The following is a 230,686-nucleotide window of genomic DNA, read 5'->3' as shown; positions in this document are numbered from 1 at the left end:
CACGTTAGTCAGCGTTGGCAGAGACTGCGCGAGTGTAAAGCTCTGGCTTTCACTCACTTCAATACCCGCTGAGTTCGTCCCCGTTACCATCACGGTGTAAGTGCCATTGGTTTGATGACTCATATCCATTGCGTCACTGGTCCAAGTGCCACCGGCTTGTACTGTCGCACTGCCGCTTTTTAGTACCGTCGCGCTGCCTTGGGCTTTCACTTCAAGACGCAGGGACTGACTGTCAAAACGTGTCGACGCACCTTCGAATTGTAGCGTGGCGGCATGCGTTTCATCCACATTGCCCACTGGCGTAATAGCTAAGGTCGGCGTGATCGGCATGGAGTAAGCCGTGTTCTGGCTACCGGTATTCCCTGATAAGTCTTGGTAGTCACGAACCAGTAACGCCACATTGAGCTCTGACGTGCTTGGTACCACCACATCACCAGTCCAAACGCCTGGGTCCGCTGTTGCCACTAATGAGGTGATCGTTGTGCCACCTAACTCTGCAACGGCAGCTTGCAATGCTTTATCGAATTCCAGCGTCACCGTCACGCTTTGGCCGATGGCTTGATGCTCAGGAGTAAACATCACGTTAGTCAGCGTTGGCAGAGATTGCGCGAGTGTAAAGCTCTGGCTTTCACTCACTTCAATACCCGCTGAGTTCGTCCCTGTCACAATCACGGTATAAGTGCCATTGGTTTGGTGACTCATATCCATTGCGTCACTGGTCCAAGTGCCACCGGCTTGTACTGTCGCACTGCCGCTTTTTAGTACCGTCGCGCTGCCTTGGGCTTTCACTTCAAGGCGCAGGGACTGGCCGTCAAAACGTGTCGACGTACCTTCGAATTGTAGCGTGGCGGCATGCGTTTCATCCACATTGCCCACTGGCGTGATGACTAAGGTCGGTGTGATCGGTAATTCGTGAGCGGTGTTATCCTCACCTATGTTGCCAGTCAAATCTTTAAACTGACTAACAACCAAGTCGACACTTAACAGCGCGGTGCTCGGAACTTGTACATCACCAACCCAGACCTTTTTATCTGCCGTTGCTGACAGAGAACTAATGCGATTGCCGCCAAGCGTAGCAGTCGCCTCTTGGAGCTCTTTATCAAACTCAAGCGAGACACTCACGCTTTGCCCCACACTCTGATGCTTGGGGTTAAATGTCACATTAGTCAGTTTTGGTAAGGTTCCTTCAACCGCGATACTTAAACTGCTTCCCTTTCCTGGAATGGTGTTGGTACTTTGGTAGCTATCATCCTCTACCTGTATTGTTATGTCTTTATCTTGCTTTTCTGGACTGATGTAATTAACCGTCCACGTAACATTGTCTGAAGTCGACCAAGTATCTTGTTTTAACGTTCCTGTTGCACTGCTATCACTAGCGACAAGATGGACATCTGAGATATCAAAGTTAGTAACTTCTTCTGTAAAGTTAAACGTAAGTGTAATCTCTTCGCCCCCAAAAAGAGGGGCGCTTGAAGCAGTAGATATACTTAGCCCGGGAACGGTTGCCGCTTCCACATGTGCGTCAATAGAACTCTCGTTCTTGTTATCCACCTTGTCTGTTGCTGCCACCGCGATCGTATGATCACCTTTAGGTAACAAATAGCTTATGACATAAGGCCCCGTTTCGGTTGTCGGCTCAGTAATCGCTTGAGGAGCCACAGTGCTGCCACCACTCACCGCTTTTGACGTGACGATGTTTAAATTTTTATCTGTAATGTATGCACTAATTTCTAGCTGATACTTATCGTTTGTCGGTATCTTAGAGATTTGATTAGCACTTAAGCCAGAGATACTTGGAACGTCATAATCAACAATAGACTCGATCACTTGTCCATCATAACTTTTGCCTAGTAATTCAAAGCTTGTATTCTCTCTTCCAACTGAGTCCGTCACCGTCACCTTAAGGGTATATGACCCTTGGTTATCGACGGCAAAGTTCATCATTCCATTACCACTAGATGAGATAACATCACCTGAGTAACGCAAGGAATCACCTAGGCTTGGAATAAGCTCCACAGAATATTGTGAAGCTTTCACTCTTTCTCCTTCCACCGTAGATACCGTAAACGGCTGGCTCGCCTTGGTTAAAAACAGTTTCCCACCCTGCAAACTCGTAATTCCATCGAAATCAATCGTGACTTTAGGAACACTAATATCAATGACTTTTCTGATGTCTGAATATAGCCCAACACTATCTGTTGCTTTGATATCAACCGTGATTGAACCACGCCCCTCTAACTGAGATTTTGATAGTTCAAAGTACGTAGATGAACCGTTCCCATCCTCTACTCTTTCTTCTTGATAGCTTGGGTTTAAAACCGAGTAGTTTACTTTTGCCAGGCTGCTACCAGTGTCCGTTATGTCGAAACGAAAACGAACATTATCTGGATTTGTTGGCGATTCAGTTACGATAATCTCATCGCCAACACTTGGAGATGTATTGTCAACTTTAATATCAACGGTCGCTTCACCGACTCTCGACCACACATCCGTTGCGGTAATCGTTGTCCTGATCGTTTTCCCATCCGCATCGCTAGGAAGTTCACTTGTAAATGTTGAACACTTGTAGGTTGGATCATCTGCACACACCTCTAATTGTGCAAACTTCTCCGGATTATCTTTATAGTTGTAGGATTCCGTTCCAAATCTGGCCATCACATTGTCTAGTCTAGAGTTTTCATACAGCTTAATTCTGAACTTGGCGACAAGCTGCTGACCATTAATGGTTGTGTTTCCAACCGGATCAGTAATTTCAACGACTACCGAACCTTTAGGTAATTCAAGCAATAGATCGTGCTCTGGCGTCAAGTTTCCTGCTAAATCAGATACGTTCTTGATTTTGTATTCTTGAGTTGTACTCAGACCATCAATAATATCGGCGTAGGATTCAGAGTACGTACACTTGATATTTCCAACACCTTTGGCACAGGTCGTTGGTGTATAAGCTTTGTTGCCAAGATTACGAACCAGCTTTGGATATTTATCTGAACTTTCAGTATTCACGCCTGACAAAGCATCATTGAAAGAGAGCTCAAATGTGAGCATCTTCTTCTTCAAAGCTTCATCAAACCAAACATCACTTCCTTTAAAACTGTATGAGTTACCATCAACGACTGTTGGTGCATCAATATCCACCATCGAAAAATTGAACTTGTTGATCGTTTCACGCCCATTTGTACCCAAGGTTTTAGTGATCAAAGTGACAGGTGCTTTCGTCATGTTTTGCCCAACATTGACACTACAACTGTAAGGTTCTTGCGATACGTTGATAACACCAGAAGTTGGTTGCTCATTAGTTGGTGGTGCATCTAGAGAGTTGTACTCTTCACGAACCCAACACTCTAACGTTTTGGCTTTGACCGCACTCAATGTAGTAAAGGTGACATCAAGAACACCATCAGATAAGTAGTTCTGGAAGTCCAGCGGACTTGCAACCGAGAGAACCACGCCTTCACGCTGTACGCTAAAGGTTTGGTTTACTTTTCCAACCTTTCTGTCTTTTTCGTCAAGGTAACGAACTTTGTTGTAAACCTTTATATCAAGTTCATAGTTACCATCTTTGGCAATTTGTGTAGAAAGCAGCGTTGCCGTCCAAGTGCCATCTGCGGTTTCTGAAAACGTAAAGTTAGTCCCGTTTTGCTCTCCAGAAAATCTATACGTTGAGTCAATTCGATCAACGCCACTGTCATCAACAATATCAAGCTTAAGTACGATATTCCCATCTTGATAGATGGTGTTGTTTGTAATTGGCGTTCCATCCGTGTAACTCATCGCTAGCGTTACCTGCGGGATGGAATTGTACACTTTAACGGTAAAATCTTGCTCACCACTGGTTAAGGTTGTGTTGCCACGAACATCAGACCCTTTTAAACGAACCTTGTGTGTACCCGTACCTAAATCACCAAGGCTCACTTTGAGATCTTCATTGATTTTTTTACCTGGAGAGCCAGGTAATGGCTCCAGATCGCTAAACGTCCAATACTCTAAGCTTTCTCGGTTTACACCATTAATTGAAATATCACCGTTGGCATTCAGGTCTAACGCCGTTAGGTCAAAGACATAGTTTCCTAAGTAGTAGTCATTCGCATTGAAACCACTTAACCCTAATGTTGGCCCATCACGATCAAGAATAACCTTGCGCGTGTTAGAACTAGATTCAAAACCGTAAATATCGGTTGCTTTTACATACAGTGACGTGGTTTTTTCATCTTCAGAAATGTCTATTTTATCTGTGTCACTCTTAATGAGAGACATTACAAACTCTTTAGATGAATCCGTTGGCACAATTGTCTTAATTGGCGAATCTTTACCATTCTGATATAGAGAGACTTGCTCAATGTCTGAATCGTCTATTACAGATTTAAATCGCACGTTGAACTCACGCCCGACAACATAGTTCTCTTTGGACAATGTGTCTTCAACCCAAGGCGTATTTAGGATGATTTCTGGGCCTTTGTTATCGACTTGGAATGTGAATTTCCCTGTTGTACTAACATTGGCAGGGTAAGCATTGTCCGTCGCAGTGACATAAAATTCATTCCATTCATCGTAATCAAATGCTTTTGAAACCAGTTGGACTTTGACGTCAGGTTGTTCACCGACTAGGTATGGTACGTCACACGTCTCTGTTAGAGGGTCACAGCTTTCTAATGTCAGTGCCTGACCAGATCCTCGGCGAAGATCTATTTTTACATTATTGCCGGGGCTTAACGTCCCCCAATCAATAACAGGTGTCCATTGGTTGTTACCGCCTAAACGACTTTGAACCTGCTCACTTTTTACAATAGGAGCTTCAGAGTCGATACGAATATTGAATCTCGGAGCCGTGCTAGTTAACTCTGAAACGGAGTTACCTAAATTATCCTCTGCCGCTGCAACGACTAACCAATCACCATCACCCGGGTAAATCGTCGCGCCTTGATTTGAACAAAGCCCCCCCGTACATAATTTGACTTTAAAGGCGTCTTTCGAGTTATTCGCAAAGTCCTCTGGTGTGTATGTGACTTTTTCACCCGTTTGCTGGTAGAAAACAAGACCTCTTGAAGAAAGCTTGTCACCCACAACGTCTTCAACCTTGAAGGTCAATTCATGGGTATTTTTGGCATTTAAATAAATACCGCCTTCTACAGGTTTACCATCGACATCATTAGGTGGGAGGTAACTCGTTTTAGGGAAATCATTATCAATAAATACCGTTTCTATGAACGGAGCTTTGCCATCGTAACCATACGCATTACCATGTGGGTCCATGGCACTGGTTTCCACAGCAAACTCTACAATATCTTTTAGTTCACTAGACTGAGAGTTAAGGGTAAAGAGGTACTCTTTTCGATAAGCATTGCTGTTGCCAGGGTTCTCTACAATGTTGATGTCCAGCGGTATTTCAATGTTTGGCTCACTGGCTTGATACCACATCGTGCTAAACTTCGGACCATAAGCGTCGGTTTCTACAATACCAGAAGGATCGTCTAGGATAATTTTAGAAACAACTTCACCAGCAATATAAAGCCTATTGCCAACCATCGTCTCTCGACCGCTTTCAATCGTTAATTTTGGCTGTGGAGGCAAGATATCGATACTGCTACCCTCTGTATCAAAAATGTTCTTACCATTTAAGTTAGGATTAGCCATCGAAATATCATCAGCATAGAGCTGCGCGATATTGGTCTCAATACCGTATTTGCTCGCCATGATTTCGTAATACGATTGCGCTAAATCCTTTCGATAAGTATCGGAACCGAATTGATAAGAATCGAGCATAACCTGACGTCCACCAACACCAATACCATTCGCTTTTCCATCAAAGCTCAAATCATCGTAAATAGCGGAGGCAAAATCTAATGAGTTATTTCTCGGCATTCCTTGAGCAATACTATCGATGGCTTCGACAAGAAATCGGTGTAGATAATCGTTTGATGGCTTTTCTGGAATCGCTTTAGTCGTAAGCATTTCATTGGTTGCATAAGGCACAACCGTTGGGTCAAACCCAAAGAATGAGTTGTTATTCGTACCTGATAACGCATAGCGCACCTCATCAAGAATTTGAATCGCACGTTCTGAAGTTTTCTCTCCCGCTGTCACTTGATCCCACTGGAAATCAAACAAACCAGTCTGATATGTCGATAGTTCAGTAATATAGTAAGTTTGAGAACCTTTGAGCTTAAAATACACACCAATATTGGCCTTGTTTAAGTCAACCGTTACTTTCTTGGTCCCTGGATCTCTTTTCCATTGGTAATAGTATGGCTCACTGCCTTCGATACCAATTAAACGAACACGCATGAAATCATAATTCACTACGTCAGTTGTGGTTTCACAGCTCGCTACGTCAAGAGCCATGGACTGGTCACTTTCCAGTTGCTGGATAGTGGTACAACTTGCAAGTGAAGTGAATTCACCACTTGGGCTCAACCCTTCAAGTTGAGCTCGCGCACCAATAAATGGTGTCACCACTTTTATGGTTGGTAGGTCAAAGCTACTTCTAAAATATACTTCTCTTGGAGTGCTTTCGTTATCAGACTCATCGACGGTTTGAATGACTAACTTTTGACTACTGTTTTCTGATACCGATTTAAAGCTGTCACCCAAAATATCTCTTACAAACGGAATGTAATAGATGACATCCTCTACTCGCCCATTGCTGTCTAACAGCGTTTCGTGCGGAATTTTTGCGATGTAATCGTCATCTGATGCAGTTGTATCAATAACTTGCTGAAGTGAGTAGTTGTTATCGTTGTTTTGGCTTACGTAGTACTTGACGACGAGCTTAAGCTTATTAGCGTTGGAGCCTAAAACCGTATCGGTATTTACGTCTGATACTTTCACACGAACATAAGGGATTTTATTCTCTTTCAATAAATTAGCGTTGAAGTTACTAAAATCTACCCCTTTTAATGAATTCTGAATCCCTATACTTGCGTACGCATAGTCAATCTTCAAGAAATCGCGGCTCGCTTGAACATTGTCTGGGGTATACGTATCTTGAGAGTAGATACCATCATAAGTGGTTCGTTCACCATCTAAACCGACATTTACGTACGTCATTGACGCACCTTCAGGATAAGTAATCGTTTGTGCTGGCGCTTGATCGTCACGACTTACTGCATGCTGAGCGGTGCCCGTATTGCCTTTGCTATCCTTCGCTCGAACCTCAAAGACCGTCGTAGATAGGAATTCATCAGTTGGGTAAGCCTTACTAAACTCACAAGCATTTCCAGATTCTACAGTTACAGGAGAACATGTGACGTCCTCATGTAAGCCATCTTTAAATGAAATACTGACCGAACTGATCTCTTGCGAGCTTTCTTTTACAACCCCTTTCAGAACGTATTCTTTAAGTTGGTTATTAATTGCACTCGCCGATGTAATATCGATAACAGGCGCATCGTTATCCCATTCAAAGTTGATATGAAGACCCGAATGGCTGCCTGGAATTAACTCATTACCCAGTACATCCGCTGTATATAAGACTAACCGTGCTGCTGTTACGTTTGAGAGCCCTGTGGCAGGGTTCATATCCACACTATCGATCTCTTTGGTATTAATGTTAACTTTAACGTTGGTCTCTCGAAGGCCAACTTCAAAATCATCAAATTCAACCGAACAGAATGTGCTTCCAAAATCTTGTATGTCGTTACATTGAAATTCACCAGACCAAGAGCCATTAACCTGATACTGAATAAAGGCGGATACGTCTTCTACGCCGATATCATCTACAATCTTTAGATCAACTTTATCGGTGCCAGCGAGCACATCACTGTCCGTACGAGTAACTATTGGCGCATCTGTATCGATATCCGTACCATCTCGCGGTGGAATGACGCCATCAGTACTGCCATATGTACCTAAGTCATTAAGCTTCTTACTAAAGTCGACATAGTCTGCGGCATCAGTACCAGAGATATTGACACTTGGATCGTTTACCACGATCAGAACATGCTGAGATAAATCACGTGTATAAATGTCGCTATTTATCTTTTTCTGTCCAAAGCTGAGGGGAGTCACTGCTCCTGAAGTCTGGCTCACTTCAAGACCATCAAGAACACCATCGGCAATAACATCCCGATATTGGATGTCAGCGAAATGCATTGAAGTGTAGACGTTATCGCTGTTGCCGTATTTTTTTATAAGATCGTAAGAGTAAGACGAGTATGCAGTTAATAAAGCGCCGTATTGATGCCCAGCACTAGCAAAACTGCTTTGCCCACCTTTGGTTATATCAATAGGTTTGGTCTCATTTACGTCAAACCCATACATGCTATTGATACTATCCAAAGCGGTTGAAAAGGCACTCTCATCTGTGGATCCTTGAGAAATTTTGTACTTTGCCAAGCCTGCTGCCAAGTTCGACAGCGGAGTAAGCATTAACTTTTGCTCACTCCCCTCTTTAAAGTTCACAACACCTTCAAATTTAAGTGTCTTCGCATTGCTCACTGATACCGTTTCATTCGTAAACGGGTCGGTATAACTCCCCTCTTTTGCAACAACAAAAAGAGGCATTGAAGACGATTCAAACTCTAGCAGATAGTTTCCGAACGCATCAGACGTCGTGTTAGCCAACTTCCGGCCTAAGTTTCCATTTTTGAACTCGAAAACCTCAATCTTTGCGCCATTTACAGGGGCGTCAAAAACCATACCGGAAATGCTTCCTTTGCTTCTAGCTGGAGGTGTGTTGTCTCCTCCATCACCACCACCACATGCACTCAATAAAAGAGATGTAAGCGTAAGACCTAATGTTAATTTCAGCGTATTTTTAGCGAACATAGTAATTTGGCAAAATATATTTTGCCGAGATTATATTATTGTAAAATATTTTCTCAACGTGACAATAACACCATTTAAAAAGCCAAAAACACCAGACCAACCGTCACTTTTACTAAATTATTAAATTAAAATCATCACCTATAATTATTCACTTAGTTAAAACGGAGGAATTAGCCATACTTTAATGCTAGGTTTTATTTAAAATATTATACTCTACGCACAACTGTCAGCCTTGATAAACCACCAAAACTAATGACTATTTTAATAATAAAAAGGAGTGTGCGAACTCCTACCGCAACCCTTCTCACCATTGCCTTACTCATTTTTATTAGCGTGTCGCTTTCTCACCACATCCTCACTCCCATGGATAGACTGCCTACCGTTAAGCCTTTGGAGTTCAAGAATGAGGGAGTTCAAACGCCTTTTGAGGTGGGTACTCTTAGACAAAAAATCACCATAGGTGTGGTTGAGTACTCGTTTGTCGCTTCATTGTTAAAATCAGGGATAAGTCAAAAAGAGATTAATTTGCTATTGTCCCTTATTAAAAGTAACTTTAATATTATTGATTCAGTTAAGAGAGATGACCATTTTATCTTAAGAACTAAGTTAAATAGTAGAAATGAAACCTATATTAGTTCTTTTTACTATTTAGGTAGTAAAACCGATTTATTTATTATCAATGATGGGCAAGGTAACATATTTGATGAACATGGCGTGTCAATAAAAAATAAACTCCGATTTTCAGATCCATTTGATAAAAGCTACAGAGTAAGCTCTGGCTATGACTTAAAACGAACACACCCAGTAACTAATATAACGACTCCGCACTTTGGCACTGACTATGCAACACCAGTAGGTACACCGGTTCGTAGTATTGCTGATGGTATCGTTTTAAAGTCTCGTTACAACCGTTTTGCGGGCAACTACATTAATATCCGCCACACAAATGGCTCTGTATCACGCTACCTACACTTATCTCAACGCAACGTCCACGTTGGCGAGAAGATCAGCCGAGGACAAGTGATAGGAAAAACGGGTAACACAGGAAGAACAACAGGGCCGCATTTACACCTTGAACTGCACATCAATGGTATTCCGGTTGATTACGAGCGATACATTCAAAAGCACCCAAACACTGACGTTAATATAGAAATGCTGATTGCAGCGAGAAAAGAAAAAGCAGAATTAACAGCGGAATGGCAACGGTATAGACAGTCAAACCGGCAATAAAATACTTCGGTTCGATCTTTCTTCATTTATCTGAAGCGAGTCCTCGTAACCCTCTGAGCGCTTCAAGACCTGTCGCCACTTTCCAAGTTCAGGACAAAAAAGAGCCGCTATATGCGGCTCTTAATGATGCGAATCTTTGTTTGCAGCCCATGAGTTAATATTTTTGTGGGCACAACTGAATGTAGCAAACTTGCTGGCACGTAACACGCTTAGACTTCAGAAAAAGCTATCGTCCTCCAGCAAGAGCTTTAATGGTTCAGCATCCAACTGCTGTTGATCGCCTCTCCCTGCTCATCCAGTTTATGAATAATATAGTCGATAAATACTTTTACTTTCGCGGGCACAAACTTACGACTTGGATAGTATATATAGACACCTTGACCATCGGTTCTTTGAGGTTCAGAAACCAACATCAGTTTACCTTGCTGTACTAAGTCTCGAGCAAGATATTGGGGCATCAGTGCAATCCCTGCTCCTAAACTCGCTAAAGAGGCCATCGCATAACCATTGTCTACTGTCACTTGATGTGTAGGACTAAATTCTACTAATTGACCATCTAAAGGCATCGTCAAGGTAAGCAAGCGCCCCGATTGTTTATAGCGGTACATTATCCATTTGTGCTGGTTAAGCGCTTCAACACTCTGAGGCCGACCAAACTTCTTTATGTACTCCGGACTGGCAAACATACCCATATCAATAGGACATAATCGCCTCGCAATTAAGTTGCTGTCATTTAGTCTCCCGCTTCGAATAGCAACGTCCATCCCACTCTCCAATATACTGGTGTATTCATCGGAAAAGCTAAGATCCAACTTCACTTCAGGGTAACGTTCGCAAAACTCTGGAATCAGCGGAGTTATATAGTTTTGCCCGAACGATAAAGGAAGGCTGACACGAAGTGTACCAAACGGAGATGCAATACTTTGATGAAGCTGCTCTTCACTACTTTTGAGCAAGTTGATCACTTCTCTTGCCGTCTCAAGGTAGTTAAACCCCGCTTCAGTGAGCTGGAGTTGACGTGTTGTACGGTGCACTAAACGAACACCCAAATCCTGTTCTAGGCGAGCAATCGCTTTACTAACAGTAGAAGGCGACTGCCCTAATTGATTCGCGACTGCCCTAATTGATTCGCGACTGCTGTAAAGTTCCCTAAGTCCACAACAGATACAAACAACTTTATTAATGACAGCTTATCCATAACGCTCACAATTAATGAAAAATAATCACATCTAATATGACAGAAAAAGTATTTTTGTGTCATGCAAACTTTTCTAGTATTTCGGAAAAGCATACCTAGCTATGGATATTTCTACTGACCTCAGAGACGACAAATAAAGCCAACACCATTAACTCTACACTCAAAATGCTCAGGCTTACGGCATTTTCTTCAACCTTTAATTCCATTGCATCTCATTAAGTGCAATGAAACATACTGAACTTGCTCTAACACGGTAAGAGGTTTTAATGACAATAATTCAACTTAAACGCGAAGTGATCTGTTTTGCTGGCGATTCTGGAGATGGTATCCAATTACTTGGAGAACGCTTTTCAGACAACTCGTCGAAACAAGGAAACGATGTCATGACGTTACCTGATTATCCAGCTGAGATACGGGCTCCGGCAGGAACCACATCTGGAGTATCGGCTTTTCAGATGCAATTTGCCTCAACAGAGATTTATACTCCTGGCGACGATTTTTCAGTCTTAATCGCTCTGAATGCCGCTGCATTAAAAACCAAAATCTCACAACTCGTTGAAGGCGGTTTGGTGCTTATTGATCTCGATGGTTTTAATAAAAAAAACCTTGAGCTTGCTGGCTATGAATCGAACCCATTGAGCGATGGTAGCCTCGCAGATTATCGAGTGATTAGTGAAAGTTTTACGCGTTTAACCGTTCAATCTCTTTCTGAGTTAAACATAGCGCCTAAAGTAGTGAAACGAAGCAAAAACTTTTTTATGCTTGGTATTGTTTTATGGATTTACAGTCGTCCGCTAGAACCGACCATTGAATGGCTAAATAATAAATTCGCTGACAATCCGCAAGCGAGAGAGGCAAATACTTTAGCCATAAAGTCGGGATTTAATTATGCTGAAACAACCGAAATATTCAGCGACTGTTTTCAGGTTGCTCCCGTAGCAGATAAAGCTGGCTTGTATCGTACTGTTTCAGGGAACGAAGCATTATCGCTTGGGTTAATATGCGCAGCAGAAAAACTCCAACGCCAGCTATTTTTGGGCTCTTACCCCATAACACCCGCCTCAGATATTCTACACACACTATCAACCTATCAACACTTTGGGGTCACGACATTCCAAGCAGAAGATGAGATTGCAGCTGCTTGTTCAGCTTTAGGTGCATCTTATGCTGGCGGTTTAGGAGTCACATCAACGTCCGGCCCTGGATTATGTTTGAAAGCAGAGACCATTAACCTTGCCGTGATGGCGGAGTTGCCAATGGTTGTTATCAACGTACAACGTGGAGGCCCCTCCACTGGCCTACCGACTAAAACAGAGCAATCAGACTTGCTTTTGTCTTTGTATGGTAGAAATGGGGATTCACCACTCCCAGTGTTGGCTCCTGCCTCTCCTGCAGACTGCTTTGATATGGCAATCGAGGCATGTCGAATTGCCACTATATTTATGACGCCAGTGATCTTATTGAGTGACGGTTACTTAGCAAACGGCTCCGAATCTTGGCTCGTGCCCAACCCTGATGAGATTAAGCTCACTGCCGAGGCTGCAAAAGCAAACATAAGCCCGTTTTATCCCTATGCCCGTGATGACGTGTATTACAGCAGAGAGTGGGTCACGCCTGGTACAAAAGAGAAAATGCACCGCATTGGAGGGTTAGAAAAGCAAGCGATTACTGGCAACCCTTCTCATGATCCTGAAAACCACCAGCGCATGACTGATGAAAGAGCAAAAAAAATAAATAACATCTGCCATTTCATCCCTAAACAAACGCTAACAGGCAGTACTCAAGACTCACTGCTAGTGCTAAGTTGGGGAGGCACGCAAGGTTCTGTGTCGACCGCAATTGAGCATCTGAGAAATCAAGGCGCATCGGTTGCCCACGCCCATATTAAATATCTAAACCCGTTTCCAATCAATTTGGAAGAGATCATTAGCCAATTCAAACATGTGCTTGTTTTTGAGTTGAATAACCAACAACTCGTCAAAGTGATTCGCTCACAATATGCCATTTCTGCACGCTCCGTAACCCAAGTTAAGGGGTTACCATTCAAAGTTCACGAGGTCATTGAGTCTATTAACCACCACCTGAAGGATATTAAAAATGACGACTAAGGTACTCAACCGCAAAGATTTCGCATCTGATGTTGAAGTCAAATGGTGTCGAGGCTGTGGTGATTTTAACGTATTAAAAACGATGCAGTCCGTTCTAGCACGATTAGGTCGAACTAAAGAGAACACCGTATTCATCTCAGGGATCGGCTGCTCATCTCGTTTTCCTTATTATCTCGATACTTATGGATTTCATACGATTCACGGCCGTGCCCCTGCCATCGCTACTGGTGTAAAAGCTAGCAATCCAGAGTTAGATGTTTGGGTCGTAACCGGCGATGGTGACGCACTGAGTATTGGCGGAAATCACTTTATTCACGCGATTCGACGCAACCAAGACATTAAAATTTTGCTTTTTAATAATGCTGTCTACGGACTTACCAAAGGCCAATTTTCTCCGACAAGCGAACAGGGCTTCATTTCTAAGTCGAGCCCTGAAGGCTCTCCCGATCAAGCGCTTAAACCTTTGGCATTGGCAGCATCCGCAGGTGCTACGTTCATAGCACGAACATCAGACAATGATCCTACACACATGACGATGGTGTTAGAGGCTGCCGCCGCGCATTCGGGCACTGCTGTGGTTGAAATCCTACAAAACTGCGTCATTTTTAACGATAAAGTGCACGAACCTTACAACGGCCCTGCTAATAGAAGCGAACATCTACTTTATCTCTCAGATAATGAACCGTTATTGTTTGGTAAAACACACTCAAAAGCGTTGATCAATAGAGGGTTTGGTTTCGAGATTGTCGAATCAGAGGCCCCGAACCTTTTGCTCCACTCCAGTCAATGCGAGGAGTCATACTATGCTTATGCGCTTGCTAACTTGAGCTATCCAGACTTTCCCGTACCCGTGGGCGTTTTTCGTTCAGTGACTCGACCTACTTTTGATCAGGTCATTCGACATCAAAAACACCAAGCAACTCTAAAATATGGTCAAGGCGACTTAACCGAATTGCTCAAACAAAACAGTTATGAGCGTCTCTGCTAACAATTGAAAGAGCCAACTATTGAGGTAACCTTTCCTGCAAAGATGAAACTAAAAGGTTTCCGATTCTAGTTGGCGACTTGCTGAATGATGAGTTGATAAGGAAGTGTGGTGGTTGCAGATATCCATCACACTAAAAAGAGGCTCTATAATGAGCCTCTTCTGTTTTTTTAAATAGTGACATCCTCACTCTACTGAATGGTTTCTATCGTATTCAGCGCTTGCCTTTTTCAGCCCTTCTAAATCGTCTGAACATAACAACCTCTTCAGACTGTCGATTTTCTTATCAGGCCAATCATATATCCTAAGGGCGAGCAGTTCGTCTATCGTCTCTCGAGAAAAGCGATATTTGACATGCTTAGCTGGTGAGCCTGCAACCATGCTGTAAGGCTCAACATCTTTCGTCACCACGCTGTTTGCCGCAACGATTGCTCCTTCTCCGATAGTCACACCCGGCATTATCATGGATCGCATACCGAGCCAGGCGCCATCGCCAATGTGAGTATCTCCTTTCCCGACGTACGCTTCTTCAATAAAGTCCATAAATGGGTACAAGGAGAACCAATCAGCTCTATGTGTACTATTTCCCCCCATAACAATCACAACTTCCGCTGCAATACAGACAAAGTCACCTATATGTAACTTATCAATCTTCCATTTTGGTTCCCAATCTCGGCTGAACTCATCGCCTTGTAGATATCTTACAACGGACTCCTCAAAACCGGCGTCCCAAAAATCACTGTAATAACTATGTTTACCTTTAATCGTTATATTTGGATTCGTAACAACTTCATGTAGCAAAGTCACCTTAGACCAATGCTTAGTTTTCATGAATACTCCTATAAATACTATCGAATAAAACAATGCAGATAGTATGTATCTAAATAAGCTCTAATAATTACGTAGTGCCTATTACCACTAAAATTTATTTCACCACCGAGCTAATAATATTGTAAGCAGCCTCTACTCTTTCTGCATTAGGGTAGTTTTTATTCGCTAGAATCACTATGCCTATTTTTTCAGAGGGTACATATGCGACATATGCCCCAAAGCCACCTGTTGAACCCGTTTTGTTATACCAAACGTCACGACCGAGAGTACCGGATACACTTGCTTGAACCGGTTTAGCGTTGAGAATTACATCGCTGGAGTTACCCTTCAATAATTGCGAAAGTGAAACGGGGTAATCATAACCTTCCCATCCTACGGCTTGTGTAAACGTGTCGGTATCAAAATACTTAGTATGAGTTCGCTCTAGCGCATTTTCTATATCAGAATTAAGTTGCGCTTGACCCATATTTGCTTCGATATATTGAAGCATATCTAAGCTTGTTGATTTAATACCATAGGCTTGTGCATCAAGAATACCTGGATTAACTCTAACGGGTTGTCCCTCAGAACTATAACCAAAAGCATAGTTGTTAAGCTGATCCTTTGGTACATCGACAAACGTATTGGTCATACCGAGCTCAGGTAGGATGACGGTTTCCATCATTTCCGTATAGTCTGACTTCATACTCAAAGCACCGATGTAGCCAAATAGACCAATACTAGGGTTTGAGTACTTCCTCTTAGTACCGGCTTCGTACTCCGGCTTCCACGTTTTGTAGTACTGCATCATTTCAGCGTCGTTCGTTACTTCGCTAGGGAATTGTAATGGTAGACCACCTGCAGTGTAGGTTGCGACATGAACTAGCTTGGTATTACCCAGAACACTATTTTCTAATTCTGGAATATAATCTTTGACCTTGTCATCCATATTCAACTTACCTTTTTCTTGGGCGTACCCAGTCAAAGTAGCGGCAAAAGTTTTACTGATAGAGCCGAGTTCAAAAATAGTGTCGTTAGTGACTAAACTCCCCTTACTTTCGTCAGCGAAACCGTAATTGTAAAAATAACGCATACCATCAATCGTTACTGCAACAGCCAACCCCGGAATGTCGTATTCGTTCATTAATCCTTTAGCACATTCATCAACTACGCTCTTTAATTGACTGCTAACCGTTGACTCCGTTTTCGCAAACGTGACGAAAGAAGTGAGCGATAAAATAGCCACCAAAGCATTGTTTAATTTCATTGAACCCTCAATTTTTAATTTTCACTTATAATTAATTTCTAGTTTATTCCAAGGCTTTTAGCTTTTTATATAAAAGTAATCCTGACTTGAAGAACTCCAATCGTTAACCCCCGATCAATAACACTGTGTCTTCAAATTTTTAGTGCGATATAAACAGGTTTAAACCTGATCACCGTTGATAGGTAGGCCGATTAGATACGAATGTAAGTAACATCCGTTTGCAAAATGGGGAAATAATGTACTTAATTACGCTTTCTCCATATCACGATAACGGTATACTAGGTAGATATACCTAATGTATACAGATCCACATCCTCACAACGCTTTAGAACCACTTTTCAACGTCTACAGAGAAAACGATGCCATTTTCACTACACTTCGAAACTGGAAAAGTCACCAGCCAAAAGCTTTATTCCGAGATATACCAAGGGATATTAGAAGGCAGATTACGATCAAATGAGAGATTACCGTCGACTCGCATGTTGTCAAAAAAGTTAGGCATAGCAAGAAACACTGTCATTTCGGTGTATGAGCGACTTCAGTTCGAGGGGTGGATAGTAAAAAGGCAGGGTCTGGCACGTACGTAAGTAATGTTCTAGAACAAACGGTGAATCAAGATAAGAGACCAATAAAACACTACCAACTAGGGGTGTTTGGCACTAACGCAGCGAAGAAGCCAGAGATCATCGCACCAAAGAATCTAGACTATGACTTCACTTTAGGCGTTCCTGATCATCAGAGAATAGCAAAGCATATTTGGCGACACTCAAGACTGAGTAGGCTCAATGCATTAACTCCAGAGTTTGCACATGGTGGTGATTTGCAAGGGTTAGCTTGTTTACGAGAGTCTATCTGCGAGTATGTAAGACATTCGAGAGGCGTAATCTGTGATCCTGAAGACATCATCATTACGCAAGGATGCCAGCAGGCAATAATGACGACTCTCCTTACATTACTCTCTCCGGGCGACCTCGTGTCGACGGAAGATCCAGGATATCCTGTTTTTCGAAATCAAGCTCGATTGCTTGGCGCGCAAATAGGCACCGTGCCGATGGACGACCAAGGCGTTATCGTTGAATCAATCCCTTCTAATACCAAAATTATTTATACAACGCCTAGTCATCAATTCCCTTTAGGCTTTAGCTACTCCGTTGAAAGGAAGTTAGAACTGCTGAGATGGGCAGAAGTTAATAACGCAATCATTATCGAAGATGATTATGATGCGGAATATCACTATCTCAATACCAGTAAGCAAGCTCTCAAGTCACAAGACAAAAATGACTGCGTCATTATGGTAGGCAGTTTCTCTAAAATACTATTTCCCGGCATACGCATTGGCTATATGATTCCACCAAAGTCTTTAATGGAGCCAATTTCAAATATGTTGTGGCACTTGGGAAGAAGTACATCTGTAGTGTCTCAAATCCTACTTGACGAATTCATGCGTGACGGTCATTTCTCTCACCATTTACTCAATATGAATAAAATCTATAGCGAAAGGCATCATAAACTCACTCAATTAATTGACAACATAGATTGCTTACAACGTATTCCAAGCCAAGGTGGATTGCATATAGCAGCTGAAGTATCGGGATGCGCGACACAAATGATGAATAAGCTTGCTTCATCCAATGTAGCGGTTTACCCATCATCGCATTTTTCTATCAACAATCATTCTAATGCCCTCTTATTTGGGTTTGGCATTATCCCTACCCCAAAAAATAGAAAAAGCATTTGATATTATTCAATCAGTATTAGATTAAACCGAGATAGTAGCAAGTATCTCATCCTAAAGCAGATATAAAATTGCCCCTTCAAAAATGTCATAAACTTAAAGAGTCATAGACTTATGAAGAGGCAATATCAAACTATCGTTTTGCTCGGTATCAATTTATCGTCGTGTTATCACCAGCAGAGTCAGGGCAACTGCGAGCTTGGAACGCTTTACAACCCAATAAGGGTTCACTACGAATTGTGTCGCTCTAACCCGCTTGTTTTGCTTCAGCCCCAACACTATATTTCTTCGACTGTAAACGTACTAGGTTCAAAGTAAAGCGACGTATCACGCATTAATCTCCAGTAATTTACCATACCGCTTCATGATCACTTGGGATACAAATTATCGAAAAATACCAAACCATAAATTAATACACTGATAACGGCTCAAAAAAATAACGAAGTTGTAGCGCAATTATATCAACATCATTTTCATGTAAAAAATAACGAGCGCCTTGGACACCGATCTCCCAATTATCTGAGAGGTTGTAGCCAACTTCTGCACCAATATATCCATCAAAACCATCCACTTCCGTCGTTATCTTGCTGCCTTGATACGTACTTTCAATATCGGTATCCCAGAACAAGCCCCCTAAACTCAGTTTTGCGGACCATGAATTGTATTGCCAGAACTTATAACCGATGTCGAAGCCTATGCCCTTAACAAGGAGTGGTGCTATAGATGCGACACTAACGTGATAGTCTTCTGGTGAAGTAGTAGCACTACGCAATGTTGCACTACCTTCACCCATATCAATATAACGGATAGTTCCTGACCATTGCTCAGAAAAAGCATATCCAAACCCAATAGAACGGTAGAGCCCGGTGTTGTCAGTAGAGATTACGTTATCACCTTTAACAGCATCACGCTCATCTGCATGGCTTGACCCCATTTGAACATCAACATACCAACCCGCTTGACTGCTAAAACTAAACACAGCAATTAGTGCTAAAGCACTGTTTCTTCCATAACGTTGTATGACTCCTAACAAAATCAAAAGCATCAACACTATGCCACCCAATGCTCCTGCTGAAGTATTTTCAACCTTTACATCTCTTACCAACTTAACGGTCACTATAACTTTCCCCGCGTCTTGCAGACCTTGGCTATCTTGAATGATATATGTCAACACATCATTGCCTTCAAACCCTGAGGTAGGGGTATAGGTCACGCCCTGATCTGCATTCATGACCGCCTGCCCATACTGTGCTTGGACTGAAACCAACTTCAATGTGTCGTTATCCGGATCGGTATCGTTAGCAAGGACATAAACCGTGACAGGAGTACGATCATCGGTGGTAATATTATCGTCCACCGCATTCGGATTCTGACTGTTTACAACATTCACCGTCACCTTCGCCGATCCGGTTCCACCATTACCATCCGTTACGCTATAAGTGATCGAAGCCTCACCGTAGTACTGTGGTTGAGTGACATAACTTAGTTTGTTATCAACCACACTAACACTACCAATATCTACGGAAGCACGACTTACCTTCAGACCATCACCATCAGTATCGGTATCATTGCTCAATACATCGATCGTCACCGTACCATTGATACTAACAAACGCATTGTCGTCAATCGCTTGAGGAAGTGCATTATTGTTTACACGAGCGGCAACGACGCCAGGATCAACGACACTGCCATTAGCCAATCCGTCATCATCGTTCGGGCCACCGTCTTCAATGGTAAGTTGTACACACCAGTCACCTTCAGTCAGACCCTGTGACCATGAACTGTGCCCTGGTGGCGGACAATAACCAGCCTCGCCAGCACTAGAAGAAACTGTGTTTTGAGCATCCTCAATAAAGTCTATCCACCCCTGTTCAGCGTTATACTTTCGGTACACTGCATTTGCTGGAACAGGTAAACGCTGAGGTATAACTAATTGATAGCTTTGACCGGGAAGCGGCAAATTAGTTACTACAAAATCAAAGATTCCCCCTATGCTCTTCATATTGATATCTTTAGGAAGCTCCTCATCCAGCAATAAAGCTCCTCCTGTCGTGTTAGTCAGAATGGTTATTCCTTTGCGTAAACAGACACCAGGCTGCCCCTCAATGAGGAAGCGATCTTTTTCTGACACAACCTGTTGAATTACGTTACAGTCAGAAATTGCATCAAGATAGTCAGGGATACCATCACCATCACTATCATTATGACCTTCTTGATCATCCGGGATTAAGTCGCCATCACTGTCTTCACTCCCGAGCTCCGCCAATGTTTGTACCACTTCTAAATAGACATTCCGTGTCACTGATAATGGTGGAGTGCCATTGTCAGTAACTGTCAATTGCAAATTGTAAATCGCTGAACTCAGTAATTGCGGAGAGAAAGTCAATGTTTCGCTGTACATCTGCCCCGCAATCGCTTGGTTAAGTACATCGCTATCACTACTCCATCTGAAACTGTGTATATCGGACATATTTGCATCACTAACACTGCTTGTGATTGTGACCGGTTCAACACCATTTTCAATTTGGCTCCGCTGCTCCCCCGCCTGAGATACACTTACCGTGACCTTCGGAGCCACATTCTCTTCAAAGATTGTCAAGGTGTAACGACGCTTACTACCTAGATTAAGGGTGCTGTCCAGATCAATCACTAAGGTTTCAACGCCTTCATTTTGTCCATCATTAAGTAGTTCGAACGAAAGTTTGCCTTCGGTACCACTAGGTATCACCACTTCACCAGAGGTGAGCGTGTGGTCATCACTGTCCGCGCTTCCTGAAACCGTATAAGGTATGATTACTGGGTAGCTCGGCGAAGGACCGTTAAGGTGTATCGATACGCTATGGTTGGTGCCTTCCGTGGTTTGCGCATCTTTGGAGATACTTATCAGTGGATACACTGTTACCGTTTGACTAGCCTCAGCGACGTTTCCATCAGAGTCTTGAGTGCGCCAATAGACCGTATTAGTTCCAGGTCGGAAAAAGGTCGTGCTGTCGACCAATGAAACAGGTAATAGCTTGCCTGTACTATCTCGTGCCACAGCAGAGCCTAATGCAACTTTAGTAAAGAGCGAAGTTGCGTTCACTTCGATATCTGAAGGTGCGGCTATTGTTGGTGCATCCAATTTCGCACTTTTAATTGTCACGATTGCTTTCGCGGTGGCCTTTCCACCATTACCATCTTTCACACTGTATTGCACTGCCACTGTACCAATTGAGGTCGTTACCAATTGGATTTGACTGCCCACAATCGTTGCCGTTCCAGATGTAGGTTTAACCCATTCCAGTTGTAATGTATCTAGGTCAATATCGCTGTCGTTGCTGAGTACATCCAATAAGTAGCTACCATCGTTACTCTCGGTAAAGACATAGGTATCATTAACCGCCACTGGCTCATCATTGACGTTGATTACCGTGATGCTAAACGCTGCTAGAGATGTGCTTAGCTCACCGTCTGAGACACTAATAACAATATTATTGGTGCTGCCAACATGCTCATTTGCCGGCGTACCACTTAGCAACCCAGTTGCTCTATCAAAGGTTGCCCATGATGGTTTATTGCGGATTGAAAAGCTCAAGCTACTACTATCAACATCCGATGCCTGCAGCGCAAAGCGATACGTACTGCCTTCGTTGACGGTAAGAGCAGGAGTGCCACTGATCACTGGCGCGTCATTGACATTGTTAACCACAATACTGAATCTATTGAGCATTGTGGTCGTGAGACCATCAGAAACCGAGATAACAATGCCCTGATATTTGCCAACATCACCATTATCTGGTGTACCACTGAGCGTGCCTGTTGATGCATCAAAGCTAGCCCAAGATGGCTTGTTCACGATACTGAAGGTGAAGGCTTGGCTGTCAACATCTGACACTTGTGGCGTGAACAGATAGGTGCTGTCTTCATTAACTTGTGTTGCTGGTGAGCCAGAGATAACGGGTGCATCGTTAACGTTATTCACAGTAATCGAAAACGCTGACAATGAGGAAGAAATAGTGCCATCGGATACGCTAATCACGATATCTGGATAAGTCCCCACATCACTGTTACTTGGCGTGCCAGAAAGTGCTCCTGTTGTCTTGTCAAATGTAGCCCAAGGTGGCTTGTTAGCTATCAAGTAGGTCAGAGTATCCGTTGGGTCATCGTCCAATGCCGCGGGCACAAACTGATACACACTATCTTCATCCACTTGCGTCGATGGGGTACCCGTAATCACTGGCGAGTCATTAACGTTATTCACCGTGATGGTCACTAACGCCACTCCAGAGGTAAGTTCTCCGTCACTTACGCTGTAAGTGAAACTGTCCTGACCAAAGAAGTTACTGTTACCCGTATAAACCGCGTGATTGCCTGTGACGGTAACATTACCGTTGACTGGCGATTTTACAATTTGATAGCTCAAAGATGAGCCTTCTGCATCGTTACCATTTAAAGTAATGGTCAGCGGTATCTCTTCCTCTCCCGTAGCACTGATATCGGTCGCGGTTGGTGTATCGTTGACTGGATTAACCGTCAAATCGACACGAACCTCTGTCGAGTCGAGATCACCGTCGTTGACCTTGAACAAGAAGAAGTCGGAGCCATTGAAGTTCGCTTCTGGTGTATAGCGCCAACCATTATTGGTCAACTGCTCTAGAACGCCATGACTGACTTGCTCAGTGATAAGATACTGCAGAGTGTCATCATCGTTATCAATATCTGAACCAACCAACGTGATCACCAAACTATTGTCTTCATCAAGCGTTTGTGACTGTGCTTGCGCCATTGGTGCGTCGTTGACTGGTGTTACCGTCATGGTCACTGTTGCGACGTTAGATACAGCACCTGCTAAGTCTGCCACCGTATAGGTGAAGCTGTCTTCACCGAAGTAGTTCTCATTGGGGTTGTAAACAATCGCTCCTGACGCCGTCACGTTCACACTGCCATATGCTGGCGTATCGACGACTGTGACACTAGTGAGTTCAAAGCTGTCTCCAGCATCGGCATCACTATCATTGCCTAATACGTTGACCTCGAAGGAGCCTCCCTCTAGTAGTTGTGCACTGTTATCAACAGCAACGGGGGCATCATTCACTGGCGTAATATTGAGCGTGACGGTTGCTGGCACGGAGACAGCTTGACCACTATCGGTTAACGTGTAGGTAAAGCTATGTTGACCATTAACGTTCGCTGTTGGCACAATCTTTAAGGTCCCATCGGCATTGACACTGACCGTGGCAAAACTGTATCCCCCCTCTCCTTGACCAAGATCTTGCAGGGTAATACTACTCGGGGTGAATGACCCATCTTCAATATCACTGTCGTTACTTAAAACATCGAGTGTCGATGTGACATCTTCATCAAAGGTAAAACTGTCTGCCTCCGCCACTGGTGAGTCATTGACGGAACCGATATTGACGTTGACCGTGGCCGCAAGAGAAACGCCGCCTTCACTGTCTGCGATCGTGTAAGTAAAACTGTCGCTACCATTTTCATTCGCATTCGGCGTATATACAAAAGTGCCTACAGCTTGATCAATGGCGACTTGTCCTTTTTGAGGCAAACTAACTAACGCTAAATCACCCGTTGGGATGCCATCTTCAACATCCTTCGCTTGACTGCGCGCGGTGACTGCTGCGCTTGCGGTATCTTCGTCAGTGTTAATGGTCAGCGCTTTCGCGACTGGCGCATCATTTATAGCCTTGATAGTTACGGTTACTGTCGCGTCTTGTGACTCCTGTAACAGGGCATCTTTCACGGTATAGGTAAAGCTATCCGTGCCTGTCTCATTACTATTTGGCGTATAGGTAACAACGCCGTTGCTGATCGACACCTGACCTTTAATTGGTTGCGTTTTAATCGTTGCAGAAGAAGCGACCATGTCATCATTAACATCGGAATCGTTGGCTAACAGATCAAATTGTTTCGCCGTATCTTCCTCAGTCGAGAAGCTATCATCAACTGCCGTTGGCGCGACATCGTAGCGTTTAGTCACCGTATCCGTCACTGCATCAGATGCGTTGCCTGCGGCATCGGTTACCACCACGCTTACTGTCAACGTCCCCTCTTGCAAACCAGTGACGTCAATGCCCGTTACTTGCATGGTCTCCGAGGAGATTGTTTGACTAGCGCCGTCAATGGTCGTGGTACCGTCGGTAACGCGATAAGTGAACATCGCGTTCACTTCAGCTGCGGCGAAGGTAAAGCTCATCGCCTGTTCGTTGGTTTTGTTAATGCTCTCCTGATCAATGCTGATGCTATGTCCAGTCGGGATCCCCGTATCCACTGAAATCAACAACTGAGTCGCTGCAGTATTGAGGTTGCCTGCAGCGTCGCTAAATTGCTCTGCTGCAACATCAATAGTTGCATCCTCAGTGCTTTCTTCTGCAGGTGTAAAGGTAGCCGTGTAACTGGCGCCACTGCCCGCAAAGTTAGAAAGAGTTCCGCCAGTAACGGCCACATCGGCTTCGGCAAAATCAGTTGCGGCTTCACTCAAGGTAAACGTGAGTGTTGCCGTTTCACCCGCTTTCAGCGCAGAACTGGAGCTAGTGATACTGACGGTTGGAAGCACAGTATCGACGCTGATGGAAAGTGGTGTTGCTGCGCTATTGCTGTTACCAGAGGCATCGGTAAATGTGCCTGTGGCAACATCAATGGTGCCGCTCGCCACACTCTCTTCCGTTGGTGTAAAGGTCGCCGTGTAGCTGCTATCACTGCCCGCAAAGTTGGACAAACTGCCGCCAGTGACGGTGACATCTGACTCAGCAAAGTCACTTGATGACTCACTTAAGGTGAACGTGATACTCGCCGTTTCGCCAGAGATCAAATCGAGGTCTGAGCTGCTCAAAGAAACAGTTGGCTGCACGTTATCTAACGTAAATGTTTTGCTAGCTGCACTGGAGGTGTTGCCTGCAGCATCGCTCTGGCTAGCCGCGACCGTCAGGGTGCCGTTGTTAAACGCACTTACATCAGGCTCACTGCCGCTCAACGTCCAGTTGCCTGAGTTGTCGGCCGTCACCGTACGACTGGCATAATTGCTGTAGTCCGTGATGGTCACGGTCACGCTATTGCCTGCTTCCGCGCCGGAGCCAACAATCAGCACGTCGTTGTCTTCTGCCGCATTGACGATGCCATCAGTTTCAATCGGCGTAGTGATGGTCACAGCTGATGGTGCGGCGTTATCCAGGGTAATGCTCTGGGTGGCGGCGGTGGAAGTATTACCTGCTATATCTGCTTGGGTTGCAGATACCGTCAGGGTGCCATTGTTAAACGCACTTACATCAAGCTCGCTGCCGCTCAACGTCCAGTTGCCTGAGTTGTCGGCCGTCACCGTACGACTGACAAAGCTGTTATTGTCCGTGATGGTCACGGTCACGCTGTTGCCTGCTTCCGCGCCGGAGCCAGCGATCAACACATCGTTATCTTCTGTCGCATTGACGATACCGTCGGTTTCAATCGGCGTGGTGATGGTCACTGCTGATGGGGCAGCATTGTCCAGGGTAATGCTCTGTGTGGCTGCGGTGGAGATATTACCTGCTATATCAGCTTGGGTTGCAGACACAGTCAGGGTACCATTGTTCAGGCCACTGATATCCAGCTCGCTGCCGCTCAGCGTCCAGTTGCCTGAGTTGTCGGCCGTCACCGTACGACTGACAGAGCTGTTATTGTCTGTGATAGTCACGGTCACGCTGTTGCCTGCTTCCGCGCCGGAGCCAGCGATAAGCACATCGTTGTCTTCTGCAGCGTTGACGATACTATCAGCCTCAATCGGCGTGGTAATGCTCACTGCGGATGGTGCTACTGTATCAATGGTGACACTTAACGCGTTGGATGCCGAGCTAACATTATCATCGCTATCAGACGCTTTAGCACTTATTGCATGTGTAATACCAGACGCCAACTCATTGGTTGTTATCTTCCAGTTTCCTCCAGTAGCAGTGCCTGTGCCAATAACCGTTGCACCTCCACCGACTTGATCACTGTATAAAGTAACGATCGATCCACTCTCGGAAATCCCACTAAACGTTGGAGTAGTGTCACTGGTAATATTATCAGTATTTAATGATCCGGTATCCGAACTAGCATCTAAATCGGGTGTAGATGGCGCATTTGGCGTGGTATCGACCGTAGTAAAGTTAAATGTGGCATCATCGCTGATCCCAGCAAAGCTATTATTTGCGGTGTCAGCCACGGCACTGGATTCAATATGAATGGCGTAAGTCCGGTTTCCTATCAGATCACTGGTTGGGTTTAAATAAACTTTATCGTTGGTAACACTGATGCGGCCAGCGCCTGGTGAAGTTGTTGTGCCATCGCTTTCGGTGGCAACATTAAATACTTCAAAATCGCGACTGTCTGTAACATTACGAATGGTAATATTGCCGCTCTTCAGCTCAATATTCTCATCAAAGGCAATCTCGATGTTGTTGCTAACAGAAACATTGGTTGCATCATCAGTGGGGGTTGAGCTCGCACTGACAAAAGTAGGCGCGGTTGAGTCTGAAACCGCAGCGTCATCAATCTTGATACTTCTGATAAGATAACGAGAGTCAGCACCTGGACTTCGGGTAAACGCCATAGTCACTGTATCAACGTCCTGCCATGCCGGATCAGTAAAGTCTGTACCACGGGTCAGGGTAAACAAATCCTGTAACCCTGAGTTTGCTTCACCACCTTTTGGCAAGGTGACAGTTTCGGTCACTGTTTGAGTATTATTAGAGAAGCCAGTTAACACAAGTTGATACGTTTTATCTGAGTCTCGGGCCGACCCCTGCATAAAGGTAATTTCGTCGAAACTGAAGTTAGTACTTGATCTCTCAAAAAAGCGGAAGCCACGATTGTTGAACTCATTAATCATGGTATTTGAGAAAAAAACACCAGCTACAAACCCGAGGTCATTTAGGCCAGTAAACGGAGTGCTATCAGTGCTATTGCCAGCATCTAATACCATAGACACAGCACCTGTATTGGTAAGAGTGACCGAGGGCATACCCCCAGTGACGCCTGTCTCCACCTCACTAAAATTGGAACCTGAACCATTAGAGTAGTTAATCGTTTGCTGTGCGGCCCAGGCTTCACCGGAAAAAAACGCTGAGGACACCCATGCTGTTGTAATTGCGATCGCTACCTGACGACGTAATCTCATTTTCCTCTCCTGAAGATGACGGCCTTATCAACATAGCCGGGTTATCATAATCAACTTAAATATTTAATTTTTTTATAGGAAAGGATTAGCGAAAGTTTCAGCCAATTCTTTCTTGGTTGATTAGCTACGCGGTGGGTATACTCCCGCAGTGGCAATTAACCAATTAATCGGCAATACCGGGCTCAAAATATTAAGTGGCTCTGAACCGCCTGTTTCAGTCACAGTTACAGTACCTCCTTCCGAGCCACCACCAGACACACTTAAGCCTTCGATCTCAGTCAAATCTGGTTGCTGAAACGTCGGTTTATAGAACCCAGGGGTAGAGTTTTGCGCTATATACGAATTACTATCGGGTACCTGTGTATTTGCAGCATTGGTAGCAACCTGCATCCTGCCTGTTACAGGTGCAGCAGTGCCAAGAGGGGTAAAAATTGCCGTATGTAAGTGTGTTGGCATTTGGGTTATATCAATAGTTACCAGTTCAGTACCCAATCTTTCTCCCTGATGATAATCCATCCCCCCAGGTCGTGTGCCTACACCAACTGGACTGCGACCACGCAAATCAGGTAAACCAAAGGTAGTTCGGGCGTCACCTCCGTATAGAGTGCTAACTAGAGAGAAGAGTGCTGGATTATCTTCAATTGCCTGCATTTGCCCCGAGCACATTGCCCAATTTCTAATTGCAAAATTGCCGCCAAATGCAGTTAGTGTCCCAAGATACGGTTCTGTAGCCATACTGTTCTTCCTTTTAACGTATACACTTAAGTTAAAACCAACCCATAATGTAATTGGTGTGGTTGGTTAAAACTTTCCAATCTCGCATTACTAAATACCGTTACGGGCTTCATTAATGCCGCAAAGAGCCGTATTGAGATATTTCTTTACTCGCAGGCTGAAGCGTGCTGAAGCAATGACATCCCAGCGTCCAGCCCGGCCATTTGCGCGTAGCGATAACCCGAAAACACACCTTGCGGTGTAGCAATAACATCTATTGATATTGCGCTATCTAACGTTTTCACTTGCAACCCATGTTGTGGGCTGATCTCGAGAATGCTCCCCGCCTCAACACCGACTAAAGAAGTCTCAATTGCGCTTGCTTGCAAAACATTGGCGACACCATTTGGCAAGCTCAACATCGCACCTCCTAAGTCATGATTGCCTGCTCGCACTAAGTTGACGATTTCGCGACTCGTTTGCACGTTCCAACGAATGTGCAGATCATGTTGGTTTACTGCTCGTGCCACTTCGTTGGGGTTTGATACTTGCTCACGCCAAACCAGCCCTTGCTTTTGTTGCGCGATGAGGAAGTCATACATCAGCTTAGCCGTCATTTGTGACGCTTTTTGCTGAGCACTGGTTAAGGTCTCAAACGGGTGAAATGGTACCTCTAACTCCATTCCTATAGCGCCAGAATCAGCCGATGCCTCAAGACGATGCAGGGTGAGGCTAAAGGTGTCTAAACCGTCTCTTAATTGCCAATAGAGAGGCATCGGGCCTCGATACTCGGGCAGCTTTCCCGGATGAATGTTGTACAAGTTTCCGTTGAAAAACTGACACAGCGAGGAATGAACTATGTGCCTGAACAAATAGATGACGCCATCCGTGACTCGCCAAGCATCGAGTTGCGCTATCAAAGCACTGCTGTCATTGGCGGTATACTGAGCAATATGAATCGATTGAGCGCTCAGATAGCTCTGTAGCTGCTGTAAGTCAGGATTTAGTTCTCCTTCCGGTACTACCACGCCCGCCAATTTATGCTGTTGTGCCAACAACTGAATGATGGGCAAGGCGTAACAACTTCCTGTAAAAACGACGTATTTTTGCTGCATATAGAAATCATCCATGGGTGGCGACAAAACCTGGCAATCCGGTTAACTGATAATAGAAACTGACCTTATCCCCTCCCCTCGCTTCGAAGTAATGGTGTTCAACAGCTTTGGGCTTGGCATCCACATAAAAAGTCATGTCGGGTTTAGGATGGGTAATACCAGAGTCGTATTGTCCGACCATCGCATCTCCGTAAGTATCGATATGGCTGTAAATGGCCAGGATACGTTTTGCCATATCTGGCACATCTTTCGGCAGCTCAATGGTGTTGCCTTGCAGCATTTTTATTCCACCATCTAGCTCAAAAATCTCGCTTTTGAGCAACATGGCTTTATTGACGTTAAGAATTTCTCCCAGATCAATTCGATCATCTATCGCTTCCGGTTGGCAATGGTTGGAATGTGCATACTCTGCTTTTTCCCATTGTTGATTAAATTCCGTCTCCCCGATGACCATCATGGCGCGCACAGATACCTGATTGGGGATCATTTCGCCTTGAATATGTAAATATTGAACCAAATGTTTCGCGATGCTGAGGAACCCTTCCCGACTAAAGCCATGCTGCATCGCTTCAAGTATCAGGAGATCAAACGTTTGAGTTGGCGAAAATTGGGTAGCATCTTCTTCCACTAAGGCTTCAATGTAGTCTGCGATATCAAGATCCGCGATCAATTGATTGAGTGCTTTAATCGCTCCGGGGTGAATATCTACTAATGTCACCTGAAGCTGCTCTGCGCTAATCCGATCACTTTGTTTGTAGTGAGCAAGTAAAGGCAGCAGCAACGGTGCAAAGGGGCCGCAAGCTGGATAAAGCACTTTAACCTGTGGCTTGTTGGCAAGCATTTGTTGGATAGCTTTGTTTGTACCACACGCAAAGCCTTTAATTCGGTACACATCTTTGATGGTGTGTTTACAGTTAAGTGGAGACATCACCAGCCCAGATGTGGAAATGTACTGTCGGGTCAGTTCCTCTTGAGTGAGTTTAGCCAGAGAAAGAGATTGGCAAGCGTTGCCATACATGCTCTGAAAGGCTTGCACCAGTGTTCGGTGCTCAACTTTCGTCTCCTTCAATACGAGCTCAACTGCCGCAGCGAAACTCTCTTTCAGTTGCCGTTGGCGTTCAGCCGTGCTGAGTTGGTTTTGGAGCATAGCCTCAAGTTGAGTCCGTAATGAGTACTTAAGCAGCTCATCCATTTCGGGTTCAGCAAAACCAAACTGTTGAGTTTGTTGCTGCACTTCTTCAACACCGACCGTCTCACGAGATTGAGGACGTTGCTGGTAGAATTCTATAGGTGAGCCCTTTTGCATAATTCATGAACCTCAATTGCCGCTGTAGCAGTAGTTAATGATGTAAACAAGCCTGTACTTGAGAAAAACATACGCCATAAGCTCGGCGTTATAATATCTGAGCTCACGGATCTAATTTCATAAACCGTACTGACAAAATTGGGCAGAAAAATTGAGATAAAAACAGTTCCAATTCTGGAAATTCAGAGAGTAGTAAATAGTTAGGGTAATAGGCCTTTCGATAGGATTCTTCTAAAGCAAGCGCTTGCCAATCCCCTCGATAACAAGATCGTTTGACATGTGGCAGCCACGCAGTCTCCTTGATAGAGGTAAGCGCGGCATTCAAGTGTGGTGTGATATGAAATCCTTTTAACAGGCAGAAAAAGCCAATATCCATTGTATAAAGCCAACTATTTATAATATTGAAATTAAAATTATTTTTATCGGCAGTTATTTAGAAAGTGCCGATGTTTAATTTATAGACTAGAAAAACTTAACTCGCCAGAATAGAAATAAAAAAAACACTAAAAATAAAATTGTCAATTTATATCTTTAAAATTAAAGAATTTAATTGTTAAGGTTTAATATAATCCAATATAAGTTGAAGGTGTGCAATCTTTCAAAATATATACATTTAAAGATATTTCAAAAAACTTATTAAGAAAAACATGAATTCACAACAATAATTATCAAAATTATTAATAACAAAAACACGACTAATACAACAATGAATTAAGGTAGTTTGAAGATTAAAATGCCCATTTCATTTTCGTATATAACATTTTAACTACTAGTATTATATGTGGTGAAATAAGATAAATTTGTTCACTCAACATATCCAATCGATTCAGGTTTACTGGGAAAAGCTATACGTTACAACGGAGTGAAATATGGCAAATAGGGATGGAAGAATTCCACTCAACGTATTACGACTCAAAGAACTGAGAAAGAAATTAGGACTGAGCCAAGAAAGACTGGCGGAAGAATGCTTTCAACAGGGTTTTGTCGTATCTATTGCTTCCATAAAGCGAGCAGAGTCTGGGGCGAATGTGCTGTATCGTACCGCATCCAACCTCGCGGAATACTTTTCTGTCCCCGTAGAGGACCTCTTAATAGATCGCGCCTCAGAACCATTACTTACAAATGTGTCTTCATCACCACCATATTTTTTTATTTTTGCAATCGAAGCAAAGTGTGATTTGACCGCAAAGACTCTGCAAACATTACTTTTCAGCCAAAACACTACACCCATAATAAAAAACCGGACGTTTGTTCTTACTTGGTCTATACAGGAATCGGACGAATATGTTTTTGAACGAATTCGACAACTAGCCCTTCAATTACAGGTTGCTCTTTCGGCTTCGATTCGGTCTTTTATCAATGTGAAATACAAGCATCGAGTCACTGAGCTATCGGAACATCCGAATGCGATAACCCCAATCAATGAAACCCTAGTTAAAATCCCTTGGGGAGAAATAGCTGCTTGTCCTTGCTTTATCTCGTCCAATTGTGCCAGACCAATAAAACCGTTTCTAACAGGAGAGCCAGACTTCAAAAACTGGCATCTTGTATCCTTACACCAAAGCCATACTGACTGTTTTGTAGGGCGTAAACTTGAACTAGAAACATTGAATAGCGGAATCAAGCGATGGCAAAAACAAGAAGCAGGCCAAACATATTGTATTACTGGTACCGCAGGGATAGGAAAGACCAACCTACTCAACCAGGTCATTGCGTCTTTGAATCGATCTTCGTGTTTAACCACAGAGATTCAAATCCTGAATCATGGCAGTGCTGATCTCTTGTCCCCTCAAAATATATTTACTCGGGCAATTTGTTCATTTACTCGTGAAGATACCGATGATTCTATTCGTCAGCAAACTGTCGAGTCATCAATTCCGTCTTCTTTCCACCTCTGCCTTTATTGGTTAATGGGGGTAGCACTCAACGAATCAGAAAAGCAGTTGCTGAACTTAATGGAGTTCCAAACGCTGAAACAAACGATAGAGCAATCTATCCCTTTCTTAATTCAACAACGGCAGACCAGCAAACCGCACTTGATTATTGTTGAAGATGTCCATTGGGCCGACGAGGTAATGTTGGCATTTCTTGAGACACTGCTACCTCATATTACAAACACCAATATTTTGCTCTTTCTGACGTTTAGGCAGCAAAAACGACTTAGTTCCAAACAATCTTGGTTTACCAACGTGAATCTAATCGAACTTAGGGAGTTATCATCTGAAGAGTCTTACGAGTTAGCTTGCTCAATCACATGCCAACAGAATAAACATATCAATGACTGTATAAAGCTTGCGAAAGGCCATCCTCTATACTTGCGCCAAACACTGCTTTGCTCTCAGTTTGATAAAGACGTTCCGGAGTCATTGGAACATTTAGTTTCGATACAATTAGCTCAACTTCCAGCCCAAGATCGCCAAGCACTCTGTACTGCCTCTGTGTTGGGGCAGTGCTTTCAACTGGAGCAACTGCGTGAAATCACTCGAATTCCCGGCTACGTACCAGATAAGTTAGTCGACGCTGGCTTAGTAAAACTCAATGGCGATCAATACCTTTTCCATCATGATTTGATTTGTAATGCTGTTTTCCGTCAAATAGACAAGTCACAGTGTTCCAAAATACACATGGCCTGCGCAAAATGGTATGAGAACCGAGATCGATTCTTATATGCCGTCCATATCAATCATGCCAAGGGCGAAGATGTATTTACTGTTCTTGAACAGACCGCCAAACATTACCTGAGTAATTATCAGTTTGAAAAAGCACTGACACTTATTGAGTACGCTATTAAAGAGTCACCTAAAGAACAGATGGCGTATGCACTAAATATGAAAGGAAACTGCCTGTATTCGATGGGACGCATCAAAGAGAGTATTGAGGTTCTTGAGCAAGCGGTTCATCACACAGAAAATGATCCTGAACGTGTTCAATACTATTTAGACCTCATTAACCCCTACCGCATAACCGACAACTTTGTACAAGCGATGTCGATTTTAGACCAAGCCCAAGCTCTGTGCGAAAAGCTGACGTTAAATAAATCTTTGTGTGAAATCCACTCGATGAGAGGTAATATGCTGTTCCCTACTGGGCAGCTAGACGAATGTGAGAAAGAACATTTACTTGCATTAGATTACAGTCAGCGAGCAAACTGTTTTCGCGCGAAAGCAAAATCGCTTGGCGGCCTCGGTGATTGTGCCTACGCACAAGGAAAAATGGCTCGCTCATACGAGCACTTAACCGAGTGTTTGCAATTGTGTGAAGAGCATCAGTTGCTTTCGATTGAAACTGCCAATCGCTACATGCTGGCAACAGTGATGATCTATCAACTGCAATCTGACGAAGCACTAAAACAGGCTCAGCATGCCTCGAATCTTGCCTATCTCACGGCAAACCGCCGAGCAGAAATTGTTTCCAGGCTTACGGCAGCATGGATCTTTCTCGACCGTAATGTATTGGTGCAAGCTGAAAACGAAATCTCGACCGCTCTGCAACTTTCAAAACAGCTTAATGCTCATCGATTTGTCGCTTTTCTTTTGGAGTCCAGTGCAAGATTGCACTGGTATCAGGGAAAAGAGGAGAAAGCCCTTTCGGACATCGACACGGCTCTAGAGCTTGTTCATATCAATAAGCTACACAATTTTATTGGTCCTTGGCTCGTATCTACCAAGGCACTTATTTGTGGCGATGAATCAACGGCCCTCTCCGCTTTGCGCACTGGTGAGGCTTGGCTAGAATCTACCTGTGTTGGTCATAACTATTTACGCTTTTACCAACAAGGAATCCAAGTAGCGTGGCAATATAAGCAGCCTACGCTACTTCGAAAATATCGCGATAAGCTTGCTAACTTCACCCGAGAAGATCCGCATCCATGGGGTGATTTTTATATTGAACAAGCGAATCTGATGCTTGCCTTACTCGACCAGTCCAGCTCCGTCTCTGAGTTGTTAAACTTCAATCAGGCCGCGCGTAAGCATCAACTGAACCAGGCTCAAATAAGTGTTGATGAGCTCGACCATTGGCTCTTCACATCTACTCAACCATGAAATATTCAATAAACGAAGAAAGTCGACTAATTGCACCGTCAAATCCTCTTGTTTGCTCGATTTACCTCGTCAAACACAGATATTCGAAACCATCGAATATCTGTGTTTTGGCACAGTGTCATCGCTGATTAGATTTATGCTGGCGCAAGATCACTTTGCTCCACCTTAAAGTTTTCGATGCTAGGAACATGCTCAGGTAAAAGTAGAGTAACGCGTTGATTTGCTACTTCAATCCATTTACCTGAACTATTTTTATATCGATAAAATGCCACGCCTGACTTCCAATCATCATTAAGTAGGATATTGAGCGTTACGTTGTGAAGATCTGCTCCTAGAGGAGCAATACCTAGGTAAGGCTGGTAGCCCTGCAACGTCACCATGATATGACAATCACGCATCGTGCATTGATAGTTGAAACTGCCATTGAGATCAGACACCACATTTAACGGTGGGTTAATGGCCTGAAAGATATGTCCTTTACCCACTATTGATTTGTCTTCGCTGGCCACGAGTAGATTAACATCGAAGTTCACTCCTCCAGGTAAGCCGTTGCCAATTTGATAATGAGCAGTAAAAATTGCTTGTGATTCTTTTGATTCCATTTTCATTGTGTTCTCCAACTGAATTTATTGTCGTTAGTGACCCATTCAATGTAGATAACACGTCATTCAAGTTCAGTATCACTTTAGGCTCAGATCTACTTGACTACATAAATTATCTACGGTCACGCAGATGCCGCTCGTTCTTTTCATCAACCAGATATTATTGCTCTCTCGCTGATGCTTTTGGCGATTTGTACAGAACAACTGATACCAAACTGATATGGCGAACATATGCATGCGGGTTAATATTTAAACAACTATTCAATACATAAGCCAAATGGAAAAAATAATGGAACAAGAATGGATGCAGGGAACTAAAGAAAACCAAGTGGTAGAACAGCACCCTAACCCTCAAATACAACGCCTCGCTGTACTTAACGCGTACTCAATCTCAATCAATAATGCCAAACTGTTTATTCAGAAAATGGATAAATGCGGTTTTCCTAAAGAGCGACTACTGACACCTCTTGAAAACACGGTTTCACCGGTTCCCGGTTTGAACCAATATCAAGTCGAGTCACTCATCTTCAATACTCGCTATCAACACCAACCCTTTGTCATTGTCATGTGCGAAAGTACGCAAGAAGTTCAACAAGCCTATCTAACAGCAACTCGATTCAGTCTCCCGATTCGTGTTCGCTCAGGAGGGCATGATCACGCAGGTGAATGCAGTGGTGACAACGTCATTTTGATTGACGTGAGCAGAATTAAGACCTTCCAACTGTGTGACAATATTGCCACCATTGGTGCAGGCTATCGCTTCTATCAACTGACACCAAAACTTGCAGAGCATGATCGAATGATTGCACATGGAACCTGTGCCACAGTTGGGTTGACTGGCTATATTCAAGGCGGAGGATGGGGCCCTTGGACGCGAAAATACGGCATGTGTTGTGAGCACCTAGTGAGTGCAACCGTGGTATTGGGCGATGGTACGATCACAGAAGTCTCAGCAGAGTCCAACCCTCACCTATTTTGGGCACTAAGAGGCGGCGGAGGCATGAGTTATGGCATTGTTACCGAGCTACGCGTAAAAACATTCCCTTTACCCAAAGAGATCCACCGCTTCGAACTTCAGTGGAACCTTTACAAAAAAATCAACGGTATGCTTCAGCCAATACCATCGCACCCTACCATAGATGTGCTAAAAAATTGGGAACAGGCTATAAAAAGTCTCGATACGGCTAAACTTCTCGGCACCAACTTGCAAATTGATGCTCTGCCTGATTTACCTAACCATTGCGATATCGACACAATAAGCCATCACTGCACTATGTACGGTTACTGGGAAGGAACAGTGCAAGATCTTCACCAATTTATAGCCGTTCAATTTGGCGCTTGCTTCCCTGATTTAGTTCAAGTCTATGAAGCACATGGCACTGACTTTAACGGGAAGAAATACGATCACTCCCTGATGAGCACATGGGGGCGCGATTCTTTGTGTCAAAGCGGTTCTCCTTTCCCTCCCGATTATGACGCCCCAGCACCTCACAAAATCACTTCGCGATTGGTGTCAGAGCGAGGTCTTAAAGCAGAAGGCTATACTGCACTTTTGCAAAGCTTAACTTCACCTTTGATAAAGTCAGAAAACCGCGATCAAGGGCTATTTAGTTACGTAACCTTAGGGGCGATCACTGGCGGTTTTTATCATCACTTAGACGATCTTGAAGACATATCTTTCCCCTACCGCCAGTGTCAATATACAGTCCAATACCAAACCTGGTGGAATGAAGAGATCAAGCAAAAACTAGAGCTACAAAATAACCCAGTACTTGTTGATGTAAACAGAGCCATGGACTGGATTGATAAAGCCAGAGAAGCTGATATACCGGGAACCTATGGTGCCTTCATCAGCTTTAAAGATCCGGCAATTCCGACAAGCGTTTATTTTGATCGAAGCTACCGCGACTTAATCGGTATAAAAGAGAAATACGCTAAGGATAAGTTTAATCATCTTAGAACTAATAAGACCATCATTTAACATCAATATGCATCTTAAGAAGCATATATTAACAGACCGTCATTTGGCCGTTCTATCACGTATAGAAATTAAAAAGAGGAAAAATTATGACAACTAAGGGTTCATTTTACGTTAAAAATAATTCCAGCGATAAAATCACCGGATATGTGAGATTTAAAGACTCTCCGGAAATGGAAGTCCGTTTCGACTTGAATACTGGCGAACAATCTGAATCTGCTAGTTTTGAATCCGGTGCCGCGACCCATGACTCCTGGTACTACAGTTTCAAAAAGGCAGGTGAAACCTATACTGGGGACAAGTCCTGTGCATACTATGCAAAAGACGAAAATAAAGGCCCCGTCGCTGTGGAAATCTTTAATGATAATTTAAAAATATCTCCACCACTTAGCGGTTCTTGTGAGAAAACTTTATAGCCGCTTACCCGATTCATCACTTCGCCCGAGACAGTTGCACGACTTCTCGGGCAGTTTCATTTCTCGGTATTTGGATTGAAAACCCTCCCCATTTTCAATCACAATCTGAAATTGTTAACTTTATGTTCTCACTTTATATCACCACTGCAAGATAATCGAATCAATACAAATCACTTTTAAAATCAACTTTAAATCTAGAGTAACCAAGATTGAAAAAATAAATATATTATTGAGTTCTAAGATCAAAGAGTTTTACTTAATACATCACTTTTTATTTTAACTCTATCAACTGATACTAAACTGCTACTGACGTTTTTTGATTGAATGCTTAACTTAATAGCATGCGCTTATCTCCATGGCTAAAACCATTATTAAAGCGCAATTCTTCTATATCCACGTAATCTCTAAGCATTTGATTCAGAGAGTTTCTTGGATATGCATCATTCAAAATAAACAACGGAAAGCATGGCTATGTGTACAGATGTGAATATCAATTATGGTTGCAACAACCAAACCTTATCCGCTAGAACCATGGAGTTTGCAGTTAACCTTCAGACCGAGATTTGGTTTAGAGCCCAACAAACTTACCAAATTACGACCTTTACTTCCGACGGAAAAGCCGACCGTGTTTTCAATGGTCAGCCGCCAAAACGTCACAGTAAAGAATGTGAGTTTCGAGCAAATTGGCAGGGAGAGTTGAGCTTCATACACTGCAACGCCATTACCCGGTATAATAACCCTCTTTTAACAGCTGATGGCATTAATGAATCTGGCCTTTCTGTTGGCTCACTGTACTTGCCCATTCTCAATCAAAATGTATCGACCTCTCACATCCCTGATGATGCCTTTGCATTAGGCAGCGGCCTGTTTGGTACTTTTATCTTGTCTACGTTTAATACTGTGGACGAGATGGTGACCTACTTCACCACCCACCCCGTTTACGTGTTTAACTCGACTATTTCAACTGGTGAAACAGAGAGTGACAACATGGCTTTGGACCAACATTTCGTGATTCACGATGCAAATAATGACAGTGCAGTCATTGAGTTTCTTAACGGTAATATGCATATCTATCGAGCATTCAAAGAAAGCGATATGTTCAGCAAAGAGGAAAATCAGCAAGCACGCTATCAATGTACCGAATACGACTTTGATGATTATAAAGTGGTTGTGGACCACTCCTACGTTGGAGTAATGACTAACTGCCCAAATTACCATTGGCATGTCAATCACCTCTCTTATTTTTCCAATTTGCGCAACTACAACCCAGAACCGAACAATGAAGCAACCATGCAACGTCATGTCCAAGTGCCTGGCCCACTTCAATCAATCAATGGCGCTGGCTTGATGGGCCTACCCGCCGACCCAACACCGCCGTCTCGATTTGTACAAACCTATGCAATTAAGCAGTTAAGCGAACAACCAACTAACTTCGACGAAGCCTTCTCACTCGGACAAAAGCTACTTAATCGCGTTGATATACCTTTGGGCATCATGGCGAATGAGTTTGAGACATCCGATAACCCTGAAGTCTTTTTTAGTGATATCACCCAATGGAGCGTTATTAGACATAACAGTCATCAGTCACCCGCGTTCTATCTGCGTACTTACGGAGACATGACTTGGCGAGTAGCCAATGTCAAAGACTATATTGGATTAAATAGAGACTGTCAGATTTCAAGCGTTTTACAGCTCATGCCAGTTACAACATCATTACCGTTTGAACAAGTCGAATCTCGACCAACTATTAAAATCGCTTAGAGTTAATTTTGAAGCGCAAACAAATGAGAAGCAAAAAGCCCCGCTTTCTAAGCGGGGCTTTTAAAAGACAAAACTGCTAAATTCACTATTCTTAATTTATCTGGGACTAAACAAGATAATCGCTATAAATCTAATAAAAAAGCCAGAGTAAGAAATCAATCTCACTCTGGCTCATAGCTGCATATAGTATAGTTTTATCTGCTATAGATATAACGTATGGTTGCTTTTACACTTGTTACATTCAGTCGATTTACTCTTTACCGAACACGTTGTTCTCTTGTTCTTGAACGCGGATGAATGTAGTACGCTTGGTTAGCTCTTTAAGCTTTGCTGCACCCACGTATGTACAAGTTGAGCGAACGCCGCCAAGGATGTCTTGGATAGTGCCGTGAACACTTCCACGGTAAGGTAATAGTACGGTTTTTCCTTCGGCCGCACGGTAGCCAGCAACACCACCTGAGTGCTTCTCCATCGCGCTCTTAGAAGACATGCCGTAGAATTTCATGAACTTCTCGCCGTCTTTCTCGATCACTTCGCCGCCTGACTCTTCGTGGCCCGCTAACATGCCGCCTAGCATAACAAAGTCCGCACCGCCGCCGAATGCTTTGGATACATCACCTGCGCATGAGCAACCGCCGTCACCGATGATCATGCCACCAAGGCCGTGCGCTGCATCGCCACACTCGATGATTGCAGAAAGCTGCGGGTAACCAACACCCGTTTTTACACGAGTTGTACAAACTGAGCCAGGGCCAATGCCTACTTTCACGATGTCTGCACCAGCGAGGATCAACTCTTCACACATATCACCAGTAACCACGTTACCCGCAGAAATCACCTTGTCTGGGAACTCTGCTCGCACGCGTTCAACATACTCGACTAAATGCTCTGAGTAACCATTTGCAATATCGATACAGATGAAAATAAACTCATCTGAAAGCGCCATAATATCTTTGGTTTTTTGGAAGTCTACGTCAGATGTTCCCGTAGACACCATTACGTTATTCAGGGTTGCTTTATCGGCTGATTTAGCAAACTCAGCCCAATCTTCTACCGTGTAATGTTTGTGAACAGCAGTCATTACACCATGCTCAGCTAGCGCTTTAGCCATTGCAAAGCTACCAACCGAATCCATGTTTGCTGCGATTACAGGCACACCAGACCATTGACGACCACTATGCTTGAATGTAAAATCGCGGGTTAAATTTACTTGAGAACGGCTCTTAAGGGTAGAACGTTTCGGGCGAAACAGTACATCTTTAAAACCTAACTTAAGTTCTTGTTCGATACGCATTGTGTAATTCCTTGATTCATATGTATATGTGTCATCTCAGAGTGCGTAGTGATTTCGTTGGCAGACGAGTTCACTGTTCTTCGGACACAAAAAAACCGGAGCGTTGGCAGACGCTCCGGTTTTCAGCATTATAGGCTGTGATTTATTTCCTACAAGTCTGATATTTGAATTTTTTTTGTGATACCATCTTGATAATCGCATATCAAAAACACTCCTCAAGTCGTTATTTTTCTCATTATTTATAATTATCAACAACTTAAGAAAACGTTTAAGTTAACCTATTGCGCAAACCTTTGCGTCATACCTTTAAAATGAAAACGCATCACCTCTCAAATCTGCCTAAAACTCAATCACCTAATACTAAGATGCGCTGCTAATTCGGAAAAAGTACTCCAAAAAATCGATCATTTTTTCATAGTGATGGGCGAGATCTAGCTACGTCCTATCGATTTGTTGAGTAATAGCGGTACGAAGTGTGCCTATAACATCACTTGCCAAAAGACCAATTTGACCATGCTGACTCACGTTTATATCCGCAGCATGACTGTGGAGTACCACACCTAAACGTGCCGCAATGGAAATGGGTAACCCTTTAGCTAGCAACGCACCAATAACACCAGATAGCACATCTCCCATTCCGCCCGTCGCCATTCCGGCGTTACCCGCGAGGCAGACGTACATTCTCGTTCCATCGTAAATAAGTGTTCCCGCGCCTTTTAAAACCACCACACCGCCATAACGCTCTTGCAGTTGTCTTGCAGCAGAATATCGGTCACTTTCTATTTGTTGAGTGGTCACATTTAATAGTCGAGCTGCCTCTCCAGGATGCGGCGTGATCACTCGCTGGTTGTCACACACCAAAGTGCCATCACATCGTTGGCTTAGCATCGCTAGAATATTGAGCCCATCAGCATCAACAACTTTAGGTTTCTGTTCTTGAGCCAGATATTGATAGGCTTGATAAGCCCACTCATCATCACCAAAACCTGGACCAAACACCAATACTTCAGCCCAGCGAATGCGTTTGGTTAAGTCATTCTCAGTATCCCTGAGTAAGTCGGCGGTGATGCTTTGGCTCATTACTTCTGGGCAGCCAATCTGTAGCGGAATAAGGCTACTCGGGTGAGTAATTGCGGCAGTTAAACCCGCTCCGGATCTAACCGCAGCGGAGGAACATAAGCGAATCGCTCCTGACATACCTTGGTTACCACCGACACAAAGTAGTTTGCCATTGTCACCTTTGTGTGCTGTCGGGTTTGGCTTGGGCATTAACCTTGAAACAACCTGATGATCAATACCTAGTGCACTTTCTACTTCGATAGAATCAAACTCAACATTTACACCCAACCCACAAAAGTGGAGTTCACCAACTCGATCTCTCGCTTGTCCGGTGCACAAGCCTTGCTTAACACCAATGAAGGTTACAGTATGCTCAGCATGAATGGCATCGCCTAAAATAGCACCTGTATTTGCACACAACCCGGAAGGAATATCGACTGCAATCACTGGGGTGTGAATTTGATTGATTTGCTCAATGTAGCGACGGTACTCCGAACGAACCTCACCACTTAAACCAGTGCCTAACATGGCATCAATGATCACATCGGCTTCTAGCAATGCGGTATTCCACTCATCCCAATCATTGTTAACACCATCGATGGACTGCCAATCTTGATATGCGCGTAAAGCATCACCTTTGAGCACAGTCACATCACCAAGTTGGAAAACCTGTACATTGAGTTGCGCTTGTTTAGCAAGCGAGGCAAATACGTATCCGTCACCACCATTATTCCCTTTGCCACAAATGACTAAGATATTTTTTGATTTGGGATATAAGTGTAAAAAACGCTCATACACAGCCATACCTGCGCGTTGCATTAGGCTATACATAGAAACACCAGCCATTTGCGCTGCCAGCGTTTCACCGTTTTTTACTTGTTCTGCGGTGTAGAGTTTTAGGGCGAGATTAAAGTCCATCTTCACGTTCTGCGCATTAGGAAACACAATTATAAGTATACAAAAAAGCCAAGGCGAACCTTGGCTTTTGAGAAAGTTTTTTATCGCTACTGACTCTGAGACATCAATGCTTCAGCCGTCGCGTCTTGTATAGATAAAAACAATGAATTGATTTTCCCAGTCGGGGTACGCATGGGGTTCAGCGTAACGTTCTGGTACATAAACTCCGCTTGCTGAGTAACAGGGCGTACGTTACGGCAACGGAACAAGTAAGGACGCTGGCGCCACGTAATAAAGCTGCGGCAACCTAAATCATACACGGGCTTTGTTTTTAACTTAAACCATTCCTGCGGGATTTCAGGGAAGATATCAAAGATAGAACGACCAATTGCATCATGAGATTGCAAACCACTGTGATGAGTCATAAACCCATTCCACACTTGCACATTATAATCTCGGTCAATGACGACGAGCCCCATGTCGACGTTTTGCACCATGTCGACCATCCAATGGAATTGTTCAAACTCTGCTGGCATATTCAACATTAGAACTCCTCCATTAGATATGACAGTTTGTTATCGAGCAGCGGCAAAGATTCATCGACGAACATAAACAATAAATCACAACGGATTGACGTTCCCTCAATGTTGTAGCTCACCTCGAATGTCATGGTGCGGCTGAATGCGCCCGTCGTAGACTCAATGATCGAATCAATTGATATATGCTGACCAAGAAGCACTGGAGGGCTTTGGAAGAATCGCACTTCAGATTGTTCGCCTAAGCCATTTAAGAATGACCCCACCAAGATATTGGAAATATCCATGAGCAGCTCAAGCTCTTCCAGTTCGTCGCTGTCAGCTGGCACTTTCATCAACTTCTTGAGATCCGATACGCTCGAATCGCTCAAAATCACCAGCGCTTCACCCGCAATACCTTCGCCACAAAAGCCCTGACAAACGCCCGATACGTTATCATGCGACGCTAAGTCACGGAGTGCCATGTGTAGTTCGCTCACTTCGAAGATATTAACGTTCGGGAGCGGTAATTGCACAAACACATCAAAATGACGCGCCAATGCATCTGCGGCTCGACCAATAGAGACGTTCGCCACTTCCATATAAATATCGCGACGACGTAAAATCGGTAACTCAATAGAAACAGGCGTGATAATTTGAGGACGAGGCTCTGGCTCAACCAACTCTTTAAGCGCATTCTTGAGTTCATCTTTGGCGATCGGTTTTTGAATAAACGCTTTTGCACCCAGTGCGAACACGCGCTCTTTCGCTTTAGGTTGGATATCCCCCGACACCACAACCACCGGAGTTGTATTCCCTAACCGCTGCATGTTTTCTAGTGTTTCAAAGCCATCCATTTCTGGCATGGTCAAATCAAGAAACATCAATTTAAACTCGTTCTTTTCGAGTTCTTCTAGCGCATTTTTTCCGTGGATAGCAAACGTAATATCGGCATTCAATGTGGCTGGTAGTGATCTCGCCATCTGTTTGCGTGCTAACGCTGAATCATCACAGATGAGTACGGGAAAAGACATTCAATCACCTTTTTATATTCCACAATCTGCGCCGGAGTCTAACAGATTGTTACAGCATGTAATACGAGAAAACTGACGAGTTTTTATTTCTTTTTTATTCAATAAGCATACGCAATATGAATGGATGAGTGAACAAAATGGCGAAAAAGCAAACATCCCATTCGCTGTTTAGTGACATGAAACAAACATGGATAAAACGCCTCCATTAAAAATAAGCACAAAGTTGCATTTTAAATTAAAAATTCGTTTTTACTCCCACTCTATCCGCTCAGTATGAGTACTGGGGAAATCGGTATCACGTAGCAATAAAAAAGCACCCTTTTATAGGGTGCCTTGAATAATGTATTCATCAATAAAGTGTCACTTCTATGGCACACCGTGACCTTTAGAAGCCACCCATACGCGATACCATTGCTCACGAGTCAATTCGATATTCAGCGCATTTACTGCCGTTTGCACACGCTCAATCTTACCAGAGCCAATGATTGGAATTGGGTTAGATGGCAAACGGCGTACCCAAGCGTAAATCACTTGGTCAATGCTAGTCGCGCCCACTTCTTCGCGAATCGCTTCTAATTCGTTGCGAACACGAACGGCTTGCTCACTGTCACCACTGAAGATTGAGCCACCACCGAGGCAAGACCAAGCCATTGGGCGCGTACGCAGCATTTGCATTTGATCAAGCGTTCCATCATGTGCAACTTCAAAATTAAGCGGGTTGATTTCCACTTGGTTAGTCACAAGAGGCTTACCTAAACGAGATTGCAGCAGCTCAAACTGACGTGGAGTAAAGTTAGATACACCAAAGTGCTTCACTTTACCCACTTTGTGTAACTCTGAGAATGCTTCAGCCACTTCATCGGCATCCATTAACACGTCAGGGCGATGGATTAAAAGCACATCGATTTCGTCCACATTCAAACGCTCAAGCGAGTTATTCACCGATTGGTAGATGTGAGCGGAACTTGTATCGTAGTGATTGATCTTACGCTCTGGTGTTTTATCTCCGCACAGGTTGATATCACACTTTGTGACGATCTGAATCTGCTCTCGCACGCTCTTATCGAGAACAAGTGCTTCACCAAACAACTTCTCACACTCGTAATTACCGTATATGTCTGCGTGATCGACCGTGGTAATGCCTAACTCAATATGTTGCTTGAGGAATGACAAACGCTCTTGAGCAGTCATGCCCCAATCAACTGCACGCCAATATCCTTGGACCAGCTCTGAGAACTCAGGGCCTTTTGGTGCAGTCACAACTTTTGCAACCATGGTTTTTCTCCTTCAATTGATCTGCATTCATCGTAGTCTTGTTTTCACATCGGCTCAACGGGTAAACTTTGGCAATTCGAACTGGAGTACGAAATATGTCTTTTGCCCAACGCCTAGCCACCTTGATCGGAGAAGAAAGCATCAGCGGATTTGCACGACGCGTTGATGTGTCTGAAGCTTTAATACGCAAATATTTAAAAGGCAGTGAACCGAGCCTAACGAAAGCAAATCAAATTGCGATGCGAGCCAACTGCTCTCTTGAATGGTTAGCGACCGGATGTGGTTATTTATATCGCCGCGCTGAAGTCGTAGATATGGATGCGTACAAACTTGCATTTCAACACGTTATGAATCAGCCGTTGACAGATGAGGCAGAAGAACAGCACCGTAAGCTCATCGCTGGCTATCAATACCTGCGTGCGCACAAAAAATCGGATGGATTTTTAGACGAGTCTGCGATGGCGACCTTCCTATCTCTCCATAAAGAATCTAAAAACGAGTCACTTTAACATCGATAATTTCGCCATCGCTGTGCAATTCCACATTTAAAGACGGTGATGGCGACGAAAACTCGTCCGGTTTTACCCAAAATAAGCTTCGAATCGTTTCTTGCGGATAGCGGTTTATCAACAAGATAACTTCTTTATCGACAAGCTCAGAAGATTTCTTTTCCAGCGCTTCAACGACGTCATAGTGTTCTTGTCCGATAGTTATGTTGCGTAAAACTAATCCGTCTTTTCTTAAATTGAGGATTAAGTCATTGAGACTTTGCCATTGATATTCGGTCAAAAAAGAGAACTGAGCACTGTCCTTTCCCAAAACAACTTCACCATACAGATGCTGCTGATAGTACGAAAAATCGTCCAAACAAAATGTGCTGATATACGTTGAAACATCTTGCTGCTGCACGTCACAGCGATACCAGCTTCCCCTTGTCTCTATACGCTCTTTTAAATTGGAGTACGGCATTGAAGACAACGTGTCCTGCCACCAACTCGGCGTCGAAAATGCTGGAAACGTTACCGAAAAACAACATAAAGAAAACAGGACTCGAGGATAAAAGCGCATGAATTACTCTGGTTGATTAACATCGAACCCAGACATTACCGACTAGTAGAAATTGTTCAAGATAAAAATAGTGGCAGGTAGTGCGGAAAGTTGTAGAGCAGAAATTAAGAAGGCGCACATTTGCGTGCGCCTCTACCTCGTTACTCAATCGTGAGTGTGCGAATCGAAGATGTCTATTGATGCATCCCGAACATAAAACGAGGACTTACCGTAGGGTTTGAATCCATCCAAATTGTGTGTAAAACCTCACATCCCTCCTTCTGAAGCAGTCATGTTGCTTTACACCTAAAGCATGGTTCATTTTGCTCAAAAAACAAGTTTTTTATCCCAAATTATGAGAGCAATAGCACAGTTTTGGTGAATGAATGATATCGCGACACTTCGAACACTCAATAGTGAAAAGCTAAATTGCATCTTTATTGATTAGGTCTAGACTCTGCGAAGCGTATACTTTCTCGCGTCCCTTCCACCAGCAACAGGAGAACTTGTTAATGACCAAACGAGAGAGAATTGTGAAATCTGTGTTAGCGCACGTACCGAAAGATGCGATTAACCAGTTTGTCTCTCGAGGGTCCACACCATTTTCTGTCCTGATTATGGCCGCAATCGTTGGCACACTAGCTGGTTTTGTCGGCACTTACTTCGAACTTGCGGTTCATTTTGTTTCTGAAACCCGTACCGAATGGCTGAGAAGCGAAATCGGTAGCGTACTTCCTCTTTGGCTTGCTGCTGTACTGATCAGTGCTCTACTTGCTTTTGTTGGTTACTTTCTTGTTCACCGCTTTGCTCCAGAGGCTGCGGGATCAGGCATCCCTGAAATTGAAGGCGCGATGGACAACATTCGCCCTGTGCGTTGGTGGCGAGTCCTGCCAGTAAAATTCTTCGGCGGCATGGGCGCACTTGGCTCCGGAATGGTGCTCGGTCGTGAAGGCCCAACGGTGCAAATGGGCGGTGCTGTCGGTCGAATGGTGACCGATATTTTCCGTGTGAAAGATGACGATACTCGTCATTCCCTACTCGCTTCAGGTGCCGCTGGTGGTTTGGCTGCCGCCTTTAATGCCCCACTCGCTGGCATTATGTTCGTTGTCGAGGAAATGCGACCTCAGTTTCGCTATTCTCTGATCTCAATTCGCGCGGTGATCATCTCTGCTATTATGGCCAACATTGTGTTTCGTGCCATCAACGGGCAAGACGCTGTCATCACAATGCCGCAATATCACTCTCCAGAGCTTCAGTCCCTTTGGTTATTTTTATTGCTTGGCGCATTGTTTGGCGTATTCGGAGTGATCTTCAATAAATTGATTACCGTGGCACAAGACAGTTTTGTCGCAATTCACAAAAACGATCGTAAACGCTATTTAATCGTGGGTTCACTACTTGGTGGCATTTTTGGTCTGCTTCTCTTATACGTGCCGCAGCTAACTGGCGGTGGCATCGGCCTTATTCCTGATATTACCAATGGCAACTACTCGGTATCCGTTTTAGTTCTGCTTTTCTTTGGTCGCGTCATCACGACGTTGCTATGCTTTGGCTCTGGTGCGCCGGGCGGTATCTTTGCACCGATGCTTGCTCTGGGGACCTTGTTTGGCTATGCATTCGGAGCGAGTGCTGATGTGTTGCTTCCTACGCTTGATATCGAACCTGGCGTATTTGCTATTGCGGGCATGGGGGCCCTGTTTGCTGCAACGGTACGCGCACCGATCACGGGCATTTTGTTGGTGATTGAAATGACCAATAACTACTACTTAATTCTACCACTTATCATTACTTGTTTAGGTGCCGTGATTATTGCTCAGTTGTTTGGCGGACAACCGATTTACAGCCAGTTGCTACATCGTACAATCAAAAACGATAAGTTACGTCAGCAGGATCTTCCTGAAAACCAATCGACATAATTCTCGCTTTGTTATTATTTCGCTCCAAACTATCGAAGGGTTTGGAGCGATAAACTCTACATTTTTACATCCTTTCCCAAATATTCGATACCAAACTCACAAAAATACCATTCTCTGATATTTCCTCATCACCTTTCATGAGTAAGCGCTCTCTAAACTTGCTAGTATTCGCTACTCAAATAGAGCATTTCATCCAAATCATCACGTTTCGTTTCATTCAGGAAAAAATCAAATGGAGTAGATTTGAACTGGAGAAGACTTGTGCAGTTTTATAGCGTTCCGCCGTCTCAAGCCGCGTTAGCGCTAGGTATGATAGGTTTAGGACAAGCTTGGGCACTCTATGTCCCTGAAATTGGTGAACCAATACGCCCATTTTTAGCGTCACTCGGCGCGCTTTTACTCGCCCCTGTGCTGATAAAATATGCCACGAATCCACGATTATTTATGGTCGACATTCGTCACCCATTGAGCGGTAGCTTAATGGCACCCATGAGTATGGCGTTACTAATCCTTGCAGATTATCTTGCTTCTGTAGCGCCAATCATTGCTTATCCACTCTGGTTTATGGCACTTTTGCTGCATTTTACTATGATGGTACTGTTTTTTAGCTTTCAGCTAATGAACTTCAAAATGTCGAATATCGTACCTAGCTGGTTTCTCTATCCAGTGGGACTGATCAGCAGCTCATTAGCAGGCTCCCAATTGGGTCACAACCTATTCTCTGAAACCTTAGCGATGATGTGCATTGGCATTTATTTTTTTATGTTACCGCTGGTGCTCTATCGTTTGGTGTTTTTCGGATCTCTACCGAGACGAGCCAGGCCGACCCTCGCAATTATGGCCGCACCGGTAAACTTGTCATTGGCGGCATACTTGGTGAACTTTCCCCTGCCCGATCCGATACTGACTGGCGCATTAGCAGGGATTGCTATCACAATGACGTTATTGATCTACCTGTGTTACTTCCGCTTACTTCGATTGAAGTTTCAACCTTCTATCGCGGCGGTAACCTTTCCTTCCGTGATCAGTGCCATTGCGATGCACCGCTTAACCTCCTTTTTTGCCGAATCGCACCCACATTGGCACTGGCTACACGATTTTGGCTTTTTAGAGCTCAGCATTGCGACTGTGTTGGTGGTTTGGGTATCGGCAGGTTACATCAAAATGTATTGGCCAGAAATCGTTAAGTCGCCCTCTAAACAAGCATAAAAAAACGGCCTCATCTGAGGCCGCTGTTTATCTCTATCAATAAGACATCAACCCGCAAACTTCGCCATGAAGTTCCCAATGTTAGTCAAACTCGATGCTGCCATTACGATAACAATCGCTGCTCCAGTTAGCGTTAAGTACATTGGGTGTTGGTAGTCACCGACAATATCTTTGCGTTTTGTCGCAACCAATACAGTGCCCAAAACGATAGGAAGAATAATGCTGTTCACTAGGCCCGCTAGCATCAAAAGAAGAATTGGCATGTCCATGGTCACCGTGCCTAGCGAGGTTAGGATAATGAAACCAACACACCACGCTTTCTCGTTTCGCGCCACAACTGGGAAAAGCGTCTTAATTAATGATATAGCCATGTAAGAGTTGCCCACCACAGACGTGATGGAAGCTACAAACAGTACTAAGCCAAAGATGAAGTAACCAAGCTGGCCAGCGCCTTGACGGAAAGCATCCGCCGCAGGGTTAGCCGTATCTAGCGTTGCGCCTGTCGCGATAACGCCAAACACCGCTAAAAACAGTAGGACGCGAATAACCACCGCAATAGAGATACCCGCCCACGCTGTTGAGGTGATGGAAGGCACGTTCTCTTTGCCTTTCAAGCCGATGTCTACTAAGCGTTGTGCACCCGTGTAGTAACCGCCAACTGCGCCGCCAACGATAGTCAACGTAGGCAGAAGCAAACTACCAACATCCATAGGCATCACCGCTGCACTTAGTGTCTCTCCCATCGGAGGTAAGCTCGTCATAGCCACGTATGCGATCAGAACAATCATGAACAAGCCAAGGTAGCGGGCCATTTGGTCCATTCGTTTGGAGGCGTTATGAACCACAAACAACAAACAGCCAACGACACCGGTAAACAGTGCGCCCCATGTTGTGTCCACGCCCGTTAGCACATTGATGCCTAACGCTGCGCCACTCACGTTGCCAAAGTTAAACGCCACTGCACCAAGCGCAAGGAGAATACCAACACCATAACCCATGCCGGGTGCCACTTTGTTCGCAATGTCTTGGATTCGCATGCCAGAAACGCCGACAATACGCCACAAGTTCATCACAATACCAAACGTGATAAAAATGGAAGCCAAAACTGGAAATGCCATGTCGACTTTGTAGATATTTGTGAAAACTGCGGTTTGAGTTAAAAAGCCGGGACCCACAGAGGTTGTCGCCATCAAAAAAGCGACACTGAGCATGGCTTTCTTTTGCCAACTGCTTTCTGTAACTGGAGCTGAAATAGAGGAGGTGCTGATAGTGCTTTGTGTAGTCATGCCGAGTCCCAAATTTGTTGTCTTTCTATTATTAGAAAAAAGAAAGACAACTGACCGAGATCAGCTGAACTTAGAGAAATATCTCTTTTTAAAACAAACGATTACAAGTTGCAGCCGTTCATTGGGCGCATATATTAAGAGCAACGAATGTGACTGTCAATACACAATTGCATAATTACTATTTATTGCGACTCACTTGACGATGATTTGGATATAAAAGATATAAAAGATATAAAAAAGGATGGCAACTCGCCATCCTCTCTCAATTTTATTTGTCGATTTGATTAACGCAGGCCATGCAGAAATTCAGCACGGGTCGCTGGGTTGCTCTTAAAAATACCACCTAACGCTGTAGTCGTGGTTTCACTGGTGGCATCCATCACACCGCGTGATTTCACACAGTAATGCGTCGCGTCGATAGTCACCGCTACATCGTCAGACTCAAGCAATGTTTGCAAAGCAACAAGGATTTGCTGGGTCATACGCTCTTGAACTTGAGGGCGTTGCGCAAAGAAACGAACAATACGGTTGATCTTAGACAAGCCAATGATCTTACCGCGAGGAATATAAGCAACAGCGGCTTTTCCGTCGATTGTCACAAGATGGTGTTCGCACGTACTGGTCACAGTAATGTCTTTCACGCGAACCATTTCGCTCACGTTCATCTTGTTTTCGATAACGGTGATCTTGGGAAAGTTGGAGTAATCCAAACCAGAGAAAATCTCGTCCACGTACATTTTTGCAATGCGGTGTGGCGTTTCCTCTAAGCTATCATCCGTAAGGTCGAGCTGAAGCAGACCAAGAATCTCACGCATGTGGTATTCAATCTTTTCCTTCTTCTCTTCACGGCTAACGGCATTAGGGCGCATTGGTGTTTCTAACCCGCGTTGCTCTAGCGCTTCTTTCACTAACTTTGCTGACTCGCTAAGACCTGACATTCCACTTCCTCTTTTGTAACTACCACTCTCGGTGTGAAATACAATTGCCGTGTTTTCATCCCGTAGCGTTAAAGTCGCTCAGTCCGATGTTTATAACGCCAAGGCACATAACAAGAATACACTGAGCTATTTTCTCATGCTCCGTAGGAACTTTACCCCTTTCGGATGGGTGACAAGGATACTCGGATTTTTGAATAATTACACCCATATTTTATAGGTGGACATTCTTACTCGGTCCCCTTTTATGGTAGAGTTGCCACAAAACAAAAGAACATAGGATTATCTCAATGGGCTGCTGCGACGCACCTGGCTTGATGCCAATTGAAGAAGCGATGGATAAGATGCTATCGCGAATCAAACCTATCCAAACGACACTTTCTCTTCCTCTTGCTGACGCTCTGGGTTTTGTGCTGGCTGAAGACATTTTATCGCCAATTCACGTGCCCCCTTTCGACAATTCAGCGATGGACGGTTATGCCATTCGTATTCAAGACCTAGAAGTGTCTACAGTGTTGCCTCTGGCAGGTAAATCCTTCGCAGGTCAGCCTTTTGAGGGTGAATGGCCGGCAGGCACTTGTGTTCGAATCATGACTGGCGCGAAAATTCCGGAAGGCTGTGATGCCGTTATCATGCAAGAAAATACGGAAGTGACCGACGCTGGTATTCAGTTCAACCAAACGGATGTGAAGCCGCAAAATAACATCCGCCCTACGGGTGACGACATCAAGCAAGGCGATATTGTATTGGCAAAAGGCGCGCGCCTGACACCGCGCGATATTCCAATGATTGCCTCTCTTGGTGTCAGCCATGTCACCGTCGTGCGTAAGCCAAAGGTGGCATTTTTCTCCACAGGTGATGAACTTAAACCATTGGGTGAGCCACTCAAGGCGGGTCAAATCTACGACAGTAATCGTTACGGTATTAAGCCGCTAATCGAAAACTTTGGCTGTGAAGCGATTGATCTTGGCATTATCCCTGACTGCCCAGAAACACTAAAAGCAACATTCGAAAAAGCACAAACGCTCGCGGATGTGGTTGTAACGTCTGGCGGCGTCAGCGTTGGTGAAGCAGATTACACCAAAGACATTCTTGAAGAACTTGGCGAAATCGGTTTCTGGAAACTGGCAATCAAGCCGGGTAAACCTTTCGCATTTGGCAAGTTAAGTACTGCTTGGTTCTGTGGGCTACCAGGTAACCCTGTATCTGCGGTGCTAACCATGTACGTACTTGTTCAACCAATGTTGGCTAAATTGGCTGGCCACACGGAATGGAAGGCACCTGAGTCTATCCCTGCGACGACTAAAACCGCATTTAAGAAAGCGCCGGGACGTACAGACTACCAACGCGGTATCTATACTCTAGAAAACGGTAAATTTGTCGTTGAAACCACTGGCAACCAAAGTTCAGGAGCCTTCCGCTCAATGAGTTTGGCAAACTGCTTTGTTGTGTTGGAACGTGAGCGTGGCCGTGTGGAAGTTGGCGAAACGGTTCAAATCCAACTGTTTAACTCAACGTTATACTAGGAACGTACCGTGGATATTCTTTCCGATCAGGAGATGCTGCGCTATAACCGCCAGATCATTCTTCGTCAGTTCGATTTCGAAGGGCAAGAAGCACTCAAACAAAGCTCGGTGCTTATTTTGGGTGCTGGCGGTTTGGGTTGCGCTTCTAGCCAATACCTTGCCACGGCTGGTGTTGGCAATATTACGTTTATCGATGACGATATTGTTGAACTCTCCAATTTACAACGCCAAGTATTGCACCACGACGCCGATATTGGCCGTAAAAAGGTTGACTCCGCGGCGGATGCGTTGCGGGAACTTAACCCCCACATCGAGGTAAACACCGTTGCCAAACGTCTCGATGATGCTCAACTTCAAGCTTTGATTGAACAACACACTGTGGTAGTTGATGCGTCTGATAACGTCGACACTCGCAATCAACTCAACCGACTCTGCTTTGCAACAAAAACACCGCTTATTTCTGGTGCAGCCATTCGTATGGAAGGCCAAGTGAGTGTGTTTACGTATGACGACCCAACTCAACCGTGCTATCAGTGTTTGAGCGCGCTATTCGGCAGCAGTGCATTAAGTTGCGTTGAAGCTGGCGTCATGGCGCCTGTTGTGGGTATTGTAGGCGCTGTACAAGCGATGGAAACCATCAAGGTGATTGCAAATTACGGCCAACCCAAAAAAGGGAAGATCCTCATTCTCGATGCGTTTAGCATGTCCTGGCGGGAAATGAATTTGATGAAAATGCCGACCTGCCCTGTTTGTGGCTAAGTAATGCTGTCAGCTTATCAATGAAGATTCTCAAAAAGCTCAACGTAACGTTGAGCTTTTTCTTATTCTGAGATTCATATTTCGAACCAAATAACTTACCGATATAAAATTCATTATAAACAGTAAGTTAAAAACTGGCACATTCCTTTCATTGCATATCATACAAACCAATGAGAGGGCGAATCATGAAAAGGACATCACTATTACTTGGATCTCTGTTTGCAAGCGCATACGTAAGCGCAGCGCCATTCGACACTTGTCCGAGCAAAGCATATTTATTCCAATCGACCCCAGTGCAAGTTTACGGCGTTAATCTGGTTACCGGATCAACCAAGTTACTGACCGACGATGTGGGCTTAGCATCTGGTATTAACGGCGTCGGTTTCAACTTCACTGATCGATACATCTATGGTTACGATACAACCAACTTGAAAATCGTACGTTTAGGCCAGGACTTTCAAGCAGAAACTCTCAACGTACAAGGGCTTCCTAGCCATACGTTTTTTGTCGGTGACGTGTACAACCACGTATACTACTTGTATCGCAAAGGTAAAGGGCTGTTTTCCATTGATCTGTCGCCGTTAGATACGGACCCAAATGCTACCTTAACCCTGAATAAAATCACATCAAATGCAAGTGTGAGTTTAACCGATTTTGCGTTCCACCCTGGCGACGGTGCGCTCTATGGTATCGATAATGGGTCTGGCGTATTGTATAAATTCGATACAAAAACAGGCCAAGCAACCGCGATCGGCAATACAGGGGAAACGGGTACCTTTGGTGCAGGCTACTTTGATGTAAACGGAAACTACTACGTATCGCGTAACCAGGACGGCAAAATTTATCGCGTCGACTTATCAGAAAATAATGCCGCCAATATCGCTGCGGGCATTGTTCCTGCTGTAGAGTTTGTGTCTAACGGTCCAAGTTCCAGCCAAAATGACGGTGCCCGATGCGCGAACGCTCCCGTTATTGACGAAGACGAGCCAATTGACTTTGGTGACGCACCTGACACTTACGCTACCTTGCTCTCTTCTAACGGACCACGCCACGCTGTTGATGGTGTAACTTGGCTTGGCACAATTGCGCCAGATGGTGATGCCGATGGACAAGTGGCTCCGTCTGGAGATAACAAAGTTGGTACAGCAGATGAAGATGGCGTCGGCTTTGTTACCGCACTCGACCCAGGGTTAAGTTCACTAGTGAGCGTAACTGCATCGACATCCGGCTACTTGTCAGCTTGGTTTGACTGGAACCGAGATGGTGACTTTGCTGACGAAGGTGAGCAAGTATTCACCGATGAGTTACTCTCTGCAGGCAGCAATATGCTTCCATTTGTCGTCTCTGAACTGGCAACCGCAGGCCCTAGCTGGAGCCGATTCCGCTTTAGCCAACAAACTGGTCTGAACTTCGATGGCGGATCAACATCAGGTGAAGTAGAAGATTACCCAATCACAATCACTGAAAACGGCGTATCCGTTCAGCACTTCCCAAGTGCCGATTCCTACGCAACGGTCGCGTATGAAGACAACTGGCCTTACACCGCTGACTACGACATGAATGACGTTGTAATTAAGTTCCGTATGACTGAAACACGTATGGACGGCACGGTGGAAAATATCCAAATTAGCGGAGATCTGGCCGCCTATGGGGCTGGCTATAAAAATGGCTTTGCTATTCGTCTACCTGGCGTTTCGAAAGCGAGTATTGAAAACGGCTTAACAAAGCTAACGTTTAATGGCAAAGAACAACCGACCAACGGTCTAGAAGCGATATCAGAAGAAGCCATCTTCATTATCAGTGACGACCTCAGTCAGTATGCGCAAAGTCAATGTGCGTATTTTAGAACCCAAACGGGTTGTAATGATAACGTCGCGTTGTCTTTCACACTGACCATCTACTTTAAGGAAGGAGCCGACCGCTCAGCGCTACAGGCCATGCCTTATGACCCATTTATCTTTGCCACACCCAATACATATCACGGCGATGGTATCACCTTTCAACCAGGTAGAAAATGGGAAGTACATTTGCCAGACCAAGCACCAACTGAGCAGTTTGATGACGCAAACCTATATGGCGTGGGCGTAGACGCAAGTGACCCGACTCGAGGCGTGTACTTCAAAACAGCGAACAATCTTCCTTGGGCATTGCTTATCGTCGAAGAGTGGAATTGGCCGCTAGAGAAAGTTGACTTAGTTGACGCTTACCCAGAGTTTGCCACCTACGCCGAGTCTGGTGGGCGAGAAGGAGCAAACTGGCATACCCTACCTAAAGCAAACAAACGTTACATTCCATAGGAGAAGCATCATGAAAAACTTAATCACAATCATCATGGGATTAGCGTTAACAGCCTGTGGCGGTGGCGGCGGTGGAGACAAAAGCAACGATAGCGCTACTCCACCTCCAGCTCAAACTACCGTTATTGTTGAAGAGCCAAGCATGCAAAATTTAGACGTACCAGATGGGTTCGATTATGACCCAAGGTTAGAAAGCTCACTTGCGGTAGATATTAGTGGTTACTCTTTACAGCGCGCACATCTGAGCATTTATAAGGAGTACCGTGAAGATGCGTCTGGAACCTATCAAGCGAAATATTCGAGCAATATTGCTTCTGCTGCGCTGACGAGTGGGAAAGCTAAATTAGACTTCTCCACCTCGGACAGCCAAGATAACCTGTTAGTCGAAATTTGGTTCTACGATGGCTCAGAACCTCTTCAAAAAGTCGTCTCAACCGGAAATACGACATGGCGCATGTAAGATGCTCTATTGGTGAGCATTGATACTCGGGACTGGCGCAAGCCACAGGTTTTAAGACAAAATCGCATCGTTCTTTGAACATGCGATTTTTTTGTTGTAAAACAAAATGATTACTTGAAACAATAGCAATGGAGCGCAAATTGGATAATCCCAAAACCTATATGTTGGTCTTCAGCGGTTTCATTGCCCTACTTGTGCTCTTGTTGCTCATTAAGCAAACGGATGAAAACACGGTTTCAGCCACCGTCATTAGCAATACTTTAACTCAGTCCCTTGATGGTCAACGTCGGTACCTCACTATCAATTCACCTGAGATAGAGCAACAACGAGTGACGGTTCCAGTGTCCGCATCTTGTCCAGTGGGCTCTATTGCGTTGTTCCACCAAGCATCCCGCTCAAGTTTTGACTCATCCCTTTCATTCATTCGCTGTGAGTAAAAATACTGTGCGGACTTCCCAAATCAGAAGGATTTAACCATGCAAGCATTGATCGATGCCAAAGAACTTCATGCTTTATTAGACCAACCAAATGTAAAACTTCTAGACGCGAGTATTCGTTTTCAAATTCCTTCCGAAGGGAAAAAGGTCACCAATAAGTGGATTCCAGGCTCATTGCGTTTCGACTACGACAATGACTTTTGTCTGCCAGATACCAATCTCCCTCATATGATGCCAACAGAAGAAGGGTTTAATCACAGCGCTCAGAAACTTGGCCTGAACAACGAAGACCTTATTGTTGTTTATGACAACTCAGGAACACTCGCCTCTCCGCGCGCATGGTGGATGTTTAAGGCAATGGGACACGATAATGTCAAAGTGCTTAATGGTGGCCTCCCGGCTTGGATTGAGGCTGGATTGCCTGTCACGGATGTCTTGTCAGAAGCTAAGCAGCTTGGAAACTTTACCGGGAAATTAAATAAACATGCTTTTTTGGACGCAAATGCAATATTAGAGTACTCAAACAATTGCAGTGCAAACATTGTTGACGCTCGCTCACGTGCACGTTTTTTAGGCGAGGTACCAGAGCCAAGAGAAGGACTGCGTTCTGGTCATATTCCTAATTCTGTTTGCCTCCCTTTCCAAACATTATTGAGTAATGGCTTTATAAAGGCAGACTCGGAATTGAAACAAGCATTTAGTGCACTAACGTTATATAATGATAAATCAATCATTTTCAGTTGTGGCTCAGGTGTAACGGCCTGTATTTTGCTGCTAGCAGCATACCAGTTAGGTTGGCGTGATTTATCGGTCTATGACGGGTCATGGACAGAGTGGGGCGCAGACCACTCATTACCCATTACTCGCTAATCTAGGAGCTATCGAAGCGGCATGGTCAGGTTAAAGAAGAACATTTGGACACTATACATGGCGCTACTTACAATAAGCGCCGTGCTGTTCGTGTTGTTTGGCCGCTACCATTATGAGTCAACCCTGAATAAGTACAAAGATAAGCAGCTCCTACAATTGGAGCTGTTTGCCTCTTCTGTCGAATCACTTCTGAAAGGACAAGAATCGTTACTTGAAGTCATTGGTCATCAGTTGGTCGAGAGAAATGACTTTACTCGTACAGCAGCAGTTCAAACTCGCCCGATGCTGGACAAACTGCTCAGTATCCATCCGGCGATTATTGGATTCGGCCTAACCAACCCCGATGGAGACTACATCGCCGTAAGCTCCAACTTAATCTTGGCAAAACTACATAATCTAAAACAAGATCCACTGACTCGTGATACCTTTTTGGCAGCGCTCAACTCCGACCGAATGATTATAGGTCGAACGTATTTTATGCCAGCTCAAGATTCACTTGTGATTCCGATCCGAAAAGCAATTCCAAATAAAGATGGTGTTGTACAAGCAGTGATGACGGCTGGCTTTAATATGAATTCATCTTCGGTTTTTCGTAACGATATCCATGCCAATGAGCACAACCGGGTCACATTGATCCGCAGTGATGGCTACCTTACTTTTAGCTCGTCAGAAGATACAACCCTAGAAGATTACCTAAAACCTGCCAATGATTTAGATATAAAAGCCGTTATGGCTCAAATCACAAAAGATTCAGGCTGGGATATGGCGCAACTAAAAGAGCTCACACGAGCGCTAAATATTGTTGTCGACAATTCTCGCCTGAGTGAGTTAATCACATTGAGATACCTTCCTGATTATCATCTTTGGGCCTCTTCCTCGACAGATTTGAATTTTATTAAGCGCGGATTCTACGAACAGTTTGCACTGTACTCGATTGTTTTTCTTATCGTCCAAGGTGCTTTTTACGCTTTATTCCGCTCCATTGCGAACAATGAGCATAAAACAAAACTGCGTTTGCTCTATCAAGCGAACCACGATCATCTCACTGGATTACCAAACCGAGAATACCTACGCGCAAACATTCGACACTGGCTCTCTGGGAAAGGGAATCCTTTTTCTTTGATGTTTATCGATATTGATAATTTCAAATCAGTCAACGACACACACGGTCATGACTTTGGCGACGAAGTTCTAAAACAAATATCTATCCGCTTAAACACCTTTGTTAACGATGGCCGATTAATCATCCGTGAAGCCAGTGACGAGTTTATTTTTCTAACAAATCGAATTGATGAAGTAAGCGTTAAAAGACTAGCGAGCGACTTAATAACGGCGCTATCAGAACCCTACGAAGTCAATGACAGTCAGTTCCTGCTCAGTTGCAGTATTGGTATTGCCTGCTATCCACACCATGGTGAAACATTAGATGAACTGCTCCTGTCAGCCGATATTGCGATGTATCAAGCGAAAAAACAACGCAACGTATACAGCCTGTTCAATCAACAGATGCAAGCTACACACCTGCGTAAAATGAAAATTGAGCAACGCCTGAGGCTCGCGATAGATAAGCAAGCGCTTCATATGGTTTATCAACCTCAGTTAAACCTAGAAGGCGATATTTATGGTGTCGAAGCGCTTATTCGTTGGAGTGATGATGAGCTCGGCTTAGTCCCACCAAGTGAATTTATTCCCGTCGCAGAAAGCACTGGGTTGATGGTTCGTATTGGTGAACAAATCATTGAAAATAGCCTGACAGATATGGCTAAACTGACTGGTAATATTGATACATCTATCCAGATGTCTATTAACATCTCGGTCAAACAGTTTGTTCACGCCAAATTCATTACTAATCTTATGAATGCTATTGAGAAACGCGGCATCGAATGTTCAAAGATTACCCTAGAGATCACCGAAAACCTGTTTATTGAAGATCTTGAAAAGTTCGCACCAATTTGCGAGCGCTTGCATGCTCTTGGCTTTAAAATCTCGCTCGATGATTTCGGGACTGGCTACTCTTCATTAAGCATGTTGCGTACGCTACCTATTGACGAGGTGAAGATTGACAAGAGCTTTGTCGATCACATTGAGCATGACAAAAAAGCGCTGAATATGGTTAAGAATATCATTTCTATCGGCAAAAACTTTGAAATGAAAGTACTAGCTGAAGGAGTAGAGACGCTGCAACAACTGAATGAGTTAAAAGCTTGCGGTTGTGATTTGATTCAGGGCTACTTCTACTCTAAACCTTTATCGCTTGAAAACTTGATCGCTTTTACGAAGCAGAACCAAAGCAAAGAAACCGTAGTTGAATAATTACGATCGCTTTGCTTAGAAGGTTTTATTTATTCATTTCTTGATACATCACCTCCACCAAGTCGCCTTTCGGGTCGCCTGACAATTCCCAAGTAAAAATACCGCCTAAGTTCGCCTGTTTAGCCCAATTTGCTTTGGCTTTGATCGAGCGTTGATCTTCGTAAGAGATAAAGACTTTCTTTACAGGATGCCACAAGTAAGGCGCTTGAGATTGCTCATCATACTTGTACTCGTAGCCCTGCTCCGCTCCATAGTTTTTCACCAAATCCCAGAACATGAAATAGCCGTTCTCACCCGTACCAAACTGCGCTCCTTGCTCGGATACTAGATCTTGCGTTGGTAAGCCACCCGAGAAGTCTTTGGTGCCTTGCCAGCCACGCCCGTAAAATGCAGCGCCAATCACCAGTTTTTCACTTGGAATACCCAGCTCGATCATCTGGTTGATGAACACGTCTGCGCCCATGCCCCACCAGCTTCGCTCAGTCGCATGCAAGTTGGTAGTATGCCCGGTTTGCTGCCCCCAACCACCAAGGAAGTCATACGTCATCGCAAACATGTTAGTTAGGTACGGCTCCGCGGCTTTCCAATCGATACCTGCTGCTTTTGGACCAACGCCAACAGCTGTAGAGAGCTCGTATTCACGTTTGGTTTGATTTTTGAGTTCATCTAACTCTGCACGCATGGTTTTCACTAAATAGGTAAAGGCCTCACGCTCAGATGCTTTTTGTTCATCAGAAAGCTTGGTAGGCGACGTTGTTAAACCGCTACCACCTGGGTATTCCCAATCCAGATCAATACCATCAAAGAAATCATATTGAGCAATCAACTTAACGGCAGTTTTTGAGAATTGATCCATCGCTTGTTTGCTTTTCGCCATAGCATGGAACGGTTCGGACATTGTCCAACCACCAAAAGAAGGGAGAATTTTGAGATTAGGATGTTGTTTCTTCATCTCAGCAAGTTGAGCGAAGTGGCCTTTGTATGGCACGTTAACGGAGACATCGCCAAAGTCCTTTTCTAATGCTGCTTCGGTATCGACAATGATCGCCGTATACGGATCTTTTCCTTCACATTGTTCGGCAACCAGTTTTTGTACCGTTTCAGAAGCACCGGCATGAGGGCCGCACATACTAAGAAACGCGTAAATCACATGCGTCAGCTTATCAGCGGGAATATCGTTCACCGTGTATGGGTTTTCTGCATTAGCGTACTGCCAATCCGCAAAGTAACCCGCTACGACTTTTTGGTCGGCGTGCGCCGCACCAGTTAGCCCCATAATCAGTGCAGCAAGAAGTGTCTTTTTCATTGTGTTCTCCAGAGTAGATGTACAAATTTAAAGCTACTCCTAGAGAATATTTTTAACTTGAAAACGAAATCAGGCTGCGAGTCATTTATAACTCCTCGCAGCCTGATTACATAAATTGCATATTATTTGTGCTAACTCTCAGATGCCGCGTTGCCGTGCATTTGCTCATCTAAGTTGAGCACCGTTAATGCGTTGCTGACGCTCGTGGCGATCACGTCTATCGCTCCGGTTCTTAATGCTCCAAGTAAGGCGAGCGGCTTACTGTTCTCCGCTGCAATCGCGATGACTTCCGATATTGGGCGAAACTCTTCAATACCAAGACCAATCACTCGGTCACTCATTACGGTGTTGGCAACATTACCGTGAATATCAAAGAAATCATAACCTGCAAAGTCCCCGACCACGCCTTGTTGAAGTCTCGACTGAACCACTTCATCAGGCGTAAACCAACCTAAGTCCACCATGTAACTGTTTTCGCTCATGTCACCAATACCGACCAAAGCGACATCGGCTTTACGTGCCAAATCGAGCGTTTGTTTCACGGTTGCATTTTGCATGAAGGCCAACTTCTGTTCTCTGTTCTCTGCGTAAGCCGGCGCGTAAAGCGTTTCGGACGTTCCGCCGTACTTTTTAGCTAACTGACGACAAATGTGGTCGGCGTTATACATACCACCACGTGGGTGAATACCGCCGATACCACACACAAATTTACAGTCGCGCGGGGTGATCACCCCAATGTGATGAGCAACAGAAGATACGTTACGCCCTTGTCCAACGGTCACCACCATGCCGTTTTTAAGCGTGCTGGTGAGATAATTGGACACCAATCCCGACACCTGTAGTCGTTGTGCTTCTTCATTCGGCTGATCAAGAGCAACAAGCGCGCGCTTGACGCCGAATCGCTCGATCAAACGTTGCTCAATCTTGGCGCTAAACACCGGGTGGTATTTAACGGTGATTTCAACGATGCCTTCATCACGCGCCTGCTTGAGCATTCGCCCGACCTTTGCGCGTGATATGGCAAATTTTCTCGATATCTCTTCCTGAGTCGCACCGTCTTGATAATACGCGACGGAAATCTCTGTCAACAAATCCGTGTTTTCAATGGAAATATCTTGATTAGAACTGCTCATGGTTTCTCTCGCCCTTTAAGAGGATCGATATTGTATGCAATAAGTGAGCATATGCTCATTGACTTAGCATATGTTCTTTATCAATTTAAACGCTACATTTGCTCATCGCAATAACATTTTCTCACTACAATTTTTTACCCTCACGTACAACGCTCAACCTTTGAACAATACGGGCAAACGTTTATTTGGGTTAACCACTAAACACACAGTAAAAAAACGTTGATGAAGTTCACTATAAGTCGATTTCAGCGATTGACTTTCAGCATAGATAGGATAAATATGGACACATCATTTACTCAGCTATCGATCAAATGTTCATTGCATTTGTTCGGTAACGAAATTTTCCGTAGTTGGCTGAGCAGATGTCTCATTAAACGCGATGAGACGATTAGCTAACTCGCTTGCAAATGCACAAGCTGTGGCAACAAAAAACCACGCTTAAGCCCATTTAAATAGGATGATCGATTATGAGCAACAAGTTAGAGCAACTTCGTAAACTAACGACTGTAGTAGCAGACACTGGCGAAATTGATGCAATCAAAAAGTATCAACCAGAAGACGCAACAACTAACCCTTCTCTTATCCTGAAAGCAGCTCAAATCGCAGAGTACGCACCTCTAATCGATGCTTCAATCGAATATGCTAAAGCACAGAGCAACGACAAAGCTCAACAAGTTCAAGACACTTGTGACATGCTTGCAGTAAACATCGGTAAAGAAATCCTAAAAACTATCCCAGGTCGTATCTCTACAGAAGTTGATGCTCGCCTATCTTACGATATGGAAGGCAGCGTAGCGAAAGCACGCCAACTAGTGAAAATGTACAACGATGCAGGCATCACTAACGACCGCATCCTTATCAAACTAGCGTCTACTTGGGAAGGTATCCGCGCAGCAGAAATCCTAGAGAAAGAAGGCATCAACTGTAACCTAACGCTTCTATTCTCATTCGCTCAAGCGCGTGCTTGTGCAGAAGCTGGCGTATTCCTAATCTCTCCATTCGTTGGCCGTATTATGGACTGGTACAAAGCGAAAGAAGGCCGTGACTTCGAAGCTTCAGAAGATCCAGGCGTACTGTCTGTAACTAAGATCTACAACTACTACAAAGAGTACGGCTACAAAACTGTCGTAATGGGCGCAAGCTTCCGTAACATCGGTGAGATCCTAGAACTGGCTGGCTGTGACCGTCTAACTATCGCTCCTGCTCTACTTGCTGAGCTAGAAGCTGCAGAAGGTGAAGTGGTTGAGAAGCTAGTTGATTCTAAAGGCGCAGCTGAGCGTCCTGCACCAATGACTCACTCTGAGTTCCTATGGGAACACAATCAAGACCCAATGGCGGTTGAGAAACTGGCTGAAGGCATCCGCAACTTCGCCGTTGACCAAGGTAAACTAGAAGCGATGATCGAAGCTAAGCTTTAATTGCTTACCAAAAGCAGTAGCCCGTCTACTCGCTTTTGCCATCAGCGCTTATTCAAGATTTTCTATTTGAACTTGTTTCGACGAGTTCCCTCTATTTAAACCCTTATCGAGAAGTAATCACTATGGATCGTAAATATCTAGCAAATGCAATTCGTGCGCTAAGCATGGATGGTGTTCAACAAGCTAACTCTGGTCACCCAGGTGCACCTATGGGCATGGCTGATATCGCTGAAGTTCTTTGGCGCTCTCACCTAAACCACAACCCATCAAACCCTGAGTGGGCAGACCGCGACCGTTTCGTACTGTCTAACGGCCACGGCTCAATGCTAATTTACTCTCTACTGCACTTGAGCGGTTACGAGCTATCTATCGATGATCTGAAAAACTTCCGTCAGCTTCACTCTAAGACTCCTGGTCACCCAGAGTACGGCTACGCACCAGGTATCGAGACAACAACGGGTCCTCTAGGTCAAGGCATCACTAATGCGGTTGGTATGGCTCTAGCTGAGAAAGCGCTAGCAGCACAGTTCAACAAAGAAGGCCACGACATCGTTGACCACTTCACTTACGTGTTCATGGGCGACGGCTGTCTAATGGAAGGTATCTCGCACGAGGCATGTTCTCTAGCAGGTACGCTAGGCCTAGGCAAACTGATCGCATTCTGGGATGACAACGGCATCTCTATCGATGGTCACGTTGAAGGTTGGTTCTCTGACGACACGCCTAAGCGTTTTGAAGCTTACGGCTGGCACGTAATCCCAGCAGTAGACGGTCACGATTCTGAAGCGATCAACGCAGCAATCGAAGCGGCTAAAGCGGATCCTCGCCCTACACTTATCTGTACTAAGACAATCATCGGTTTTGGTTCACCAAACAAATCTGGTTCACACGATTGTCACGGTGCTCCACTAGGTGCAGAAGAAATCGCAGCAACACGCAAAGAACTAGGTTGGGAGCACGGTCCTTTTGAAATTCCGCAAGAAGTCTACGCAGAATGGTCAGCGAAAGAAACAGGCGCAGCTAAGGAAGCAGCGTGGAACGAGAAATTTGCAGCTTATGAAGCAGCGTACCCTGAGCTGGCAGCTGAATTTAAACGCCGCGTAAACGGTGAGCTTCCTGCACAGTGGGAAGAGAAAGCAAGCCAAATCATTGCCGATCTTCAAGCAAACCCAGCAAACATTGCATCACGTAAAGCATCTCAAAACGCTCTAGAGGCATTTGGTGCTCTACTACCTGAGTTCATGGGCGGCTCTGCTGACCTAGCGCCTTCTAACCTAACCATGTGGTCTGGTTCTAAGTCTCTAGAAGCAAGTGACTTCTCTGGTAACTACATCCACTACGGTGTACGTGAATTCGGTATGACGGCGATCATGAACGGTATTGCGCTACACGGTGGTTTCGTTCCTTACGGCGCGACATTCCTAATGTTCATGGAATACGCTCGTAACGCTATGCGTATGGCGGCTCTGATGAAGATTCAGAACATCCAAGTATACACGCACGATTCTATCGGTCTTGGCGAAGATGGCCCAACTCACCAACCGGTTGAGCAAATGGCATCGCTACGTCTAACGCCAAACATGAGCACATGGCGTCCATGTGACCAAGTTGAATCAGCAGTGGCTTGGAAACTAGCGATTGAACGTAAAGATGCACCAACTGCGCTTATCTTCTCTCGTCAGAACCTAGCGCAACAAGAGCGTGATGCTGAGCAAGTTGCGGACATCGCGAAAGGTGGTTACATCCTGAAAGATTGCGAAGGCAAGCCAGAGCTAATCCTTATCGCAACAGGTTCAGAAGTTGAGCTAGCAGTAGAAGCAGCAGCACAGCTAACTGCTGAAGGTAAGAAAGTACGCGTTGTTTCAATGCCATCAACAGATGCATTCGACAAACAAGACGCCGCTTACCGTGAAGCCGTTCTACCATCAGACGTAACAGCTCGTATCGCTATCGAAGCAGGTATTGCTGACTTCTGGTACAAGTACGTAGGCTTCGACGGTCGCATCATCGGTATGACTTCATTCGGTGAATCTGCACCTGCTGGTGAACTGTTCAAAATGTTCGGTTTCACTACGGAAAACGTAGTAAATACAGCAAAAGAACTACTAGCGTAATTGCAGTAAAAAGATAATCAGTTTTCTCTATTGCGAATGTGAAAACTGAAAAGCCCCGCCAGCAATGGCGGGGCTTTCTTTTATCTGGCCCCTATTTGTATAAACACAGCCAGAAAGTGAACACAACGACTTTCGTTACGGCTATTTGTCTTCAAATCGAAGCGCGAGCTGATAGAAATCTTGTACTTGCTCTTTCAACTGACGGCTGTTTTGCTCTACGGAGTGCGTTGCTGCCAAGTTTTGCTCTGCCGTAGAAGCAATAGAGTGAATATGCTGATTTACATCGCTGGATAGCTTCAGCTGGTTATTCGCCGCTTCCGCCACATCGACCATCAACCCACTCATGCTTTGCATCATCTGTTCAACCTCAGACAAACGAAGCGCGCTTTGTTCGGCAACCTGAGAACATGTATCCGTTTGCTCTTTGTTTGCCAAAATGTCTTTTTGCCAGCTTTGTATCGTCGCCAACATAGCAGAGATAGACGCTTGGATTTGTTCAGTTGCATTGGATGTGCGACCAGAGAGCGCGCGCACCTCATCGGCAACAACAGCAAAACCACGACCTTGCTCACCCGCCCTCGCCGCTTCAATTGCCGCGTTAAGTGCCAGTAAATTGGTTTGTTCTGCGATCCCACCAATCTCTTCCATCAAATGATTCACTTTCTGCGCCTGATCACTCAGTTGATACGTCGTTTCCGTCGCTTTTTCAGCTTGAAGGCTCAACTGCGTTAGATTGGTGTGCGTTTGATCGATGGTTTCCTTCGCCATCAAGCATGACTTCAATGTGTCATCAATTAGCATATGGGCATCATTGGTGCTAGAAGAGACTGAATTCGCCGAAGACTCCACCTCTTGAGTCGCATCACGTACGCGATGAATATCGGTGTTTTGCTGATTTAATGCAGCCGAAACTTCTGCTGTGGTTTGACTGAGTTCTTCGGCGCAATGCTGCAACGGCAGTGCGGAGTCTGTCATTCTTCCCAACACGGTTCGAATTCTTGCGGACAGCATTTTGATATGGAAATCGGCAATCGAAAATGCCGTATTACCGGAATAGATCAAGCGACTCACGCTGTCGTATTGCTTTTGTAACTTTTTCAGTTGTTGAGGCGTATCAATTAATTCTTGGCGGAATAACAACGCTAGAACACTCGCAGGTAGTGCACTTGCAAGCCAAGCCAATGGACCTTCAATAGACAATGCATATGCGGCTGCAGGTGCGGTCAATGCGCCAAGTAGAATCGCATAGCGAATGGTTTCATTGAGTTTCAACGACCAAGTACGACCTGACTTCTCGGCGGCGCGCATACTCTTGTAGGCTTTCGTGGCTATATCAACCCACTCTCGCTTTGGCTTCACGCGCACAGATTGATAACCAACAACGTGGTTATTTTCATAAATAGGGGTGACATAGGCATCAACCCAATAGTAACCGCCCGACTTAGTGGCATTCTTAACCATGCCGCGCCAGGCTTTGCCTTGCTTAAGACGAGCCCACATATCGCCGAAAGCGGCTTTAGGCATGTCATTGTGGCGAACGATATTGTGGTTCTGACCGACGAGTTCTTCGTGAGTGTACTCAGCAACACGGCAAAAGGCTTCGTTACAATACGTAATAACACCTTGTAGGTTCGTTGTTGAGACGAGTTCCTCAGACTCCCTCACGAGAGTTTCTTGAGCTTTATGAGAAATATTGGCTGACATAGACGAAACTTCTGTAGTTTTTATTGATTTTCGGCAAGATATATACAGGATTTTTATTTTTATTACAAAAAGTTAGATAAAAAGTCTTATCAAATCGACATTTTTAGTGTGGGAATTCACATTATCAATAAAAATATAAAGAAGAAGTTGTGGAGTTGAGCTAATAAACAAAACCCGACACGTTATGCCGGGCTATGTATAGAAGATCTAATCAAGCAGTTTGGGATTCCGTTTCTTTGTTCGTTTTCAAAGCAAACATCACGATGACGAGCAACACAAAAGGAAGAACGTACAAATTAAGGTTTTGCCAACCTACGGTGGATTCAAGCCAGCCAGATAGTAATGCAGTGATAGTGACACAACTGAACACGAAGAATTCATTAAATGCTTGAGCCTTGCTCCTGTTTTTCGCTTCATAGCTTTGACTAAATAACCCAGTTGCCGCGATAAACATAAAGTTCCAACCAACGCCTAACAGAACTAAAGCAAGACTAAAGTGCCAAATGGACACTCCGTGTATGTTAATTCCGATGCAAGCAACAAATAGAAATCCACCGGCTAAAATCATATTCTTCGCGCCAAACCGCTCTATCAAGCGTCCCGTGACAAACGCCGGTGCAAACATGCCCAGCACATGCCATTCGATCACCCCTGCCGCTTTGTCAAAATCAAAGCCACAACCAATCATCGCCAGAGGCGTTGCTGTCATTAAAATGTTCATTACCGCATACGCAACCATTGCGGCGATAACCGCTAGCATGAAATTAGGTCGACGGATAATGTCCCCCACTTTATCCGCTTTAGTATGTAGAACTTGCGTGTGTGCTGGTGGAAAACGAATCGTTTGCAGCACGATCAACGCAGTTATATAAAGTCCAATAAGCACGGCAAAAGCACTAATGTACAAACCATCATCTGACCATTGCTGCGAATACACCGCCAAATTAGGGCCAAGTATCGCCGCTAGTACCCCTCCCGCCATAGATATCGAAATCGCCCTGTGTCTTGCCGACTCTTCACACACTTCAATAGCAGCAAATCTGTATAGCGTTCCGAAGCCAATACCAACACCGAGCAAAAAGGTAGAAACACAGAACAGATAGAAGTTCTGTTGACTTAACGCATACGTCGCTAGGCTGGCACCCAAAATGCCAATAACATTACCGAGACTAAACCCAAGTCGACGTCCCAACTTGCCCATAATTAGTGATGCTGGGATCGTCGCAGCCATCAGTCCTAAAAATTGCAGCGCAACGGGCAACGTAATAAAACTTGATGACGGCGCAAGTGTTTTGCCAATAAGGGCAATAACAGATATGAGTAAAATATTCCCTGTCATTAATAGGGCTTGGCAAAGGGATAATAGCCATACATTACGATTCAATTCCAAATTCCTTTTGGTTACAGCGCATACAGATAACATATAGGAAAGCAGAAACAATAGAAAGAGATGCGAGTAATTCTCAATAAAAAAGAGCCAGAAGCACAATGCCTCTGGCTCTTTAAAAAGTTCTTTCTGTTGAGCTTATTTGTTACGGCGCGCTTTTACTGCATCTGAAAGCTGACGAAGTACGGTTTCCGTATCTTCCCAACCGATACATGCATCGGTAATCGACTGACCATAAGTGGCCGCTTTGCCATCTACTAGGTCTTGGCGACCTTCAACTAAATGAGACTCAATCATCACACCAAAAATTGCTTCTTCGCCACCAGCGATTTGCTCTGATACGTCATCAGATACCAACATTTGACGTTTGAACTGCTTCGAGCTGTTAGCGTGGCTAAAATCAATCATCACTTTTTTCGGTAGCCCAGCGCCATCTAACTCATCTTTAATTTGAGCAACATGCGCTGCACTGTAGTTTGGCTCTTTACCACCACGGAGAATGATATGGCAATCAGGATTGCCAGCGGTTTCTACGATCGCAGAATGACCGTATTTTGTTACTGATAAGAAGTGGTGAGAAGCACTTGCAGAACGAATCGCGTCGCTCGCGATCTTAATGTTCCCGTCTGTACCATTTTTAAACCCAACAGGGCAAGAAAGGCCAGAAGCAAGCTCACGGTGAACCTGAGATTCTGTCGTACGAGCACCGATAGCCCCCCAACTGATCAGATCCGCCACGTACTGAGGCGTGATCATATCTAGGAACTCACTCGCGGTCGGCAAGCCCATATCGGTAAGATCAAGAAGAAGCTTACGTCCAATACGCAGACCATCATTCAGCTTGTAGGTATCATTTAGGTAAGGATCGTTGATCAGACCTTTCCACCCTACCGTTGTACGCGGTTTCTCAAAATAAACTCGCATCACAACTTCTAGTTGTTCACCAAGTTCATCACGTAATACTTTTAGCTTTTTACCATATTCAACCGCAGCTGCAGGATCGTGAATGGAACACGGGCCAACAATTACAAGTAATCGGTCATCTTTTCCTTCAAGAATATTGTGAATGGCATTACGGCAATCAAAAGTGGTCGAAGAAGCGGTTTCAGTCGCTGGGAACTTCTCTAATACTGCTACAGGTGGCAATAACTCTTTTACTCTATTTATTCTTACATCATCAGTTTGAAACATTACTTCTACTTCCTGGTTTTTATTTCCGACCCAATTTTTTGCCAACTGAACTCATTGCAACATTGTTCACAAAGCGAGCAGCATCAAGGGCTCTGGTCATTTTCTGTCTAGCGTTTAAGTAACTTATCGGCTTAGGCGTAGACTTGCAATCAGTTTTTGCAAATAAATGCAAATAAAAACCACCTGTTAACCACCGCGCACAATGTAAAATAAAGTTTACGAAAAAAAGTTCAAAATAATCATCAATTTTCTTATGACCCTAAAAATCTTTACTACAATGTAAGAAATATCAGAAGTTTGTGAGGTGTTATTGGTTAGTAAATGTTGATCAAGTTCAAAGATATTGTTGCTTGATATGAAATGATTAGAATATTAAACTAATTTCTTATAAACGCTGGTTTTTTCTAATTTTTTGATAAAACGAAGTAGAAGTTAATATGCAATCAATACAAGGAAACATTATGAACAAAGTAGCAATTGCAGTAGCAGCAGTGGTAGCTGGTAGTAGCGCGCTTTTAAACTCTGCTCAAGCTGAAATGTATATCGGGGGCAAAGTAGGCATGACTACACTTGACGATGCTTGCTATCTAAATAGCCCTTGTGATGATGAAGCTTTTGGTGCTGGACTACATATCGGTTATGACTTCACCGATATCATCGGGCTAGAGTATGGTGTCGACTTCTTAGGCGATTACAAAGCTAACTTTAAGTCAGGGGCTAATACAGTTAATACGATCGACGGCAATTTAACGGCTTTAACTCTCGCACCTAAATTTAACTGGCACTTGAACGAATCTTGGAACTTATTCGCTAAGATCGGTGGTGCTTACATGATGTCTGATGACGAAAAAGATTTCGTTCCAACTGGCTCGCTAGGTGCTGAATACACTATCGACAGAAACTGGAGCGTACGCGCAGAATATCAACGCTATCAAGATCTGTCTGATGACGTATGGGACGACATGGACGCTAACTTCTTCGGTATCGGCTTTAACTACAAATTTGCGGCTGCGCCAGTGGTTGCGGCAGTTGTAACAGAAGAAGTGGTTGAGCCAGATCCAGAACCAGTGATGATGAGCAAAGTGCACAAAGAAGAGTACGGTACAGGTACGTTTGAATTCGACAGTGCTAAGCTAACAGACTCTGTTTCGGAGCGTCTAGACAACTTCGTATCATTCTTGAACGAATACCCTCAAGCTCAAGTAGAGATCACTGGCTACACGGATAGCTCTGGTCCTGCGACTTACAACCAAAAACTGTCTGAGCGTCGTGCTCAATCTGTTGCGGATTACCTAACTGCTGCAGGCATTGACTCAGATCGTTTAACTGTGAAAGGCATGGGTGAAGAAAACCCAGTTGCTGACAACAGCACTCGTGAAGGTCGTGAGAAAAACCGTCGCGTAGAGGTTGTGGTTCCTTCGTTTGAATACCAAGAGCTAGTTCAACCTGAATAAACATCTATGATACTTTATCTATGATGTTGTAAAAGTTAATGGGGTGCGTTTGCACCCCATTTTGATCTCGCTTTATCGCTCTTTTTACTATGGTTTTGGAAAAAAGATTAACTCGTTATCTTGCACCATAACACAATCCATACCCGCTGCATGCGCCGCTCGTTTACCTAGCTCGGTATCCTCGAATACAAGACATTGTGAGGCTTCCAACCCAAGATGCTCGGCCGCCACCAAAAAGGTATCCGGAAAAGGCTTATGGTTCTCTACATCACTTGCTGTTACCACAACATCCAACTTGTCCAATAAACCGGAGTGGCTCAATAAGCGCATGGCACTTTCTCGTTGACTGCCAGTCCCGACCGCTATTTTCTTGTGGCCTAAATATTCTTCTAACACGATATTAGTGCAAGGAATAACGTCCCCGTGCAGCTCCATAGCAGCGAACGTTTCCATTTTAAATGTAGCGACGGTTTTAGGATCTAATGAAAGCTCATGCACACGGTTTAGCTCCTCAACAATTTTAAAGCTCGGCATGCCCCCTAAACTGTGAAACCACTCCTGACAAAACGGAAAATCAAAGCGATCTGCGGTTGCTTGCCAAGCAGCCAAATGGGCTGGCATGGTATCTATTAAAGTACCATCCATATCAAATATGAATCCCTCATAGGGCCTAAAATCAATCGTGCTCATGTCTTTTCTTCTATTTGTACACCTGTGATGCTAATTTATCAGCTCTTTCAATCGTCCTTACCGGCATTTACTTATCATGCTCAAAATTTCGAACTCCGTCACAATTCAAGAGTGGGAAATTCAATTATCCCCAATTAGAGCTCAAGGAAATGGTGGCCAGAACGTTAACAAGGTAGCGTCCGCTATACATTTACGCTTTGATATCCGACATTCCAGCTTACCTGACTTCTACAAAGAACGATTACTTGCTCTTTCTGACAGTCGTATAACTAAAGATGGCGTGATCATCATCAAAGCGCAACAATTTCGCACGCAAGAACAAAATAAGGAAGACGCCCTGAATCGGCTTCAAGCTTTAATTAAAGCTGCCGCCTTACAGGAGAAGAAGCGTATTAAAACGAAACCAACCCGCGCTTCTCAACGCCGAAGACTTGATACCAAGAACAAGCATGGAGCGAAAAAGCAGCAACGTAAGAAAGTGCTGTATTAATGCATGTCGTTTTCTCGACATGTTAGTTGAACAACGTTTGCTAGCCCTTGGGAAATCTCATTGGATTTCTCTTTTTAGTTACTTATTCAGGAAACAACAATATGACTATTAGGCAAAAACTCTACTTCCTCGGAGTTATCGCCATTTTAGGCATCGTGGCCCTTTTGGGTACGTCATCCCATTTCGCCAATAAGAGCAATGAACTTAACCACGCCATCAAACTCGTTGGCGATCTAGAAATACGTTTACTCAACTTACGCAGAAACGAGAAAGATTTCTTACTGCGTAGTAATGACAAATACTTAAACAAATTTGATGCGAATGTTGATAAGTTTCTAAATACCGAAAAAGAGCTTGCGAGCATACTCACGAGCAATGAATTACCTTCCAGTCAACGATTCAAACAAGACCTTCTTGCATACCAAAAGGGCTTTCAGAATCTGGTCAGTGCTTACCAACGCTACGGACTTGATGCAAAGAGTGGCCTTCTTTCTGGTTACGAGCAAGCACTGTTAGAAGCCAAGCAACGCTCCGACCACCAGCAATTGCTGGCGTTGGTTCGTTTTGACTCTGCGGTCAAATCAGGTCAATTCAATAGTGATTTGCTTGTTGGGCTATATGCTCCGGAGCTCATCAAAACAGGTAAGCTAGTAGCGGCACAAAAACAAGTTGTAGGGGTCGCTTACGACCAAGGCCTACTTGGTGAAACTCGCGCATTATCTCATGCTGTAGAAGAGCAATTTGAAACCTTTTCGACAGCCCTTAGCTCTGCTGCTGCAAAGCGTGATGAACGAATGTCGACTATCAAGCAAGTCATTACCGCTCTGATCTTAGTTGTTATTTTCGCATTGATTTGGCAGATCTCTCGCTCAATCAATACACGAGTAAACAGCTTGCTTGGCACCATTCGAAGCATTAGCGAAACAAACAACATGGGACTGCGCTCTGACTTGAAAGGCAAAGATGAGCTATTTGATATCAGCCACCACCTCAATGATCTGTTGGATAAGCTTGAGCAGTTAATTAGTGGCACCCAAGAAAAATCGGCGCAGTTAACAACCAGTACCGATAATATGCATCGTGAGCTAGAAGGGGTTATGGAGCAGTTCCATACTCAAACGGACCACACTGCATCGATGGCTACTGCGGTTCAGCAAATGGTGGCAACGATAGGCGAAATATCGGAAAGCACGTCGGTTGCGGTAGAGGGTGTACATCAAGCCGCGAATAATGCCGAACAAGGCCGAAGTGTTGTTGAAACCACCGTAACCAACATTGGTCAATTGACCAGTATTTTATCGAACAGTCAGCAGTCGATTGGCTCGTTGAACCAGCATGTAGATAAAATTGGTGGTGCCGTGAACATCATCCAAGAAATTGCGGAACAAACTAACTTACTGGCTCTCAATGCAGCAATTGAAGCCGCGCGAGCAGGCGAGCAAGGTCGTGGCTTCGCCGTTGTTGCCGATGAAGTACGTGCCCTAGCTAGCCGAACTCATCAATCTACCGAGGAAATCACGCGAGTTGTTGTTGATATTCAAGCTCAAATGTCGACGGTCGTGGCGGATATTGATCAATGTAACGATCAAGGACAACAAACGCTCAATGCCTCTGAAAAACTGGATTCTAGCCTGCAGCAGATCATCACTGACATGCATGCAATTCAAGGCAATTCGGAGCGCATTGCTTCTGCGATTGAAGAGCAAGGTATCGTGATGAACCAAGTTAGTGGCTCAATCACCGAGCTTAACGCGATATCTGAAAACAACATGCAATCCGCTCAGGAATGCTTGCACGAGGTGAACTCTGTTTCTGCTCAAGCTCATGATATGGACGAAGCCGTTGCACAATTTAAAACCGCGCTAAAATAACCTTCCCTACAAATAAAAAGCCCGAGGCAATCATTGCTTCGGGCTTTTTTTCGACTTTAACTTCGTGCTCTACTGTGCGCAGCGGGTGTGATTACTCATCATCAAGAGGAACCAGCTTGGTGTTGCCGCCATGAACTTTCTCACGCTGTCTTTGCACCAGAGCGTAGAAGCCTGGGATCAAGAATGTACCTGCTAGAAGCACACACAATAGACCACCAATCAGCGACACGCCGAGCGAGTTTTGGCTCACGTGCCCTGCACCTGCGGCGAAGATCAGCGGGAAGATACCCAGGATAAACGACCAAGATGTCATATTCACAGCGCGGAAACGTAACGTGCCTCCTTTAACCGCTGCACTATCGATATCAGCATCTTTTTCTTCACGTTCTTGCTTGGCGAACTCCACAATCAAAATTGCGTTTTTCGCCGCCAAGGCTATGAGCAAGACAAGGCCAATTTGCGCATACAAGTTAAGCGGTGTCCCAGTCAGATTCAACGCCAAGAAGGAGCCTAACGTTGCTACTGGCACCACCAAAATGATGGCTAATGGAATACTCCAGCTCTCATATTGTGCCACCATGAACAAGTAAATGAAGATCAAAGCAAGAGCAAACGCATAAATGGCTTGGTTACCCGCAAGCACTTCCTGGTAAGCCATACCTGTCCATTCGTACGTGTATCCCTGCGGGAGAACTTCAGCAGCAACGCGTTCCATTGCGGCAATCGCATCACCACTAGAGTAGCCCGGAGCTGGTTGGCCTTGAATGATAGCACTGCGGTACATGTTGTAACGCCATGCCACATCAGGCTCAAACACTTGCTCGTAGCTCACTAGCGTACTTAACGGAACCATATCACCGTTCGAAGAACGAACATGGAAACGCTCTAGATCTTCCATGCTGCTACGGTGCTGGCTATCAGCTTGCATGGTTACGCGGAAGTTCTTACCAAACATGGTGAAGTCATTCACATAAAGCGAACCTAAGTTGCCTTGCAAGGTTTGGAAAATAGACGATAGCGAAATACCCAACTGCTGCGCTTTCTCACGGTCGATATCAACGTAGTAGTGCGGAACATTCGCGCGGAACGTGCTAAACGTGTAGGCAATTTCAGGGGCTTGGTTAGCCGCTTGGATCATTTCTCCCATGACCATCGACAAATCGGTACGGCTTCGCCCTAGCGTATCTTCAAGCACAAACTCAAAACCAGACGCAGCGCCCATACCAGGAACCGCCGGAGGTCCCATCGCAAACACAACCGCTTGAGGCAACTCTGTTGCAGCACGACCGTTAATACGCGCCGCGATGGCATTGGCAGAGTGTTCCCCTTGCAACGAGTTACGAGTATCCCAGTCATGCAGTTTGATAAACACAGATGCACCGTTTGATGCTGCTGCGCCTGTCATAAACGAGTAACCGTTTGCAACCGTCACGCCATCCACACCAGGTTCTTCACCAATCATGTTCATTAAATCATTGGTGACTTCTTCAGTACGAGATAAAGAAGCTGAATCTGGTAGCTGAACGTTAACCAGCAAAATGCCTTTATCTTCTTGAGGAACAAACGCTGTTGAGGTGGTTTTCGCAAAGAAAGTGACCGCCGCGATAGCGACTATAAAGAACGTCACGAGCAGCAAAGATTTCTTCACCAAGAAACCAGCGACCTGACCATAACGCGTTGTGATACGCTCTAAGCCGCGGTTGAAAGCCTGGAACCAGTTAGCAGTGTTGCCCCCACCCTGCTTCAATACCAAAGAACAAAGTGCTGGAGACAGCGTCAATGCGTTGATGGATGAGATCACAACCGAAATACAGATGGTCAAAGCGAACTGGCGATACATGATACCGGTGATACCCGGCAGCATCGCGACTGGTATGAATACCGCAAGTAAAACCAAGGTCGACGTGATGATTGGGCCCGTTACTTCTTTCATCGCTAGCAATGTCGCTTTACGCGGTGAAATGGTTGGGTCTTTCGCCATGGTGGTATCGACGTTTTCGATAACCAGAATCGCATCGTCCACCACGATACCAATCGCGAGGATCAAGCCAAACAAAGTGACCGTATTGATGGTGAAGCCCGTCGCCTGCATGATGGCAAACGTACCAATCAGAGAAACGGGGATCGCAACAACAGGAATCAAAGTTGCGCGCGCACTCCCCAAAAACAAGTAAGTTACAGCAATCACCAATAGAATCGCTTCAATCAGTGTTTTGACTACCCCTTTGATCGATTCAGATACGAACACGGTTGTATCGTAGCTGGTCTCATACGCCATGCCCTCAGGGAAGTTTTTACTCAAGTCCTCAAGCAGCTCCATGACGGCCTGACCACTTTCTAACGCGTTCGCATCCGATTGAAGAGACAATGCAACAATTGACGCGTCCTGACCACGGAATTTACCGTTACCATCGTAGAACTTTTTACCTAGTTCGACACGAGCGACATCTTTCAGATAAACCGTGGAACCATTTGGATTAGCTCGAAGGACAACGTTCTCAAACTCGCTCACGCTTTCCAAGCGACCTTTGGTCACAAGGTTAAACTGAACTTCTTGCGGATTGTTGTATGGTGCTGCACCAACACGTCCTGCCGCAACTTGAACGTTTTGTTCAGCCAAAGCGGCGTATACGTCTGACGTGGTTAGCTTAAGATTGGCCATTTTTTCCGGATCTAACCAAACACGCATTGCGTATTCGCCACCACCAATCACGTTAACTTCACTGATACCTTTCGCACGAGCCAGCTGATCTTTTACATTCAAGTTAATGTAGTTAATCAAGAACTGATCATCGTATTTGCCATCAGGTGAATAGAAGTTAAGTACCATCAGCAAGTCAGGTGAACGCTTTTTCACCGTCACACCAACCATGCGCACTTCTTGAGGCAGTTTTGACTCGATCTGTGATACACGGTTTTGCACGTTTACTTGTGCCATGTCTGGATCGGTTCCGACATCGAACGTGACATTTAGGCTGTATGAGCCATCGTTCGCGCTCTTTGAAGACATGTAGATCATGTCCTCAACGCCATTGACCGAGGTCTCTATGGGGTCCGCAATGGCCTGCTCGACAACTTCCGCACTCGCACCGGTGTAGTATGCCGAAACGCTGACTGATGGCGGACTTATCTGTGGGTACTCCGCCACTGGCAAAATCGCCAGTGAGATCGCGCCTGCTAGCGTTAATATGATCGAAATAACCAGCGCGAATTTAGGTCTCTGAATAAAGAAACGACTTAACATAGTGCCCCCTACTGCTTATCTTCAGCAGGTGTTTGAATGCGCACTTCTACACCATTACGCACACGCTGTAGGCCCTGTGTAATAACCGTATCTTCCTGATCGAGGCCTTCTCGAATGATAATGCCTTGTTCAACCTGAGGTCCAAGCTCGACGTTACGACGCTCTGCCACACTTCTCTCAGCCATCACCATCACAAAGTCACCTTCTAAGTCAGTCTGTACGGCACGTCGTGGGATAACAATAACGTCTTTCGTGTTCTTATCTCTCAAGTTCACTTTGATGTGCTGACCCGGAAGTAACTTCTGCTCTGGGTTTGGCACTAGCGCACGCATTGCAATCGTACCAGTTTTGGTATCGATACGATTACCTAAGAAATCGAGCTTACCGAGATGCTCAAAAAACTGACCATTTTCCAGCTCAAGCTGAACTTCAACTCTGTTTGATTCTGCTGAGCCGTCGCCTTTGACTTGATCCATCCCCATGGCTAAGCGCTCGCGCTCACTCACACTAAATGAAGTATGCACTGGGTCTAAGCTCACCAATGTCGTCAGCACGCCAGATGAAGGGGAAACAAGATCACCGGTACTCACTTTGGTATCGCTAATACGACCGCTAAACGGAGCCCGGATTTGAGTATAGGAAAGGTTAACTTCAGCAAGCTTTAGCTGAGCGTTTGCTGCTTCTAGCTCGGCTTTCGCACCAAGAAGTGCCGCAGTTAAGGCGTCAAACTCAGATTGGGAGATACTACCGCGAGGCAACAAGTTTTTACCTCGGGTGTGGTCTAGTTCCGCTTTTTTTAGCGCGGCTTTTGCTTGTGCAAGTGCCGCTTTAGCGCTCGCGACTTGTGCTTCAAAAGAAGATGGCTCGATAGAATAAAGAAGCTGCCCTTTTTCTACCATTTGCCCCTCTTCAAAGTGACGAGCTTTTAAATAGCCAGAAATCTGCGCGGTAATATTGGTATCTTCTACTGCTTCAATGCGACCGATATAAGACTTGCTCGGTTGGTAGTCGATAACCGTGACATCCTGAGTCACTACGAGAGGCGCTTGGCCTTCCCTTTGGGCATTATTAGCTTCCCCGCATCCAGCGAGGATTGCTGTAGCCGCCATTAGTGCGACAAGTGGTTTCTTTTGCATGTATTTACCGTCTTTATAGAACAGGATATTGTTGAATTCCCATCAACCTTACTCCTTGCTGCAACTGAAAACTTCACTCAAAAGCCCCCAAAATGTTTCTAAATGTAAACATGAGAAACAAAAAGAAAATAAAGTAATTTAGTTAACAGTGATATTTAACGAACAATATACAAACAGCTCAATCATAACTATTTGATATACACTCTCAGGCATCGTGCATTTAGAGGCACCAGGAAACACTAAGTGAGATATCGTATAAAGACGGAAAGTGAGATTCGGTGCTCAAGATAAGAACGTTTTATGGTTAAAAAGACAAAAAATGACGCCTTCATACTCAAGACCCCGATTTTGACTATTTTTTTAATATAAATGGGTTATCATTCAATTAATTCAACGCCTTCGACAGAGAGGATGACTATGATTTCTAAATGGGCAAAACGCTTTTACCAGATGGCAGAACTAGTGGCGTCATGGAGTAAGGACCCATCAACACAAGTCGGTGCAGTTATCACTAAACAGAATCGCATTGTATCTGTTGGATTTAATGGCTACCCGCACGGTGTTTCTGACAGTGTCGATACCGATGAACGCGAGTTGAAATACCTTAAAACACTACACGCGGAAGAGAACGCAATTTTGTTCTCAAAACGTGATTTAGACGGATGTGATATTTGGGTGACGCATTTTCCATGTCCTAATTGCGCGGCAAAGATCATTCAAACAGGGATCTCACACGTGCACTGCCCTGAGCAATCTGAAGACTTTCTATCTCGCTGGGGAGATAAAATCCAAGTCAGCCAAGACATGTTCGATCAAGCGGGTGTGAAAGTCGACTGGCTACCACTAGAAGACATTGAAATTGAAGACAAAGACGTACGTTAATGTTTCGTTTTTGAATTTAAAAATAGCCCAGATGACTCTGGGCTATTTTTCCCCATTCAATAGACAAGAACCGCTCGACTTGGTCTGTTAACCGTGTTTTTTCGCGGTGATTTCAGCAATTTTGACGATAACAAGCACTGACTTCTCCATCATTTCAACCGAAATAAACTCATGAATCCCATGGAAGTTAAAACCACCAGTGAAGATATTAGGGCACGGCAACCCCATAAAAGATAAACGAGCGCCATCTGTACCACCACGAATAGGTTTTATAATCGGCTCCACATCACACGCTTCCATCGCTTGCTTCGCTAGCTCAATGATATGCGGGTAAGGCTCAACCATTTCTCTCATATTGTAATAGCTGTCTGTTATTTTCAGTTCTACAGAACCATGGCGTAAGCCCGCGTTCATGTCATCAACGAGTTTCTGCATAAAGGCTTTTCGCTCTTCAAGCCCATGACGATCAAAGTCTCGGATAATGTAACCAAGTTCGCTTCGCGCCACGCCCATTTCTGCCGATTTTAAATGGAAGAACCCTTCGTAGCCTTCTGTTGTTTCGGGAGTTTGATCTTGAGGCATTTGAACCTGAAATTTCGCAGCCAAGTTCATCGCATTAACCATTTTACCTTTTGCAGTACCAGGGTGAACGCTGACACCATGAAAAATCACATCGGCGTTTGCCGCATTAAAATTTTCGTATTCCAGCTCACCTTGCGGGCCACCATCAATAGTGTATGCCCATTTCGCGCCAAACTTTTCAACATCAAATAAATCTGCGCCCCGGCCAATCTCTTCATCTGGTGTAAAGCCGATACAAATGTCGCCGTGTGGAATGTCTGGATTTTCTAGTAACAGCGCGACTGCAGAGAGAATCTCAGCAATACCAGCTTTGTTATCCGCGCCAAGTAATGTAGTGCCATCGGTAGTGATAAGATTGTGGCCATGTAGATGATGTAAATCTGGGTATTGCACCGGAGATAACACTTTATCCCCCAACCCTAGCGCAATATCGCCGCCTTGGTAATCTTCAATAAATTGCGGTTTTACGTTTTTTCCTGAGGCGTCAGGCGCGGTATCCATATGGGCAATAAAGCCGATAGGCGGCACCTCATAATCAACGTTAGCTGGCAGTCTAGCCATCAAGTAGCCATTTTTATCTAATGTCACATCACTTAAGCCAAGTTCGATCATCTCTTTCTTAAGCAGCTCAGCAAACACAAGCTGACCTGGCGAGCTTGGGCAAAGCGTAACATGTGGATTTGATTGGGTATCGAACGTGACGTAGCGAAGAAATCTTTCAACTAAATGTTTCATATTTATTCTCATTGTTTTTATACGATGAGGCTTTATCAACCATCAATAAGCTGACCTTACCTCATCAAACCTCAAGCTATGTTACGCTCTTAACTCAATAAGAATTTGCTTTGAATCATTTTTTCATAAGAAAGGCTACGGCACATCCCCTCGTCAATTGAAGCATGAATCTAATCTAATAATTCCTCAGCTAGTACTCGCCACTCTTTTACCTTACCGCGAAAATGACGCCATTGTTTATCGGTCATAGATTGAGAAATATCTAATGTCAGTTGATCGACCAGCACAAAGTTAGAATCAATATTTTTAGAAAGCTGCTCACTGTAATAGCTCTCTGGCTCGAACAACAGGCGCATAAATATATCCTGATAAGTGACAGCATTGGACTTGTTGTCGAACAGATATTCAAGCTCTTGATATATCGTTGCTCGATAACCTCTCCATAAAGGACTGTTAAGAGTGACTTGCTGAGAAAACGTTTGAGCTAATTGGCGCTGACTTTCTGATAGGCTTCCCAACCACTCTTCCATCCATTCTTCTGTGTTATCTAGAATAATTTCACGTATTTCATCTTCCGTTTTATCCGCATATTTTGCGTTTCGCTCTTGATAATGCTCTTGTACATTACTCAGAAATTCCCGTTCTTGATCTTTCGTTAACTGTAAACTCAAAGCAAAAAGGTCTGGTGCCGCTTTGCTTACCACTCTATCGTAATGCGCTTGCATTCTATCTCGATTTTCCTGCAAATAATTTAGGGTGATATCGCTCGCTTTTAATCCCTCAAGCTCTTTTAAATGATCGATATATAACGGTAATTCTTCTTTCTTATGCCATTCTGCTAACAATAATAAGCGTTCTTCCACTAGGACTTCTTGTTCACCTTGCAGAGAAACATAATCCTCTATGTAATCGATAACGAACCAATCGATATTGCTGTATAGAAACTTCTTCGTACATCCGGCAAGAAGAAATACGAAACAAAATAGAAGGCCATAACCAAGCACCTTATTAGATACACCCTGTAATTTAGTCACTTATTCGTATTCCCTTTTCTATTGATTAAGTTCTATACTCAACTTGTATCACTTAATATTGCGGCAAACTTACACCAGTGTGACAAATATTGATTGCCACCTTAATAATATATAGAGTTTGAAATTAACTTTTTGATCACAACTATCCGCAAAAAAGTGAGTTAGAGCGCAATTATCGGCTAAAAAACACACCGAACGACGCTCCCTATAACGGCATATAATTTGCATGGATGTTTTTTGGATGGTTTATGGAGGCGAAGTATGGCAGCCGCTGAGCAACTTGATACCAGTGTAGAATATGAGATTCGATATTTTGAACAGGGGAAAATGCACTGCATGAGAGTCATTGCTGAAAGCAAAAAAGTGGCTTATCAGTACTATTTAGAGTGCGGTAAGCACAACAGTGACTTGTACTCTATTCGCCCAGACAAATAAAAAAACCGCCTTAAAGGCGGTTTTTTTATTATTAAAATTACGCTAAACGATTGATTCCATTGGTGGTTTGGGATTGTTCTTCAACTGTATTATTTGATGTCGCCAAAGCGCTCAAGATAAAGAACGGTTGCCGCAGTACGAGAAGGAACTTGAAGCTTTTTAAGTAAACTCTTCATATGCACTTTAACCGTGGATTCAGAAATAAAAAGACGATCGGCAATCTGCTTGTTGCGGAAACCTCTTGCCACCTCTCTTAAGATCTGCGTTTCGCGATCCGTCAGCGTATCAAAAACGTCCTCTTGTCCTGAACGCTCACTCAAGTACTTAGAAACTTCTTGGCTGTATGCTTTGTCGCCTTGATGCGCTTGTTTTAGCAACTCAACCAACTCATCAGGCTCGGTATCTTTCAACAAATAGCCATCTGCGCCACTTCTAACTATTGCTTCTATGTCAGCTGGGCTATCTGATACAGTTAAGATAACAATTCGAGCTTCACAACCATCAGCACGTAGCGCTTGTAAGGTATCGAGGCCTGACATGCCTTTCATATTGAGATCAAGAAGTACAAGATCCAGTTCCAGCTCATGCGCTTTCGCTACCGCATCTGCGCCATTACTTGCTTCTGCAACGACTTCAAACTCAGGCTCAAAGCTTAAAAGTTGGTGAATACCTCGTCGCATGAGTGGATGATCATCCACCAGCATTACTTTACACACTGTCACTGTTTACTTCCTTACTATGTTGGAATTCTAGTTTTACGGTACAGCCTTTGTTGATCGATGCTTCAATGTGAAGATCGGCATGCAGCCTAGCGGCTCGCTCTTGCATGATACTCATACCGTAATGATTTAATTTTTCGTCTTGATGTTCAAAGCCTATTCCATCATCGGTAACGGTTACTGTGACTTTTCCATCATTATCAAGACATTGAATGTGAATATTATCTGCTTGCGCATGCTTGATGGCATTAATTGCCGCTTCTCTTATCAACTGTAGTAAATGAACCTGCTGGTGTGCATCCAGTTCAGTTGAAGAAAGTCTATTTTTTAACGTAATGTCAGCGACGGTTTGTTCGTTGAGCGTTTCGACCATATCTTGCAATGCTTGGCCAAAACTGCCCTCTTTAATCGTAAGACGAAACGTCGTCAGTAATTCGCGTAGTTGGGTATAAGCAGCAGATAAGCCCGTATCCAACTCGGCAATGACTTGATTCGCCTGAGCTATCGCTTTTTCATCAGGCAAATTCTTTACGCTTCTCTTTAATAAAGCGACCTGAATTTTTAAATAAGAGAGTGCTTGAGCTAATGAATCATGCAGTTCCCGAGCAATGGTGGCTCGCTCTTCCATCAGTAGGATTTGTTCTGCTTGGCGTTGGGCTCGATTGTAATACACGGCACGCGATAAAATCTGCACAAAGTTGTCAATCAGCGCCTCATTCGGACAAGGTAGCCCTGCCTTCCAATACAAATAGCCTAAGTGTTCACCGTCCAACGTTAGAGCCTTACTGTGGCAATCTTCATCACAGTCATGGCAGCACTCTTCCCCCTCCATCAATATCCAACTCGGTTCTCCCAATTGCTCTATTTCAAGTTTGACCGCTTTAATGCCTTCAAGACTTGCAATATGTTGCAATATGGCTTGGAAGTTATCCTGATTAATACGCGAAGCCGTTAACTCTTTCGACGAGTCATACAATACTTCTAAAGACTGATTCGCATGCTGTAATTTACGCGTTTTTTCATCAACCGCTTGTTCTAGCCCTCGGTATAACTTACCAAGGTCCGTCGCCATCCGATTAAAGGTTCGAGTCAGGATCCCCATTTCATTATCGCTGGATACATCAAGCGATATATTAAATGAGCGATTCTTAATTTGCTCGCTAGCAAAAACTAAAGCACGCAAAGGCCGTACAACTTCGAGGCGCACAAAATGGACAACAAACATACTGACACAAAGGATACCGCCTAACCCTAACCCGCCAATCCAAGCTAAGTTAATCAGCTTTTGCTCCGAAAAGCTTTGCAGCTTAAATACAAACTCATCGATCTGCTTTACAAAACCAGCCACTAGGAGTTGGTACTCCGCCGGGTTGTCTCCTCTCAACACCGACTTGAGCTCATGCCATCTCATAATAAGACGGTAGTAATCATGAGTAATGTCTTCTGGCACTGACCAATGCTGGAGCGCTTTCATAGAAGGTGAGTATATCGAATGTTCAAATGCGTCAATATGTGAAGAGTAATCAACAGATTTAATCTGAATATCATGTGCCAAACGATAACTTTGCATTCGCATTGAGCCAGCAACATTGACGGCTTCTGCATCATTCAAGCTTGACGCTAATGTAAAAATTGCAAAACCAGTCGTAGCAACTGAAAGCAGCAAAATAAGAAGCATCGCGGAAGCAATCGTGCGCGTCACTGACTTTTTCACATTTTTAAACAATCTGAGTTCCTCGCCCATTAACAGCCCTATTTATACGTGCAATGAACCCATTACCTTTCAACTTTATCAATATGTGATCACCTGCGACGGAATTTATTGATCCAAAACAATATTGCATCCCATTTACCTCCTAAGAGGTATTTATACAAATATGTCAAAAACTACAATTTCGTTAGTTTAAATGACAGTTTATTAATGAAAATTGTGGACTATGCTTAGTTTGGGTTCCAAGTTTCGAGGTGACTAAGTGGTAGACCTTTCCAGAAGAAGACTCTTTGCAAGAAAAGCGCACCCCGACAACGCCGTACGTTTGCCTTGGTTAACCAAGCCAGAACAGTTTACGGACGATTGCACTCGCTGCGGTAAATGCATTGAGGCCTGCGAAACAAAGATTATAACTAAAAGTGATGGCGGATTCCCTGCGGTCGATTTTTCTATTGATGAGTGCACATTTTGTTATCAGTGTGCAGACGCCTGTCCTGAGCCCCTTTTCTTGCCAAAAACAGAGCAACCTTGGCAAGCGAAAGCAAGCATCAATGATAGCTGCTTAGCAAAACAAAATGTCGAATGCCGAAGCTGTGGGGATATGTGCGACCCGATGGCAATTCAGTTCAAATTAGAGCTGGGGAAAGTAGCACAACCCAATTTAGACCTTGATGAGTGTAACGGCTGCGGCGCCTGTGTTTCAGTGTGCCCGACTTCATCCATCAATGTGAGCAATATAACAGCCTAAGCCGTATGTCGTCGGCCAAAGGCAATAAATGAGAGAGCTATATGTCACTAAATGAAGTGCATATTTCAAGTTTGGTAGTACACGTACTGCCAGAACATCTGGACGAAATCAAACAACAGATCGAAGCACATGAAAATGCGGAAATCTATGGTGACAGTCCAGAAGGCAAGATTATCGTCGTGCTTGAAACCGAAAACCAAGGTTTTATCACAGACACTATCGATGCCATCAACAATTTACCGAATGTCTTGAGCACGGTATTGGTTTATCACCAAATCGAAACTGGGCTTGAAGAAACGGATGAAGAAGACACTGGAACACAACATTCCCAAATCGAGGGTGAAGTATGAAAATGACAAGACGTGCGTTTGTGAAAGCAAACGCGGCTGCATCAGCTGCTGCTGTCGCAGGTGTTACACTACCAGCATCTGCAGCCAACCTGATTGCAAGCTCTGATCAAACCAAAATCACATGGGACAAAGCACCTTGTCGTTTCTGTGGTACAGGCTGTTCTGTTCTTGTTGGTACTCAAAATGGTAAAGTGGTAGCAACACAGGGTGACCCAGAAGCACCAGTAAACAAAGGCCTAAACTGTATTAAAGGCTACTTCCTTTCTAAGATCATGTACGGTCAAGACCGTCTGACCCAGCCGATGCTGAGAATGAAAGATGGCAAATTCCACAAAGACGGTGAATTTACACCTATCTCTTGGGATGACGCTTTCGACATCATGGCTGAGAAATGGAAAGCTTCCCTCGAGAAAAAAGGTCCAACAAGCGTAGGTATGTTTGGCTCAGGCCAATGGACAGTAATGGAAGGCTACGCTGCGTCAAAGCTAATGAAAGCGGGCTTCCGTTCAAACAACATTGATCCAAACGCTCGTCACTGTATGGCTTCTGCTGTAGTTGGCTTTATGCGCGCATTCGGTATCGATGAGCCGATGGGTTGTTACGATGACTTTGAGAACGCAGACGCATTCGTTCTATGGGGCTCGAACATGGCAGAGATGCACCCTGTTCTATGGACTCGTATTACTGACCGTCGCCTAAGTCACCCTCACGTTAAAGTGAACGTGCTTTCTACTTACTACCACCGTTCATTTGAGTTGGCAGATCACGGCTACATTTTTAATCCACAGTCTGACCTAGCGATTGCTAACTTCATCGCGAACTACATCATCGAAAACGATGCGGTAAACTGGGACTTCGTGAACAAGCACACTAACTTCACTCAAGCAGATACCGACATCGGTTACGGCCTACGTGACGATGATCCGCTACAAAAAGCAGCGAAGAATCCTAACTCAGGCAAACTAACGTCTATCTCTTTTGAAGAGTACAAAAAGTCTGTTGCACCTTACACCGCAGAGAAAGCCTCTGAAATATCTGGTGTTGAAAAAGAGAAGCTTATCGAGCTTGCGAAGCAATACGCCAATCCAAATACGAAAGTAATGTCACTTTGGACAATGGGTATGAACCAACATACTCGTGGCGTGTGGATGAATAACTTGGTTTACAACATCCACCTACTAACCGGTAAGATCTCGACTCCAGGTAACAGCCCATTCTCACTAACGGGTCAACCATCAGCATGTGGTACCGCTCGTGAGGTGGGTACATTTGCTCACCGTTTACCTGCAGACATGGTAGTAGCTAACCCGAAACACCGTAAGATTGCGGAAGACATCTGGAAACTGCCAGAAGGGACGATTCCACCAAAACCTGGCTTCCACGCCGTATTGCAAGACCGTATGCTGAATGACGGCGTTCTGAACTGTTACTGGGTTCAATGTAACAACAACATGCAAGCAGGTCCAAACATCAACACAGAACGTCTTCCAGGTTACCGCAACCCAGAAAACTTCATCGTTGTGTCTGACCCATACCCGACGGCAACAGCGCAAGCAGCAGACCTTATTCTTCCAACAGCAATGTGGATTGAGAAAGAAGGTGCTTACGGTAACGCAGAGCGTCGTACTCAAGCTTGGTACCAACAAGTGGGCACGGTCGGTCAGGCAAAATCTGACCTATGGCAGCTAATGGAGTTCTCGAAACGCTTCAAAATGGAAGAAGTGTGGCCTGAAGAGCTTCTAGCGAAAGCGCCTCAGTATCGTGGTAAAACCATGTACGACGTACTATACCGCAATGGTAATGTCGACAAGTTCCCTATCGAAGAAGCTCGCGAATTGAATGACGATGCTCACCACTTCGGTTTCTATGTTCAAAAAGGTCTGTTTGAGGAATACGCAACGTTTGGCCGCGGTCACGGGCATGATTTAGCACCATACGACCGTTACCATAAAGTGCGTGGTCTACGTTGGCCAGTTGTTGATGGTAAGGAAACACAATGGCGCTTTAAAGAAGGTTCTGATCCATACGCAAAAGAAGGTTCTGGTTGGGATTTCTACGGCAATGCTGACGGCAAAGCGAAGATTATCTCTGCACCATATGAAGCGCCACCAGAAGTGCCAAACGATGAGTTTGATATGTGGCTATGTACTGGCCGTGTTCTTGAACATTGGCACACAGGCACCATGACTCGTCGTGTACCTGAGCTATACAAAGCAGTACCAGACGCAGTGTGTTACATGCACCCTGAGGACGCAAAAGCGCGTAACGTGCGTCGTGGTGAAGAAGTACTCATGGCAAACAAACGCGGCGAAGTACGCGTTCGTGTTGAAACTCGCGGTCGTAACCGTCCGCCAAAAGGTTTGGTATTCGTACCGTTCTTTGATGCACGTATTTTGATTAACAAGCTCATCCTAGATGCGACTGACCCACTATCTAAACAGACAGACTTTAAGAAGTGTCCAGTCAAAATCACTAAGATTGCTTAACCTTCAGATACCGAATGCTACGGCCGTCACTATGGCGGCCTAATAAAGAATTTAAGCCATAAAGGCGGAGATGAAATGATGAAAAAATTACTTGTCGCACTTTTATCTGTAGGTGCTTTAGTGACAGGCATTGCGCAAGCTGAGTTAGATAATCCAGGTGGCATTGGCGGTCTAGAGTCTCTACGTGGAATGTCTCAATTGGAAGACACACGCCCAGCAGATGAGTTCAAAGACTTCCCTAAAGATCAGATTGTTGAAGATAGCTTTGTTTATCAACCACCGTTGATCCCACACAGCATCCGTCACTACGAAGTATCGTTAAATGCTAACAAGTGTCTTGCTTGCCACAGCTGGAAAAATGCAAAAGAGTCAGGCGCGACTAAAATTAGCGTAACGCACTATGTAAACCGAGAAGATGCTGTATTGGCGGATATGTCTCCTCGTCGTTACTTCTGTTTGCAATGCCACGTGCCACAAACTAATGCTAAGCCGCTAGTTGAAAACAAGTTCGAGGCAGTTGATTCGCTTCAGTAATTGAAACGCGAGTACTAAGAGGTTATTTATGAAAATACTTAAAGCGTTTTGGAAAAGACTGAAGAACCCAAGTAAAGCTGCCGCTGGTGTGGTTTTGTTCTTAGGTTTTGCTGGCGGTCTTTTATTTTGGGGCGCATTCAACACAGGTATGGAGGCAACCAACACAGAAGAGTTCTGTTCTGGCTGTCACGCACCAATCGTTGCTGAAATTCAAGAAACAATTCACTACTCTAACCGTTCTGGTGTTCGTGCCATCTGCTCAGACTGTCACGTTCCTCATGAATGGACAGATAAGATCGTTCGTAAAGTACAAGCATCCAAAGAGCTATTCGCTCACTATGTTCTGCGTACTATCGATACACCAGAGAAGTTCCAAGAGCGTCGAGGACACCTTGCTGAGCGAGAGTGGGCGCGAATGAAAAAGAATGACTCTCTTGAGTGTCGTAACTGTCACGAGTTTGATTACATGGATTACTCTCAACAAGGCTCACGAGCAGCGGAGCAGCACTCTACTGCGCTAGCTTCTGGAGAGAAAACCTGCGTAGATTGTCACAAAGGCATCGCGCACAAACTACCGGACATGAGCGGCGTTGAAGGCTGGCACTAAGGAGACTTCCCATGAGTACTTTAGAATCTGTAATTTGGCATATCCTTGGCTATAGCGCCATGCCTGTGATTATTCTTTCCGGCTTTGTGGCAGTAGCAGCAATCTCTCTCTGGCTGCTGTCATTTGGTAAGGATAAAGAGGTGTAACGTAACGCACTTCTACCCGTCAACTTGCCTATTTTTTGACACTAAGCGCTGAGTATCTACTCGGCGCTTTTTTATTCACCGTCACTTTCGGCCCAAAATATCCTCAACCGATACATATATTCAATCGGTATAACAAGGTAGTCAGTAACGACCAAAAAAAGCGACCATAAAGGTCGCTAAAATTTACTGCTATAGGGAGTTGTTTAAGACTCTTTTACTGGCAGAACCTGCTTGACGTATTGCCCTGGCGCTTCATCGATTGCTGGGTGATCTTCAGAGCCAATAGGGAATGGTTCGACTTGCTCTTTTGGATTGAATTGAAGTAGCCATTCATTCCAATGTGTCCACCACGAGCCCTCTTTGTGCTCGGCATTATTCAACCACTCGTCAGCCGAATCATCCAAAGTATCGTTCAACCAATAACCATACTTATTTTTCGCTGGAGGGTTCACAATACCCGCAATATGACCCGACTCACCAAGAACAAACGTTTTGTTGCCACCAGTGTTCAGGGCACCACGATAAGTTCCCTGCCATAAAGCAATATGGTCTTCTTTCGTTGACACAAAATAGCTAGGAATTTTGATCTTATTTAGGTCAATCCATACCCCACCAATTTTGACGCCTTTGTCTTGCACTAGCTTATTCTCTAAATAGAGCTCACGAAGCAAGAAGTTATGGGAGGCGGCACTCACGTTGGTACTGTCACTGTTCCAGTACAACAAGTCAAAATCGACTGGGCTATTACCCTTTAAGTAGTTGTCGACATAGTAGTTCCAGTACAAGCTGTTTTCGCGCAGTAAGCTGAATGTGACGCTTAATGAACGACCGTCCATATACCCTTTTGCGTTGTTTTGCGCCTCAATTGCACTCACAATGGTGTCATTGATGTACGCGCCAACTTCGCCTGGCTGAGAAAAGTCGAGCAATGTGGTGAAGAAAGTCGCTGACTTAATACGCTTCTTCATACGTTTTGCCGCATAGTACGCAACCGTGCTCGCCAGAACCGTACCACCGATACAGTAACCAGCCGCGTTGATTTGCTCTTGGCCCGTTATATCTTCAATTGCGGCGACGGCTTTCACTACGCCTTCTGTCACATAGTCACCAAACTCTACATGCGCTTGTGCCTTGCCTGGGTTGCGCCAAGACATCATAAATACGCTATGTCCCTGCTCTAGCAACCATCGAACCATTGAGTTCTTCGCTGTTAAGTCAAGGATGTAGTATTTATTAATGAAAGGAGGAACGATGAGCAGTGGCGTCGCATTCACTTTCTCTGTTAGAGGTCGATATTGAATCAACTCAAACAATTCGTTTTGAAAAACCACATCGCCCGGAGTGGTCGCCACGTCATCACCCACGCGGAACGCATTGTTGTTCGTCATACGAATTTTCAAAATGTCCGCACTGGACTCAACGTCTTCTTTTAACTGCTCTAAGCCAGCCAGAAGGTTTTGACCGTTTTGCTCAAGTGTCAGTTTCAAGAGTTCTGGATTCGTCGCGATGAAATTCGAAGGGGAAAGTGCATTGATGGCTTGACGAGAAAAGAAAAGTATTCGCTCTTTAGATTTTTCATCCAAACCTTCTAGTGACTCAATTGTATCTAAATAAGTCTTGCTGAATAACAGGTAGGATTGCTTAATGAAGCTATACATCACCTCATTTTGCCACGCTTCATTAGAAAAACGCTTGTCCCCTTTTTCTGCTTCAATGACCTGTTTTTGGTTACCCGCCAACGCGACATTCTGCCAAATTTGTAGCTGCTGCTCCCACCATTCTGCTTGCAGTTTTAAGATCGCAGCAGGTTGATTTACAGCTTGTTCGAAGAGTTTGGCAGTGTCTTCCAAGTTCACTTCTTGCATGGCCTTATTTAAAGGAGAGTTCACGACTGCCTTGTTCACTTCGAAATCATGCCACCACTGTTGATTGGTTTGTTGAAGCTGTACAAGATAGTCCGAAAAGAAGTGCTGAAACATAGTCTTACTCCTATATTCGGAAAAAACAACGCCGCCCAAATTAGGGCCTAGAGACCCTAAGGCGGCGAGAATCGGACAAATTACGCTGGAGTAACAGTCTTTAGATTTTCCGAAGTCATTTTCTCAACGTCTTCTTTGAACTCTTTTGCAATAGCTTGAAGCTTGTTGCTGTCGTCCATCATTTGTTGAGAAAGCTTAGTAAGAACGCTTAGTTGCTGGCTGTTGAAAGCAGTCAATGACGTTACGTCTTTGATTTCTGATGCCGCTTTCATTTGGTTCAGACCCACTTCGCTGTAAGTACGAATTGCGTTAAGTTGAAGCTCAGTCAACACTTCTACGTTTTTTGTCACTAGCTTGTTGAACTTCAAGTAAGGTTCTAGATTTTTTTCAGTTTGATCGCTAAAGGTTTTGAAGAAATCTGTGTACATGGTTTATCTCCTAGAGAAAGAATTAAAAATGTCCGTTTAAATAATTACTTAACTGCTTTTATAACCACAGCCGTCCCCATGCCGCCGCCCACACAAAGTGATGCGACACCATATTGACCATTTTGCTTATGAAGCTCGTGAACAAGCGTCACTAAGATTCGGTTGCCCGATGCACCAAGTGGGTGACCTAGCGCGATAGCACCACCATTAAAGTTCGCTTTATCTTGAATCGCGTTAACGGGAACTTGGTTGGTTTCCGCCAACTGATGAATCACGCCAAGTGCTTGCGCAGCAAATGCTTCGTTTAGCTCGTAAGCGTCAATGTCGTTTACCGTTAATTCCGCTTTTGCTAATGCTTTATTGACTGACTCCACTGGACCTAGACCCATGATTTTCGGATCAAGCCCCGATTGCGCATAGCTTACGATCTCAGCAATAGGCGTGAGTCCATGCGCTTTAACTGCGCTCTCAGACGCGACGATAATTGCACTCGCACCATCGTTAATACCTGATGCATTCCCCGCAGTCACAGTGCCTTCACGGTCAAAAGCAGGGCGCAGCTTGCTTAACGCTTCCATAGTCGCATTAGCCTTTGGGTATTCGTCGGTATCGAATAGCACCGTTTCACGGCGTTGCTTTACTTCTACGGGCACAATTTCGTCTTTGAATTTGCCCACTTCGATTGCCGCCACCGCTTTCTGTTGGCTAGACAGCGCATACTCGTCTTGCTGTTGACGGGTTAGGCCGATTTCTTTTGCGACGTTTTCTGCCGTCACACCCATGTGATATTGGTTATAAACGTCGGTTAAACCGTCCGCTACGAGCAGGTCTTTCAGCTCTAGGTTGCCCATTTTGTTGCCATCACGAATACTGCTTGGTGCGGCAAACGGTATCTGAGACATGACCTCAACACCTGCTGCAACAACAATCTCTGCATCGCCACTACGGATATGTGAAACCGCATCCATGACGGTTTTCATGCCACTGCCGCAAACCATGTTTACACCATACGCAGGAACCGCGTCCGGAATCCCAGCGAACAATGCCGCCTGACGACCGACTCCCATGCCTTGACCTGCGCCGACAACGTTGCCAACAATGACTTCGTCAATCTTGTCGGCATTCAACTTCGCCGCTTCCAATGCGCCCTTAATCGCTACTGCTGCCAAATTGCCAGCAGAGGTATTTTTCAGACTGCCACCAAAGGCGCCAATTGGAGTGCGCTTCGCTGCTACGATAAACACTTTTTCCATCATCTTATCTCCTTAGTGCATGTATAGGCCGCCGTTCACCGACAAAGTCTCACCGGTGATATAGGCTCCTGCATCGCTGACCAAGAAGCTCACTGATGCTGCAATTTCTTCTGGTGTAGCAAGGCGTTTCATTGGGATTTGATTCGTGATGGATTCCAATACTTCTGGCTTCATTTGCTCAACCATTGGTGTACCAGTGTAACCTGGCGCAATAACATTTACTGTCACACCCGAACGAGCACCTTCATACGCCAAGGCTTTAGAGAAACCTATCATCCCAGCTTTCGCCGCCGAGTAGTTTGCTTGACCAAACTGCCCTTTTAGGCCATTGACTGAAGAGATGTTAATGACACGACCACCGCCTTTTTCGCACATCGCAGCGAACAGAGGTTGCGTAACGTTGAATAGACTATTGAGGTTGGTATTAATGACGTCATTCCAAGCTTGCGCAGTCATCTTTTTAAACACGCCATCACGTGTGATACCTGCGTTGTTGATAACGACATCAATGGTCCCTTCTTCCTCAAGCAATTGCGCTAACTTTTCTGCACACTCTGCAGTGTTTGTTACGTCCAACTCAAAAAGGCGAACCTGATCTTTGGTAAACCCTTTACTGTTGAACCACTCCAACGCACATTCATAGTTTCCTGTGAAATACGTAGCGATTACACGGTAACCATCATTCACTAATTGAGAGGAAATAGCAGAACCAATTCCGCCTTTTGATCCGGTGATCAAAGCGACTTTCTTCATCGAAGACTCCATTCTTAACGGCATTTAAAAAAGCAAACTAAATACACTGATGAAATAAATCACCAACTGACGTGTTTATTTATTCTTTTGGCTATCAATCCTGTGATGCCTTTTATTTTAAGTTAAACCAGAAATATTACATTTCAAATAAAAAACTAATCCATTTGCATAAGATTGATTTAGATCTCATTAAACATGAAATGTTATAAAATGGTTAACTATTTATAAGTCATTGTTTTAAATAAAATAAAGTTAAACACAAGCTTATCAGAACATAAATTTAATCATTATTTATCAATAAGTTACATACAGAACAGTGGACGTTACATCATCTCATGATTTCAGATACTACTCTCATGCTCAGAGTTGTTATCTATAAATACGATTAGAATAATAATTCAAATATCAATATAAGCAATTGTCAGTAATATCATTTAATTACTAACTTAAATGATATTACTGACAGTATAAACTTAATTTTATATTTATAGTTTTACTTATGAAAACTGGTATATTTAGAATGTAAAAAATAGAAGAAAACGTCTCATTTTGGTGCAGTTCGCACTATTATGACGCAGCAATTAAAAAATAATTTCAGTTTTATTTTAAATATCCAAATAACATCAATTAACTAGCATTTAACGTATCGAATCACTTTTTATCTATTGAAGTACCGGTACGGTGCAATATTCGATAGTGCCATCTCCTAAAGCAATCATCTAGATTCTTTAACCCAGTAATTGATGTTATACCCAAATGACGTCAAGATGCAGAAATCGTGTCAGTGACATGCTCCGCAGGGCGAGTTTCCTTATCCCACAGCCTTTGTTAACGATTTTTGATTTAGAACCACTAGATCTTCAAATCGTTGCCGTGCCTGTGAGCCAAGTCATTCTCGCTGAACCTAGCACCTTGAGGTTATTTGGGGATATTTGGGGATAGTATCCTTTATCAATTTGCACTATCTTTGTGGCTTCTATCAAATCACTTAGTTATCAACAAACATGAATCTTGCATTGCTCAGTATGTTCATCCCTACCTTCTTTTTTGTCTCAATTACACCAGGAATGTGCATGACGCTCGCCTTAACGCTAGGAATGAGTATCGGTTATCGCCGCACATTATGGATGATGATTGGTGAACTCGTCGGTGTCGCGCTGGTTTCAGTCTCGGCAGTACTAGGGATCGCAGCGATCATGCTCAACTATCCTTGGATGTTTATCGCACTAAAGTTTATTGGTGGCGGCTACTTACTCTATCTTGGTGTAGAAATGTGGCGATCTCGAGGTAAGTTAGCAATAAATGTCGATAATTTGGAGACACCCAGAAGTGGTAATGTCGCGCTCATCATGCAAGGCTTCGTTACCGCTATCGCAAACCCAAAAGGCTGGGCATTTATGATTTCTCTGCTGCCGCCTTTTATCGATCAAAATGCGGCTCTTGCTCCACAGCTGATCGTGCTTGTCTCCATCATCCTTCTTTTTGAGTTCATTTGTATGTCTCTGTATGCCACGGGTGGTAAAGGACTGAAACGCGTGTTGGGTCAATCAAAGAATGTGCGCCTGATGAACCGTATCGCGGGCACTTTAATGATGGGGGTTGGTGTTTGGCTATTACTGAGCTAAAGCAACGCTGGAAATGATGAAAAATATCCTAAGAAAAATTACGCGAAACATAAGTGAAGTATTAGATTTTCAGGCCCGGGTTTGGGTCGTAAACGTTTATGCTGGAGAACACAGAGGCGAATCTTACGTTGTAAACGAAGACAGCTTTTCCGAGCCATTGCAATGGATGAAAAAGAAAGGTTATCACACATCCATGTTGCGCCTGGTTGAATCGATGAAGCGCTCTCAAATCATTGAGTTCGATTTAGGTCACGTCAAACATCGCCTGATGCGTGTGAAATAGCACAAAGTAAAACGCCACTCAAACTGAGTGGCGCGAGCACTTTTTACCTTCAGCACCTCGTATTACGGCGCGGTATCAATCTCAACAGGCAAGTAATGCTTCGGTTCGAGCTTGAACAGTTCAGGTAATACGGTACCAATGGAAATGGAAGACCATGTACCTGATAGCACACCAATAAACATCGCTGTTGAGAAACCCGCTAGCGGTGCTCCCCCCATAATCCATAGTGCACCAACAGTAATCAGTGTTGTGCCTGAAGTCACCATCGTTCTAGAGAACGTCGCGATGACAGCCTGGTCATTGATGTCTTCCATTTTCCAACTTTGTTTCGCGATCAGTAGCTCACGAATTCGATCTGAAATGATGATCGAATCATTCAATGAGTAGCCTAAAATTGCCAATACGGCAGCAAAAACCGTTAAGTTGAATTCCATTTGGGTAACGGCGAAGAAGCCGAGGACGACAATTACGTCATGAGCCAGAGCAAATACAGAGCCACTCGCTAAGCGCCATTCAAAACGGAAACACAAGTAACCAAGGATGCTCAGCACACAAATCAATAGTGCTAAACCGCCTTGGTCAAACAAATCCTGGCCAACTTGAGCACCAACAATACTGTTGCTGACGACATCAACTTGATGTGAAACTGGCTTTAATACCTCTTCCACACTTGGCAGAGTTTGCCCTTCTTCAGGGGCGGAGTAGCGAATGAGCCAACGACCATCTTCACCTGTGCGGGTGACAGAGGTTGATTCACCAAGTTTTGGTTGTAGTGCATCAAGCAGATCGTGGTTGGTTAACGACTTATCGACTTTCACTTCTGTCACCATACCACCAGTGAAATCCAAGCCGAGATTCAACCCTTTAAAGCCCAGAGCACCAAGTGCGATCACCGTCAAAACGATAGAAACTAGCGTAGTGAAGTGGCGAATTTTACGAATATTTTGTTTTAGCATTTCGACCATGATTAAACCCTCACATCACGACGGGCATCTCGGCCCCAAATTAAATTGATCATTGCTCGAGAGGCAAATACGCCTGTAAACATACTGGTTAACAAACCTAATCCGAGTGTTAAAGCAAAGCCTTGGATTGGACCGTTACCGATGGCGTATAAAATCACGGCGGTGATCATGGTAGTAATGTTGGCATCAAGGATGGTCGAGAACGCGCTATCAAAGCCCAGATCAATCGCTTGAGCGAAACTGCGGCCTTCACGCATTTTGTCCTTAATACGTTCGAAGATAATAACGTTGGTGTCCACTGCCATACCAACGGTTAACACCAACCCTGCAATACCTGGAAGCGTTAGCACCGCACCTGGTAACAAGGCAATTAAGCCAAGCAAACAAAGCATGTTGGCACAAAGCGCCACGTTCGCCACCCAACCTAAGCGGCGGTACCAAAGGGCCATAAAGGTCAGTGTTAAACCCATACCCAAAGCAAGTGCCGCAAAACCATTTTCAATGTTTTCAGCCCCCAAAGAAGCACCAATAGTACGCTCCTCTACGATAGTAACCGGGGCTGTTAGCGAACCCGCACGAAGTAATAGCGCTAACTGCTGCGCTTCGTCCATGCTGCCAGCGCCGGTAATACGGAACTGGCTACCAAGTTGAGATTGAATAGTCGCAACGCTGATAACGCGCTCGCTGCGCTCTGTTACGCCACGATCGTTTGTCTTGTATTCGCGATAAACCGTCGCCATTGGCTTGCCAATATGCGTTGCAGAGAAATCACTCATCTTTTTACCGCCCGCGTGGTCAAGCGAGATGTTAACTTCTGACATACCCATATTGTCGACGCCTGCACGAGCGTTAACAATGTGCTCACCCGTTAGGACTGGTCGTTTCTCCAGAACAACAGTTCGGCCATCGTTATCTTTCAGCACAAGATCTTGGCCGCTTCGCGCTTGGCCTGCATCTTTCACTTCATAGAATGCCAAACTCGCAGTGGCACCAATAACGTTTTTCGCTTGTGCTGGGTCTTGTACACCTGGTAGCTCAATACGAATGCTGTCTTTACCCTGACGCTGAACTAATGCTTCCGTAATGCCTAGCTCTTCTATACGACCACGCATAATCTTCAAGTTTTGTTGCAATGTCGTTGATTGGAACTCTTGAATATTCTGCTCACTTGGCTCAAGAACAAAACCGCGAGACGAGCTTTTCACCACCCAACCTGGATAGTTTTGACGCAAGAATTTGTTTACTTCAGCTAGGGCGGTATCACTCTCACTGTTTACCGCAATGCGGTTACCACTTTCTGCGCGAATTTGTACACCACGCACGCGCTGATCTAGCAGGCTTGCTTTGATCTCATCGATCAAAGCATTACGTTGCTCCTCAAATGCTTTATTTACGTCGACATTCAAGAGGAACTGTACCCCACCGCGAAGGTCAAGACCGAGTTTGATTGGGCTAAAACCCATCTCATTCAGCCACTCTGGAGCAACAGACACATATGAGAAGGTAATGCTGTCTTCTTTATTTAGCTCATTGTTTAGTAACGCACGAGCTTTGCTTTGCGCATTTTCATCATCGAATACAATGGTCGTTTTGCCATCTTTTTCGATGATTTTGTCTGCTGAGATATGATTGGTTTTCAGTAGTTGATTCAACTGAACAACCGACATTTCACTGCTGTTTTGGTTTGAAAACGTTAGCTGGATCGATGGTTGCTCACCGAACCAAGTCGGAATCGCGCTTAACGTTAAGATAATGACCGTCGTGATTAATACGACATATTTCCAAGCTGAATAGTGATTCATCAGCTTTCTGTTCTTTTGCTGCTTTGGTGTTTTTTTCATGTAAACATCATCCCTTCACTACGAAGTGAAGCTTTTAATAACAAGGCTTAACACACGACAGATGCCCCCAGAATAAATTCAGGGTATGAAATGCTCAGGACGGTTACGCCCTGTTGAATACAATCGTCGTGTTAAGAGTGCACAATGGTGCAAATAGATGGTGTTTAGGCAGAAAACTGACTATTGAGTGCGACGTACATTGCGTTGGTCTCTTTCCAACCAGAAATGCGATGATCGCTTGTGAAATGATAAAAAGTGTACTGGTTTTGACGCCAATTGATATCCATCAGGCTGTAGGCATAACCTGCGTCAACATAGAAAGGCGTGTTTAGGTCACCAACAACGTCAACATGCTCATCATCGAGGCCTTCACGTAAGTGAGAAACCCAACGTTGAGTGTTAAATAGAGCTAGCGTATCGAGTCTTGCATGACTTTCAGAAATCGGAGACTGCGTCGTTTCTTCTGAGACTTCAGAAAAATCGATTGAGGTATTTGCAAAAGCAATACTCGCAACAAATGGTTGCAGCTTAGAAAAGTAAGGTAAATGAGCTTTCTGATCGATTTGCGCAGCAAAAACATGCGCTGGTAGCAATACCATCGCAAGCAGCATAAAAAGCAATTTTTTCAAGCAAATCTGAGACATAAGAACTCACTAAAAACAAAACGAGTCGAGTTTTTTCACTCGACTCGATGATAGTATTCCTATTAATTATGGTTCACAACTAAAAAGTTATAAATCTCTAGAGGCTTTAAACTAAAGGCGCTCTGTTAACGGTAAAAGATATCGCCTTTATCGACATCTAAATAGATTTTGTTCTCTTGCTCCAAACCACCACAATAAATGAAGTACACATTGCGCTTGTCATAAGTAACCGAACGAACCCAGCCACCGAGCTCTTCAAAATCACTCGGATCACAGGTTTCATCGTCTAACAATTGCTGGGTTTTCTTGCGGAAGATGTCCAAGTGGACTTTTAAATCATCCGACTTCTGCAAATATCCATCCAGTATTTCCAAACGCTCTTGTTCTTTAATAACTGGCTCTGCATCAGATAATCCTTCGGCATTCAACCACTCAGCTTTTTCTTCACCGCCCTCTTCATAAACAAGGTAACCAGAGATTCGATACCAACCATCCACTTTTTCTAACACCGATACTTTTTCTCCCTTATAGAGCGTATCGACAACCAAAGCATTAACATTTGGCTTATTGTAAACATTGATTCGACGCTCAATGACATAGTATTCGGTCACTTCAGGGGGGGCGGTTTCTAAATCCAGAATCGGTTTGGATATTTCTTCTTCCACTGGCACTTGCTCCACTTGCGCAGCTTTTGGCGCTTCAGGTTCATCTTTTTGCATAAAGAAGAAATAGTATCCAGCACCCGCCCCACCGAGCAACAGTATGACAATCAATGCGATGAGAATTTTCTTCATGTACTTTTCCTTTTCATTCTTTGTTCTTATCTCACCGGCAACACGCATGTCGCGGAAATTTGGGTATATACTCAAAAGGGTCGGTCAACTAACGCGAGCAATAATGATCAACAAACTCAATTGGATACTGTTGCTTCTTCTGTTCCCCATTATGGGGCACGCCAATATTCAATGTAAACCATCGTCGTGGAATGACAATCTTACCCAATTCAATCGTTTAGAGTCCAATTACAATAAGCATGTTGAGGTATTCAATGCACTTTTAGCCGAACATAAGCAGCGTCAGTTATTGTCCCAAACCTTTTCCCTACATGAACTCGTATTACTTTGGCGCGCCCGCTCGAACCAAAATGCGTTCAAAACTCAATTAAAAGCCTCCATTCAATATAAAAAAGAACTCACGACTAAAGCTAATGAGTTGATTAAATTGAGCACACAATCTCAATGGTCAGCAAATGGATGGAAGAAACTTGCCCAAAAGTGCCGTGAGTCAAACGAAACTGCCAATCAAATCACTGCGGAGTGGTATAACACCAACGCTTTGCAACTTACCGAGGATTACAAACGCCTTTCTTCACAGTACCAAGCACTAGCGCAACTCTATGATAAAGAAGCGAGATCGCTTCAATACGCTCAAGATGTTTCGAGGTAAAAATCGAGCCCGTTTTGAAAAGACGATGTCGGGTTTTCACTCCAATATTGGACGTTATTCGTGCTTTAATTCCCTCTTTTAGTGATCCCAACATTATATGTAAAAAATGGGACTGTTCCCTTTTACAAACTTGACTAAACCATGACCAAGAGAGGCAACTTATAGAGACATACGTCACAATAATGCTTTACTTATGGCCAATTTTTGGTTAATTTACCCATTAATAAAATTTAATAAAAAGTCACATTTGGCTGGAGATGATGCTACAACCATGGTTATCAATCGATTAAGTAACAGGGACTGTCCTAATGCTACCAAAGCCAAGTTTTTGTCAGTAGTTAGGCACGTAAAAGAGTTTGGTTCAATCAGCGATTTGGACCTTTGTAAAATCTTCGGAGAAACAATTTGGAGTGATGGGAGGGAATACCATTCAGCTGCGTTCTCATTCAAGGTTGATAGATACACAGGTAACTGTGAAATCTCACAATACAAGCACCAATAAGGCTTAAGAATTTATAAGGCGGAGTCAGGAAACTGATTCCGCTTTTTTGATCATCGCGATCGTAAAGTCGTGATCGGAATAACCCTCGATCAATTGTGCGTCCGGACATAGCCATCGGCAATAGCGTAACACCCCAACTTTATTATGCGATGCGAGCATTCTCATGCTCGGCAGCTTTTCTTCATCCAATAAGTTAAACACGCACCCTTTCTCTGCGGCCCGGTACATTTTCTCGATCATCTCAATGGTATGATTTGGATTCGCGGATTGATAATTCAATGATCCAGAAGCAAAGACATAATCACTACGGGGCAATACCAACGTTGAAAAGTCACCGCATACGAACTCACTTTGAGTACGAAAGTCCCGCTTTCTGGCCTCAGAGATAAACTGTTTTTGCTGATCAATGCCAATATAACTTTGGGGGCGCAGATTGTTGAACTCAATAAACGCTAATAAGTCTCCGTAGCCGCACCCAATATCTAAAAGACTTGAACCGTCTAACGTTAACCCACGGCACAAGGCTTCAAATCGACTGATTTGGCTGTACTTATCTCTCCATCCCAGCGTTCGCGCTCTGTCTGTACCGAACTGTCGGTATCGCTTTCGGTGATAGTGAGCAATCTTAAGTCTATCGAGAAATTTCATCTTTCTTATGCATAAATCGGCAAGCTTCCATTTCCTTTCACTTGTCTAATAGCCAAGTGCGTATGGATATCTTTTACGTTTTCTAATCGTTGTAGCTTTCTAGTGAATGTTTCATAGCCAGCGAGATCTTTGCTGACCACTTCTAACAAATAATCATAAGCCCCTGATACAACATGGCACGAGATCACCTCGTCCATTTCAACAACAGCATGTTCAAATTCATCAATCGAAGAAGCTTGGTGGTTGTTCAAACTGACTTCAACAAATACAGTCATCGCAATACCCACCGTGTCTCTGGACACAATGGCTCGATAACCGCTAATTACGCCCTCCTGCTCTAAACGCTTAATGCGTCTTGCACAAGGTGATGCCGATAATCCTACTTTGTCAGCGAGCTCTGCCGTAGTCAGGGTTGCATCCTTCTGCATCAAGTTGATCAGTTGCCTGTCAATTTTGTCCATTTATCCTTCCGTGCCAATAATCACTAACAATTAACATTTATACGCGCTTTATCACCAACATCAAGCTTAATTACGTCAAACTTTGCCTCCCTTTGGCACGAGTTTTATTCAACAATTAACACATCATTTACAAATGGACATGCCGACAATGATCTTGGGATACGCAGCTATATTAACGACCTTACTGCTTTGGTCTGGTTTCTTTATTTCTTTAAAAGGGGGCGCAATTTCTAACTTGCAGCCAGCCGATATCGCGTTAGTTCGCTTTCTAATCCCAAGTTTAATTTTATTACCATTTGTGATTAAGCATAAGCAGGCGCTTCGCGTAGTGCCTAAACGCTACCTAACTGGTGTTGTGGTAGGGAGTGGCCTGCCCTACCTGCTGGTCGTCGGCACAGCTATGCACTTCGCTCCCGTGGCGCACGGCAGTGCATTAGTACCTGGCACTTTGCCATTGTTTGTTTCTGCTATCGCGGTGTTGTGCTATCAACAGTCGCTGAGTGCTCACCGCTTAATCGGGCTTTCTACGGTGTTGTTAGGGATTTTCGTATTCCTTCTTTCTAATAGCGGTGCAGAGTACAACTGGTCTCAATTACAAGGCCACATCTTGTTTCTAACCGGTAGCATTATGTGGGCCGTTTTCACCATCAGTGCTCGTGTTGCTAACCTTAATGCGCATGTCTGTGCTGGGTTCGTTGCAATCGCGTCTTTGGCACTGCTCATCATTGCGGTTGGCTTCGGATGGGTAGATAGTTACCTAGCGATAACGCCGATCAGTCAGTGGCCGTGGGAAGAGTTATTTGGCCACGCGATGTTGCAAGGTGTCGGCGCAGGCTTAATCGCCTCTTTTACCTTTATCTATGCAATCCGAATTATTGGCGCCGAAGCCAGTGCTGCTTTTGGGTCATTAACTCCAGTCGTCGCGACACTTCTTGCCGTTCCAATTTTTGGTGAACAACCAGATTCACTTACTTGGTTAGCGCTGATGCTGGTAACCTGCGGCAGTATTGTGGCAAGCCAAATCTTTATGAAAGATGGAATGAGCCAAACTTATCGCCCACCACTTCACAGATAGCGATAATTTTACAAAAACTTTTGTCCTACTATCTTGAATAACAAAATGGCGTTTTGATAGCCTCGATTTAACCAATAATTAAAACGCCAATGTAATGCCTGCCACTCATACTAAAGATGAACTGCATAGATTCCTCAAACCGGGAATGAAACTTTCGACTAATTTCGAGTTTGGGCCTAAGGACCAGTATACGTATTCCACCACCTATCTTGGGATGAAAGAGAACGCGTATTTGATTCTTGATATACCGATGCGTTTGCTTGAAGAGCAAGTGATGAGAAAACTCCCAAACGCCGATGTCATCGTGCGTGGTGTATCAGATACGGAGTTAGGCCATGTCATTGCATTTAAATCCAGTGTTCTAACAACTGCGGTTCGTCCTTCGCCCCTTTTATTTATTCGAATTCCAGGAACATTTGCAACCAAACCAGTCCGGGAACACGAACGATATAAGCTGCAAATGGATTGTAAGATTGTTCACGCGGGGAATGTTTACGACGGTAGCCTTATCGACTTCTCACTGGCAGGTATTGGTATCTCAACCTTTATAGAGCCTGAATTCAACGTTGGTGAAAGTGTCACTATTGACTCTTCTCTAAGTCACTATATCGGAGAAGAAAATCGGTGTGTCATTGCCAACATTAAGAAGTTGGTGAAAGGCTGGGTAATAGGAATTAAGTTTGAAAGCCCAATAACGATGAGTCACGAGCTAAAAACAGAGTTACTGGAGCAGTCCTTTCCAACCAGTAACGTCTGAACTTACTGTTGGCTAAAGCGCGTCGCCTCAAAGCTGTTGAGCACTCTGTGCACCGCATAGGTCACGAGCAGAGTGACAACAATAGCAAACAAAATACTACTCACGCGATACAGCGCGCTGAACATTAAATCGCCATCCGGAGTAAGGTATTGGCCAAATAAAATACCTAATGTGGTTAATCCGCCAAATCCGGCTCCTGACCCACTAGACTCTTTTACGTGCATATAGCTGAACATCATCGCGCCAATCCACAGTAATGGGACGATAAACAGCAAGGTATCCGACCAATCGTATAGTACGAGCTGTCCAGCAATACCAAAGGTTACCCCCATCAAGGTCCCCATTGCTCTTTTGCGCGCATACCCTAAAGCACCGTTCCAATGCATGGGAAACAATAAAAGCAAGGTTGTCGCCTGAGCGGACATAGAATCACTGAGGTCAAATAGCTGGAATACAAGGAAAGACATTGTAGCGATACTCGCCCCCATAAGGGCTTCATGCCGCATGCGGTGACTCTGTTTAGGCTGAGATGGTTTTGCCGGTGGCTGACGAGGCTCTGCATCAGGGATCAAAAATGTCACGACGTAGGCCACGATCACTGAAATAACATTCGCTTGTAGGTTGCTGAATATCAGATCATTTAAGTCGGTTGTTGGATAACTCGCAAAATGCAGCATGATGCTCAAGCTCAGCACGCTATTTGCCCCAAACAGGAATAAGCTCCCTTTTGACATACAGGCGAACTTATACAAAAACAACCCGAAGGCGATGATCGTCATCATGCCAGGATGTCCACCAAATAGCCCACCAAGAATACCGACCTCTAATCCGCATACGACCGCTGAAAAAATCAGCTGTCGTGCGGCATGCAGGCTCATGACTGGTACCATTCCAAGTAACAACATCGGTGTTACGGTAAAAAATACGCCATAATTCCAGCCAAAGACCTTACATAAGGTGAAGCCAATGGTCGCGCCAGTTGCAATGCGCAAACACTGACGGAAGTCGTTTTCCGACATGGGATGATCCCATAACTTCATATCGCCTCCCCGTTAATAAATGTAATGAAGAAGACTCAAAAATCGGATCTGACATCTCGCTAACCAGCCAGATAACGAGTTTTCTGGCAATAGTTGCACAGTCGCACGTGCCCCGGCCGGAAATGCGCGCTGTTGAGGCTCATCGATAGCTAAATGTAAACGTAAACGCTGCGCGTCTCTCACCCAACGGTTTGAGTCTGTCGGTGTTGCTAAACGGCCATCCGCATCAAACTGGCCCGAGCTTACTCCCGCATCCACACTCGTAATACGAGCTTCAAATACGTCACCAGGCAAGCTATCAAAGGCCACTAACGCCCGACTGTTCTGATTGAAGTGTCGCAGACTCTTTTCACGAAAGTCGGCAATAATATCCACGTCATCCGAGACTAAAGCCACAAGAGGCGTACCAGCGGCCGCATAGGCACCTGTTTCCAGCTGCAAGTTAGCGACAACGCCATCATGCTCAGCAATTACTTGAGTGTAAGACAGATTAAGTTCCGCTTGTTTTAGCTGGTTTTGTGCCACGCGGATATTTACATTCGTTGCACCTAAATCGCCTCGGTTTACTTCCAACTCTTTTAAACGAGCGCGCGCGGCCAGTAAGTTTGCTCTGGCTGCCGTTGCACTACTTTGTGCGTCATCACGCTGTTGTTGCGAGGTGCCATTGCGATGAAACAATGTATCAAGACGTTTGGCTTCGCGAACTTTTTGCTCGGCGACAATTTTGCTTGCTTCAACGTCCGCCTTTGCCGCTGCAATAGAGGCATCAAGCTGTTCATTATTTTGAATCACACGTTCAAGGTTAAGTTGAGCCTTTTCTACGGCGAGCTGATAAGGCTGTGGATCTATCTGGAATAGTAGATCGCCTTGGCTTATTTCTTGATTGTTGGCAACATAAAGATTCGTAATCTGTCCACTCACACGGGGAGCTACTTTAGTTACCACTCGCGTTGCCATTGCCTGAGGCGTCAGTGGCATGACGAGATCTGCGACTAGAAAATAGGCAAAGACAAGGACAAACGCGACGCAAGAATACTTGATCCAACGTGCGAATTTTTGATCTGGAGTCATAGGCGTTTACTTCTCTTTTAATTCGGGTTTCTGACTTATTCGCTAAGTGAATCAAGTGCATTGTGAGCAATCTGATCTAGGATCAATGAAAGCTTTTGAAGCTCTTGGTCATTGATTTCTGTCAGTAGCTTGCTCCGTACTTGAAGAATTCGGGTCTCCATTTGCTTCAGTAGAGTTTTACCTTCTTCTGTAAGACTAACAATGCGTGCTCGCTTGTCATGCTCACTGCAATGGCGAGTGATCAGAGATTGCTCTTCTAATAGCTTTAATGTGCGCATCAGCGATGCCAACTCAATCTCAAGCGCTTCAGCCAAATGCTTCTGACTAACGTTGTCGCCCATTCGATAAAGTTTCCATAACGCAGTCCAACGCGGGTACGTCAGGTTTAAAGGCTCCAACTCGCGATCTGCAACCATTTTCCACAAACGGGCAACACGAGATAACTTTTCAGCCAGAGAAAGGTCGCGCAAACTGTTGATGTCTTGAATCATAAGATCTACTCAATTACTTAGCTTGCTAAGTAATATAAAATAGTTAGCACGCTAAGTAAATAATTTTTTGTGATTTAAATCACATAGAATATGCCATTGGGGAACAAGTTTGCGTAACGCAACGTAGTACTTGGGTTGTAATAGTAGTGATATACGACACTAAAGGTGATATCAGCACTCCAGGCTTATCAACAAGTGAAGCATTGAGATACAAAAAAAGCACAACCCTAAGTTATGGCGTTGTGCTTTTCGGTTTAGTGAGCGATTGAATTATCAATTAAGGCTCATAGCGAATGAGTTCATCACGTTCGTTCAATTAAGAATCGCTGCTTGAAGTCAACAAAGGCTTCATGGAGCGCATTTTCTTTAATCGGTTTGAGCAATACGTAATTCGCGCCCGCCTCCATAAACGCATCACTGGTTTCTTTCGCCGTATCGGCAGTACAAGCATAAATTGGCGTGCCTAACTTCAGCTTCTGTCGGATCTCTTTGGTTGTTTCAATTCCTCCAAGATGCGGCAGTTGGTTGTCCATCAAAATCAAATCGTAAGTATGATCTTTTAAGAACTCCATCGCTTCCAATCCATCTTTTGCCCAATCAACCTGCATTTTGTACTTGTTACAAAATGCTTTGAGAATGAAAGCATTAGTATGGTTATCTTCTACCAACAGTACTTTTAGACTCTCTGCGAATAACTCACCAGGTTTAACTCTCAAGCTTGAATCAAGAGGGGTGAGCACTCGCTCACGATCTTTCACTGGCATTGTAATAACAAAGGTCGTGCCTAAACCTTTTTGACTACGTACTTGAACGTCACCTTCCAGCATATCGACGAGGTTTTTCACAATGGTCAGTCCCAAGCCACTGCCACCGTATTCTCGAGTGGTCGTTGCTTCCTCTTGAACGAAAGGTTCGAACATTTGGTCGAGCTTATCGGGCTCTATGCCGATGCCCGTATCCGTAATTTCCACTACCAACACACTATTTTCGGCGCCGTAGAACTGCTCCAGTTCCGCATGCAAGCGTACGCTGCCCGAGGGGGTAAACTTAACTGAGTTACTGACTAAGTTGAATAAAATTTGGTTCAGACGAACTTGGTCAGTAAAGATTTCAACATTGGGATCAATCTTGTTTTCAATGACGAGGTTAACGCCTTTATTTTCGCAAATTGGACGATAAATGTTTTCTAACGTTCGAATCGTGTCAGTGAAAGAAAACGGGTGCTTTTGAATATTAAACTTACCCTGCTCAATCTTCGAAAAATCCAAAATGTCATTCAAAACAGCAAGTAAGTGCTCACCACTATGTCGAAGTACGTCAATTTGGTTATTCTGTTCTTCCGTTTCGACCGAGTCTTTTAATAATTGAGCAACTCCTAGAATGCCATTGATTGGCGTTCGGATTTCATGGCTCATTTTAGCCAGAAAATCGGCACGTGCTTGGGCGGATTTTTCTGCCTCTTTACGTGCCAAGTTACTTTGTTTTTCCGCTTCAATAAGCGTCGTAATATCCTGACCTTGAACAATGATACCGCTGATATCACCGTCAACTCGAATCGGCGATAAGTTCCAGCGATATACCTTGTCTCCAATTGGTACATTGACGCCAGTTAACGTGGCTCCTTGAGCTGCCATTCGCAGGTGCGGCATCAACTTTTCTTTGAAGCCTTTAAACACTGGGTGCATGGTTTCAATGTCGTTTTCCATGACCAATTCTTTGCGGGCTGCCGGATTAATTTGGATGAGTACGCCAGACTCTGACCACACCATAATCGGCGATAACGCAAAGTTAAACAGATCGCGGAATGAACGCTTTTGCGCTTCCAGCTCTTCAAAGGTGTTTTCTAGTGTCGAACCAATATGATCGAACTCCTCGATATCCGACCCGCCAAACCGTTCGAACCCTTTTTCTTCACGAGCCGAACGAGTATATGCCATCAACGAGCCAAGCTCTTCGACGACTCGATTCTCAATCCACTCTTTGGTCATCAACGCAATCATCACCATCCCGATAACCGAAGCCAGCATCGCTAAAAGGTGCTGGATTTGCAGCGTCACAACACTCTGATTGTCTTGTACGGTTAGTAAACACAAATCCGTCGTGGCAGCATTGACTTCGATAGGGGTTTTAATAATCAACAACTGGTCAAGCTTTTGCTGAGATTCTCGCCGCTTCAGAACATCAAATATCTTGTACGCTTCATCTCCGACTAGTGAGCTGGCTAGTGGCGTATCGTTGGCCACCAAAACAACATTATCAACGTTCCCTTCGTTTTTTAGTCTTTCCATCAACCCGAAGTTGTTATCTAGAACAACAACATTGTAAGAATACCCCATCACTTCACCGGTTTTAGGTTGTAAAACCGGTACACGACGCAGTAACAGATGGCGAGTTCCCATTGGGGTATGTGAAGGAAGGTAATACCAATTGTTGCTAAAAGTCACTTGGCTCGCGAGATCATTGAGAATCAAGTTATTGATGCCATAGAAATGCGCATTCCCATCGTCCCAAATAATGCCTTGATGATCGGTGAGAAAGCGAAACTCTGGCGTATGAGAAGGATCACTCTGGTCAATACTCATGAAAAAGTAATTGAGAGCTTCTTCATCCCGTTCTGTATAAAAATCTAAAACAACATCACTCTTCGAGTTACTGTTGTGATGAATCTGAATCGCAGCAAAATGGCTATCAAAAATATTAAGAATCAGCGCTGACGTCTGTTGCTTAGTTCTATCCACTTCTTGCCAAATAATTTGCTTCGAGAAGTAATAACTCTGAACGAAGATGCCTAAAATGATCGGAGCAAGTACGAGAATGATTATTTTCGTAATAAGCGTCGACAATGAGCGACGCTTTCTTGTTTTTGATGTAGTTGTCATCAATTGTCTGAGTATCTAAATGCGCGTTTTCTTAATGCTTCAATTCTTTCTGGAGAATCAGATTTCGTGACGACTTCAAAATCACCAGAATAAACGGTTGGAACGGGCTTCCCTTCAAGATCCCACTTAATCGCTTCTGCCATTGCAATGCCAGTATCATCGTTCATACGCATAACAGTAACGTCTAACTCCCCTTTCGAAAGCGCTTCTAATTCTGCAGAGCCGCCACCCCAGCCATTGATCATGACATCTTCACGCCCTAACTCTTTCAGCGCATCAACAGCACCTAGCGCCACATCTGTAGAACACGCATAAATAAAATCGACGTCAGGATATTTTTCCAAACTCGCTTTTGCTGCTTCGTACCCAGACTGCTTTGTCGCTTTAGTATAGTAAGCAGATTGTAGTTCAAAGTTGTTATCACGGTTGACTTGATTGATAAAGGTATTGCCTCTGATATCGCTGATATACCCTTCTGAAAAGTAGAGCACACTATAATGGCTCTGTTTTGGAAAACGCTTACCAAACTCCACTGCAAGCTCACGGCTGCCTTCAGCATGATCAAAACCAACATAAAGGAACGGTTGGTGATCCTCCCAATCTCTTACCGGTGTAGTGATATTTTGTAAGATCAACTTGGTTTTCTTTGAGTCTAAGACGTGTTCAACAAACTTACGATGCCTAGTGGTATCGAGAGTGAAAATAAGATAATCGGAGTTGCTCTTCAGCGCTTCCATTAAAGACAAACTTTGTTGCTTAATATCTGCGTTGGGACGGGTAAATACTTGATTAAGTTGATAGTCGATATCGAGTTTATCTAAACGCTGTTCAAATGCGTCTATATTTCGAATCCAATAATCCGAAATCTGTTGGCCTGGATAAACCACAGAAATTTTTAACGGACGTTTTTTGTCTCTTTCAACCGGAACAGGAGTCTCTCGCACGGCGTCAGCCAACGCATTCGTTAACTGCTTCTGTTCTGGAAACTGGTCTAAAAATTCTTGATATGCCCAATACCCATTGAGGACTTGAGTGGCTTGCGCTATCGGCGCGACAGTGGCCATTGACATCAGGGAGAATACTAACGCTTTTTTCATCTACTGCTCTTTTAGCTTTTTATGAGCCTAATTCAGCTCTATTCGTTACCTAGCCGAGTCATCCTTTACTCTTGTAATCTACCTTCCTCTGAGTGCCTGTTTCAATAATAAATTGGTTCTTAGTCTGAGTTGGAACGAATAAACGTTTATTGTGTACCTAATTGTAAGGTCACAAAATATCATTTCTCCTTTTCATACTCTGAGTGTTTAAACAGAACACCAACCCATTATGCGTCAGTTTGTTCTTACATGGTACTCCAAAACTAAAAAGAAACCGCCTCAGTGGACGGTTTCTTTGTTATTCGGCATGTCGCGAACGCTTATTTCGATAAAGCCATTTCTAACATCATCTGCTGATTTTCATCAACGACAATACTTGCTTTTGACGTAACAAGCAGCTCTTTCTTAGCTTTTGTTAGTTGCTTAATATAATACTCAGCCCGCATGGCAAGTGTCTTTGAATCAAAATCCGAAGACCACTCCAATACCAAGGGACCTTTTCCCTTTAAAGCTTTCGCTCCTTTGCCCGTTTGGTGCTGATTGAATCTTCGCTCAACATTGTTTGTGACACCGCAATACAGCGCATTACGGTTATTTCGTATCAAATAGACACTCCAACGCTGCGCTGTATTTTCAATCATGAAAGTAGTGACTCGACCTTAGCTTTAAGCTCATCGAGCTCTTCTTTAAGCTGAGCAACTTCGAGCTCTAGCTGGCTGACTCGATCAGAATTAGAGCCAGCCGCTGACACTGGCACTGCTAGCTCAGAGACGTCAACGTCGCCACAGAACAAATGCATATAGCGTGATTCTCGCTTTCCGGCTTCACGCGGTAACTTGACCACTAATGGCCCTTTGTCTTCGCTTGCTAAGTGCTCCAAAACTGTTTCAACTTCTTTGACATCATGAAATGTCGCGAGACGATTGGTACGAGTGCGAATTTCCCCAGGCGTTTGAGCACCACGCAAAAGCATACAGCACACGATTCCCTTCTCTTGTTCTGTCAGTTTTAAATCACCAAACTCCGTATTACAGAAACGGTGTTGATACTTGCTAACACGGCTGTTAAACGCACTTTCGTCACTGACGAGCCTACGCTCAATTAGAGCATCAACGGCATCGAGAACGTCTGACTCAGAGAGCGACATTACGGGATCACGGTTGCTTTTTTGATTACACGCGTTGGTTAATGCGTTTAGGCTGAGGGGATAAAGATCTGGGGTGGTGACTTCTTTTTCGATCAAGCAACCAATGACTCGTGCTTCAATTGCCGTTAGCTCAACTTTCATAATGCATTTCCTTATTATTTTTGCATTTGACTTGGTACCTAAATCGCTTCGAAATCATGCATCATACATTGGCAAAGAGATGCAAGAAGCGTTAACGATTCAGGTGTCGGTGTCAGGCTAAAGCATAGCGCAAGACCTGGCACCCTTTGCGAATCGGGTCAGGTATCAATGCTCCGAGAGAATTGGCACTTTCGTCAAATTGCCATCTTGATCAACCATCATTATTTTTGAACGATTCAGCTCAACTTCGATGATTTCGAGTTGCTCGCGAGCGTTGATATACGCTGTTTTTAACTTTTCAGCCACAGAGCGAGTGGCTTGCTCATTATCTTGACTACTTACTTGCTCCGCAGTGTTCCCAGAGTCCATATCAAGTTCATCATTTTGCATTCAATGGTGTTGATAATATAGTGAAGGCCACGTTATGACAATGAATCGATGGATTCTACGATGTTGCCCAAAACTCGATTAAAGAAGCGTGATTATGTGGACACATCGCAATTGGTTGAGAAATGTTCAACTCTGCATTGTGATTGATCTAAAGACTGTTATGCCACTGGATGTTGTGCTTTAATCGAGGGAGATATTCATAAAATTAGGAAAGAGAACTATGAGTAGCGTATTTGAAATCGTTAACCAAGCTCGTCGTAAAAACAAACTAAAACGTGAGCTGCTTGATAACGAAAAGAAAGTTCGTGATAACCGCAAACGTGTTGACCTTCTAGAAAACCTTCTAGATTACATCAAACCAGAAATGACTCACGATGAAATCGTCGCAATCATCAAAAATATGAAAGCAGACTACGAAGATCGTGTTGATGACCACATCATCAAAAGTGCAGAAATCTCTAAAGCACGTCGTGACATCAGCCGTCGTATTCGCGAACTGACTGAAGAAGACAAGCAAACTAGCGGCAAAAAATAAACGCTTAAGCTAGATTTTCCAACCCCGAGTAAAGCTACCTTACTCGGGGTTTATTTTTGTCTCTAAACTAAGCGCCGTGTACAATCAATCCAACTCTTATTCCTAACGCATTCAGCTTTCTATGTCCTCAACTACGACAAGTACACAACCAACACTTGCAAAACAATTATTTACGATGACTTGGCCAATGCTATTTGGCGTTCTATCTTTAATGAGCTTTCAGCTTGTAGATAGTGCATTTATCGGTCAGCTCGGCGTTTTACCTTTGGCCGCTCAAGGTTTTACTCTTCCGTTGCAAATGGTCATTATCGGCATTCAAGTCGGTTTAGGTATCGCCACGACCGCTGTCATTTCTAAAGCGCTTGGTGCGAATGAAAGTCGTTATGCCAAACAGCTCGGTGGCTTAGTTTTGATGATTGGCTCAATCGGTGTAGCCGTTTTTGGAGGGCTAATTTGGCTTTTGCGCTACCCCATTTTATCTCTATTAAGTGCTCCAGAATCTGTGATGCCGATTATCGACAGCTACTGGCCTTGGTGGCTGCTAAGTTCATGGACTGGAGCGGTTTTATATTTTTACTACAGTATTTGCCGAGCTAACGGCAACACCATGTTGCCTGGCACAATGATGATGGTGACCAGCGGTGTGAACCTTGTGCTCGATCCACTATTTATTTTCACGTTTAACTTGGGTATTAACGGAGCCGCAATAGCAACCATCGTTGCTTTTGGGTTTGGTATTTTAGTCGTCGCGCCTCGCGTAAAGAAGAATCACTGGGCAACAACGCAGTGGCAAGACCTCAACGTAGCTAAAAGTGTTGCGTCTATCGGTAACATCATGGGACCTGCGATGATCAGCCAACTGCTGCCTCCGTTGTCGTCCATGTTAGCAACAAAGTTGTTGGCAAGCTTCGGGACCGCAGCAGTCGCCGCTTGGGCGCTCGGTTCACGCTACGAATTCTTTGCTATCGTTTCGGTGTTAGCGCTGACAATGTCTATGCCCCCAATGGTCGGGCGCTTACTTGGCGCAAAGAACTACCAAGATATCCAATCGCTAGTCAGTATTGCCGTAAAATTCATTCTGGGCTTTCAACTTTTGATCGCAGCCATTACGTTTGTCGTCGCAAACCCACTTGCACTACTGATGACCAGTGATGTTCAAGTAGAGCAAGTATTAGAAATGCATTTGCTGATTGTTCCTATCAGCTTAGGTTCACTAGGTGTATGTATGTTGATGGTTTCTCTTTGCAATGCATTAGGTAAATCTTACACCGCGCTCACCATTTCAGCGCTACGCTTGTTTGTCTTTTTCCTTCCTTGCTTATGGGTTGGCGCTCAAATGGGGGGAATCCGAGGTCTACTTTTAGGCGCTTGTATGGGCAACATTCTGGCGGGCATTTCCGCTTACCTAACCTATCGACAAACCATACGTAAACTCGCTGGCGCTCAAGCAAACGCATAACAATACATGGTTAAAATAAAGCCCCTTTGATTGGGGCTTTATCGTCTTGAAATGTTATCGATTTAGGCGAGTTTTAATTCATTGAAGAGCTCAAATAGCTGATTCGATTTATAAGGCTTAGGTAAATAAGCATCCATACCTGCAGCAAAACAGTTGTGAATGTCTTCTTCCAAAACACTCGCGGTGAGCGCAATAATGGTCGTTTTCTCACGCCCGGCTTTCTTTTCCCAACGACGAATTTCTTTCGTCGCGGTCAGTCCATCCATCACCGGCATCATACAATCCATTAAAATTGCATCGAATTCTTCCCCCTTTGTGATGGCTTCCAACGCTTCTTGTCCATTGCTTGTTATCAAATAGTCATATCCTGCTTTATCCAGAAAGAAACTCGCGATTTTCTGATTCATCAAGTTATCCTCCGCGATTAAGATCCTCCTGTGAGAGCGCGACGTTCGATATTCAGACTTTGGAATACTATTAGTGACAGCGTCACTTGAAATGGTTTTTTCTACCTTCGCTAAATCGTCAATGACATGCTTAAATCGATTGCCAAGAAAAGGCAATGTGAGCACAGCATGTACTCTTTCTGCATTGTCGTAGGGAGTGGATAGATGATGCTGACAAATAATCACACGACGAAGATCATACTTGAGTGACAACTCATCTAAGGCTTCATCCGTATTGGAGTCGTCACTATGGCACAGAAATATGACATCAAAGTCATCGTTTATTGCTTTTACTTCATTAACATTATTCGCACCAAAGAGATTGATTTTCGCTAATCGACACTCTTTCAAAAGTTGATCAGCGTAATCGTAATTTGTGCAGATCAAGAGCCCTTTATTTATCACGTCCGAGCGCCAGCCAAACATCGGAATAACGTCAACCTCAATAGAGAATTCAAAGCATGTGCCCACTCCTTTGGTGGATGTCGCTATAAGCTGCCCTCCCATCATGGATACCAGTTGACGACAAATTGCCAATCCCAGCCCCGTTCCACCGAACTGCCTCGACACCCCTTCATCTTCCTGAGTAAAGGGTTCAAAAATCGTCGTTAACTTATCTTGTTCAATGCCTATCCCGGTATCTTCGACTTTAAACATCAGCGTTCCGCGCTCGTTCTCAGGTAACTCGTCATAACTGACATCAACACGTATATGACCGCTTTCGGTAAACTTGACCGCATTCGATACCAGATTCGTGATGACCTGCTTGATGCGATGATCATCAACCATCACTCGAGTTGGAATGTTTTCAGCTAAGTTAATCCCCAACTCTAGCTGTTTAGATGTGGCTTTGGATTGAAATAAAACCATCGACTGGTACACCACCTCTCGGATATCGGCCTCGACTAACGACAACTCCAGTCGACCAGATTCGATTTTAGAAAGATCCAAAATATCGTTAAGCAAGGTAAGTAATGTTTGAGATGAAGAGTCAATGTCATCAACGACTTCTTGTTGATGGGAAGATAACTCACTTTGAGAGAGTATCTCCGTCATGCCCATAATACCGTTTAGGGGGGTACGTATTTCATGCGACATGTTGGCAAGAAATACTGATTTAGCGCGATTAGCAGACACTGCTGACTCTTTAGCATGGAGTATTTCGTCTGTTTGTCTCTGCTTTTCTTCAACCACTCGATTCACTTGCTGAGCGAAAATCGTCAGTTCATCACTGCCATCGACTTTGACTTTCGTCTGTTTCTCTTCATCGTTGATCAGCGCCGTTAAGGTATGAATAATCGCATCTAGTTTGCTATTAACCCGAAACCAAGTGCCAAAGCCAAGCCAGCAAAGCATGACGATAACCAAAATAACGCCAGAGGTAACCATCGCAATATTGGTCTTTTGTTCATGAACTTGTGTTAGGAGCGACTGCTCTGTTTGTTTCGTGAACCCATCAATGAGTACTTGCAAGCGTTGCACACGGAAATCGAGTTCTCTCAAATACGCTTCATAGTCACTACGTGACATGTCCCCTGACATTAATCGCCCACGAGATGCCAAATTTCTCTGATATCTCGGCGACGTAAACAAGCCTAGCAATTTATCAACTTGATCGTATGACCCTCCTAAATTTAAAAACGCATCCAAATTTTGCTGCTGTCGATCAATAGCCTGAAAAAACAGACTCTGACTCAACCGACTCTTAGGATCTTGAACTAGGCGATGTGTCAACCAGGCTTCTTTCTGTGTCCAAAAAGACAGCTGAGCAAGGTAAGCAATAAAATTCTGCATTCGAATGCCGTCCTCACTGCCATACCACTGATGATTTTGTAGCAAAGAGTGCGACATATTTTGAAGCAGTTGAAATGCCCAATCACCAAGGTCATCCATCTCGTCCAACCTACCTGATAATACCCCTAGCATGGCCTCTTTCAGCTCATCAGCATATTCAGCGGTATTGGGGTTACTGACGAATTTTTGATGCATGGAAGAAATAACACCGTCTTGTTCTTCTATATTAAGTGCGGCTGATGCTTGAAGCGTAGGCTGGCGGCGTGCTTTCTCTATGGAGTAAATAAAATGAGAGGCTTGGGATATCAACTGGAAACCTTGGATATTGATTACCGTTTGATTGAGACGGCTTACGCGCAACGCATTGTCAGAAAACTGCTGAACTGCAAAAACCACTATCACCACCGTGGGTAATAGTGCGAGGAGTGCTAAGCGTGTTTTTATTGATAATCTCAACATCCATCAGCCCAATGGTTGATCTCATCCGATTATTTAATACTAGACTAGTTTCTAGCATTGAAAGGCATATACGACATGGTTACTTTAAAACAACATTCACCTACCAAAACCATGGTCATTCCGCTTATTTCGCCATCGGTCAATGAAATGGTAATTGTGACTCGAATCATACTTTTTGATCTTCAAGCTGAGTACAAACAGTGAAGCTTCACTCATACCTAAGATGCACATCACTTTTCATAAAATTCCAAACCATATGTTCACCTATTTCGTTGCCTTATCGAGACAAATCACACAAAAATGCAAACGAATTAACAGTGACAACAAAACTAATTTGAAAACACACATTATCATCGCGAAAAAAGTGGATGACTTTTTAAATGTCAATACGTGAAAACCACCGCTTTAGTCACATTAATTCACCACTAACACGACCTTAACTAGTGTTTTACACTGGATTTAATTTTCCTAGCAGAATAAGGGCTCCGACCTTAGAATCCGCACACATAACTATTACAACCCGATTACATAACCCACCACACTCTTGCACGCTGCCGAAGAGGCAACAGCAGAGAGTATGGTTAGCCCCCAAAACGTGAAAGGTCTAATACAACAATGAGTCCAGAGAAATATCTCCAAGACTGGCAAACTAGCCAAACGATTGCTGAATCTATTTCCCCTCTAATTGGTAAGCTATATCGTCAAAAAGGAATCGAAGTGGTTCTGTTTGGTAAAACGCTTATCAATGCTACTACTATAGACATTCTCAAAACTCATCGCGTTGCAAGACGTTATACAGGCAGCCCACTCTCACTTGAGCACACAATGCCTATCATTCAAGCGCTATGTGAAATGAGCATTTCTTCGTGTCGTGTCGATGTTGGCCAATTGGCAACTAAGTACTGGAATGAGCATGACGATACTGCGTCTTTAAATGATTTCCTTATCACTGCACTTGATGGCGCACGCGATGCAGACTCTTCATTGAAAGCGCGTGATGTAGTTCTTTACGGTTTTGGTCGCATTGGTCGACTACTAACTCGCCTTCTGATCGAGAAAAGTGGCCCAGGTTACCCACTACGACTACGAGCGATTGTGGTTCGTGGCGGTAAAAAAGGCGATTTAGCGAAGCGTGCTAGCTTACTGCGTCGTGACTCAGTCCATGGTCAGTTCAACGGTAGCATCGTGATCGATGAGGAACGTAAAGCTCTGATCGTTAACGGTAACTACATCCAAATCATCTACGCAAACAATCCAAGCGAAGTAGACTACTCTGCTTACGGTATTAACAACGCGCTTGTTGTTGATAACACAGGTGTTTGGCGTGATTCTGAAGGCCTGAGCCAACACTTAGCGTGTCAAGGTGCAGAGAAAGTGCTGCTAACGGCACCAGGTAAAGGCGATATCAAAAACGTTGTATTCGGTGTAAATGAATCAGTTATTCAAGAAGATGACACCATCATCTCTGCCGCGAGCTGTACCACAAACGCAATCACGCCGGTTCTTAAAGCGCTGAATGATAAATATGGTGTCCTTTCTGGTCACATCGAAACCGTGCACTCATACACAAACGACCAAAACTTGATCGACAATTTCCACTCTGGTGACCGCCGTGGACGTAGTGCTTCTCTGAACATGGTTCTAACTTCAACTGGCGCAGCTAAAGCAGTAGCAAAAGCACTGCCAGAGCTAGCTGGTAAGCTAACAGGTAACGCAATTCGCGTACCGACACCAAACGTTTCGATGGCAGTCGCTAACCTAAACTTAGGTGAAGACGTAGACCGTGATTCACTGAACGATTACTTGCGTGAAATGGCGTTGAACTCTGAGCTTTCGGCACAGATTGACTACACCGATTCAACAGAAATTGTATCAACTGACTTAGTTGGCTCTCGCCATGCAGGCGTCGTAGATGGTCAAGCGACTATCGCACAAGACAAGCGTTGTGTACTTTACATCTGGTACGACAACGAATTCGGTTACAGCTGCCAAGTTGTGCACTGTATGGAACAAATGATGGGTGTTCGTTACCAAACATTCCCTCGATAGGTGAACTTTGCTCCACAACGTTAACCACATAGCGTAACGGACAATATCTCATATTTGTTCTAAATAATAAGCGCAAAGCGCATTACTAATATTTTTCCCCGTTTATACGCCTGATCACCCTCAGGCGTTTTTTCATTTCGCTCATTTGACACTCTCCGGACAAAGTGAAGGCTATCATTCATGTTTTGTTCATGTTCACAGCATTAATCTGAACACATGAATTACAGAGAGGTCATGATTATGAATCGGATTATTGTTACCGCACTGGCACTGATTACGGGCTTTTTTACATTAGTATTTAGCTTGATCATTGCGATTCCGTTGACCATCGCAGCATTGATTACAGGCAAGCGTATTGAGAAGCGCGTGAAGAAAATGCAGAAAGAAATGCATGAAGAGTATGAATTCAATACTGGTAAAGCCGATGCTATCGAAGGTGAGTTCGAAGAGGTTCGCCGATAAGTAAATAGAATTTATATAAGTTTCTCTCCCCCGACTGCTCCTGAGAAACTTCTTGCTTTCACCCTGTCTTTACAATGGCAGGGTGCTTTTTTTGAAAAGCACAACGTCAAATAAGCAACTAGCGGCTTATTGTTTTATCTTTGTGTTGTGAGAGGCTGTGTAGCCAGCCTCCCACAAATCACCATCAACACCAGAGTATGGGTTAGATTCTTTCGGGGTCCCATTTTGGCAAGCTTCTCTGCCTTCTCTCTTTATTTCTTCTATGTGATTTAAAACGAAGTCAAAGTGCTGAGGATCAACCTTTTGTAGTAGCGCGTACAAAAGCCCAAAACCAAGCATCGTGAATACAAACAGTTCAAAAAACACCCATATGCTCTTTGTTGAAAGAAATATCCAAGCAACGCTGCAAACACTGGTCAAAATTACTACTAGAGCTAGATTTACTATTCTTTGCATATTGCTCTCTCACCTTCTAAACGGTCATGAAGTCTCTACCCCCTTTCATAGGATAAGTAAGAGGAAAGTCCGTTTTACCCAATAAAGCATTCTCGACTTAATATGCGACACTGTTAGTATTAACGTTAAGTGGCTCTCGTTCTAATTATAACAGTGCGTTGGAAAGCTGCGCTTACTACAAATGATAATGTGAACCAAAGTAACACTATTGATAGTATTAACTTTAGCTGCATTTAGCGTCAAGATTACGTAAATTATATGAGGGTTTACTGAGAGCAGAAAAAGGCAGCCGTCCGGGCTGCCTTTAATATTTTGTTGTCTTTGCAAACTTATACGGTTACGACCACTCGAAGTGCCAATAGCATGAGAACAATCCCTGACAAACGATCAATTAACACTGCTTTAGAACGAATTCTGTCCACCACTTTAGAGCTTGATAACACTAGGGTGATAAAGGTATACCAAAGCCCGTCCACAACAAATGGTGTAGCAACAATGATCATTTGATTGCTCAAATCATTACCTAGCGCTACAAACTGACTGAATAATGCGATAAAAAACAAAGCAATTTTAGGACTTAAAATCGAGATAAAAAAACCTTCTCGAGCAGACTGGCTTACCGTTGTTTCCTCGCCTGACTCCAACTTCGCCGCCACACCGCCTTTCGAACGCAGCGCATTGAACCCTAAATATGCAAGATATGCCGCGCCTGCAAGGCTGATCGTCTTGAACAACATCGGGCTTTGCTGCAAAACAACAGCGAGGCCAATCAGCGTGATAAAGGCATAAACGCCAATTCCAAAAGCGTGTGCCCAAGCCGTTGCCAAACCATTGATGCGTCCACCAGCCAAAGCATGTTTTGCCACAATTGCTAGGCTAGGCCCAGGTGACATAGCGCCGAGTAAACACACGGTAAAAAGTGATAACCAAACTGTTAGTGTCATAAATAACCTCTCTCCATTTGAACTCAATCTATCAATTGAAGAGCTATAATTTGAAATCAAAGTTTCGCATAAAAGTCATGATTTAAAATCATAACTTAATGGATGGAGTATTCCGATATTTTCATCACCGCGTGGATTTGCTCTCGCACCCACTGATGAGCTGGATCATTGTCGTATTTAGGATGCCACATCAGCCAGTATTCATGGGTAGGTGTCTCAAAAGGAAGCGCTTTATGAACCAAAGGCCAGTGCTTGGCCAAATTATTTGCAATGTGCTCCGGAACTACCATCAAGTGGTCACTTGAGACCAAACGATTTACCGCCGCAGAGAAAAAAGGCACTTTAAAGGTAACATGACGCATCAGCCCCCTGTCTTTTAGTGCCATATAAGTACTTGAGTCTTTGTCTCCCCCACCCGTCACTTGAATATGCGAATGACTGATGAGGTCCTCTATAGAAATCGAAGCCTTACCAGCTAAAGGGTGAGACGCCTTCATCAAACAAACTGACTTATCAGAACCAATATTGATGCTAGATACACCTTCAGGCTGAGTGGGATACATAGAAGAAGCAAGATGGATTCCTAACTCGTGAAGCTTATCGATAAAATCTAGTTGCCACAGTCGATACGCCAAATCCAATTGTGGTGCTTGTTCACCTAAGTGAGATGCAATATCGGGCAAAACGTATTGTGCCACGTAATCACTTGAGGCAATAACCAGCTCGCCTTGCCACAGTTGCGGCTCAAAAGGTTTGTCATCGAGTAAATGGTCAAACTCAGCCAGTAACGCATCAAGCTTTGATTTTAATGCTATTGCTCGCGGGGTTGGTATCAGCTGATTACCTTGACGAATAAGCAGTGGGTCACCACACAGATCGCGCAATTGTGCAAGCTGTCGGCTAACCGCAGACTGAGTAATGTGCAAACGTTCTGCAGTTCGGCTGACATGACACTCTTCTAAAAGTACATGCAAGGACCTAAGTAGATTCAAATTGATGTTGTTTAACATACCGGCTCAAGAAGGTTTAATAAATAATGGCACCCATGATGCTTATTTCACAAACTGGTTGCCAGTCGTATTAAAGAACTCAGCTAAAACGGTATGAGTCATGAGGTGCCTTAGCTCTGGGTAACGTTGAATTTGATCTCTGATTTCGTTCAAACGAGTCATCGTAGGTACTTCGACAAAAACCATCATATCCGTTTCACCACTGATTGCATGGCACCATTTTACGCCATCGATTTTGTATAGTTCGTCGGCATATGATTCGCAATAATACGTGGATGTAGATTTATCGAACTTTAGAGCAAAATAAGCACAAATCGAGTCCCCGCCTGAAGAGGCAATTTCAGCGTGATACCCGAGAATCACTTTGTCATGTTCTAGCTTACGAATACGAGCCGTCACCGCAGAACGAGAAAGGTTCACTTTATCCGCAATTTCAGTCACCGACAGCCGAGCGTTGTGTCGGAGAAGATCCACAATCTTGTGATCAAACTTGTCCATATACTTACCAAGCTTTCCTTATTTTTCTCATTCTATACCGATTCTAACTGCATAAGAAACCAACATTTTGTTGGAAATATTTAAAACAACCGTCATATTGACGGTTCAGTAAATCATTTTGTTATTAAGATTTTGGATATGCTATTTGGTAAGCATGAGATGAGCACCGTTATCCATTCAAATAAAAGAGCGATAACGCATTGAAATCAAATACGCTTCTTATGCACTCAGCGCACTAGCGGGCTCATTAAACTCCAATAAATGAGATAATTAGAAGCCACAAGCGTTTTCGTCATAAGTCCTACAACATTGGATGAATCAATTAGCATGGAACAGCTCAAAAAAGACATTTCACTCACATCCGGTATCGCCCAACTATCCACAACATTAATGGGAACGGGGCTTTTTATGATACCAGCCATTGCAGCAGGCATAGCGGGTCATTTTTCACTATGGGCCTGGATTTTATTATTCATCGCCATTTGTCCTATTGCGCTGACTTTTGCCCAGCTAGGCAAGCGATATCCCAACGCGGGCGGAACCGCATTTTTTGTGCGTAAAGCATTTAACGCCAAGCTGGAAAGTAGTGTAGCTTGGCTATTTGTTAGTGTCATTCCGGTAGGGGTTCCGGCCGCGATTGCACTCGCCGCAGGCTTTCTACAGCAAATATTGCCAGAGCCTATTAGCAATAATCTGTTTGCACAAATTCTAACGGTATTACTTCTTGTGTTCGTCAACTTGATGGGCACTAAGTCATCAGGTCATTTACAAACTCTTATTGCTTTGAGTGTCTTTGCGCTCGTTGGCACATTTTTATGGAAAGGTGACGTTAACAGCGCCGATCTCGTGATGCCAGCTATCACACAAGAGTCAATTTGGCCTATTACCGCAGCGCTTGGCGTGATGTTCTGGTGTTTTGTTGGCATAGAGGCTTTTGCTCATATGGGGGAAGAATTCAAAAACCCTCAAAGAGACTTCCCTATCGCCATTATTGTCGGTTGTTTTGTAGCGGGAGCTACGTACTGGGCTTGCTCTGTTGTTATTTTAAAGTTTGGTGCATATGGTAATGCTCAATTCGATAATGCATCGATTCCATGGTTGAGTGCTCAACTACTTGGCGATGGGGCCAAATGGATAATCAGTTTGATCGGCTTCTCCGCTTGCTTCGCGAGCGTTAACTTATACACACAGAGCCTAGCGCGAATGGTCTGGGCTCAAGCTCGGGAACATCGTCCTTACAGCCCACTAGCCAAGATTTCGCGTCGTGGTGTTCCTTTCTCAGCCACCTTATTAGTTGGCGGTGTACTGCTAATATCTTGCGTGATAGGAACGCTATCGCAGCTCGATCTGGAGTTTTTCCTAAAACTAGCAAATAGTGTATTCGTTTTGGTTTACATGTTGGCGATGTTAGCCGCTTATAAATTGCTTCGTGGGTTTGGTAAAGCGCTTGCGGGACTTTCTCTACTGCTTTGTACCGGTGTTTTTATATGTTTAGGCTGGTCAATGTTTTATGCACTTGGCATTTTCACTCTACTTTTACTGCCTTGGAAACAGTGGCGACATAAACGACAAACACGTGTAGTTGAATAGTCACAGCTTCCCATGTCGAAAAATTTGGGCTAAACGTTGGATACCAGCGTCTATGTTCTCTAACGCGATATTGCCATAACCAAGCACGGCACCATGCCAGTGACGTGCTTGGAAACCTGGATGTTCATAATAGCTCAAAGGTCGCAAGATGATCCCTTCATGTTCTGCCAGTTTTGTAAAACGCAGCTCATCCATACCGTTTTGCCATTTCAACGTAATATGAAGTCCCGCCGCTTGGCTAACGACGCAAACACTGTCGCCAAAATGCTGTTGAATGGATAAATGCATCTGTTCATGCTTGGTTTTATATAGTCGGCGCATTTTTCGGATATGGCGCAACAACCCACCCTCGGTAATAAAATCTGCCAACGCTTCTTGAGTGTGCGTCGGTGAATCACCACTTAACGCATCTTTAACCACCAAACATTGCTCTACTAAACGTTCAGGAACCACAAGGTAGCCAAGCCGCAACCCGTTAAACATTACTTTACTGAAGGAACCCACATACAACACACGATCATCTCGACCCATTTGAGCTGCTAGCCCCTGTAAGCTGGTGTAGGGACGATGAGCAAACTGAAATTCGCTGTCATAATCGTCCTCGATGATCCAACTTGATTGCTCGACCGCCCAGTTGATGATCTTCCCTCTTTGCTCGGTATTGAGTGTGGTACCCATCGGATATTGATTACTTGGTGTGATATACAGCGCATCGGCATCGCTTGAGGTCACCGCTTCCACATCAAAACCTAATTTCTCTTTTACGAACAAAGGCTCAAATTGATAGTTTTGGAACTGAATCAACTTCCGCATTTGCGCGTAACCTGGTTGCTCCATCAGAACCTTATCACCTTGTTTGAGCACTACCATCGTCGCAATCGACAACGCTTGCTGCGCCCCAGAGGTTACAATAATGCGCTCTGGAGAACAATTCACTGAACGGCTTGATGCGAGGTAGTCAGCTAAAGCACAGCGCAATGCCCAACTACCCTGAATATCTTGATTCCCCAACAAGCAAGTACGAGACATATGGCGAGTGAGTAACTTTTGCCATTGCGCCATCGGAAATGCGTCCAAATCCGGCACACCCGGTGCAAATGCGCGGTTGATATCAAAGTGAGCTTTCGGTGATGAGTCTCTCTGAACTGAACTAGGTTCAGGCAAGTACTGCTCTGGCAGTTCTACGGCAACATAAAAACCAGAACCTTTTTGGCTGTTCAAGTACCCTTCCGCCACTAACTGTTCGTAGGCAGAAGTCACGGTATTCCTACTTAGATTAAGCTCTTGTGAAAGCTTCCGCGTAGAAGGCAGCTTCCCATTCTTCATCCACAGTCCTTGAACAATTTTCTTGCGAATAGCAAAAAACAACGCTTGCTGACGCGTTCCATCACTGTCTTTTAAATGCAGGTCACCGATATCAATCAAAGACAAACTGGATCCATCCATTAGTTAAAAGTGGCTCTCTTTAAGCTACCAGTTAAACGCTACATTGCAATCAAAGAATGAGGATCAATCGCTCGTAATCGTGAGCAAACAAGGAGAGAAAATGCTATCCAACACCAATAGAACGGAAATTAAGAAAGGCGCACATAAAGCCGTCTCTGATGTTAGCAAACTGCACGCCATCATAGATGAAAGCCTAATCGCTCATATTGCGATAACCAACGAGTCAGGCCCTGTGGTCATCCCTATGCTGGCATGGCGTGTCGATGATTACGTGTATATCCATGGTGCCAACAACAGTCGACTGTTACGCTCACTCAAACAAGGAGTGCAAACGTGCTTAACCTTTACTTTGTTTGATGGTTGGGTATTGGCTCGAAGTGCGTTTCACCACAGTGCGCATTATCGCAGTGCTGTGGTCTTTGGCCAGTTTGAGGTGGTGGAAGATAACCAAGAGAAAGACAGGTTGCTGAATCACTTTATTGAACAGATCGCTCCGGGGAGAACAGAACAAGTCCGTTTGAGTAATGAAAAAGAACTCAAAGCCACCATGCTACTGCGTATCCCGCTCACGGAGGCATCAGTGAAAATCAGCAATTTTGGCGTCAACGACGATGCGGAAGACATGGACATCCCTGTTTGGGCAGGTGTCCTACCCTACCGAACCGTCGTAGGTCCACTGCAAGCTTGTGACGATTTGTATCAAGGTATCGCAGAGCCAGACTACCGCAGTGCCTACTCTAACCGTTGGCAGGAATAAGCACCGTAAAACGTGCGCCGCCTAAGTGACTCTCGCCGACAGAAAGCTCCCACCCCAGTTGCCGCGCTGCACTGGTAGCGATGGCAAGCCCTAAACCAAAGCCTTTCATGTCGGCGTTGCGGCTTTTGTCTAAGCGCGAAAATGGCATAAATACTTCTTCTCGCATCGCCTCAGGGATGCCCGGACCATCATCCTCAATATCGATGCTCCAGCAATCCGCTACCATTCGAATCGTCACCTCAACGCAGGATTCACCGTAACGCATGGCGTTTTGCAATAAATTATCGAGGACGAGGTTACCCAAAGTAGGCTGAAAGTGAATCAATTGGTTCGCGAGTTCATTTTCTGCTCTCAACATGGCGGACTCTAAGCCTAGGTAATTCATGCGGCTTTTACACCAAAGAGGCAGTTCCATGGTTTCAACAGAATCGCTCAAAGAATGGTTTTTCACACTCAAGCGAGACAGCATGACAATGTCGGACGTTAAATCCGTCACTACATCAACGTATCGTTCAATATCGTCATGTAACTCTGCCTGCATTTCACCACTCGTGCGCCTAGCTAAATCCGTCGCTAGCTGAATACGACTCAGCGGAGTGCGCACTTCATGAGGAATAGCTTGAGTAAAGATGTGTGTTTGACGTACTCGTCTCTCAATCTCTTCAGACATGCAGTTGAAGCCTTGGGCGAGCTCTTTCACGGGTTGCGAAAATTGCTTTAGATCGACTCTCGTATTCAACTCACCATAACCAAATTGTTGTTGTGCAGCCGTTAGTTGCCGAATTTGGCGGTCAAGACGTCGTACAGGTATGTAAACCATAATGCCTAAACTGCACACAACAACCAAAAGTAGAGTCAGTATAAATACAATCTCTGAATCTTCATTCCAATCAACATCTGGGCTAAAGAAATCCGTTTTTTCTTTGAAAACTAAACTCTGCGAGGTGTTAGGTAAAGGGAATACCGCAGCATAGGTACTGCCATCAATAAGATAAACAGGTATCCCTTGTATTCGGTACAGTAGCTTACAATCTCGACAAGGCGATGATCCGTCCCAGTTTTCAACCAATGTTAAATCAAAGATAAAGAAATCTTGCTTGCCGTTTTCGGTTAACTTCTTGTAGAGAGAATCCGGAGTGCCTCGTTGCTCAATGTATTGATCGACAAAATAAGCACCATCACTCAAAAAAACGCCGACTTCTGTTTTACGCATGTACTCTTCCCCCATAAAGAGAAACAAAGCAACAGTCAGCGCAAGGCCAGTAACTAACCCCACATATAGACGAGTAAACAGGGAAAACATGCGTCATTTACCTGTCAGCATGTAGCCGTGGTGACGTATGGTCTTAATGGTAGCGGTATGGATATGAGCCTTAGAGAACTTCTTCCTTAGTGAGGATATACGCATATCAATCGAACGATCAGTAATACAGTATTCAATACCTCTGGCAAGACGGCAACATGATTCACGAGATACTGGCTTATCGACATTCAGCATCAGGAGCTCTAAAATTTCAAACTCAGAACTCGTCAAACCAATATCTTTTTGCAAATAAAATGCTTGGGAACGACGAAGACAAAGGCTAATGCCATATCGGCTCAGCTTTTCTTCTTCAACGGTATCAACTTGACGGCGATAGCGACGCAGCGCCGCTTCAATACGGGCGAGAAGGATATTGCCTTTTATCGGTTTGGTAAGGTAATCATCAGCACCGAACTTAAATAAGCTCACCTCGCTCATTTCATCATCGGTTGCAGTCAAAACAATGATAATCCCATGATAAAATTTACGTGCCTCTTGGCATATTTCTGCGCCATTTTTTCCTGGTAACATCAAATCTAACAGCACTAGGTCCGGCTTGAGTTCCTTAATCGTTTCTAATGCATTTTGACCGTTATCGATAACAATTACTGTATAGCCTTCGGCTTCGAGGTACATTTTGGTTAATCGAGCAATCTCAGAGTCGTCTTCTACCAGTAAGATTGTATTGCCCACCATGAATCATTTACTCCACCAATATGATGGAGGGAGTATATCGCTCGTCCTATACTGCGCAACCCACTTAAATGATAATTTTAATAAAAAGCAGGCTTACATACGCTTACAAACCATACATATACGATAATCATAATCATTCTACGCCCCTAAAACCATGCAATAACCTGATGTTTTATTCATTAGCAGAATATAGCTTCACATAAAAATAAAATTCGGAATAAAAAACCACTACACTTTTAAATATATCGAATGATAGTCCTTACCAAAAAACAATATCGATATATATGACTTGGTTTGCTTATATAGACAGGACTTTATGTTGCTTCTAAGTTTCTTGCTCTAATAAAGTCTACGAGTAACATGAAATGAGATATTCCCAATTAACACCTTTAGCCATATTTTGCGCTATAAGTCTAACTGCTTGCGGCGGCAGTGAATCTAATTCGAAACCATCAACAACGACACCTCCAACACCATCAGCGCCAACATTGAGCACTGTCACAATCCCAACTGTCGTTTCTACAGAGCTTCCAGCCAAGTTAAAAGTGGCTGCTGATGCTGGCTTCACCCACTATGTGAAAATCTCCCTTTCTGAAGCAAATAACAATGATACATTTCACATTGTGGCTGTTGATGACGGTGCGAATAATGAAAAAATCTTTCGTGCAGCCAAAATCATCCAACACCTTCTCACAAACCAACCAGACTCTAAGTACGGCGCTGACAAGTCTCGTATCGCTAAGACATTAGCCGAGCGTGATGCCACACTAATGCTGACCGAAAACGACGAACAGAATGATGAGATGTTAACCAGAATCTTCATCAACGAACTGATTCGCCAAGACAAGTTGAACGATGCAGTGACAAACTCGGGCTTAGCACACTCTTTTGATACGAGTTCTCTAGAAAAGTTTGTTGTAAGCATGATGGTACTTAACGAAGATGATATGGATACACTTGTCACATCTATCGTGGCAACATTAGTAAATAGTAAAGAAACACCAAACTGGCTAAGGAACAGCCAATCTCTGATGTATCGAGAACTGACAGTTGAAGGCGATTGCCATTACATGAGTAATTTTGCCGATTACTGTGCCAATCTTGGTAAAAAAGCCGAACGAGACGCCGCTTTTGAAGAAATTTTACACTTGGTCCAAGCGCAAGGTATTGCACCTAACACGGGGACTGCGGCACTGCAAAATGACATTCAAGCTCATGCGTTAAAAATCTATAACGATATTCAAGCGGGCAAACCGACTGTGTGGCGCCCAACTCAGTATGACTGGGACGATTGGAAATCGGACGACTTCGATCCTGAAAGTGTTAAACAAACGGGCCCTTCATATTCTCACGAATACTTTGCTGCCGCTTTTGAAGCTTACATGGGTGTAGCAAAAGCAAACGGACAAGGTTTAGATGGCTACCAAGCGTTAACACGTGAAGAAATGAAAACTCAAGATCCACAAGCCGTTGATTGGATCAGCGGCTTATTCCACGGATACTTGCAATACACCGCGAACATCGACTCTGCGGGCGTCAAACTTTACACAGAAAAGACAAATCCAGGCACAGTGCCTACCTTCCGTATGGCTCCCAACAAAGACGGCTTGATAGAAGCATACACCTACAAATCTCAGTGGCTGACAAGAGTGAAGGTCATTGGCGACGACGCAATGAATGTCATCGGTAATGACCAAGACAATACCTTTGAAGGCAACAGCAAAGACAACAGCATTTATGGTGAAGGCGGCGTCAACACCTATATCGTGCCACACAAACTGGCAGAATGTACCGTTATCAAAGCAAAGAGCGTTTCTGTTAAGTGCCCGAGTACAGGCTCGGATGAGTTGTACGACATTCAAAAGATCCAATTCACCGACCAAATCTTAGATGTAACCGAGCTATAAACGATGAAAAACATGAAGAAACTTACTCTATTCGCTCCCCTACTCCTTGTAGGTTGTGGTGGCCTAGCCGTCATGGATCGTACTGACGCCGTAAAAGCACAACCAGAAATGCTGATCAAAACCGACGGAGATTTTTGGGGATTCGGTGCAGATGGTCATTTTGATTTTGCTGGTAAGTACAAAGGCAACTATTCACGCAGTGCTTCTAACTCAAGTTGGTTTAACCATATCTCTTTCAAAGAAGGTGCGATGGGCGCAGAAGTGACTCGTATCGACAACGGGGAAACTTGGCTTTTGAACTGCACTGGGGGCGGTATGTCGGTTAACTACATGGGCGTCGATTTTGGTGGGAATGATCCTTACACCTGTGACATTACTCAAGATGGTAAAAAAGTCGGTGAGTTTGCGATGGAGCCAAAATCCGCTCTCATCGACATCAGCTTTGAGAAAAAAGAGACTGGCGTAGTGCGTATTGGCAGCACCCACTTTAATGTAGAAACCGTACATACTAGTCCCGACGCCATGATGGCGGTAGACATTCCATTGGGTTATAGCTTTAAGGAAGGCACACAAGAAATTGCCGCCGTACAGACGAACGGTACCATTGCGGTACAAATGCTCCCAGAACTTAGTGAACAAAAAAAGGATGTGATTGCCATCGGCGCTGTTGCAAGTGCACTAAGCTGGCGCCCTAAGAAATAGCTATTACATTAAACAACACCACACAAAAAATAATAAAGCCCTCTACCTTGAGGGCTTTTATTGCTTGTTTTCATAAAGACAAGTGAAGCATTACTTTTCTAATCTTCCTGCGTACTGCTTGGGTGTTAATCCACGATGCTTCTTAAACATACGATTGAAGCTCGCCACATTGGTGTAACCAAGGCGCATAGCTATGTCATCAATACTCACGCGCTTACTCAATAACCCAGCCGCAACATTACTCAATACATAGCCGGATACCATCGAGAAGTTGAGGCCTAATTTGTGCAAACGACGTTGAAACTGCTGTTCAGATAAATCAAGCAGAGAAGAAACGCGCTCTAACGTTGGCAATCCATAATGACTGCTGTAGTTCACCACTTCATAAATCACTTTCAACTCATCTTCTGGGTCGGGCATATTAAGCAAATCATCCAAATCGGAAAAACTCATCGCTAGACGGCTGTCTTCGCGATGGCTCACTTGGCGGGAAGCTAATCGGTCATCTCCCGGAATCCATATTTCTGTTTTTGGCTGACTCCATTCCACCTCGCAGCCGAAATATTCTCGGTATGGTTCAGTATTTTTTCTCGACCCTGAAACCTTCACGCGCAAAGGCTGATAGTCTTTACCAAGAAATTCGCGTAGCACTTTAATCATAAATACCGCACAGCGGATACTATCGTGCACCTTTACTGACGTTTCTATAAACGGATTGTGGTAAGTCCATTTGATGATTTTGCCCGACTGTTCGCCAGCAAAAAACGCCCCAGATTGTAAGTTACTCGCACCATAATTAACGCGTCGAATCGCGCTGGCTAAATCATTCCCAGAAAATAGCCAGCGTCCCACAGGTCCAAGCTTTTGCAGTTCAATACCTCGGCTGAGACTCAAAACCACATCTGGATCACTACTGGCTTGTTCAACACAACGATACCATTCTGCGACGGCTTTTAGCGGGATCAGTGTCATTGGGTTGTGAAACACCGACGACGGAATCCCCAGTTCATCCGAGCCCACATTATATTTAGATAACGCGAGGTTATGCATGTTTAGAATGCCCATCGCGCGAATAAATCGAACCGTCTTCATTACCAATCACATCAAATTTAATCCTCTATTGATTGAATCTGTCACAAAGAAAGACCTAAATCAAATCCAGATCACAATACGCCAACCGTTTGATAGAGGAGTGTTTAATGAGTTTACTGAGTGTCCCATTTGTCGGTACAGGCGCAGATACGGCGTTACATGTTGTCGCTGCCGTCGTTTTAATCGCGAGTGTCGCGGGCGCGTGTTACGGCTTTTGGAAAATCCATGAGTTGCCAATTAATAAGGCGCACAGCAAAGACCATCATCAGATAGGGCTCATCACTGCGCTCACCTGGATAGGTTTTGTCTGGCACTGGGTTTGGGTGCTAGCTGTGATCTTTGCATTCGTTGATATGGAAAAAGCCATCATCAATCTGCGTGATACATGGAGAAGTAAACCGCAAACAGAAACACAGCCAAAAGAGGAAGCGTAATGTTAGAAGGTTTAGCGGTATGGGCTCTCTTCATCTATCTGCTGCGTTTGGTTGGCATGCCTTGGAACAAAGCAACCAAATCGTTCGCTTATCTTGGCGGTTTGAGTTGGCTGATGTTCGTATGGGTAGGTTTGATTAACTTCACCCCGATGGATTTATCCGGTGGCTCTGTCGTGCAGTCACCACACATCCAATTGCGTCCAGATTCAACCAATGTGAAGGGTAAAGTTGACCACATTTACATTAAGCCAAATCAACAAGTTAAAGAAGGTCAGCTTATTTATGAACTTGACCCAACGCAATACGAAATCGCATTAAATCAGGCGAGCGTATCCGCCGATTCTGCACGAGTTGCATTAGCTACGGCAAAAGGCGACATCGAGATTGAAGAAGCGAATCATCAAGCATTGGTGCAAGATCTAGAAACATCAAAGAACCAATTGGAAGCGGCGAAAGTTGACTACAAATTGCAGAAAAAGATGCTAGATCGTTATGTTGAGCAAAACCGAGTGGTGCAAAACACCATCACGGAAAGCGACATCGACAAACAATCGAGTGCGGTTGATATGGCACGTCACAACGTGTTAACCCTTGAGTCTCAAATCAAGAAGAAACAAGTCGATATTTCCCGTGCAAAACTGGCGATTCATAAAGCGGAACTTGCAGTTGAAACCAAACAAGCCGAACTGCGCCAAGCGAAAGAGCAAATTGCAAAAGCGCAATGGGATTTGAATAGCACAAAAGTTCATGCCCCAACAGATGGCTTTGTCACCAACTTTATCCTGCGTGAAGGTCAGCGTGTATCAATGATGCCGCGTATCAACATGTACACCAACGAAAAGTACGTACTAATGCGAGTGAACCACCAGGCGATTCGTAACATCAAACCGGGTCAGCCAGCGGAATTCTCTTCGTCCGTTTACCCAGGTAAGATCTTCTCAGCGACCGTCGAAGGCATTGTTGAAGCAACAGGTGAGTCACAAGGTAATCTACTGGGTTTCGATGATTCCGTACGTGTCACCACTGGAAAGAACTTACAGAACAAACACCACTTTGTTCGTCTTAAGATTGATGAGCCAGAAGGCTACGACATCCCTGTTGGCTCTGTTGGCCTCGCATGGGTCAGCGGTGAAAAACCGATAGGCTTTATGGCCTTCTTAGATGTGATTCGCGGGATCATCATCCGAATGAAGTCTCAACTGTACTTCTTCTACTCTATCTAAACTCGCAAACCGCCAGTTACGCTGGCGGTTTTCTTTTCATTTGTATCCAAACATATCCTTTTCCCGTATAACAATTAGTTAGTAAATAGCGGAGAAGATTCATGTCGGCAAAGGAAAGAAGCCTACCTACCCATCGCATCTCAAGATTCAGCAAGTTCGCTTCACTTGCTACCCGTGTCGCAGGCAATGTGATTGCAGAAGGCACGAAGCAGATAGCCAAAGGCAACAAACCAAAAGCGAAAGACCTCTTGCTGACGCCACAGAACATCGCGCGCTTAACTGACCAACTTGCTCACCTGCGTGGCGCTGCAATGAAGCTTGGTCAAATGCTATCAATGGATGCTGGTGATGTATTAGAACCTGAACTTGCCGATATTCTTTCCCGTCTTCGCTCCAACGCAGACCCAATGCCTGCAAAACAACTCAACGCAGTAATGGAAAGTTCGCTAGGAACGAATTGGAAAGCTGAGTTTCTGTCATTTAACTTCAAACCAATCGCCAGTGCATCAATAGGACAAGTGCACCAAGCCTACAGCGATGCGGGCGATAACCTAGCCGTCAAAGTGCAATATCCGGGCATACGGAAAAGTATCGATAGCGACGTCGATAATGTCGGTACACTGCTCAAGGTCGTTGGGTTGATTCCCGAGTCTGTCGACTACAAAGGATTACTCGAAGAAGCGAAAAAGCAGCTACATGACGAGGCCGATTACGCACGAGAGGCGCAATTTGCCATTCGTTATCATGACGCTTTGAAGGAGCACCCTCATTTTGTCGTACCGAAGATTCATACTGGAAGTTGCTCAGACTCCGTTCTCGCGATGGAATTCATTGATGGTAGTCCGATTGAGCAAATCGAACATTGTGATCAGAGTACACGGGATTTTGTCATGCACAGCCTACTCGAATTACTGTTTCGAGAGCTGTTCGAATTTAAGATGGTGCAAACCGATCCCAACTTCGCCAACTACTTATATATCGAAAACACTCGTCAAATCGGCTTGCTAGATTTCGGGGCGACTCGCGAGTACAGCGAGCGGTTCAGCACTGGTTATCGCCAAGCTTTTGCATCTGTCGTGAATAATGACGAACAAGGCTTGAATGATGCGCTTGAACAAATAGGCTTCTTCAGCCAAACCATCCTTCTAGACCAACGCCAAGCGATTCTCGATCTAGTGAAAATGGCATGTGAACCTATGTTGGTCGATGAGCCCTATGATTTCAAAGCCAGCGGCTTAGCACAAAAGCTTCGCGAGGCTGGCACCATTCTAAGCATGGAGCAAGAATACTGGCATACTCCACCAGCAGATGCCCTATTTTTACACAGAAAAATCGGCGGAATGTACTTGCTGGCAGCCCGTATTGGCGCAAAAGTGAACATTCGCCAATTGGTACAGCCATATCTCACCATCAACAGCGAATAGCCTATTGTTTTTCTGTTACTTTCAAGTACCTTGAGCAAGGTTAAGATGCATAGTTGTGCATCTCAATAACATGCCATACTTCCATAAAACGAATTAACTATCGGGGTACTCGGTGAGCAAGTTTCAAGATCTCTCCACTCTAATCCAGCAAATTGGCCAAGCCGAAGAAGCGGATCAAGTCGCAACGCTCAATGAATCTATTGAAGCGGGCCTCGAGCCCGGCGCGGTTGCCCTGATTCTAGAAGCATTTCCAATCGACGATCGTGTTCGCTTATGGCGAGCTTTACCACTAGAGCTACATATCGACGTGTTAACGGAAATGCGTGCGGACGTACGTTTCTCTATCATCAATGCGTTATCTGAAGTCGAGCTAAAGCTCACTCTCGCTAAACTCGACAACTTGTCGCTCATCGAATGGGCCGATTCGTTGCCAGAGTCGATCATCAACGAAGCGCTCTCGTTGATAGAAAAAGATGAGTTGGAACTTTACGATCAAGCAAACGAGTATGCTGATGAAGAACTCGGCCACTGGGCTGAACGTAAGATCATCACCCTGCCCTTCAACATTACGATTGGGACAGCTAAGCAGTTAATGGAGCGCTATAGCTACGACACGCCTCAACAGGTGTATCTGATTAATCGTAATAAACAGTATCGTGGAACGGTCAACTACTTCGATATCTTACGTGGTGACCCCGATACTCGCTTAAAAACACTCGTTATTGAGGCTGTGACGGTTCTAGACAGTAAAATGATGCTTCCTGAAGCGGTAGAGGCATTAGAACACAGCACACTGCCCGCTCTCCCTGTAACTGATGCAGACCAAACACTGATCGGTGAAGTCGATTGGCAGTTTGCATTGAGTACACAGCGTGAAATCTACGAAGCACGTTTGATGGCCGGTACAGGTATGGATGAAGGCGATGACTTGTTTGCGCCAGTATTAAAAAGCTCGCAAAAGCGCGGGGTTTGGTTAGGCATCAATTTGCTTACTGCTATTTTGGCGTCTGTCACTATCGGACTGTTTGAAGATGTAATTGCTCAGGTAGTGGCTTTGGCGGTGCTCATGCCAATTGTTGCATCCATGGGGGGCATTGCTGGCAGCCAAACGCTCACTCTAATGATTCGTGCGATGGCGCTTAATCAGATCACCCCAGGTAACCGTTTCAAGCTATTGAAAAATGAGTTGGGTATTGGCTCTCTGAACGGCATTGCTTGGGCGTTAATCATCGGCGGGCTCGCCGGATTGTGGTTTCAATCTCCGGTTCTTGGGGGAACCATCGCGCTGGCCATTATCGTCAATATTATTACCGCAGCTTTATTTGGTGTGCTGATTCCCATTATTCTGGATAAGTTTAAATTGGACCCCGCTTTGGCTGGCTCGGTGATTCTAACAACAGTGACAGATGTAGTTGGTTTTTTCGCCTTTTTAGGAACGGCGAGTTTAGTCATGCTTTAAAAGGTTCATTGTTTATTAATCAATCATTAGCATAATAGAGTCAAATTGCATAACGCAGTTGCAAATTGCAAATATACTCAAACTTTAAGCAACGCATGTCACAGAAACTACGTATTTTAGGGCATATTAAAGTTGGCACAGTAACTGCATTATATAAATCGACCCTTCTTAAGCCGAGGGTCACCTAGCCAACTGACGTTGTTAGTGAACTTGATTTTGTTCACATGTATATAAGCCAATCGCACTCTTTGCGGTTGGCTATTTTTTTATGTGGCTATTGCTCTCTTATCCTCTGACCGAGCTCGGTTGTACTTTTCTTGCCCACAAGAGATTGTTTACTGTTTATAAAATTCAAATATTCGCCCACTAAACCATTAGAAATACCAGCTTCAACAAAAACAAAGCACCTAAACGAAATAAAACCAAGAAAACACACCTCAAAAAAGAACAAATAACGTCCAAACCAAAAATCTCATCATGAAATCGTTTTCTTTTCATAGAAATCGACTGAACAATCCAGAGTTATAGATAAATTTAATCCATAAAAACAAATGGCAATTCAAAACACTCATTTCACATAGAAAACCTGTCTATAAGTCATGGAAAATACGTAAAAATAAACTTTTCACTTTTATAATTTAAAAATCAAACCATTGTTATTAAAAGAAAAAATAGACACCAAAAATCCAGCAAACGTTTAAATTGCAATTTTATCATTGACTATTAAATTTACATCACGATAATACGCGCCGTTTGCCTGAAAACCAGGTGCTATAATTTAATATTTCAATGTGCGGAGGTAATAATGGCTGGAGACAATAACTACAGTCTTGGACCAGTTCCCAACACGGCCAGAAAAGGCGTGGCATCACTAACCATGGTGATGTTAGGACTCACTTTTTTCTCCGCAAGTATGTGGACAGGGGGTTCTCTCGGTACTGGGCTCTCCTTTAATGATTTTTTCCTCGCTGTTCTCATCGGTAACCTAATCCTCGGTATTTACACTTCTTTCCTCGGTTACATCGGCGCTTCTACTGGTCTCTCGACTCACCTTCTTGCTCGTTTCTCTTTTGGTTCTAAAGGATCTTGGCTTCCTTCCGCTCTTCTTGGCGGTACTCAAGTTGGGTGGTTTGGAGTTGGTGTCGCGATGTTTGCGATTCCGGTGCATAAAGCAACGGGCATCGATACCAACACGTTGATCCTCGTCTCCGGTTTGCTCATGACCGCGACCGTTTACTTTGGCATCTCAGCACTGATGGTGCTGTCAGCAATCGCCGTTCCTGCCATTGCGCTACTTGGCGGTTACTCTGTCATTGAGGCAGTAAATAGCGTTGGCGGTATTAGCGAACTACAACAAGTTCAACCAACCGAGCCACTCGATTTTTCAATAGCTCTCGCGATGGTTGTTGGCTCTTTTGTCAGTGCTGGTACATTAACGGCAGATTTCGTGCGCTTTGGCAAAAAGCCGCGCAGCGCCGTGATGATCACCATGGTGGCATTTTTCATCGGTAACTCGTTAATGTTTATCTTTGGCGCGGCAGGTGCATCCGTGACTGGTCAATCAGACATCTCTGAAGTGATGATTGCGCAAGGCTTATTAATTCCCGCCATCATCGTACTTGGATTAAACATTTGGACGACTAACGACAACGCGCTCTACGCATCGGGTCTTGGATTTTCCAACATCACAGGCTTACCAAGTAAATACATCTCGATGGCGAACGGGCTTGTTGGCACACTCTGCGCTCTCTGGCTCTACAATAACTTTGTTGGCTGGCTGACCTTCTTATCGTTGGCAATTCCACCGATTGGCGGCGTGATCATCGCTGACTTCTTCACGAACCGTAAACGCTACGCAAACTTTGAAGCCACCCAGTTCCAAAGCGTAAACTGGGCTGGCATTATCGCTGTAGCGATTGGCGTTGGTGCAGGACACTTCCTTCCTGGCGTAGTACCGATTAACGCTGTACTTGGCGGTGCAATTAGCTTCCTGATTCTTAATCCTATTCTCAACAAAAAAGCACTGGCTACACAGCCAGCGTAAGGAACCATCATGACAACACTACTGATCAAAAACGTAACGCTAAAAGGACAAGAAGGTCTGCAGCAAATTTTGATTGAAGATGGTCAATTCAAGCGCATTGAAAGCAACGATGTGGAGCTTAATCATAACGGTGACACCATCGATGCTGAAGGCGGCATGGCGGTGGCGCCTTTCTGCGAGCCGCACATCCACTTAGACACAACGCAAACCGCAGGCGAGCCAAGCTGGAACATCTCTGGCACATTGTTTGAGGGTATTGAACGTTGGGCTGAGCGCAAAGAAATGCTGTCGATTGAAGACGTGAAAACGCGCGCAAAACAAACCTTAAAATGGCAGATCGCAAACGGTGTACAACACGTTCGTACTCACGTCGATGTTTCAGACCCTACCCTAATTGCCCTAAAAGCGATGGTAGAAGTGCGTAAAGAGATGAAAGAGTGGGTAGATATCCAAATCGTCGCCTTCCCGCAGGAAGGTATTCTCTCTTACCCAAATGGCAAAGAGCTGCTAGAAGAAGCCGTCAAATTAGGGGCGGACGTGATTGGCGCGATTCCACACTTTGAATTCACACGCGAATATGGCATTGAATCACTGCACTACGTATTCGAGTTAGCGCAAAAATACGACCGCCTGATCGACGTGCATTGTGATGAAATCGATGACGAACAATCTCGCTTCGTTGAAACACTGGCAGCCTTAGCGCACAAGTTTGATATGGGGAATAAAGTCACGGCCAGTCACACCACAGCGATGGGTTCCTACAACGGTGCATACGCATCTCGCCTGTTCCGTTTATTACGCATGTCCGGTATCAACTTCGTGGCAAATCCATTGGTGAACATTCACTTACAAGGCCGTTTTGATGATTACCCAAAACGTCGCGGCGTAACACGAGTGAAAGAGATGCTGAATGCCAACATCAACGTCTGCTTTGGACACGATGACGTATTCGACCCATGGTATCCACTTGGTACAGCAAACATGCTGCAAGTGCTGCATATGGGTCTGCACGTGTGTCAGGTGATGGGTTACGACCAAATCAACAACTCACTGGATCTGATCAGCACCAATTCAGCACGTACACTGAACATTCAAGACAAGCACGGAATTGAAGAAGGCAAACCAGGTAGTTTACTGATTCTTCCTGCAGAAAATGTTTTTGACGCAGTACGTCGCCAAGTGCCGGTTCGCTACTCGGTTCGTCACGGTAAAGTGATTGCAGAAACACAGCCTGCGACAACTCATATTCATCTTGAACAAGCAGAGCAAGTAACGTTCAAACGCTAAAAAGATCGGCGAAACGAAAAAGGCCTGACGACATCATCAGGCCTTTTTTCTACTGGTAAACATCACTGCTCGCTCTGTCTATTCTTGTCTCATAAACCGCTGAACACATTGAAAGGCCATATAAAACGGCTCAGTACCAAACGTTGCACAAGGTTCTGGTGGCTGAATCTCAATTACACCATCGCACTTGGAAATTATTCTAAGCGTTGGGCATACTTCTGACTTCATTTTAGTTGTAGATATGAACCATGACGTCATTAAGCCAGATAGAATCGCAATTTTTGGAATTTATGCAGCAAGAGATGCAAGTCGATGCGGCGCACGACATAAGCCATGTTCAACGGGTCGTAAACACTGCAAAAAAACTGGCTGTAGAAGAAGGCGCCGACTTATCTATTGTGCTTCCCGCCGCCTATTTACATGATTGTTTTACCTATCCGAAAGATCATCCAAACCGCAAGCAGAGCTCAATCATTGCAGCCAAAAAAGCGGTCGCGTTTTTAGAAAGTATCGATTATCCGCAGCAATACCATGATGCCATTGCCCATGCGATAGAAGCACACAGCTTTAGCGCTAATATCAGACCCAACACATTGGAGGCAAAAGTCGTTCAAGATGCCGATCGGCTGGATGCATTAGGTGCTATTGGCGTTACTCGCTGTATACAAGTGAGCACTGAGTTTGATGCGCAACTTTACGATGACAAAGACATCTTTGCTCAACAGCGAGAACTCGACGACAAACAATTCACTCTGGATCACTTCCAGACCAAGTTATTCAAAATCGCCGAAACCATGAACACAGAGTCAGCAAGACGCGAAGCGCAAAAACGCAAAGCCTTTATGCAAGCGTATATAGAGCAATTACACGACGAGGTGACAGCGTAAATGTCTGAAAGCCATACGTTAATTAAAGAGCTTAAACGCCAGCTAAAGTTAGCTGGGCTGCATTATATCGATGTTGCACAACACCTTGATTTAAGTGAAGGCAGCGTCAAACGGTTACTCGCTGAAGGTCAACACATTAGCCTTGAGCGCTTAGAGCGAATTTGCCAATTGATTGGTTTAGAAATGGCGGAACTGTTTAAGCTCGCGGCTGCTCACAATAAAGGTCTAGAGTCGCTAACGTTAGAGCAAGAAAAGCAGTTGGTTGACGATAAAGCCCTGCTACTCGTGGCGATCTGTGTTGTAAATGGTTATCAGTTTGAACAAATCGTTCAGCAATACACCTTCAATGAGTTGGAACTGGTGCAAAAGCTGGCTCAGTTGGATCGTCTGAACATCATCGACTTGCAGCCAAATAACAAAATTCGTTTGCGTATATCTCCGACATTTAAGTGGCAGATGGGAGGCCCTATTCAACGTTTCTTCCAACAGCAAGTTCAAGATGCCTTTTTCCAAAGCTACTTTTCCGGTGAAGATGAAAAGTTGTCCATGGCAACAGGATTGATGAGCGTACCAACCAACAAGAAGCTGCAACAGAAACTGCAAAAGGTCATCGATGAGTTTTATCAGGCTTGCCAAAGTGATAGCTCTCTCGATATGGACGAGAAACACGGCACCTCTCTCATTATTGCGATGCGTCGCTGGACGTTCCCTCTATTTGAACCATGGGAAAGAAAACCTACTCAGAAGTCTCGAAATTAGTAACTCAATAAATAAATGAAAATAAAAGTAATGAATTTCGTTACTTTTGGTGACGTACCACGTCACTTGAGAGAGAAAGCTGGTTTAATCGCTCATTGAGCATAAAGTGCTCCCATCTCATTCGACTTTGTTTACTCGAGGCCAGCATGTTTTTCTCAAAACGCTTTTTTCCTTACTTTGTGACGCAATGCCTTGGCGCACTCAATGACAACATCTACAAAAACGTCCTGTTGTTGATGGTGACATACAGCCAAATTGATAACCTACCAATATCCGTCAATCTATTTGTTAATTTGGCGGCAGGCTTATTCATCTTACCTTTCTTTCTATTCTCTGCGCATGCTGGTGCCGTCGCTGACAGCATGGACAAAGCCAAATTAATACGACGTTTAAAGCTCATCGAGCTGGCTATCATGTCTTGCGCTGCAACCGCTATTGCCACTCAAAGTGCCATGCTGATGCTGGTTCTGCTGTTTATGACAGGCACTCAATCGGCCTATTTTGGTCCCGTGAAATACGCCTTGCTACCACAAGCGCTCAAACCAAATGAGCTTGTTAAAGGAAATGCTTGGGTTGAAATGGGCACGTTCCTTTCGATTCTTATAGGTACGCTAAGCGCAGGCCTGCTGCTAGCCATTCCTAATGGTACCTTGATTGCTTCTTGTGTCGTGATTGCCTTGTCTTTGCTTGGTTTTATGAGCAGTGTGAATATTCCAACGATGCCTAGCCAATCGACTGACAAAGCGAAGTTTGAACCAATTTCTGGTTTAAAGAACACGTTAAAAGTGGCAAAAAAACAGAGAGGCATTTGGATGTCTATTCTAGCCATCAGTTGGTTTTGGTTCATGGGTGCGACTTACCTGACTCAATTCCCTAACTTTGCGCGTGAACATTTGTTTGCAGACAGTACTGTCGTTTCTTTACTGTTGGCATTGTTTTCCATTGGTATCGCTACAGGCTCTTGGTTGTGTGAAAAGCTCTCTTTCAACCACGTTGAGCTTGGTATTTTGCCATTCGGTATCCTTGGTCTGACAGTCTTTGGCGTCGACTTGCTATGGGCCGTCCCTAGTTATCCATCACTTCCGATTCACTTTTATGATGTGCAAAGCTTCGTTGCTGAATCCAAACATCTACGCGTCATGATTGACCTGTTCCTTGTTGGTGTAAGCGGCGGTGTCTTTATTGTTCCTCTTTATGCGTTCATCCAATCTCGTTCAAACAAAGGGGAATGTGCACGTGCCATTGCTGCTAACAACATCATGAATGCGTTGTTTATGGTGGTGTCTGCTTTGGTTTCGATCGTTGTACTCAGCGCACTAGAGCTTTCTATTGTGGAACTGTTTGCCATGATGGCAATAGGTAACTTCTTCGTGGCAATCTATGTCTATCGTCAAGTACCGGAATTTACACAACGCTTTATCAGTTATTTACTCAGCCATTGTATGTATCGTGTGTCAGTACAGGGGTGCCAACATATTCCTGAACAAGGTGCTACGTTAATCGTGGCTAACCATGTTAGCTATGTCGATGCGTTGATTTTGATGGGAACCTCTACTCGCCCGGCTCGTTTTGTGATGGACAAGTCCATCAGCGAGCTGCCTGTTCTTAAATATGTTTTCCGTCATGCCGGTGTTATCCCGATCTGTTCTCCACGTAAGTGTGCCGACACTTACCGTCGAGCATTTGAACAGATTGAACAAGCGCTTAACGACGGTGAGGTTGTCTGTATCTTCCCTGAGGGTCGTTTAACGTCTAACGGTGAATTGGGTGAGTTTCGCCCTGGTGTGGAAAAAATCCTTGAACGTAATCCTGTTCCTGTCATCCCTATGGCGTTAAAGGGGCTTTGGGGTTCTTTTTTCAGCCACAAAGGCGGACATGCTCTCACAAAACGACCGACTCGTTTTTGGTCAAAAGTGGATGTTGTTATCGGTGACGTGTTAAGCCCAGCGTCTTTAAATCGTCATCAATTGCAACAACAAGTACAGGATTTACTGGGCTGATACGCTTGCTATATCGATCAAGCTTTGCAGCAACACGTAAATATGCACCACAAAGGGCAAGTAGTTCTTTGTTAATTAGAGTAGGATATCTACAACGTCATAAATCTAGGAGGTATTATGAAAATCATCATCTTACATGGTCTTTATATGCATGGGCTGGTCATGCAGCCTCTTAGCCAAAAGCTGCGAAAGCTCGGATACGAAACGCAAGTGCTCAGCTATAACACTGTTGCTATCGATGAATCTTCACTGTTTGATTCTATTGACCATTCGCTTAATCCACTGACCGCAAACGTGCTCGTGGGGCACAGCTTGGGAGGCTTGATGATTAAGCGCTATCTCGCCAACAGAAAGCCAACCACCAGCTTAATCTCTCATGTTGTCGCTATCGGTTCACCTCTTAAAGGCGCGTCCATAGTAGGTCGGATTCAAGATCTCGGGTTGGGTGCAATTTTAGGCAATTCGCCACATCACGGATTAAACAAACATGATGATGCGTGGGCTTTTCCGCAAAAACTCGGCAGTATCGCAGGAACGATGCCGATTGGTGCTCGCCCATTATTGATCCGTAATGACAACACCATGTCGGACGGTACGGTTACCGTAGAAGAGACAAGACTGGACGGTATGCAAGATCATATCGAAGTGAAGCAAACGCATACGAGCCTGATTTACAACACCTTCGTACCACAGCAGATTGATCACTTTATTCGCACAGATTATTTCCGTCGATAGCACACTTTTCCATCATACAGATGGAATCGACTTTCCAAGCTATTCAGTTCGCAGTACTATCCTAGCTCCACTTCCTCACAACTTGGATGAAGTGGCACATTTTTAATTGTTCTCAGGGCGGGGCGAAATTCCCCACCGGCGGTATACTTTTCAAGTGAGCCCGCGAGCGCTCGATTCGTCGAGGTCAGCAGATCTGGTGAGATGCCAGAGCCGACGGTTATAGTCCGGATGAAAGAGAATAAGAATACACCAGTATCGCGAGTAAGATCGCGTTGAATGCTGGTGCACTTCTTTTTGATCGTATTTTACGGCGATCTCTCATACCGCCCTGATTCTGGTGAAATTTAGGAGTTAACCATGAATCAGTCATCACTACTTGCCGAATTCGGCGACCCAATTACTCGCGTTGAAAACGCACTTATCGCTTTAAAAGAAGGACGTGGCGTACTACTTCTTGATGATGAAGATCGCGAAAACGAAGGCGATATCATTTATTCAGTCGAGCACCTCACCAACGAGCAAATGGCATTGATGATCCGCGAATGTAGCGGCATCGTTTGTTTGTGCTTAACAGATGCTCAAGCAGACAAACTGGAACTGCCTCCAATGGTAGTAAACAACAACAGTGCAAACCAAACCGCATTTACGGTTTCTATTGAAGCGAAAGTTGGTGTAACAACGGGTGTTTCAGCAGCAGACCGGGTGACGACCATTAAAACGGCGGCAAACCCGCACGCAAAACCGGAAGATCTTGCTCGCCCGGGCCACGTATTCCCTCTGCGCGCACGTCCAGGTGGTGTAATGACTCGCCGTGGTCACACAGAAGGTACGATTGACCTGATGCAAATGGCAGGGCTTCAACCCGCTGGCGTACTATGTGAAGTGACCAACCCAGATGGCACGATGGCAAAAGCACCAGAGATCGTTGCGTTTGGTCGCCTGCACAACATGCCAGTGCTGACTATTGAAGACATGGTGATGTACCGCAATCAGTTCGAGTTAAAACTGGCATAATTAAATCCCAGCTCTGAAAGAAGCCGCGCATTTGTGCGGCTTTTTTGATCGATCCTCTTTGCACTTGAGTAGTTATACTTATTGAAAACAAGGGGAACAACACCATGAAAGGATTACTGAAACTCGCCGCTCTCGTTAGCTTTCTCTCCATGAATTCGCTTGCTCTTGCATCTGAGTGCCCTGATATTCTTCAAGGTAAGCAAAGGTTGTTAAACTCAACAGAAGAAGTCGATCTATGCGAAAGCTTTAAGGGAAAGACACTACTAGTCGTCAATACAGCAAGCCAGTGCGGCTTCACTCCTCAGTTCGAACAGTTAGAAACCCTCTATCAAACTTACAAAGACCAAAACTTCACCGTCATTGGTTTCCCGAGCAATGACTTCCGACAGGACAGAGGAAGCGAAACAAACACTGCGAAAGTCTGTTATCTCGATTACGGGGTCACCTTTCCAATGATGGCTCGCTCCTCAGTATTAGGCGCAGATGCAAACCCCGTATTCAGCGAGATTACTAACCAAGCTGGCATCAAACCAAAATGGAACTTCTATAAGTTTCTAATTAGCTCTGAAGGCAAAGTTATTGCCACTTTTCCAAGCTCCACATCACCGACAAGTACTACGCTTACCAATATGATAGAGCAACAATTGTAAGGTGACGACCATGACAGCACGCTCAACCATGCTACAACTCGGTTACTTAGGCCTGGTTCCATTTGTGTTTAGTTTAGGGCTGATTTTCACTGACATCTCACTGTTCAATTTAAGTGGCCAGCAATTTTTCATCGCATACAGCGCCGTTATATTAAGTTTTTTATCCGGCATCCTTTGGGGTAACGGCATTGAGCATTACTACCACCGCCTTAGCAGAAATATATTAATTCTCAGCAACCTTTTTGTCTTACTTGCTTGGGGCGCATTACTGCAGGGTCACAAACATTACGCGGTCGCTACCCTACTCTTAGCAATTGGGTATCTTGCTGTTTGGTATGCAGAAAAACTCGTGAGGAAAGTCGAACAAGACGCCGAGCCCAAGGGATATCAAGGAATGAGGAGCAAACTGACCTTCAGCGTAATCGTGATGCACGGATTGGCTTTAGTTTCATAGCCTGGTCTGTCCAGTACTAAGATCACAAAAAAACGTCTTTTTATAAAACAATGTTCATTTCGTGAATGCACACATATTTTGAACACTGTTTTGTTTCATTTATGAATCAATCCACATATAAGTAATTCAAAGCATTCACAAAGGATATGAATATGTTTTTTCGCAAACTTTTGTTTAGCACTGCGATGATCAATGCAACGACAGGTTGCGTGTCTTACCAGGCACAACAAGCCGCCGCTCAAACAGTAAATAATACAGGCGCCGTGCTTACCAATGTGATTAAAACCACGATTGCTCAGCCATGTAATGTTGCAATCACTGCTGCTAGCTTGTTTTATCCGCATGCCATATTTATGACTAGTGTTCCGACTCAAGCATGTACAAGCGTTCTTAGATAATACGAGTGTGATAAGCATAAAAAATGGCGACTCTACCGTCGCCATTTTTAAGTATCAATGCTATTTGTAGTTACAGCGTCAATAAGTAATTAACTAATTGATTGTACTCGTCGTAAGTACGAATTTCGTTGGCCAAAACAATGTATTTATTGTTCACAACCACACCCGGAACCCCTCTCAACGTGCTAGCAGAGAATTGCTTATCAAAACCTTTCTGCATTGAGTTTACGGCGAAACTGTTGTACGCCGCATCAAACTTCTTACCTTCTACGCCATTATCAACGAAGAGCTGTTTCAGCTCAGCTTCATCTTTTGGCGCTTGTCGCTTTTGATGAATTTGGGCAAACATGGCAGGAATCATTGTATCTTCAACCCCGAGCGACACCATCGTCGCGTAGGACTTGGCCATCGGAATCGCCATATCTCCGCCCATGAATCCCACATGTACCTTTTCAAACTTTGCCTCTTTTGGCAGAGCAGGTTTTAAACGCTCAATAAGCGACTCAAACTTGTAGCAATGTGGGCAATAAAAAGAAAAGAATTCCGTCACAACAGGTTTCGATGCTTTCTTAACATCCAGAACTTTGTAGTGCTTCCCTTCTTCAAATTGCGCTGCGTGAGCGGTAAAAGTCAGTAAAAGTGCACTACATAAGGCAAGTAGTTTTTTCATTGTTTATTTCCTTGTGGCATTCAAATGCCAAATCATTTCATTTGGTAAAAAGGGGGAAACCCCAAGTAATTTGAGATGAGGAATTAAACAATCGGAGGACGATAAAGCTTGGTGATCACTGTCACTACTTTTTCGACTAAAGGCCTATCAATCAATGCAAGGCTGTAAGGAAGAAGCAGTAAGTCGTTTTGAGATAAGTTGGCGGGAATTTTGACCATACAGGAAGAGCTACAACTCGTGTGAGACTGTTGCACCTTATTGATAGTTGACTCATCGTGATGTGATTCTACGCAGTCGTCATTGACGCCAAGTTGTTTGTGCAGAGCAGCCTGTTGAACAATAATATCGCGTACTTCAATTGTTTTCACCGGGGCTGAAGCCTTCGCCATAGGAGCGACACTGCTCAAAAGCATAGCGGCTAAACAAACTATCGCGGTCAACAATGTACGGTTAAACTTCAACATAGCTACATCAACAAAAATGGTGATTTAAGATAATACATGATAACGGTTTGACTTCAAGATACGGACTCTGAGTTCCGCCTCGCCTAAAAACTTGGTACGTTAACGGCTCCTTACCCTTGAGGCTTCTCAATACCGCTCCCCTCTCACAAGAACTCATAGCGATTAAGCTATTCATCATTTAGATAGTTCTTCACCTGATACCAGCGACAATTCGATAAAACTTGAAATCGTTATGAAACACGAGTAATAGTTAGAACAGTTTTTGTACGAACAAGGAAAGATCAATGCTTAAAAAGAGATTCTTTAAGACAAAAGATGAAGTTGAAGTCACGTTCGAGCTAGATAAAGACCAGTGGGACTCCATCCATATTGCTGGGGATTTTAACAACTGGCAGCCAGAACCGATGAAGTTAGTGAAGAAAAGCCGTCAATTTAAATTTAAAACGCGCTTACCTAAAGAGCAGAATGTTCAGTTCCGCTACTTGCTCAATGATGCAAAGTGGGAAAACGATCCTCAAGCCGACGCTTATGTTCCCAATGCTTTTGGCAGCGACAACAGCGTCGTGTGCACCACCGAATAAAACGTAAGTTCACTCTAATATTCCATATTAAGGCGCAGCAGTTGCGCCTTTTTTAGCCTCTTCATAATGTGATTAATGATTAAGTTTGAATCATTACTTGGGGTATTTATCGAATCAACTCATCCGATAACCTTATTCTGAGAAAGCTTTATTTGAAATAATTCGTAAATTTGTTTAAGTTCCAGTGATATTAAATATTGTATACATCACTCAAATGAACGCACAACAAGTCAAACCATCTTTAATCATCGTGGAAGACGATCCCAAATTACAAGCTATGCTGGGAGAGTATTTTGTTGAACAAGGTTTCCAGGTCAAATGTATCGACAACGGGACAGACGCACCGGAAGCGATTATTGACACACAGCCAGACGTGGTTTTGTTAGATTTGATGCTACCTGGACAAGACGGCCTGAGCGTATGTCGTCAAATCCGTGAATGCTACAAAGGCAAAGTGTTGATGCTGACAGCGAGTGATGACGACTTCGATCACGTCGCCGCATTAGAAATTGGCGCCGATGACTTTGTTACCAAGCCTATCAAACCTCGCGTGCTGCTGGCACGCATTCGCATGCTATTGAGAAGAAAAGAGGCAGCCTCTACCGAGTCCGAAAACGGTCTACAAATTGGAGTGCTGTGTTTAAACCGATTACGTAAATCATGCGTCATGAACCAGGAAGAAATTGCGCTGACTGACGGTGAGTTCGATTTATTATGGGTTCTCGCAACACACGCAGAAAAAACACTCTCACGTGAGTGGTTAACGAAAACACTACGTGGTATTGAGTACGACGGTACAGATCGCACCATTGACAACCGTATTGTGACATTGAGAAAAAAATTAGGCGATGCTTCTTGCTCTCCACAAAAAATCATTACGGTTCGCGGCAAAGGCTACCTATTTATGCCTGATGCATGGAATGAATAATGAGACGGATTTATCTGGAAAGCTTTGTCGGTCTTATCATTCTATTTATGGTGAGTTTGTGGGGTTACGAATTCTTAGTCTATGAGATCAACACAGATTACGATTACCTGCTACAAGAGCAAGAAGGTCAAGCTTTCCACGATCTTATCTATCCTATCTACGAAGAGCACGGACTAGAATACACTCAACAACAGCTTGAGCAATTTGCCACGTCCAGCCATCGCTTGTTGATTCCTCACACGCTCGAAGAACTTCCAGAGGACATCAGAAAAGCATTTGAAAGTGACACCTCTGTTAACGTTGCTTACGACGAAGAAAGGGATATATGGTTCCGCCTAGATGCGGACACCCCTATTTTCAAAATGATCGATGATCCAGATAGCTCAGTTATTCAGGCGATTAACTTTGATGACAACATTGTATGGTTATTCTTTTTAGCCGGATTTGCTCTGTATTGCATACTGCTGATCTGGTTTTTGAGTCGTCGAATTCGTGAGTTAGAAAGAGTCACGGTCGAGTTTGCTTCAGGCAACTTCAAAGCACGAGCAAGCACCTCAAGCGCCAAGTCGGTTGGAACGCTGAACAAAAGCTTTAATACGATGGCTGACAAAGTTTCTCGCCTGATCACTAGCAATAAAATGCTGACCAATGCAGTTGCGCATGAATTACGCACTCCTATTTTTCGTTTACAGTGGCAAGCTGACTTGTTATCGGACTCTACATTAACCGAACAACAGAAAAAGCATGTACGTAGTATCGTCGAGGACATTGACGAGATGGAAGACATGGTTGAAGAGCTGCTTTATTACGCCAAAATGGAACGCCCAGATACGGCGTTGCAAACAGAAAACGTAGCGCTCACCAAGTTAGTTAATGAGTTAAAACAGAGATGGCAAAAAGAGACCAAATTATCAATCTCACTCAATGAAACAAACTCTGAAAACGCGCGCGCATTCGCCGATCCAAAACTGCTAAAACGTGCCTTGGATAATCTGCTACGCAATGCAATGCGATATGCAAATACTCAAATTATGGTTGAGATAAAAAGTGATCAGCAAAGCTGCTTAATCCATGTACATGATGATGGTATAGGTATAGAAGAGCAGCATTGGCCTCACCTTTTTGAAGCATTTTATAGCGCCGATGAGTCCCGAAACAAAAACACGAGTGGATTTGGGCTTGGTTTGGCGATCGTCAGGCAGATAATGGAACTTCAACATGGTGAGGTTTCGATTTCTCATAGCCCACTTGGTGGTGCTTGCTTCACACTTCGTCTCCCAAAATCAGACAGTTAAGCTAACGTCTTTCCTCCTTTACAGAAGACGACACTTCAATACACTCCAGCGACAGAGCCCAACAATAAAACAGTGTACATTTAATCCATAAATTCACAGAACAAATGGATAATACTCATGTACAAACCTTTTATTCTGGTTATGACGCTTGCCTCTACTCTTACCGCTTGTACTTATAATCAAAAGCCTGTTGTCGACATGACCAATGTTGATCCTGCTAAATATGAACAAGATTTTCTTTATTGCCAAGGGTATGCGGATAACGTAGACAAAGCGGAAGCTGCTAAATCTGAAGCCGCTAATGGTGCAGTTACAGGTGCACTAATTGGGGCAGCAGCTGGAGCACTAGAAAGCGGGATAGGAGGGGCTGCTGTAGGTGCCGCTGCAGGCGGTGCTGTAGGGGCTGGGGCCGGAGCGTTGAGTGGAAGCAATGACTCCACCAAAACACAATCTCTTGTACTGCGAAAATGCCTTCAGAATAAAGGCTATACCGTCTACGACCTTGATTAATTCAACTCTTTTTTCTTATTCAAACCCTATATCGTTGTGTGATGAATGCCATTCACAAATGTTTCACGCAAGAACGATTAATCTCTTTTCATCGTTTGGATAGATGCACAATCTAAATTATTAAGCTGTAGTAAGGTCATATTTTGAAGCCAGGAAAAACAGGTCTACGCCGTGTCATGGATGCGACCGGCTATTCATTTCAGGGATTGAAAGCCGCATGGAAATACGAAGCCGCCTTCAGACAAGAATTGATTCTAGCCTTAGTGCTTTCCGTCTGTGCTTTTTTCCTTCCAGTCACCACATTTGAAAGAGTACTGATGATCAGTAGCCTGTTATTGGTCCTGATCGTCGAACTTATTAATTCCGCCGTAGAAGCGGTTGTCGACCGTGTTAGCGATGACTGGCACGAGCTCAGTGGTAGAGCCAAAGATATCGGCTCGGCTGCAGTATTTGTTGCGCTCACTCTTGCCCTTTTTGTTTGGGCTTCGTTCTTGCTCTAATTTTGATTCAAGACATTTACTTATGAAGACACATAATTTGCAACAAAAAGGTATCTCGTACGTTACCTTTACTTTCTTGTTGGCACTCTATTTCGCGCTGGTTGTAAACATTCCTATTTACAAAGAGCTGAATGGTATTTTTTCAAGCCTAGATAATGTCAAAATTGGTTTTATTATTACGATACCCATTTTCTTTCTTGCCGCGCTCAATTTCCTTTTTAACTTATTTAGTTGGCCTTGGGTTGGAAAGCCATTCTTTATTATTTTGCTCATAATTTCGAGTATGGTGAGCTACGCAAGTTACAACTATGGCACGCTTTTCGATTCTGGAATGATTGCTAATATTGCTGAAACCGATTCGAGCGAGGCAAGCTCTTACCTGAGTACTTATTCTGTAATCTGGACGCTACTTATGGGGGGCGTCCCTGCGATGATTGTCTATAAGGTCAAGTTGCAATCTCAGCGCCACCAATTGCTGTATTTTTCTCTCACGAAGTTGGTGTCGATGTTGTCATCTCTTGCCGTAATTGCTGTTATTGCCAGTGTTTACTACCAAGACTATGCATCTGTCGGTCGCAATAACAGCTACCTGAAAAAAATCATTATTCCCACTCAATTCGTTTACAGCGCGACTGGGTATGTAAAGGAGAAATACTTCACCACGCCAGAACCGTACCGCGAGATTGGAATCGATGCAAAGCAGTCAGATAGCGCAGTAAAGCAAGCACAGAACAAGCCGACACTACTGGTGTTTGTTGTTGGAGAAACCGCTCGAACGCAGAACTACCAACTCAATGGCTATAAGCGAGAGACAAACCCTTACACCAGTAAGCTGGATATGATTTCATTTCAAGAGGTCGCGTCTTGTGGCACTGCAACTGCAGTATCTGTGCCTTGCATGTTTTCTCAGCTCACGCGAAGCGAGTTTGAACGGACCAAGGCAGATAACCAAGATAATGCTCTCGACATCATGCAGCGCGCTGGAGTTGACCTCATCTGGAAAGAAAATGATGGCGGAGACAAAGAAGTCGCCCACAAGATCAAGAAAATTGAAGTGAACCGAAAGCAAGCAAGTCCTCTGTGTAACGGTCAAACCTGTTACGATATGGCGCTGTTAGATCACTTTGATCAAGAAGTTGCGGATATGCACGGCAATCGCGTTGTCGCCATGCATCTTATAGGAAGCCATGGTCCTACCTACTTCCAGCGTTATCCTAGAGACAAAGCGTTTTTCAAACCAGACTGCCCACGTGCAGATATAGAAAACTGTAGCGTCGAACAAATCGTGAATACGTACGACAATACGATACGCTACACTGATCTTGTGTTGGCAGAAACTATCAACAAACTCAAAGCATTAGAGTCTCAATATAATACCGCTCTCATCTACGTATCAGATCATGGTGAATCATTAGGCGAAAACGGATTGTTCTTACATGGCATGCCTTACGGCCTTGCACCAGACTTCCAAAAACGTGTTCCTTTGCTCATGTGGCTATCTTCCGGCTTTAAGCAAGTGAAACAAATAAACACCGACTGTTTGTCGAATGAAGCGCAAAAGGCAGGCCAGTACTCACATGATAACGTGTTCCACTCTTTATTAGGCATTATGGATGTACAAACCCAAGCCTACGACGGCAAGTTAGATATATTCAAAGACTGCCGCACGACTTCCTAAGTGGACCAACAAAGCCTGACTCAAAATGTGAGTCAGGCTCTTTTCTAACAAGGCATTTAAACTCATCAGCTTGCCAAGCGTTATACTACAACCTGCCATCCATACATCGAAATAAGGACTAGGATGAAAATTGGTATTATTGGTTTAGGAGATATTGCTCAGAAAGCATACCTTCCCGTTATCACTCAGCTTCCAAATATCGAACTTGTATTTTGTACCCGCAACGCAAATGTGCTTGAGAGTCTGGCTAAGCAATATCGAATCTCAGAGACCTGTCAAGACTACCAGCAGCTTCTGCACTTTGGCGTAGATGCAGTCATGATTCATGCGGCAACAAGCGTACATCCTCAAATCGCAGCATTCTTTTTGCAACATGGAATCCCAACCTTTGTCGACAAACCATTAGCGGACAATGCTGATGACGTGGAAAAACTGTACGATATTGCCGAAAAAGAAAAACAACCACTTTATGTGGGCTTCAACCGACGTCATATTCCGCTTTACAACCAACACATGCCAGAGGTACAGCAAGGCAACATTTCTGACCTAAAATCGCTACGCTGGGAAAAGAACCGTCACCAACTACCAGGCGATATTCGTACCTTTATATTTGATGATTTTATTCACCCATTAGACAGTATTAACGTGACAGCCAAAAACGATTTAAAAGAGGCTTACATAACGCATCAGCTTGAGGGTGACCAATTGGCGCGTTTAGATATTCAGTGGCAACACGGAGATACTTTACTCCACGCTTCGATGAATCGTCACTTCGGTGTGACTGTGGAGCGCGTTCAAGCTTGTTATGCTAACAAAGCAGTGGAATTCGACTCTTTCGTTGAAGGGAAACGATGGCAAGCGAACCAAGAGCAAAAAATCAATTTGAAAGATTGGACGCCAATGCTGACGAGCAAAGGTTTTCATGCGATGTTGCTCGACTGGTTTAGCGTCGTTGAATCTGGAAAAATCGCTAGTGAAGTAGTGAAACGCAACATTGCTAGCCATCAGTTAGCAGAGCAAATTTGTCAATATATCGAGAAAGTTACCTCTAGGTAGCTTAATTCTTGGCTATGTGCTTAATCGAGTATTACGCTCTATACTAAAACAAACGTAGCTTCAGAGAGTCATTCATTCTCTGTTAATACTTATGCGGCTATTCTATCAAGCAAGTGAATGAGGGAACGGATCACGTTTATTAACGGAGTGGTTCTAGTTTTACATTACTATACCCTCAGGAACCTGCATCGTCATATTCAAGAGTAAAGGAAATAGAATGAGAACACTCGGTAACATCATTTGGTTTGTATTTGGTGGCGTATTTATGGGGTTGCTATGGTGGTTTTTCGGTATCTTAGCCTTTATTAGCATCATCGGAATACCTTGGGGGCGTGCGTGTATCGTTATGGGTAATTTTTCCTTTTTCCCATTCGGAAAAGAAGCCATTTCACGCGATGAATTGACCAATGAAATGGACATTGGTACGAGCCCTCTAGGCGTTATCGGTAACGTCCTTTGGTTTGTCTTTGCAGGTCTTTGGTTGGCAATCGGTCACGTACTTTCCGCCGCAGCGTGTTTTGTAACCATCATTGGTATTCCGTTTGCACTCCAACACCTGAAGCTTGCGGTTATTTCACTCGCACCAATTGGTAAAACGGTTGTGTCGTCAGAAGAAGCTGCAATGGCTCGGTACAATATCAACCGCTAACAAACAGCCAATATACTTTCTATCCTCTGGGCCGTCGTGCTCAGAGGGCAACTCCCGTCAAAAGTAAGCCTATTATCGCTATCGCATATTCAATAATGGTTGATTGTATATCCATACCGTCACCTTTAAGTTGAAGTTCACCCTAGCTCTGTACTACTTTACTTTTTATTAATCAATGGATTAGCTTAACTCTCCAAGCTCACCCACGCTCAAAAATAAGTATTATTTCTGCTCCTCCAAATTGAGTTCATTTACGAAAAGTCGAACTATAAGCATAGTTGATATTAATGATTTTTGACGATAAATAACTCACACCAATCCAGCGATAGTTCCAGCGTTTACTTTTTCTCAGTAAACGCAAGCCGTTACGAAAGCGGGTTTCTTCCCGATCAAAGCCACCACTTCGCATCACTATCGCTTTTCTTTAAAAGGCAACAAATATTCGTTGTTATCTTGAGTAAATTATTTTGTTTGTCGCATTTAAGTTCAATCAATATTATTCGCGACATCAGAGAAATAGACCATTGAGCTCCTTAGCATTTATCACAGACATAGAACGTAAAGCCCCCTTTTTTGCTCGTTTTTCCTTTTACAAATGTTCTAACTCAACGTCTATTCAGACAGGAATACACCGTGGATAAATATCAAGCTGCTTATGCCAAACGTCTAGAGAAGTTAAAGGGTAATCAATCTCCAAAAACGATAGCCCGTCTTTCGGCTTGGGAGGCATTTCTTAACAAAGAGTACGAACTCCAAGACTTAGAATACCAACTATCAGACGCAGCACACCTACACTATGAACAATCTCATGTGAAAAATGATATTTCTTTTAAGGCGTTCAAGCGGGCGTTCTATAACGAGTCCATCAAAATCTACAACCTAACCGATGGCGCCTCTATACAGAAAGTATTCACTCCGCTGCTCGCATTAACGACAGTTTGGGTGCTATTTATCTGCTTTTTTGACAAGTGATCATCACTTTTATTAGAACAATAAACTTAGGGCGCTTGCATCATGATTCAAAACGATAACCAGACGCACAACGCCCCACTTAAATATAAAAAAGGAGTTTGATCTTGTATGTCTAAGATGACACTTCTTTTAATTACAACAACGATCAGTATCGGAATTACAGGCGCCGCTTTCTGTGTGGGAGTGACATATTTATTCAGTGCACTTTCACTAAATGAGCTGCTCAATAACCTGTAACTCCTAGGCTTAATATAAAAAGGGCATCCATCGATGCCCTTTTCTTTTACTTAAGGAGATACCCTAGCACTTAGGACCACTTGGGTATAAAACCGTTTTGCGTTAAGCTGCATTCTATTCATCCAATAGGTAAAGAATGGAACACAGTGATGGAACAAGTAGGAGAGCGTGCGTTGATTGTCGAAGGTGGTGCGATGCGAGGCGTATTTTCTTGCGGCATACTCGATCATTTTCTCGCTAACGATTTCTCTCCATTTGATAGCTTTTGGGGCGTATCGGCAGGCGCAAGTAACTTGGCGGCGTATTTAGCTAAAATGCCCGGGCGCAACTTAAAAATCTATCTCGATTACAGTTTAAGGAAAGAATTCATCTCACCATCTCAGATTCTACGTGGCGGCGATATGATGAACTTAGATTGGATGTGGGACGTCACTCTCGAAGAGCTTGGCATCGACAAGTCCGTACTAAAAGCGGATTCGAGACCTTTCTTTTTAGGCGTAACACGTCAAGACAATGGCCAAGCCGAGTACCATACTCCTAATGTCGACGAGCTCGCAGAAACAATGAAAGCCAGCAGCGCGCTTCCCGTGCTTTACCGAAATGGTGTCTTACTGAACGGCACCCGATACGTTGATGGTGGGGTTTCTGATGCGCTTCCTGTAGCAGAAGCAATAAAGCGGGGAGCCAAAAAGATTATGGTTTTACGCAGTCAACCCTCCAGCTATCAAAAGCCGAAAGGAAAGTTCAGCGCGCTAACCAAACGGATGTTGAAAGAAACGCCAGGATTAATTGAGCCGATGTTGACGCGTGAAGTTCGCTACAATCAAACTTTAGCACTGATCGAAAATCCACCACCGGGAGTCGAAATCATCCAAGTGTGTCCTCCCGAATCATTTAAATTAAAACGATTGAGTCGCTCGCCAGCACCATTGCGTCAAGCTTATGAGCTAGGTATTGAAGCAGGAAAAGAAGCCATCATGCGATGGAATCAGAAGTAGAAAAAAGCCACGTGGATTAGACGTGGCTAACGCAAATTCGATGGCAGTGGATTATCGTATTTGCTTCTGGTCGAGCCCAATGGTCAGGCTCAAAACTGTTGATAACTGCGCTACTCACAGAAAAGGGAGTTAGGATGTTGATGCTAGTAGCTTTCAAACAATCCTGAATTGTAATCTTGGATTGCTTGTTCTATTTCTTCCATGCTATTCATTACAAAAGGGCCATAGTGAACCACTGGTTCATTGATTGGTTCGCCAATAAAAATCAGAGCACCACTCTCCTTTTCGGCTTGTAATTCAACCCATTCACCTTTCGATAGAATCGCCATTTCGCCTTGATTGATCTCACGATCTTTTACCTGAATACGACCTTTATAAACGTAGAGCATCATGTTGTGGTCTTGCTCCGTGGTCAAATTCAAAGCGTGACCAACCATCGCTCTCCAATCGGCCACCGTGGCAGCAACACCTGTTTCTGTTAGAGGCCCCTGAATACGTTCGTTGTCTATAGTCAGATGACCAGCAATCAAGCGAACAACACCCGAGCTTTGAGTTTCGAATTCCGTTATCGTTTCAGGTTGAAAGTCATGATATTGAGCCGGTGCCATCTTATTTTTCGCAGGCTGGTTTATCCAAATTTGGAAACCATGCAATTCACCTTCCTGCATAATAGGCATCTCACTATGAATGACGCCTCTTCCTGCCGCCATCCATTGAGCGCCACCAGAACGAAGCTCACCAACATTATCCATGTGGTCACGATGCTGGAAATGACCTTTCAACATGTAAGTAAGCGTCTCGATGCCGCGATGCGGATGAGGAGGAAAGCCACCAACATAATCAGCACGGTCGTCAGACTTAAGTTCATCCATCATCAAAAATGGAGAAAAGCTCGCATTATTAAACCCTGCTACTCGACGAATTTTCACTCCGTCACCATCAGCAGTGGGTTGTGAGTGAATAAGCTGACGAATTTCTCTGAATGTGCTCATACTATTTCTCCTCGTTTACCTTTGTGGCCGCTTGCAAACCGCATGTTCAGCCATGGCTATCGATATGGTTCTATTTTAGATTGAAGAAAAATAATCATGAGCCTTGCTATTTGAGCTACTTATTCAAATTTTTCGAACAGTACACTTATCCAAGCTGTCGACATATATTTAAAAATAAGTGTAGCTATTTCCTAAACAAGGTGTATAGTAGGCCTTGGCTCTTAGAAGAGAGCTGTTAATGCAACATTTAGTTTAAGTTTCCTCTCAGTAAAATCTTGAATCCCCCAATTCAGACACCTGCGTACAACTTCCTCTTGATTGAACATTCAATAGCTTAGAAAAGATCCACAAAACAAATTCAAATTTTAATGTTTAATTCAAAGGTATTTTTATGTCTAAAGTAAACGGCTCAGTAAAATGGTTTAACGAAACTAAAGGCTTTGGCTTCCTATCTCAAGACAACGGTGGTCAAGATGTATTCGTACACTTCAACGCTATCGTTTCTGACGGTTTCAAAACACTGACTGAAGGTCAGAAAGTAAGCTTCAACGTAGAGCAAGGTAAAAAAGGTCCTCAAGCGACTGAAGTAACTCCTCTATAAGACTGCTTTTCTTGGTGTAGCATGCCCATGCTGCACCAAATCTCTCTCCTTCAAAAATATTCTCACTTTAATCACTCAGCCTAATATCAGGCATTGCTTTGTACTACCTAAAATAAATAGGATAGTACTGCTTAATTTATTATTTATAGGAAAAATCATGTCCTCAAAAAGAACAGGCCGTCAAAGGCATTGGTATCAATTACTTAACAAAGACAAAATCACTAAGAAACAGGAGAATAAATGTTAGAAATTGAATTTAATCTAGAACAACCTCACACCTCTTGGAACGCTAAAATACATCAATTAAATGGTGATATTTTACGAAGGCACGTATTACCTAAGCTTCATTCTCATAGCTACATGATCGATTTTGAATATTGTGAGAAAACGCAATCTGGAACTATTCTCTGTGATTCAGGTTCAAAGTTAGGAAGTTTTACTGTTAACTAATTCAGTTTTCATGCATTAATGAATGATGCAACTAATTTGGAAGGTATCCAATGGCTAGAAAAAGTAAGAAGCAAGCAGAAAAAGACAAGAAAGAGTCTGAGCAAAACGCGGCGGCGGTAAAACAAAAAACGCGACGCCGTATAGAAGACATTATGGAACAAAGAGAATTTGACAAGTTATTTGATCTATAAGCTATCCTTGACTCTCTCAATGCTTTCTCTGCTCCATCGTTGTGCAAGGTACCGCCACCTACCTTTGCTCAAACGAAGCCTCACTCTTTTTCCTCACTTATAACAACACGATAAGCCTCGTTCACGCTCAAAAGCCAATTTGCTCCTCTATACCCAAGTGACTTATACGGTTGCCAGTTACTTTTCTTAGTTTTCTTAGAAAAACCCTTCGACTACTGACAACTAGGTTATTTGCGTATAGCCAAATTGAGAATTTTGCGTATAATCGCCTCGTTTGCTTCGTATAACCCCAATGATATGGTTTGGGGGTCTCTACCAGTTCCCGCAAAGTGCTGATTACGAAGAGTTGAGATCATCGTGGGTCTTACTCTTTGTGATAGCGTTCGATTTATTCTTATCTATACCTATTCTTAGAGTAACTGCATCCACAATACACATAAGGTGGAATATGAACGCATTTATTCAAGGTCTTCCAAAAGTAGAGCTGCACTTACATATCGAAGGTTCACTTGAACCAGAACTTCTCTTCAAGTTAGCACAACGAAACGGTATCGACATTCCTTACTCTTCTCCGAGTGAACTGCGCAGCGCGTATCAGTTCGAAGACTTACAGTCATTCCTTGACCTTTATTACCAAGGGGCGGATGTTTTGCGTACAGAGCAAGACTTTTACGATCTCACTTGGGAATACTTACTGCACTGTAAAGCGGATAACGTTATTCATACCGAAATCTTTTTTGACCCACAAACGCATACAGAGCGCGGTATTGACTTTGACACCGTTACCCACGGGATCGCTCGCGCACTAAAAGATGGATACGAGAAGCTCGGCATTACTTCACAAATCATTGCGTGTTTTCTCCGTCACCTTTCAGAAGAAAGCGCCATGGAAACTCTGCAAGCCGTTCTGAAACACCGTGATAAGATCATCGGTGTCGGTCTAGATTCTTCAGAACAAGGCCATCCACCAACTAAGTTCAAACGAGTATTTAAACAAGCGGTAGAAGCAGGCTTACTGACTGTTGCTCACGCAGGTGAAGAAGGCCCCGCACAAAACATTACCGATGCAATTGAAATGCTTCACGTCAGCCGCGTGGATCATGGTGTTCGCTGTGTTGAGGATGAAGCATTAGTCGAGTCGTTAATTGAAAGCAAAATGCCACTGACGGTATGTCCATTATCGAACCTTAAATTGTGTGTATTTGACGATATGAAAGATCACAATATTGTCGAGCTACTGCGCAAAGGTGTCGCTGTGACGATTAATTCGGACGATCCGGTATACTTTGGTGGTTACATGACAGATAACTTTTTAGCCGTCAACAACGCACACCCAATGAGTAAGAATGAACTAGCTCAATTCACAATGAATGCGATTGATGCTAGCTTCATCGATAATGAGTTGAAAGCGAAGTATCGCCATCTCGTTAGTCAATACGTAAGTCAGCATGAAGCGTTGTAATAAAGCCATCAGTGCTACATCCTGGGTCAAACACTTAGGTGCTAAAACCTTACAAAAGCTCTGTGGTTAACCGCATTTATAAGCGCTAGACTGAGAAAGCTAAACTAGCACACAAAAAGGAATAAAATCATGATTCAACAAGGCCAAGCTCTACCAGTTGCGACTCTAAGCGAATTGACTGCCGATGGTATGGTTAACCACGACGTGACTGAGCTGTTTGCAAACAAGAAGGTCGTACTCTTCGCTGTACCTGGCGCATTCACCCCAACGTGCTCGGAAGCTCACCTACCAGGCTATGTGGTATTAGCCGACGAGTTGAAGGCAAAAGGTGTTGATTTAATTGCGTGTGTTTCTGTAAACGATGCGTTTGTGATGCAAGCTTGGGGCGAAGCTCAAAACGCTTCAGAAATCCTAATGTTGGGTGATGGCGACGCTAGCTTTACTAAAGCATTGGGACTTGAAATGGATACTGGCGGCTTTGGTGGTATTCGCTCACAGCGCTACGCTATGATCATTGAAAACGGCATTGTGACCAAACTTAACGTTGAAGAACCAAAAGAGTTTGAAGCAAGCAAAGCAGAAACGATTTTAGCGGCGCTTTAAGCTTACCCTTAGATACAAAAACGGAAGCCATCGCTTCCGTTTTTTGTTGGCTAACGCATTCTCACAACACTCGTTTGTTGCTTACGCTGCATTTCCGCAAAAGTCAGCACAAATGGGGATGACTGCTTTACGCGGCTCGGCAGTGAAGAAAGCGCATTGTAGGCATCCTGTTTCGTTTTAAAATCGCCAACAGTTACCGTATACCAACGCGTGCCTCGGCTGTTTTTCCAGTTAACCCAAACCGGATGCTTAGGATCGATATAACGAATGTAATCTTTCACATCTTTTTCTTGCTTTAGCGCGAGTACCTGCATCGTGTAATGGTTTGGGTTTAAATAACCATACGCATCCTGAGAGGTCATTACTCCAACACATTGGCCACTATCGACCTGCTGCTGGTAAGGCATAGCGCAGCCCATGAGCGATAAAATCAATGTCAAAGATAAAATCTTGTGCACGTGTCACTCCATTTTTGTTCTAGTTTCTTTTTTCTCGCACTCAAAAACACAAAAACGCTTCTAATTAGGCGAAAATAGCCCCTTACAAGAAGGTTCGATGTTTTAGCGCAACGAGTATTCCAAAAAAGTAAGGCGACCACGTTGGCCGCCTTAGTAAATTGATTTAATAGAACAATAACAAGATAGAGTGATAATGGCAGAAGTTAGCTGTTTTTTAGAGCCAACTCGCGACCAATTGCTTAAACCAGTCTAAAATTCGCTTGAATAAGCTGCCTTCTTCCACTGATTCCAACGCAACAAGTTCGGCTTCATTCGCAACTTTACCTTCGACTTTGTAAAGCACTTTACCAACCACTTGTTGTTGAGAAATTGGCGCTACCAAATCGCCATTATATTCAACTTCAGCTTGTAGCTTTTTCACATCCCCTTTTGGTAAAGTGAGATAAACGTCATTGGCCACGCCTACTTTAAGCTCATCTTGTTCGCCCATCCAAACTCGAGCGTTCGCAACTTCCGTTCCTGCCTCGGTTGGCATTACCGTATCGTAAAAGCGGAAGCCATAACTTAGCAGTTGCTTGCTTTCGGATTCACGGATATTCTCACTTTTTGCTCCCATCACAACCGCAATTAAACGCATGTCACCCTGAGTCGCTGAAGTCGCTAGACTATAACCAGCACCGCTTGTATAACCAGTTTTCATGCCATCGACATTCATACTGCGATCACGAAGCAAGCCATTGCGGTTATATTGCGTAATGCCGTTGTAGGTAAACGAGGTTTCGCTATACAGTGGGTAGATGTCAGGTAAGTCACGAATAATAGCTTGACCCAACTTGGCAATGTCATAAGGTGTTGAATATAAACCGTCACTGTCTAGACCATGAGGGTTGGTGAAAGCTGTGTTATTTAATTCAAGCTTAGCAGCCCAACTATTCATCAAGCTTACAAACCCTGACTCACTACCTGCGACATGTTCAGCAATGGCCACACTAGCATCATTACCTGATTGAACAACCAGGCCACGGTATAAGTCAGATAAAGAAACGGAAGTATTGACTTCAATAAACATCTTTGAGGAATCTGGGAAGTTTTTTGCCCAAGCATTTCGGCTAATGACGACCTCATCATCCAAAGTAATATTACCTGCGTTAATTTCTTGACCAGCCACATAAGCCGTCATTAACTTCGTTAAGCTCGCAGGATTTAGCCGTTTATGTGCATCACGTTCAACCAGCACTTTCCCAGTGTGAAAGTCCATCAAAACATAGCCACGAGAACTGAGTTCCGGTGCATTTGGCACAACCGTTGGTGCTGCATAAGCCAACGAAGATACAGCAGCGAACCCTGTAATTAACACTGTGTTTAATATAGTACTTTTTCTCATCATGACATCTTATCTTAGTAGCATTTAAGGCTTACAAACGGTACCCGAATGAATTCAAAGCGCAGGGTTACCTAGGTAAAGAGCGAGTATATTGAAACGGCGCTCAGTTACAGCCACCTTGTTACGATTAGTTACTTTTACTCAATGTTTGTCGAGAATAATGAGAGGTAGGTAGAGCTTTCGTCTAGAAAGATGAGACAAGAGGCGAGAAATCATGCCGTTATGCGATGTAATTAGTGTTCAGAGAAAAAACCGTACAAGCCAGATCTAAAACTAAGCTTGTACGGGAAAAGATAGCTAAAAATTTTATCACTATCTAACTAGGGGCAACTAAGAAAATCTACAATTCAATTAATAACCCGAACTAATAATTTACCAACCAATGCTTCATCTCGGTCATAACAAAATAATAATTTATTGTCAGAATTTCAGATAAAAATAAAAATTTAATTTATATATAACCTAAATATTATCTATTACTAGACAGGAGAAAAGTATAATTTCCCTTTCTTAAAACTAAGGGAGGCTTTTTTCGATGCCTTTGAGTTTGTATCGTCATCAGTAAACTGAGTGTAACAATGAGGGATAAGGCATCCGGCTTTAGCACGAAAAGATAAGCCACTGTTATTTAAGTTCACTCTCTGCTTTTTTATCACTAAAGACTTTAAATTTCGGTTACCTTCAGTTTGTATAGCAATTCTTTCACGTACCCCAACCCAGTACGAATCAAACGACGACATTATACATATCCTCTTTCATGGTATAAGCAGTTGTAATTAAACATTGCTCAAAGCTAGATGTAGAATTCAGTAAATTATTTAAATTTTATTTATCTATAAATTTTAATTTAAATAGATTAACCTGCACATTCCACACAAAATAAAAGGTTATGTCAAAGATTAATTATCATTAAGTTTATTTATACTAGATATAAAATTAAGTTATAAATTTAAGGTTATCTAAAGTATAAATTTTTAGAATATCATCAGCTAATAGTTAATAGAAATGCAGAGGGCTTGTTGAATATGAAAACGACAAATAGAAGCAAAGAACCATCTATATATTGAATAATCTTCAACGGGGTTACAATTCAAATAAAAGTAGCGCATCTAGTAAGATGCGCTATGGATTTGATCAGTTTTGGAGTATGAGTTCGGATGAAAACAAACTTACTTGAAGTGACTGAGCCAAGTTTGCTTATGGTTTAAGCTTCAATACCTTATCAATATCTTCTGCGCTGTGACGTTCAGGTAACTGCTCCCACTCTTCTCCCCATGAGCGATTCACAATACGACCACGCTGGACAGCTTCTCGCTCATCAATCGCTTTCGCCCAACGCACAACGTTTTTATAGCTTTCTACGTCTAAGAATTCAGCCGCATCGTAAGCACGACCCAGTACAAGGTTGCCGTACCATGGCCATGTTGCGATATCAGCGATACTGTACTCATCGCCTCCTAGGAATTCATTGTTTGCGAGGCGCTTGTCTAATACATCTAACTGACGTTTTGCTTCCATTGTAAAACGGTTGATTGGGTACTCGAACTTCTCTGGTGCGTACGCGTAGAAGTGACCAAAACCACCGCCTAGGTATGGCGCAGAACCTTGCAGCCAGAATAACCAGTTCATTACCTCAGCACGCTTAGCGCCTTCTTTTGGTAGAAAGTGACCAAACTTCTCTGCTAGGTAGAACAGGATGTTACCTGATTCAAACACGTTCACTGGCTCAGAACCTGAACGGTCAACCAGTGCCGGAATTTTAGAGTTTGGGTTAACAGCTACAAAGCCAGAACCAAACTGGTCGCCGTCACCAATCTTGATCAGGTATGCATCATATTCTGCTTCTTTTACGCCTGCCGCCAGAAGCTCTTCAAACATGATCGTTACTTTCTGGCCGTTTGGAGTCCCCATGGAATAAAGTTGGAATGGGTGTTCCCCAACAGGCAATTCTTGCTCATGACGAGCGCCTGAGTCCGGGCGGTTAATGCTCGCCCACTGGCCACCATTTTCGTTATCGTTTGTCCAAACTTTTGGTGGAATGTATTCGTTAGCCATTGTTATCCCTTATTGTGTTTGAATGCATTATCAAGCTGGCAAACTCAGTGCGCCAGCAAGCATGATGAAGTAACCCACCGCATTCGATAAATGGGCATACCCAAGATATTAGGCCGGAATCTTCAAATAAAAGTCCTGACCTTTCACTTAATTAGAACCTTTGGTTATGGAATTTTCTTTCACGCTATAAGGAAAAACGTTGTTTTAATGTGAGTTAGGTTCGAGATGCTAACAATAATGAGTAAGCCCAACTCGGCGGCGCACCTCTGTTTGGTGATTTAGAACAACCGCTTAACTTTACAGTCACTAAGAGCGAAGTAGTGTTAGATACTTTGGTTCAGAAGACTTACGTACGTGAAAGATAGTTAGGTTAGATAGTTAAAAAGAAAAACGCCCTTCACTGAGTCAATGAAGGGCGTTTTAATGTAATCGAAACCGTTACTTAGCAGATTCAAACAAACCAGTGATACCTTTCAAAGGGAAAAGCCTTGCTTGCTCCAACCCTTTCAACGTTACCTTATTGAGGTCATCAATAAAGAAACGACTGGTCATCGTGTGTTTGCCACCATTAATAAAAATCTCGATGACAGAGTTGTCGATATATATATCAATCGTCTGCTTAGCGTCCAATCTTGGTGCTTTTCGAATGCTACCAAATTCTTCTGCGTACAAATGAGACATGTGACGACGGTCCAGCATAAACTCGTGCTCTGTCGCACTAAAGACGATGTTGTCACCTTTGAGGTTACTCAGCTCAAGTTCAAAGCCATCGCCCTCAAGGTCTAATTGTATCAAACAACTGGTGCTTTCCAGTGTATGGGATTGTGCAAAGACCACCTCTTCTTTTCTTAAACTCTTCAGCTCAGGGAGTGGAGTTTGAACAAGAAAACCATCTTTCAACGTTAGTTCTCTAGGAAGAGACAACATTCCTGCCCACTGGTGTGTGACCGATGGTGTGTCGATTTCTGGCAACCCTATCCATGCAATAAGAATGCGACGCCCACTCTCATCTAAATAGGTTTGTGGGGCGTAGAAATCAAACCCATAATCTGGCTGTAAAATATCTTGGTGGTTTTCTAAAGTCATCGACTCTAGGTTCAACTGATCACCCACGATATACGCGACAGAATAGATGTTTTTGAAATCATAAGGATTACTACTGCTCACGCCCTGTGGAGAAAACAGCATCACCGATTGACCATTAATCTCAAAGAAATCAGGACACTCCCACATGTACCCAAGGTCAGAAAGCTTGGTCTTGATAGGACCTTTATGCTGCCACGTTTTCAAATCTTTGCTTTGATAGAGCGCCATTGAGCCATGCTCAGTTTTGGTTTGAGCACCCACCACCATCAAATAGTCGTCGCCTTTCTTCCAAACTTTTGGATCACGAAAGTGCTCCGTGTAATGTTCGTTCTCAATGACCACACCATGCTTTTCAATGTTGCCGTCTGAATCCATGGTGGCAAAGCACTGTGTTGGAATTCGGTTCCAGTTTTGGTCACGCTTATTGCCAGTAAAAAACAGCAAAGCCTTGTTGTTTTCCACCAAAGCGCCACCCGAATAAACACCATGTGAATCGTAGTCTTGGTCGGGATGAAGACCCACGCCATGATCAGTAAAATGGATGAAGTCTTTAGTAGAAAGGTGGTACCAATACTTCATTCCATGGACTGGTCCCACAGGCGTCCACTGGTAAAAGATGTGGTGCTCACCATTGAAATAGCACAACCCATTTGGGTCATTTAACAGCCCAAATCTAGGGGCGATATGAAAACTAGGAAAGCCTTTATCTTGCTGACGTGAAAGTTTCATTTCTTCGATATCACACTGAGGGATTTGCTCAAGTCGGCGATATCTTTGCTCTACAGTCCAACGGTTGTTTAAGCTCATAATTTTTCTCAACTGAAATTGGATCTGAAGATCATTGCCCAATAAATCGCAGCAATTCTGTCTGGGTCGGAAGCGCGGTCATTGCGCCTTTTTGCGTCGTCGCTAATGCACCACAGCCATTTGCCCATTGAATCGCAGAGCTAACAACAGGATGATTTTTCCAATCGGCATGCCGAGACAGACATGCAAGTAGCCCTCCGACAAAAGCATCACCCGCACCTGTGGTATCAATCGGACTAACGACTTGACCAGTGATCAGCTCACTCTGGCTTTCAAAGACGCGCCAAACGCCTTTCGCACCTTGTGTCACCAAGACCAAAGCAATATTCAAAGCGGCTATTTGTTGTAAACCCTGTGCTATCGAAGTTGAGTCAGTTAAGAACAAAAGCTCTTCTTCAGAGAACTTAACCACGTCAGCCATCGCTACAGCCTTCATCACGACAGCTTGGATTTCTGATTGATCTTGCCACACTTCATCACGCAAGTTAGGGTCAAAGTTAATGAAACCACCAGCGGCTTTTGCTCTTTTGATCGCCTCAAATGTGCTGCTTCGACTTGGCTCATTTGCCAGTGAAATCGAGCAAACATGTAGCCAGTCACCTTGCTTAAAGTTTGGGATGTCTTCAACAGACATAAACTGATCAGCGCTCGGTTTTACCATAAACGTAAAGCTGCGTTCACCTTGATCGTCTAAATCCACCACCACTGTTGATGTTCTTTGCTCAGGATCTTTAACGAGAAACTCCGTGCACACGCCCTCTTGATCCAGCGTCGATTGCATGAAGCGACCAAATGAGTCATCCCCCACACGTCCAAAAAACGCACTCTTACCAGATAGACGAGCAATTGCTACGGCGACATTCGCTGGTGCACCACCGGGACATTTGAGTAAAGAAGTCTCAGATTCCGGTATTAGATCGACAACAGCATCACCAGTTACCCACACTTGATTCATCTTGCTTACCTTAAAATTAAAGCCCTGATAGTCCAACGTGTTGAACACATTCACTACCAAGTAAAAATTGAAAAAGGCTAGCCAAGCCATTAGTGCTTGGCTAGCACCCCAAACATTTAGGAAAAGAAGTGGATTTTGGGGGACTCCACCCTTAAGGAGTAAGGAGTTCAGATTAAGCCGCTGCTTTTTTACCGACTTTAGCGCGGTCACGCATACCAAGAACAATGGTGAGAACAAATGCGGTCAAGAACGCGATCACCATACCCGCGATGTAGTAACCAATCTTATCCGGCGTGATGGAAATGATGCCTGGAAGACCAGCTGCCCCTAATGCCTGAGCTTTCACATTAAACATTGTGATGAACGCACTTGATAACGCCGCAGCGCAAACTGCCGCAATAAATGGGTAACGTAGTTTTAAGTTAACACCAAACATGGCTGGTTCTGTAATACCCAGCAAACCCGTGACACCCGATGGAATCGCAATACCTTTCATCTTCTTATCTTTACTCATCACGCCCACCGCCAACGCTGCAGCACCTTGAGAAACGTTAGACATCGCCGCAATAGGAAAGATAAAGGTGCCGCCTGTTGTCGCAATATCCGCAAGAAGTTGCGTTTCAATCGCAATGAAACTGTGATGCATACCGGTAATAACAAACGGAGCATAGATAAGACCAAATACCGCACCACCAACAAAGCCAGCTGTGTTGTATAGCCAGTTCAGACCATCACCCAATAGGAAACCGATATCACGCGTGAATGGACCGACGACAGTAAACGTCAATAAACCCGTGATGAAAATCGCAAGTAGCGGCGTTAAAAGGTTATCTAAAACAGAAGGAATAACCTTGCGCAGACCCAACTCAACCTTCGCAAGAATGAATGCCGATACCAAAACCGGTAACACTGAACCTTGGTAGCCCACTTTTTGAATTTCAAAGCCAAGAATATTCCAAACCGGAATGTTGCCAGATACCGCCGCCCCCCCGAAGCCCCACCCGTTAAGTAATTCTGGGTGGACCATCAACATACCTAACGCCGCCCCTAAATATGGGTTACCGCCAAACTTCTTACTGGCTGAAAATGCCAGCAGAATAGGCAGGTAAACAAACGGAGCGTTCGCAAACGTGTTGATCATGTTCGCCAAGTCTGTCAGTCCTGGGTTGGCATCAATCAAAGATTTGCCATCAATAAACAAGCCTTGAGCAGTCAATAGGTTATAGATACCCATCAACAAACCGCCAGCGACGATTGCTGGAATGATTGGAACGAAAATATCAGACAGCCCTTTCACCGCGCGCTGAACGATGTTTTGTTTCTCTGCGCCAGCAGACGCAACGTCGTTGGTGGACATTTCACTCATCCCCGTCAACTTCGCCATTTCTGCATAAACTTGGTTTACGATGCCTGATCCAAAAATGATTTGGTACTGACCCGCAACTTTGAACTGCCCTTTTACCCCTTCAAGGCTATCAATCGCTTGTTCATCTATTTTTTGCTCATCTGCAACGGCAAGGCGTAAGCGTGTCGCACAATGCGCAAGTGCGGTGATGTTGCTTTTACCACCTAATAGAGTTAACAACTCTTTTGCTACTGCCGGATAATTCATTTCATACCCCATTGGATTATTATCTGAGCTTGCGAAATTTTCGGGAACGTTTGCAAAACAGATTTTTGCTCAATAAAACCAAATGATCAAAGATAAAGCAGAGAGAATGTGAGAATGATCGTCAAATTCTCTCCCTAAGAGCAGTATAGGAGGTTAGAATCGCTACTTATCAAAGAGCCTTTCATCTTCTCTTTGCAAACAATCCCAAAAACGAAAAACAGAATGGATAGGAACAATGGCGAGTCTGCATGATGTCGCCCGTCTGGCTGGCGTATCAAAATCAACAGTGTCACGGGTTATAAACGATGAGTATGGCGTAAAAGAAGCGACAAAACAGAAGGTCCGCCAAGCAGTAGCGGAGTGTGGCTATGTGCCGAACCAAGTCGCTAAAGATCTAAAATCTCAAAAGACCAATCTGGTTGGTGTCATCGTTCCTCGGGTTTCCTCTCATGCCACATCCCAAGGTGTCGATGGATTAACCGATGTCCTTGAAAAAGCTGGGAAACATGTCTTACTTGCTAGCACTCACCAAGCCCACGAAAAAGAACTAGAATATATTCAGATCTTTAACCAAAAACGGGTTGAAGGGATCATTCTTTACGCCACCCACCTCGATTCCAAGCTGGTCAAAGCAATTCAAAACTCAGCGGTCCCAGTTGTGCTCGTCGGTCAAGATGGTTCCATGTTTAATATTCCAAGCATCATTCATGATGACGCACGAGTAGGGTTTGAAGCGGGAAATAGACTGGTTGCAAAAGGTTGCCAAACCATGGGTTTTATTGGTGTGCAAGGTGACGATATCGCGGTAGATAAGCAACGCTCTGAAGGATTTGTTCAAGCGCTACAACACCATGGTTTTGAGCTCGCCTTCCATGCTCGTGGTGACTTTACCATCGACTCTGGCTATTCATTGGCAAAACAACACTTAACAAAGAACCCTAAGCTAGATGGCTTGTTCTGTGCGACAGACCGTATTGCTATCGGTGCGATGAGAGCGATTCAAGAGCTCGGGTTAACACCGGGTAAAGACGTTTTAGTGCTAGGAGTTGGTGATGATGAGCTCGCATCAGTGTGCACCCCAACCTTATCAACATTTAACTATGCATTTGATAAAGCAGGGGAAAATGGTGCGAAACTGTTACTAGATAGAATTGCCAAAAGAAGTTTTGAAATGAGTAAGATGGTGCTAACCTTCAAAACAATTGAGCGTCAGTCCTGTTAATGAAAAAACGCCAACTGAAATCAGTTGGCGCTTTTCTTATTACTCTTTCTCGGTTAGAGCCCTTTAGAACCAAGTTTCCATTTGCAGTGCAAACAGAACTTCACCACCATCACCCATCGTTGCAGCGCCCGCATCCTGGCTAATCGAGTAGCCATTCAAGTCTTCGCTCCAATCAACGTAGCTAATAGCAAAACGTAGCTCCGGACGGTCAAAGAACCCTGCTGCGGTAGACATCTTAAGCGTTGGTGCAATTGTCGCTTTGTAAAAACTGCCACTTGCTTTATCAATCGCATTGTCTAGGTCCATGTATTGGTATGAGCCTTCATAAACCATCTCAAAGTTTTGTGTAAACTCTTGCGCTAAGCGGATGTTGAACGATGCCCACGTAAATTCATCATTTTTAGCAAAGCGATCTTGGCTGTGTTCTGCTAACAACGCAGGTGCTACACGCCAATTGTCGCCGATGCGTGTTACACCATAGCTGAACAAGCGTACGGCTTTTGCGTCTTCTAACAAATCACCGTTTGAACCTATGCCTTTAAGTTCCGCCCCCAGTCCATCACCCATCAAAATACCAGTTTTAGAGAAGCCTTCACTCATGCCAAAGAAGGTATCGCCATGGTAGGCAAACATCGCATGTAAACCTTTGTCCGCTGCGCCTTCTGCGCGATCATTGTTATCAGCAGACGTCATGCCGCTCAGCATCAATTGCCAATTACCAAAGCGGTTGTTCATTGTCGCGATATAGTTTTCAACATCCGTTGACGAGCTATCAATCTCACCAAAATCACGACCATAGATCGAGAAGTTTGCTTTCCACGAATCGCTCATTTGGACGTCATACACGCCAGCACCAGTACCAGATAAGAAAACGATATCCGAGTCAAAGAAGTGAATGTCAAAGTTATCACGGTCAAATCGTTTACCTGCCCAAAACGTTGCGTCAGCAAACGCACTTGATTCAGAGAACATGCTCAACTTGTTTAGCTCAGCATATACCTGACGAACGTTTAATTGACTCTCACTCGCCGTCCATTCGTTATTGGTTTCCGTACTATCTGCCAGCATGATTCGGAACAAAGCGCTGGAACCATCATCTGCAAAACGTTTGTGAATAAGGTTTGCTTCCACATAATGATCATCCTCAACCCCTAATCGTCCAATTGGAGCGCCAATAGCACCAGCTGCCGTCATGTAAGGACCAGTACCCACTGCACCATTCAGATCATCATTAATGAGCAGCCCGGAACGAGCGTAGCCATGAAACTCAAAGCTTGAGGCTTTCTCATTTGCTTCTGTGGATACTTTTTCTGTCTGTTCAAGTCTCTGTTCTAATTCATTAATTCGCTTTTCAAGAGCGTCAACATCTGTTGTTGCGAATGCAGGTGCAGTAACCAGCCCAAGCGCTACTGCCATCGTCAAAGTGTGTAGTTTCATTTCCATAGTCTCACGTAAATTTATACTTAGGTTATTTGCAAACGTTCCCAAGAAAAATTGCAAACTTATGGTGACTTTAAATGCCCATATAAAGCCTGAATTTCAGAGCGCTCAGATACAGAGCGTCTCTACCACTTGTATCAATGAAGGCGATAATATATAAAATTTTCGGGAACGTTACCGATGGAGGGGAATTTTGTTACTTGTATCACGTTCAATTATGTTACTTACAGAAAAATCATTAACCAGCGCACATTTGAATGGTAATGAGAAACAGGCATTGAAATTCAGCCTTATTAACAGGTGGCATTGTGGCAGAGACGTTGGCTCAACGTCTTTTATAGATTGTCTTGTGGTTAGAGCGCACAAAAAATTTCATAGAATCAGTGAGAGCATTTGGCTCCATGCATTTTAATATCTACAAAACTCATTTTTTGAACATAAATGAGTTTTGTAAAATCCAATAATCTTGCTCATGGTCACATCGGTTGCGAAAAACCACTCATTACCAAAAAGTAATCAAGCTAATGCATCTCAACGTTATTCTCTTTGGCGACTAGTAAGTATTTAATTTGATGTTGAAAATCTGCCTCAATTATCTCTTCTCGACCTTTGGACATAACGGTGTCGTAAACCATGTTTACATATTCATACGGCAGATATTGATCAAAAACATGAACTATATCGTCGTTAATTAAAATTTCACCGTAACAAGCTAAGTCTTCATCAAACGTATTTTGGTAACAAGATATTTTAGAACTATCCCATCCAGAGTAAAATTTGACACTCTTGACATCGTCATACATCGCAATGAATAACTTTTCGATTCCAAGCTTTCCTTCAGCCTCAAACCTCGACTCAAAGTTAACATAGCCGATAGCAATACCTTCATTAGAAGCTGAGTAATCTTTATTAACTCCGTAGTGGACTTGGTTTTCTCTACGTTTAGAATTGCCAATAGCTTTCCAAGTTAGGCGGTTCCCATCAATATTTTCACCAAATGTAAGCTCTTCTTTGACCTCAATAATTTGGTTCGCCAATTGGTAAGTTAAAGGTAGGTCAAGATCCGGAACGTGAGTGGCAAGACTTAGACCTTTCCTGCTATGTTTTTCGTAAATTACCTGATGTTTTCTTGGCTCGGAGTGAGAGCTTACAACTATCCATCCGCTTTCTTCAGTAGATGGGTTAGTTGATTCGGAGTTACAGCCCAAAATAAGAAGAGTTGACGCGCTAAACAGTACAGTTTTTAAGTACATAGTGAGTATTCAAAGTTAATTATTTAGTGGCATTATCATTTAAAACAATATCATGGGCAATAAAATCATACTTTAATACCTCAATAGTTATTCTATTTCGAAGTTAATATTTTTGATTAGCTACATTGCTAGGTTAATAACAGAGAACGATGCCAGAATGAATTACGTGTTCTAACTCTATACTTAATCATACAAATCCGGCAGTACGAAACGAATAAAGTGAACGTGTCAAAAGCCCGAATAGCGTTACCCAAACAAAAACGCCCTTCACATAAGTAAAGGACGTTTGTTATTTGACGTTTTGACGTTTTGATTGGCGAGTTATAACACCAACCCACCATCAATCTTGAGCACTTGTCCGGTTATAAACGCACTTTTATCAGACGCTAAAAATGCAACGCCATTGGCAATGTCTTGCGCAGAGCCCATGCTTCCCAGAGGCGTTTTACTTTCCATCATTTGAATGACTTTTTCAGGCAAGCTCTTTGTCATGTCGGTAGCGATAAAACCTGGAGCAACACAGTTGACTCGGATTTGAGCGCCTTTTCTTGCTAACTCTTTCGCCCAGCCTTTGCTCATCGCTATCACGCCACCTTTACTCGCGCCATAATTACTTTGACCAATATTGCCATCCGTTCCCACGATAGAAGAAATACAGACAATACTGCCTGCGCCTTTCTCTAGCATGACAGGAGCAACGCGCTGGGTGAGTAAAAACACCGCTTTTAGGTTCACGTCAATAACGCTGTCCCAGTCTTGCTCTAACATGTCTGGCAGCAGTGCATCTCTCGTTATCCCGGCGTTGTTGACCAGAACATCAATGCGTTGATGTTTCGCGACGATGCGATCGACCACTTCACTTACCGCTGCGGCCTCACAGAGATTCACTTGATAACTTGAAAGGTTTGGCGACTGACTCCACTCCACAGGCGAGATATCTAGCCCCACGACGTGAAATCCATCTTCGAGTAATTGTTCGCAAATGGCCTGCCCTATACCGCGAGCAGCCCCTGTAACGACGGCGACTTTTTCGTCTTTCATCTTGGTCTTCCTTAAATGTTGAGAGTACAAATCTTGCTTGCTCCTAAGCGCTTATCGTTATGTGGTTTTGTGCTTCTCATACGCAAAGGGGTTTATTTAGATAATGAAACTATAGGAATATTCTGGAAGTAGGGTGTGAATGAATCAAGACAACTTGATGATGTTTCAGCCCGTATTATTCCTAGAATCAAGATAGAAATACGATGGAGAGCCCTAAGCCTTTGAAGAAAAAAGCACCAACAATGCCAGTGGTGCTTTGAGTAAATGCCGTGTTAATGCTTTGTCTCTAACAAGACGTGCCTTTTGAAGGGTGGGAGCAGGTTAAATATCACTCCGATGATAAACAACGTAATAACAATCGTCGCACCGCTCGGTAAATCATACTTTGCAGAAGCTGCTATCCCCAGCAGAATACCAATTGTTCCGATACCTAAACTGGCGATTAAAAAACGTCTACCTTTAAGGCTTGCGGCACATAAAGCTGGAATCACAAGCAAGGCAAACTCCAAGTAAATCCCTGTCAGTTTGACGGTGATAGGCATCAAAATAGCGAAGATGAGGTAAAAACCGCTACCATGCATAAACTCTGGTTTTAGCGTTAGCAACAATAACATTGCCCCCGTAATGACAGCCAAAGGCCAAACATCTTGCCATGTTGACCACAGTAGCTGACCATTCAAGATCCCTTGAATAAAATCGGCACCGTGTGGGTCTTTGCTAACCAGTAATACTGCCAATGAAGCGGACACAACAAACAAGCTGCCGATCATCGGTTCTAGGTGAGGATGTTTACGCTTTTCAAGCGCAGCAATAACACCACAAAGCACCAAAGACATCATCCAAGGACCAAGCATGCTGCCAAGCCATGATTCGGATAGCCAAGGAGAACCAGCATACCAAGAAGAAGAGTTCAGCCAATAGTGACTTAGCGCCGCTCCCAATGCTGCGACCTGAGCAACCGCCAAATCTATAAAGATGATCTGACGATTAAGAACTTGTTGCCCCAGAACGATGTTGCCAACTAACGCAATTAAGCCACACAAAACCGCTGGCGCTAACCAAAGGTATTCACCCATAATTAAAATTTCACTGAACTGGGTGATACCAACGTGGCGAGCAGATCAGTGATCACCTCATCATAGAGATCATCTAAACTTTGCTGTTTTGAGACCGTCAAAGGTAACTGCGCTACAGGCTTATCCGTTTGTTGCTGTAACCACATCGCCGGACGTTGATCTTGATGAGATGAAAACACAATAGCGTCAAACTGTTTGGCATCCAATTGAGTTAAAGATTGCAGATGTGAGGTCGTTGGCGATATCCCCGGTTTCGGTTCAAGATCCGCGACTTGAACCATACCTAGCCAATCAAATAGGTATCGGTAAGTGGAGTGATATCCAACGACCCGTTTCCCCTGTAATGGTTGAGCTTTTTGTTTCCATTCATTGAGCTTTTTTTGCCACTGCGCGCGAAACTTCATACCATTAACTTGGTAACTTTGCGCGTTGTCGGGATCAATCGCTTTTAAGCGCTCAGTTACTTTACGAGATAATGGAATCATGTCATTTGCCGCAAACTGAACATGTGGATTTCCGTGCGCATGAATGTCCCCCATGCTGCGGTCAACATGATCATGAGAGTCCAACATACGCACGAAATCGGTCGCATAAATCATGCTTTGAGCACCATTTTGAACAGCACTATTGCCACTTCTATTTTGAAGCATCGGCAACCAACCTACCTCCAACTCAGCGCCAGAGCACATCGCCATGTCAGCTTGGCGCATCTTGGCAATTAAAGACGGACGAGCTTGAACATAATGCGGATCTTGCTTAGCCGTGGTTGCTGAATAAATGGTGGCGTTTGGGGCATGACTTTCAAGAAAAGCTTTCCATTCAGGCTCACAAACGAAAATGTTGAGAGCCAAAGCAGGCGAAGAGATGATGGCAGATCCCGCCGCCATCATCACTAAACTGCATTTACTTATCGCAAGTTTAGAACGCATGTGCACCGTGCGCTCCAAATGTCATCACGTATTGCAGAGTAAACACGTTGTCTGTTTCGCTGTCTTGGTTATCAATGCGAGTGTATTGCGCACGGATCGTACCGAAATGAGAAGAATCCCATGCGATCATCGCATCCATCTCTTTATCATTCAGTGCTGTGAAGTGCATATGATCGCCGTGTGCGTGGCCATCATAGCTTTCTGCTTCGCCGTAACGTAGGCCTGCAGACCAGCTTGGGTTGAAGCGATAAACGCCCGAAACATAGTATGCGCTTAAGTTGTCTGGTGATTCTGCATCGTTCTTGTATTTGCTGTCTACTACACCGTCTAACAACATGTATTCGGCAGATAGCGTGAAGTTGCTGTACTTGTAGTTACCATCTGGTGCCCACTTCCACACAAAATCTGCGCCGTATAGGTTCGCACCCGTTACAGCCGCAGCGTGGCTGTGGTCATGTTCTTCTTCGTGACCATGACCATGGTCGTGATCTTCGAATTCTTTAACTTTGCCATTTTCGTTACGCAGGTAACTTAAACCAAACTGCCAACTTGAAGATTCAGAGAAATCATTACCAAGCTTCATCGTTGTCGTGTAAACACCAACTTTAGAGCCATCTTCAACAGAAGACATCTTGTTGCCGCTTAATGCTTCTACACCAAACTTCACGTAAAGATCGGTTGGCAGAACGATGTTTGCGCGTACACCGTCATCATAGTAATGCGAACCAAGGAAAGTACGGTAAGCAATTGGGCGTTCAACGAAACTGTCAGTGTGCATGTGTTGATTGTTGAGGTAACCGAAGTCAGATAGGAATCGACCTGCGCGCACGTTTACACCGTATGGCAATGCCAAAGTTTCGATGAATGCTTCTTCAAGCTCTAATTCTGTCTCATCGCCATGACTTTCAAGAACAGCGGTCAACGCACCGTGAAACTTATCGTCAATATTTGATGATAAGTTCAATTCCGTATGGCCTAGGCCAAAGCCTTCTTCGCGCTCAGAATTATGACGTTGACCATCTTGGTAGTAGCCATCAACAACAACACCAATCTGTGGGTTCGATAATGTATCGGCAAAAACAGGGGACGCAAAAATGCTACCGATCGCGAGAGAAACCAATTTCTTATTCACTACTTCTTTCCTTTTGTTATGTTATAACATTTAATTTTGCGATGTTATAATATAACAATTATTATTACACAAGCAGAAATTTAACTTGGTTCCGACAGCGAGCTCGTATTCAATCCCTGATTTTGACTATCAACAAGTGAATCAATTGATGTTTTTTATACGTATACTATTGAGAGTCAATCATTAGATAAGTAACGGAATTTCAGTATGTTGAATATGGATTTCTCGAAAAGAATCGTGATAGAAACAGGTAAACAGGAGTGGATCGCCAGCCCTTCCAAAGGCGTGTGGCGTAAACCTTTGGAAAGAGAAGCCAAAGAATCAGGGCACACCACCAGCGTAGTGAAGTATGAGCCAAACTCGCACTTTTCGACTCATCCTCACGGAGAGGAAATATTAGTGCTCGAAGGAGTGTTCTCTGACGAACATGGTGACTACCCTGCCGGAACCTACTTGCGTAACCCTCCTGGAAGTCAACATGCGCCCTATAGCAAAGGAGGCTGTGTGATTTTAGTTAAACTAAATCAATTCAATTCTGATGATCTTGAAGCAGTTCGCATCAATACGAACGAAGCGAATTGGTTACCTGGCATTGGTGGGCTGAAAGTCATGCCATTGCATGATTTTCAGCATGAACATGTCGCATTGGTTAAATGGCCGAAAGGCGAGAAGTTTCAACCACACCGTCACTTTGGTGGTGAAGAAATTTTTGTGTTATCGGGGGAATTTAAAGACGAGCTAGGAACCTATCCTCCCTACTCTTGGATACGCAGTCCACATATGAGTGAGCACTTTCCTTTTGTAGAGCAAGAAACGGTCATTTGGGTAAAAACAGGCCACCTGCCACTCCAAGCTCCTGAGCAGCACTCCTAATGTTGGCATACTTGGCATCGTCCCTTGAAACTAAAATCGGCTCGTAGATTACGAGCCGATGATCATTGCGTCGCTAAGAGCCCATAATTCTCGAGTGGAGCCAATCTTTGAGCTCAGCTCGATTATGTTTTAACACGTTCATTTCGTGATCATCAATCGGGCTTCCTTGCAGTTCTAGTACGCGGATTTCCTTATCTAAAGCATTGTAGTTTTTAACGGTTTCAGCAAATGATGCATCGTTTTCGGCAAGCTGAGTAATGGTATCCAAATGTTCTGGGAATTCATGAGTTAATGAGTGATTTTCACCTAACATAGAGACCTCTTGGCTAGAGTTATTGATGTATATCTCCGCTCATTTTTTGAGCGACACATTCTTAACCATAGCACTTCATTGAGCACAATATCGTCGATTTGAGCACACTTTTACTGAACGTCTTAATGATGTTTCGTCGCTGTTTTCCACCCGGTAACTCCGCTCGTTGTTATTCTGTACTTTGTCAATAATCGGCTACATTTAATACACTTCTCATAAAAAGGTACATCTAATGAACAGCATGAAAATTGGCCTAATCAGTGCATCAATAGCCGTTGCACTTATTGGCTGTAATTCAGACAGTGACTCTGTCAGTACAATGACTCCTATTACTTTGTCTGTATCAGATGCCCCTATTGATGACGTATCAGAAGTGGTGATCACATATAACAAAGTTGCATTTCTTCCTCTGGATGGTGGCACACCACAAGTATTCGATGTGTTTAAAACAGACGAAGAAGGCAATTTGGTCGACGAAGATGGTAATCCCCTTCCCGAGGGTGAAGATCCACTCCCACTAAGTGTTAATTTACTCAACTTCCAAGGCAGTGACGCGCAAGAATTGGTGGATGATGAACTGATACCAACTGGTAATTATAAACTCTGCGTGTTTGCTAATGATGGCGATCATCCAAACTACCCATCGTATGTGATTGACGAAGCGACAGGAAATCAAATCCCACTGACCGTCAAAGGTGATGGGGCTTGCCCACAAGGTGTCGGAAAGGATCCTGATTCTGGAGTACTGTTCTTTAACAACACCTTTGCAGTCAACCCTGACAATAATGAGTTCGTAGTTGAATTTGATCTGCGCCGTGGCTTAAAAGACGGAACAGGCCAAAACGAAGGCTACAGCATTCAACGCACCTCCGTAACTTTAATTAACACGGTTACAACGGGGGAGATTCAGGGTGATGTCGCAACATTGACCTATCAAAGCTGCGAAACGGATACCCCAAGCGCAAATGGATATGCGCACGCGGTCTACTTATATCAAGGAAATATCGCTGAAGAAAACATGGGGCCATTTGCCGGCGCAGAAGGCCAAGCAATGCCAATCGCAGCAGCGAACGTCGTTCTAGACGTTGATGATGCAAATTACGAGTACGAATTCGGTTTTGTAGAACCTGGTACTTACTCGGTCGGTTATACCTGTACGGCAAATGACGATTCTGAAGACGGTATTGTCGCAGGCGAAACTTTCAGCATTTATCAATCAACTAGCGGACTTAACGTATCCGTTGGTACTAATACAGACGCAAACTTTTGAGATCCCCTAGAAATGGCAGAGTCAGCACAAGCTCTGCCTTTTCTTCATGGCGTTCTTGGTCAGCTCTTTACTCACCACAAATCGACTCACACGATAATACGTTCGTTTTCATCCTTAGAAGAAGCTAATGGGTAGATAGAAATCCAGCTCAAACGCCTCATCATGGCTGAGAAAGTGATTTTTATGATAATGGACATAAGCGGGCGTAGAACGCTGTTTAAAGCCAGAGTTAGGCAACCACTTCTCTAATACCATACTCAGTTGAGGAAGAAGCTCACCATATACGCCCGTTAAGCGAAAGACGGCATGTAAACCGCCTGGGATGGTCATTTGATTCACGACGCCGCGCACTTTGAGCGGCGTATCAATTGCCATACAAGCCACATAACGACACTTGTCGAGTTCGACCCAAGCAGGATTGGAGTGATGCAAGCCGTATTGAACCGAAAAGTCCCGATTCTCAGAACTTGCCCACGCTTTCAAAATCAGCCACGCGTTGCGAATGGAACGGCTATAACCCTCATGCCGTACATACGCCGCAAAGCGTTGTGGAACCTCCATAATTTTAGGTTCTGGCAACTCGCGTTTAGCAACACGATGATAACCCGCTGCTACTTCCGGATCCTTCAAATACGGTTTTTCTGCGACTTGTAAATCATGCTTTCTCCACGCACCAGGTGACATAGCGAACGTCGCTTTAAACGCTCGGCTAAAAGAAGATACCGAGCTAAAGCCGCACTTGTTAGCAATGTCTAACACCGATGAGCTGGTATCAAACATCAGTTGGTTGGCGGCGTATTCCATTCTTGTACGGCGGATATATTGATGGATGGACTCCCCCACTACATCTTTAAAAATACGATGGAAGTGTTGTTCAGAATAGGCTGCTACATCTGCTAGCTCTTTAGCCGATAACTCTCTGCTAATGTCCTGATGAATGTAAAACAACACGTCATTGATTCTGGAAACTTGTTGATGGCTCACGGAGTAAACTTTCGCTCAAATAGCATAAATGGACATATTTAACAGCATAAATGGACACACTAAGCTTGGCAATTTACCTATACTATTTCTGACATAAAAAAAGACAATTACGAGAAGCACAGCACATGGAAATCGCACAGTCATTACAACAAACTAAGTCATCCTACATTCGAGAGATCCTCGCAGCAGCGAGCGATAAGAACGTCATTTCTCTTGCGGGTGGCTTACCGGACGAAAAAACCTTCCCGATCGACTTAATGAAACCGACGCTCGAAAACCTCGCGAACATGCCAGAGGTATTTCAATACGGCGCAACAGCAGGCTACGCACCGCTACTTAACTTTTTGACCGATTATTACCAGCTACCAGAATCTCATTTGGCGATGATCACAACGGGTTCTCAGCAAGGGCTAGATTTGATTGCGCGTGCGTACGTGAATCCGGGCGATAAAGTGGTGATGGAAGCACCAAGCTACCTTGGTGCTATGCAAGTATTCGGTTTAGTGCAAGCCAACATCGTGACCGTTTCACAAACCGAGTGTGGCCCAAACCTTGAAGAACTTGAGCAATGCTTTGCTACGCAGCAACCGAAAATGTTCTACGTCGTGCCCGATTTTCACAACCCAACGGGCGTATGCTGGGCGCTAGAGACTCGCCAAAAAGTTGCCGAGCTTTGTATCCAATACGACGTGGCATTCATTGAAGACGCACCATACCGCGAGCTGCGTTTTTCTGGTGAAGCGCTTCCACTGGTTTCGGACTTCTGCCCACAGCACTCCATCGTATTGCGCTCTTTCTCCAAAATAGCTTCACCAGGCTTGCGTATTGGTGTAGTTACGGGCAAAAGCAGCTACCTTGAGCCACTCATCAAAATTAAACAAGGTGCCGATCTGCACTCTAGTATTCCTATGCAAGCTTTGCTGCATGGTCTACTGCAACATGACAACTTCGAAACGCACATTTCAACCATCTGTGCGCTTTACAAATCGCGTTACGATGTCATGTTTACTGAGCTGCAAAAACAGCTGCCGGAAAGTTGCGTACTCAAACCTGTCGATGGTGGTATGTTTGTCTGGGTAGAAATTCCAGAATGTGACACGTTCGAACTTGCGAAGACCCTTCTTGCAAACTGGGTTGCTGTGGTGCCAAGCCCGGTATTTTATCCGGAAGGTTCAAAGGTAAAAGCCGCTCTGCGTCTTAACTTTACCAATGCCACACCAGAAGAACTGGCGACTGCTGTCACTCGACTTGCGGATGTACTCAACGCTTTGTAATTGAGCGCATACGTTAGAATCTGCCTTTGAGATTCGAAAAAGTCTCAAAGGCAGCATCAAAAAAGTTCCCCAAAAAATTTTATATTTTTCTCTCAAATCAACTCTCTACAGTAAGTGCCTGTTTTCTCTTGATCCTCTCACTCATATAAAAATGAGAACCTAATCACGTATTTGATGGTTAGAAAAGTTACGTCTATCTTTCAAACAAAAAGACATCAACTTCGCAGCATTAATGTTCTCAACTTCAGACACTTTACTCAGTCGTGGCTTAGCGATTGAGAAAACGACTAGAAAGCATCTGCGGGCATACCCACTACGAAGGATTGACCAGAACCATTCTGAATGTCGCGAGCCAATCTTTTGATTGGCAATTACGTCAGTGAATCGCACCAAATGACAGAGGGGTTATCAGGATGAACACTCGAACCACGACAGGACTCGTCGCCACTGGCTGGTCCGTTATCTTTTCACTTTTTACCGCATTCGCCGCGTATGCGAATACGTCTCCAAACTGTAGTGATGTTTTAGCGGGCAACACAACTGCCGTATCGCAAAAAATGATGGTTTTACTGGGCGAAGACATCACTAAATCCAACCGCATCACCACGGTAATTCCAGCCAAAAACAATCCATTTGTGACCGAAGCACTGGTCTCGGTTTCCAACGACGTGTCACCCAATGGACGTTTGCCACAAAAGACATTGGAAGAGATCAGAAAAGTACGCTCAGATTTAGAAAAAGCCGCACAGGAAGTGAGCCGATTACAAGGTACTTTTGAAGTCGCATTTGTTAGCTTGATTGATGGTTACTGCCAGTTCTCGAACCACGAACTTACTCAGCATGCCAAAATCGACTTTGACCATTTGGAAGGTCTCACGTTGTATTCAATCCCCGCTTTGTTAGCAATGGTGGATCAATCTTACGCCATGGCAGAAAATAGAATTGCTAGCGAGCAGGAACAGTTAAGCAACATCGAGAAAGAACAACAGAGACAGAAACAGCAAGCCAGTGCTGCCGCAGCAGCACGTTACCAAGACGGTAACGTGTTGGTGAAAGTCGAGAATTTTGATGGCTCTAATGTGACGTTTTCCGTCACTAACGTCGGTTCACAAGGTTCATTACAGCCAAACTTCAACACGTTTAATGCCTACCGCACCGAAAGCGGAGAGCTAGTGTATAAATCGGAGTCTTTGTTGAACTTAGCAGATACTGCGGGTAACACGCTTGAAACCATGGGGATCGCAGAGCTCTCATCACGAGGGGGAAATAACTTGTCAATCTCTCCGGGTGAAACCCGAAAATTCGTCACCAGTATCGCTTCAGAAGTCGCACCACACGCGCAATTAAGCTTAGAGTTTCCAGCCAAAGTGCTCAATACAGAGCAAGATTTCACGCTGTCGTTTTCCGACTCTGTCGCGGTAGCAACGGCCAATGTGAATTAACGGCGAGAGAGAACATAACGAACAAACCCATGTTTGTTGAGCGCATCAAAGACAGGCGAGCGACGCCTGTCTTTCAGTTATGAGCAAGCAAATCGCTACTGTTTGCACTTATAAGCATTGGCAAACATGGTAACCGATGTGGAGAAGTCCAACGGCTCATATAAATACAATGTATCTGCGCCTAAATCTGCCGCTTTGATGCGCATTTGGTTTAACGTACCCCAAACCATGTCTTTATCTGCGTGCAGCCAATAATCATAAAAGTGCCCTTCCGAGCCAATTACCGTTCCCATTAGCTCGCAGTTTTCAATCGCATTCACGTTGTCCCAAAGCACTTGGACTTGCTCAGATTCTTGGGTCGGGAACGTCACACATCCCGTCAATGATGCCGCTAACGCAAGACACATCACTCGCTTTTTCATAGTCATATCGCCTAAAAATTATTTAGATGGCGGATTTTATGAATTGCTTATGTGATGACCAACAAAATATTTCTATCGCCCCTTTAAATAGAAATAATGGAAGCGAAGAAAACTCTAAAGGCAGCGTATACCGCTAGTAATCACATGGCATCTAAGATAAAACAGTAGCGATAATATACGGATGAGGGATAGAGTTTGGTTTCTAAAAATAAGCTAATTCGCTATACGGCTACGGAAGTCGCTGATGCATTTGAAAAAGAAGATGAGCTCATTAAACAAGTTCAGTCCAACCAACTCTCGCAAGTGCTATTACTTTGGCAAGTAAAAAGCCCGACGATCGTGCTTCCCGCGGGTAAGAAATGGCCAGTGTCTAATGAGTTAGAACATGCGTTAAACATGTCTGGCTGGAAACTCTTTTCCCGTAAAACCGGTGGTGCCCCCGTCCCTCAAGTACCGGGTATTATTAATCTATCCCACATCTATCACTGGCCAGACGGTGAGCCTTACGACATCAAGAAAGCGTATCTCGATTTGTGTGCGATATTGACAGTTTTCTTTGAGCAACTGGGCGTGAAAGTAGATGTCCATGCTACGCCTTATTCCTACTGCGATGGCGAGTACAACCTCAATATTGGTGGTCAAAAAGTTGTGGGAACCGCGCAGCGCGTTTTACTGAAAAAAGGCAGTGGGCAAGTGGTGTTATCACAAGCATTCATTCTGATTGATGCCGACGTTGAAAAGATTGTCGCACCGGTAAAATTGTGTAATCAACTTTGCGGTCACAACGATGATATTCGTGGTGATGTCCACACACCGCTCTTCCATCATATATCCGACCGTCCGTCGGTAGATTCACTCTTTCAGCGACTGACGAGCGCGTTTTTAATGCATGCTAAAGGCGACTAAAGGCGTGTTAACAACCAAAAAAGAAAAGGAGCTTTCGCTCCTTTCCTACTCAATCAACCAACGTTAAAAGCGAACTTCCACTTCGACCCCTTCAATCCATCGACTTTTTTCCAACGGCTCATCAAAGCTCAGTGTGACTTTTAAATAGGCAGGCTGCCCTTCAAATGGGCTTTGAAGTTCTGAAGGCAATTTGTTCACAACCTCAACTGGCTTCGATACCGTCGCATTAAACTTTCGACCATCAGGAAATACGACTTTTGCTTTGGTTTCCATATTACTGTATTCGAGGTATTTAGGATTTAGAAAAGCCGTAATTTCAGGTGTCACGTTGCGAGCAATCGTGAGCAATGGCGTATTTTCCGATACATTTTGCCCCTCATGCACATGAATATCGAGTACCCGACCATTCATAGGAGAACGGAAGGTGAGATCTTCTTGTTGAGCACGCTTTACTACCAGCTCACGCATTAAAGAACGATACTCTTGTGTTACTGGACCAGCCAACTCTAACTCTTCCAAGTTACGCATTGCATCCACATAAGCAATTTTCTGACTGCTTAACTGATTGCTCAGTGAGTTATTCACACTCACAATAGCCGCGTAATCCACCTCAGACACTTGCCCTTTCTTTCTGTAAAGGTCGTATTTTTTCTGAATATCACGGACCTTCTTCAAACCTTCTGCTGAGCTTTCAATAGCACTTTTGTATAGCTCATCAGTACTTTGCACCTGATTTTTAGACAGTTTCACCAGCTCATCTTTAATGAAATCAATCTCTTTATTCAACGCATTATCTTTTAACAACAGCAGCGCTTGATCCTGAGTCACTTCCGTACCGACATTCACAGGCACTGGCCCAACAATGGCAGAGCGAGTTGCCGTCACCGTAAGTGGATGTGACGTGATAATGGCAGGTGCCGTCACTAATACTTGCGTTCTAAACAAGTAATAAGCCATAAACAAAAGCGGACTGATTACAATCGCTAAAATCAAGTACCAACGGAGACGATAACCGCCACGCTTTGCCTGTCCGTAGACGACTTTCATCCCGTTCTCAGACTGCGGTTTGTTTTTCTTATCTAAGTGAAAGTTAACTTTCATACTAAAACTTTTTACCTCGCTTCAATACCCACCAAGGTGCCATACTCGACTCTTCATGACTTCTCCTCACAACCTCATTAACCATTGAGAAAGCGGTAATCAAACGCATGAAAAACTGGTAGACAGGGTAAAGAAATAACCATCTCGCTGACTTCAAATCCTCTTTTTTTCTCTCTGATACAAGCCCAATGTAGACAACAAAAATCAGAGCAGATAAGAAGAGGTAGACAAAATAGAGCATTAGCATCAACGCCAATACAAATTTAAGTGGATAGACAATCACCATGTACACGCTAAATATCACCACAAGCAGCGGCAATAAAACGTTTTGAATCACGCCATAAGCCAAAGTGAATAAAAAGTTCCCCCAACCAAGTAGCCGTGGAGACAACCCTTCATTGTGTTTACGCAAAAACAAAAACAATAAATCGCCATCCCAACGCAGCCGCTGCAATACCAAACCTTTCAACGTATCTGGCACATCAGTATGGCCGATGGAGTGCGTCGAAAAGGCCAACTTATTATCAGGATAACGACGTTTGTATTGCTTCAAGCGCATGGTTAAGTCGAGATCTTCTGCGGTATGCGTATCCCAGCCCCCCACTTGCTTAAGCAGGTTCTTACGAAACGCTCCGAAGGCGCCAGAAATGTTATTGAGCACTCCCCATGTCGCCATCCCCGTTTTACCGGCTTGCATCGACAGCATGTACTCCAAGGATTGCATTTTGGTCAACAAGTTGGCGTTATGGTTGCGAACTCTTAACGCACCACCGCTCGCAATCACATTTTTATCCGCAAACTGTTTCATCATGGTGAAGACCATGTCGTTATCGAATGACGTATCTCCATCCACGTTAATGACGATTTCCCCACTAGCCATTGATAAGCCGGCATTCAGTGTTGAAACCCGACCTCCTCGTTGCCATTTTGGCAACACGCGCACTTTACGATTACGAACGCCTGCATGCCTTTTCTCACCATTTAACGCGGCTTGATAGGTATCTTGGTTTTGTACCGCCCCATCAACCACAGCAAGTACTTCAATATGACCTGGGTAAACTTGCTCAACTAACGTATCGATAGTGATCCCAATCGCATCACCTTCACCATAACAAGTAATAACGAAACTCACTGAAGGGAACTGTTTTAATTCTGGATCTTCTTGCGCATATGACCAACGAAATATCCCTGTTAGCACCAGCAAATATAGAGGTAGCTCGATAATGATCATGACGGGAAACAGCAATAGCCATAACTCTTCGTTGTGAAGTAGCATACCTCGAAGATAGTCGAGCAGAACGAGACTATCTTGCAGCATAAATCTCACCCATCAGCGATTCCATCCAAACAGAAACACCGTCTTCGATGATCGGATCGGGCAGGTCCCAAGCAAAGACATCCAACTCAAACTCTTCGTCTTCAACAAGCTCACCCAGATCCGATAATTTTTGCTGTAAAATGGACAGGCTCGCGTTGGTCGTATTTGGCATTAGGACAAGCAACACATCCTGTTTGTACTGACAACAGATATCGGTATCTCTAAACAAGCCGCTAAGACGACGCGTCAGTTGATCCATCAATGAGAACAATTTTGCATCGCCATATTGCTTACCGTATTCATCGATCGTCGGTAAATGCAGTCCAAGTAGAAGGTGCTGTTCTTTGTGCCTCAGCGCGACTTTATTTAACCATGCAAGCAAATTTTGGAAAAAGCTGACTTCCACTTTGCCTTTGATCGAGAGCTCAGGAGCTTGAATGGACTTGCCGTGTTGGAAAATGTATTCACCCACTTCACCAAGTCGATATTGGTAAATTTTCCGGACAACAAGCTCTTCGACTTTGATCTTTGAGTCACAACTTAAACATTGACTGATCGTCGCCGCTTCAACAAATAAACTGGAGCAACTATTACAAACGTGGTTTTCAAGCGGGCGGTCATAATCAACGCCGATATGGCGCAGCTGGGTCAAACATTTAGGGCACTCGAGCTTTCCACGGCGCTGAAAGCTGTGTTGTTCACCAACATGGCCACAAGTGAAACAGTGCAAAGAGCTTTGAGAGTCGATATCGATGCTGCTGCAATCCGGGCACACCTCTACATAATTCAAGTGTCCGCTGTTGCAATGAGAACAAACACGAATTCTATCGATCAGTACTTCCGCTTCTAATACTCCGCGACCTTGCTCTGAGAGCACGTATCGATAAGTCGAATAAATATCAGGAAAGAACATATCGATGATTGGGTACGAATAAACCGACATAGACTCTAAACTTTTTAAAGCAGTCACTCTTCGCTGACGATTGACCCCAAGCCAACCAATCAAAGGGTCTAACACTTCCGGTTCATCAATGGCATCGAGCTTATTTTGAATGGATCGCCAAATTTTTATTGATTCTCTAGCTTCAAAGACACCGTCGGTAACGCATCGAGAATAAGGGGTTTCCACGGTGACATAAACCGCCCAAGACCAACGCCCTTTCTCCTGATAAAACGCTTTCAGCGCGGTATCTATTTGGTGTGGATCTTGATAAGCAATACACACCATGCCACCGAGTCCCGTTGCCACCTCATCAATATGATTAACCAAAACCATATCTTCAGCTAACTCACTGACAGGCTGTTCACCAACCCAGTAGAAATTGTTATTTATTGACGACATTTTATTAGTTCTCACAACCACAAAATTAATTCATAACATCAGAAATATAGAACTTGCAGTAACAAAGCACTCTAGGTAGACAAGCCTTGCCACCGTTAAATACAACAATAGAACAAATATTTAGAGAGCTTTAACTCAGGCAGTAAAAGCAGAAAGATCTCTGAATAAAGTGTGAAGGAGGCCGTGAGTAGAGAAATCGGATAGCAAAGCGCATAGTACAACCTTTTGTTAGCAAGCTGGGATAATAGTGCGATTTGATGCATAATGAGATCCTTGCATTCACATCAAGCTCATTGTTTTATATCAGTCGATTCCTTTCTGCTCAGCATTTAACCATACCGACATGTATCAAATCTGAGACTTGATAATACTTTACTAACTAATTTCCATTAAAATTGATTGGCAAAACACTGAATAACATTCAACTATTCTGATTATTTATCAAACAAGTATTTTTAAGCCGTTTGAGTGATTAATAATCACCATTTGTCTCGCTGTTTTTTCCGAAAGAACACGTAACACATTCAAACTACAGAATGAATCTACGTCACTTTTCTATGCTCTTTTTTGTTCAAAAAAGAAATGAGATCCAGTTCAAATATTTATCCACAACAGAATTAGTTGAAGCCAGCGCGTAAAAGCCTCAGAATGTCGCACTTTTCGTACCGATTTGTTTTCGGCGCGTTGTTATCTAACTCTACAATTGAGAATCATACATATGGGTTTTACCTCTTTAGGTCTATCTGCTCCAATCCTTAAAGCTATTCAAGAAAAAGGCTACGACACCCCTTCGCCAATTCAGGCAAAAGCAATTCCTGCTATTTTGGAAGGGAAAGACGTAATGGCAGCAGCGCAGACTGGTACAGGTAAAACTGCAGGCTTTACGCTACCGATTCTTGAGCGTTTATCGAACGGCCCTCGCGTTCGTGCTAACCAAGTTCGTGCACTTATCCTAACGCCAACACGTGAGCTTGCAGCTCAGGTGCAAGAAAACGTGTTTATGTACAGCCGTCACCTTCCACTAAGCAGTGCGGTTGTTTTTGGTGGTGTGAAGATCAACCCGCAAATGCTGCGTCTTCGCAAAGGTGCGGATGTGTTGGTTGCGACACCAGGCCGCCTAATGGATTTGTACAACCAAAATGCGGTCAAATTCGACCAACTAGAAGTGCTAGTACTGGACGAAGCAGACCGCATGCTGGATATGGGCTTTATCCGTGACATTCGTAAGATCCTAGCTCTGCTACCAAAACAACGTCAGAACCTACTTTTCTCGGCGACTTTCTCGGATGAAATCCGCGACCTTGCGAAAGGCTTGGTGAACAACCCGGTTGAGATTTCAGTGAACCCGGCGAACTCGACAGCGAGAACGGTTGAGCAAAGCATCTACCCAGCAGACGTGAAGAAGAAAGCACCGATGTTGGTTAAATTGATCAAAGACGGCGATTGGAAGCAAGTGCTGGTGTTTACGAAAACGAAACACGGCGCAAACCGTCTGGCGAAGTTCCTTATCGAACAAAACCTACCGGCTGCTGCCATCCACGGCAACAAGAGCCAAGGCGCGCGTACCAAAGCACTGGCGGATTTTAAATCGGGTGAAATTCGTGTGTTGGTCGCGACGGACATTGCTGCGCGCGGTATCGATATTCCTCAATTACCACAAGTGGTGAACTTTGAGCTACCTAAAGTGGCAGAAGACTACGTTCACCGTATTGGTCGTACTGGCCGCGCGGGCGAAGTAGGTAAAGCGATTTCACTTGTATGTGCGCTAGAAGCATCTGAGTTGTTTGCGATTGAACGTTTGATTCAAGAAGTGCTACCACGTAAAGAGTTGGAAGGTTTTGCGCCAACCAATGTGGTACCAGAATCTAAACTGGATACTCGTCCAATCAAACCGAAAAAACCTAAGAAGCCGAAGAAACCAAAAGCGCCAAATGCTGCGGGCGAAAACGCTCCAGCAACCGAAAAGAAAGCAGGCAATGGTGCAAACAAACCTAAACGTCGCTTCAACGGTGGTAACAACGGCAACAAAAACAGCACCAATCACGGTGGTACGGGCAAGCCTAAAGGCAACAGTGAAGGCCAAGGTCGCGCAAACAGCAAACCAGATGACCGTAAACCTAACGGCAACAAGCCAAATGGCAATAAACCGAATGGAAATAAACCAAACGGTAGTAAGAGTGGCAACGCTGGTAAACCGTCAGGTAACCGCAAGCCAAACAATGCTAAGCCTGCAGGAAACAAACCGTCAGGTCAGCGCCGTAAGCCTCGTCCGCAAACTGCAAACTAACCTGTAAACGGCCTCCGATAGCAAATACAACAAAGCCGCTGATAATCTCAGCGGCTTTGTTTTTCTTAGAACACAGTTTTTAGAACGCAGCTTTGTTAAAACAGCCTACATTAAAGGTGTGATTCGAATATCTGCGATTTGCGCTTCGTTCTTTTCACCCTCAATACCACCAGCGTAGATGTAGGTTTCATTCGATGTGAGGTAACTCATATTGAAGTGGTCCTTCAGCGCGATCTGATAGGTTTTCCCCTGCTCCAACGCCACTTCAATTGGCGTTGAGTAACGCATACCTTGGTTTTCACCAATATGGCCCATCTGCAAGTAACCTTGACCAACCACTTTACCTTCATCATCCAATACCTCTAACAATTTCACGGTGTTCGTGATGCCAGTATTAAGTTGCCCTAGGTTATTGTTGTACCAAGCATCGAACTGGTAAGTGCCCGTTACAGGAGCTGTAAACGACTCTGCACCTTTTACGATGCCACTCTCTTTGCTCACCGTAACCACTGAGACATTGTCTTTGAGTGGCTGATATTCACCATCAAGTTTGATGCGGATCTCTTCACCGACACAAACCGGTTGGCTTGGGTTAGAACGGAAGCCTTTATCGTTAATGCTTTCAGCCAAATAACACGCAAAACCTGTTGGCGTATCGGAATAAGATTGGGCAACCACGTTCTTTTGAATCAGCTCTCCATTGCGATACAAGTTCACGTTGTACTTGCTCGTCACGTCAATCGAAACCGAATTATCAACGCTTTTTACTACCAGTTTTGGCTCTTGCGGAGAATAAACGCGGCTGTCTTCACTCACATACGGTTTCACACCAGAAACTAAAGTAATGCTGCTATCTACATTCACAAGCGCGCCCAGTGTCACGTGGAAATGCCCCTCTTCGTCCATCGTGACATTTTCAACTGGGTAGTAGCCTGTTTCATCTTTGCTTACTTCAGGCAAGTCAATCGTTACCGAGTAGTTCTTTCCTTTGAAGGCAAAGTTTTCCAACGTGATTTGTTCAGACTGAGCCAACAAGTTATTGCGCACCCAACTTGTGATAAATGGCTTCACTTCCAACTTACCTGTTTCGGTATGGATGCCAAATAGGGTCTCTACCACCATGTTCAAGTAGCCACCCACAGACCAAAGCTGACGCTGAGAGTTAATCACTGGGCCATCCAAGCTCGGATCTTCGCCATGATCACTATGGATGATGAATGACTTACCAGAAAGCCACTCTAAGTTCTCCATGTTGGATAAGTTGGTTGCCGTACCACGAACCAACGATTGAATCGCATTGTTCGCCGCAGCCACGTTTTGTGTTTGATGCGCGGCACGCAAGCTGTACGCGGTAACAAATGGCCAAATTGCGCGGTTATGGTACACAGGCACATCCGGTTGTTGAGGGAAATAAACCGGCACGCCAAACTCACTGTGTGGGTAATTGGCCATGATTTGTTTCGCCTGCGCATCACTTGCCACGCCACTGATGATCGCAAGTGCTTCGCCCAACATGTCGTATTTGTCGACCGCGATGTCTTTGCCATTGTCAAACAAATAGCTTACGTACATACCGCGTTCGGCATTCCAAAACTGCTCGTTGATAGCGGTTTTTAACTGCTCAGCCCAATCGGTGTATTTGACCGCGTTGGTTGAATCGTACTTCTCTGCCAACTTAGCCGCGAGCTGAATCGCGCGGTAGTGAACCACGTTTGTCGATAACGCTTTGCTGCTACCAATCGCATTGACATCGTTTGGCGTCCACGTTGAATACGTTTGCTCACGCCAATCAAGGAATGACTGCTCACCAGTGTATAAACCAGATTTCGCATCAAAAGCCGCCAGGCGATCGGCTTCAAGTGTATTGCTGATAGCGTTATATGCGCGCTCAGCAAACTGGTTGTACTCTTCTCCATCCAATGCCGAAAGTAAGCGTTCTGCACCAAGCGCCCAAGTCGTGCGGTCGGTACTGATTGGCCAACTGCCGCCAGTGCCTGTGTCTTGCACAATCTGCTCGCCATCATATTGCTGATCAGTCGTGTCGCGGAAAGCGGACAATTTGAAATTCAAACCATTTTGCACGCGAGTTGGATTCATCAATGCAAGCGAAAGGTCTGCTGCGTACGCCAAATCACGCGTCCACACGTAATGCCACTTCGCGCCCGTCTCAAAAACTTCCGCTTTGATTGGGTTGTTGTAGTTGTAATTGCCGTCTTTGATTTCAGAAACAGCAAGCTGGTCTAGCTCTTTCATCGTCAACGCAAACAACGCGTCAAACGCGACATCACCCGATACCACTCGCGGCCCTGTTTGTTCATTAATCACTAAGCCTTGGTCGAGCGCATCACGCAATTCTGTCGTCGTTGAAATACCAAATTCACGCAGTTCAGCTTTAGGATCTTTCACCGAGAAAATCACGGTATCACTCGAGTCATCGTAATTGGCGAACAGTTTCACTTCTTTACTCTGATGCCCTTCATGCACCATTGCAGGGTCGAGAATCGCATCAGAGTAGTATTTTTCCGCTTCTTCTTGCGTTGCTTTCGTCACAGTCATTGTCGCGCGACTTTCATCGGCAAAGCTCACAGAAAACTTGTAATACCCTTTGTCTTCAAACGTGATCTCAGAGTTACAATCATCGTTCATACACGCTTCATTCGTGTCTGGTTTTGGCAGGTACTCCTGAGCTTTATCGAACGCCGCGGGCTCCTCAAAATAGGTGTATTGGATCTGCCAACCCGGATCAGCAATCTTGAACTGATTGCTACCTCGAGCGACGCGCAGTACGGTTTCGTACTCGTTATTACCCAAATAGTTTAGCTTGGCATGCTCTGCCGTACCCCAATCCCCATTTAAACCACGTAAATATAAGTCGGCTGAAATAATTGGTTTGTCGACCGGCACAGGTGCATCAGAAGAATCTGCCCCACATCCAGCAAGACCAATACAAGACGCGACAGCAAGCGCAATAAAACTCGGTTTCATGTTCATCCCTTAGATTGTTGTTTTGGCGACAGTCTAAAGAACACCCTTTTGAGGGGAAAATAGGAAGTCAGGAGCGAGCTATAGATAACATCTATACGTCAAACCCCAACAGTGATGTAGATCTATGAAATGCGCATAATTTCATTCAAATGAGATTACAGATTTGTGATTTATAAATGAAATTGTGCAAAATACCCCTCGTTCTTAGAGGGGAAAGAAAATGGACAAATCTCTGCAGCAATTTTTACTGGTTGCACGCTGCCAAAGCATCAGTGCTGCGGCAAGAATGGCAGGGTTAAGCCAGCCAACGGTAACAAGCAATTTAAAGAAGCTGGAAGAGAATCTCGGCGTGACGCTGTTTGAACGTCACCCTAATGGCATGGTGTTGACCGAATACGGGCGCATCCTCTATCGCCATAGCAACGCAATGCAGCATGAATACAACCAAATGATGCAAAGCATTGATGAACGGAAACAGTACCAAGTCGGAAAAATTAAAATGGGTACTGGCGATGCGTGGTGGCCGCTGTTCGTCAAACAAGTACTCAATGAACATCTGACCAAGCAGCCATCGGCATCTACGCACGTCGAATTTGGCAACCACTTAGGCTTGATGGATTCATTAATCAACGAACAGATTGAATTCTTCATCGGCCACGAGATTGTCGGCTTGTCGTCTAAATGCGATGTTACGTTTATTCCGTTATTTCAAACGGTTGATGCCTATTTTGTTTCCCCAAACCATCCACTGCTAGGTAAAACCGTCACCGAAGAGATGCTGCACGAATACCCTGCTCTTTCGGTCACTTATGACGCTAAGAAATTCGCTCACGTCATCGATAACCCAATCCCGAAACAAAATGAACGCGAAAGGCAGCAACTGGATGACAGACCGACTTACGAAGTGGATTCTCTGCTCGCCAGTATTGATGTACTGAAAGAAAGCGTCGCGGTGATGTCTTATACCCGCCATCTGCAACCGTATTTGGAATCCTTTGGCTTACGATGCTTAACCATGGAAAACGAACCAAACCCTGGCACCGTCGGGATTTATCGCCACCGCCGAGAAACCTCTGAATCGCATCTAAATCTGATTGCTGGCATCACTCAGCGCGCTAAATTGCTCAACTAGAAAGTCCAAAAACAGGCGAACTCTTTTCGGTTGATATTGACGGCTTTGATAAATGACATGCAGATCCGCTTCTGCGCCTTGCGAAAAGGCGCTGAAGTTTTTCATATACCCATCCAAAACCGTTACTAAACGTTGTTGTTTGAGGTCTTGCTGAATATCTAAAATCGATTTCAACGCAATCCCCGCACCGTCCAACGCCCATTGTCGAATCACTTCACCATCATCAGAAAATCGCTTTGGCGTGACCGTGATCGATTGGTGAGACTCTTCATCTTTAAAGTGCCACGTTTTTAATTCTTCATTGCTGCGCACCATGGCTAAGCAGCGATGAACCGCGAGATCTTGTGGACAGTTTGGGACACCTTGCTTCGACAAATAATCAGGTGACGCGCACAGCACACGTTGACTCGATGCCAGCTTGCGCGAAATGAGATTACTGTCCGCTAACTCGCCGTAACGAATCACCAAATCGAGCCCCGATTCAGCCAAGTTCGATAAATTGTCATTAAGGTAAAGATAAGGCGTGACATCCGGATATTGCTCAGAAAAAGCCGACACCATCGGCGAAATAATTTGTTTGCCAATATCTCGTGGAGCTGAAATTTTCAACGTTCCGCGCACTTGCGAAATACCCGTTTGCAGTAAGTTTTCCGTCTCTTTCACGCTATCAATGATGTTCAGACAAGCTTGATGGTACATTGCCCCTGCGTCCGTGAGTGATACGTGGCGTGTGCTTCGGTTGAGCAGCTTTACGCCATAGCGTTCTTCTATCGCTTGCAGCCTTGCCGTTACCGTCGCCGGAGATAAACCTAACTCCCTTCCCGCCGCTGCCAGACCTTGATGTTTAACGATGCTGACAAACAACGTCATATCCGAAAACTTATCCATCTTCGCGCCCTTATTGTTTGGAAAAACTGAATAATCAATTCAGATATTACCCAATTATCAAATTAAGTCGAATCCATATACTGACCCTATCGACATTGTTTAGACCCAGAACATTATGTGACAGAGCAAAGTTAAACGCCGTAACGCTGTTCAACGCACAACAACACGCCCTGCCCAGCCAAGAGATAGGAAACAAAAAATGAAACTGTACATTTATGAACATTGCCCTTTCAGCGCCCGCGTCCGTTTTGTTGCAGGCATGCTGAATATTCAGCTTGACGTCATCAACATTGCGTATGACGACGAGAGCACCACCACAAACCTCATCGGCGCAAAACAAGTTCCTCTTTTGATCAAAGACGATGGTGAAGCCATGGCGGAAAGCTTAGACATCATCAACTACTTCCTTGAATTGGCATCTTCCAGCGAAAACAGCCAACCCTCAACACCGGTTTTAGACTGGCAAAAACAAGCGTTTTTACCGCTACAAAAAGTCGGGTATCCGCGTTGGTCAAACATGACGTTACCGGAATTTGCAACAGAAACCGCTAAACAAGCATGGCGTGCAAAAAAAGAAACCGAAGCGTTAAATTTTGAAGCCTTGATTAACGATACACCTGCGATTGCGAAAGAAGTCGCCGCTTTGATAGAACAAACCAAACCCTTGCTCAACCTAAGTTCAGAAAAGCAAACGTCACTGGTTGATCAAGCCATTATGTTTTCCATTCTACGCGGCTTTTTCAGTGCGCCCGAAGTGCAATGGGATCCAGCCGTACTTCACTGGATGGCAACCGCTCGTAAAGCGACCAACGTGCCAGTACTTATCTAAGGAGCGCATCATGAAACAAAGAACAAATAAGCTGTTTGAACCAGCTCAACTAAAAGCGTTGTCACTACAAAACCGTATTGTCATGGCACCAATGACTCGCGCACGCACCACTCAGCCGGGCAACATCCCGAATGAGATGATGACAACGTATTATCAACAGCGCGCTTCTGCCGGGCTGATCATTTCCGAAGCCACACAAATTTCGGACGATTCTCAAGGCTATTCGTTCACACCTGGCGTTTACACCGATGCGCAAGTGGCGGGCTGGCAAGGAGTGACCCAAGCGGTCAAATCACAAGGTGCAGCGATGTTTTGTCAGCTATGGCATGTGGGCAGAGTGTCTCACCCAACATTCCAAAATGGTGAACAGCCTATCGCACCATCTGCGCTCGCTCCGGTAGAGACGCAAGTTTGGATTGCAGATGAACAAGGCAACGGCAATATGGTCGATTGTGTTGAGCCACGCGCAATGACACAAGCGGATATCAACCGAGTTGTCGGTGATTTCGCGAACGCAGCCAAACGCGCTATTGAATCGGGTTTTGATGGTGTAGAAATCCACGGCGGAAATGGGTATCTGATAGACCAGTTCTTAAGAACCAATTCAAACCATCGAACAGACAACTACGGCGGTTCACGAGAAAATCGTATCCGTTTTCTTATCGAAGTAGTGGATGCAGTTATCGCCGCTGTTGGTGCGCATCGAGTTGGAGTGAGATTGGCACCATTCATTACGTTTAAAGATATGGACTGCCCAGATATCGTGCCAACGATCTTAGAGGCATCAAAACAGCTACAGGAGCGCGACATTGCCTACTTGCACTTGTCCGAGGCCGATTGGGCCGATGCACCAACGATTCCTGAGAGGTTTCGAATCGAACTTAGAAAGCGCTTTCGCAACGCTATCATTGTCGCAGGTCGCTACAATCCTCAACGAGCAAACGAAGTGTTAGAGAAAGGCTACGCGGATCTTGTCGCATTCGGACGGCCATTCGTAGCAAACCCAGACTTAGTCTCTCGCTTGCAACATCACCATCCGTTGGCAGAACTCGATGGCTCAACGTTGTTCGGTGGAAACGAACGAGGCTACACCGATTACCCTGCTCTACAACAAGAATGCGCAGAACAGGCCTAACAGAAAAAGCCCCAACCTAGCTGCTACGGTTGGGGCTGTCACCAAACTAAACTTGGTTTTGGCTAGCTTAAGTTGGCTAAGAGTTAAATCACTTCTAACGCGCCGCTGCGCCAAGGTTCGATAACGACTTTGATGTGATCATTTGGCGTCATTAGCTGTCTAAACGCATCTTCCACACCATCGATTCCTACTTTGGCGGTAAGCATTTTCTGCCAAGGCAACTTGTGTTCGGCAATCGCTTGTAGGCATTGCTCAAACTCGTGCGGTTGGTAGTAGTAAGAGAATCTTAAATCGAGCTCTTTTACCGTCGCGTAAGCGTAGTTAATGGTCGCTGGAATCGTATGAATGCCTGATACAACGATTCGTGCTCGAGCAGGAGCACGGCGCATGAAATCATCAATTAAAGTATGTTTGCCAACACACTCATAAATGACCAAACGTGAATTCATTGCGTACTGTGCCCCGACGGCAATCTCGTCTTCCTTGGTCGGGTTGATCAATCGATTTGCGCCAAACTCGCTGGCAAGTTGCAGCTTCTCTTCCTGAAGATCGACCGCAAGAATGTTGCTCACACCGCGTTGTTTGAGCGCTGCGATCACCGCCAGCCCTATAGGGCCACAACCGACAACCAGCGCTGTTTCTTCCGTTTCGATTTCACTGCGATTGACCGCGTGCAAACCGACCGCCAGTGGTTCGGTCAATGCCGCCGCCTCAGACGGCATTCCGTCTGGGACAGGTAGCAATAACGCTTCATCAAGCAGGAAGTACTCAGAGTAAGCGCCATAAGTACCCGGAGTAACACCAACGCCCGCGCCATTTTGGCTGAGCAACATCGGCACAGACGTGACTCGGCTACCAACGGGCAACGTTTGCTGCGTATCGGCACCGTATTCGGCAATTTCCGCACAGAATTCATGTCCCAACATCACTTGAGCGTGCTCACCTACTTCATCAGGCATCAACCCGAGTTGGTGGAATACATCAAACACCTCATCCGCGTGTCGAGTAATGTGAAGGTCGGAGCCACAAATCCCACAAGCAAGGCTGCGAACCAACACTTGTCCTGCTGCGGGCTGGGGTATTTCGACTTGCTGCAGACGGACACGGCCATCCAGCATTACGATACTGTTCATCTGTTGCATGAGATTACTCCGCAAGATCATCACTCAGGCCAGCAATCGCACCCGGCTTGATGTAGCGTGCAGTAAAACCTTGCGCATTGGCAGCGGCAACCACCACTTGCTCAATCCAACCTGCGTCCATGATGTTGAGAAAGTTACCCTCTTCGTCAAAGTTAATGTTCGCACCTTGGATCACCATAAAGCCATCTGCGCCACCCGACTCTTCTGGACAGTGAAAGGTATGAATCGAACCGCCCGGCTCATATAAGTAGCTACCAGCGGTTTGGACTTGGTCTGGATACTCGATGTAGTGCCACGCGCCACTCAGTGTATAGAAATGCACCACACCAGTATGGAAGTGCTTAGGCAGAGTCACGCCCGGTTTGAACTTGGCGCGAATCACCCACGTACCATTTTCTGGGTCAAGAAACAGCGGGTAAACATCAACACCCGGTAGCGCGTCTTTAATGATCGACTCTTCATTAGTATTAAGAGTTAATAGGAAATCTTGATGCTGAATAACTTCTGGTAATGACATAACTTACATCCTCACTATTGCTGTAATTTGGCGTGCTCGCCTATTCCATCTATCCCATGAGCGGGTACTTAAAATTCTCGAAACCGTCAGATGCGCTAATGGTGCAGCCGTTGATACAGTTGGCTTTCTCGCTGACAAGAAACGCTACCACGTTGGCAATCTCTTCTGGTTGCGTGAAGTTTTGGCGCATCTGTTCTTTGCGGATGTGGTTCCACAAGCCGATCTCTTCGTATTGCCTTAACATCGGAGTATCGACACGTCCCGGAGCGACGGCACACACACGAATATCCAGAGGCGCTAACTCTAGAGCGGCGCATTTGGTCATCATATCGACTGCGGCTTTACTGACGTTGTAGGTAAACGTCATCTCGGAGGCCATTTGGGCGTAAACGGAAGAGGTATTGAGGATCACGCCCGGTGTCCCTTGCGCTTGGAATTGTCGTCCAGCGGCGAGAATGCCATAGTAAACGCCGTTTTGGTTGACTTTAGAGATAGGCTCAAAGTCGGCGATAGGATCATGTTCAAGCAGAGGTTTCGGTGCGCCGATACCTGCATTGTTGACCATGATGTCAAGTGAGCCAAATTGTTCGACCGCGTACCTCACCATGGCTTCGACTTGTTGGTAATCGGTGACGTCCGCAACAAAGGTTTCCAACTGCTTAGAGCCAAAACTTGCGTACATTTGCAGTGATTGATCTGAAATATCGACAGCAAGCACTTTGGCTCCTTGCTCTCTTAGCTTTGCAATAATAGCTTGCCCAATTCCACCCGCAGCGCCAGTCACGATGGCAGTTTTATTGATAAGTTCCATACAGCTTCTCATCCATGCGTTGTTGTTATCGAAATGTAACTTAGATCAACTCACTGGCACTCACTTGACCCTTTACGAAGTAAATTTGATATATTGCGATTTACAACCTGTTAACATTTAAAAATCGAGACATGTATATCGTACGAAGTGGCGCTGCCGATAAATTTGATAGCTTGGTTTCAGAATTAGGTCAGAATCCGCAAGAGATAATGGCCGCTGTTGGCCTGTCTGCCGCGCAGTTTCGCGATCCCGATACCTATCTCGCCTACCCTAGGTTGGCTGAATTACTGGAAGAAGCGGCTGCTCGTTGTAAGCAACCGTTGTTTGGTGCGTTACTCGCCGAGCGCCAAAACCTGCAAAGTTTAGGCGATTTGCCGATGCTGGTTTCTCGTGCTGAAACGGTCGGTGATGCATTGGCGCGGGTGAATGATTATCTCTATTTGCATTCGTCAGGCGTTACTCTCAACATGACGCCACAAGATGATTGGGTACGATTGTCGCTCAATATTGATGTGAATAGTGACCGCGGTATTGCGCAGTTGATGCAGCTAAGTGTGTCACACTTAGCCATGTTTATCGCCAGTTTGCTCGATATTGAAGCAAGCCACTTCGCGCTACATTTGACTCAACACGCAACATTGGAAGTAGAGCAAAGCAAGTTTGCCCAACAGAACAAACTGCGTTTTGGTGATAAGTTTGACGGTGTATTGCTCAAAGCCAACCTGCTCAACGCTAAGAATCACCAAGACGAAGACGCACTGGATCGCCACTTTCAACAGCACCTCAAGTATTTGCAAACCCGCTATCCTAACAATCTGAGTGATCAAGCAGCGAATATGATTGGTCGTTTGTTGTCGACCGGAGAATGCAGCGTGGAGCGCGTTGCAAGAGCATTAGACCTGCATCCGAGAATGCTGCAAAACAAGTTGAAACAGCAGGAAACAAGTTATCGACAGTTGTTACAACAAGTACGACAGGATTTCGCCGAGCAGCGTTTAAGTGAGAATATTCAGAGTATTACCGATATCGCATTGCAACTGGGCTATGCAGAAACTGCGGTATTCAGCCGCCACTTTCGCAGTTGGACAGGAAAGTCGCCCAGCCAATGGAGACTGGAGAACAGGATAAGTTGAACAGTTTGAGAGCATAGATAAAAAGCCGCTGATATTCAGCGGCTTTGAGCGTTTAGTCGATACTATCGAAACGCTAGATCACGTAAGAAAAGTGAAATCGAAGGGAAGAAAATCAGCATCACGGAGACCAAAAGCAAGATGAAGACAAACGGTGGCGTGCCGCGAATCACTTCCACATAAGGGCGTTTAAACACGGCAATCGCGGTAAAGATATCGCAGCCAAACGGTGGTGTTGCAGAACCTATCGCAGCTTGCAAGGTCACGATGGTGCCGACCAGTACAGGGTCAATGCCAGAGGACTTAATCACAGGTGCAAAGATAGGGATCAAAATCAGCATCACTACGATTGGATCAACGAACATACAACCAATAAAGAACGCAATTGAAATAACGACCAGTAACTCGGTCTGCGAAAGATCATTAATCCCGATCATACCCAACAATTCTTGCGGGATCTGGGAAAATGAAATTACCCAAGAAAAAGCAGCCCCTGCTGCGACTAAGATAAATACCACCGCGGTAACCATGCCCGTAGAAAGCGCGATTTCGCCAAGCTCCTTCCATTTCACTTTACGGAAGATAACCATTTCTAATAACACAGCGTACAACACCGAAACCGACGCCGCTTCGGTAGGGCTAAATACTCCAGCATAAATACCGCCAACAGTAATGATCGGAAAACCAAATGGTAAAACCGCTTTACGTATTGTGGTCCAACGTTCTTTCCAGCTGGCTCGCGGGGCATTTTCTACAGAGCTTTTGCCTGCATAAAAATAACAGTAGGCAGAAAACATCAATAAAATCACGATCGCCGGTCCAATACCAGCAATAAACAGCTCAGCAACCGATGTTCCAGACACCACACCATAGATGATCATACCGATACTCGGTGGAATAAGGAGCGCTAAGTCAGAGGCGTTAATAATCAAAGCCAGAGCAAAGCTGTCTTTGTAACCATACTCCAACATTTTCGGTCGCATAATAGAGCCAACAGAAACAACGGTGGCTTGTGTAGACCCAGATACCGCACCAAACATCGCACAGCTAAGCGATGAGGTGATCGCCAGACCGCCACGAACGTGCCCAACAAACGCCATTGCGACATCTAGCAAGCGCGTTGCTGCCACGCCTCGGGTAATAATTTCTGCCGCGAGAATAAACATCGGTACTGCGATCAACGCAGCGGGTTTGATGCCAGCAAGCATTTGCTGGATCATAAAATCTGGCCCCAGACCAAGAAAAACAATAAATCCCAACATGGTCGCCGCTAATAGCGGTACCAACATCGGAAATCCAAAAGCCAACAACGTGATCATCGTTGCTACAAGAGCGGTCGTCATAGCGCTTTCTCCTGCTTAGTGGCAGAGCCGATGCCATCTGGTCGAGATGAGCGTGAACGCTTTGTCAGCATTATGAAACGTTTGATATGGCGACTACCCACACGCGCGAACTGAACCGTGCTAAAGAAAAGGCCAATCGGTGCGATTAAGTACACCCAACTCAAAGGTACTTGCATTGCAGGAGAAAGACGCCCCATTTGGCTCACCTTGCCAATGTATTGCCACGAATACCAAGTTAGCACCGCCACCAATGCGGCGGTGAGTAAATAAATAATGCCGTTGGCTAAAGTTTGTATACGCTTTGGAAGCATATCGGTAAATGCCGTCATACGGATATGGCGAGATTGGCGGGCAGCATAACTGCAACCAATAAACGTGACGGCGATAATGAGGAAATAATTGAGTTCTTCTGAAAAGTAGATGCTTTGGCTAAAGAGGTAGCGCCCTAACACGTTAGCAATTGAGTTCAACGCAATAAGAAGCACCGAGCCAATGAGCAGTGCCGCCTCCGCTTTCTGTATATATTTATCTAGCCACTGAAAAATCCCTTTCATCCGCGCTGCTCCTGATCAACAAAAATGTTAATGAAACGTTATCTTTTTCATGACAATCAAGTCAATCAGGTGAATAAGAAAGATTTTCTGAACTTGGCGCTTTCGCAGAAAAAATTGGTCAGAGCATACTGCTCAGACCAAAAAGTGAGAGGTTGGAGGGTTTGTATCGAGAATTTCTGCAATCACAGACAACCCATGCTTGATGTAGCCTCGATTAGTCTCTGCTCCCAAACTGATTCGCACGTAAGGCATTGGCTGATTAGTATCGAGAACAAAAGGTTTATACCCCGTGATCTGCACCCCAGAACGCTTAGCCGAAGCGACCAGATCATCACTGCTCCACTGCTCGGGTAACCTCAACCAAATGTGCTGACCATTCGGGTGTGAGCTGTAAACATGCCCTTCTAAAGTGGCTTTTGCTATTCGCTGGCGCTTGGCAAATTCATTGACTTGAAATCGAACAAGTCGATTTAATGTACCGTTTTCGATCCACAAATGAGCGACTTCAAACGGTAACGGGGTCGCAGACCAACTCGTCGCAGCTAAACGGCCAATCGCATGCTGCAAAAAATGACGTGGGACCGTTAAATAGCCCGTACGCATACCTGGCGCTACGACTTTGGTTAAACTGGTGACATAAAAAGCCTGCTCGGGTAACAGTGCGGCGAGAGGTGGGACACGATTGGGCTCTAGTGCCCCATACACGTCATCTTCAATCACGTAGATCTCATACTGCTTCGCAATATTTGCTATCGCCTCTCGGCGCGAAATGTCCATATGCGCACTATTCGGATTGGCCATGCTCGGTGTGCAACACAGCGCCTTGATTGGTTTGTGTTTACATGCCCATTCAAATGCATCCGGCGTGATACCAAACTCATCCATCTCAAGCGGCTGCAACTTAAATCCAAGCATTCTTGAGCGAGAGATCAAGCCATGATCGACTAAGTGACCACAAGCGACTAAATCACCGTGTTCAACAACGGTGCTTAAAGCCAAGGTCAAGCCATGGCATGCACCATTTGTGAGTAATATTTGATCGGTACCAACGTCTAACCCTTGGCTACTGAGAAATCGCGCTCCGGACTCAATATGATGAGGCTGACCTGTTACTGGCTTTGCTTTACTGATCAAACTGCGATTGTTTGTTTGCCCAGCAATTTCCATTAACGCCTGATTAAAAAGCGTAATGTGGCGATCAGTTACTACCGGATGAGCGATCGACATATCAATTTCATCCGGTGTTTCTTTCATCTCTTGCGTCAGCATGAACTCCGTGTCCGTGCTTTCATCCACAAAGCCTGACTTTACAAACGTACCGTTTCCCACCCAAGACTCGAGCGCACCTTTTTTCTCCGCATAACCATATGCATGGCTGACGGTTTGTACGCTCACGCCAATTTGCTCCGCAAACTCACGATGTGTGGGTAGTCGAGTACCGGGTTTTAGGTAACCACTGCGGACACATTCGACAAGATAATTGCCAATGGAGATGTACTTAGCGGTGCCTGGGCGAATGATCGGGTTCAAAGAAATTGTCATGACACAATATTTTAATTGATTCATTTTTAATGCTCATTGTAACTTCAATTTAACAAATGGCGAGTTTTTAGCCATCAAATGCGGTGTAATGCACAAAAATGAGCCACAATTGTAATGATTGACATGAGAAATATAGAATCAACAAACATGTTAAATGGCATCGTTTAATCCAAACCCAGCCGCAGTGGTGAGTTGCAATAGTTTTTAAACGCAGGTCTGGCTGACCTGGTGGAAGGTAGAAATACCTCAACGTCTCCGAAGGCCCATAAGGCGTCGGATTTTTAACAAGGAGAAAATATGAGAGGCGTTGCTTTGCATTTTACACTGGATGAATTCCAGGACCGATTAACAAAAGTTCGGCAGTCGATGGAAGAACGAGAGTTGGATGTCCTTATCATTCACGATCCTTCTAACATGGCATGGCTGACTGGTTATGACGGTTGGTCTTTTTATGTCCCACAATGTGTCGTTGTAGGATCATCTGGCGAGCCTGTTTGGTTTGGGCGCTGCCAAGATGCCAATGGGGCATACAGAACTGCGTATATGTCGGCAGAAAATATCACCTACTACCCAGACCATTATGTGATGAACCCACCATTGCACCCAATGGATTTTCTGGTAGAAGCGGTACTCGCCCCACGTCTTTGGGATCGCGGCCGTATCGGTGTGGAAAAAGATAACTATTACTTTAGTGCCACCGCTTACGAGTCACTCACCACGCACTTACCGAATGCTCAACTTCTCGATGCAACCGGGCTAGTCAATTGGTGTCGCGCCGTTAAATCTGATCAAGAACTGGCTTATATGTACCGCGCAGCTCGCATTGTTGAAAACATGCATCGTGTCGCGTTCGATATGATCGAGCCAGGATTGCCGAAACATCACCTTGTCGCCGAGATTAACCGCCAAGCAGTACTTGGGCATGAAGATCACTTTGGCGATTACACCGCGATCGTACCGCTTTTGCCATCTGGTTCTGATGCTTCTGCACCTCACCTAACGTGGGATGATAGGCCTTTCAAAAAAGGCGAAGGTACTTTTTTCGAAATCGCTGGCGCGCATCGCCGTTACCATTGCCCACTCTCTCGCACTATTTTTCTTGGGGAACCAGACGACAAATTCAAACGTGCAGATGAAGCATTAACTTTAGGTCTCGAAGCAGGCTTAGAAGTCGCAAGACCAGGCAATACTTGCGCCGACATCGCCAACGCATTGAACCAAGTCCTCGATAAAGCAGGATTCTCACGTGAAGGCGCCCGATGTGGTTACCCAATTGGTCTGAGCTACCCTCCTGACTGGGGCGAACGAACCATGAGCTTGCGAGACACCGATAAAACCGTATTAAAAGAAGGCATGACATTCCACTTTATGCCGGGGCTATGGTTTGAAGATTGGGGGTTAGAAACCACCGAAAGCATTGTGATCACCCGTGATGGTGCAAAAACACTGTGTGATTTCCCACGCCACTTATTTGTTAAACACTAACTTTTCAAACCGTAAGTTCTGTTGAACTAGGCTTAAGAACAAAAAGGACTCGATATGCAAAAGAGCTCGATCACAGCCACCGTAGACTTTGACCGGGAAGGCGTGCAGCACGGCTTTTTAGCGCTGCCCTATTCCCATGATGACTCCGCTTGGGGAAGCATCATGATACCTATCACCGTGATAAAAAATGGACACGGGCCAACGGCGCTGCTTACTGGCGGTAATCACGGTGATGAATACGAAGGCATCACCAGCCTGCTAAAATTGGCAAACTCGCTGCAAGCAGAGCAAATACAAGGTCGCGTCATTATTGTGCCAATGATGAACTTACCTGCGGTACAAAATGCCTCGCGCACATCGTCTATCGATAAAGGGAATTTAAATCGCAGCTTTCCCGGAAACCCTGTAGGCTCAGTGACCGAAAAAATCGCGGATTACTTTACTCGTTACTTAGTACCCATGTGCGATTTTGCGTTAGACATTCATTCAGGTGGTAAAACGTTAGATATCGTGCCTTTCGCCGCAGCCCATCGTCTCGACAACCTCGATCAAGAAGAAGCATGCATCTTAGGTGCGAAACTGTTTGGCGCACCTTACACCATGATCTTGCTCGAAATGGACGCCACCAGCCTGTACGACACCGCAGTGGAATCTCAAGGCAAAATCTTCGTCACCACAGAGCTCAGAGGTGGCGGAACCAGCACTCCAGAAACCATCGCTTATGCCGACCGAGGTATTCGTAACTTCTTGCGTTTTTCGGGCAACTTATCAGGTGATTACGAAAAACCAACCCTGCCAACTAGGTTGCTTGATATGCCCGATGCAAGTTGCTACGTGCAAAGCCAGCACAACGGTATCACCGAATACTTATTTGAGCTTGGCGATACCATCAAACAAGACGATGTACTGGCAAGAATCTATTCAACCGAGCGTACAGGGAGCGACCCTATCGAATACAAAGCGCAGCGCAGTGGGATTTTTGCTGCACGTCGTTTCCCTGCCATGGTCAACATTGGTGACACGGTCGCCGTAATTGCCGAAGACTGTGGCGAATTAAACTAACTCTTACTAGGGCGTATTGACCTTTCGCGGTTAAATTTTGTTCGAGGTAAAATCGTTTTAGGCGCTGCGAAGACTATGCAGCCTAGTCATTCTAAGCAAATGGTCTTCAACAAAGCATAAAACGATTTTAACCGAACCCTTCGGGCAGCCTTTGTGGTTCATTTCTACTGCGTTATCGGCTTTTTATGTAGGCCACTACACATCAAAGCCTCTGCCTTGTATAAATTTCCCACAAAGCGCTGCAAAAATCAGCTCGAAAGGTCAACACGCCCTAAACACGACACAACATCGGGTCTGGTGTATCACCTGCCGTTGGTGAATTGACTCACAAACTGATTAAGGAAGAAATGGATGAATCCGATGAAACACAGCTACCTAACGAGTGCCGTACTGATCGCAGCCAGCTTTGCCACCAGCAATGTTTATGCAGAAACGTGGAAATTCGCTCTAGAAGAAGTCAAAGGCTCGGTGCAAGATGCTTATGCGCAAGAGTTTAAAAAGCGCATCGAAAATGCAACCGATGGCGACGTCACAGTGGAAGTCTATCCATACGGCACATTAGGTCAGTCAGAAGATCTTACCGAGCTTACTGCGAACGGTATTATCCAATTTACCAACGCATCGCCAGGTATTTTTGGTTCATTCGTGCCCGAAATGCAGGTTTTCTCCATCCCTTACCTTTTGTCGCAAGACAATGATGTGAATAAAAAAGTGCTGAGTTCAAGCCCTACTATCTATGACACACTCGGCAAAAAGCTAGAACAGAAAAACCTCAAACTTCTCACTATGTATCCAGAAGGTGAAATGGTGTGGACGACCAACCGTGAGATTCGTTCTCCAAAAGATTTTGATAACTTCAAAATACGCGTGATGGCATCGCCAATGCTGGTTGAGGCTTATAAATCGTTTGGAGCCGACCCTACGCCTTTACCCTACTCAGAAGTCTATGGTGCTCTGCAACTTAAAATGATCGATGGTCAAGTAAACCCCGTTTTTGCTATCGAAGAAATGAAGTTCTACGAAGTGAACGACTACATGTTCTGGGCAGGACAACAACAATTTACTACTACTGTCATTACCAACAACAGTTGGTTCGAAACCCTCCCACAAGCCCGCCAAGATCAGGTCAATAAAGTCATCGCTGGTATGACTGACTTTATATTTGAAAAACAGGATGAGTTTAACCAAAAACGTCTTGATCAAATTAAGCAAGCCAAACCAGATATGCAGATGATCAAACTCGACAGTGACGAACGTGCAGCATTTAAACAAGCGTCTATGCCAATGCGGGACAAATACATCGAGCTTACAGGCGATAGCGGTAAAGCAGTGCTGAGCTCACTGGAACAAGAGTTCAATCAATAACAGAATCAATAACAGAAAAAGGAGTGGCCTTCGGGCCACCTTATAGCGGTTGACCAGTCATCAACTATTCTGAACTGATTGGTATTTTACAGGGAGACCAATTATGCGCCTCGATCGCTACGACGTAAAAATTCTACAAATACTTCATGACAATGGCCGTATTACCAAATCTCACCTTGCCGAGGCCATTAACCTATCTGTGAGCCCTTGCTGGGAGCGTGTCAAAAAACTGGAAGAAGCAGGCATCATTGAAGGCTACGGGGCAAAAGTAAATACCGATGTTTTGTTCAAACGAACATCGGTCATGGTTGAAGTTACGCTCAAAGAGCACAGCGCCCAAGCGTTCAAACGTTTCGAGCAACTGGTTCAACACTCACCAGAAGTCACTGATTGTTATGCCACAGGCGGCGGTGTCGATTACATCCTCAAAATTCAGTCGGAAGATATTGATCAATATCAGCGGCTTATCGACAACTGGTTAGAGTCAGAAGTGGGCATTGAGCGCTACTTTACTTACATCGTGACGAAAACAATCAAACGTGATGCAGGCACATTAGAAGTGAACCAAAACGCCTTGTTCTAAAAGGGAAAACACGCTTAAAAGACGACCAGAAAAATCACCATATCTAACGGTGTGGAAAAGAAAGTTTTGATGGTTTAAACCTCGGCATCAGAAATTATTTCGGTCACTTCTCCATTATAGTTTAACTATGGACAACGACGCTGGGAGAAGGACTCATGACAGCACTGCACAGCTTACATGCTGAGGAATTAAAAGCCTCGCACGACATGATGGCGATAATGAAAGACGTACGTTTGGTGAGAGGTTTAGCGTACGTAAATGGCAAATGGGTAAGTGGTGACCAATTTCATCCGGTGGATAATCCAGCGGATGGTACGGTCATCGGCTACATTACCAAGCTATCTCAGCAACAACTCTATCAAGCGATTGATGAAGCCGACCAAGCCTTTCGTCAATGGCGAAAAATGCAAGCAGAAGAACGCGCTGAAATTCTCATGTGTTGGCACGATCTGATTTTAGAATCAAAACAAGATCTTGCTCGTTTGATGGTTATGGAGCAAGGCAAAACATTAGGTGATGCTTTGGGTGAAATCGACTACGGCGCATCCTTTGTTCGTTGGTTTGCAGAGGAAGCACGCCGCAGCTATGGCGAAACCATCCCAAGTCATATTCCGAATGCGCAGCTATCGACGGTACGCGAGCCGATTGGTGTCGCAGCTCTGATTACACCATGGAATTTTCCTAATGCAATGGTCACCCGTAAAGCCGCCGCAGCATTAGCGATAGGCTGTTCGGTGCTCATCAAACCTGCCAGCGAAACGCCTTTTTCCGCATTGGCCTTGGCAGAATTAGCAGACCGAGCTGGCTTTCCACCTGGTGTATTTAACGTGCTCACTGGCGATGCGGTGATGGTGTCACAAACCTTGTGTCACTCCGATAAAGTCAAAGCGCTCTCGTTCACAGGTTCAACTCGAGTGGGTAAGTTGCTGCTGCGCGACGCGGCACAAACCGTGAAGAAGTGCAGTATGGAGCTCGGCGGTAATGCCCCTTTCATCGTGCTGCCAGATATGGATGTCGAGCAAGCAGCCAAAGCCGCCGTCGATACCAAGTTTCAAACTGCAGGACAAGACTGCTTGGCTGCAAACCGTATTTTCGTCCCTGACGATAAGTACGAAGCGTTTTTGGAAGCGTTTGCCAAAGAAATGAACCACATTGTTTTGGGCAATGGTTTAGATGAAAAAACCACCATGGGGCCGCTGATCAATCGCGCTGCGGTGGATAAAGCGCATGATTTGGTGCGTGACGCACTCGACAAAGGCGCGCGATTGGTAGCGGGATACCACCAGCCCGTACCAGGCGAAAACTTCTTCGCGCCGACATTGCTAGCCGATGTCACCCCTGATATGGCGGTGTATCGCGAAGAGAATTTTTGTCCTGTGGCAGGCGTATTGCCTTACCAAGACTTAGATACCGTGATTGAAATGAGCAACGACACTGAGTACGGCTTAGCTGCCTATGTTTATGGTCACGATATTCACCAAATTTGGCGCTGCATGCGTGGTTTGGAGTTTGGCATGGTGAGCGTGAACTCCGTCAAGATGACTGGCCACCCTATCCCATTCGGCGGCGTGAAGCAGTCTGGACTTGGACGAGAAGGCAGTCGCCACGGCTTTGAAGAATACAGTGAAATCAAATACTGCTGCTTAGGCGCTTTACCAACCGTCAGTGGCAGTTAAGGCACGAAATATGGATATCCAATTATTCGAGGAGAAGGATCATGAGCAACAAAACGCAACAACTTTTAGAGATCGACCGTCAGAGAGTATTTCATGCCTCAACCCACCTGAAGCAGTATGCGGCTGGGGAGCTTTCGGGAAGAATTATCTCGAGCGGAAGCGGAATACGCATCACCGATTCAGAAGGCATCGAGCTGATAGACGGCTTTGCCGGGTTGTATTGTGTGAACATTGGCTATGGCAGGACTGAAATGGCCGATGCTATTTATGAACAAGCCAAAGAGCTGGCGTACTACCATACTTACGTCGGTCATACCAACGAAGCACTAGTGACACTGTCAGATCGCATCATCAAAATAGCGCCTGAAGGCATGAGTAAAGTCTACTACGGCATGTCAGGCAGTGATGCGAACGAAACTCAACTTAAGTTGGTGTGGTATTACAACAATGCTCGTGGTCTACCAGAGAAGAAAAAAATTATCTCCCGTGATCGCGGCTACCATGGCTCAAGTATCGCTTCGGGTTCAATGACAGGGCTACCTCTTTTCCACGCACATTTTGATTTACCGCTTGAGCGCATCAAGCACACCATGGCGCCGTATTACTATCGCCGTGAAGACGAGAGTATGTCTGAGCTTGAATTCTCTCAATATTGTGCGGATCAACTCGAAGCGATGATCTTGGAAGAAGGCCCTGAAACGGTGGCAGCGATGATTGCGGAGCCAGTGCTCGGTACTGGCGGTATTGTGCCACCACCAGAAGGGTACTGGCAGGCGATTCGTAAAGTACTCGACAAATACGATGTACTCTTGATTGCGGATGAAGTGGTCTGTGGCTTTGGCCGCCTCGGCTCCGATTTTGGCTCACTGCACTACGACATGAAACCGGATCTCATCACGGTAGCGAAAGGGTTAACCTCTGCGTATCAACCGCTGTCTGGCGTGATCGTCGGTGAACGAGTTTGGAGTGTGCTAGAAAACGGCACCGACCAATGGGGCGCTATCGGACACGGTTATACCTACTCCGGTCACCCAATGGGAGCGGCAGCAGCGAACTGCAACCTCGATATAATTGAACGTGAAGGCTTGGTGCAAAACGCAGCCGAGGTCGGCGCTTACCTGCAGCAACGTATGGCGGAGACGTTTAACGATCATCCATTGGTCGGTGATACTCGTGGCGTTGGCTTGTTGCATGCGTTGGAGTTTTCTTCAGACAAACTCCGCCGAGCACACTTTGATCCAAACTTGAAAGTGGGTCCGCAAATCGCGGCGGCCTGTTTAGAGCAAGGCTTAATCGCTCGCGCCATGCCACATGGTGACATCCTCGGCTTTGCTCCACCGCTTATCGCGAACCGTAATGACATCGACACTATTGTCGACAAAGCGCACCAAGCGGTCAATAAAGTGATGGATAACCTCGTCACGTCTAAACAGTGGCAGCCAAAATAGCCGCGAATTAACCAACTCACAAACCTACCAATGATTACCGCCCCCTCTGACCAAATTAGAGGGGGCGGTCCTAAGAGACGTACTAGATGGAAACACAAGCAATCTTTGCCGCAAAGAAAGCGATTAACGGATTAGTCAGTCGCACACCATTACTTCACTCACCACTGTTATCGCAACAATATCAATGTGAAATTTGGTTAAAACTGGAAACACTACAACCTATTGGTGCTTTTAAATTGCGTGGAGCGACTCATGCCATGAACAAACTGAGTGAGGAACAAAAACAACATGGCGTCGTCACTTGCTCTACTGGTAATCACGGCCGTGCCGTGGCTTATGCTGGGCAACGACTAGGAGTCCGCACCGTGATTTGTATGTCCAATTTAGTGCCACAAAACAAAGTCGACGCAATTAAAGCATTAGGCGCAGAAGTTCGAATAGTTGGTCAAGCACAAGACGACGCGGAGCGAGAAGCATTGAGGCTAACAGAAGAAGAGTCGATGACCTATCTCTCACCATTCGAACACCCAGACATCATCGCCGGACAAGGGACCATTGGGCTAGAAATCATTGAAGATCTTCCTGATGTCGACGTCATTTTCGCCGGGTTATCTGGCGGCGGATTGATTGGTGGTATTGGCTTAGCCGCAAAATCAAACAGCAGCAAAGTGAACGTGTATGGCGTTTCCATGGACAAAGGCGCTGCGATGGTAGAAAGCATTAAAGCAGGAAAACCAGTACAAGTGGAAGAGCACGAATCGTTTGCTGACAGCTTAGGTGGCGGCATAGGTTTAGACAATCGCTATACCTTCAAACTCGTGCAAGAAGTCATGGATAAAGCGTTTTTAGTCAGTGAACACAGCATCGCCAAAGGCATGGCAGATATTTTCGATGCAGAAAAATTTGCCGTAGAAGGCGCAGCCGCAGTGGGACTTGCCGCCATTCATCAGCATCAACTGGACTTACGCGGTAAGAAAGTCGTTTTGGTGCTCAGTGGAAAAAACGTCTCTTCAGACACTTTTGAGACGGCATTAAAAATTGGCCGCCAAGTCAAAGAATAACCGAGGTCGTGCGAATGAAAATCTATAATAAATCTCAGATAGAGCAAGTGACTCAGTTAGATCTTAATGCGTTAGCGGCCGTGGAAAATGGCTTCAAAGCGCTTGGGCAAGGCAACGTCACCATGCCTCCGATTCTTAGCATGGCAATTGAAGAGCATAACGGCGAAGTGGATGTAAAAACGGCGCATATCAAAGGTAATGAGCGCTTCGCGATAAAAATCAGCCCAGGATTTTTTGATAACCCAAAACTAGGACTACCCAGCCTAAATGGTTTGATGGTGCTCTTTAGCGCGAAAACAGGGCTGGTTGATAGCGTATTGTTTGACGAAGGGTATCTAACCGACATTCGTACTGCTCTCGCTGGCGCTATCTCCGCGAAATACCTGTCGAACTCAGAAGCATCCAAAATTACGGTTATTGGCAGTGGGCTTCAAGCAGAACTCCAAGTCGCTGCGATAAAATTAGTTAGGCCAATCTCCCAAGTGAACATCTGGGCAAGAGACAACACAAAATCGCAGGCTTACAAACAACGCATGGAGCAACGATACGATCTATCCGTATCCGTACACTCCTCTATCCAGCAAGCATGCCAAGAAGCCGACATTATTGTCACGACAACACCATCAAAAGAACCTTTGCTTAATTGGGAAGATATCCCATCAGGAGCACACGTGATCGCTATGGGTTCAGACAGCCCTCATAAACGTGAGCTTGCCACCTCAGTGATCCTAAACGCTGAGCATCTGGTGGTCGATCGAATCAGTCAGTCAGAATCACTTGGCGAATTACGTGGTGTAGACAAACCGCTCACCCGTAGCCTAGTCGAACTTGGCGACATCATTTGCGGCAAGCACCCCTACTCAAGGCGTGTTGACGATGTTTCGGTATGTGATTTAACAGGGACTGGCGTTCAAGACACCGCAATCGCTGACTATACCGCTCAACAACTCACCAGCATTCAATCCACGATGTAACTTATTCCCTGTGACTTTGGCGGTGGGCAACCACCGCACTTTTTGAGGGCCGTAACATGCCAGAGCTCTGTACGTTTCAATCTTTAACCACTCAGTTTGATTTTTCGGCGGATGTATCCACTTATCAACGTTCAATCGGACTCATTCAACTCGCGACCGACTATGTGCTAGAAAACGAATGGCGCGAGCATTTACCCGCAGATGTTCGCTTATACACTTCACGCTTTCTCACCACAGGTACTGTCGATCCTCTGCACTTAACAGACATGCAAAACAGTATCCGCGAGTGTGTACGCACCATCGTGCCAATGTGGCCAATCAACGTCATGGCGTTTGGCTGTACGTCAGCTAGTGTGCTCATTGGCTCCGATCAAATCACTGATTTAATTCGTCAAGAGAGACCCGAAGTCATAACAACTAACCCTTGGCAAGCCGCACTGAGAGCGCTTGAACACCATCAAGCTCAAAGAATCGTTATGCTGACGCCGTATACCAATGACGTCAATCACCCACTTTATGAGTCCATGACCGAACATGGCATTGACGTTCTGGCCTTTGGGTATTTCAATCTCGACTACGATCCCCATATCCCAACCATTGGAGGGCAAGACGTAGAAAATGCCTTAGCGCAGCTGCTTGAGTCGATTGATTGCACTGTGGACGCGGTATTTATTTCATGCACGAACATGCGAGTCATGCATCTACTACCTTATTTCTCAAGCCGCTTTGGTATTCCTGTACTAAGCTCCAACCAAGTGATGCTTTGGGACGCATTGCGTTTGCTTGAGTCCGATAATTTCTCCGACGTGTCATCATCGCCCTTTCCTTGCTGATAAGGACTCGCTAAAATGCACAAAATTGCGCACTAACTGGATGAAACATGGCAAAACTTACCCTTCAAGAACAAATGCTGAAAGCTGGCTTAGTTAATGAAAAGAAACTAAAGAAAGCGAAGAAAGGCTCTAAAAAATCACGCGTTCAAGCACGCGAAGTAAAAGCGGCGGTTGAAGAGAATAAACGCCAACAGTTAGAGCGTGATAAACAATTGAGCGAACAGCAAAATGCCGAGCGTTTGAATAAAGAGATCAAAGCGCAAATCAATCAATTGATTGAGATGAACAAGATCGACTTAAAAGATGGCGATATTAAGTACAACTTCACCCATGGCACCTTGGTTAAGTCACTGTATGTTGATGCTCTCATCCGTGAACAGTTGATTAAAGGCATTCTAGCCATTGCTATTGTCGGTGAAAGCTACGTTGTCATTCCACGCGGAGTAGCAAATAAAATTGCTCAACGTGATGAATCCGTCATCATCGAACAGAAAGAACCAGAATCGGACATTCCAGCAGAAGACGACCCATACGCAGATTTCGTCGTGCCAGATGACTTGATGTGGTAACAACAAACAATAGATGCATCAACGAAAAGAGCCGCTGATATAACATCAGCGGCTCTTTTTTAATAGAAAAATACGCTACAGAAATGATATGCGTTATTGCTTACTTAGTAGCAAATTCACACCAGATGCGGCTAAAAACAGCGAACATCCGCGATTAAAACGTTTCGCCATTTTTGGATTTGAAAACCAGTGTCTCAAGTACAAACCAAAAATCGCGTAAATTGAAATGGCGACCATTTCTAATATCAAAAACGTGGAGCCAAGGGCAAAAAACTGCTCTTGAACGTTGGCGTTCACGTCTACAAACTGCGGCAAAAACGCAGTAAAAATAAGAATCGCCTTCGGGTTACCGGCGGCAAGCGTAAACTCTTGTTTCGCAAGCCCTGCATAGTTGCGTGAGTTAGTTAACTCAGAGATCGGGCTCGATTCCGAACGCCAAAGGTTGAATGCAATCCACAATAGATACAACGCACCCACCAGCTTTAACGCTAAAAACAGCATTTCTGATGTGTACAAAATCACGGCGAGCCCAGAGGCAGACAACGCGATCATGCCAGAAAATGCCGTAATACGCCCTAAACTAGCGACAAACGCGGCACGAAAACCGTAACAACGCGCATTATTCATTGCCAATAAGTTGTTTGGGCCTGGAGTCATATTCAGAGCAAAGCAAGCGGGAATAAAAAGGAGGAGCTTCCAAATATCCATGATAAAAAATGGCCTTAATTTTTAGTAATAGCCCGCACCGTAACATTGGCTGCTAGAATGAGTAAATAAAAATTCTACGCTAGAGCATTTCCGCTTCAAACCGAGCTGCTCTGGCTTGCGCAATCGTACAGTGCGTTTCTGTCATCAACTCCGCCAAGGTGATATTTGGGTTTTGCACCACCAACCGAATCAGTTTTTCTTCCAACGGTTCCAGTTTGTCCTGATGAACGGATAACCCTTTCTCCAACTTATTCATCACAAACCTTAGCTCTTCACACTGTCCTGCTTTTAGCTGATCAAGTAACGCTTTTAAGTTCAAAGCTTCTCCAGAAACTTGCCAATGACGAGAGCGCCTAACTCGCTTAACGTCACACCCGCAATCCGCCGCAATGACTTTAATGCGTTTAGCATTCTCACCGCCAATGCGATGAATCAGAGAGGGAAGCGAAACAATAATGTCGTCATCTTTCATCCGTTACTCTCCCACCACTGACACATTCTCTCCAACCCAAGTGAGTAGCTGTTTGGCGGCTTTGGAGAGTACCTGATTTTGGCGCACAATGTAGCCGAAATCGGTGTTTGGAAAACTAGGCAAAGGCGTGACTTCTCGGGAAAGCATTAACCTCGGATCAAGAGAGAAATCCGGCACAATGGCGGTCCCAAACCCCGCTTCAGCCCAGTCAATTTGAGCTTCCACACTGCCCACTTCCATCACGCGATGCTTAGGCAGATTTAACTCAGGTAAAGACGCATCAATCAGCTCTCGGGTTCGAGTATCGTGCCCTAGCAGAATCAGCGTCTGGCTCTCTTTTCGATTGTCCTGCCACTCAAAAATGTTATCGCCAAACGCACACCAGTGAATCTGCGTGAGAGGCGTAAAATGCAGCGGTTGACTCTCTTTTTGTGCGATAACAAAGCCGATATCGGCACGCGCACTTTTCACCAAATCCACCGCTTGAGAAGACGTGGTATTGAACAACGCCAAGTCGATACCCGGGTATTCACTTTTGAATTGCTGAAATGGTTTGATAAGCAGTAAACGTGAAACGATATCGCTCGCCGCAATAGAAAGCGTCCCCTGCGTAAGATCGTTGATGGCATTGAGATCCGACTGACAAATTTGCAGCTCATTAAGCATCCGCTGCGCCGTAGCTAACAAACGCTTCCCCGCTTGCGTCAACTGCACAGGATTTCGCTCAATCAGTTTAGTGCGCGTGGCCTGCTCCAACTGCTTGATATGCAAACTTACGTTCGGCTGTGTCATGTGAAGTTCCGTCGCTGTTTTACCAAAGTGTTTTACCTCTGCAAGAGTTACGAAGGTTCGCAGCCAGTTCAAATCTAACATTGCCAATTCCGATATGAGATTCTTATCAAGTTAATGAGTATAATTAATTTCTCTTATTATGGCGAACACCTTAAGATTTTTGCATCTGTTTTTGGAGATTAAATTATGTCGTCTATCGTTGTTGTGGGTGCAAACTGGGGTGATGAAGGCAAAGGCCGCATCGTTGACTTTTTGGCAGAGCAAGCTTCTGCGAGCATTCGTTTCCAAGGTGGTAACAACGCGGGTCACACCGTGGTTAACGACCTAGGTACGTTCAAGCTGCACCAGCTTCCAAGTGGCGTATTCAACCCTGACTGTTTGGCAGTGTTAGGTCCGGGTATGGTTATCAGCCCTGCGTTGCTGTCTCAGGAGATTGCGGAAGTTGAAGAAGCGGGCGTAAAAGTGAATATGTGCATCTCTGATCGCGCGACACTGTGTCTACCTCTACACGCACTAGAAGATACGCTAGAAGAACAGCGTTTAGGCGACAAAGCATACGGTTCAACTCGTCAAGGTATTGCACCTGCGTACGGTGACCGCGTAATGAAGAAAGGCATTCTTGTTGGTTGGTTGAAGCAACCAGAAGTATTGGTTGAACGCCTTCAATTCATGATGGATTGGAAACTGCCACAACTGCGTGCGCTTTACCCGACGTTCGAGTTCGAACAAACCGCTGAAGAAATGGCGAACTGGTTGCTAGAAGTGTCTGCACCTTGGCGCGATTCAATTTGCAACGTAACGCTTCCTCTAAAAGAGCTACAAGCAAAAGACAAAACACTGTTGTTCGAAGCACAGCTTGGCGCGGGTCGTGACCTTGTTTACGGTGAGTACCCTTGGACAACATCTTCTAACGTTGTATCAATGTACGCGGGTATCGGCAGTGGTCTTCCAGCACTTCGTCCTGAACGCGTTATTGCGGTTGCAAAAGCATTCAGCTCATCAGTAGGTACTGGTACGTTGATCACTGCAATGGAAGAGCAAGATGCTTTCCGAGAACTTGCAGGCGAGTTCGGTGCAACTACAGGTCGTCCGCGCGATATGGGTTACTTCGACGCAGTCGCTACGAAGAATGGCGTTGAACTGCAAGCCGCAACTGAAATTGCACTAACGAAAGTAGACTGTTTGACTGGCCTTAACGATCTGAAAATCTGTGTTGGCTACGAAGGCGACCACAGCGAAAACCCAATCTGGCCTCAAACTGCATCTCTTGCGCCAATCTACGAGAAGATGGAAAGCTGGAGCGAGGACATCACAGGTTGTCGTAAGTTTGAAGAGCTACCAGTAGCAGCACAGAAATACGTTCTACGCATTGAAGAACTGATGGGCGTACCAGTAAAAATGGTCTCTGTTGGTCCTGGTCGTGAACAAATGATTATGCGATAAGATGTGAATTAACACATCATTGGCAAGCGGCTTTTATCTGTTCCGGGGTAAAGCCGCTTTTTTTTACACTGTAAACTTTGAAGAAATTGCACTTCTCAATTCGTGTTTAGTAACCTAATCGCGCCTCCCTTCCCTCTTTATTTATCAATCAATAGATTAGAGCATATAACGCATTGTGCACGTTATTAGTACATCTCACTTGTTAAAGAAGCACGTTATTTAAGTTAATTGTTTGAATTAATGTTCTTTAACTGATTGCTTGATCACGATCTTCATCTGCAATTTATTGAACTAGTACTCAAAAAATCTAACCCGCTGTTTTTAGGATAGATGAGTTCCCCAACATCCAACCTAACAGCAGGTGATTCCTATGACGAAAAATCTTTTCCGCCTCAGTACGATAACTCTCGGTTTATGCATCAGTTCGTTCTCTTTTGCGCAATCCGATCTTCCGAACATTAAAATCCTTGCCACTGGCGGCACCATAGCAGGCGCAGGTCAATCTGCGACAGAGTCAAACTACACCGCAGGTAAAGTCGGTGTCGAATCATTGATTTCTGCGGTACCTAGCATGACCAACATTGCCGATATTTCCGGAGAGCAAGTGGTCAGTATTGGTTCACAAGATATGAATGATGAGGTATGGCTTAAATTAGCCAAACGCGTCAACGAACTGCTCGCTCAAGATGATGTTGACGGTATCGTCATTACTCATGGTACCGATACATTAGAAGAAACCGCTTACTTCCTTGATCTGACCGTCAAGAGCAAAAAGCCAGTTGTGATCGTCGGTGCAATGCGTCCTTCCACCGCAATGAGTGCTGATGGCCCAGTTAATTTATACAACGCCGTCGTGACAGCAACCGATGAAGACTCTGAAGGGCGCGGCGTGTTAGTCGCGATGAATGACACTATATTCGATGCGCGAGACGTAACTAAAACAAGCACCACTTCCGTCAGTACTTTCCAGTCACCTAACTTTGGCCCTATCGGTTACATTCATAATAGCGATGCCAAATATCAACGAAGCCCAGAGCGTAAACACACCACAGAAACCCCATTCGATGTATCAAAACTTAACACACTACCTAAAGTAGGCATTGTTTATAACTATGCAAATGCGTCGAGCTTACCAGTCAAAGCTTTTGTTGATGCCAAGTTTGACGGTATTGTAAGTGCTGGTGTGGGTAATGGTAACTTGTACCACACGGTCTTTGATGAGCTAGAAAAAGCGAGCAAAGATGGCGTTGTTGTTGTAAGAAGCTCTCGCACACCAACCGGCTCAACCACTTTGGATGCTGAAATTGATGACGACAAATATGGCTTTGTTGCCTCAGGCACACTAAACCCACAAAAAGCACGTATCTTACTGATGCTGTCACTGACTCAGACCAAAAACTATCAAGACATCCAAAAGATGTTCCAATACTATTAATTCTGTCTAAGGTTCATTCGATAGAGGAGGTACACACCTTACCTCCTCTTACACATAGCGACATGAGCTTGTCTTGTTAGCCAAACAAGCGACGCTTCATTCCTGCTTTTTCCAGAATACGCGTAGTAATTTCCTCAACAGACAGAGAGGACGTATTGATGTATGGGATCGCCTCTCTTCTAAACAACGCCTCTACGGTGTCTAGCTCCAACTTACACTGCTCAGTACTGGCGTAATCACTTCCAGACAAACGATTCTCACGGATTTCAGTCAAACGTTCAGGGTCGATAGTAAGCCCGAATAATTTATGACGATGGATCTCAAACTCAGGCAACAAACGCATCATCTTCACATCTTCCGCAATGAACGGATAGTTCACAACACGTAAACCAAATTGCATCGCCATATACAAGCTAGTCGGCGTTTTTCCGCTGCGCGATACTCCCAGCAGGATAATATCGGCTTGTTCCAACCCTTTTAGCGTGATGCCATCATCATGCGCCAATGTATATTCAATGGCCGCGATACGGTCGAAATAGGTATCGGAATCTTTCCCCACACTGCGAGAACGTTGCAACTTGGGTTTTGGCGCCATCTGAATGTCATCTTGCACTTTCTGTACAATGCTTTCCAACACATCGTAGCTGTATGCAGGCGCTTCCAGCAGCATTTCACGTACGTCTGGCACCACGATAGAGAAAAACACCAGAGGTTTGACGCCATTGCGTTGGTAGGAAGTTTCAATTTCTTTTACAACGTCAGCAACTTTGTCCTGGCTTTCTACGAACGGAAAGGTTTTTTCGTTAGGAATGAACGGAAATTGACCGAGAACAACATGCCCTAATGTCTCACATGTTATCGCCGTACCGTCAGAAACATAGAACACATCACGACTTTGGTTATTTATTTGCATTTCTGTTTAATTTTTCAAAATCTTTTGAGTAGGATGGTAAACATAATATTAATAAATCAGTTTGGCTTTCAGTTAGGTTCACCACAGCTTTAAAAATTCTTTTGAATTTTTTTCAGCCAGAACGTAATCGTTTGCCTTTGATATCAATCTAAATGAAGCAATGTATGGTCAACGTGTAATAACAGCCAACATGCGATTGTTTAGAGCGATTTAAGTCCCCCTACTAAGCTGCAATGTTTCTGGAGAAAGACATGCAAAAGAACACCCTCTGGTTCAATGGCCTATCCATGGATGATGTCGACAAAGTCGGCGGTAAGAATGCTTCACTTGGCGAAATGGTTTCTAACCTAGCGAACGCAGGCGTTTCTGTACCAAATGGTTTTGCGACAACCTCATACGCGTTTAACCAATTCCTTGACCACGAAGGTTTGGATGAGCGTATTCACCAATTACTTGATGAACTAGACGTTGAGGATGTGGAAGCTCTGCGTAAGACAGGTGCAACCATCCGTCAATGGGTATTAGAGGCCCCTTTCCCTGCGGACCTTGAACAAGAAATCCGTGAAAACTACCAAGAACTGATTGAAGGCAACCCTGAGCTTTCAGTCGCAGTTCGTTCGTCTGCTACGGCAGAAGACCTGCCTGATGCTTCTTTTGCTGGTCAGCAAGAAACGTTTTTGAACGTGAAAGGCATCGATGCAGTACTAGAAGCAACTAAGCACGTTTACGCTTCTCTATTTAACGACCGTGCGATCTCTTACCGTGTACACCAAGGTTTCGACCACCGTGGTATCTCGCTATCTGCGGGTATCCAACGTATGGTGCGTTCAGACAAAGCCTCTTCGGGTGTAATGTTTACGCTTGATACTGAGTCTGGTTTCGACCAAGTTGTCTTCATCACCTCTTCATGGGGCCTAGGTGAAATGGTCGTTCAAGGCGCAGTAAACCCTGATGAATTCTACGTTCATAAGCCAATGCTTGAAGCAGGTGAGCACCCGATCGTTAAGAAAACATTTGGTTCTAAGTTGATCAAAATGATCTACTCTGACAACCAAGAGATCGGCAAACAAGTTGATATCGTTGATACTTCTGATGAAGAGCGCAACACGTTCTCACTGAACGACGAAGAGATCAAAGAGCTCGCCAAACAAGCGATGATCATCGAGAAGCACTACCAGCGTCCAATGGACATTGAGTGGGCAAAAGATGGCATCGACGGCAAGCTGTACATTGTTCAAGCGCGTCCTGAAACCGTATGTTCACAAACGGAACAAAACGTGATTGAGCGCTACGAACTACAGAACAAAGCAGATGTTTTGATTGAAGGTCGTGCAATCGGTCAGCGCATCGGTAAAGGCGTGGTTCGCTTGGTTGACTCTCTGGACCAAATGTCTTTAGTCCAAGAAGGTGACGTGCTAGTTACAGACATGACTGACCCAGACTGGGAACCAGTGATGAAAAAAGCATCTGCAATCGTAACCAACCGTGGTGGCCGTACGTGTCACGCTGCCATCATCGCTCGTGAGCTTGGTATTCCTGCAATCGTTGGCTGTGGCGATGCGACAAGCAAGTTAACCGATGGTGCAACCGTGACCGTATCTTGTTCAGAAGGTGAAACGGGCTACGTTTACCAAGGTGAACTTGAGTTTGATGTAAAACGCTCTTCTGTTGATGAACTGCCGCTGCTACCAACAAAAGTGATGATGAACGTGGGTAACCCTGATCGCGCGTTTGACTTCGCACAAATTCCAAATGAAGGTGTTGGTCTTGCGCGTCTTGAATTCATCATCAATAAGATGATTGGTATCCATCCGAAAGCATTACTTAACTTTGATGCACAAAGCGATGAGCTAAAAGCAGAAATCACTCAGCGTATTCGTGGTTACAAAGATCCTATCGATTTCTACGTAAGCAAACTGACAGAAGGTATCGCAACCATTGCTGCGGCATTTTGGCCGAAACGCGTTATTGTTCGTATGTCTGACTTTAAGTCTAACGAATACAGCAACTTGGTTGGCGGTAAAGCATACGAACCGCATGAAGAAAACCCAATGCTTGGCTTCCGTGGCGCGTCTCGTTACATTTCTCCAGTGTTTGAAGACTGCTTCGAGCTAGAAACTCAAGCAATCAAACGCGTTCGTAACGAAATGGGTCTGAAAAACGTTGAAATCATGATCCCATTTGTGCGTACACCAAGCGAAGCAGCATCAGTGATTGATTTGCTAGCGAAGTTTGATCTGCGCCGTGGTGATCAGGGTCTTAAAGTCATCATGATGTGCGAACTGCCATCCAACGCGGTCCTTGCCGATGAGTTCTTGAAGTACTTTGACGGCTTCTCGATTGGCTCAAACGACATGACTCAGCTAACGCTTGGTCTTGACCGTGACTCTGGCGATGTCGCACATCTATTTGATGAGCGTAACCCAGCGGTTAAGGTGATGCTTCAGATGGCGATTGATGCGGCAACAAAAGCAGGCAAATACGTTGGTATTTGTGGTCAAGGCCCATCAGACCACGACGACTTAGCGGAATGGCTAATGGATCAAGGCATCAGCTCTGTTTCACTAAACCCAGACACCGTTATCGATACTTGGTTACAGCTCGGTAAAGTTAGCAGCAAGTAACGCGCTAAAAACTCAAGCCCTCACACTCCCCTTGTGAGGGCTTTGTTATTCATACGTCATTTCGCAATCAGTTCGTGATTCCTCTCTCAAGATCGCCATTTAGTCAATTTCATTATCAAAGTCTGATGACCTAGAATGAATGATGTATCGACAACTCCAGAGAGAATTTGATGAAAAAGTCTATCGCACTCATTACCACATTGATGCTCCTAGCATCTCCCGCTTACGCAGATTGGGATGATATTTCCAACAAAATGTCTGAGCTAGGCGAAGCGGTTTCTGATACTGCGCAAGATGCTTGGGACGATACCAAAGCGTTTTCAAAACAAGCGTGGCAAGATTTCACGAATTGGTCCGAGGAAGCGATCAATACCGCAGGCGAATGGACAGAAGCCAGCATCGAGAAAAGCAAAGAATGGATAGATGCTGCCGACAAAAAAATTGATGAGCTGATGGAAGGCGATACGCCAGAAGAAGCTCGCCAAGCCGTGGACTTAATGGCAGATAGCGCTTTGCTCAAGTTATTTAATGAAAAGCCGGAGGCAAAAGCTATTTACGACAACGCGTACGGCTACGCGGTCTTTGATTCTCGTAAATTATCTTTGCTGTTTCACACCAACTCAGGGTCAGGAGTCGCAGTGAATAAGGAAACAGAAGAACGCACTTATATGAATATGTTTGGTTTGGGCGTTGCACTTGGGGCTGGCGGCAAATTTTACCAACAAGTGGTTCTGTTTGAGAGCAAAGAAGATTTTCATACGTTCGTCAACGAAGGATGGGAGGCCACAAGTGAAGCCTCTGCTGTTGCGGGCGAAGATTCAGAGCAACTTTCAAAACAATTTAACAGCGGCGTCGCCGTCTATCAGTTGAACGCTAAAGGTTTACTCATCGATGCTAACGTGTCTGGTTCTAAATATTGGGTTAACGAAGAGCTCACTAACTCGCAGTAATGCATAGCAACTAATCGCTTAAATAAAACCGTTGTTATGCACCCTTATCAATAAGTTAACGGGGATATGATTCCTCAAAACTGAGCACTTACGCAACTTTCTCTATGGAAGTCACCAGAAGATGGCGACTTCCCTTTCTCGTTGGATTGCTTTTGGTTATGCTTGCGCAAAACCACCTGCAATTCGGTATCCCATGCCTGACAATAACTTTAATAATCTGCTAGCAGAAGCAATTTCTGCTCTTAACACGCCTAACTTTACTCCTAAACTTATGCGTGTCATTCGCACTCTTTTTCATTTTGATTGCGCAGTTATTTTAGGTTACCGAGAAGGTAAACATCCTATTTATCTCTACGACTCAATTGAGAACGAGCGAGAGTTACTTTTTCAACGCTACCTTACTGACTCATTTCAAAATGACCCTTTTTTTCTCAAACTAAACGAGACAAAGCAACAAGGCATATTTACGCTCAAAGACGTGGCGCGTAAAGGCGTTGACTTCACCTCATACTGCGAGCAGTTCTACCATCAGACAGGGTGGAAAGACGAACTGAGCATGCTAGTCGAAGTCGAACCTGGCCGTTGGGTAATGCTGTACTTCGGATATATGACTGATGGAAAATACTTTTCTCAACAGCAAATCAATAAATTAAAGCCCTACTTCCCGATAATTCAATCGCTTTGTCAGCAGCATTGGAAACAAACGGAGTTTACCTTTTCTGAGCCTGTTTTTGCCCAGAGTGCTTATTCTGGCAGTATGCGATTAGCCATTGAGCAAGCTTTAGCAACATTTGGCGTAGAATCACTCACTCGTCGCGAGCAAGAGGTGGCTTCACTTCTCGCTCAAGGGTTTGACACCAAAGAAATTGCCGCGCGGTTACACTTAGTGCAAGGCACGGTCAAAAATCATCGAAAACGCATTTACTCGCAGTTAAATGTGTCTTCATTGAGTGAGTTATTCCAGCTTTTCCTCAATCACCTTATTCTCCATTCAAGATAAAAAACTGTCCCTTAAGGGATATATCGGCAAAAGGTGTCGCGTTTTAGTCTGAATACAACTACCACTAAGACAGACAAAAAGAATGACGACACCATTACTGCAAGATTTACAAGATCGTGGCTTGATTGCACAAGCCAGCGATTTGGAAGAAATTCAGACACTTCTCTCACATCCACAAACCGTTTACTGCGGCTTCGATCCTACAGCAGGCAGCTTGCACATCGGCCACCTCGTGCCTTTGATTATGCTTAAGCGCTTTCAAGATGCCGGACACCAGGCTATAGCCTTGATTGGCGGCGCAACGGGCATGATTGGCGACCCAAGCTTTAAAGCGACCGAGCGCAGTCTGAATTCTTCAGAAATCGTCTCAGGTTGGGTTAACGATCTTTCTAATCAAATTCAGCAGTTGATGAATCACCAACTGACCAAGCCGATGATCATGGTAAACAACGCTGACTGGATGAAAGCGATCAATGTGATCGACTTCTTCCGCGATGTAGGTAAGCACTTCTCGATCAATACTATGATCAACCGAGAATCGGTAAAACAACGCCTGCAACGACCTGACCAAGGTATCTCCTTCACCGAATTTAGCTACGCTCTGCTGCAATCGTACGATTTTGCCGAGCTAAACCGTCAATACGGTTGCCGTCTGCAAATCGGTGGCAATGACCAATGGGGAAACATCGTCAGCGGGATCGATTTAACTCGTCGCCAAAATGGTGAGCAAGTATTTGGCTTAACTCTGCCGCTGATCACCAAATCCGATGGCACCAAATTTGGCAAAACCGAAGGCGGCGCAGTGTGGCTAGACCCTAGCAAAACCTCACCTTACGCCTTCTACCAGTTCTGGCTTGGCGCAGAAGACGCCGACGTTTACCACTTCTTGCGTTACTACACGTTCTTGAGCTGCGAAGAAATTGCCAGCATTGAAGCGCAAGACCAAGTAAGCCAAGGCAAGCCACAAGCACAACGTATTCTCGCTGAAGAAATGACGCGATTTGTGCATGGCGAAGACGGCCTATCTAGTGCCGAGCGCATCACTCAAGCACTGTTCAGCGGTAATGTGCAACAACTGAGTTTGGGTGAATTAAAACAGTTGGAGTTAGATGGTTTACCAAGCATTGAGAGCACACAACAAGATTTGGTTGAGCTATTGATTGAGTCGGGCTTAGCAAGCTCGAAACGTGTTGCGCGCGAACACATCAGCAACAACGCCATCAGTGTAAACGGTGAAAAAGTGTCGGCTGATAACCCGAGTTTGAGCTTCCCACTATTCGATCAATATTGGTTACTGCAACGCGGTAAAAAGCACTTCTGCCTCGTAAAGCGTGCCGCTTAACAAAGCATCGGAGTGACACCTCACAAGGCAAAGTGATATAGCGAGTTAACTGACAAGACTTTATAAGGTTAGCTCGCTCTAGTATCGGCTGTGCATACCAAAATGATGAGACATTCCATCTTCCATTCGGCCGCCTTTCCAGCCACCAGCACCGAATAAATTAAGCACATCTTGAGCGGTATAATCGGCACCAGAAAAGAAGTCATTCGCCACATCAGAGCGGATGGCTTGCAACTCTGGTTGATTTTCCAAATCAAGATCTTGCGGATTCGCGTACAACGCCAACGCAATTTTTTGTTGGCACGTGCTTAACTCACTGGTGCTCGTCTTTACCTGACCGACGGAAAAGTACTCACGACTGCCGTATCCCACCACCAATCTGGTACTCATTAGCTTAATCACTTTCTTAATGCGGCGACGTTGTATAAATCTCAACATGTTTTGTTATTCCTGTATTAAGTTGGCTATGGTCGTATTCTTTTGTTCGAATTAAAACACTCTGTTTTATCCGCGAAATTTCTCTAGCGCTTTTCGCGATGATCGGTTGTATAATACAGACTCTGAAATATTTTGTTACGTTACCTCGGTAACACCTGAGATTACAACATGAACAACAGCAGATGGGTCGGCTTTATAGGCGGCACGATTGTCTTACTTAGTACCTTTATCCTCTTCGGATCTTCCGTCCACGCTGCTTGGTACCGAATCCCTGCGGAAGCCATTCATGGTATCGCCTTCACTCTGGCTTTTGGTTTAGGGTTAAACAGCCTACTGGCGTACGCGACGGCAATGCTTACTCTCGCAGCGCTATTCTACATAGGTTTTGTTGTTGGCTACCGTATTCATCAGAAACTTAAATAACCTTCTGTCTCAACCTGAGCTTAATAACGGATACTTAATAACTAAAAAGGGAGCAAAGGCCCCCTTCCCAGATATCAGCATATAGATGTTCTATGCCCGTTTTAATCATTAAGGTGGTATACCCTCAACGATTGTTGCATGCCTAAAACATCATCACCTAAATACTCAACCGTCATTGGAACGTTGGTCAGCAGAGTAAAACTGGAGTCACCGAACCTTCCATCAACATCACTTTCCAAATGAACAAAAAACGCAGGCTTATCCGCAACCAATGTAATTTGGCTACCCTCAATCGAGACATCAATATTGGCTTTCGCTATCGGCAAGGTTTTTAGCTCGTGAGTACTAAACCATGTGTTGCTTATTCTGTCTTCACCGATTTGCGCTTCAACATAGAGGAAGCCTGACGTAAGTTCATCCTTCTCAACCGATTCATCCAATTGCCACAAAATCGTATTGCTGTCTGCTATGGCTGTTTGTTCTAAGCTCCAACATTGCTTTTCTTCCCCTTGCCAATCTACCCACTTAAGCAGTGCGTTGACGCTTGCGGGCTCTTTGGCATCATTGAGCAAATGCAGGCTCA

193 protein-coding genes, 1 pseudogene and 2 riboswitches (2 of these 196 running past the window's edge) are annotated in these 230,686 nt (G+C 44.5%); of the genes and pseudogenes, 103 read left to right on the top strand and 91 right to left on the bottom strand.

Annotation, left to right across the window (positions count from 1 at the left end):
• Positions 1 to 8,634: the 5' portion of a tandem large repeat gene (locus NDJ01_RS21365; RefSeq protein WP_258587301.1), read on the bottom strand. The gene continues 1,200 nt to the left of window position 1, outside the view; only the first 8,634 of its 9,834 coding nucleotides appear in the window; it begins with the start codon at positions 8,632 to 8,634; its stop codon lies beyond the left edge, outside the window.
• A 381-nt stretch (positions 8,635 to 9,015) separates the two neighbouring features.
• Here NDJ01_RS21365 and NDJ01_RS21360 point away from each other — a divergent pair, with 381 nt between their 5' ends.
• Entirely contained in the window at positions 9,016 to 9,993 is a 978-nt protein-coding gene (locus tag NDJ01_RS21360; protein ID WP_258587300.1) for a peptidoglycan DD-metalloendopeptidase family protein, read from the top strand.
• A gap of 248 nt (positions 9,994 to 10,241) precedes the next feature.
• Here NDJ01_RS21360 and NDJ01_RS21355 read toward each other — a convergent pair whose 3' ends face one another.
• On the bottom strand, positions 10,242 to 11,027 hold the full coding sequence (locus NDJ01_RS21355) for a LysR family transcriptional regulator (protein ID WP_258587299.1): 786 nt from the start codon (positions 11,025 to 11,027) through the stop codon (positions 10,242 to 10,244).
• A 430-nt stretch (positions 11,028 to 11,457) separates the two neighbouring features.
• Between NDJ01_RS21355 and NDJ01_RS21350 the strand changes: the two genes are divergently transcribed.
• Together NDJ01_RS21350 and NDJ01_RS21345 are read left to right on the top strand one after the other, a co-directional pair.
• The gene (locus NDJ01_RS21350; protein WP_258587298.1) at positions 11,458 to 13,299 is read left to right on the top strand and encodes a 2-oxoacid:acceptor oxidoreductase subunit alpha; all 1,842 of its coding nucleotides are present in this window, start codon (positions 11,458 to 11,460) and stop codon (positions 13,297 to 13,299) included.
• The gene (locus tag NDJ01_RS21345) at positions 13,289 to 14,287 is read left to right on the top strand and encodes a 2-oxoacid:ferredoxin oxidoreductase subunit beta (RefSeq protein WP_085343961.1); all 999 of its coding nucleotides are present in this window, start codon (positions 13,289 to 13,291) and stop codon (positions 14,285 to 14,287) included. Before NDJ01_RS21350 ends, NDJ01_RS21345 begins: the two co-directional genes overlap by 11 nt.
• Positions 14,288 to 14,470: 183 nt before the next feature.
• On the opposite strand, the gene NDJ01_RS21340 is transcribed toward NDJ01_RS21345, so the two are convergent.
• Complete coding sequence (locus tag NDJ01_RS21340; protein WP_258587297.1) at positions 14,471 to 15,115, bottom strand: CatB-related O-acetyltransferase; 645 nt, start codon at positions 15,113 to 15,115, stop codon at positions 14,471 to 14,473.
• A 94-nt stretch (positions 15,116 to 15,209) separates the two neighbouring features.
• On the bottom strand, positions 15,210 to 16,361 hold the full coding sequence (gene ampC, locus NDJ01_RS21335) for a class C beta-lactamase (protein ID WP_258587296.1): 1,152 nt from the start codon (positions 16,359 to 16,361) through the stop codon (positions 15,210 to 15,212).
• 359 nt (positions 16,362 to 16,720) lie between these two features.
• Here ampC and NDJ01_RS21330 point away from each other — a divergent pair, with 359 nt between their 5' ends.
• Together NDJ01_RS21330 and NDJ01_RS21325 are read left to right on the top strand one after the other, a co-directional pair.
• Positions 16,721 to 16,948 carry a GntR family transcriptional regulator gene (locus NDJ01_RS21330; RefSeq protein WP_258587295.1) on the top strand — a complete coding sequence of 76 codons (228 nt, stop codon included), beginning with the start codon at positions 16,721 to 16,723 and terminating at the stop codon, positions 16,946 to 16,948.
• Positions 16,912 to 18,099: a PLP-dependent aminotransferase family protein gene (locus NDJ01_RS21325; protein ID WP_258587294.1), complete on the top strand. Its 1,188-nt coding sequence runs from the start codon at positions 16,912 to 16,914 to the stop codon at positions 18,097 to 18,099. The genes NDJ01_RS21330 and NDJ01_RS21325 overlap by 37 nt, the downstream gene beginning before the upstream one ends.
• A gap of 406 nt (positions 18,100 to 18,505) precedes the next feature.
• Here the strand turns inward: NDJ01_RS21325 and NDJ01_RS21320 are convergent, their stop codons facing one another.
• The 4 genes from NDJ01_RS21320 to NDJ01_RS21305 form a co-directional block, all read right to left on the bottom strand.
• Entirely contained in the window at positions 18,506 to 27,220 is an 8,715-nt protein-coding gene (locus NDJ01_RS21320) for an Ig-like domain-containing protein (protein WP_258587293.1), read from the bottom strand.
• Between the two features lie 120 nt (positions 27,221 to 27,340).
• Positions 27,341 to 27,955, bottom strand: coding sequence for a phage tail protein (locus tag NDJ01_RS21315; RefSeq protein WP_065645138.1), 615 nt, complete (start codon positions 27,953 to 27,955; stop codon positions 27,341 to 27,343).
• Positions 27,956 to 28,101: 146 nt separating this feature from the next.
• Positions 28,102 to 29,049 (bottom strand): formyltransferase family protein, encoded by a 948-nt coding sequence (locus NDJ01_RS21310; protein ID WP_258587292.1) that lies wholly within the window; start codon positions 29,047 to 29,049, stop codon positions 28,102 to 28,104.
• A gap of 7 nt (positions 29,050 to 29,056) precedes the next feature.
• On the bottom strand, positions 29,057 to 30,355 hold the full coding sequence (locus NDJ01_RS21305; RefSeq protein ID WP_258587291.1) for a hypothetical protein: 1,299 nt from the start codon (positions 30,353 to 30,355) through the stop codon (positions 29,057 to 29,059).
• 869 nt (positions 30,356 to 31,224) lie between these two features.
• On the opposite strand from NDJ01_RS21305, the gene NDJ01_RS21300 reads away from it, so the two are divergent.
• The gene (locus NDJ01_RS21300) at positions 31,225 to 34,398 is read left to right on the top strand and encodes an AAA family ATPase (protein ID WP_258587290.1); all 3,174 of its coding nucleotides are present in this window, start codon (positions 31,225 to 31,227) and stop codon (positions 34,396 to 34,398) included.
• A gap of 134 nt (positions 34,399 to 34,532) precedes the next feature.
• Here NDJ01_RS21300 and NDJ01_RS21295 read toward each other — a convergent pair whose 3' ends face one another.
• Positions 34,533 to 35,006 (bottom strand): DUF1842 domain-containing protein, encoded by a 474-nt coding sequence (locus NDJ01_RS21295; RefSeq protein ID WP_104970567.1) that lies wholly within the window; start codon positions 35,004 to 35,006, stop codon positions 34,533 to 34,535.
• A 283-nt stretch (positions 35,007 to 35,289) separates the two neighbouring features.
• Between NDJ01_RS21295 and NDJ01_RS21290 the strand changes: the two genes are divergently transcribed.
• From NDJ01_RS21290 to NDJ01_RS21280, 3 genes are all read left to right on the top strand, one after another.
• Positions 35,290 to 36,981, top strand: coding sequence for an FAD-binding oxidoreductase (locus tag NDJ01_RS21290; RefSeq protein ID WP_258587289.1), 1,692 nt, complete (start codon positions 35,290 to 35,292; stop codon positions 36,979 to 36,981).
• 86 nt (positions 36,982 to 37,067) lie between these two features.
• Positions 37,068 to 37,394 carry a hypothetical protein gene (locus NDJ01_RS21285; protein ID WP_047008149.1) on the top strand — a complete coding sequence of 109 codons (327 nt, stop codon included), beginning with the start codon at positions 37,068 to 37,070 and terminating at the stop codon, positions 37,392 to 37,394.
• Between the two features lie 465 nt (positions 37,395 to 37,859).
• A complete protein-coding gene (locus tag NDJ01_RS21280; protein ID WP_005387693.1) occupies positions 37,860 to 39,155 on the top strand; it encodes a linear amide C-N hydrolase in 1,296 nt (431 codons plus the stop codon).
• A 250-nt stretch (positions 39,156 to 39,405) separates the two neighbouring features.
• Here NDJ01_RS21280 and NDJ01_RS21275 read toward each other — a convergent pair whose 3' ends face one another.
• From NDJ01_RS21275 to NDJ01_RS21255, 5 genes are all read right to left on the bottom strand, one after another.
• Entirely contained in the window at positions 39,406 to 40,449 is a 1,044-nt protein-coding gene (locus NDJ01_RS21275; RefSeq protein ID WP_124007731.1) for a GMP reductase, read from the bottom strand.
• Between the two features lie 435 nt (positions 40,450 to 40,884).
• Positions 40,885 to 42,426: an NAD(P)H-hydrate dehydratase gene (locus NDJ01_RS21270; protein WP_258587288.1), complete on the bottom strand. Its 1,542-nt coding sequence runs from the start codon at positions 42,424 to 42,426 to the stop codon at positions 40,885 to 40,887.
• A gap of 86 nt (positions 42,427 to 42,512) precedes the next feature.
• Positions 42,513 to 42,950, bottom strand: coding sequence for a PAS domain-containing protein (locus NDJ01_RS21265; RefSeq protein ID WP_005396081.1), 438 nt, complete (start codon positions 42,948 to 42,950; stop codon positions 42,513 to 42,515).
• A complete protein-coding gene (locus NDJ01_RS21260) occupies positions 42,950 to 43,954 on the bottom strand; it encodes a response regulator (protein WP_006741121.1) in 1,005 nt (334 codons plus the stop codon). Before NDJ01_RS21260 ends, NDJ01_RS21265 begins: the two co-directional genes overlap by 1 nt.
• Positions 43,955 to 44,320: 366 nt before the next feature.
• Complete coding sequence (locus NDJ01_RS21255) at positions 44,321 to 45,229, bottom strand: aldo/keto reductase family oxidoreductase (protein ID WP_085343916.1); 909 nt, start codon at positions 45,227 to 45,229, stop codon at positions 44,321 to 44,323.
• A gap of 95 nt (positions 45,230 to 45,324) precedes the next feature.
• Between NDJ01_RS21255 and NDJ01_RS21250 the strand changes: the two genes are divergently transcribed.
• The gene (locus tag NDJ01_RS21250) at positions 45,325 to 45,738 is read left to right on the top strand and encodes a helix-turn-helix transcriptional regulator (RefSeq protein WP_139060822.1); all 414 of its coding nucleotides are present in this window, start codon (positions 45,325 to 45,327) and stop codon (positions 45,736 to 45,738) included.
• On the opposite strand, the gene NDJ01_RS21245 is transcribed toward NDJ01_RS21250, so the two are convergent.
• Positions 45,719 to 46,297, bottom strand: coding sequence for a hypothetical protein (locus NDJ01_RS21245; RefSeq protein WP_171058475.1), 579 nt, complete (start codon positions 46,295 to 46,297; stop codon positions 45,719 to 45,721). The genes NDJ01_RS21250 and NDJ01_RS21245 overlap by 20 nt on opposite strands.
• A 491-nt stretch (positions 46,298 to 46,788) precedes the next feature.
• Between NDJ01_RS21245 and clcA the strand changes: the two genes are divergently transcribed.
• The gene (gene clcA, locus NDJ01_RS21240; RefSeq protein ID WP_005396086.1) at positions 46,789 to 48,192 is read left to right on the top strand and encodes a H(+)/Cl(-) exchange transporter ClcA; all 1,404 of its coding nucleotides are present in this window, start codon (positions 46,789 to 46,791) and stop codon (positions 48,190 to 48,192) included.
• A gap of 261 nt (positions 48,193 to 48,453) precedes the next feature.
• Positions 48,454 to 49,401 carry a TDT family transporter gene (locus NDJ01_RS21235; RefSeq protein ID WP_048624849.1) on the top strand — a complete coding sequence of 316 codons (948 nt, stop codon included), beginning with the start codon at positions 48,454 to 48,456 and terminating at the stop codon, positions 49,399 to 49,401.
• A gap of 47 nt (positions 49,402 to 49,448) precedes the next feature.
• Here the strand turns inward: NDJ01_RS21235 and NDJ01_RS21230 are convergent, their stop codons facing one another.
• Positions 49,449 to 50,687, bottom strand: coding sequence for an NRAMP family divalent metal transporter (locus NDJ01_RS21230; protein WP_104973519.1), 1,239 nt, complete (start codon positions 50,685 to 50,687; stop codon positions 49,449 to 49,451).
• A 284-nt stretch (positions 50,688 to 50,971) separates the two neighbouring features.
• Positions 50,972 to 51,625 (bottom strand): GTP cyclohydrolase I FolE, encoded by a 654-nt coding sequence (folE, locus tag NDJ01_RS21225; RefSeq protein WP_006741127.1) that lies wholly within the window; start codon positions 51,623 to 51,625, stop codon positions 50,972 to 50,974.
• A 287-nt stretch (positions 51,626 to 51,912) separates the two neighbouring features.
• Between folE and moeA the strand changes: the two genes are divergently transcribed.
• The 7 genes from moeA to NDJ01_RS21190 all read left to right on the top strand — a co-directional run bounded on the left by moeA (position 51,913) and on the right by NDJ01_RS21190 (position 60,284).
• Positions 51,913 to 53,148 (top strand): molybdopterin molybdotransferase MoeA, encoded by a 1,236-nt coding sequence (gene moeA / locus NDJ01_RS21220; RefSeq protein ID WP_006741128.1) that lies wholly within the window; start codon positions 51,913 to 51,915, stop codon positions 53,146 to 53,148.
• A gap of 9 nt (positions 53,149 to 53,157) precedes the next feature.
• Positions 53,158 to 53,907, top strand: coding sequence for a molybdopterin-synthase adenylyltransferase MoeB (gene moeB / locus NDJ01_RS21215; RefSeq protein WP_109168985.1), 750 nt, complete (start codon positions 53,158 to 53,160; stop codon positions 53,905 to 53,907).
• Positions 53,908 to 54,092: 185 nt separating this feature from the next.
• Complete coding sequence (locus NDJ01_RS21210; RefSeq protein WP_258587287.1) at positions 54,093 to 56,204, top strand: LruC domain-containing protein; 2,112 nt, start codon at positions 54,093 to 54,095, stop codon at positions 56,202 to 56,204.
• A gap of 10 nt (positions 56,205 to 56,214) precedes the next feature.
• Positions 56,215 to 56,664, top strand: coding sequence for a hypothetical protein (locus tag NDJ01_RS21205; protein ID WP_085343911.1), 450 nt, complete (start codon positions 56,215 to 56,217; stop codon positions 56,662 to 56,664).
• A 140-nt stretch (positions 56,665 to 56,804) separates the two neighbouring features.
• Entirely contained in the window at positions 56,805 to 57,101 is a 297-nt protein-coding gene (locus NDJ01_RS21200) for a hypothetical protein (protein WP_005396101.1), read from the top strand.
• Between the two features lie 39 nt (positions 57,102 to 57,140).
• Positions 57,141 to 57,971, top strand: coding sequence for a sulfurtransferase (locus NDJ01_RS21195; RefSeq protein WP_257888844.1), 831 nt, complete (start codon positions 57,141 to 57,143; stop codon positions 57,969 to 57,971).
• 21 nt (positions 57,972 to 57,992) lie between these two features.
• The gene (locus NDJ01_RS21190) at positions 57,993 to 60,284 is read left to right on the top strand and encodes an EAL domain-containing protein (RefSeq protein ID WP_258587286.1); all 2,292 of its coding nucleotides are present in this window, start codon (positions 57,993 to 57,995) and stop codon (positions 60,282 to 60,284) included.
• Positions 60,285 to 60,309: 25 nt separating this feature from the next.
• Here NDJ01_RS21190 and NDJ01_RS21185 read toward each other — a convergent pair whose 3' ends face one another.
• Together NDJ01_RS21185 and NDJ01_RS21180 are read right to left on the bottom strand one after the other, a co-directional pair.
• Positions 60,310 to 61,590 carry a glycoside hydrolase family 18 protein gene (locus tag NDJ01_RS21185; RefSeq protein WP_258587285.1) on the bottom strand — a complete coding sequence of 427 codons (1,281 nt, stop codon included), beginning with the start codon at positions 61,588 to 61,590 and terminating at the stop codon, positions 60,310 to 60,312.
• Positions 61,591 to 61,721: 131 nt separating this feature from the next.
• Entirely contained in the window at positions 61,722 to 62,723 is a 1,002-nt protein-coding gene (locus NDJ01_RS21180) for a sugar-binding transcriptional regulator (RefSeq protein WP_005396112.1), read from the bottom strand.
• Between the two features lie 467 nt (positions 62,724 to 63,190).
• On the opposite strand from NDJ01_RS21180, the gene tal reads away from it, so the two are divergent.
• Complete coding sequence (gene tal / locus NDJ01_RS21175) at positions 63,191 to 64,141, top strand: transaldolase (protein WP_005396118.1); 951 nt, start codon at positions 63,191 to 63,193, stop codon at positions 64,139 to 64,141.
• 122 nt (positions 64,142 to 64,263) lie between these two features.
• On the top strand, positions 64,264 to 66,255 hold the full coding sequence (gene tkt / locus NDJ01_RS21170) for a transketolase (protein ID WP_047008133.1): 1,992 nt from the start codon (positions 64,264 to 64,266) through the stop codon (positions 66,253 to 66,255).
• Between the two features lie 141 nt (positions 66,256 to 66,396).
• On the opposite strand, the gene NDJ01_RS21165 is transcribed toward tkt, so the two are convergent.
• The 3 genes from NDJ01_RS21165 to aroG all read right to left on the bottom strand — a co-directional run bounded on the left by NDJ01_RS21165 (position 66,397) and on the right by aroG (position 70,537).
• Positions 66,397 to 67,959, bottom strand: coding sequence for a PAS domain-containing methyl-accepting chemotaxis protein (locus tag NDJ01_RS21165; protein WP_048624841.1), 1,563 nt, complete (start codon positions 67,957 to 67,959; stop codon positions 66,397 to 66,399).
• Positions 67,960 to 68,170: 211 nt separating this feature from the next.
• The gene (locus NDJ01_RS21160; RefSeq protein ID WP_258587284.1) at positions 68,171 to 69,343 is read right to left on the bottom strand and encodes an MFS transporter; all 1,173 of its coding nucleotides are present in this window, start codon (positions 69,341 to 69,343) and stop codon (positions 68,171 to 68,173) included.
• A gap of 141 nt (positions 69,344 to 69,484) precedes the next feature.
• A complete protein-coding gene (gene aroG, locus NDJ01_RS21155) occupies positions 69,485 to 70,537 on the bottom strand; it encodes a 3-deoxy-7-phosphoheptulonate synthase AroG (RefSeq protein WP_005396134.1) in 1,053 nt (350 codons plus the stop codon).
• Positions 70,538 to 70,998: 461 nt separating this feature from the next.
• Between aroG and NDJ01_RS21150 the strand changes: the two genes are divergently transcribed.
• On the top strand, positions 70,999 to 71,991 hold the full coding sequence (locus NDJ01_RS21150; protein WP_005396135.1) for an OmpA family protein: 993 nt from the start codon (positions 70,999 to 71,001) through the stop codon (positions 71,989 to 71,991).
• Positions 71,992 to 72,078: 87 nt separating this feature from the next.
• On the opposite strand, the gene NDJ01_RS21145 is transcribed toward NDJ01_RS21150, so the two are convergent.
• On the bottom strand, positions 72,079 to 72,681 hold the full coding sequence (locus tag NDJ01_RS21145; protein ID WP_031780520.1) for a beta-phosphoglucomutase family hydrolase: 603 nt from the start codon (positions 72,679 to 72,681) through the stop codon (positions 72,079 to 72,081).
• A 76-nt stretch (positions 72,682 to 72,757) separates the two neighbouring features.
• Here NDJ01_RS21145 and arfB point away from each other — a divergent pair, with 76 nt between their 5' ends.
• Positions 72,758 to 73,171 (top strand): alternative ribosome rescue aminoacyl-tRNA hydrolase ArfB, encoded by a 414-nt coding sequence (gene arfB, locus NDJ01_RS21140; RefSeq protein WP_005396137.1) that lies wholly within the window; start codon positions 72,758 to 72,760, stop codon positions 73,169 to 73,171.
• A 101-nt stretch (positions 73,172 to 73,272) separates the two neighbouring features.
• Positions 73,273 to 75,042, top strand: coding sequence for a methyl-accepting chemotaxis protein (locus NDJ01_RS21135; protein ID WP_258587283.1), 1,770 nt, complete (start codon positions 73,273 to 73,275; stop codon positions 75,040 to 75,042).
• Positions 75,043 to 75,133: 91 nt separating this feature from the next.
• Here NDJ01_RS21135 and vmeZ read toward each other — a convergent pair whose 3' ends face one another.
• Complete coding sequence (vmeZ, locus tag NDJ01_RS21130) at positions 75,134 to 78,286, bottom strand: multidrug efflux RND transporter permease subunit VmeZ (protein WP_046875892.1); 3,153 nt, start codon at positions 78,284 to 78,286, stop codon at positions 75,134 to 75,136.
• Between the two features lie 8 nt (positions 78,287 to 78,294).
• Positions 78,295 to 79,422 carry a multidrug efflux RND transporter periplasmic adaptor subunit VmeY gene (gene vmeY, locus NDJ01_RS21125; protein WP_258587282.1) on the bottom strand — a complete coding sequence of 376 codons (1,128 nt, stop codon included), beginning with the start codon at positions 79,420 to 79,422 and terminating at the stop codon, positions 78,295 to 78,297.
• Between the two features lie 417 nt (positions 79,423 to 79,839).
• Here vmeY and NDJ01_RS21120 point away from each other — a divergent pair, with 417 nt between their 5' ends.
• A complete protein-coding gene (locus tag NDJ01_RS21120; protein ID WP_005373515.1) occupies positions 79,840 to 80,304 on the top strand; it encodes a dCMP deaminase family protein in 465 nt (154 codons plus the stop codon).
• A gap of 87 nt (positions 80,305 to 80,391) precedes the next feature.
• Here the strand turns inward: NDJ01_RS21120 and pepT are convergent, their stop codons facing one another.
• Positions 80,392 to 81,621, bottom strand: a complete 1,230-nt coding sequence (pepT, locus tag NDJ01_RS21115; RefSeq protein WP_258587281.1) for a peptidase T — start codon at positions 81,619 to 81,621, stop codon at positions 80,392 to 80,394.
• 170 nt (positions 81,622 to 81,791) lie between these two features.
• Positions 81,792 to 82,655, bottom strand: a complete 864-nt coding sequence (locus NDJ01_RS21110) for a DUF6279 family lipoprotein (protein WP_258587280.1) — start codon at positions 82,653 to 82,655, stop codon at positions 81,792 to 81,794.
• A 261-nt stretch (positions 82,656 to 82,916) separates the two neighbouring features.
• Between NDJ01_RS21110 and NDJ01_RS21105 the strand changes: the two genes are divergently transcribed.
• Entirely contained in the window at positions 82,917 to 83,090 is a 174-nt protein-coding gene (locus tag NDJ01_RS21105) for a hypothetical protein (RefSeq protein WP_005373524.1), read from the top strand.
• An 89-nt stretch (positions 83,091 to 83,179) separates the two neighbouring features.
• Here the strand turns inward: NDJ01_RS21105 and NDJ01_RS21100 are convergent, their stop codons facing one another.
• Together NDJ01_RS21100 and narQ are read right to left on the bottom strand one after the other, a co-directional pair.
• On the bottom strand, positions 83,180 to 83,812 hold the full coding sequence (locus NDJ01_RS21100) for a response regulator (RefSeq protein WP_005398453.1): 633 nt from the start codon (positions 83,810 to 83,812) through the stop codon (positions 83,180 to 83,182).
• Positions 83,799 to 85,535, bottom strand: coding sequence for a nitrate/nitrite two-component system sensor histidine kinase NarQ (gene narQ, locus NDJ01_RS21095; RefSeq protein ID WP_048625157.1), 1,737 nt, complete (start codon positions 85,533 to 85,535; stop codon positions 83,799 to 83,801). The genes NDJ01_RS21100 and narQ overlap by 14 nt, the downstream gene beginning before the upstream one ends.
• Before the next feature lie 247 nt (positions 85,536 to 85,782).
• Between narQ and napF the strand changes: the two genes are divergently transcribed.
• The 6 genes from napF (at position 85,783) to NDJ01_RS21065 (ending at position 90,391) form a co-directional block, all read left to right on the top strand.
• Positions 85,783 to 86,268: a ferredoxin-type protein NapF gene (gene napF, locus NDJ01_RS21090; RefSeq protein WP_225460949.1), complete on the top strand. Its 486-nt coding sequence runs from the start codon at positions 85,783 to 85,785 to the stop codon at positions 86,266 to 86,268.
• A 41-nt stretch (positions 86,269 to 86,309) separates the two neighbouring features.
• Positions 86,310 to 86,618, top strand: a complete 309-nt coding sequence (locus NDJ01_RS21085) for a chaperone NapD (protein ID WP_005398456.1) — start codon at positions 86,310 to 86,312, stop codon at positions 86,616 to 86,618.
• On the top strand, positions 86,615 to 89,104 hold the full coding sequence (gene napA, locus NDJ01_RS21080) for a periplasmic nitrate reductase subunit alpha (RefSeq protein WP_258587279.1): 2,490 nt from the start codon (positions 86,615 to 86,617) through the stop codon (positions 89,102 to 89,104). The genes NDJ01_RS21085 and napA overlap by 4 nt, the downstream gene beginning before the upstream one ends.
• Before the next feature lie 78 nt (positions 89,105 to 89,182).
• Positions 89,183 to 89,638: a nitrate reductase cytochrome c-type subunit gene (locus tag NDJ01_RS21075; RefSeq protein WP_031780699.1), complete on the top strand. Its 456-nt coding sequence runs from the start codon at positions 89,183 to 89,185 to the stop codon at positions 89,636 to 89,638.
• 28 nt (positions 89,639 to 89,666) lie between these two features.
• Positions 89,667 to 90,245: a NapC/NirT family cytochrome c gene (locus NDJ01_RS21070; protein ID WP_005398274.1), complete on the top strand. Its 579-nt coding sequence runs from the start codon at positions 89,667 to 89,669 to the stop codon at positions 90,243 to 90,245.
• Between the two features lie 11 nt (positions 90,246 to 90,256).
• Positions 90,257 to 90,391, top strand: coding sequence for a TIGR02808 family protein (locus NDJ01_RS21065; RefSeq protein ID WP_005373546.1), 135 nt, complete (start codon positions 90,257 to 90,259; stop codon positions 90,389 to 90,391).
• Positions 90,392 to 90,594: 203 nt separating this feature from the next.
• On the opposite strand, the gene phaC is transcribed toward NDJ01_RS21065, so the two are convergent.
• The 4 genes from phaC to NDJ01_RS21045 all read right to left on the bottom strand — a co-directional run bounded on the left by phaC (position 90,595) and on the right by NDJ01_RS21045 (position 94,804).
• Complete coding sequence (gene phaC / locus NDJ01_RS21060; RefSeq protein WP_005398277.1) at positions 90,595 to 92,370, bottom strand: class I poly(R)-hydroxyalkanoic acid synthase; 1,776 nt, start codon at positions 92,368 to 92,370, stop codon at positions 90,595 to 90,597.
• An 80-nt stretch (positions 92,371 to 92,450) separates the two neighbouring features.
• Positions 92,451 to 92,798: a phasin family protein gene (locus NDJ01_RS21055; protein ID WP_005398278.1), complete on the bottom strand. Its 348-nt coding sequence runs from the start codon at positions 92,796 to 92,798 to the stop codon at positions 92,451 to 92,453.
• 44 nt (positions 92,799 to 92,842) lie between these two features.
• A complete protein-coding gene (locus NDJ01_RS21050) occupies positions 92,843 to 94,051 on the bottom strand; it encodes an acetyl-CoA C-acetyltransferase (RefSeq protein WP_258587570.1) in 1,209 nt (402 codons plus the stop codon).
• A 12-nt stretch (positions 94,052 to 94,063) separates the two neighbouring features.
• On the bottom strand, positions 94,064 to 94,804 hold the full coding sequence (locus NDJ01_RS21045; protein WP_046875888.1) for an SDR family oxidoreductase: 741 nt from the start codon (positions 94,802 to 94,804) through the stop codon (positions 94,064 to 94,066).
• A gap of 1,004 nt (positions 94,805 to 95,808) precedes the next feature.
• Between NDJ01_RS21045 and NDJ01_RS21040 the strand changes: the two genes are divergently transcribed.
• Together NDJ01_RS21040 and NDJ01_RS21035 are read left to right on the top strand one after the other, a co-directional pair.
• On the top strand, positions 95,809 to 96,429 hold the full coding sequence (locus tag NDJ01_RS21040) for a LysE family translocator (protein WP_041853084.1): 621 nt from the start codon (positions 95,809 to 95,811) through the stop codon (positions 96,427 to 96,429).
• Between the two features lie 16 nt (positions 96,430 to 96,445).
• The gene (locus NDJ01_RS21035; RefSeq protein WP_104970816.1) at positions 96,446 to 96,712 is read left to right on the top strand and encodes a hypothetical protein; all 267 of its coding nucleotides are present in this window, start codon (positions 96,446 to 96,448) and stop codon (positions 96,710 to 96,712) included.
• A 62-nt stretch (positions 96,713 to 96,774) separates the two neighbouring features.
• On the opposite strand, the gene secF is transcribed toward NDJ01_RS21035, so the two are convergent.
• The 4 genes from secF to NDJ01_RS21015 all read right to left on the bottom strand — a co-directional run bounded on the left by secF (position 96,775) and on the right by NDJ01_RS21015 (position 100,956).
• Positions 96,775 to 97,677, bottom strand: a complete 903-nt coding sequence (gene secF, locus NDJ01_RS21030) for a protein translocase subunit SecF (RefSeq protein WP_005397711.1) — start codon at positions 97,675 to 97,677, stop codon at positions 96,775 to 96,777.
• 2 nt (positions 97,678 to 97,679) lie between these two features.
• Positions 97,680 to 99,518: a protein translocase subunit SecD gene (secD, locus tag NDJ01_RS21025; RefSeq protein WP_258587278.1), complete on the bottom strand. Its 1,839-nt coding sequence runs from the start codon at positions 99,516 to 99,518 to the stop codon at positions 97,680 to 97,682.
• A gap of 164 nt (positions 99,519 to 99,682) precedes the next feature.
• A complete protein-coding gene (locus NDJ01_RS21020) occupies positions 99,683 to 100,162 on the bottom strand; it encodes a hypothetical protein (RefSeq protein ID WP_104973502.1) in 480 nt (159 codons plus the stop codon).
• Between the two features lie 125 nt (positions 100,163 to 100,287).
• Positions 100,288 to 100,956 carry an SH3 domain-containing protein gene (locus tag NDJ01_RS21015; protein WP_145534611.1) on the bottom strand — a complete coding sequence of 223 codons (669 nt, stop codon included), beginning with the start codon at positions 100,954 to 100,956 and terminating at the stop codon, positions 100,288 to 100,290.
• A 103-nt stretch (positions 100,957 to 101,059) separates the two neighbouring features.
• Between NDJ01_RS21015 and NDJ01_RS21010 the strand changes: the two genes are divergently transcribed.
• Positions 101,060 to 101,608, top strand: a complete 549-nt coding sequence (locus NDJ01_RS21010) for an ATPase (RefSeq protein WP_145534608.1) — start codon at positions 101,060 to 101,062, stop codon at positions 101,606 to 101,608.
• A 526-nt stretch (positions 101,609 to 102,134) separates the two neighbouring features.
• Here the strand turns inward: NDJ01_RS21010 and NDJ01_RS21005 are convergent.
• Complete coding sequence (locus NDJ01_RS21005) at positions 102,135 to 102,758, bottom strand: class I SAM-dependent methyltransferase (RefSeq protein ID WP_005397716.1); 624 nt, start codon at positions 102,756 to 102,758, stop codon at positions 102,135 to 102,137.
• Between the two features lie 5 nt (positions 102,759 to 102,763).
• Positions 102,764 to 103,219, bottom strand: coding sequence for an Lrp/AsnC family transcriptional regulator (locus NDJ01_RS21000; protein WP_031780652.1), 456 nt, complete (start codon positions 103,217 to 103,219; stop codon positions 102,764 to 102,766).
• 148 nt (positions 103,220 to 103,367) lie between these two features.
• Here NDJ01_RS21000 and NDJ01_RS20995 point away from each other — a divergent pair, with 148 nt between their 5' ends.
• Positions 103,368 to 104,294: a DMT family transporter gene (locus NDJ01_RS20995; protein WP_047008123.1), complete on the top strand. Its 927-nt coding sequence runs from the start codon at positions 103,368 to 103,370 to the stop codon at positions 104,292 to 104,294.
• A gap of 94 nt (positions 104,295 to 104,388) precedes the next feature.
• The gene (locus tag NDJ01_RS20990) at positions 104,389 to 105,051 is read left to right on the top strand and encodes a flagellar brake protein (RefSeq protein WP_258587277.1); all 663 of its coding nucleotides are present in this window, start codon (positions 104,389 to 104,391) and stop codon (positions 105,049 to 105,051) included.
• A 2-nt stretch (positions 105,052 to 105,053) separates the two neighbouring features.
• On the opposite strand, the gene NDJ01_RS20985 is transcribed toward NDJ01_RS20990, so the two are convergent.
• The 8 genes from NDJ01_RS20985 to NDJ01_RS20950 all read right to left on the bottom strand — a co-directional run bounded on the left by NDJ01_RS20985 (position 105,054) and on the right by NDJ01_RS20950 (position 113,286).
• Complete coding sequence (locus NDJ01_RS20985) at positions 105,054 to 106,091, bottom strand: DUF2955 domain-containing protein (protein WP_046875880.1); 1,038 nt, start codon at positions 106,089 to 106,091, stop codon at positions 105,054 to 105,056.
• 12 nt (positions 106,092 to 106,103) lie between these two features.
• A complete protein-coding gene (locus NDJ01_RS20980; protein WP_047008121.1) occupies positions 106,104 to 107,162 on the bottom strand; it encodes an HlyD family secretion protein in 1,059 nt (352 codons plus the stop codon).
• Positions 107,163 to 107,197: 35 nt separating this feature from the next.
• Entirely contained in the window at positions 107,198 to 107,653 is a 456-nt protein-coding gene (locus NDJ01_RS20975) for a MarR family transcriptional regulator (RefSeq protein ID WP_005397727.1), read from the bottom strand.
• Positions 107,654 to 107,955: 302 nt separating this feature from the next.
• Positions 107,956 to 110,532 (bottom strand): quorum-sensing autoinducer 2 sensor kinase/phosphatase LuxQ, encoded by a 2,577-nt coding sequence (gene luxQ / locus NDJ01_RS20970; RefSeq protein WP_047008120.1) that lies wholly within the window; start codon positions 110,530 to 110,532, stop codon positions 107,956 to 107,958.
• Positions 110,532 to 111,629, bottom strand: a complete 1,098-nt coding sequence (locus NDJ01_RS20965) for an autoinducer 2-binding periplasmic protein LuxP (RefSeq protein WP_005397733.1) — start codon at positions 111,627 to 111,629, stop codon at positions 110,532 to 110,534. The genes luxQ and NDJ01_RS20965 overlap by 1 nt, the downstream gene beginning before the upstream one ends.
• A 320-nt stretch (positions 111,630 to 111,949) precedes the next feature.
• Positions 111,950 to 112,270 carry a GIY-YIG nuclease family protein gene (locus NDJ01_RS20960; RefSeq protein ID WP_012842363.1) on the bottom strand — a complete coding sequence of 107 codons (321 nt, stop codon included), beginning with the start codon at positions 112,268 to 112,270 and terminating at the stop codon, positions 111,950 to 111,952.
• Positions 112,267 to 112,917: a YceH family protein gene (locus NDJ01_RS20955; protein ID WP_047008119.1), complete on the bottom strand. Its 651-nt coding sequence runs from the start codon at positions 112,915 to 112,917 to the stop codon at positions 112,267 to 112,269. The genes NDJ01_RS20960 and NDJ01_RS20955 overlap by 4 nt, the downstream gene beginning before the upstream one ends.
• 165 nt (positions 112,918 to 113,082) lie before the next feature.
• Complete coding sequence (locus NDJ01_RS20950) at positions 113,083 to 113,286, bottom strand: hypothetical protein (RefSeq protein WP_031780656.1); 204 nt, start codon at positions 113,284 to 113,286, stop codon at positions 113,083 to 113,085.
• 241 nt (positions 113,287 to 113,527) lie between these two features.
• Here NDJ01_RS20950 and NDJ01_RS20945 point away from each other — a divergent pair, with 241 nt between their 5' ends.
• Both NDJ01_RS20945 and NDJ01_RS20940 read left to right on the top strand, forming a co-directional pair.
• Complete coding sequence (locus tag NDJ01_RS20945) at positions 113,528 to 113,842, top strand: DUF496 family protein (protein WP_005373603.1); 315 nt, start codon at positions 113,528 to 113,530, stop codon at positions 113,840 to 113,842.
• Between the two features lie 121 nt (positions 113,843 to 113,963).
• Complete coding sequence (locus NDJ01_RS20940; protein WP_047008118.1) at positions 113,964 to 115,301, top strand: MATE family efflux transporter; 1,338 nt, start codon at positions 113,964 to 113,966, stop codon at positions 115,299 to 115,301.
• Between the two features lie 62 nt (positions 115,302 to 115,363).
• Here NDJ01_RS20940 and NDJ01_RS20935 read toward each other — a convergent pair whose 3' ends face one another.
• A complete protein-coding gene (locus NDJ01_RS20935) occupies positions 115,364 to 118,000 on the bottom strand; it encodes an ATP-binding protein (RefSeq protein WP_258587276.1) in 2,637 nt (878 codons plus the stop codon).
• Between the two features lie 615 nt (positions 118,001 to 118,615).
• Between NDJ01_RS20935 and NDJ01_RS20930 the strand changes: the two genes are divergently transcribed.
• Both NDJ01_RS20930 and NDJ01_RS20925 read left to right on the top strand, forming a co-directional pair.
• Complete coding sequence (locus NDJ01_RS20930; RefSeq protein ID WP_258587275.1) at positions 118,616 to 120,049, top strand: glyceraldehyde-3-phosphate dehydrogenase; 1,434 nt, start codon at positions 118,616 to 118,618, stop codon at positions 120,047 to 120,049.
• A 240-nt stretch (positions 120,050 to 120,289) separates the two neighbouring features.
• Complete coding sequence (locus tag NDJ01_RS20925; RefSeq protein ID WP_005397748.1) at positions 120,290 to 120,511, top strand: hypothetical protein; 222 nt, start codon at positions 120,290 to 120,292, stop codon at positions 120,509 to 120,511.
• Positions 120,512 to 120,637: 126 nt separating this feature from the next.
• Here the strand turns inward: NDJ01_RS20925 and NDJ01_RS20920 are convergent, their stop codons facing one another.
• From NDJ01_RS20920 to NDJ01_RS20905, 4 genes are all read right to left on the bottom strand, one after another.
• The gene (locus NDJ01_RS20920) at positions 120,638 to 120,877 is read right to left on the bottom strand and encodes a hypothetical protein (protein WP_237308774.1); all 240 of its coding nucleotides are present in this window, start codon (positions 120,875 to 120,877) and stop codon (positions 120,638 to 120,640) included.
• Positions 120,878 to 121,296: 419 nt separating this feature from the next.
• On the bottom strand, positions 121,297 to 121,911 hold the full coding sequence (locus NDJ01_RS20915) for a LysE family translocator (RefSeq protein WP_048624827.1): 615 nt from the start codon (positions 121,909 to 121,911) through the stop codon (positions 121,297 to 121,299).
• A gap of 95 nt (positions 121,912 to 122,006) precedes the next feature.
• A complete protein-coding gene (locus tag NDJ01_RS20910) occupies positions 122,007 to 122,921 on the bottom strand; it encodes a LysR family transcriptional regulator (RefSeq protein ID WP_258587274.1) in 915 nt (304 codons plus the stop codon).
• Between the two features lie 42 nt (positions 122,922 to 122,963).
• Positions 122,964 to 123,419, bottom strand: a complete 456-nt coding sequence (locus tag NDJ01_RS20905) for an Lrp/AsnC family transcriptional regulator (protein WP_005396378.1) — start codon at positions 123,417 to 123,419, stop codon at positions 122,964 to 122,966.
• Positions 123,420 to 123,746: 327 nt separating this feature from the next.
• Here NDJ01_RS20905 and yjeH point away from each other — a divergent pair, with 327 nt between their 5' ends.
• Positions 123,747 to 125,009: an L-methionine/branched-chain amino acid transporter gene (gene yjeH, locus NDJ01_RS20900; protein ID WP_005396377.1), complete on the top strand. Its 1,263-nt coding sequence runs from the start codon at positions 123,747 to 123,749 to the stop codon at positions 125,007 to 125,009.
• On the opposite strand, the gene NDJ01_RS20895 is transcribed toward yjeH, so the two are convergent.
• On the bottom strand, positions 125,010 to 126,455 hold the full coding sequence (locus tag NDJ01_RS20895; RefSeq protein ID WP_258587273.1) for a PLP-dependent aminotransferase family protein: 1,446 nt from the start codon (positions 126,453 to 126,455) through the stop codon (positions 125,010 to 125,012).
• 100 nt (positions 126,456 to 126,555) lie between these two features.
• Between NDJ01_RS20895 and NDJ01_RS20890 the strand changes: the two genes are divergently transcribed.
• The gene (locus NDJ01_RS20890; protein WP_258587272.1) at positions 126,556 to 127,212 is read left to right on the top strand and encodes a pyridoxamine 5'-phosphate oxidase family protein; all 657 of its coding nucleotides are present in this window, start codon (positions 126,556 to 126,558) and stop codon (positions 127,210 to 127,212) included.
• Here NDJ01_RS20890 and NDJ01_RS20885 read toward each other — a convergent pair.
• Both NDJ01_RS20885 and NDJ01_RS20880 read right to left on the bottom strand, forming a co-directional pair.
• A complete protein-coding gene (locus NDJ01_RS20885; protein WP_258587271.1) occupies positions 127,193 to 128,515 on the bottom strand; it encodes an ATP-binding protein in 1,323 nt (440 codons plus the stop codon). The genes NDJ01_RS20890 and NDJ01_RS20885 overlap by 20 nt on opposite strands.
• 3 nt (positions 128,516 to 128,518) lie before the next feature.
• Entirely contained in the window at positions 128,519 to 129,211 is a 693-nt protein-coding gene (locus NDJ01_RS20880) for a response regulator transcription factor (RefSeq protein ID WP_006741176.1), read from the bottom strand.
• 365 nt (positions 129,212 to 129,576) lie between these two features.
• Here NDJ01_RS20880 and NDJ01_RS20875 point away from each other — a divergent pair, with 365 nt between their 5' ends.
• Positions 129,577 to 131,118: a hypothetical protein gene (locus NDJ01_RS20875; protein ID WP_258587270.1), complete on the top strand. Its 1,542-nt coding sequence runs from the start codon at positions 129,577 to 129,579 to the stop codon at positions 131,116 to 131,118.
• Between the two features lie 12 nt (positions 131,119 to 131,130).
• Positions 131,131 to 131,820 carry a hypothetical protein gene (locus tag NDJ01_RS20870; protein ID WP_253644665.1) on the top strand — a complete coding sequence of 230 codons (690 nt, stop codon included), beginning with the start codon at positions 131,131 to 131,133 and terminating at the stop codon, positions 131,818 to 131,820.
• Between the two features lie 90 nt (positions 131,821 to 131,910).
• Here the strand turns inward: NDJ01_RS20870 and NDJ01_RS20865 are convergent, their stop codons facing one another.
• Positions 131,911 to 132,912 (bottom strand): AraC family transcriptional regulator, encoded by a 1,002-nt coding sequence (locus tag NDJ01_RS20865; protein ID WP_258587269.1) that lies wholly within the window; start codon positions 132,910 to 132,912, stop codon positions 131,911 to 131,913.
• Positions 132,913 to 133,019: 107 nt separating this feature from the next.
• Between NDJ01_RS20865 and NDJ01_RS20860 the strand changes: the two genes are divergently transcribed.
• From NDJ01_RS20860 to NDJ01_RS20795, 14 genes are all read left to right on the top strand, one after another.
• Entirely contained in the window at positions 133,020 to 133,346 is a 327-nt protein-coding gene (locus tag NDJ01_RS20860; RefSeq protein ID WP_046875867.1) for an MFS transporter, read from the top strand.
• Positions 133,346 to 134,569 (top strand): HlyD family secretion protein, encoded by a 1,224-nt coding sequence (locus NDJ01_RS20855; protein WP_258587268.1) that lies wholly within the window; start codon positions 133,346 to 133,348, stop codon positions 134,567 to 134,569. The genes NDJ01_RS20860 and NDJ01_RS20855 overlap by 1 nt, the downstream gene beginning before the upstream one ends.
• A 101-nt stretch (positions 134,570 to 134,670) precedes the next feature.
• Positions 134,671 to 135,993, top strand: a complete 1,323-nt coding sequence (locus NDJ01_RS20850; RefSeq protein ID WP_258587267.1) for an AarF/ABC1/UbiB kinase family protein — start codon at positions 134,671 to 134,673, stop codon at positions 135,991 to 135,993.
• A gap of 112 nt (positions 135,994 to 136,105) precedes the next feature.
• Positions 136,106 to 137,452 (top strand): magnesium transporter, encoded by a 1,347-nt coding sequence (locus NDJ01_RS20845; RefSeq protein ID WP_005373641.1) that lies wholly within the window; start codon positions 136,106 to 136,108, stop codon positions 137,450 to 137,452.
• Positions 137,453 to 138,257: 805 nt separating this feature from the next.
• Positions 138,258 to 139,496, top strand: a complete 1,239-nt coding sequence (gene codB / locus NDJ01_RS20840; protein ID WP_253650993.1) for a cytosine permease — start codon at positions 138,258 to 138,260, stop codon at positions 139,494 to 139,496.
• 9 nt (positions 139,497 to 139,505) lie between these two features.
• The gene (locus NDJ01_RS20835; protein WP_258587266.1) at positions 139,506 to 140,783 is read left to right on the top strand and encodes a cytosine deaminase; all 1,278 of its coding nucleotides are present in this window, start codon (positions 139,506 to 139,508) and stop codon (positions 140,781 to 140,783) included.
• Between the two features lie 248 nt (positions 140,784 to 141,031).
• The gene (locus tag NDJ01_RS20830; RefSeq protein ID WP_257889929.1) at positions 141,032 to 141,670 is read left to right on the top strand and encodes an HD domain-containing protein; all 639 of its coding nucleotides are present in this window, start codon (positions 141,032 to 141,034) and stop codon (positions 141,668 to 141,670) included.
• Positions 141,671 to 142,429 carry a helix-turn-helix transcriptional regulator gene (locus tag NDJ01_RS20825; protein ID WP_046875860.1) on the top strand — a complete coding sequence of 253 codons (759 nt, stop codon included), beginning with the start codon at positions 141,671 to 141,673 and terminating at the stop codon, positions 142,427 to 142,429.
• 146 nt (positions 142,430 to 142,575) lie between these two features.
• Complete coding sequence (locus NDJ01_RS20820) at positions 142,576 to 144,429, top strand: MFS transporter (RefSeq protein WP_258587265.1); 1,854 nt, start codon at positions 142,576 to 142,578, stop codon at positions 144,427 to 144,429.
• A 117-nt stretch (positions 144,430 to 144,546) separates the two neighbouring features.
• Positions 144,547 to 145,164: a triacylglycerol lipase gene (locus NDJ01_RS20815; protein WP_140093558.1), complete on the top strand. Its 618-nt coding sequence runs from the start codon at positions 144,547 to 144,549 to the stop codon at positions 145,162 to 145,164.
• 104 nt (positions 145,165 to 145,268) lie between these two features.
• A riboswitch (FMN riboswitch) is annotated at positions 145,269 to 145,408 on the top strand.
• Between the two features lie 113 nt (positions 145,409 to 145,521).
• On the top strand, positions 145,522 to 146,178 hold the full coding sequence (ribB, locus tag NDJ01_RS20810) for a 3,4-dihydroxy-2-butanone-4-phosphate synthase (protein ID WP_006741191.1): 657 nt from the start codon (positions 145,522 to 145,524) through the stop codon (positions 146,176 to 146,178).
• Between the two features lie 104 nt (positions 146,179 to 146,282).
• Positions 146,283 to 146,828 (top strand): glutathione peroxidase, encoded by a 546-nt coding sequence (locus tag NDJ01_RS20805; protein WP_237310803.1) that lies wholly within the window; start codon positions 146,283 to 146,285, stop codon positions 146,826 to 146,828.
• Positions 146,829 to 146,838: 10 nt separating this feature from the next.
• On the top strand, positions 146,839 to 147,282 hold the full coding sequence (locus NDJ01_RS20800) for a DUF3429 domain-containing protein (RefSeq protein WP_258587264.1): 444 nt from the start codon (positions 146,839 to 146,841) through the stop codon (positions 147,280 to 147,282).
• A gap of 152 nt (positions 147,283 to 147,434) precedes the next feature.
• Positions 147,435 to 147,680, top strand: a complete 246-nt coding sequence (locus NDJ01_RS20795; protein ID WP_005373664.1) for a hypothetical protein — start codon at positions 147,435 to 147,437, stop codon at positions 147,678 to 147,680.
• A 70-nt stretch (positions 147,681 to 147,750) separates the two neighbouring features.
• Here the strand turns inward: NDJ01_RS20795 and NDJ01_RS20790 are convergent, their stop codons facing one another.
• Together NDJ01_RS20790 and NDJ01_RS20785 are read right to left on the bottom strand one after the other, a co-directional pair.
• The gene (locus NDJ01_RS20790) at positions 147,751 to 148,350 is read right to left on the bottom strand and encodes a thiol:disulfide interchange protein DsbA/DsbL (protein ID WP_005373667.1); all 600 of its coding nucleotides are present in this window, start codon (positions 148,348 to 148,350) and stop codon (positions 147,751 to 147,753) included.
• A gap of 83 nt (positions 148,351 to 148,433) precedes the next feature.
• Positions 148,434 to 148,814: a hypothetical protein gene (locus NDJ01_RS20785; protein WP_031780538.1), complete on the bottom strand. Its 381-nt coding sequence runs from the start codon at positions 148,812 to 148,814 to the stop codon at positions 148,434 to 148,436.
• Positions 148,815 to 149,098: 284 nt separating this feature from the next.
• On the opposite strand from NDJ01_RS20785, the gene NDJ01_RS20780 reads away from it, so the two are divergent.
• The 10 genes from NDJ01_RS20780 to NDJ01_RS20735 all read left to right on the top strand — a co-directional run bounded on the left by NDJ01_RS20780 (position 149,099) and on the right by NDJ01_RS20735 (position 158,218).
• A complete protein-coding gene (locus NDJ01_RS20780) occupies positions 149,099 to 149,395 on the top strand; it encodes an isoamylase early set domain-containing protein (protein WP_005396349.1) in 297 nt (98 codons plus the stop codon).
• 214 nt (positions 149,396 to 149,609) lie between these two features.
• The gene (locus NDJ01_RS20775; RefSeq protein ID WP_005396348.1) at positions 149,610 to 150,323 is read left to right on the top strand and encodes a response regulator; all 714 of its coding nucleotides are present in this window, start codon (positions 149,610 to 149,612) and stop codon (positions 150,321 to 150,323) included.
• Positions 150,323 to 151,618: an ATP-binding protein gene (locus NDJ01_RS20770; RefSeq protein WP_047008096.1), complete on the top strand. Its 1,296-nt coding sequence runs from the start codon at positions 150,323 to 150,325 to the stop codon at positions 151,616 to 151,618. The genes NDJ01_RS20775 and NDJ01_RS20770 overlap by 1 nt, the downstream gene beginning before the upstream one ends.
• A 117-nt stretch (positions 151,619 to 151,735) precedes the next feature.
• Complete coding sequence (locus tag NDJ01_RS20765; protein ID WP_150916969.1) at positions 151,736 to 152,128, top strand: glycine zipper family protein; 393 nt, start codon at positions 151,736 to 151,738, stop codon at positions 152,126 to 152,128.
• 143 nt (positions 152,129 to 152,271) lie between these two features.
• Positions 152,272 to 152,628 (top strand): diacylglycerol kinase, encoded by a 357-nt coding sequence (locus NDJ01_RS20760; protein ID WP_012842368.1) that lies wholly within the window; start codon positions 152,272 to 152,274, stop codon positions 152,626 to 152,628.
• A gap of 22 nt (positions 152,629 to 152,650) precedes the next feature.
• A complete protein-coding gene (locus NDJ01_RS20755) occupies positions 152,651 to 154,306 on the top strand; it encodes a phosphoethanolamine transferase (RefSeq protein ID WP_170901891.1) in 1,656 nt (551 codons plus the stop codon).
• A gap of 123 nt (positions 154,307 to 154,429) precedes the next feature.
• The gene (locus NDJ01_RS20750) at positions 154,430 to 155,362 is read left to right on the top strand and encodes a Gfo/Idh/MocA family protein (protein WP_182018734.1); all 933 of its coding nucleotides are present in this window, start codon (positions 154,430 to 154,432) and stop codon (positions 155,360 to 155,362) included.
• A 217-nt stretch (positions 155,363 to 155,579) separates the two neighbouring features.
• Positions 155,580 to 156,011, top strand: coding sequence for a YccF domain-containing protein (locus NDJ01_RS20745; protein ID WP_005373685.1), 432 nt, complete (start codon positions 155,580 to 155,582; stop codon positions 156,009 to 156,011).
• A gap of 633 nt (positions 156,012 to 156,644) precedes the next feature.
• Complete coding sequence (locus tag NDJ01_RS20740; protein ID WP_006741201.1) at positions 156,645 to 156,983, top strand: hypothetical protein; 339 nt, start codon at positions 156,645 to 156,647, stop codon at positions 156,981 to 156,983.
• A 386-nt stretch (positions 156,984 to 157,369) separates the two neighbouring features.
• Positions 157,370 to 158,218, top strand: a complete 849-nt coding sequence (locus NDJ01_RS20735) for a patatin family protein (RefSeq protein ID WP_258587263.1) — start codon at positions 157,370 to 157,372, stop codon at positions 158,216 to 158,218.
• Positions 158,219 to 158,361: 143 nt separating this feature from the next.
• Here NDJ01_RS20735 and NDJ01_RS20730 read toward each other — a convergent pair whose 3' ends face one another.
• The gene (locus NDJ01_RS20730) at positions 158,362 to 159,210 is read right to left on the bottom strand and encodes a pirin family protein (RefSeq protein WP_258587262.1); all 849 of its coding nucleotides are present in this window, start codon (positions 159,208 to 159,210) and stop codon (positions 158,362 to 158,364) included.
• A 391-nt stretch (positions 159,211 to 159,601) separates the two neighbouring features.
• Between NDJ01_RS20730 and NDJ01_RS20725 the strand changes: the two genes are divergently transcribed.
• From NDJ01_RS20725 to NDJ01_RS20705, 5 genes are all read left to right on the top strand, one after another.
• Positions 159,602 to 159,811, top strand: coding sequence for a cold-shock protein (locus NDJ01_RS20725; protein ID WP_005396336.1), 210 nt, complete (start codon positions 159,602 to 159,604; stop codon positions 159,809 to 159,811).
• Positions 159,812 to 160,051: 240 nt separating this feature from the next.
• Positions 160,052 to 160,261, top strand: a complete 210-nt coding sequence (locus NDJ01_RS20720; RefSeq protein WP_053807947.1) for a hypothetical protein — start codon at positions 160,052 to 160,054, stop codon at positions 160,259 to 160,261.
• 50 nt (positions 160,262 to 160,311) lie between these two features.
• Positions 160,312 to 160,452, top strand: coding sequence for a PA3496 family putative envelope integrity protein (locus NDJ01_RS20715; RefSeq protein WP_005396335.1), 141 nt, complete (start codon positions 160,312 to 160,314; stop codon positions 160,450 to 160,452).
• A 259-nt stretch (positions 160,453 to 160,711) separates the two neighbouring features.
• Positions 160,712 to 160,811, top strand: a riboswitch (purine riboswitch).
• 89 nt (positions 160,812 to 160,900) lie between these two features.
• A complete protein-coding gene (locus NDJ01_RS20710) occupies positions 160,901 to 161,914 on the top strand; it encodes an adenosine deaminase (protein ID WP_258587261.1) in 1,014 nt (337 codons plus the stop codon).
• A gap of 129 nt (positions 161,915 to 162,043) precedes the next feature.
• On the top strand, positions 162,044 to 162,517 hold the full coding sequence (locus NDJ01_RS20705; RefSeq protein ID WP_005396331.1) for a peroxiredoxin: 474 nt from the start codon (positions 162,044 to 162,046) through the stop codon (positions 162,515 to 162,517).
• Between the two features lie 50 nt (positions 162,518 to 162,567).
• Here NDJ01_RS20705 and NDJ01_RS20700 read toward each other — a convergent pair whose 3' ends face one another.
• The 3 genes from NDJ01_RS20700 to yghU form a co-directional block, all read right to left on the bottom strand.
• The gene (locus NDJ01_RS20700) at positions 162,568 to 162,975 is read right to left on the bottom strand and encodes an SPOR domain-containing protein (RefSeq protein WP_006741205.1); all 408 of its coding nucleotides are present in this window, start codon (positions 162,973 to 162,975) and stop codon (positions 162,568 to 162,570) included.
• Between the two features lie 214 nt (positions 162,976 to 163,189).
• Positions 163,190 to 164,359 carry a D-alanyl-D-alanine carboxypeptidase family protein gene (locus NDJ01_RS20695; RefSeq protein ID WP_047008086.1) on the bottom strand — a complete coding sequence of 390 codons (1,170 nt, stop codon included), beginning with the start codon at positions 164,357 to 164,359 and terminating at the stop codon, positions 163,190 to 163,192.
• Positions 164,360 to 165,556: 1,197 nt separating this feature from the next.
• Positions 165,557 to 166,414 (bottom strand): glutathione-dependent disulfide-bond oxidoreductase, encoded by an 858-nt coding sequence (gene yghU, locus NDJ01_RS20690; RefSeq protein ID WP_074190461.1) that lies wholly within the window; start codon positions 166,412 to 166,414, stop codon positions 165,557 to 165,559.
• Between the two features lie 254 nt (positions 166,415 to 166,668).
• Here yghU and NDJ01_RS24760 point away from each other — a divergent pair.
• Positions 166,669 to 166,779: pseudogene (locus NDJ01_RS24760) on the top strand (dihydrofolate reductase); the annotation flags it as partial.
• Between the two features lie 73 nt (positions 166,780 to 166,852).
• On the opposite strand, the gene NDJ01_RS20685 reads toward NDJ01_RS24760, so the two are convergent.
• From NDJ01_RS20685 to NDJ01_RS20675, 3 genes are all read right to left on the bottom strand, one after another.
• Entirely contained in the window at positions 166,853 to 168,307 is a 1,455-nt protein-coding gene (locus tag NDJ01_RS20685; RefSeq protein WP_170892132.1) for a sucrose-6-phosphate hydrolase, read from the bottom strand.
• 31 nt (positions 168,308 to 168,338) lie between these two features.
• Positions 168,339 to 169,262, bottom strand: a complete 924-nt coding sequence (locus tag NDJ01_RS20680; protein ID WP_258587260.1) for an aminoimidazole riboside kinase — start codon at positions 169,260 to 169,262, stop codon at positions 168,339 to 168,341.
• Positions 169,263 to 169,434: 172 nt separating this feature from the next.
• A complete protein-coding gene (locus NDJ01_RS20675) occupies positions 169,435 to 170,874 on the bottom strand; it encodes a sucrose-specific PTS transporter subunit IIBC (protein ID WP_017188252.1) in 1,440 nt (479 codons plus the stop codon).
• 235 nt (positions 170,875 to 171,109) lie between these two features.
• Here NDJ01_RS20675 and NDJ01_RS20670 point away from each other — a divergent pair, with 235 nt between their 5' ends.
• Positions 171,110 to 172,096 (top strand): LacI family DNA-binding transcriptional regulator, encoded by a 987-nt coding sequence (locus NDJ01_RS20670; RefSeq protein ID WP_047008081.1) that lies wholly within the window; start codon positions 171,110 to 171,112, stop codon positions 172,094 to 172,096.
• Positions 172,097 to 172,159: 63 nt separating this feature from the next.
• On the opposite strand, the gene NDJ01_RS20665 is transcribed toward NDJ01_RS20670, so the two are convergent.
• The 6 genes from NDJ01_RS20665 to NDJ01_RS20640 form a co-directional block, all read right to left on the bottom strand.
• A complete protein-coding gene (locus NDJ01_RS20665; RefSeq protein ID WP_047008169.1) occupies positions 172,160 to 173,533 on the bottom strand; it encodes a carbohydrate porin in 1,374 nt (457 codons plus the stop codon).
• Positions 173,534 to 174,057: 524 nt separating this feature from the next.
• A complete protein-coding gene (locus tag NDJ01_RS20660) occupies positions 174,058 to 174,789 on the bottom strand; it encodes a hypothetical protein (RefSeq protein WP_258587259.1) in 732 nt (243 codons plus the stop codon).
• Between the two features lie 321 nt (positions 174,790 to 175,110).
• Positions 175,111 to 175,830 (bottom strand): beta-ketoacyl-ACP reductase, encoded by a 720-nt coding sequence (locus tag NDJ01_RS20655; protein WP_047008079.1) that lies wholly within the window; start codon positions 175,828 to 175,830, stop codon positions 175,111 to 175,113.
• Positions 175,831 to 176,102: 272 nt separating this feature from the next.
• Positions 176,103 to 176,906 carry a metal ABC transporter permease gene (locus NDJ01_RS20650; RefSeq protein ID WP_047008078.1) on the bottom strand — a complete coding sequence of 268 codons (804 nt, stop codon included), beginning with the start codon at positions 176,904 to 176,906 and terminating at the stop codon, positions 176,103 to 176,105.
• Positions 176,907 to 176,908: 2 nt separating this feature from the next.
• Positions 176,909 to 177,835 carry a metal ABC transporter solute-binding protein, Zn/Mn family gene (locus NDJ01_RS20645; protein WP_065645967.1) on the bottom strand — a complete coding sequence of 309 codons (927 nt, stop codon included), beginning with the start codon at positions 177,833 to 177,835 and terminating at the stop codon, positions 176,909 to 176,911.
• Positions 177,825 to 178,967, bottom strand: a complete 1,143-nt coding sequence (locus NDJ01_RS20640; protein WP_085343244.1) for a hypothetical protein — start codon at positions 178,965 to 178,967, stop codon at positions 177,825 to 177,827. Before NDJ01_RS20640 ends, NDJ01_RS20645 begins: the two co-directional genes overlap by 11 nt.
• A 207-nt stretch (positions 178,968 to 179,174) precedes the next feature.
• Between NDJ01_RS20640 and NDJ01_RS20635 the strand changes: the two genes are divergently transcribed.
• A complete protein-coding gene (locus NDJ01_RS20635) occupies positions 179,175 to 179,840 on the top strand; it encodes a cupin domain-containing protein (protein ID WP_258587258.1) in 666 nt (221 codons plus the stop codon).
• Positions 179,841 to 179,913: 73 nt separating this feature from the next.
• Here NDJ01_RS20635 and NDJ01_RS20630 read toward each other — a convergent pair whose 3' ends face one another.
• Positions 179,914 to 180,153, bottom strand: coding sequence for a YdcH family protein (locus NDJ01_RS20630; RefSeq protein ID WP_005392770.1), 240 nt, complete (start codon positions 180,151 to 180,153; stop codon positions 179,914 to 179,916).
• A 232-nt stretch (positions 180,154 to 180,385) separates the two neighbouring features.
• Between NDJ01_RS20630 and NDJ01_RS20625 the strand changes: the two genes are divergently transcribed.
• The gene (locus NDJ01_RS20625) at positions 180,386 to 181,423 is read left to right on the top strand and encodes a DUF4382 domain-containing protein (RefSeq protein ID WP_258587257.1); all 1,038 of its coding nucleotides are present in this window, start codon (positions 180,386 to 180,388) and stop codon (positions 181,421 to 181,423) included.
• A 114-nt stretch (positions 181,424 to 181,537) separates the two neighbouring features.
• Here NDJ01_RS20625 and NDJ01_RS20620 read toward each other — a convergent pair whose 3' ends face one another.
• Complete coding sequence (locus NDJ01_RS20620) at positions 181,538 to 182,407, bottom strand: GyrI-like domain-containing protein (RefSeq protein ID WP_006741415.1); 870 nt, start codon at positions 182,405 to 182,407, stop codon at positions 181,538 to 181,540.
• 125 nt (positions 182,408 to 182,532) lie between these two features.
• Here NDJ01_RS20620 and NDJ01_RS20615 point away from each other — a divergent pair, with 125 nt between their 5' ends.
• Both NDJ01_RS20615 and NDJ01_RS20610 read left to right on the top strand, forming a co-directional pair.
• A complete protein-coding gene (locus NDJ01_RS20615; RefSeq protein ID WP_258587256.1) occupies positions 182,533 to 183,681 on the top strand; it encodes a PLP-dependent aminotransferase family protein in 1,149 nt (382 codons plus the stop codon).
• Between the two features lie 413 nt (positions 183,682 to 184,094).
• The gene (locus tag NDJ01_RS20610) at positions 184,095 to 185,123 is read left to right on the top strand and encodes a hypothetical protein (protein WP_258587255.1); all 1,029 of its coding nucleotides are present in this window, start codon (positions 184,095 to 184,097) and stop codon (positions 185,121 to 185,123) included.
• Positions 185,124 to 185,218: 95 nt separating this feature from the next.
• Here the strand turns inward: NDJ01_RS20610 and NDJ01_RS20605 are convergent, their stop codons facing one another.
• Positions 185,219 to 185,545, bottom strand: a complete 327-nt coding sequence (locus NDJ01_RS20605) for a DUF4156 domain-containing protein (RefSeq protein WP_025592803.1) — start codon at positions 185,543 to 185,545, stop codon at positions 185,219 to 185,221.
• 195 nt (positions 185,546 to 185,740) lie between these two features.
• Between NDJ01_RS20605 and NDJ01_RS20600 the strand changes: the two genes are divergently transcribed.
• Positions 185,741 to 186,451, top strand: a complete 711-nt coding sequence (locus NDJ01_RS20600) for a lipoyl protein ligase domain-containing protein (protein WP_258587254.1) — start codon at positions 185,741 to 185,743, stop codon at positions 186,449 to 186,451.
• Between the two features lie 63 nt (positions 186,452 to 186,514).
• On the opposite strand, the gene NDJ01_RS20595 is transcribed toward NDJ01_RS20600, so the two are convergent.
• The 3 genes from NDJ01_RS20595 to NDJ01_RS20585 are packed head-to-tail and all read right to left on the bottom strand — an operon-like array spanning position 186,515 to position 190,212.
• Positions 186,515 to 187,552, bottom strand: coding sequence for an HlyD family secretion protein (locus NDJ01_RS20595; RefSeq protein ID WP_074190450.1), 1,038 nt, complete (start codon positions 187,550 to 187,552; stop codon positions 186,515 to 186,517).
• A gap of 1 nt (position 187,553) precedes the next feature.
• Positions 187,554 to 188,870, bottom strand: coding sequence for a glycosyltransferase (locus NDJ01_RS20590; RefSeq protein WP_258587253.1), 1,317 nt, complete (start codon positions 188,868 to 188,870; stop codon positions 187,554 to 187,556).
• On the bottom strand, positions 188,857 to 190,212 hold the full coding sequence (locus tag NDJ01_RS20585; protein ID WP_237310786.1) for a diguanylate cyclase domain-containing protein: 1,356 nt from the start codon (positions 190,210 to 190,212) through the stop codon (positions 188,857 to 188,859). Before NDJ01_RS20585 ends, NDJ01_RS20590 begins: the two co-directional genes overlap by 14 nt.
• A 718-nt stretch (positions 190,213 to 190,930) precedes the next feature.
• Between NDJ01_RS20585 and NDJ01_RS20580 the strand changes: the two genes are divergently transcribed.
• The gene (locus NDJ01_RS20580; protein WP_258587252.1) at positions 190,931 to 192,499 is read left to right on the top strand and encodes a DEAD/DEAH box helicase; all 1,569 of its coding nucleotides are present in this window, start codon (positions 190,931 to 190,933) and stop codon (positions 192,497 to 192,499) included.
• Between the two features lie 105 nt (positions 192,500 to 192,604).
• Here NDJ01_RS20580 and NDJ01_RS20575 read toward each other — a convergent pair whose 3' ends face one another.
• Complete coding sequence (locus NDJ01_RS20575; protein ID WP_258587251.1) at positions 192,605 to 195,484, bottom strand: amylo-alpha-1,6-glucosidase; 2,880 nt, start codon at positions 195,482 to 195,484, stop codon at positions 192,605 to 192,607.
• Positions 195,485 to 195,704: 220 nt separating this feature from the next.
• On the opposite strand from NDJ01_RS20575, the gene NDJ01_RS20570 reads away from it, so the two are divergent.
• The gene (locus NDJ01_RS20570) at positions 195,705 to 196,616 is read left to right on the top strand and encodes a LysR family transcriptional regulator (protein WP_258587250.1); all 912 of its coding nucleotides are present in this window, start codon (positions 195,705 to 195,707) and stop codon (positions 196,614 to 196,616) included.
• Here NDJ01_RS20570 and NDJ01_RS20565 read toward each other — a convergent pair.
• Positions 196,569 to 197,504: a LysR family transcriptional regulator gene (locus NDJ01_RS20565; RefSeq protein WP_258587249.1), complete on the bottom strand. Its 936-nt coding sequence runs from the start codon at positions 197,502 to 197,504 to the stop codon at positions 196,569 to 196,571. The genes NDJ01_RS20570 and NDJ01_RS20565 overlap by 48 nt on opposite strands.
• 199 nt (positions 197,505 to 197,703) lie before the next feature.
• Between NDJ01_RS20565 and grxB the strand changes: the two genes are divergently transcribed.
• Both grxB and NDJ01_RS20555 read left to right on the top strand, forming a co-directional pair.
• Positions 197,704 to 198,333 carry a glutaredoxin 2 gene (grxB, locus tag NDJ01_RS20560; RefSeq protein ID WP_015312939.1) on the top strand — a complete coding sequence of 210 codons (630 nt, stop codon included), beginning with the start codon at positions 197,704 to 197,706 and terminating at the stop codon, positions 198,331 to 198,333.
• 10 nt (positions 198,334 to 198,343) lie between these two features.
• Complete coding sequence (locus tag NDJ01_RS20555; RefSeq protein WP_258587248.1) at positions 198,344 to 199,468, top strand: alkene reductase; 1,125 nt, start codon at positions 198,344 to 198,346, stop codon at positions 199,466 to 199,468.
• Positions 199,469 to 199,551: 83 nt separating this feature from the next.
• On the opposite strand, the gene NDJ01_RS20550 is transcribed toward NDJ01_RS20555, so the two are convergent.
• From NDJ01_RS20550 to NDJ01_RS20540, 3 genes are read right to left on the bottom strand one after another with little or no spacing between them, the layout of a single operon-like run.
• Positions 199,552 to 200,610, bottom strand: a complete 1,059-nt coding sequence (locus NDJ01_RS20550; RefSeq protein ID WP_258587247.1) for a zinc-binding dehydrogenase — start codon at positions 200,608 to 200,610, stop codon at positions 199,552 to 199,554.
• Positions 200,611 to 200,614: 4 nt separating this feature from the next.
• Positions 200,615 to 201,127: a 2,4'-dihydroxyacetophenone dioxygenase family protein gene (locus tag NDJ01_RS20545; protein ID WP_006741400.1), complete on the bottom strand. Its 513-nt coding sequence runs from the start codon at positions 201,125 to 201,127 to the stop codon at positions 200,615 to 200,617.
• A 49-nt stretch (positions 201,128 to 201,176) separates the two neighbouring features.
• Positions 201,177 to 201,938, bottom strand: a complete 762-nt coding sequence (locus NDJ01_RS20540; RefSeq protein ID WP_170892150.1) for an SDR family NAD(P)-dependent oxidoreductase — start codon at positions 201,936 to 201,938, stop codon at positions 201,177 to 201,179.
• A 131-nt stretch (positions 201,939 to 202,069) separates the two neighbouring features.
• Between NDJ01_RS20540 and NDJ01_RS20535 the strand changes: the two genes are divergently transcribed.
• Positions 202,070 to 203,071 (top strand): AraC family transcriptional regulator, encoded by a 1,002-nt coding sequence (locus NDJ01_RS20535; protein WP_170892151.1) that lies wholly within the window; start codon positions 202,070 to 202,072, stop codon positions 203,069 to 203,071.
• Positions 203,072 to 203,133: 62 nt separating this feature from the next.
• On the opposite strand, the gene NDJ01_RS20530 is transcribed toward NDJ01_RS20535, so the two are convergent.
• The 3 genes from NDJ01_RS20530 to NDJ01_RS20520 form a co-directional block, all read right to left on the bottom strand.
• On the bottom strand, positions 203,134 to 204,411 hold the full coding sequence (locus NDJ01_RS20530) for a TRAP transporter large permease (RefSeq protein ID WP_258587246.1): 1,278 nt from the start codon (positions 204,409 to 204,411) through the stop codon (positions 203,134 to 203,136).
• Positions 204,408 to 204,965, bottom strand: coding sequence for a TRAP transporter small permease (locus NDJ01_RS20525; protein ID WP_258587245.1), 558 nt, complete (start codon positions 204,963 to 204,965; stop codon positions 204,408 to 204,410). The genes NDJ01_RS20530 and NDJ01_RS20525 overlap by 4 nt, the downstream gene beginning before the upstream one ends.
• Before the next feature lie 132 nt (positions 204,966 to 205,097).
• Positions 205,098 to 206,531, bottom strand: coding sequence for a PLP-dependent aminotransferase family protein (locus tag NDJ01_RS20520; protein WP_080936811.1), 1,434 nt, complete (start codon positions 206,529 to 206,531; stop codon positions 205,098 to 205,100).
• Positions 206,532 to 206,804: 273 nt separating this feature from the next.
• On the opposite strand from NDJ01_RS20520, the gene doeA reads away from it, so the two are divergent.
• The 10 genes from doeA to NDJ01_RS20470 all read left to right on the top strand — a co-directional run bounded on the left by doeA (position 206,805) and on the right by NDJ01_RS20470 (position 217,563).
• The gene (doeA, locus tag NDJ01_RS20515) at positions 206,805 to 207,992 is read left to right on the top strand and encodes an ectoine hydrolase DoeA (protein WP_005392731.1); all 1,188 of its coding nucleotides are present in this window, start codon (positions 206,805 to 206,807) and stop codon (positions 207,990 to 207,992) included.
• 54 nt (positions 207,993 to 208,046) lie between these two features.
• Positions 208,047 to 209,054, top strand: a complete 1,008-nt coding sequence (gene doeB / locus NDJ01_RS20510; protein WP_006741395.1) for a N(2)-acetyl-L-2,4-diaminobutanoate deacetylase DoeB — start codon at positions 208,047 to 208,049, stop codon at positions 209,052 to 209,054.
• A gap of 351 nt (positions 209,055 to 209,405) precedes the next feature.
• On the top strand, positions 209,406 to 210,419 hold the full coding sequence (dctP, locus tag NDJ01_RS20505) for a TRAP transporter substrate-binding protein DctP (RefSeq protein ID WP_258587244.1): 1,014 nt from the start codon (positions 209,406 to 209,408) through the stop codon (positions 210,417 to 210,419).
• 103 nt (positions 210,420 to 210,522) lie between these two features.
• Positions 210,523 to 211,002, top strand: a complete 480-nt coding sequence (locus NDJ01_RS20500; protein WP_006741393.1) for an Lrp/AsnC family transcriptional regulator — start codon at positions 210,523 to 210,525, stop codon at positions 211,000 to 211,002.
• 155 nt (positions 211,003 to 211,157) lie between these two features.
• Positions 211,158 to 212,678: an NAD-dependent succinate-semialdehyde dehydrogenase gene (locus tag NDJ01_RS20495; RefSeq protein WP_258587243.1), complete on the top strand. Its 1,521-nt coding sequence runs from the start codon at positions 211,158 to 211,160 to the stop codon at positions 212,676 to 212,678.
• Between the two features lie 41 nt (positions 212,679 to 212,719).
• Complete coding sequence (locus NDJ01_RS20490) at positions 212,720 to 214,126, top strand: aspartate aminotransferase family protein (protein WP_258587242.1); 1,407 nt, start codon at positions 212,720 to 212,722, stop codon at positions 214,124 to 214,126.
• A gap of 86 nt (positions 214,127 to 214,212) precedes the next feature.
• Positions 214,213 to 215,187, top strand: a complete 975-nt coding sequence (eutB, locus tag NDJ01_RS20485) for a hydroxyectoine utilization dehydratase EutB (RefSeq protein WP_258587241.1) — start codon at positions 214,213 to 214,215, stop codon at positions 215,185 to 215,187.
• Positions 215,188 to 215,201: 14 nt separating this feature from the next.
• The gene (locus NDJ01_RS20480) at positions 215,202 to 216,161 is read left to right on the top strand and encodes a cyclodeaminase (protein WP_006741389.1); all 960 of its coding nucleotides are present in this window, start codon (positions 215,202 to 215,204) and stop codon (positions 216,159 to 216,161) included.
• A 56-nt stretch (positions 216,162 to 216,217) separates the two neighbouring features.
• Positions 216,218 to 216,994, top strand: a complete 777-nt coding sequence (locus NDJ01_RS20475) for an Asp/Glu racemase (RefSeq protein WP_258587240.1) — start codon at positions 216,218 to 216,220, stop codon at positions 216,992 to 216,994.
• A gap of 47 nt (positions 216,995 to 217,041) precedes the next feature.
• Positions 217,042 to 217,563: a DUF2058 domain-containing protein gene (locus tag NDJ01_RS20470; RefSeq protein ID WP_006741387.1), complete on the top strand. Its 522-nt coding sequence runs from the start codon at positions 217,042 to 217,044 to the stop codon at positions 217,561 to 217,563.
• A gap of 93 nt (positions 217,564 to 217,656) precedes the next feature.
• Here the strand turns inward: NDJ01_RS20470 and NDJ01_RS20465 are convergent, their stop codons facing one another.
• The 3 genes from NDJ01_RS20465 to NDJ01_RS20455 form a co-directional block, all read right to left on the bottom strand.
• Positions 217,657 to 218,271, bottom strand: coding sequence for a LysE family translocator (locus NDJ01_RS20465; protein ID WP_006741386.1), 615 nt, complete (start codon positions 218,269 to 218,271; stop codon positions 217,657 to 217,659).
• A 79-nt stretch (positions 218,272 to 218,350) separates the two neighbouring features.
• Entirely contained in the window at positions 218,351 to 218,743 is a 393-nt protein-coding gene (locus tag NDJ01_RS20460; protein WP_048624767.1) for a ribosome recycling factor family protein, read from the bottom strand.
• Positions 218,744 to 218,746: 3 nt separating this feature from the next.
• The gene (locus NDJ01_RS20455; protein WP_258587239.1) at positions 218,747 to 219,616 is read right to left on the bottom strand and encodes a LysR family transcriptional regulator; all 870 of its coding nucleotides are present in this window, start codon (positions 219,614 to 219,616) and stop codon (positions 218,747 to 218,749) included.
• Between the two features lie 105 nt (positions 219,617 to 219,721).
• Between NDJ01_RS20455 and NDJ01_RS20450 the strand changes: the two genes are divergently transcribed.
• Positions 219,722 to 220,978 (top strand): adenylosuccinate synthase, encoded by a 1,257-nt coding sequence (locus tag NDJ01_RS20450; protein ID WP_104973443.1) that lies wholly within the window; start codon positions 219,722 to 219,724, stop codon positions 220,976 to 220,978.
• A gap of 370 nt (positions 220,979 to 221,348) precedes the next feature.
• Positions 221,349 to 222,413, top strand: a complete 1,065-nt coding sequence (gene ansB / locus NDJ01_RS20445) for an L-asparaginase 2 (RefSeq protein ID WP_005392710.1) — start codon at positions 221,349 to 221,351, stop codon at positions 222,411 to 222,413.
• A 76-nt stretch (positions 222,414 to 222,489) separates the two neighbouring features.
• Here the strand turns inward: ansB and NDJ01_RS20440 are convergent, their stop codons facing one another.
• On the bottom strand, positions 222,490 to 223,326 hold the full coding sequence (locus NDJ01_RS20440) for a pyruvate, water dikinase regulatory protein (protein ID WP_005392709.1): 837 nt from the start codon (positions 223,324 to 223,326) through the stop codon (positions 222,490 to 222,492).
• A gap of 251 nt (positions 223,327 to 223,577) precedes the next feature.
• On the opposite strand from NDJ01_RS20440, the gene ppsA reads away from it, so the two are divergent.
• The 4 genes from ppsA (at position 223,578) to tyrS (ending at position 229,242) form a co-directional block, all read left to right on the top strand.
• On the top strand, positions 223,578 to 225,950 hold the full coding sequence (ppsA, locus tag NDJ01_RS20435) for a phosphoenolpyruvate synthase (RefSeq protein WP_258587238.1): 2,373 nt from the start codon (positions 223,578 to 223,580) through the stop codon (positions 225,948 to 225,950).
• Between the two features lie 170 nt (positions 225,951 to 226,120).
• Positions 226,121 to 226,900, top strand: coding sequence for a hypothetical protein (locus NDJ01_RS20430; RefSeq protein ID WP_047008052.1), 780 nt, complete (start codon positions 226,121 to 226,123; stop codon positions 226,898 to 226,900).
• 193 nt (positions 226,901 to 227,093) lie between these two features.
• On the top strand, positions 227,094 to 227,900 hold the full coding sequence (locus NDJ01_RS20425; protein WP_053808162.1) for a response regulator transcription factor: 807 nt from the start codon (positions 227,094 to 227,096) through the stop codon (positions 227,898 to 227,900).
• Positions 227,901 to 227,982: 82 nt separating this feature from the next.
• Complete coding sequence (gene tyrS / locus NDJ01_RS20420) at positions 227,983 to 229,242, top strand: tyrosine--tRNA ligase (RefSeq protein WP_053808069.1); 1,260 nt, start codon at positions 227,983 to 227,985, stop codon at positions 229,240 to 229,242.
• A gap of 78 nt (positions 229,243 to 229,320) precedes the next feature.
• Here the strand turns inward: tyrS and NDJ01_RS20415 are convergent, their stop codons facing one another.
• Complete coding sequence (locus tag NDJ01_RS20415) at positions 229,321 to 229,680, bottom strand: DUF6559 family protein (protein ID WP_048624761.1); 360 nt, start codon at positions 229,678 to 229,680, stop codon at positions 229,321 to 229,323.
• Positions 229,681 to 229,848: 168 nt separating this feature from the next.
• On the opposite strand from NDJ01_RS20415, the gene NDJ01_RS20410 reads away from it, so the two are divergent.
• Positions 229,849 to 230,103: a hypothetical protein gene (locus tag NDJ01_RS20410; protein WP_046875806.1), complete on the top strand. Its 255-nt coding sequence runs from the start codon at positions 229,849 to 229,851 to the stop codon at positions 230,101 to 230,103.
• Positions 230,104 to 230,204: 101 nt separating this feature from the next.
• Here NDJ01_RS20410 and NDJ01_RS20405 read toward each other — a convergent pair whose 3' ends face one another.
• Positions 230,205 to 230,686, bottom strand: the end of a protein-coding gene (locus NDJ01_RS20405) for a glycoside hydrolase family 2 protein (RefSeq protein ID WP_258587237.1). It continues 1,927 nt past the right edge of the window; only the last 482 of its 2,409 coding nucleotides appear in the window; its start codon lies beyond the right edge, outside the window; it ends in the stop codon at positions 230,205 to 230,207.

Source organism: Vibrio sp. HS-50-1, assembly GCF_024747315.1.
Classification (GTDB): Bacteria; Pseudomonadota; Gammaproteobacteria; order Enterobacterales; family Vibrionaceae; genus Vibrio; species Vibrio diabolicus.
The sequence above is the reverse complement of the archived record's forward strand: the minus strand, read 5'-3'. Positions and strand labels throughout refer to the sequence as shown.

What these genes read in the sequence shown, in the direction of transcription:
- NDJ01_RS21275 (WP_124007731.1), bottom strand. Translation starts at nt 40,449, where the DNA reads ATGCGTATCGAACAAGAACTTAAGTTAGGTTTTAAAGATGTACTGTTT.
- NDJ01_RS21145 (WP_031780520.1), bottom strand. Translation starts at nt 72,681, where the DNA reads ATGAGCACGATTGATTTTAGGCCCTATGAGGGATTCATATTTGATATG.
- NDJ01_RS21020 (WP_104973502.1), bottom strand. Translation starts at nt 100,162, where the DNA reads ATGTCTCAGATTTGCTTGAAAAAATTGCTTTTTATGCTGCTTGCGATG.
- phaC (WP_005398277.1), bottom strand. Translation starts at nt 92,370, where the DNA reads ATGTTTCAGCACTTCTTTTCGGACTATCTTGTACAGCTTCAACAAACC.
- NDJ01_RS21195 (WP_257888844.1), top strand. Translation starts at nt 57,141, where the DNA reads ATGCAAGCATTGATCGATGCCAAAGAACTTCATGCTTTATTAGACCAA.
- dctP (WP_258587244.1), top strand. Translation starts at nt 209,406, where the DNA reads ATGAATCCGATGAAACACAGCTACCTAACGAGTGCCGTACTGATCGCA.
- NDJ01_RS20670 (WP_047008081.1), top strand. Translation starts at nt 171,110, where the DNA reads ATGGCGAGTCTGCATGATGTCGCCCGTCTGGCTGGCGTATCAAAATCA.
- NDJ01_RS21055 (WP_005398278.1), bottom strand. Translation starts at nt 92,798, where the DNA reads ATGTACACAGATTTCTTCAAAACCTTTAGCGATCAAACTGAAAAAAAT.
- NDJ01_RS21000 (WP_031780652.1), bottom strand. Translation starts at nt 103,219, where the DNA reads ATGGACAAAATTGACAGGCAACTGATCAACTTGATGCAGAAGGATGCA.
- yjeH (WP_005396377.1), top strand. Translation starts at nt 123,747, where the DNA reads ATGGAACAGCTCAAAAAAGACATTTCACTCACATCCGGTATCGCCCAA.
- NDJ01_RS20725 (WP_005396336.1), top strand. Translation starts at nt 159,602, where the DNA reads ATGTCTAAAGTAAACGGCTCAGTAAAATGGTTTAACGAAACTAAAGGC.
- NDJ01_RS20465 (WP_006741386.1), bottom strand. Translation starts at nt 218,271, where the DNA reads ATGGATATTTGGAAGCTCCTCCTTTTTATTCCCGCTTGCTTTGCTCTG.
- NDJ01_RS21035 (WP_104970816.1), top strand. Translation starts at nt 96,446, where the DNA reads ATGAAAAATATCCTAAGAAAAATTACGCGAAACATAAGTGAAGTATTA.
- NDJ01_RS20910 (WP_258587274.1), bottom strand. Translation starts at nt 122,921, where the DNA reads ATGTTAAACAACATCAATTTGAATCTACTTAGGTCCTTGCATGTACTT.
- NDJ01_RS21120 (WP_005373515.1), top strand. Translation starts at nt 79,840, where the DNA reads ATGATTTCTAAATGGGCAAAACGCTTTTACCAGATGGCAGAACTAGTG.
- NDJ01_RS20765 (WP_150916969.1), top strand. Translation starts at nt 151,736, where the DNA reads ATGTACAAACCTTTTATTCTGGTTATGACGCTTGCCTCTACTCTTACC.
- NDJ01_RS20785 (WP_031780538.1), bottom strand. Translation starts at nt 148,814, where the DNA reads ATGTTGAAGTTTAACCGTACATTGTTGACCGCGATAGTTTGTTTAGCC.
- luxQ (WP_047008120.1), bottom strand. Translation starts at nt 110,532, where the DNA reads ATGACAACTACATCAAAAACAAGAAAGCGTCGCTCATTGTCGACGCTT.
- NDJ01_RS20890 (WP_258587272.1), top strand. Translation starts at nt 126,556, where the DNA reads ATGCTATCCAACACCAATAGAACGGAAATTAAGAAAGGCGCACATAAA.
- NDJ01_RS20625 (WP_258587257.1), top strand. Translation starts at nt 180,386, where the DNA reads ATGAACAGCATGAAAATTGGCCTAATCAGTGCATCAATAGCCGTTGCA.
- NDJ01_RS20415 (WP_048624761.1), bottom strand. Translation starts at nt 229,680, where the DNA reads ATGTTGAGATTTATACAACGTCGCCGCATTAAGAAAGTGATTAAGCTA.
- NDJ01_RS20950 (WP_031780656.1), bottom strand. Translation starts at nt 113,286, where the DNA reads ATGGACTCTGGGAACACTGCGGAGCAAGTAAGTAGTCAAGATAATGAG.
- NDJ01_RS21150 (WP_005396135.1), top strand. Translation starts at nt 70,999, where the DNA reads ATGAACAAAGTAGCAATTGCAGTAGCAGCAGTGGTAGCTGGTAGTAGC.
- NDJ01_RS20470 (WP_006741387.1), top strand. Translation starts at nt 217,042, where the DNA reads ATGGCAAAACTTACCCTTCAAGAACAAATGCTGAAAGCTGGCTTAGTT.
- NDJ01_RS20980 (WP_047008121.1), bottom strand. Translation starts at nt 107,162, where the DNA reads ATGACTCCAGATCAAAAATTCGCACGTTGGATCAAGTATTCTTGCGTC.
- ppsA (WP_258587238.1), top strand. Translation starts at nt 223,578, where the DNA reads ATGCAAAAGAACACCCTCTGGTTCAATGGCCTATCCATGGATGATGTC.
- NDJ01_RS20930 (WP_258587275.1), top strand. Translation starts at nt 118,616, where the DNA reads ATGAGTCCAGAGAAATATCTCCAAGACTGGCAAACTAGCCAAACGATT.
- NDJ01_RS20745 (WP_005373685.1), top strand. Translation starts at nt 155,580, where the DNA reads ATGAGAACACTCGGTAACATCATTTGGTTTGTATTTGGTGGCGTATTT.
- NDJ01_RS20550 (WP_258587247.1), bottom strand. Translation starts at nt 200,610, where the DNA reads ATGCAACAGATGAACAGTATCGTAATGCTGGATGGCCGTGTCCGTCTG.
- NDJ01_RS20565 (WP_258587249.1), bottom strand. Translation starts at nt 197,504, where the DNA reads ATGGATAAGTTTTCGGATATGACGTTGTTTGTCAGCATCGTTAAACAT.
- NDJ01_RS20675 (WP_017188252.1), bottom strand. Translation starts at nt 170,874, where the DNA reads ATGAATTATCCGGCAGTAGCAAAAGAGTTGTTAACTCTATTAGGTGGT.
- NDJ01_RS21290 (WP_258587289.1), top strand. Translation starts at nt 35,290, where the DNA reads ATGGAACAAGAATGGATGCAGGGAACTAAAGAAAACCAAGTGGTAGAA.
- NDJ01_RS21330 (WP_258587295.1), top strand. Translation starts at nt 16,721, where the DNA reads ATGCCATTTTCACTACACTTCGAAACTGGAAAAGTCACCAGCCAAAAG.
- NDJ01_RS21270 (WP_258587288.1), bottom strand. Translation starts at nt 42,426, where the DNA reads ATGGACTTTAATCTCGCCCTAAAACTCTACACCGCAGAACAAGTAAAA.
- moeA (WP_006741128.1), top strand. Translation starts at nt 51,913, where the DNA reads ATGGGCTGCTGCGACGCACCTGGCTTGATGCCAATTGAAGAAGCGATG.
- NDJ01_RS20820 (WP_258587265.1), top strand. Translation starts at nt 142,576, where the DNA reads ATGTTTTTCTCAAAACGCTTTTTTCCTTACTTTGTGACGCAATGCCTT.
- NDJ01_RS20585 (WP_237310786.1), bottom strand. Translation starts at nt 190,212, where the DNA reads ATGTCGTCAATAAATAACAATTTCTACTGGGTTGGTGAACAGCCTGTC.
- NDJ01_RS21045 (WP_046875888.1), bottom strand. Translation starts at nt 94,804, where the DNA reads ATGAAGAAAGTCGCTTTGATCACCGGATCAAAAGGCGGAATTGGTTCT.
- doeB (WP_006741395.1), top strand. Translation starts at nt 208,047, where the DNA reads ATGCAAAAGAGCTCGATCACAGCCACCGTAGACTTTGACCGGGAAGGC.
- eutB (WP_258587241.1), top strand. Translation starts at nt 214,213, where the DNA reads ATGGAAACACAAGCAATCTTTGCCGCAAAGAAAGCGATTAACGGATTA.
- NDJ01_RS21105 (WP_005373524.1), top strand. Translation starts at nt 82,917, where the DNA reads ATGGCAGCCGCTGAGCAACTTGATACCAGTGTAGAATATGAGATTCGA.
- NDJ01_RS20490 (WP_258587242.1), top strand. Translation starts at nt 212,720, where the DNA reads ATGAGCAACAAAACGCAACAACTTTTAGAGATCGACCGTCAGAGAGTA.
- NDJ01_RS20875 (WP_258587270.1), top strand. Translation starts at nt 129,577, where the DNA reads ATGAGATATTCCCAATTAACACCTTTAGCCATATTTTGCGCTATAAGT.
- NDJ01_RS21135 (WP_258587283.1), top strand. Translation starts at nt 73,273, where the DNA reads ATGACTATTAGGCAAAAACTCTACTTCCTCGGAGTTATCGCCATTTTA.
- NDJ01_RS20865 (WP_258587269.1), bottom strand. Translation starts at nt 132,912, where the DNA reads ATGAAGACGGTTCGATTTATTCGCGCGATGGGCATTCTAAACATGCAT.
- NDJ01_RS20885 (WP_258587271.1), bottom strand. Translation starts at nt 128,515, where the DNA reads ATGTTTTCCCTGTTTACTCGTCTATATGTGGGGTTAGTTACTGGCCTT.
- NDJ01_RS21180 (WP_005396112.1), bottom strand. Translation starts at nt 62,723, where the DNA reads ATGAGCAGTTCTAATCAAGATATTTCCATTGAAAACACGGATTTGTTG.
- NDJ01_RS21250 (WP_139060822.1), top strand. Translation starts at nt 45,325, where the DNA reads ATGTCTTTTGCCCAACGCCTAGCCACCTTGATCGGAGAAGAAAGCATC.
- ribB (WP_006741191.1), top strand. Translation starts at nt 145,522, where the DNA reads ATGAATCAGTCATCACTACTTGCCGAATTCGGCGACCCAATTACTCGC.
- NDJ01_RS20520 (WP_080936811.1), bottom strand. Translation starts at nt 206,531, where the DNA reads ATGAATCAATTAAAATATTGTGTCATGACAATTTCTTTGAACCCGATC.
- NDJ01_RS21065 (WP_005373546.1), top strand. Translation starts at nt 90,257, where the DNA reads ATGAGTACTTTAGAATCTGTAATTTGGCATATCCTTGGCTATAGCGCC.
- NDJ01_RS20775 (WP_005396348.1), top strand. Translation starts at nt 149,610, where the DNA reads ATGAACGCACAACAAGTCAAACCATCTTTAATCATCGTGGAAGACGAT.
- clcA (WP_005396086.1), top strand. Translation starts at nt 46,789, where the DNA reads ATGACCAAACGAGAGAGAATTGTGAAATCTGTGTTAGCGCACGTACCG.
- NDJ01_RS21245 (WP_171058475.1), bottom strand. Translation starts at nt 46,297, where the DNA reads ATGCGCTTTTATCCTCGAGTCCTGTTTTCTTTATGTTGTTTTTCGGTA.
- NDJ01_RS21280 (WP_005387693.1), top strand. Translation starts at nt 37,860, where the DNA reads ATGGCTATGTGTACAGATGTGAATATCAATTATGGTTGCAACAACCAA.
- NDJ01_RS20630 (WP_005392770.1), bottom strand. Translation starts at nt 180,153, where the DNA reads ATGTTAGGTGAAAATCACTCATTAACTCATGAATTCCCAGAACATTTG.
- NDJ01_RS21345 (WP_085343961.1), top strand. Translation starts at nt 13,289, where the DNA reads ATGACGACTAAGGTACTCAACCGCAAAGATTTCGCATCTGATGTTGAA.
- NDJ01_RS21010 (WP_145534608.1), top strand. Translation starts at nt 101,060, where the DNA reads ATGATCAACAAACTCAATTGGATACTGTTGCTTCTTCTGTTCCCCATT.
- NDJ01_RS20655 (WP_047008079.1), bottom strand. Translation starts at nt 175,830, where the DNA reads ATGAAAGACGAAAAAGTCGCCGTCGTTACAGGGGCTGCTCGCGGTATA.
- NDJ01_RS20735 (WP_258587263.1), top strand. Translation starts at nt 157,370, where the DNA reads ATGGAACAAGTAGGAGAGCGTGCGTTGATTGTCGAAGGTGGTGCGATG.
- NDJ01_RS20825 (WP_046875860.1), top strand. Translation starts at nt 141,671, where the DNA reads ATGTCTGAAAGCCATACGTTAATTAAAGAGCTTAAACGCCAGCTAAAG.
- NDJ01_RS20770 (WP_047008096.1), top strand. Translation starts at nt 150,323, where the DNA reads ATGAGACGGATTTATCTGGAAAGCTTTGTCGGTCTTATCATTCTATTT.
- NDJ01_RS21265 (WP_005396081.1), bottom strand. Translation starts at nt 42,950, where the DNA reads ATGTTGAATATGCCAGCAGAGTTTGAACAATTCCATTGGATGGTCGAC.
- NDJ01_RS20830 (WP_257889929.1), top strand. Translation starts at nt 141,032, where the DNA reads ATGACGTCATTAAGCCAGATAGAATCGCAATTTTTGGAATTTATGCAG.
- NDJ01_RS20430 (WP_047008052.1), top strand. Translation starts at nt 226,121, where the DNA reads ATGAAAAAGTCTATCGCACTCATTACCACATTGATGCTCCTAGCATCT.
- NDJ01_RS20615 (WP_258587256.1), top strand. Translation starts at nt 182,533, where the DNA reads ATGGAAATCGCACAGTCATTACAACAAACTAAGTCATCCTACATTCGA.
- NDJ01_RS21260 (WP_006741121.1), bottom strand. Translation starts at nt 43,954, where the DNA reads ATGTCTTTTCCCGTACTCATCTGTGATGATTCAGCGTTAGCACGCAAA.
- NDJ01_RS20935 (WP_258587276.1), bottom strand. Translation starts at nt 118,000, where the DNA reads ATGTTGAGATTATCAATAAAAACACGCTTAGCACTCCTCGCACTATTA.
- NDJ01_RS20860 (WP_046875867.1), top strand. Translation starts at nt 133,020, where the DNA reads ATGAGTTTACTGAGTGTCCCATTTGTCGGTACAGGCGCAGATACGGCG.
- doeA (WP_005392731.1), top strand. Translation starts at nt 206,805, where the DNA reads ATGAGAGGCGTTGCTTTGCATTTTACACTGGATGAATTCCAGGACCGA.
- NDJ01_RS20975 (WP_005397727.1), bottom strand. Translation starts at nt 107,653, where the DNA reads ATGATTCAAGACATCAACAGTTTGCGCGACCTTTCTCTGGCTGAAAAG.
- NDJ01_RS20580 (WP_258587252.1), top strand. Translation starts at nt 190,931, where the DNA reads ATGGGTTTTACCTCTTTAGGTCTATCTGCTCCAATCCTTAAAGCTATT.
- NDJ01_RS20985 (WP_046875880.1), bottom strand. Translation starts at nt 106,091, where the DNA reads ATGAAGTTATGGGATCATCCCATGTCGGAAAACGACTTCCGTCAGTGT.
- NDJ01_RS20605 (WP_025592803.1), bottom strand. Translation starts at nt 185,545, where the DNA reads ATGAAAAAGCGAGTGATGTGTCTTGCGTTAGCGGCATCATTGACGGGA.
- NDJ01_RS20835 (WP_258587266.1), top strand. Translation starts at nt 139,506, where the DNA reads ATGACAACACTACTGATCAAAAACGTAACGCTAAAAGGACAAGAAGGT.
- NDJ01_RS20650 (WP_047008078.1), bottom strand. Translation starts at nt 176,906, where the DNA reads ATGGGTGAATACCTTTGGTTAGCGCCAGCGGTTTTGTGTGGCTTAATT.
- NDJ01_RS21205 (WP_085343911.1), top strand. Translation starts at nt 56,215, where the DNA reads ATGAAAAACTTAATCACAATCATCATGGGATTAGCGTTAACAGCCTGT.
- NDJ01_RS20710 (WP_258587261.1), top strand. Translation starts at nt 160,901, where the DNA reads ATGAACGCATTTATTCAAGGTCTTCCAAAAGTAGAGCTGCACTTACAT.
- NDJ01_RS20695 (WP_047008086.1), bottom strand. Translation starts at nt 164,359, where the DNA reads ATGAGAAAAAGTACTATATTAAACACAGTGTTAATTACAGGGTTCGCT.
- NDJ01_RS20925 (WP_005397748.1), top strand. Translation starts at nt 120,290, where the DNA reads ATGAATCGGATTATTGTTACCGCACTGGCACTGATTACGGGCTTTTTT.
- NDJ01_RS20720 (WP_053807947.1), top strand. Translation starts at nt 160,052, where the DNA reads ATGTTAGAAATTGAATTTAATCTAGAACAACCTCACACCTCTTGGAAC.
- NDJ01_RS20915 (WP_048624827.1), bottom strand. Translation starts at nt 121,911, where the DNA reads ATGACACTAACAGTTTGGTTATCACTTTTTACCGTGTGTTTACTCGGC.
- NDJ01_RS20880 (WP_006741176.1), bottom strand. Translation starts at nt 129,211, where the DNA reads ATGGTGGGCAATACAATCTTACTGGTAGAAGACGACTCTGAGATTGCT.
- NDJ01_RS20590 (WP_258587253.1), bottom strand. Translation starts at nt 188,870, where the DNA reads ATGCTGCAAGATAGTCTCGTTCTGCTCGACTATCTTCGAGGTATGCTA.
- napA (WP_258587279.1), top strand. Translation starts at nt 86,615, where the DNA reads ATGAAAATGACAAGACGTGCGTTTGTGAAAGCAAACGCGGCTGCATCA.
- NDJ01_RS21005 (WP_005397716.1), bottom strand. Translation starts at nt 102,758, where the DNA reads ATGAAATTTCTCGATAGACTTAAGATTGCTCACTATCACCGAAAGCGA.
- NDJ01_RS21040 (WP_041853084.1), top strand. Translation starts at nt 95,809, where the DNA reads ATGAATCTTGCATTGCTCAGTATGTTCATCCCTACCTTCTTTTTTGTC.
- NDJ01_RS21085 (WP_005398456.1), top strand. Translation starts at nt 86,310, where the DNA reads ATGTCACTAAATGAAGTGCATATTTCAAGTTTGGTAGTACACGTACTG.
- NDJ01_RS21230 (WP_104973519.1), bottom strand. Translation starts at nt 50,687, where the DNA reads ATGACTACACAAAGCACTATCAGCACCTCCTCTATTTCAGCTCCAGTT.
- NDJ01_RS21340 (WP_258587297.1), bottom strand. Translation starts at nt 15,115, where the DNA reads ATGAAAACTAAGCATTGGTCTAAGGTGACTTTGCTACATGAAGTTGTT.
- NDJ01_RS20495 (WP_258587243.1), top strand. Translation starts at nt 211,158, where the DNA reads ATGACAGCACTGCACAGCTTACATGCTGAGGAATTAAAAGCCTCGCAC.
- NDJ01_RS20570 (WP_258587250.1), top strand. Translation starts at nt 195,705, where the DNA reads ATGGACAAATCTCTGCAGCAATTTTTACTGGTTGCACGCTGCCAAAGC.
- aroG (WP_005396134.1), bottom strand. Translation starts at nt 70,537, where the DNA reads ATGTTTCAAACTGATGATGTAAGAATAAATAGAGTAAAAGAGTTATTG.
- NDJ01_RS20855 (WP_258587268.1), top strand. Translation starts at nt 133,346, where the DNA reads ATGTTAGAAGGTTTAGCGGTATGGGCTCTCTTCATCTATCTGCTGCGT.
- NDJ01_RS20850 (WP_258587267.1), top strand. Translation starts at nt 134,671, where the DNA reads ATGTCGGCAAAGGAAAGAAGCCTACCTACCCATCGCATCTCAAGATTC.
- NDJ01_RS21190 (WP_258587286.1), top strand. Translation starts at nt 57,993, where the DNA reads ATGGTCAGGTTAAAGAAGAACATTTGGACACTATACATGGCGCTACTT.
- NDJ01_RS20945 (WP_005373603.1), top strand. Translation starts at nt 113,528, where the DNA reads ATGAGTAGCGTATTTGAAATCGTTAACCAAGCTCGTCGTAAAAACAAA.
- NDJ01_RS20460 (WP_048624767.1), bottom strand. Translation starts at nt 218,743, where the DNA reads ATGAAAGATGACGACATTATTGTTTCGCTTCCCTCTCTGATTCATCGC.
- NDJ01_RS20535 (WP_170892151.1), top strand. Translation starts at nt 202,070, where the DNA reads ATGTATATCGTACGAAGTGGCGCTGCCGATAAATTTGATAGCTTGGTT.
- NDJ01_RS20575 (WP_258587251.1), bottom strand. Translation starts at nt 195,484, where the DNA reads ATGAAACCGAGTTTTATTGCGCTTGCTGTCGCGTCTTGTATTGGTCTT.
- NDJ01_RS20665 (WP_047008169.1), bottom strand. Translation starts at nt 173,533, where the DNA reads ATGAAACTACACACTTTGACGATGGCAGTAGCGCTTGGGCTGGTTACT.
- NDJ01_RS20780 (WP_005396349.1), top strand. Translation starts at nt 149,099, where the DNA reads ATGCTTAAAAAGAGATTCTTTAAGACAAAAGATGAAGTTGAAGTCACG.
- NDJ01_RS21210 (WP_258587287.1), top strand. Translation starts at nt 54,093, where the DNA reads ATGAAAAGGACATCACTATTACTTGGATCTCTGTTTGCAAGCGCATAC.
- NDJ01_RS20645 (WP_065645967.1), bottom strand. Translation starts at nt 177,835, where the DNA reads ATGCGTTCTAAACTTGCGATAAGTAAATGCAGTTTAGTGATGATGGCG.
- NDJ01_RS21050 (WP_258587570.1), bottom strand. Translation starts at nt 94,051, where the DNA reads ATGGAAAAAGTGTTTATCGTAGCAGCGAAGCGCACTCCAATTGGCGCC.
- NDJ01_RS20805 (WP_237310803.1), top strand. Translation starts at nt 146,283, where the DNA reads ATGAAAGGATTACTGAAACTCGCCGCTCTCGTTAGCTTTCTCTCCATG.
- NDJ01_RS20755 (WP_170901891.1), top strand. Translation starts at nt 152,651, where the DNA reads ATGAAGACACATAATTTGCAACAAAAAGGTATCTCGTACGTTACCTTT.
- NDJ01_RS21255 (WP_085343916.1), bottom strand. Translation starts at nt 45,229, where the DNA reads ATGGTTGCAAAAGTTGTGACTGCACCAAAAGGCCCTGAGTTCTCAGAG.
- NDJ01_RS20795 (WP_005373664.1), top strand. Translation starts at nt 147,435, where the DNA reads ATGTTTTTTCGCAAACTTTTGTTTAGCACTGCGATGATCAATGCAACG.
- pepT (WP_258587281.1), bottom strand. Translation starts at nt 81,621, where the DNA reads ATGAAACATTTAGTTGAAAGATTTCTTCGCTACGTCACGTTCGATACC.
- NDJ01_RS20940 (WP_047008118.1), top strand. Translation starts at nt 113,964, where the DNA reads ATGTCCTCAACTACGACAAGTACACAACCAACACTTGCAAAACAATTA.
- tyrS (WP_053808069.1), top strand. Translation starts at nt 227,983, where the DNA reads ATGACGACACCATTACTGCAAGATTTACAAGATCGTGGCTTGATTGCA.
- NDJ01_RS20525 (WP_258587245.1), bottom strand. Translation starts at nt 204,965, where the DNA reads ATGAAAGGGATTTTTCAGTGGCTAGATAAATATATACAGAAAGCGGAG.
- NDJ01_RS21350 (WP_258587298.1), top strand. Translation starts at nt 11,458, where the DNA reads ATGACAATAATTCAACTTAAACGCGAAGTGATCTGTTTTGCTGGCGAT.
- secF (WP_005397711.1), bottom strand. Translation starts at nt 97,677, where the DNA reads ATGGTCGAAATGCTAAAACAAAATATTCGTAAAATTCGCCACTTCACT.
- NDJ01_RS20790 (WP_005373667.1), bottom strand. Translation starts at nt 148,350, where the DNA reads ATGAAAAAACTACTTGCCTTATGTAGTGCACTTTTACTGACTTTTACC.
- NDJ01_RS20960 (WP_012842363.1), bottom strand. Translation starts at nt 112,270, where the DNA reads ATGATTGAAAATACAGCGCAGCGTTGGAGTGTCTATTTGATACGAAAT.
- folE (WP_006741127.1), bottom strand. Translation starts at nt 51,625, where the DNA reads ATGTCAGGTCTTAGCGAGTCAGCAAAGTTAGTGAAAGAAGCGCTAGAG.
- NDJ01_RS20680 (WP_258587260.1), bottom strand. Translation starts at nt 169,262, where the DNA reads ATGAATCAAGTGTGGGTAACTGGTGATGCTGTTGTCGATCTAATACCG.
- NDJ01_RS20895 (WP_258587273.1), bottom strand. Translation starts at nt 126,455, where the DNA reads ATGGATGGATCCAGTTTGTCTTTGATTGATATCGGTGACCTGCATTTA.
- ansB (WP_005392710.1), top strand. Translation starts at nt 221,349, where the DNA reads ATGACGAAAAATCTTTTCCGCCTCAGTACGATAACTCTCGGTTTATGC.
- grxB (WP_015312939.1), top strand. Translation starts at nt 197,704, where the DNA reads ATGAAACTGTACATTTATGAACATTGCCCTTTCAGCGCCCGCGTCCGT.
- NDJ01_RS20660 (WP_258587259.1), bottom strand. Translation starts at nt 174,789, where the DNA reads ATGTACTTAAAAACTGTACTGTTTAGCGCGTCAACTCTTCTTATTTTG.
- tkt (WP_047008133.1), top strand. Translation starts at nt 64,264, where the DNA reads ATGGATCGTAAATATCTAGCAAATGCAATTCGTGCGCTAAGCATGGAT.
- NDJ01_RS21320 (WP_258587293.1), bottom strand. Translation starts at nt 27,220, where the DNA reads ATGAGATTACGTCGTCAGGTAGCGATCGCAATTACAACAGCATGGGTG.
- NDJ01_RS20595 (WP_074190450.1), bottom strand. Translation starts at nt 187,552, where the DNA reads ATGAAAGTTAACTTTCACTTAGATAAGAAAAACAAACCGCAGTCTGAG.
- NDJ01_RS21300 (WP_258587290.1), top strand. Translation starts at nt 31,225, where the DNA reads ATGGCAAATAGGGATGGAAGAATTCCACTCAACGTATTACGACTCAAA.
- NDJ01_RS20965 (WP_005397733.1), bottom strand. Translation starts at nt 111,629, where the DNA reads ATGAAAAAAGCGTTAGTATTCTCCCTGATGTCAATGGCCACTGTCGCG.
- NDJ01_RS20475 (WP_258587240.1), top strand. Translation starts at nt 216,218, where the DNA reads ATGCCAGAGCTCTGTACGTTTCAATCTTTAACCACTCAGTTTGATTTT.
- NDJ01_RS20815 (WP_140093558.1), top strand. Translation starts at nt 144,547, where the DNA reads ATGAAAATCATCATCTTACATGGTCTTTATATGCATGGGCTGGTCATG.
- arfB (WP_005396137.1), top strand. Translation starts at nt 72,758, where the DNA reads ATGCTCAAAATTTCGAACTCCGTCACAATTCAAGAGTGGGAAATTCAA.
- NDJ01_RS20635 (WP_258587258.1), top strand. Translation starts at nt 179,175, where the DNA reads ATGTTGAATATGGATTTCTCGAAAAGAATCGTGATAGAAACAGGTAAA.
- NDJ01_RS21015 (WP_145534611.1), bottom strand. Translation starts at nt 100,956, where the DNA reads ATGAAGAAAATTCTCATCGCATTGATTGTCATACTGTTGCTCGGTGGG.
- NDJ01_RS21185 (WP_258587285.1), bottom strand. Translation starts at nt 61,590, where the DNA reads ATGAAAAAGACACTTCTTGCTGCACTGATTATGGGGCTAACTGGTGCG.
- NDJ01_RS21310 (WP_258587292.1), bottom strand. Translation starts at nt 29,049, where the DNA reads ATGCAGCAAAAATACGTCGTTTTTACAGGAAGTTGTTACGCCTTGCCC.
- NDJ01_RS20540 (WP_170892150.1), bottom strand. Translation starts at nt 201,938, where the DNA reads ATGGAACTTATCAATAAAACTGCCATCGTGACTGGCGCTGCGGGTGGA.
- NDJ01_RS20685 (WP_170892132.1), bottom strand. Translation starts at nt 168,307, where the DNA reads ATGAGCTTAAACAACCGTTGGACTGTAGAGCAAAGATATCGCCGACTT.
- NDJ01_RS20440 (WP_005392709.1), bottom strand. Translation starts at nt 223,326, where the DNA reads ATGCAAATAAATAACCAAAGTCGTGATGTGTTCTATGTTTCTGACGGT.
- codB (WP_253650993.1), top strand. Translation starts at nt 138,258, where the DNA reads ATGGCTGGAGACAATAACTACAGTCTTGGACCAGTTCCCAACACGGCC.
- NDJ01_RS20500 (WP_006741393.1), top strand. Translation starts at nt 210,523, where the DNA reads ATGCGCCTCGATCGCTACGACGTAAAAATTCTACAAATACTTCATGAC.
- NDJ01_RS20750 (WP_182018734.1), top strand. Translation starts at nt 154,430, where the DNA reads ATGAAAATTGGTATTATTGGTTTAGGAGATATTGCTCAGAAAGCATAC.
- NDJ01_RS20870 (WP_253644665.1), top strand. Translation starts at nt 131,131, where the DNA reads ATGAAGAAACTTACTCTATTCGCTCCCCTACTCCTTGTAGGTTGTGGT.
- NDJ01_RS20455 (WP_258587239.1), bottom strand. Translation starts at nt 219,616, where the DNA reads ATGTTAGATTTGAACTGGCTGCGAACCTTCGTAACTCTTGCAGAGGTA.
- secD (WP_258587278.1), bottom strand. Translation starts at nt 99,518, where the DNA reads ATGAAAAAAACACCAAAGCAGCAAAAGAACAGAAAGCTGATGAATCAC.
- NDJ01_RS20555 (WP_258587248.1), top strand. Translation starts at nt 198,344, where the DNA reads ATGAAACAAAGAACAAATAAGCTGTTTGAACCAGCTCAACTAAAAGCG.
- ampC (WP_258587296.1), bottom strand. Translation starts at nt 16,361, where the DNA reads ATGAAATTAAACAATGCTTTGGTGGCTATTTTATCGCTCACTTCTTTC.
- NDJ01_RS21305 (WP_258587291.1), bottom strand. Translation starts at nt 30,355, where the DNA reads ATGCAAAAGGGCTCACCTATAGAATTCTACCAGCAACGTCCTCAATCT.
- NDJ01_RS20410 (WP_046875806.1), top strand. Translation starts at nt 229,849, where the DNA reads ATGAACAACAGCAGATGGGTCGGCTTTATAGGCGGCACGATTGTCTTA.
- NDJ01_RS20995 (WP_047008123.1), top strand. Translation starts at nt 103,368, where the DNA reads ATGATCTTGGGATACGCAGCTATATTAACGACCTTACTGCTTTGGTCT.
- NDJ01_RS20990 (WP_258587277.1), top strand. Translation starts at nt 104,389, where the DNA reads ATGCCTGCCACTCATACTAAAGATGAACTGCATAGATTCCTCAAACCG.
- vmeY (WP_258587282.1), bottom strand. Translation starts at nt 79,422, where the DNA reads ATGCAAAAGAAACCACTTGTCGCACTAATGGCGGCTACAGCAATCCTC.
- NDJ01_RS21165 (WP_048624841.1), bottom strand. Translation starts at nt 67,959, where the DNA reads ATGTCAGCCAATATTTCTCATAAAGCTCAAGAAACTCTCGTGAGGGAG.
- NDJ01_RS20480 (WP_006741389.1), top strand. Translation starts at nt 215,202, where the DNA reads ATGAAAATCTATAATAAATCTCAGATAGAGCAAGTGACTCAGTTAGAT.
- NDJ01_RS21285 (WP_047008149.1), top strand. Translation starts at nt 37,068, where the DNA reads ATGACAACTAAGGGTTCATTTTACGTTAAAAATAATTCCAGCGATAAA.
- NDJ01_RS20955 (WP_047008119.1), bottom strand. Translation starts at nt 112,917, where the DNA reads ATGAAAGTTGAGCTAACGGCAATTGAAGCACGAGTCATTGGTTGCTTG.
- NDJ01_RS21315 (WP_065645138.1), bottom strand. Translation starts at nt 27,955, where the DNA reads ATGGCTACAGAACCGTATCTTGGGACACTAACTGCATTTGGCGGCAAT.
- NDJ01_RS21295 (WP_104970567.1), bottom strand. Translation starts at nt 35,006, where the DNA reads ATGAAAATGGAATCAAAAGAATCACAAGCAATTTTTACTGCTCATTAT.
- tal (WP_005396118.1), top strand. Translation starts at nt 63,191, where the DNA reads ATGAGCAACAAGTTAGAGCAACTTCGTAAACTAACGACTGTAGTAGCA.
- NDJ01_RS20610 (WP_258587255.1), top strand. Translation starts at nt 184,095, where the DNA reads ATGAACACTCGAACCACGACAGGACTCGTCGCCACTGGCTGGTCCGTT.
- NDJ01_RS21075 (WP_031780699.1), top strand. Translation starts at nt 89,183, where the DNA reads ATGAAAAAATTACTTGTCGCACTTTTATCTGTAGGTGCTTTAGTGACA.
- NDJ01_RS20905 (WP_005396378.1), bottom strand. Translation starts at nt 123,419, where the DNA reads ATGGACAAGTTTGATCACAAGATTGTGGATCTTCTCCGACACAACGCT.
- NDJ01_RS20450 (WP_104973443.1), top strand. Translation starts at nt 219,722, where the DNA reads ATGTCGTCTATCGTTGTTGTGGGTGCAAACTGGGGTGATGAAGGCAAA.
- NDJ01_RS20800 (WP_258587264.1), top strand. Translation starts at nt 146,839, where the DNA reads ATGACAGCACGCTCAACCATGCTACAACTCGGTTACTTAGGCCTGGTT.
- NDJ01_RS21070 (WP_005398274.1), top strand. Translation starts at nt 89,667, where the DNA reads ATGAAAATACTTAAAGCGTTTTGGAAAAGACTGAAGAACCCAAGTAAA.
- NDJ01_RS20545 (WP_006741400.1), bottom strand. Translation starts at nt 201,127, where the DNA reads ATGTCATTACCAGAAGTTATTCAGCATCAAGATTTCCTATTAACTCTT.
- NDJ01_RS20730 (WP_258587262.1), bottom strand. Translation starts at nt 159,210, where the DNA reads ATGAGCACATTCAGAGAAATTCGTCAGCTTATTCACTCACAACCCACT.
- NDJ01_RS20705 (WP_005396331.1), top strand. Translation starts at nt 162,044, where the DNA reads ATGATTCAACAAGGCCAAGCTCTACCAGTTGCGACTCTAAGCGAATTG.
- NDJ01_RS20530 (WP_258587246.1), bottom strand. Translation starts at nt 204,411, where the DNA reads ATGACGACCGCTCTTGTAGCAACGATGATCACGTTGTTGGCTTTTGGA.
- NDJ01_RS20715 (WP_005396335.1), top strand. Translation starts at nt 160,312, where the DNA reads ATGGCTAGAAAAAGTAAGAAGCAAGCAGAAAAAGACAAGAAAGAGTCT.
- yghU (WP_074190461.1), bottom strand. Translation starts at nt 166,414, where the DNA reads ATGGCTAACGAATACATTCCACCAAAAGTTTGGACAAACGATAACGAA.
- vmeZ (WP_046875892.1), bottom strand. Translation starts at nt 78,286, where the DNA reads ATGTTAAGTCGTTTCTTTATTCAGAGACCTAAATTCGCGCTGGTTATT.
- NDJ01_RS21360 (WP_258587300.1), top strand. Translation starts at nt 9,016, where the DNA reads ATGACTATTTTAATAATAAAAAGGAGTGTGCGAACTCCTACCGCAACC.
- NDJ01_RS20425 (WP_053808162.1), top strand. Translation starts at nt 227,094, where the DNA reads ATGCCTGACAATAACTTTAATAATCTGCTAGCAGAAGCAATTTCTGCT.